The organism is Streptococcus sp. XMC (genome assembly GCF_021341835.1).
GTDB lineage: Bacteria > Bacillota > Bacilli > Lactobacillales > Streptococcaceae > Streptococcus.
The window spans coordinates 403,700-634,385 of the sequence record NZ_JAJTNQ010000001.1 but is presented as its reverse complement, the minus strand read 5'-3'; the positions used below and the strand labels follow the sequence as shown (position 1 = coordinate 634,385).

Genomic DNA, 230,686 nt, shown 5'->3' with positions numbered 1-230,686 from the left:
TCTTTTTTAGTGTGCGTTTAATACACTTTTTGCCAGTGTTCCGCTTTTTAACATCATCAGTCCCAGCAAAATTGCATACCCGAGTATCGTAAAGGTACCGGTATGAATGTCTGTAATCTGTATTGTCTTAACTAATACTGCGTAAATTCCAAGGCAAACCATTAAAAAGAGTCCTTGCAGTCCAAGGGCAAATAGTCCTTTAATGTAGTTTGTTCCGATCTGTCCCCATTCTTTGTTTCCCATTGTCGCAAACGGTATGGCTGAAACCGATGAGTAAACATAGATTTCAAACATTCTTCCGTAAACAACAAGCATGATAACAATGGAGATTCCCTGTATGGCAACTTTAATGAGTGAGGTCTCAAAGAGAATCATAATGAGTTCTCCAAGCCCCTTGTCTTTTAAAGCTTCTACCATCTGAACAATTTGATCTCCAGAAACAACAGCAGAGGTGTTAATCACCCCCGCCGCTTTGTTTACCATACTTTGTGCCACATCAAAGACCGCCATTGAAAATTCAAAGGCATGAGATACTAACCATACAGCAATCCACATCTTGATGATGTATTTGAAAAAGTCAAAGGTGTCCGTATCGTGCATATTGTTCTTTTGCATGACCATATTGATGAGCTCAATACAAAGGACTGCCGTTATGATTAGTCCTGCAATGGGAATAATGACGGAGTCGTTAATACTCTTGATAAAGTTAAATACTTCTCCGTTCCATCCCATAGGAGTTTTTCCTACATCTGCTGCCACTTTCCCAACCTGATTGTTGATGTCAAGAAACATGGACTCTAAGTTTGCTTGGATACCGCCCAGTAGAAGCTCCTTGAAAAATTCTTCTATCTTGTCGAATATCCCAAACATTTCATCGCTCCTTTTCTTCCTACTTTAGTACATTGGCAAGAAGCGGAATGAGTTTTAAGCCGATAAGGACGATACCGCCTCCCGCCATCAATTGCTTCACGCCTTGGCTCTTTGCGCCGGATAGTGATAGGTAATCCTTTGATGTTATCTCCAGATTTTCCCCCACTTCACACCGTGCATGCGACTTTCACCGCACACGGCGTTCCATCACAAGAAAGATTTTCACGTTTTAACTAAGACTTACACACTTCGTAACAAATTATTTTTTCTCTAAATTAGTGGCAATTCTGCCATTTTTCTAAGCTTATTACATTTCTCAATCTGCTTGACTGTTAACCCAAGCTCTTTTATATATTTTTGGATTGTATCTTCTTTTGTTGCATGGATGAGTATATGAACTGCTTCTGTAACAAGAATTAAGTTGCTGTAACTGTCTGTACCACCTTGTTCAAGCGGTATCTTGTGATGGCAATGTATGTCGTTTGGTATAAGTTTTACACCTGTCACTCCACATCTGCCATATTGAGCTGCAAAAAGCGAGATTCTGTTGTCCGCAAACTCTATGCTTTTATCAAGCACTGGGTGTTTCATCAGCCAGATAAGAGTGTCTACATCAATCTGTAAATTTTTATGAATGAGAACTCTGCCCTTTACAGTGTATTTATTTACAGCCTTTTTCTTATGTTTTGCGTCCTTTGTCCTTACATATCCCACCGGAATTAGCGGATGTCCATTAAGGAAGCGAAGCTGTTTACTTTTTCCATATTTTTCTTTGATAAATCCTTTGTTTAGTGTTCCACTGGTTTTAATATCAAGCCTGTTGTTCATCTGCTTTTTAATGTGAAAGGCTATTTTAGCAAAGTCCAAACTCACATTTGTTGCTATTTGGTAATAATTGTGCAAGCCTGAAACAGTGGCATTATACTTGGCTATTGCTTTGTACTGTTCCTTTTCGTTTGCAGGTCTTTTTATATCTGCAACACTTTTAGAAATATTTTCTTTTGCATTTTTCAGTGCCTTATCACTTATATGCGACTGTACAACAAACTTTTTGCCTTTTGGTTTAACCTTAAGCTTGAAGCCTAAGAACTCCGAGTACCTTTGTTTTAGATTTGTTATTTTAGATTTTTCTTCACTTACATTTAGTTTTAATCTGTCTTGCAACCATTTTGTAACTGCCTGATAGGTTCTTTTTGCATCGTAGTAATTACGGCAAAATATCTTGAAATCATCGGCATACCTTACAATGTATATTTCTTTTAGGTTGCTTGTTCTTAAAGCTCTGTAGGTATGGCTTTTTATCTCTGTTCCTTGACTGTTCGTTCTCTGTTTATATGGATAATGCGTGGGCATTGTCAGCCATTGAGAAGAAACCCACCAATCTAATTCGTTCAAGACTACATTAGATAGTAGCGGTGATAATATTCCGCCTTGCGGTGTTCCCTTTGTTGGTGTAATTACCTCTTTATCAGGCATAACTATATCTGCTTTCAGCATTTCCTTAATGATACAAAGTAACTTTTTGTCTTGGATTCCCAAATTCCAAAGCTGCCTTATGAGCTTTGCATGATATACATTGTCGAAAAATCCCTGTATATCAATATCAACCACATAATGTAAGTGCTGTATCTGCATTAGTCTTGCACATTCTGCTATAGCGTGTTCCGTACTCCTGTTGGGTCGAAACCCATAGGAGCTGTCATGAAACTTGGCTTCACATATCGGCTCTAGTATTTGCAGGATACATTGCTGTACAATTCTGTCTACAATAGTCGGTATTCCTAAAGGTCTTATTTTTCCGTTAGGCTTTCGCATTTCCACTCTCTTTACAGGGCGTGGTTTATACCAATGGAACTGTTTTTGTATGAGAGAAATGTATTCTTCTTCATTTAGCCTTGATAAATGTTTTATTGTTCTGCCATCTACCCCAGCCGTATGACTTCCTTTGTTCCCTTTGATACTCCGATAGGCAAGTTTGATATTTTCTCTTGAAGTTATTAGCTCCATTAAATTTGAAAATACTTTATTCTTACTGCTATCTTCATATAAATCATCAAGGACTTTCTGCAAGTCATAATATTCCGTATAACGGATTTTGCTTTGTTTCAGTGTTTGTTTCGAAGCGGACACAGTCACCATCTCCTTTCGGATTTGATTTTCTTTGTCATACTCGAAGCTGTGTTTGTCTTAATTTCAGTTCTTGTACTTTCCTGTGACTGGTGGCTATCCCTCCACGAACTTATTATTTTCGCTTCATAGGTACTGTGCCACCGCTTTCACCAAGATAAAGAACGGTTATATGCTGTTTTTTCAGTCATTTTCCCATTCAACACTTCATTAGCATTAGACTGCTTCCGTGTTCCTGGCTTACCACGTTCCGACAATCTTATCATTGAATACGTTTAGGTTCTTCCTCTAAGCCTGTGTTTAGTTTTCACCATATCGCCTGTAACGATATATGGATTTTCATAACAACCATTCTTACTCATCCACAAACACCCCATCTTTGATGGGAATTGCCGTTAGGCAAATTCAAACGTTTAGACTTGTACATTCGGAAGTACGTCAGTGCTTTGGTATACACATTCTCACCATGCGTATTCGACACCCGGCATATAGGTAGCACCGTCCACCTCTGAACAGCTTTCGTGTCTGATGTTAATATCAGTCTTACGGCTACTCTCTGCCGACTTTACCGAGCTTTTGACAATGAAATAGTCTAATATTCATTGCCAATCGGAGTATCAGTGTAGGCATTTCAGGGCGTTACCCCGTCATTCTACCTATTAGATTGTCAGTTCTCCTAAGTTTTGAACTTTTAGTCCTTCGACTTAGTGCATAAGCTTTTCACTTATGAACGTGTCGCACGGTTGTCGTTCCCGTAACCTTCCATCAGGTTGATCACGCCCCACGCACCGAGTCCTGCTCCTACCGCCATTACCAATACTTTCAGTACATCTACTGCCTGTGTAAAAAATTCCATTTTATTCTTCCTCCTTGTTTTCTTTCTTTTCAATTTTGTTGTATGACTTTACTAAAAAGTTTTTGTAAGTCTTACCGTCTTTTTCACGCTCTTTGAAATATCCAAAGATATGAATGAGATCGCCTTTTACAAAGTCTTTCGCTGTTTCCACCTTTTCACCGTAAGCGGCACAGTTGATATATTCCTTGCCTTTCCCGTACTTCTTTACAAGTGCAAAATTAACGACTTCTACCGTTTCTCCGTCTTTTTCAAAACTTGAGAAAATAGGCTCTGCAACCAAGTTGGCATTGATGTTCATCATTTCCTGCTTCATATTTTTAATTTCTCCTTTTCTTTTCAATAAAAAAAGCGACTGAAAGTTTTATTTTCCAATCGCTGATGCTTTTGCTATTTAGTTTTTCCTTAGTGGGACTTCTTATCCTTATCATATTTCCTCCTGATTTTGAGTAATAAAAAAGCAGCAAATCTATTTTTTAGACTTACTGCATTCTTGTAATAACCGTATCTCTATTCAGTTTTGCTTTTCCTTTTCGCTTCATGTAGCTTTCAATATCAAACAAATTCTTCTTGTCATAGTCCTCCAAGAGCTTATAGTTCTTGTGTTTTGTAATGTCGAATTTATCCGATAGAAAAGGGCGGACGCCTCTAAGCTGAAAGATACATTTACCGCCGTCCATAACGGTTATTTCATCTTGGCTCATCAGCTCTTTACCGGTCTTTTGATAATTCAGCCCAAAACTCTTTTGATTCGATCTTGTTTCCGATGTGTTATATAGGTCGATGGTTTCTTTTCCCAGTGTTTCCGAAAGTTCTTTTAATGTTGTTTTCTCTTTTCCACCAAGAAACAAGGTACTATCACAGTTACCTACAATCGTGTCGGCATTATCTTTGTAGATTGCCTTTAACTGAGATTGTGCCTGCAATATAATACTTGCTGAAATCTCTCGGCTTCGGATTGTGGCAATCAGCTTTTCAAACTTTGGAATTAAGCCGATATTTGCAAACTCATCAAGTAGGCATCTTACATGAACTGGCAATCTTCCACCATATACATCATCGGCTTTATCACATAAAAGATTAAATAGCTGTGAGTACATAATTGATACCACAAAGTTAAAGGTATCATCGGTATCGGAGATAATAACAAAGAGGGCAGTCTTTCTATCTCCGAGTGTATCAAGCTCCAGTTCATCTTCTTTCATCAAGTCCCTAAGTTCCTGAATATCAAAGGGAGCAAGCCTTGCACCACAGCTAATCAATATACTTTTCGCTGTTTTTCCGGCAGCAAGTTTATATTTTCGGTATTGCTTCACTGCAAAGTGTGTAGGCTCTTTCTTTTCCAATGCTTCAAAGAGTCTGTCTATCGGATTCATGTATGTTTCGTCATCTTCTCTGACCTCAGACGCATCGATCATATCAAGGAGAGTTGCAAAGTTCTTTTCTTCTCTTGGAGCTTCATAGAAAATGTATCCGATAAGTGCTGTATAGTAAAGTTTCTCGGCTTTCACCCAAAAATCTTCACCTGCTTTTTCTCCCTCGCCCTTGGTGTTTGCAATGATTGTCTGTACCAATTTGAGTATGTCTTTTTCACTTCTAAGATAAGCAAAGGGATTGTATTTCATACTCTTTTTGAAGTTAATGGTGTTTAAGATTTTTATCTCATAGCCATTATCTTCAAGCATCTTGCCACACTCAAGAACTATCGTTCCTTTCGGATCGGTTACACAATAGCTGCTGTGCATTTGCATAAGGTTTGGTTTTACAAAAAATCTAGTCTTGCCACTTCCTGATCCGCCTATGACAAGTACATTCTTATTTCTTGCATACTTTGGATTCGACGGTCTGCCGTTCATGGTTAATCGTTCTGTTTGTGTTAGCAAGATATTGTTTTGAAACTTTTCATCCATGTACGGCTCGATGTCTTTTTTATTTCCCCATCTTGCCGAGCCGTACTCTTTCCCTTGTCTAAACTTTTTCGCATTTTTACCTTTGGTATAGATAATGAATTTAATTATAGCAGCAACTCCTATTCCTGTCAGTATATCCACCAAATAAATACTTGGGAGAAAACTCATTGTATTAAGCTCTAATATCCCCTGAAATATCCTGTCAATCACATCTCCACCGGTATAACTTCTCACATGATAGGAGAAGATGTTGCCAATATAGAAAAATGCAAGATAGGGAATGTTTTGTTTTACAAACTTTGCCTTATCTTGCACCTTAAATATGCCTTTGATGTCCTTTAATATTTTATCTATCACGAGTCTTTTCACCTCCAATAAAAAGTAATAAGTAGCTCCTGCCTTTCGGTGTTACAAAGGTCTGTATTCCGACCGCTTCGCTCCCTTCTTTGCACCATTCCTTTACTTCAAAATATCCTTTGTTGTTCTTGGCATAGGGTAGAAGTCTATTTTTCTTATCCCAACAAATAAGGTTCTGATCTATCAAAAACTGAATAAATACCTTTTGTGGGATATGAAGCTCTTTTGCTGTATTTCTGAAATTAGTAAGCATATGGTTATTCACCAGTTCATCAAAATACTTGGCTTTCGGCTCTAAATCTTCTATGATTTTTTCTTTTTCAGCAATCAGGTGATTGGCAAGGAGTACCGCATTTGCCAATATTTCTTCATTACTCATTTTTTTTGATTTTTGATATATCCGCCATTCTTACGAATACTCGGCAATACCTCTGTGGTTACCCATCTTTTAAAGTCCTTTGCCTGTGGTAACTTGGAAGATAGGATAAGAGAGTAAAGACCGGACTCGTTGATTATCGTAAATGACTGTCTACCACCAAGGGTGTCGTGTTTCACGACTCCCTTATCTTCTTCCGCAATGTGTCTTACCAAAGCATCTCTCGTGTTTGAATAGCCCAGTTTTTCGGCTACTTCTTTTCCGATAAAGAAAAACTCACCGTCTTTTTCCATTACAGTGAGTTTCCCGAATTCCATATTTTCAAATGTTATCAAACTGCTCATAAGCTCTGCTCCTTTTGTTTATTCGTAACTTTATCCTTAGAAACAGTATTTTTTGCCATCTCCTTAAACTTCTCAATATTTTTGTGAATGGACTCTTTCCTCTCAGCCTTTCTTTCTGATGTTGCAAGAGCATTTTTAAAGGCTTTCTCCATCATTTTCATATCTTTGGCTTGGAAAAATACGGAGTATTTGCCTGTTTCCTTATCTTTCATCACTGAAAACTTAACACCATATTTGTTAAGCTCTTTTTTCAGTTCCTTAAGCTCCGCTTCTTCTACCGGTATTTCTTCAAGCTGTCCTTTTTTCGCCATATCTTTGAGCTTGACTTCATTTCCGTTTACTTTAACGAGTTTTTCAAGCCCTCCCAGTTTCTCTGCTTCTTTTATCAGTTTTTTCAACAGATTTAAAAGAAGTTTTCCGGTTACTTTGGCAGCCTTAATCTCAAGGCTTAGTGTCTTTCTTGCAATTTCTTCGTTAATCACATTCAATATCCTCCTCTCATATCATAGCTTACAAGGGCAGAGTAATGTGCATCTATCCCACTTGGTGCATTATATGCTGCTGTTAGGACAAATGCTCTGATATTCCTAATCTTGTATTCATTTTCCTTAATAACATCTGACAGATACTCCAAATGCTCTGATTTAAGTTTTCTAAATCTTTCTTTTACTATATGTGCCGGAAGCTTCGTTTGATTGATTGTAACAAGCTCTCTATCATCAAGTATCATAATATCTGCCAGTATCTTTAATATCTCATCAAAGTCTTTAACTATAAATTTATTGCCCAACTCAAGATGTTCATAATAGCCTGTCTGTGTTCTTAACTCATCTAAGCAGTTCTGATATATATTTTTGTTTTCTATTTCCGCCTCTCCGTCCATCCTTTTTCTTGGTTCTGAATACTCGGCATCTATGACGGAATGATGGGTGGAATTATATGATGAAATATCTGTAGTAATCTTTGATGAATTATTTGTAGTATTCTCTGGTAATGGTTGGGGCATATTGCCATTTTGCATTGGCAGATTTTGCTCTGTTGCATTGGTGCAATCTGCACTTGTGCATTGGTGGATTTTGCACTTTTCCATTGGTGCATTTTGCCCTAATGCATTAGGCACAGCTTTTTCTAAGGCTTGTAATTCTTCTTTTTTCTTTTTGTTCTCAATTTCAATATAAAGTTCCTCCAGCTTTTCGGTATTTATGCTGTACCATTTTGTTTTATCTCTTGGATCTTTATTGTAGTTTCCTACGAGTAGAAAACCTGCCTTTTCCAACTTCGCAAAGGTTCTTTTTACAGTATCGAAACTCATATAGTCAAAATCTTTTTCCTGCCATGCTCTTATTGAGTTATATGTCCAATATCTTCCGTCACAGAAGTTATTGCCGGATTTCTTATTTATTTCTATCCAATAGTTTATTTGCTGTAAGATAAGAGCTTCATTTAAACCTATCTCTCTTGCCAATGTCTTATTTGCAACGATAGGTTGTTCATCAAATAAATACATACTCATCTAAAAGCTCTCCTTTCCATGATATTTTTTCACTAAAAAAGACGATAGTTTTTATCTATCGCCCTTGGTAACCATTTTTATGAAATTTTTTATATTGATTTTATGGCTTCATTGATTCCTTGTATAAAAGCTATAATTACAGTTCCTATCATCGGTATTCCGTAAGGACTTAGTAGAAATCCTATAATGAGTGCTTCTATTGCTGCTCTTGTGTTGTGTAGCATAAAGAATGAGCCTATGGCAACAAATACACACATCAGCATAAGCAAATATAGGATTGCTGTTCCTACGCTAAGCAAGAATGTTAAAAATGCAGTAAGAATACTTAACAGCAAGCTGATTGGAAATAAAATTATTTTTATTATCCATCTCATTTATTCTCCACCGCCTTTGCTAATGGAATAACTGACATAATGGTTTGAAATATTCTTTTACATATCATAAAAGCCTCCTTTTCGATATTTTGTTTGATTTTAAAAATAGGGATACAGTGCTGAAAGCTCCTATTTATCAAGCTTTTTCCTCTGTATCCCTATTATATCTCAAGCCCAATATTCTCCTCTTTTAATTTCCAAGTTATAGTTTATCTTGGCTTTAGGGCTACCTGATTTGTCTTTTTTGACATTATTTATTTCCCCAATGTCTACGAGTGCTTTTATATTTTCATCTGTACCACTTAGTTCTGTTTTTATTTTAGCCTCTTCCGGTAAGGTTTGTGCATTGCTTACATCTATATCAACACCTAATCCTTTTGCAGAATCTACTAATTCAATAATTTCATTATCATGATCATCGAAATCTAACCTAAGATCTGTAAGCAAGCCGTAAGAAGGATATCCGTTTTTCCCAATTTCTCCTCCTAAAACAGCTCTATTTCCCTCTTCATCATATATTACTGGCAGGACGTCTGCTGTGAATGGAGGATTATCTTCACCGCCTTGGATAAAAATTGGTGAAAATTCTATTTTAGAAATCCCTGAATAATTTTCCATAATATATGTTGCCATCTGTTCTTCCAACAAACGGAAACCATGTTTAATAATTTTTTCTTCCTTCCATCTCAAACCGGTTATGAAGTTATATTGAGATACATAAAACACTCCTGCGAAAAGCAAAGCTACAAGAACTGCTCTGACAATTAGTATTTTATTTTTCATTCTGCTTCTCCTTTTGGAGTTCCGTATTATTCAGTGTCATTCGGAATCACCCCTTTTTTCAGTTCTAAATTATAAATCACTTCAGCACTCGGACTACCCAGATCTGATTTTTTAACACCTTTTAGCTTTCCTTCTTTTATTAAGATTTCAAAATTAAAGTCAATATCCTTTATTTTCTTACCTTTTACTTCTTCTGGTAGTGGTTGTCCGTAGGTCACGTCTTTAAATTCTCCTGAATCTGTGCTTAATTCGATATGCGGTTTCCCTGCATAATCAAAACTCAGACGTAAATACCCTATAGTACCATAAGCAGGATGTTGAAAGTTTTTATATAATCCTCCAAATTTCGCTTTATTTCCTTGACTATCATAAACAATTGGAACAATCTCTGCATTCAACATAGAAGAACCGTCATCTCCAGTTACATAAATGGGTGAAAATTCAATTCTATCGATCCCTTTATAGTTTTCTTTGATGTAGGTTCCTATTTGCTCTTCTAACAAACGAAAACCATGCTGATAGAGTTTAGTTGTTTTAGAGCTAAAATCCGGCTTTGTTAGCTTATGATAGACAAAGAAGCCACCTGATAGCAAGACAAGAATGAGGGTTAATCCCGCTAAAAATCTTTTCTTCATTTTCTTCTACCTTTACTTATTTAAATTAGCTTTCAAATCATGGTTTCCATTCTGAATAACTCCCACGCTTAATTTCCGTGTTGTAGCTAATTTTAGCATTTGGACTACCAGAGTCGCTTTTTTTAACATCTCTCAACTGACCATCATTTACCAGTGCATCAATGTTATCATCTGTCCCTTTAATTGGAGGTGTTAATTTTGCCTCCTCTGGTAACTGATCCGCATTACTAACATCGATTTTTTTATCCAGAGTTGGTGAAACTTCTAGAAAAATAATTTCATTCCCCTGTTGATCAAAGTCCAGAATTAAATCTCCTGTTGTTCCATATGATGGATAACCTTTTTTACCAATTCGCTGACCCATCACTGCTCGATTGCCTTCTTCGTCATAGATTACTGGAAGTACATCAGCTGTAAATGGTGGATTATCTTCACCACCTTGTATTAAAATCGGTGAAAACTCTATTTTAGAAATCCCTGAATAATTTTCCATAATATATGTTGCCATCTGTTCTTCTAACAAACGAAACCCATGTTTGATGATTTTTTCTTCTTTCCGCTCTAAACCTGTTGAGAAGTTATATTGCGATACGTAAAACACTCCAGCAAAAAGTAAAGTTACAAGAACTGCGCTGACAATTAGCATTTTATTTTTCATTCTGCTCCTCCTTTATGGAGTTCCGTATTATAAACTATTTCTGCACCAGGGCTTCCTTTTTCGTCCTTTACGACTCCTTTTAACTGACCATCTTCTACTAATAATTCGATATTTTCATCTGTGCTTCTTGCCTCTGTGAGTATAGCTCTCTTAGGCAAATGCTCCTCATTTGAAACGTCTACAAGTTTGTCATTTGAGTCCAGTAACTCAATGACATCATTGCCACCTCCATCGAAATCAAGAACAATGTCTGAAATCAATCCATAACTTAATGGAATAAATTTATCTATTTGATCTCCCAGAGTAGCTTTATTTCCATACTTGTCATAGATCGTTGGACGCACATAGGCATTTGAGAAAGTTGAACCTTCATCAGTAACGTAGATTGGGGAAAACTCAATCTTTTCGATCCCAGTATAGTGTTCTTTGATGTAGGTTCCGATTTGCTCTTCTAGAAGTCGAAAGCCACGCTTGTATAATCTAGTTGTATTAGGTCCAAGATTCGGCTTCGTTATCTTGTTATAGACAAAGTAACCACTAGATAGGATTAAAAATATAATAGAAATGATCGTTACCCATTTTCTTCTCATCAGTCGATCCTCCTTCTGTCTACTCTTATAGTATAGCATACTTGGTGGCGTTTTCATCGTTATTCCTGCTACTTTAGTGTATGAATATTTGAAAGGAAACAAAATTTAAAAGCATTCCATCATCATGAAATGCTTTTAAACTATTTATAAGACTAGTTTTCTTCTGTTTTGCCACTCTTTTCTTTGTCCTCTTCTTTTTCAGCAGCACCATTGTTGACAGCTGACTTGAATTCAGAGAACATTTTCCCAAGTGAGTGTCCTAACTCAGGCAAACGCTTTGGTCCAAAGATTAAGAGGGCTCCCAGGATGATAATAATCAGTCCTGGTGCTCCAATATCACGTAAAATTCCCATATTTATCTCCTTTTTTGTATGCGGTTATAGATGATGCGACTGATGCCCAGACTTACTTCGTAAAGCAAGATCAGTGGCACGGTCATTGCTAGATCACTGATGAAATCAGCTGGCGTCAGGACGACGGCCAGTACCAGCAATAGAAAGTAGGATATCCGCCGGTAGCGACGTAACCAGTCTGGCGTTAAGATATGAATCGAGGTCAAAAAGGCTACAAGGACCGGCAATTCAAACAAGACACCCAAAGGCACTGTCGTATGTAAGATGAAGGCCAAGTAGTTCTGTGCCGTTAACTGGATGGTAAACTGGCCTTGTCCTAACGTTAAGAGTACCTCTAAGATAGCTGGACTAACTAGATAATAGCCGAAGACTAAGCCTAGCAAGAAACACATTAAACTAGCTGGCACATAGAGCAGAATAGCTCCTGCTTCTCCTTTTCTCAAAGCTGGCTTTACAAATTGCCAGACTTGAAAGAGGGTGAAGGGCAAGGTAATAGTAAAAGCCATTAAGCTTGCCAATTGTAGGTAGATGCTTAAAATGTCATTAGGGCCAAGGACCAAGAGTTTTTCCCGAAATCCAGCCGTCAAATAGGCATAAAGCTGATCTGAAAACAAGAGGGCTCCGCAAAAGACAAGGAAAAAACAAAGAATACAAGCGATGAAGCGTCGTCTAAACTCGCTTAAATGCTCTACAATAGTGAGCCTTCTATCTTCATTTTTCATGCTGCTTCACCGTTACAATCCCGACAATAAGAACGAATAGAACTTGGCAAGCAAGAACTTCCCAGCTCGGATAGATTCCCGCCCAATCGATGGTTGGGAAATTACTCAAGATATGATTGGGAAGCATATTGGTTAATTGGAGCGCGTGCAGGCTCACCCCTAGCATCTTAAAGGCTAGGGCATAAATCATCCAAGTCAGGATGAAGAAAATCTTATGTGGCTTGACCAGATGGCTTGCCTTGGTCATGAGAATAGCAAGAATCGCTAAAACTGCAAGTGCCAAGCCAATCCCTAGGAAGAAATCAAAGGAGCGAATACGAGGGAGGATCCCCACATAGAAAAGGATAGTCTCAGCCCCCTCACGGAAGACAGCTAAGAAACTGAGGGCAAACATAGAAATGAAACTGCCAGCTGCTGTCACAGCCTTCATCTGACTTTCCATGAATTGGTTCCATTTTTTTACAGAGGACTTGCGATGCAGCCAAATCCCAATGACGATCATCATGCCAACTGCGATGATCCCTCCTGCCCCTTCGATGACCTCACGGTTAGAAGCCGAGGTCACAGCTGGGAATAAGAATTGAAGAGCGACCGCAATGGCTGCACTCGCTAGAATACCTAGAAGAGCACCTGCATAAACCCATTTCAAGCCTTTGATCAATTTAGCTGATTTGAGAACGGTCACCAATGCCATGACAATCAAGAGTGCTTCAACTCCCTCACGTAAGAGGATCAACATAGCGTCAACCGCCGAATAAGAGGCGGTGGTATCAATAGCAGACAGATCACTAATCAGGACTTCTAGTTGCTTTTGATACTTGCTTTCGTTCCCCTTGACCATGATGACAGGACTTTGACTTTCCACCCGAGTATAGAGACCAGGATTGGTCGTGCTGACATCGCCCTCGATCGTTGGCCAAATGGTAATGAACTCCTTCATGAGTTGACTAGCTTGGCTAGTCTCATTGGCTTGGAAGAGGCTCAGAGCTTTCTTAAGGAGCTTGATCCCGTCTGAAAGGGTCAGATTAGAGCTTGTTTCCTCAATCTTTTCCCCACTGATAAATTGATCCAAGACATTTTTTAGGTCATTGTAAGAAGATTGGATAGAGTCAAAGTTTGTAGGCTCTGTTTCGATCGCACTTCTCAAGAAGGAAATGGCTGTTTCTACCTTTCCGTAATAAGCGGTACTGTGATCTCTGACAACCGCTTCATTCCGGGTCCAGGTGTTGTTTAAATCAGCGTAAGCCTTTCGTGTCGCTTGGAGATCCTTTGCTGTGATCGCCTCTTGTAGCTTCTCAAAGTAAGGCTGCAAGCGAGTTTCTAGCTTCTCCTTTTCAGCATCCAGATCGACTGGATTTTGCTCTTTTTCAAAGGCTAGCAATGAAGTGGAGACCGTCACCAATTGCTTTTCTGTGATCTCGCCTTCCAAGTCCAGACTTTTCTGGACTTCTTTTCCTGCCTTGGAATCATGATTGGCTTTCTTCAGAAATTCTTCTTTTATCTCTGCGACAAGAGTGTGAGCCTTTTCTTGATCCTTATCCCGAACTGCTGTCGTTGCATCGGTGATTTTGATAAAGAGATCACTATAAGACTCGGCTTGGACAGGGGTGACGATGAAAAAGAGACAGGCTACTAGGACGACTAATAATTTATTCAAATAAGTCTTGACCAATGTACCCTCCTTCCTTCACACCTCCGAAGCAGGCAAAGAGGCCACTGCCAATATGGGTCACATATTCATTCATCTTATCGTCTGCCCCAAGATTGGTTTGGATTTTCACAAAGCGGTCTGGATCCTTTTGAAAGGCAATAAAAAGCAATCCTGCATCAAACTGCCCCGTTTTCGGATCAATCCCATCAGAGTATGAATAAGAGCGTCGCAAAATTGGCAGATCCACTTCTTTAGCCAAACGGACATGTGAGTCAACTGGTAAGAGGGAGAGGTCCACTTCGTCAAGCTCGTTTTTCTTTCCAAATGGTGCGCCACTTTCTTTATAGCGTCCAAAAGTATTTTCTTGCTCCTGCAGGTTGGTCCGGTCCCAGGTCTCTAGGTGCATGATAATCCGGCGGACAGCCATATAAGAGCCGTTTTTCATCCAGTCTTGACTATCAGCCCAAACGACCTTATCGAAATCTTTCTCTGTCGTGACATTGGCAGTTCCATCCTTAAAGCCAAAGAGGTTTCGGGGTGTTTCCATGCGATCCCCAATAGCAGCAAATCCTGATTGACTCCACTTCATGGTCACCTTGTTCCGTCCTTTACGGATCAGATTGCGGACAGCATGAAAGGCCACCTGCTCATCATCTGCACATGCTTGGATAACGATATCACCACCCGTATACTGCTCTCTCAACTGTTCCTTAGGAAAAGCCGGTAGATCCCGGAAGAGTTTGGGACGTTTCTTCTCAAGGCCTAATTTGGTCAAAAAGTTAGCTGAAACACCAAAGGTTAGGGTGAGGCGGTAAGGATTTAGTCCGACAGTTTCCCCAGTGTCACTTGGTGGCAAGAGAGCGTTGGAACCATCCTTTTTGACCAGTTCGCCATTAACTAATTTCTGGCTATAATCTGTCCATTCTTTAAACAACTGAATCAATTCATTTTTATCTGTCGTTCGGAGATCGAGCACCACAAAATAGATATTCTTCTGCATGGGCGTGGTAATCCCTGCCTGATGCTTACCGTAAAAACTAATTTCTTCTTGACCGTCTGCGATATTCTTGGAACCTTGCTCCTTATTAGCGAAAAAAGCAGAAGCACCGGATAGACCAAGTGCTAAGCCTGCTCCCCCAATACCTGCTTTTTTCAGAAATTCGCGACGATCCATCTTCTTTTCAAAAAATTTTTCGTCCTTTGTCATTGTTATTTACCGTTTAAAATGATTCCCATTTGAGAGAGTGGTTCCCCCAATTTTGTAACTGCTTCTGCTAGTTCTTTGGTATCTTTTTCTGTTAGATCAGTATATGATTTATAGTTGGAATCATCTGTCATATGTTTGTCTAACAGGTCATTCACCGCCTTGAACTCTGTTTCAAGGGTTTTCACTAGCTTGGGATCCTTCTTCTCAATAAGAGGTTTGAAGAGAGCAAAGATCTTTTCAGCTCCTTCAATATTGGCACGGAAGTCATAGAGATCTGTATGAGAGAAAATTTCTTCTTCCCCAGTGATCTTTTGTGTCGCCACTTCATTCAAGAGGTCAACCGCACCTGTCAACATCAAATCAGGTGTCACTTCTACTGTCGCAATCTTAGCTTTCAACTCTTTGATATCATTGACCAATTGTTCTGCATATTTTTCAGTGCCTTCGGTTGTATTTTCTTCCCACAAGATGCGCTCGATACGGTGGAAGCCTGACCATCCTTCTTCAGATTTGTTTTCGTCAACATAGTCAACTAAACGGAAGTCAATCTTGACATCAGACTCCCCAAAGCTTTCAGCGATCGGTTCAGAGCGTTCATAAGACATCCGAATCAAAGGATAGACCTTCTTGGCTTCTTCTAAATCACCACTTTTGAGGACTCTTTGAAATTCCTCTGTATCTTTTAACAATTGGTCGATTTGGCCTTGCACAAACTCCTTGTATTCACTTGTCGCTTGATCCAAGGCTTTTTGGTCTTCTTTAGACAATTTCACTGTCGAAGAGGAACTATTTGTAGTCGTGTTTTTTGAAGATGGATTGGCACAGCCTGCTAATAAAGCAACGGATAAGAGTGTTACTGCAAGTTTTTTCATGAGAATTTCTCCTGGATTCGTTTTTTCGTAGTCTATTATAGCAAAGATTTTCTCATTTTTCAACAATTGTCAGAAAACTTTAATAAAATGAATTAAAGGAGTAATTCTTTCACCCGACCGATATCTGTCTCTTTTACTACGAGGTAGATGCTATCTCCTAGATAGAGGCGAGTGCTACCATGAACCGTACTGTTTTTTCCATTATGCTGATGAGTTGTGATCAGGAGGTCCCTCGGTAGGTCTAAATCTCGAACCTGACGACCTGCTATTTTCTCTGATACTGGAATTTCGATCAGGGTTAAGACATCTGAACCGCTGGTCACCTCAGGCATCAATTGCTCCAGCATGGCTTCGTAGACAGGGGCACCTTTTACTAGATCCATGGTAATGTAAGCTGTCAAAGTCACCAAGCCAATCGGCATCAAGGTTCGTATATCTCCTACCATTTCGGTCACTAGAATCATGGCTGTCAAGGGCGCTTTTGAAATGGCACTGAAATAACCACTCATTCCCAAAATGACAAACAAGGGGAGTTGATTAGAATGTATGAGACCAAACTTCAATAAAACAGCCGCAACCAAGGCTCCTAAAACAGAGCCTAGAGCTAGAATCGGAAGAAAGATGCCACCAGGAAGACCACTCCCGTAACTGATCATACTCCAGATAAACCGTATCCCAAAATAGAAGATCAGCGTCTGGATACTAAGAGGGACATGCGCTAAATTCAAAACCAACTGGTTACCACCGCCAAGTAAATGTGGGAAGTAATAACCGATCGGTAGGATCAAAAGAAAAGCAAAGAGTGGAAAATAGGGGGCAGATACTTTGAACCAGCTACCAAGCTTTTGATATAGCCGACCAATATTTAAAACAGCAACTTCATAGAAATAACCAGTTAGGCCCAGAAAAATTCCCATCACTAAGAAAATCCAATAACTGGATAATTCGATATGTGGGATGTGGTCTGGCATGTTTAAAACAGGTGTTTGACCGAAAATATTGAGGGAGACAAAGTTTGCGACCAAACTCGCAGCCAAGGTCGATACCCAGAAGACACGAGAAAAATGATGGTAGACTTCTTCTACTACAAAGAGTAGACCCGCAATCGGTGCATTAAAGGCTGCTGCCAAACCTGCTGCGGCACCGCTGGCAATCAAGGCTCTTTCTTCTACAGGACTAAGTGCAAGATTCTTAGCCAGCCCCTTTCCTCCCATAGCGCCAAGTTGGATACTAGGTCCTTCACGCCCCAACATCAGACCACTAGCAATTGCTAAAATCCCTAAAATGTACTTCTGCCAAAGCGTAGCCCACCAGTCTATCTGTAGCAGTCCTTTTAATTCTGCTTCTACTTGAGGAATACCAGATCCTTTAACGTTTTTGTTCTTTTTGATGAGCTGGCTAGCTAGCAAAATAATAAAAAGATACATAGAGAGGATAATGATCCAATTGAAAGGACTTCTTCCTAGATCCTTATACAATCCCTGGACAACATGAAAGAGATGCTCAATAAAAAATCGAAAACTCGAGACAATCGCACCGACTACAAGCCCTACTAAAACACCTCTACTAACCTGAGATAAAATAGATCTCGAGGTCGATTGAAATTCTCTTTGGATTTGCTGACTTTGTTTCATAAATTCTTTTCAACTCCCAGATTGATTGCTTTTATTATACTATTTTTCACAGCTCTTGAGTAAGACAACAGCAAAAAAACGCCCAAATGAGCGTTTCTATAGAATACATTATTTAGCAGTAAGTGCTGCCATTGTGATGTAGTTGTATGGTTTGTTGAAGTGTGGCAAGAAGAATAGGTCAGTCAATGCCAATTTTTCAATCGTTACATGCTCTTGGATGGCCAATGAGAACATGTGGATACCCATTGAGATTGCAGCATCACGTGATACCATTTGAGCACCAAGGATTTCACGGCTATCTTGATCATAAACGATCTTGATGGCAACTTCATGGTTGTCATGCTTGATAAATTCTGGTTTTTGAAGATCATTAAAGCCAGTTTCAACAGCGTTGTAGCCTGCTGCTTTTGCTTTTTCAAGAGTCAAACCAGTTGAAACCATGTGAAGACCATAGATAGAGATACCGTTTGATCCTTGCACACCGATTCCTTCAAGCTCATGTCCACAAGCGTTGTAAGCACCTACGATACCAGTACGTACAGCGTTTGATGCAAGAGCGATGTAGCTAGTATCTTTACGAGCATTGTCATATACGGTCGCACAGTCACCAACAGCGTATACACCTGGGATTGATGTTTCTTGTTTCTTATCTACAAGAAAGGCACCGTTGCGGAAGAGTTCAATCTTACCATCAGCAAGTGCTGTGTTTGGACGGAAACCAACTGCAAGAACAACCATATCCACGTCAAAGCTTTCTTTGTCAGTAATCAAGCGTTCAACTTTACCGTCACCCTCGATTGCTTTAACAGTTTGACCAAGCGCCAAGCGGATGTTGTGGTCTTCCAAGTTCTTCGCCATCATTTGTGTGAAGTCTTTGTCGTAGTATCCGTTCAAGACAGTATCTACGATGTCAACAAGGACAACTTCTTTTCCAAGACGCTCAAAAGCTTCAGCAAGTTCAACACCTATGTATCCACCACCAACAACGGCGATACGGTCAAGGTGTTGGCTCTTATCAGCAAGTTTATTGATAACTTCTTCAGCGTTTTGGTACAATTTCACAAATTGTACGTTTTCAAGAGTTGCTTTAAATTCGCGGTTCCCTTTAACAATTTCAACACCTTCGATTGGTGGCAAGATTGGTGTAGAACCTGTAGCGAAAATCAATTTATCGTATGATTCTTTGTGCTCTTTTCCTTCAACTTCTGCTGTAACTACTTTGTTATCATAGTCGATTGAAAGAACTGGTGAGTTCATGTAAACCTTAGCGCCTTTAGCTTCTAATTTTTCTTTATCAGAATAGAATAAGCCTTCAGGTCCGTCGATTTGTTCACCAATCCAAAGAGCCATTCCGCATCCAAGGAATGAGATATTTGAGTTCTGGTCAAAGACAACGATTTCATTTTCGTTTCCAAAATTATCCAACATTGTGTTGATACATGCAGTTCCAGCGTGGTTAGCACCCACAACTACGATTTTACTCATAGAAAAAATCCTACCTTTAATTTTATTTACCATTCAATTATAACATGAAAATGATATCGTTTCCAAATTTTTTGCTTACAATTTGTGATATTATTTTCAAATCTATTTGCATAAGTCCTGAAAAATGTCAATAATTTTGCTTGAAGGGATTGTGAAATGGCTTTCTTTTTGATAAACTTGAAGTAGGTGAATATTGGAAAGGTGGTTTACTATTTGTGGAACTAACTAGTCGATCCGAACGCCTAATGGGCTCCACCATAACCGTTTCGATTTCTCATCAACAAGCTGACCAAATACTGGCCGATTGCTTTAGTCTCCTGCGATCCTATGAGCATCGCTTTAGTGCCAATGACCCTTCTTCTGAATTGATGGAGGTCAATCAAAAGGCTGGCATTGAACCCGTAAAGGTTCATCCAGATCTTTTTTCACTGATTGCTCTAGGAACCAGCCATAGTCAGGCGCAAGGAAGTCATTTAAACATTGCGATTGGTCCACTTGTCCAAACCTGGAGAATTGGTTTTTCAGATGCTAGGAAGCCTGATCAATTAGAAATTGAACAAGCCCTAACAGTCATTGACCCTCATCAGATTTGTTTGGATCCAGATCAACAAACTGTTTTTCTCAAAAGAAAAGGGATGAAAATTGATCTAGGCGCTTTAGCTAAGGGGTTTAGTGCGGATTTACTAGCTAGTTATCTCAGGAGTCAGGGGATCGAGCAAGCTTTAATTGATTTGGGGGGCAATATCCTTACCCTTGGTCAAAATCCTGTCAGTCATCGGCCTTGGCGGATTGGGATTCAAAATCCTCAACTTCCAAGAGGGGAACATTTACTAGTTCTATCTGTAACAGATAAGTCTGTCGTGACATCAGGTACCTATGTTCGTCATCTTGAAGTAGATGGCCAGAACTTCCATCATATTTTTGATCCTCAAACCGGCTATCCTGTGGAAACGGAACTGGCAAGTCTCACGATTATTTCTAATCGATCAGTCGATGGAGAGATTTGGACCACGCGCTTGTTCGGTGAAGAACCGACCAACATTTTAAATATTGTTGAAACCTTACCTGGCATGGATGCTATTCTAGTCTATCAGTCAGGTCGCCTCGCCTATACCAGTGGGCTACATGATTATTTGTAATTTTAATTTCAGAAAGGAATTTCCATGACAAAACTTATTGCGATCGTTGGAACAAACTCCAAACGTTCAACAAACCGCCAACTACTTCAATACATGCAAAAGCATTTTGCTGACAAGGCTGAAATTGAATTGGTTGAAATCAAAGATATCCCTGTCTTCAACAAGCCAGCCAACAAACAAGTCCCTGAAGCTATCTTAGAGATTGCTGCTAAAATCGAGGAAGCTGATGGTGTCATCATTGGCACACCAGAATACGATCATTCCATCCCAGCTGTCTTGATGAGCGCCCTTGCTTGGTTATCTTATGGGATCTACCCACTCTTAAGCAAGCCGGTGATGATCACAGGTGCATCATATGGAACACTTGGTTCTTCTCGTGCGCAATTGCAACTTCGTCAAATCTTGAACTCACCAGAAATCAAAGCAACTGTTCTTCCAGACGAATTCTTGCTTTCTCACTCTCTTCAAGCGTTTGATCAAAATGGTGACTTGGTAGACCTTGATGTCATCAAGAAACTCGACGCCATCTTTGATGATTTCCGTATCTTTGTTAAAGTTACTGAAAAACTGCGCAACGCTCAAGAACTGCTTCGCAAAGATGCCGAAGACTTCGACTGGGAAAACTTGTAAGATAGGAGACATACTAGCATGAAATTTGTAGGACTTGTAGGATCAAACTACGACCAATCATATAACCGCAAACTTTTGGAATTCATCCGTCGTCATTTTAAGATCAAATTTGAATTAGAAGTTCTTGAAATCGATGAAGTTCCAATGTTTAACCAAGATGAGAAATGGGACGAAAGCTTCCAATTGCGTCTCCTTAACAATAAAATCACCCGTGCTGATGGTGTGATTATCGCAACACCTGAACACAACCACACTATTTCAGCAGGATTAAAATCTGTTTTAGAATGGCTTTCCTATGAAGTTCATCCATTTGAAAGCAAACCTGTCATGATTGTAGGTGCTTCTTACTACGACCAAGGGACTTCTCGTGCCCAAGTTCACCTTCGTAAGATTCTGGATGCTCCAGGTGTCAATGCCTATACCCTTCCAGGGAACGAATTCCTTCTAGGAAAAGCGAAAGAAGCCTTTGATGCAGATGGCAACATCGTTAACGAAGGAACTGTTAAATTCCTTGAAACTTGTTTAGATAACTTTGTGAAATACGTAGGAGTCGTTTCTAAATTGAAAAAACCAAAACCAATTGAACCAGAAGATTTGGATTGCGGAAAACCAATCGCTACTACTGTTACTGAGGTTGATCCGGATGATCCAGATTGGGTAGAAAAAGTTGCAGAAATTACAGGGGCTGTATCTGGTGATACTTATGTCAAATTGGACCACGGTATCCTGACTGTTAATCAAATCGATATGTTCTTGAAAGCTATGCCTTTCGAATTGACATACGCTGATGATAACAACCAGTTCCTCTACTACAACAATGCCCACCAAGATCCAGATACCATGTTTGCGAAACGCGTGCCACCTCAATCAGGTAGCCGGATGTCAACCGTTCACGGTTCTCTTCCACCAGCACGTATGAAAAACGTTGAATGGGTCATCGGTACTCTTCGCAATGGGAACCAAGAATATGTTCGTACCATTGTTCCAGGATCTCCAGAAGGCGTAATCAATACTCACAACTACCAAGCCATGTACTATGAAGATGGTTCTTACGCTGGTATCAACGAAATCGTCTTTAACTTTAAACCATGGTTAGATTGGTACCTTCAAACAACTGGTCAACGCCTTGTAGGCGGAAGCGGGCCATTTGCTCCTGCTGGTGGTCATGGTGATGCAGATGCAACTTCAGGTGCTTCCGATGCTGGAGGTCACGGTGACGGAGGTCACGGAGATGCAGATGCAACTTCTGGTGCAAGCAACTAATAAAAAAAATGAAGCTTCATGCTTCATTTTTTTATTTCAACTCTTTGATAATCTTCTTGGCATCTTCGTTTGAAATTGCCCCTAATTGAACATGTCCAATCTTTCCTTGGCTATCGATAAAGACTTCCGTAGGGATCGAACGGACTTGGTAATTCATAAAGGCAGATCCATCCGGATTGTACAAAACAGGAACTGATTGATAGTCTTGTTCGGCAAACCATTTGACGAACTCTTCTTCTGTTTTTTCACCCTGCATCCCTGGTGCCATAACGGTAAGAATCTCAAAGTCTCGGTCCTTTTCTTCGACTAGTTTATTCAGTTCAGGCATACTTTGTCGGCAAGGACCACACCAAGTCGCCCAGAATTTCAAGTAAACCTTTTTGCCTCTATAGTCTGAAAGTTTGACCGTATTCCCCTTCATATCCTTTAGCTCGAAGTCACTGGCTTCTTTTCCTACCAAGGGATGTTTACTAGCAGTTGTATTGGTCATGGACTGATTATCCATGGATTGATTATTCATGCCACTTTCGGACTGATTCATCGAGCAAGCAGTCAGGATGGATAGAGAAAGAAGCGAAAAACAGGCGTATTTAATAACTTTCATAATGAGTAAACCTCCATTTGTTTTATGAAAAGATAGCAGACAAGCTATTCAATTGTCCCAAGAGTAACAAAATCCCCATAATGATGATGATCAAGCCACCAATCTTCTTCAGTAGCAAGAGATGGGGCTTCAGGCGATTAAAGTATGGGAGAACAATCCCAGACGCTAAGGCCAAAAGTAAAAACGGAATAGCCATCCCTATTGTATAGATAAAGAGATAGAGAGCACCCATGAGGGCATCTTGACCATTGGATGCTGCTAAGGCAAGTACAGAGCCAAGAACAGGACCGATACATGGCGTCCATCCAAAGCTAAAACCAAGCCCAAGGAGAAAAGCTGAAAATAATTCATTCTTGTGCTTGTTTGCCCCAAAATCCATTGTCTTCTGTTTCTCTAGGAAATTAAAATGAAAGACTTCCATCTGATGAAGACCAAGGATAATGATCAACACTCCCATCAGGTAACGGAACCAGTTGGTGTACATGATCTGACCAAGCAAACCTGCCCCAAAACCAATGAGGAGGAAAATAACAGAAATCCCTGCGATAAAACACAAGGTCTTTACAATCCCATGCCAGCGAATCTTTTTCCCAAAAATCTGAACGGATTTTTCCTGATCGCTTCCTAGCAAGACGCCGATATATACCGGAAGCAATGGAAAGACACAGGGAGAGAAAAAGGAGAGAATGCCTGCCAGAAAGACAGTAAAGGAGAAAACAATTTGATTCATAAAACACTCCGTATATTGATATGCTACACCTAGTATAACACTCCAACAGCTAAATTAAAAATTTCTGCTACGCTTTGATTATTAAATAATCATTTAGAAACTAGTTTCAAAACCAAACAAAAACTCCAAAGAACATAACTTTGGAGTTCAATTGACTACCTATTCCTCTTCTGCACTTTGTTTATTTGGCAAGAAAAGCGAAAGGACAATACCAACTACTGCTGGTAGTAACCATGGAAGGGATTGGGCAGCAAACGGCAAGTACTTAATGATGTTTGCTAGTCCTGCAAGTTTAAAGGTACTTGCCAGAACATCTGCAATCGCAACCAAGCTAACTAGGAACATAGTCAGCTGCATTCCTGGTTTTGATAGTTGAGTAAATTTATTTACAATCACAATCAACACAATAGTAATGGTGATTGGATAGAGGATCATCAAAACAGGCAATGAATAAGCAATAATGGCACTCAAACCAAGATTGGCAATGGAAAATCCAATCAAGGTAAAGAGAGTCGCATAGACCTTGTAAGAAATTTTAGGGAAGGTTTTATGGAAGAATTCCCCAGTCGACACGATCAAACCGGCTGTTGTTGTGAAACAAGTCACCGTCACCATACCTGCAAGGAAGATTTGAGCAACTGGGCCAAAGATAGCCTTGGTAGCTTCTGAGAGGACATAAACTCCCTTATTGGCATCGGAAGCCATCACTTCTGCTGGAATTGGGAAGTGATTTCCAAGATAACCCAATCCAATATACAAAATACTAAAGCCGATGGCTACAACGATGCCGACAATCCAGATCGTTTTAATGTATTCTTTCTTGCTGGTGAAACCAAGTTGATTAAGAGTAGTCACTGCGATGACGCTAAAGGCTACTGAAGCAAGAGCATCCAAGGTGTTATACCCTTCAAGGAAACCTTGACCAAAGGCAGATGCTTGGTAGGCTTCTGTTGCTACTTGAGGCGCGTGTCCGCTGTACTTGAGAGCACCAAGAACAACGAGGACAACGATCAAGATAGCAAAGACAGGTGTTAAAATCCGACCAATACTATCTAGGATTTTAGAAGGATACAAGGCAATCAAATAGGCCAAACAGAAATAAATCAAGGTAAAGATAAAGAGACTCAGTCTACCACTTGATTGTCCTAACAATGGAGCGATCCCAACCTCGTAGGAAACAGTAGCCGTTCTTGGAATCGCAAAGAATGGACCAATAGACAGATACAAGGCTACCAGATAAACGATGGCAAACCAAGGAGCAATTTTTCGTGAAATCTCATGAATATACCCTTTAGGATTGAGTGTCCCAATAATCAAGGTGATAATCGCAATCCCGACTCCTGATAAGACAAATCCAGCAATAGCTGGCCAAAAATTGCTACCCGACTGGGCTCCTAGCGCAGGTGGAAAGATCAAATTCCCTGCACCGAAGAAAATACCAAATAACAGCAAACCTGTTAAGGAACCTTTTCGTAACATATGTTCTCCTTTACATTTTTCAATCTTATCTAGTATAACAGCTTTCTTCCACCACGGCAATTCTTTTTACTGAATTTATTGCTCTTCTCAAATGACAGTTGAGGTTTCAACAATATTGAACGATTGTGGAGTTAATGAACACCTTTCAATCAATTATGTTATAATTGAACTATTATACATCATGGAGTAATCATGTTTCTATATATATTCTGGTTAGTTCCAGCTATTATTTTTTTATTTTTCTTTACGAACGACCGCAGAAGACTAGTAAATGCTTACCTCTTTTCAATAAGTTTAGGCCTTTTCCTCCTGATTTCTGCACTTATACTGGTCGTACGGACAGAGCTCTGGTTTAACCAGCAACTTGCTATCATTATTTTTTCCGTACTTGCTATCCTTGTTTTACTCAGTATTCTTTTCTCAACCGTTTTTCTTCTTTTTAATGGTCGTCAAATGATGGCTTTTGAAGGTAAAAGACTGGCCAATCTCCTCTCCCTTCTCTATGGTATCTTTATTATCGGAGCCTTGGCGCTTCATTTCCTTCCTTATTTTCCTGGGAAACATATCTTCATGCATCTGGCTGATTTTGCCCTCTTTTACTCGACCTTTCTTTATCTCTCTTATGTTTTATATGGGACCTTTTGTAATTACTTCCCTATCCGTAAGGAACCGGATGTTATCATCGTCCTTGGCTCCGGTCTAATTGGGGATAAAGTACCACCACTTTTGGCCCAGCGTCTAACTAAAGCAAAGACTATCTATGAGCAGTTCGAGGGACGACCAAAACTGATTGTTTCTGGTGGGCAAGGTGCTGATGAGTTAATCTCAGAGGCGGAAGCTATGGCAAACTACCTGAAGGAACAGGGTGTACCACAGGAAGATATTTTGATTGAGAATCGTTCTCGAACGACTTTTGAGAATCTGACATTTAGTAAGGCTATTCTTGAAGATCAGGGACTAGGAAAGACTGTCCTTGTGGTGACCAATTCCTTTCACGCTCTTCGGGCTGGTGTCTTTATGAGACGATTAAAAATCCCTGGACGCAGTGTCGGTTCAAAAACAGCTTTTTATTATCTCCCATCGGCTTGGATTCGAGAAACGGTTGGGCTAGTTTCTCTCTATTGGAAATGGCATGTTGCTTTCTTAGCTTTTCTGTTTCTGCCTTGGTTCTTTTCACAAGTCATGAGACTGATTGAGTTCATTATTCAGCATCTAAACTAAAAACCATGGGATTACCCATGGTTTTTGAATGTAGACAAAATATTATAATTACATAAAACAGCTAGATACTTTTCAAAAAATTGACTTATTTTGCTATTTAAGAAGATTAAAAACTTTCCGCTGTGAGTAAAGTGCCAGAAACACAATAGTTTCTGGCACTCGGGAGTTTTGAGAGTAAAACAGTTTGGGAAACTGTTTTAGCCTGAGCCCAGAAATTAAAAAGCGAAGGGGCTCAAAACTAAGTCATGGAACTTCTTCGAAGTTCGCTGACGTCCGTACTCACCTAAGGAAAGTTTTTCGGAAGACTTTATCAAAAAAATGAAACCATGGGGTATCCCATGGTTTTCTTGTCTAATGATCACTAAAGCGTCTGTATTCAATACGGAAATCAAAGTAATTCTCTGCTTGCAGTTTATGGAAGATGTCCCGATAAGCCTCTTCATCAAATTGATCGCCTCGATAAAGAATCTCAAAACTCAGATCATCGTATTCTAAAAAGGCATTGGCTGTTTTGAAGCCGTTCCGCAAATAGAAGTCCATCCGAGCCCGTCGTTGTTCTAGATTATCACATTCTTCATCCAATCGCTCAACTTCTAACAACATGGTCCGTTGGTAAAACTCGACTAATTTTTCAATGATTTCTTGACCATAGCCGTGGCTTCGCAAGTGTGGCATAATAGCAAAGAAGCTGACGTAAAAGGCCTTGGCATTTGAAATAGCAAAGGCAAATCCGACAAACTCTTCCTCATTGTAAAAAGCAAAAAAATGAGCATCATCATTGTCCGTATAGCGTAAAAACTCCGATAAAGGAATCCGTTCCTCTTCAGGGAAAGCCTCGATATTCAACCGCTCGACTTTATCCAGATCTGAGAACGTTTCAGTGATTAATTGGCTAGTTAAACGCATAAAGCCTCCATTTCTGCTACGATTATAGCAAATAAAATAACCCCTTTCAAGAAATCCGACTTTTAACAAAAGCAATTGATTTGCCAAACAAAAAAAGAGCTATGACTCTTTTTTGTTTGAATGTAGACATACTATTGTTTAACATAAAACAGCAAGATACTTTTCAAAAATTACTTTTATTTTAAGTCATTTAAGATAATTAAAAACTTTCCGTTGTGAGAAAAATGCCTGAAACTCAATTGTTTCAGGCACTCGGAATTATTGAGACCTTAGGCTCAATAATTAGTCATGGAACTTCATAGAAGTTCGCTGACGTCCGTACTCACCTAAGGAAAGTTTTAGAAGACTTTAAAAAAGAGCTAATGCTCTTTTTGTTTGTCTTATTTTGCCACTTCTTCTTTTTTGGAGAATTGGCTCATGTACAAGTCGTAATAGAATCCTTTTGCAGCCAAGAGGGACTCATGATTTCCTTGCTCTATGATTTGCCCCTCTTTAAGGACTAAAATCTTATCTGCTTCTTGGATAGTAGACAAGCGATGGGCAATGACAAAGCTAGTTCGCCCCTTCATCAAGTTCTTCATAGCCTTTTGAATCAAGAGTTCTAGACGGGTATCCACTGAAGAAGTCGCTTCATCTAAAATCAATATTTTTGGATCGGCCAGAAGAGCACGCGCAATGGTCAACAATTGTTTTTGCCCCAAAGAGATATTGCTGGACTCTTGGTTCATCTCCATGTTGTAGCCCCCCGGAAGGGTCCGGATAAAGTGGTCGACATTGGCAGCCTTGGCAGCAGAAACAATCTCTTCGTCTGTTGCATCCAAGTTTCCAAAGCGCAGATTTTCTTTAATGGTCCCTTCATAAAGCCAAGCATCCTGAAGAACCATCCCAAACTGTTTGCGATAGTCTTGGCGAGATAAGTCGCGGATATCATGTCCATCCACTGTAATAGCCCCCTTGGTCACGTCATAGAAACGCATAAGCAGATTGATGAGCGTGGTTTTGCCTGCACCTGTCGGTCCGACAATGGCTACCATCTCCCCGGGCTTGACCTCTAGGTTAAAATCACGGATCAACGGTTTATCTTCTACATATTGGAAATCAACATGGTTAAAGCTAACCTGTCCAGTTAATTCCTTGTCCAGAGCTTCATTTTTACCGAGTACTTCATCTGGTTCATCAAGGACTTGGAAGACCCGATCCAATGAAGATTTGGCACTTTGTAAGGTTCCAGCTAATTGACTCAAGTTTTGAATAGGCTGATTGATCTGCCAGACATACTGGACAAAAGCCTGCATGTTCCCAACTGTAAGTCGACCGGCAAGAACTTGAATAGCCCCGATAACTGCGACCAAAAGGTAGGTCAAATCAGAGATCGCATTAAGAACTGGCATCATCAGTCCAGAAATAAAATTCGCTTTAAATCCAACTTGCTGGAGACGACGGGTAATGTCACGGAAGTCTTCTTGCGATGATTCTTCACGTACATAGAGTTTTAAGACGTTGAAGCCACTCAAGTTTTCCTGAACAAAACCATTTAAAGCCCCAAGGACATCAGCTTGCTCCTTAAAGTAAGGCTGGGATTTCTTCATAATCAACTGGGCAACGAAGAAGGTGATTGGAATAGAGGCAATCACGATTAACCCCAAAGTGAGGTTGAGATAAAGCACCATAGCGATGACCAAGCTTAAGGTGAAAATGGCATTCACAATTTGAAGAAAGGACTGCTGCAAGGCGTTAGAAACTGTTTCTACATCGCTGGTAAAGCGACCCAGAAGATCTCCAAATTGATGCTGATCAAAATAAGAGACGGGGATACTATTAATCTTCTTAGATAGGTCATTACGCATATCCTCGATCATGCTTTGAACGGCATTGGTCATGAAATAGTTGGAATAATAAGATCCAAGCTCATACAAAACTCCCCGGAAGAGATAGACAATCATGACCCAACCAACATAGCCAGCATTAATCTCAGCTCCCGCTACTCCTCTAGCCATATCTGTCAGGTTAGCTGTCAGTTCTGTAATAGCGAGTCCAAGAATGTAGGGCTCAATGACACTCATAACCACACTCAGAATCTTTAGGAGTGTAGCGAAAATAACAGCAAAACGATAGGATCTTAGATAGCCCCAAAGACGTACAAAACTGGAACGTTTTTCTTTCATTTTCTCCTCCCTCCTATTCTTCTGTTAATGATTGATTGTTCAACTGAGAGCGAGCAATCTCACTGTAGATTTCATTGGTTGCTAGGAGTTCCTCGTGGGTTCCACGACCGACGATTTCTCCATGATCCAAGACAATGATTTGATCCGCATCCATAATGGTCCCAACCCGCTGGGCTACAATCAAGACGGTCGCATCTCCAGTTACTTCTTTTAGACGTTTTCTCAGTGTAGCATCTGTCTTGTAGTCAAGAGCAGAGAAGGAATCATCAAAGATATAGATATCTGGTTCCTTAACAACTGCACGCGCAATGGATAGACGTTGCTTTTGACCTCCAGAAAGGTTGCTTCCCCCTTCAGCTAAATGAGTGTCAAACTGCTCTTCTTTGCTTTCGATAAACTCCTTGGCTTGGGCTACATCTGCTGCCTTATCTAGTTCTTCAATACTTGCATCTTCCTTGCCATAACGGATGTTTTCAGCGATGGTCCCTGTGAAGAGCAAGGCCTTCTGTGGAATGAAGCCAATCTTATGGCGCAAGGCTTTAACGTTAAAATCACGCACATCCACGCCATCGACCAAGATTTTCCCCAAGGTGACATCATAGAATCGAGGAATGAGCCGAACGAGTGAGGATTTCCCAGAACCGGTCGATCCGATAAAGGCGATGGTTTCACCCGGTTTAGCCTTAAAGGAAATATTATGAAGGACTGGACTTTCTGTCTCACCAGGATAGGCGAAGGTTACATTGTCAAACTCTAAATAACCCTTGGTTTCTGTCTCAGTAACTCCATTTTCATTTGGATCAATAGAAATCGGCATATCCATGATTTCTTTCAAACGATGACTGGAGACAGCTGTCCGTGGGTACATGGTAAAGAGATTAGCTAGGAAAAGAAAAGAAAGCAAGGCGTGGAAACTGTATTCGATAAATGCGACAAGATTCCCAATTTCTAAACTTCCATCCCCTAGAGGATCCAAGGCGAACCATACAATAGCTACAATCATGGCGATGATGATTTGAACAAAGAGCGGCTCCGTCAAGCCGGTCAATTTAAAGAGTCTATTGGAGTTGTCCGCATAGACTGCATTGGCTTGGCCAAACTTTTCCTCTTGGAATTCCTCACGCGCAAAAGCACGAATTACACGGAGTCCTGTGAGATTTTCGCGCGCATATTGATTGAGCTTATCCAAGGTTTCCTGCTGCTTCTCTGACAAAGGCTTGGTCTTGATAGCTACATACCAGACGACCACCGCCAAAAATGGCATCGAAATCGCCACAATCCAGGCAAGCGATGGACTTGTCTGTAAAATCAACAGGATACTGGACAGCATCATGATAGGGGTGATGACACCAAGCTTCAACATCTGATCAGAAAACTGCATCAAGACGAAGGCATCAGACGTCATCCGCGTCACCAAGGAAGAAACCCCAATCTTCTCATACTCGTGGTGGGAATATTCCTGAAGCTTCTCATAAAGATCATTTCGCATATCCATGACCATGGTTGTAGTAATCTTCCCAACGGCATAGGCCAGAACGATTCGACCTAGAATCCCGACGATGATCACACCGAACATAACCCAGGCCCAAAAATAAACCCGCTCCATATCTCTCGGATTGATCCCCTCATCAATCATACGGGCTAGAACAGTTGGCAAGCCTAGGTTGACAATCACAAAAAAGATGGCTGCTGTAAAATTCAAACACAACCATTTTGGATATTTTCTCAAATAGGACCAAATATATCCCATACCTTTCTCCTCCCTATACAATAAAAAAGCACCCTCAAGTACTTTTTAAGCTATTTTAGAAAGCATGCAAGCCTCCTCCAATTCATCCCTATTATATCAGATCCACCCTAGGCTAGCAAGGAAAAGAGTTGATGAAAAGCAAAGAATAAAAAAGAGGATAGCCTCCGCTATCCCCTCTAGATACGATTATTTTTGACGTTTGAATTTTGCATCTTTGAAGAAAGCAAAAACTTCACTATCAGTAGAATCCGCTTCTTTTACATCCAAAGTTAAAACATCACCATCAACCTTATACTTGACTTTATCTTTACCACCTTCTGCTGATTCAAGAGTTTTAGATTTTTGATCAGCTTTCAGGTCAATTGTTTTCTCTTTGCTTTCACCAAGAGCATCCATTTTGATAATCATCTTAGCTTTTGTATCTTTAATTTCAATTGTCATTGTCAATGATAATTGATCAATGACCTGCTCAAGTTGCTCTTCAGTAGCCCCTTGCTTTTTAAGGATACTTTTAATTTGATCCTTCTCAGCTTTATAGACATATTTCCCATTATCTCTAGTTATAGAGCCACAAGCTACAAGGAAAACCGCACCAACTGCCAACAAAGCAGCAAAGACAAGACGTTTAAAGTATTTCATCAGAAATCTACTTTTTTGTTTATAGGAACTATTTTATCAAAAAAATAGAAGTCTAACAACATAATAAATTAGTAAGAACTTGAAAAGTAGAAGAATATTCGTTGGAGGAAATACTCTAGTATTAATTTTCGTGAAAATAAATTTATCATTTCCGGATTCATCAATTATTTTAGGAATGACATCACTTTTAAACGATGAAACTAAAGTATTACCTGATAATAACCAAAAAATAAAGAACATTGATTCAAAATCTATAATTTTGTCAGAATCAGATTATTTTTCAATATGTTTAATTTTAAACCATCTTCCAAAATCACCAAAAATATAAAAAATTTCTTCCATAGCTTTTAATATTTTTTTATCTGGTTCACCTTGAGTCTTAAACGTATTAGCATAATTAACATCTTTATTAGATATTAAATGTAAAAAAATAAGAAAGAACAATCCAGATAGCTGATTATATATTTCTTTTTGATTTCCAAAAATTAAATATTCTTTAGTTTCATTAAAATAGTCAGAGCAATCTCCTAATAGTCTATCTGATGCAAAGTTTCCACTTGCAGGAACTCCTTCTTTTTCTAGCTTTAATATCGCCGATTTTTGACCATATGAAATAATCTCTGGTTTTAATTTTCTCCCACCATTAACTCGAATTTTTGAATCTAAGGGCTATAGTAGGTATTAGAGACTTTTCAAAATCTATCATAAGATACCTTTCTTAAATAAAATTAGACTTCGAACTCCTTTATGATTTGCTTCTCTTCTTCAGACAGATTAAACAAATCCATAACTAATAGAGCAATTTATTGCTTTAAATAATTCATAAATTATTATGCTTAGATTTTATATTATAATCTCATTCTTTTTTAATATCACGATTACATTTTTTTAGATGAAATTATCTCATTATTTAAAAATAATTTTTATTTAAAGTTAGATTAAATATATATTAGTCCCATACAATCTTTCTTAACTCAGAGCGCGTGAGTTCTCCTCGTTGGAATTTTTCCCATGATTCCTCATAATTTATGTTTTTCATAGTTGCTTCTATTTTGAATTTTTTGTTATGTATATAATTTGATACCAATGATTTATTAATTTTATCAAGTATATATTGAAGCAGTTTTTTCTGGAATAGTTTTCTCTGAATTTCATTATACAGTATATAACTATCTGATAGGTCATCTAAAGAAAAGTTAAGACCTAAACCTCTCATTTTTCTAAGCAATAATTTAGTGTTTTTATCTCTATGAACGCTAAAATTATATGTTGGTACTTTTTTTATTAATTCTAGTGATTTAGATGTTGTATTATATTTTTCAGCCTGTTTTGCAAGCTTTGTAAAATGATTCTTTTTAAAACCTATTTCTCTTAAGTTAAAAGTGATTAACGTACCTTCGTTGATATCAGACTCAGAAATTTCATTCCTTCCTATCTTATAAAAAAATTTATTTTTCTTCAATATTCCCTTAACTTCACTAATATATATAGAACTGATGATTTTAGACGTGTTGCCTTGTTTATCGATTTGCTCTTCATATTCTGGTTTTATAAAAATGTATGCCTTGCCATAAATAGCCATACTGTACAGAACTCTATCTATAATTTTTCCAAAATCGTAGGAAAAACAATATGTGGAAGATTTATTGAATAATTTAACAATTTCAGAGTCATTCGGTGTAATTTTATAAAAATCTCCTCCTCTTTGCTGGTCGTCATTTAAGGAAATATCGTACCCAGAAAATAATTCTCTACAAATTAGTTGTAAATACAAACCTTCTTCGGGTTGTTTATATAACTTTTCAATTTTTTTACTTACTTTTATATCCTTAATCATTTAATTTTTTCTCCCACGAAAAACTAGAATGAAACCTCTTTTCTTCAGGGACTAGAGGATTAATGCAGATAACCCAGAATAATTCTGAAGGATTTGTTCTGAATCCATCATCCAAAATACTAGGGCAAAATACTCTTATTAATTTGCTATCAGTTTTAATTTTCGTTCCAAACATTGTGTTTTCAGTTTCTATATTAGCAGTATTTATTATTGCTTTTACAACATAGTCATTCCAATTATTTGCTATGAGATCTCTTGAGTTCATAAAGTACCTTAGCTGATTTCTTAAATTCACATATTCCGTATACTGAATTGCAAGCTCTTTTGAATTTTCTTCATTGTTATTTTGAAAGAATATTTCGGAAGTTTCTTTAACAATTTCACTCCATTCTTTATCATTAAAAAATTCACCCCATATTATACCAAGACCACCAAGCTGAGCCCATTCAACAATCGGACAAGCAATCATATAATTAATATATTCTTTCCTATACAGATTTTTATTTTTATTAAAATATAATCTAATATATTCTTGATATAAAGGCATTATCTGAGTAATAATTTCAAAATTCTTTTTAAATTGTTTTTTATCTAAATTTACAATAGCTTCAATAGTATCTCTTGAGATTTGATTAAAGCATTCTCCTAAAAAGTCAGGAAATTCTCCTTCTCTATCCAAATTTTTTACAGTAAAAATGCTTGAACATTTTCTATACATTTCTGGAATGTCTTGTTTGATTTCTCTAAATTTTTCTTTTAATTCATCCAATCTACTCTCTTCCCATGAATCTTCAGAATCAATATGACAACTAAATAGTTTAATCTCCAATTGTTTTGCAAATTCTAAAAAAATTGTCAACTCAGATTCGTACTTATAAAATTTAGAGATTAAAATACAAGATTCATAATACATTTTGTTCTCAAAAATAATATTACTTAAGAAATATATATGTTCAATTCCTTCTTTTACTACATCATATAATAAATTTACATAATCAAATTCTTCCTTAGCTACATATTGCTTGATCAACCAAACAGGAGTAATACGTTGCTTCTCGACATTAATCTCTAACAATATTTTTTTAAAAATATCTATATCTCTTCTACCTCGAATAGTCTCTATAGAATTAAATGACTTTCCAGTATCAATTCCATCTATAACAGCTTTACTTATTTTATCAATGTCAAGTGTCTTAAAATAATCTCTTGATTCTAAAATGATATTTAAATATAGAACAGAAATATATTCAATAACTGCAATAAAGGAAATATTTTCTTCCTTATTTTGAATTTCAATAGAATTTTGAATAATGTTATTTATCCAGTCTATATGTTCTAGGTAATAGCTCGCTTCTTTGTATTTAATTGCAGATTGACAAATTTTATCTAATACAACTAAATAACTGTATACAGTTTCAAAATCTTTTTCTTTTATCAAGTAGTTTACACATGTCTTGTTTATAGTCATCAATTCATTTTCAAACCAATAAATATCTTCTTCTTCTTTTGTACTTAACGGCGTTCTCTTATTTAATGCTACTAATACCTCTATATTATCTGCTAAATGCCATTGTTGATATTTAGTTTTTTTTCTAAACCAGAGTGAATCCTTTGGTAAACCCTGTTTAATTGACCAATATTTATTTATTAGTCCTAAATTTTTACACATAAAATTAAATACAGAAGAATTATCGGCTATGTCCGGATTGCAACCATATTTTTGAATTATTTTTAGTAACTCAATTCTATTTGAAGTAACTTTTCTAAAATAAGCCTGATAGCTATTATCACTAACGTATATTTTATGTTTAAGATTTTTTGAAATCACTCTTTCTAAATATAAATGTGCATCATCTGATAATCTAAAAACATCAGATAACTGATAAATTCTATTCCCTGTAATTCCAAAGTATATAACTACAAGTATAGACCATATTATCAATACTGAAACAGTTGCCCAACTAACTTTAAAATTCAATAATAATTCAACTAGTATAATTGTTCCATAAATAATAAAACTACTAATTACATCTAAACTCCTAACAGTCAAATGATCATATTGAAAAGCGATTGCAATTTTTTCAGGTGCATTAGCATATCTTGTGGAATATACACTTGAAATATTAGAACAATACAAACCTAAAATTACACCAGCAACACCTAGTTCCCCCAAAATAACATCTCCTAATAGATTACTTTCTATTATCGTTGTTACACTAAAATTTAGAAGAATTCTATCAACTATCCCTAAAAGCAAAGCTAAAACAAGTCCTTTTATTGCACCAGAGATAAATCTTGCAAAAAGAATATTTCTAAAAGATTTATATTCTTTGGATAATTGCCATTTACTATTTATTTTTAAACGTATTTTTTTTATATAAAAAATAAAATTTAATATTTTATTTCTAATACTCCAGTATATTGGTGATTTCATTTCTTTTACCCGTGTTTCTAAAAAAAATAAATTAGACATAAAACAATACTAAAATTTAATAACTAAGATATTCATTATATCAAAAAAAATAAAGAAAACCCCACCAAACAAATGTTTGGTGGGGTTTAGGTGGGGAATGAAATCATTTTCCACCATATTTTCGCTATTTGACATTACGCAAAACCTTGCTATGCTGGAATTTCGCAATGAAATTGTCTACTCTTATTATTTAAGAGTAACTGAAGCTCCAGCTTCTTCCAATTTAGCTTTGATTTCTTCAGCTTCAGCTGTAGCAACACCTTCTTTGATAACGCCAGGTGCACCATCAACAAGTTCTTTAGCTTCTTTAAGACCAAGACCAGTGATTTCACGTACAACTTTGATAACGCCGACTTTCTTGTCGCCTGCAGATGTCAATTCGATATCGAATGAATCTTTAGCAGCACCAGCGTCAGCAGCACCAGCTGCAGCAACAGCTACAGGAGCAGCTGCAGTTACACCAAATTCTTCTTCGATAGCTTTTACAAGGTCGTTCAATTCAAGGATTGAAGCTTCTTTAATTTCAGCAATAATGTTTTCAATGTTCAATGCCATTGTTATTTCCTCCAAATAAGTTTTTATATTTTATGTTTTTATTTTTTGTAGCTAGGCTACGCTGCGTAGCTTAAGATTAAGCTGCGTCTTCTTTGTTGTCTGCAACCGCTTTGACTGCAAGAGCAACGTTGCGCACTGGCGCTTGAAGTACAGAAAGGAGCATAGAAAGAAGTCCTTCGCGGTTTGGAAGAGTTGCAAGAGCAAGGATCTCTTCTTTTGATGCGACAGCGCCTTCGATTGCACCACCCTTGATTTCAAGTGCGTCAGCAGTTTTAGCAAAATCGTTCAAGATTTTCGCTGGTGCAATAACATCTTCGTTAGAAAATGCTACAGCAGATGGTCCAACAAACACAGATGCAAGATCTTCAAGGCCAGCTTTTTCAGCTGCACGACGTAAGATTGAGTTTTTAATAACTTTGTACTCAACTTCGCTTCCACGAAGCTCACGACGAAGAACTGTATCTTGGTCAACTGTCAAACCACGAGCGTCAACAACGACGATAGAAGCAGCAGCTTTCATTTTTTCAGCTACTACATCAACTAGCTCCGCTTTTTTAGCAATAATTGCTTCACTCATTAGTGTGTTCACCTCCGTAATTATTTTGCTTGGGGAATTTTTCCAAAAGAAAAACGCGCCCAAACCTAGACACGAAAGTACAATACGCTTCTTTTTACATGATACGTTTTGTCCTCGGTAGGATCTTTATGAGTCGAGCTCCCCTACTGTCTTAGGCAGTTTTTTCAAACCGTTATTTAGTTTATCACATAAAAAAAAAGAATGCAAGTATTTTTGCAAACTTTTTTTAAAAATAGTTAATCTTTATAGATAGTCTTAGTACGATTGAGCCATGCATATGCCAAGCCCATGATCACTCCTCCTCCTACCGAGTTACCTACAAAGGTGACAGCGTAATGACGAAGAACATTGAAGAACTCTAAGTGAGGCAAATCTTTAGAAATAGAATTAAAAGTAGCTAATGAGAAAGAAGCAAAGTTCGCTGCGATGTGTTCATTGGTAAGGAAAACAAACATATAAATAGCCGACAAAGCCATCAGAACTTTCGCTGTTTCATCTTTAAAGAATAAATAGGACAAAATAGCTATATTAACAAAGATGTTGGCAACAACCCCTTCAAAGAAAACCAATTGATTAGAACGTTGCAACTTCATCTCTACAACCGAACCAAGGAAGCCTTTTGGATTCAGATTTGCAAAAGCACTTGTCTGACTAAAGAGGAATGCGAGGAACAAAGCACCAACCAGATTAAAGAACGTACAATAGAGTAAAATTTCTAAAGCTTTCTTCCAATTAATCTTCTTTAAATAAACACCGGCTGTCAGGTACATCATATTGGAAGTCGTTAACTCACTATTTAAGAATAGTAAATAAACCAAACCCCACGCAAAAATAAATGGGAATAAGAAACGACCAGAACCTGGCAAGAAAGTGTTGAGAAGATCTGCCCCCACAATCCCTACTGCAGTACTCATTGTCAAAAACGCACCCGCGAACATAGAGCGAACCGCATAACGAGCTTTAGAAGCCGTATATAATTCTTCCTTCTTCTGACATGCTGCTTCTACCTTAAGAACAAAATTTGATTCTCCCATCTGAATCTCCTTATATATTGAATTTGTGAACTTCTTCATTATATCATAGAATAGACTTTCTGAAAAGGTTTTCAGAAAAATTTAAAGTAAAAATCCTGAGTCCCACAAGAAAAATAAATAAATCGATTTAAAACGATAAAATAGAAAAACAGACTTTGACAGTCTGTTTAAAATTCAATTTAAATCATATCTTATAAGAAACGATTCGCCCAAGCGATATCCAAGTTCAAGATTTCTTGTGTTGTATATTGTTGGCGATAAGGATTGTAGACAGTACCTTCATAGCCACCATACACACTTGGTGAATCATACTGAGTAAGGTTGTAAGTTTCAATGATGTGGTTCAATTTTGCATAGTAACTGGTATCAGTAGCATAGACACCCGTTAAAGCAGCTGTTGCATCCTGATAGCTAGTTGTATTGCTCTTCCAAGCGCCAGCAAAGTGACCTTGTTTCAAAACAGCAACATAGTCTTGCAATGATTCATAGTAGCTAGGGTATGAACGGAAAGCATCGTTGATAGTATAGGCATTGCCAGCTCCATCATCTTCCCATGTTTGCATCACTGCTGATTGACCAGCATAGCTCCCTTTAATACCAAAAAGGTTGTAATGTGGATAAGATGACAAACCAGATTGACCAGCACCACTTTCTAAGATGGCTTGAGCAATCATAACAGATGCATACAGGTCATTTTCTTGACCAAGTTGGCGAGCAGATTCACCGATTTGTGAGATGAAGGCTTCTGTTGGATCTGCATATTGAGAATATGCTTCATCATTAGCTCCAACGTTTCCTACGTGCTCACTCATGGCTGCCGCTACTGTTCCTGCAGCTACCAGAGCTACTAAGGATCCAATCAATTTCGATTTATTTAGTAATTTTTTCAATGTGATAATCTCCTAATGTTTTAATGAAAACTCTTTAAGATGATTATAGCACAGAAAAGCATATAATTGTTGAGTTCAATATTACATTTTAATTACAATATCGAGATAAATCAAACAAATAAATAACAGGTTAGTAATAATACGATTTATTCCGAAAAACTATAGTCGAAAATTGCGTCCCAAGCTTCTTCTACTCCAGTTTTATTGACCGATGAGAAGATGATAAAGGTATCTGTTTTATCAAAATCCAGCTTCTTCTTGATCATGGATTCATGCTTGTTCCATTTTCCTCTTGGAATTTTGTCGGCTTTGGTCGCAACCAAGATAACAGGGATCTCGTAATATTTTAAAAACTCGTACATTTGGACATCATCTGCCGAGGGTTCATGACGAAGGTCAACTAAGCTGACAACCGCTCTTAAATTTTCTCTCGTTGTCAGATATTCTTCAATCATCTTGCCCCATTTCTCGCGTTCTTTTTTGGAAACACGAGCATATCCATAGCCAGGTACATCGACAAAACGAAGTTTGTCATCGATATTAAAAAAGTTTAATAATTGTGTTTTTCCTGGTTTTCCAGATGTACGGGCCAAGTTCTTGCGATTTAGCATGGTATTAATAAAAGAAGACTTGCCGACATTTGATCGACCGGCAAGTGCAACTTCTGGGATATCATCTTGAGGATAATGGCTTTTATTGGTAGCGCTCAAGAGAATATCCGCATTATGAGTATTTACTTTCATAGAATTTCTTTCTAGGCAGTTTCTAAAATTGGTTTTTCAGTTCCGTTAACTGCTTCTTTGGTGATCCGAACCAATTTAACGTCTTCTTGACTTGGAACTTCAAACATCACATCCAACATAGTTTCTTCGATGATGGAGCGTAGTCCGCGAGCACCAGTCTTGCGTTCGATGGCCTTGCTTGCAATTTCTTCCAGTGCTTCGTCTTCAAATTCCAATTCAACGTCGTCAAAGGATAATAGAGCTTGGTATTGTTTCACCAAGGCGTTTTTTGGTTCTTTCAAAATACGAACCAAGTCATCCACTGTCAATTGCTCTAATGCAGCAAGAACTGGAAGACGACCGATTAACTCAGGGATAATACCGAATTTTTGGATATCTTCTGCAATGATTTCTTGCATATAAGAGCTGGATTCATCAATGGCTTTGTTATTTTGACCAAATCCGATAATCTTTTCACCCAGACGTTGCTTCACGATTTCTTCGATCCCATCAAAGGCTCCACCGACGATGAAGAGGATGTTCTTGGTATCAACTTGGATCATTTCTTGTTGTGGGTGCTTGCGTCCGCCTTGAGGTGGCACACTGGCCACAGTTCCTTCGATGATCTTCAAGAGAGCCTGTTGAACCCCTTCACCAGATACATCGCGGGTGATAGAGACGTTTTCACTCTTCTTAGCAATCTTATCGATTTCATCTACATAGATGATGCCACGCTCTGCACGTTCAATATTGAAGTCAGCAGCTTGCAAGAGCTTCAGAAGGATGTTTTCAACATCTTCTCCAACGTAACCTGCTTCTGTCAAGGCTGTCGCATCTGCAATGGCAAATGGTACGTTCAAGCTCTTAGCGAGTGTTTGAGCCAAGAAAGTTTTTCCTGAACCAGTAGGACCTACCATTAAAATGTTTGATTTTTGGAGATCTACATCATTGTCTTCTTCACGATTTTCGTGGAAGTTAATCCGTTTGTAGTGATTATAGACTGCTACTGCGAGGGCTCGTTTAGCACGATCCTGACCGATGACATAGTGGTTAAGGATATTGAGGAGTTCAATTGGTTTTGGAACCTCTGAAAGGTCTGCCAAGACTTCCTCAGCTAGTTCTTCGCGAATGATTTCTTGAGCTAACTCAACACATTCATTACAGATAAAGGCATTGTTCCCAGCGATAATCTTCTGTACTTCGTCTTGGTTCTTACCACAAAACGAACAATAAACCATCATATCATTTGATTGATTTGTAGGCATTTTCTTCTCCCGATTCTAAAGTCTGTTTGTAATTTATTTAAATAAAGTCATATAAAAGGCGTGAATCGAATTCACAAGATTGGTAAAGGCATTTAATAAGAAGAGGGTGGCTAAGCCATAGCGCTTTTTCCGAAGAGTCTGGGAAGCACATACCAGGCAAATCACGCATAAAACAGCTGTAAAAAAGCCAAAGATACTACGTTCCATGAACTAGTCTTCCTTTCTTTCAAAATGTCTAATAGTAAAGTCGTAAGGATTTTTTTCGTCTTTTTCAATCGTCCGCTCGTCTAGTATCTGGAACTGATCCCAATGGAAGTCTTCTGGGAAATACGTATCTCCTTCCAATTGAGCATCGATGACAGTCTGGTAGAGCTCTTCTAGATAAGGCTCGAAAAGGCGAATTACCTTCTCCCCACCGATAACAAAGAGCGACTGATCCTGATCCTTATACCAGTCTAAAACGTCCTCTACGGAGGTTTTTAACAAGACCTTTTCATTCTCTACATCATACTTGTCATCTCTAGAGAGAATGATATTGGTCCGATTTGGAAGGACGCGTTTGTTTAATCCTTCGTAGGTAACTCTCCCCATAAGGATCGCATGCCCCGTTGTCGTTTGTTTGAAGTGCTGCAATTCAGCTGGTAAATGCCAAGGCATGACCTGATCCTTGCCAATCACTCCATTCTTTGTCTGAGCCCAAATACCAATTACTTTCTTACTCATTCTTACATCCTTTACACTGATACTTCTATTTTATCAAATTTTTCTAGAAAAGACAGTTTCCAGCTATTGGTTCCAGGAGCAAAACTTCCTATTTTTTCGTCAAAAAAACCGCGATTTCTCGCGGTTTTGATGAGACAAATCCTAGATCTTAGTCTTCTTTTTTGCGTTTAGCAAGTCCGAATAATGAGAGACCTGTCAATGCGCTAAGAATAGCAAGACCAGTTTTTGAACTTTCCTCTGTACCAGTCTTAGGAAGAACTACTTTTTCATCAGTTGGATTGATGAATGCAACTTCCTTAGTTTCTGGAGTTGAAGGAGTTTCTGGAGCAGGTGTTACAACTTGTTTGTAGATGTGTTGTGTATTACCATTTGCATCTACAACAGTCTTCACGAACTCATAGCCAGGAATGTCTTTCTTAGGTTGTTCACCATCTTCAGTTGGGAAGCCTGGAATTTCTTTTCCATTTTCGTCAACGAATGTTGTTACTGGCAAGACAGTTGGTGTGTAAGTTGCAGAAGCTTTTGTTCCGTTCACATCTTCACGAACTACTGTCACTGCTGGTGCAGTTCCTGTAAATTCAGGTTCTGGAGTGAAGGTTACTGTTCCGTCTGCTGCTACTGTGTAAGTACCAACACCAGGAATTGTCTTCGTAGTTGAACCATCTTCAAAGGTTGCTGGAACTTCGTCATTCATTGGTACACGGCTATCACCTTCTGTGAAGCTTGGTTTACCTGTTTGAGTAGCACCCTTCTTACCAATTGAAGTAACTGGTTCACCTGTTGGAGCAACTGGTGTTACTGTTGGTGTGTACTTAGCTGTTACTGGTGTACCGTTCTTATCAACACGTTTGACAGTTACGCCTGTACCTGTTCCTGTGAATGATTTCTCTGGTACGAAGGTTACAGTACCATCTGGAGCAACTGTATAAGTTCCTTCACCTGGAATAACCTTAGTTGTTGAACCATCTTCGAAGGTTGCTGGAACCTCATCATCCATTGGCACACTTGGGTTACCAGGAGTGAAGGTTGGTTTACCAGATTGTGTTTGACCTTGGATGTCTGTTGATGTTGCTGGCTCAGCTGTTGGAGTCACAGGAGTTACAGTTGGCGTGTATGTTGCAGAAGCTTTGGTTCCGTTCACATCTTCACGAACCACTGTCACTGCTGGTGCAGTTCCGACAAATGATTTCTCTGGTACGAAGGTTACTGTTCCGTCTGGGGCAACAGTATAAGTACCAACACCTTCAACTGTCTTAGTAGTTGAACCATCGTCAAATGTTGCTGGAACTTCATCGTTCAATGGTACTCGGCTGTCACCTTCAGTGAATTCAGGTTTACCTGTTTGAGTTGCACCTTGTACATCTGTAGATACTGCTGGAGTAGCTGTTGGTGTTACCGGTGTTACTGTTGGCGTGTACATTGCTTTCACAACTGTACCATTCTTATCTTGACGTTGAACCACGATACCTGATGCAGTTCCGACAAATGATTTCTCTGGTACGAAGGTTACTGTTCCGTCTGGGGCAACTGTGTAAGTTCCTTCACCTGGAACAACCTTAGTCGTTGAACCATCAACGAATGTTGCAGGTACTTCATCGTCCATTGGTACTGCAGGATTTCCTTCTGTGAAGGTTGGTTTACCTGTTTGTGTAGCACCTTGGATATCAGTTGATGTAGCTGGTTCTGCTGTTGGAACTACTGGAGTGATGAAAGGTGTGTAAGTTGTACGTGCAAAGGTACCATTTGCATCTTCCATTGAAACACCTACCGGAAGAACTTCACCTGAGTATGCTTTGTTAGTTGGAGTGAAGATCACTTCACCTTTCTCTTTATCTACAGTGAAGATACCGATGATATCTCCTGCAGGTGAGAAGGCATCCAATTGATCAGTTGGGTTACCAGAATCATCGTAAAGTTTCAAGGTTGAAGGGTTCATTGGTGCAATTGGATCACCTTCTGTGAAGGTTGGTTTGCCTGTTTGAACAATTCCTTGAGGTGCTTCTGATGTAGCTGGTTCTGCTGTTGGAGTAATTGGAGTTACAGTTGGTGTGTAAGTTGCAGAAGCTTTTGTTCCGTTCATATCTTCACGAACAACTGTGACTGCAGGTGCTTCGCCAACAAAGCGTGGGTCTGGTGTGAAGGTTACAGTACCATCCGCTGCTACTGTGTAGATACCAACACCAAGAACTTCTTTGGTAGTTGAACCATCTTCAAAGGTTGCAGGAACTGCATCGTTCATAGGAACATTTTCATGACCTGCTGTGAAGGTTGGTTTGCCTGTTTGGGTTTGACCTTGCTTGTCAGTTGAAGTTGCAGGTTCAGCAGTTGGAATTACTGGTGTTACAGTTGGTGTGTAAGTTGCAGTAACTGGAGTACCGTTCTTATCAACACGTTTCACTGTTACGCCTGTACCTGTTCCTGTGAATGATTTTTCTGGTACGAAGGTTACTGTTCCGTCTGGAGCAACTGTGTAAGTTCCTTCACCTGGAATGGTCTTCGTAGTTGAACCATCTTCAAAGGTTGCTGGCACATCATCATCCATTGGTACTGCAGGGTTACCTTCTGTGAAGGTTGGTTTTCCTGTTTGAGTAGCACCTTGAATATCTGTAGAAGTTGCAGGTTCAGCAGTTGGTACGACTGGAGTAATCTTAGGTGTGTAGGTTGTTTCTACAGCTGTTCCGTTAGCATCTTTAGCTTGAACCTTAACTGGAACGACTTCACCTGAGTAAGATTTATCAGTCGGTGTGAAGGTTACAACACCTGTTTCTTTATCGACTGTGAAAGTACCGATTTCTTTACCTTCTGGTGACTTAGCAACTACAGATTCTGCTGGTTGGCCATTTTCGTCAAGAAGAGTAATGGTATCCTTGTCGATTGGTGCAACTGGGTCACCTTCTGTGAAGGTTACAGTTCCAGTTTGAACCACACCTTGAGGTGCTTCTGATTCTGCTGGAGTTGCAGTTGGTGTTACTGGAGTTACAGTTGGTGTGTACTTAGCTGTAACTGGTGTACCGTTCTTATCAACACGTTTCACAGTTACGCCTGTACCTGTTCCTGTGAATGATTTTTCTGGTACGAAAGTAACAGTTCCATCTGGAGCTACTGTGTAAGTTCCTTCTCCTTCAACTGTCTTAGTTGTTGAGCCATCTTCAAAGGTTGCAGGGACTTCATCATCCATTGGTACACTTGGGTTACCTGGTGTAAAGGTTGGTGTTCCTGTTTGTGTTTGACCTTGTTTATCAGTTGAAGTCACATCTTCAGCTGTTGGTGTTACAGGAGTTACAGTTGGTGTATAAGTTGCAGAAGCTTTTGTTCCGTTCTTATCTTCACGGACAACTGTCACTGCTGGTGCAGTTCCGACGAATGATTTTTCTGGTACAAATGTAACTGTACCGTCTGCTGCTACTGTGTATGTCCCAACACCTTCAACGGTCTTCGTTGTTGAACCGTCGTCGAATGTTGCTGGAACATCCTTGTTGATTGGTACACGGCTATCACCTGCAGTAAATTCAGGTTTACCTGTTTGAGTGGCACCTTGAATATCTGTTGTTTCTGCTGGTGTAGCAGTTGGTTTAACAGGAGTTACAGTTGGTGTGTAGGTTGCAGATGCTTTTGTTCCGTTCTTATCTTCGCGGACAACTGTCACGGCTGGTGCAGTTCCGACAAATGATTTTTCTGGTACAAATGTAACAGTACCGTCTGCTGCTACTGTGTATGTACCAACACCTTCTACTGTCTTAGTGGTTGATCCATCGTCGAATGTTGCTGGAACATCTTCGTTGATTGGCACACGGCTATCGCCTTCAGTAAATACAGGTTTACCTGTTTGAGTGGCACCTTGAATATCTGTTGTTTCTGCTGGTGTAGCAGTTGGTTTAACAGGAGTTACAGTTGGTGTGTAGGTCGCAGAGGCTTTAGTTCCGTTCTTATCTTCACGGACAACGGTTACAGCTGGTGCAGTTCCGACAAATGATTTTTCTGGTACAAATGTTACTGTTCCATCTGGAGCTACTGTGTAAGTACCAACACCTTCTACTGTCTTAGTTGTTGAACCGTCATCAAATTTCGCTGGAACATCTTCGTTGATTTCAACAGTCTTTTCAACACCGTTAACTTCAACTGTACCACCCTTGAATTCAGGCTTACCTGTTTGAGTGGCACCTTGGATGTCTTTTGTTTCTGCTGGTGTTGCAGTTGGTGTTACTGGAACAATCTCTGGAGTGTAAGTTGTATCAACCTTGATTCCGTTTGAGCTCTCAGCTTGAACCTTAACTGGCGTTACTTTACCTGTATAAGATTTATCAGTTGGTGTGAAAGTAACTTGGCCAGTTGCTGGATCGATTGAGAAGTTACCGATAACAGTTGTACCATCTCCCGCATAGGCTGGTGTTGTCCCGTTCACTTCGTTGCCATCTTTATCCAAGAGTTTATAGCTATTGTCTTTAATGGTAATAGCCTTATCTTGATCGTTGACTTGAACAGTTGTGCCTGCAAAGGTTGGTGTTCCAGTTTGAGTCGCACCTTGGATATCCTTAGATGTAGCTGGTTGTGCTGTTGGTACAGCTGCTACAACAGTTGGAGTGTAGCTTGCTTCAGAAGTAATAGTTGAAGTTGCACCTTTAGCATTTGTCACAGTTGCAGTTGCTTGAACCTTAACACCCTTAGCAGTTCCGACAAAGTCTTTTTCAGGAGTGAAGGTTACAGCTCCTGTAGTTGGATCAATGGTGTAAGAGCCTTCTCCTGCTACTGTTACAGTTGTTGAGTCTGTCGGTTGACCTGTTGGAGGGTCAATCAACTTCTTACTTGTAATTTGAGCAGTCTTGTCGTTACTCAAATCGAAAGTTGGTGTTTGGGTTTGAGGGACATTTTGAATGTCTTCAGAAACCTTATTTGTAGGAGTAACCATAATCGGTGTGACAGTTGGTGTATACTTAGCTGTCGCTGTCTTAACGTACTCATCACGAACTAGGCCATCCTTATCACGACCAACAGGAGCAGACAATGTCACTGTCACGCCATTCGCAGTTCCTGTAAAACCAGGTTCTGGAACGAAAGTCACTTGACCAGTCGTATCATTGATAGTGTAAGTTCCTTCTCCTGCTACCGTAACAGAACGCGCATTTGTTGGTTGACCAGTTGCTGGGTCTACCAACTTAGCAGGATATAGCGCACTTGGAGTAACGGTAATCTTGCTTTCGTCCGCCTTTGTTCCAACTACAGTAAATGTTGGTGTCCCGGTTTGTGTAGCTCCTTGAACATCTGTTGAAGTTTTACTTTCACCTTCCATATCCTTTGGAGTAACGGTTGGGATGTAAAGTCCATCCATTGTGTTTAATAAAGTATCAACATTGGCTTCTTTGTCTGGGAATTTTGTCGACCAACCAGTGTCATAGCCATTGTTATCTGAACGACGGATTGAGATACCATCCGCAGTTCCAAGGAAATGGTCTTCAGGAATGAACTCAACATCTACTGAAGTTCCGTTAGGAGTAATTTTGTATTTCCCTTGGCCTGGTACAACGTAGTAGCCCTCTGCATTCAAAGTAGCCTTGTTGCCGTTTGCATCTACGATGTATGGTGCTACAGTTTCGTCGATAATAGCAGTTGAGTTGCGTTCATACTTGTGCTCTCCACGTGCTGTAAAGGCTACTGTTGCTGTTTGTTTAGCACCTTGAGCACCAGTTGTCTCCTTGAGTTCCCCTTTTGGTGGGTGCGTAATTTGAGTCTTGAAGTCTTCTACTTCCCCTGAGAAGGCCATACCAGTTGGGCTCTCAATCTCGGTAGCTTTCTTGGCAATACGGACACGAGCACCTAATTCCTTGATGCTAGGGTCGACATAAGTCTTGCTTTTTGCGAAGGTCAACTCAACTGTACCATCTTGGGTCACTTTTGCAAGCTCAGAGCGCTCATCTTCGTCAAAGGTACCATTTTGGTTAAAGTCTATCCAACCGTAGATATAAGCTTCTGAAGCTCCATCTGTATGAGCTTCTACTGACAGCTTGTAGTTACCTGGGCGTGTACGGTCCATCTTGATCATCTCATTGGTTTTCCCTTTGAGTTGATCTGGAAGCAATTGGTCAATTCCTTCATCGGCCGTAGTTGCCTTATCATCACCGAACCAGTCAAGAGTCGTATTCTCATCCATATCCGGACTCACGTTACCAAGATACGGTTGATTTACTTTAGCTCCAGTAACACCGTCAACAGTTGCAATGGTATGGACTGCTTTACCATATGACTCAGGAGCATCCCCTTCATCAAGTGGTAAGAATCCTAGCATAGCAGACTGTTTACCACCTGAAGCGATATAAAGCCCCACTTCAGATGCTCCACGTGTCATCACGAGTGGAACTGCATTATTTCCTGCTGAAATGTTTGGACCAAAGACACCTGTCCCTAATCCACCGGTCACTTGATCTGGATTCCCAAAGTATTTCCAGGCTACTGGCTTCTTATCTGGACCAACTTGATTAGAATCACGAAGTTGTCTTAGGTTAATGTTATTATATTTAGGTTTAGAACCAAAAAGATTCTCTGTATCTTGTGGTTCATAAGGAACAGTGGTGGATGGTCTAGTATATTTTTTCCATTCTCCAAGGTGCTGCCAACCTTGTCCGTTGGTAGTGAACATAACAAATTCACCAGGGTTAGCAGACTCCCCATCAGCCATAACAATAGCTGGCTTAACTTTCTTTCCGCGGAAGGTTGCAGAGATTTCAAACTGAACTCCAATATTTCCACCATTCATAGATGAACCCATGGTAGTCTTCTTGGCTTTCGTATCAACGTTTTCCTGTCTAATTTCAGTCCAACCGTTTTGAGGGTCAGCGATGACTTTGGCCTCTTCACCATTGTTAAAAGCTTGTTTAGCAGCATTTGAAGTATATCCACTACTTACATAACCGTTTTTCGCATCTGGATCATAGGTTGCTTTCTCTTCTGCTGTAGCCCCTTGATCTTCCATCCGTTTTTTATAGATTTCAGTCGCTTGGAATGGTTTCAAGGATTTGACTTTTACAGTAACTACATAACCAGGCATGATTTCCTTGGTATAGGTAGCCCCAACTTGAAGAGCTAATTTTTCTTCTAAATCTTTATCAGGAAATTGGTCATTTTTAGGAACATTGACTGTTTTTGCCCCTGTCCAGTTGGCTACATCTCCAAAGTCCAACCAAGTAATCTGGCTAGTCATAGATTTGGCATCAAGATCTGTTGTAAAACCTGGTTTTTCTACCTTTGGAGTTGAAGTTGCGTCTTCAACGTCATCCCCAATCAAGCTTGGATCATTTGCGTCACCGAGAGCACGACGAGTACGGCGTTTGCCAGAAGTTTCTGCTGTTACAGCAGGAGTTTCAGTAGCTGGAGCTGCAACACCTGCAGCCACTTCTTCTTTCTTATCTGTTGCAGCTGCTTCAGTTGCCTTGTTGTTAGGGTTTGTTGAAGCTTCTGCTGCTGCAGGAGTTGCTACAGCCGCTTTATCTTCAGTAGTAGCTGCAGTTGTTGGTTCAGTAGTTGTTGCTGGTGTTGCACCTGCAGCAGTTACTGGTGCTTCAGCTTTGTAAGTAGTAGCTGAAGTTGAAGCTTCACTTGTTGTAGTGGGTGCTTCAGTTGTCGTAGAAGCAACAGCTTCTGTTGTTGTAGCAGGTTGAGCCCCTTCTTCTGTTGCCTTTGCAACAGTTGTTGGGTTCTCTGCGTTTTCTTCGGCTGCTACGCTAGATGCTGTACCAACCATAACGAGTGTTCCTAAAAGGACAGAGCAAACTCCGACATTCAATTTACGAATCGAAAATCTGCTAATGCGATCATTAAATAAATCTTTGCCCATATTTTCCTCCATAATTTTTTACAATTAATAAGCTAATTTATTGGCCTATATTTTAAACTTTATATATTCTATCAGATTAATTTAAAACATCAAAGCGAAATGACTCAAAAAACTAATCATTTTTTAAATTTTTGATGATATTACTAACCGGTAGATTTAAAAAATAGGAAGTAGAATTCATTTTTATGAAAAAATCATAACTTTCTTCTTATATATATTGTGTTTGTAAGTAGCATTTCTAAATTGCCAAATCAAACTTCAACTGAGGTTTGACAGGATCATAGTCCTCCAGTACAAAATCCTCAGCTTTAATCTCAAAGAAATTGGTGCCATCTGGTACGTTCAATACCAAACGAGGCTGGCAATCAGATGGCTCGCGCCGAAGTAATTCTTCTGCCTGTTCGAATTGGTTATCATAGATGTGGAGGTTGTTAATAAAGTAAAAGAACTTGCCAACCTTCCAGCCAAAGTGCTTGGCAATCATCATTTGAAGAGCCACGTATTGCATGGCATTGATATGGTGCGCCACCAACATGTCATTCGAACGTTGGGTCAAGGTCGCATCCAGATAGATTTCTCCATCTATACGGCGCACATCAAACATGGTTTGAAAAGCACAAGGTAAGAGTCCTTCTGACTCTTCAAAGGCTTGGTAGTCCCAGAGGGAGATGATATTGCGACGATTCCATGGATTGTCTTCTAGCTGTTTGAGAATTTTGTTGATGATGTCGTGCTTTTTAACGACAGCACCATAACGCTCTCCAATTGTTCCTGTATCTCCTACTTCCCAGTCATTCCAGTAATGAACTTGGTACTTGCCATTTAGGAGTTCCAGACTATTGGACTGGTCCTGGTAGATCCAGAGCATCTCCTTGATGGCTGACTTGATGGCGATAGGACGAAGGGTCGTAATAGGGAACTCGCCCTTGGCAAGATCAAACTCCATAAAAGCACCTGTGATGTACTTGGAATTGGCAGTTGTGCCATCCTTGTACTTAGGCCGAGCTTGCTCAGACCAGACGCCTTCTTCCATAATTTTACGAATATTCTCCTTAAAAATGGTATCTGCTTGTGTCATTAAACCTCCTTAGATACTTTAATACATACATTATAACACAGGATAAATAAAAAGAGTTCTAAATAATTCAATTTAAAACTCTTTCTGTATGATTCTATTGTAGGACAAGTGATGCAGCTCCAATGACACCTGCATCATTTCCAAGATTAGCAAGCACCAATTGGGTTGATGTCCGAACTTGTGGGAAGGTATTTTCATCAAAGACCTTTTGAACCCCATCCAAGAGGAATTGACCGGCTGCTGATACACCACCACCAATGACAATGTTGGCTGGGTTCAAAACACTAGCGATGTTGGCACAAGCAATACCCAAATATTGAGAGAAATGACGGTAGACAATCAAGGCTAACTCATCTCCATCTTTAGCCAAATCAAAGACTGTCTTAGCTGTAACTTCTTCTCCATCATCAATGAGACGTTTCAAGGTCGCATTTCCTGCGTATTCATCAGCATAGCGACGAGTCAAATTGACAATCCCGGTTGCTGAAGCTACTGTTTCCAAGCAACCTTTCTTACCACAGGTACAATCAAATGGACGATCGAAATCAACTGTGATATGGCCAAGTTCACCAGCAACACCACCAGCACCGTGCAAGAGTTTTCCTTCTGCTACGATACCGCCGCCAACACCAGTTCCAAGTGTCATGAAAACGACATCTGGTTGGTTTTCACCAGCCCCTTTCCAACGTTCACCAAGGGCAGCAACGTTGGCATCATTATCGATGAAGAAAGGAATTCCCAAGGCAGACTCGATATCTTTCTTGATAGGCTGTACAGTTTTCCAGTTGAGGTTATAAGCACCAACGACAGTTCCTTCGAAGCGATCCACTGCACCAGGAGATCCCATACCGATTCCAATAAAATCTTCTGCGGATAAGTTCAACAATTCCAAGCGGTGTTTGATGGAAGCGATGATATCAGGAACGATATGGCTTCCTTCGTCAAGAATGTTGGTCTTGATAGACCACTTCTCTTGAATCTCTCCTTCTTGCGTCAAAATTGCAAATTTGACAGATGTTCCACCTAAGTCAATACCAATAATTTTTTTGGACATTTTACACTCCTTTGTTCCTATTCTCTTGACACTAGTATACCAAAATGTGAAAAGGGTTTCAATTGTTTTTCAAGAATTCTCTCAATTTCATTTACAAAAAAGAACCTGTCTGCAAAAACACAGACAGGAGTTCTTTACTCCTCGTTATGAAGTTTTAAAAAGAGCCTCAAAGATTGGACCCCAATCACGAAGAAGAACAAGCCCAAAATATGTAACAAGAAGATACTGATGGACAAAGGACTGACAATGAGAAATAAACCTATAAACAGCTCAATCAGTCCCCAAAAAGTGAACTTCTTGGATAATTCTTCTGATCGTTTGGATAGGTAATGGGCCTTTTTTAAACTCAAGGCAGACTTATACAAGAGCCAAATACCAAGTGTGATCGGAAAAACAATTGGCAAGGTCTTGTAGCCATATAGCAAGAGATAGACTGCAAAGACCAGCGAGACCGCACTCTGGAATAAATAAGGATCTGACAAGGTTGCTTGAGTCCTGAGACGATAGTAACGCGACAAACGCGATACTGAAATCAAGAAAAATCCCAGAGAAATCAACCAACTAAAGGTGGCAATTTTTTCGATTGGATTTACAAAAAGAACAAAGCCAATGCCACAGAATAAAAATGATGACAGCAAAAGACTGTATTTACTAATATGGTGCATTCTTTCTCCTTTAGTTTTCTGCCAACTCACTCAAGTACTCATACCGTTCGTACTTGGCTAAGAGCCGCTCGTTTTCTTCATCCATCTGACGCTGTAGACTGGCCAACTTCCCGAAATCAGAACCATTCTCATTCATCTCAGCCTCGATGGTTGCAATCTTGTTTTCAATCTCTTCAATCTCACTCTCGATGGTCGCCCACTCCTGCTTTTCCTGGTAGCTCATCCGTTTCTTTTCTTCTCGGACTTTGACTGCCTTTTCTTTTTCAGGCCTGCTACTTTCAGCAACCATTTCTAGCTCAAACTTTTTCTCATCTAGGTAATCCGTATAATTTCCAAAGAACTCACGAATGCCACCATTTTCAAAAGCTAAAATCTTAGAAGCAACCTTGTCTAGGAAATAACGGTCATGACTAACCGTGATGACCGGACCACCGAATCCTTGCAGGAAGTTCTCTAACACTGTCAAGGTCGCGATATCTAAATCATTGGTCGGCTCATCCAAGAGCAAGACATTTGGTTTTTCAATGAGGAGCTTCAAGAGATACAAGCGTTTCTTCTCACCACCAGATAGTTTTTCAATCAAGGTGCCGTGGGTCGAACGAGGGAAGAGAAATTGCTCTAGCAATTCAGCTATTGAAGTAGATCCTGCGCTAGTCTTGACTTCTTCAGCTACTTCTTGCAGGAAGTTGATCATCCGCTTGCTTTCATCCAAGCCTTCGATCTGCTGGGAGAAGTAGGCAATCCGTACCGTTTCTCCGATAATGACCTTCCCAGCAGTCGGTTGAAGTTTTCCAGCAATGAGGTTGAGCAAGGTTGACTTCCCAACTCCATTATCTCCTACAATACCAATCCGATCCTTGTTTTGAACCAAAAGATAAAACTGCTGCAGAATCGGTCCTTGATCATAAGCGAAATCAACATCTTGAAATTCGATGACTTTCTTACCGATTCGACTGGTTTCAAAGGACATTTCCAGATCAGTTTCCGTCGTCTGATGAGATAGGTCCTTTTTGAGATCATGGAAACGATTGATCCGCGCCTGTTGCTTGGTAGCACGCGCCTGCGGTTGGCGACGCATCCAGGTCAATTCTTGCTTATAGAGTTGTTGCTTCTTGTGAAGAAGAGCCGCATCCCGTTCGTCCTGCTCAGCTTTTAAGCGGACATAATCCTGGTAATTTCCTTGGTATTCGATTAGACCGCCACGGTCCAATTCAAAAATACGAGTCGAAATATTGTCCAAGAAATAACGGTCATGGGTGATGAAAAGAACGGTTTTCTTAGAGTTCTTAAGGAAATTGGTCAACCATTCGATGGTATCAATATCCAGATGGTTGGTCGGCTCATCTAACAGCAGCAAATCATGGTCTCCCAAGAGAACCTGTGCTAGCTGAACACGGCGACGCAGGCCACCAGACAAGCTACCAACCTTAGCAGACAAATCCTGAATCCCCAGCTTGGTCAGGACTGTTTTGACCTGACTTTCGATTTCCCAAGCATTGAGAGAATCCATCTCCGCCATGACTTTTTCCAGTTTCGCTTGCTGACTCTCATCGTACCGGCTCGTCAACAATTCATACTGACGAATCAATTGAAGTTCCTTCACATCTTCTGACAAAACAGTATCAAGGACCGTCTTGATATCATCAAATTGAGGTTCTTGGGTCAGATAACCAATCTTATAATCATTCTTTGCAGAAAAAGGGGAACGATCTCCGTCATAGCCTGCACGACCCGACAAAACATCTAAGAGAGTCGTTTTCCCTGTCCCATTGACCCCGATTAGTCCAATTCGATCCAGCTCATGAATGATAAAAGAAATATCTTTAAAGACCGTCTTATCCCCGACGGACTTGGTCAGTTTTTCAACAATAAAATCGCTCATGCTTCCCCCTTCTTGGCTTCAAGATAGCTTCTCAAAAAATCTCCAATCGCTTGTTTGTCATTCTCTAATTCGCCATCTACAATGGCCCATTCGATGGCAGAAAGTACTTGTCCTAGACTTGGACCTGGTTTTAAGCTGTATTCCTTCATCAACATCCCACCGTTGACCACGATTTCGTGCTTATCATGGATCGCTAGAGAATCATACAATTCTTCGATGACTTGGAAATCTACGGGCAAGCCATGAGCCTGACGTAGTTCTTCAGCTGACAAGAGAAGGCTACGGTCATAGCGATAGACATCCCGACGATTTAAACTAGCCTTTTCACGCAAACGGTAGATTTCAACCAACTGCTCCACCTTCTTAGCGAAGTCACGAGAGGTTTTCCATTTCTTGAAAAAAGCAGAGACCTTATTCTCATCTAGGGTCAAGAGTAAGGCAGCCCAAGCTTGCTCGGAACTCGTAAAGGTATAGTCCATGGACAGCTGGAACAGTTTCTCTAGTGACGATTGGCTATTTTGTAAGAGAGGGAGATACTGATAGCTTCGGCTAGCAATCACACCTTCTAAGCCCTTGCGCCAAAAAGGAGCTAAGAGGAGCTTGTCCAACTCAATAAAGACTCGTTCGACAGAAATTTTCTCCAGCAAGGGAGCGCAATCTGTCATAGCCTTAAAGGTTGCTTCTTCTAGATCAAATCCAAGACTGGCCTGAAAGCGAAAACCACGCATGATCCGAAGGGCATCTTCGTTGAAGCGTTCTGTCGCTACACCAACAGCTCTTAAGATGCGATTTTCCAAATCTTCAAGTCCATCGAAGAGGTCAATAATTTCCCCTTCTTCACTCAAGGCAAAGGCATTGACGGTGAAATCGCGGCGCTTGAGATCTTCTTCTAAGGAACGGACAAAATTAACCGCACTGGGTCTTCGAAAGTCGACGTAGACATCCTCTGTCCGAAAGGTGGTAATTTCATATTCTTGATGATTTTCAAGAACCAGGACCGTCCCGTGTTCAATCCCGACATCAATGGTCCGCTCGAAAATAGCCTTGGTTTCTTCTGGGTAAGAGGAGGAAGCGATGTCTACATCGTGGATGGGACGACCTAAAATGGCATCCCGTACAGACCCTCCCACGAAATAAGCCTCATATCCAGCTTTTCGAATCTTTTCTAATATTGGCAAAGCCTCCTGAAATTCAGAAGGCAGTTTTTTTAATCTCATAATAGATGTTCTAAACCATAGACAAGCTCATGACGCTTGACTACTTCTTTTACTCCTAGATTGACCCCTGTCATGAAGGACACCCGATCGTAGGAATCGTGGCGTAAGGTCAATCCTTCTCCTTGACTACCGAAAATCACTTCTTGATGGGCTACCAGACCAGGCAAGCGAACCGAATGGATGTGCATGCCTTGGTAGTTGGCACCGCGAGCACCTGTAAGACTCTCTTCTTCATCTGGTGCTCCCTGCTCTTGTGGTTGACGGACCTGACTGATCAGCTCAGCTGTCTTCACAGCGGTCCCACTCGGTGCATCCTTCTTCTTATCATGATGCAACTCGATAATCTCTACATTCGGGAAATACTTAGCTGCCTGCGCTGCAAATTGCATGAGCAAGACGGCTCCTATAGCAAAGTTTGGCGCGATGAGGCCTCCAAGTTTCTTCTCACGAGACAATTCAATCAAGTCAGTGATTTCTTCTGTTGTAAATCCAGTTGTCCCAACCACAGGCGCAAGTCCATGCTCCAAAGCAAAGCGGGTATGTTCATACGCCACTTTAGGGATGGTGAAGTCAATCCACACATCCGCATCCAGCGACAAAACCCCTTCTTTGTCATGAAAGACCGGAACACCCGCCAGCTCGTTTTCAGACGCATGGGGATCAATCAAGCCGACTAATTCTAGCTCAGGATCCTCTAACACCATGTGATAAGCCGCTTGACCCATTCGCCCTTTAAAACCTGCAATTACTACTTTAATCGGCATGTTTTCTCCTTATACTTTCGGTACAAAACTAATAGCAACGCTATGATTTCCTAAGTGTGTACCAATGACACTACCAAAGGTCGCAAATGGAATCTCACCAGCAAAACCGTCTTGATGAAGAATATCGTGAAGTGTTTCTGCTTTATCCAGAGCATTCCCATGAATGATAATGATCTGATGGTCTTTATCCGCAGTTCCTTCTTTGACAATCTCAGCTAAACGTTTGATAGCTTTTTTCTCAGTACGAACTTTCTCATACACTTCAATCACGCCTTCCTCGTTAAAATAGAGGATGGGCTTGATGCTGAGAAGGTTCCCTAGAATCGCCGCTCCGTTGGAGAGACGGCCCCCTTTGACCAAATGATTGAGATCATCCACCATGATATAGGCAGAAGTCCCATCGATTTGCATCTGAATATTGGCCAGGATTTCATCAAAAGAACGGCCTTCATCAGCCCATTTAACTGCTTCTTCAGCCATCCACCCAAGTGGGGCACTAGTAATCTTAGAATCTGGAAAAGCAATAGTTAGATTCGGGAACTCTTCCTTCAAATACTGGATATTCTGATAAAAGCCTGAAATACCAGAAGAAAGGAAAATCCCTAAAACATGGGTATAGCCTTTAGCTTCTAGTTGTGGTAAGAGTTCTTCTAATTCCGCTATACTAGGTTGGCTGGTTTTCGGAAGCTCAGAGGAAGCTTCCATCTTTTGATAGAACTCTTCTGCTGTCAGGTTTTTACCTTCTACGTAAGATACTCCATCAATGACAACTGGAATATCCAGGACAAATAAATTATCGTATCCTCTTGATTCATCTGATAGATAGGCAGACGAATCTGTGATGACTGCTAATTTCATGCATTAAAACTCCAAATTGATTCCTGGTAAATCAAGGGCGATTTCAGTAACCTCATATGTCAGACGGTTCAGCATATTCAAGCAAGGACGAGCTAGTTCTTCTACCTCTTCTTTGCTGAATTCGCTTGGCTCACTGACTAAACGATTGTGAATGTGGTTGATTTGTGTAATAGTCCCGCTAATGACAAAGCCATCAAAGACAATCATATAGGTCAAAATAACGATTAAAGAGGTTGTCTTTAACTCTGTATCGCGTTGAATCAATTGAAAGTTGACGTCTACTTTTGTCTCGGGAGTACCATTTTCTTTTTCCCATTCAAAGTTACGAGCATCATAATGATACTGGCTGACGAATTCTTTTTCACGTTGGATATCCATACTTGTTCTCCTAAAAATAAGCGTTATGAAAATTATACCATAAATTAAATCAAGATTCTATTGCAGAACCATGTCTTTTCACACTGTTTTCTATCAGAGAGAGAAGAAAAAAGGCTAGGGAAGTCCCGGCCTTTTCGTCATGATTAGTTTTTAGGTTTGCGAAGCAATCCGAACAAGATACCACTTACAACTGCACCGATCAATACGAACAAGATGTAAAGAAGTGGATTTGAAGTAAGGGCGATAACGAAGATTCCTCCGTGAGGAGCCATAAGTTTCAAGCCTGCAAGACCGACAAGGGCACCTGTCAAAGCTGAACCTGCGATGAAGCTTGGAATAGCACGAGCTGGGTCAGCTGCACCGAATGGAATGGCACCTTCTGTGATGAAGGAAAGACCCATAATAACGTTCGTCAAACCTGAATCACGTTCCTCTTGAGTGAATTTATCTTTGAACAAGACTGTTGCTACGAATACTGCCAATGGAGGAACCATACCAGCTGCCATGACGGCTGCCATAACAATAGAACCACCTGAAGCAACAGATTCAGCAAGTGTACCTGTAGCGAAGACATAAGCGGCTTTGTTCACTGGTCCACCCATATCGACAGCCATCATACCGCCGACGAGAAGTCCAAGAAGGACAGCTGAGCTACCTGACAAGCTTGAAAGGAAGTTGTTAAGACTAGTATTGATAGCAGCCATTGGAATATTGATGAGGAACATCAAGAATCCTGTCAAACCAACACCAAGTAATGGCAAGAGAAGGATTGAACGGATACCATCAAGAGACCGTGGAAGACCTGCAAGAGCTTTACGAAGAACTAAAATCACTCCACCTGCAAGGAAACCACCAACTAAGGCACCAAGGAAACCAGATGATACTGCTCCTGGCAAATCACCTTTAGCAGCTCCGTAGGCAATATTTCCAAATGCTGACCCTGAGCTAGCAATAGATCCAGCGATAACCCCTGCTACAAAACCAGGTTTTTCGGCAATTGAAAATCCGATGTAACCTGCAAGTACAGGAAGCATGAAGCCAAAGGCTGCACCGCCGATTGTTTTAAATTGAGCTGCTAATTCATGGTATGAACCAAGTTGAGACAATTGATCTTGAGGCACCCCAAGAATTTGGTCAATCAAGAAGGCAAGGGCGATCAAGATACCACCACCAATAACGAATGGAAGCATTTGAGAAACCCCACTCATCAAGTGTTTGTAGAAAGCTCCACCCAAGCTCAATTTTTCTTGGCTAGCGCTTGCTTCTGCTGCATTTTCAGCGTGGAAGACATCTGCTTTGCCATCCAAGATGGTTTGGATCAATTCTTCTGTCTGACGGATACCGGCTGCGACTGGTTTAGAGATCAATTTTTTGCCATCGAAACGAGCGGTTTCAACTGCTTTATCTGCTGCAATGATGACCCCTTCAGCTTTGGCGATTTCTTCAGCTGTCAATCGGTTTCCGACACCTGATGCCCCATTTGTTTCAACACGAACCGTAACACCCATTTCTTCACCTTTTTTGACGAGGGCTTCTTCTGCCATGTAAGTGTGAGCGATACCAGTTGTACATGCTGTAACGGCAACGATGAGCGGTTTGTCAGATGAAGTTGCTTCTTTGACTGCTTCTGCTTTTTTCGCTTCTTCAGCTGCAGCTTCTTGCTCTTCTGCATCAAAGGCTGCGATCACTTGATCAGGAGTGCTTGCTTGGCGAAGTTTGTCCGCAAATCCTGGTTTCATCAAATACTTAGACAATTCAGCAAGGGCTGCCAAGTGAGTGTCGTTGGCTCCTTCTGGAGCTGCAATCATGAAGAACAAATCAGTCGGTTGGCCATCCAGTGAAGCATAGTCAACACCCTTGTTTGATTTTGCAAACAAGACCGTTGCTTCTTTGACTGCTTCATTTTTGCTGTGGGGCATGGCAATTCCGTCACCCAAACCAGTTGAAGTTTGTGCTTCACGGTTCATAATCCCAGTCTTGAAGGTTTCAAAATCTGTCACCACACCATTGTCAACGAGCGATTGGACCATCTCATCGATCACACTCTCTTTATCCGTTGCCTGAAGATCAAACAACATCACGTTTTTATTTAAAACGTCTTGAATTTTCATAGTTTTTCTACCTCTACCTTTTTATAAGTTTCTTTAATATAGTCAGCTGTCGCCAAATCATCTGAGAAGGTGGTTGCTGTGCCACAAGCCACACCCCATTTGAAGGCTTCGACGACATCTCCTGTCGTTGCAAGTTTCCCAGTGAAGCCTGCCACCATGGAATCTCCGGCTCCAACAGAGTTCTTCACTTGACCCTTGATTGGTTTTGCGAAGTAGGTACCACTTGGACTGACTAGAAGAGCACCATCACCCGCCATGGAAATGATGACGTTTTGTGCACCCTTTGCAAAGATTTCTTTGGCATAGCGTTCGATTTCTGGCAATTCCGTCAAGGTAACGCCAAAAATAGCTCCCAACTCATGGTTGTTTGGTTTAACCAATTGCGGATTAAACTCCAAGGAATCAATCAAAGTTTGCCCTTCAAAGTCGCAAACGACTTGTGCACCTGTCGCACGAGTTGCTGCGATCAATTCTTTGTAAACAGCATTTCCAAGTGAAGATGGGGCAGATCCTGCAAAGACTACCACATCATCTGCTGTTAACCTTGATAGGATGCTGAGCAATTCTTGCAACTGAACTTCTGTCACTTCTGGACCGTTCCCATTGATCTCTGTTTCCTCATCGGCCTTGATCTTTACATTGATCCGTGTATCTTGGTCCACTGTCACAAAGTTGGTAGAAATAGCTTCGCTGGTCAGTACGTCTTCAATGAAGCGTCCAGTGAAACCACCGATAAATCCAGTCGCTGTGTTCTCGATATCGAGACGCTTCAAAACACGACTGACATTGATACCCTTACCACCGGCGAATTTATCTTCTGAAGCCATCCGATTGACCGCCCCTGTCTCTACATGATCAAGACGGACGATGTAATCAATCGCTGGATTTAATGTAACTGTATAAATCAAACCTCAATAACCTCCGTTTTTTCTTTTAATTTAGAAAGGATTTCTGTATTCGAAGCATTGGTAATGATGGTTGCTCTCTTAACCGGAGCTACCTTAACAAAAGATGTCCGCCCAAGTTTCGACGAGTCTAGAAGAATGTAAGTATTCTTTGCATTCTCTAAAATGGCCCGTTTGACGGCCCCCTCTTCAAGATCCGGTGTGCTGTACGACTCTAGGTCGACGCCATTCATCCCAATAAAAGCTCGATCGAAACTTAACTGGCCGATTTGATTCAAGGCTATCCCTCCGATGCTAGCGTCAGTCGACGTTTTGACCATCCCGCCGATAATGACCGTCGGAATATCTCTCTCCACTAAACTCGCTGCATGGTGAATGGAATTGGTCACGACTGTAACGGTTGGATTGGCCAACTCATGAACTAATAATTCATTGGTGGTCCCTGCATCGATAAAGACAACTTCAAAATCTTTGATCAGTTCTGCTGCTTTTTTTGCAATAGCAGATTTTTCTTGCACGTTTTTGATTGCTTTATCTTTATTGCTTTCTTCTTCCTGCAAGGAATGAAGACTTTCAGCCCCACCGTGAATTCGTCTTAGTTTGTTCTCAGCTTCTAGTTCATCCAAATCGCGACGAACCGTTGATTCTGATGAGTTTAACTCTTGAACCAAATCCTCAATAGAAACGATACGCTCTTTGATAACCTTTTCTAAAATGATGTGTTTTCGTTCAGATTTTAACATATAACCTCCTTTCAGAAACGATTACAAGAACTATTATACTCTCTTATCTTTCAAAGTCAAGCACTAAATATCATTTTCTTTCATTTTCTATCACTTTCTTCAAAAATGACATCATACTCACTTTAAATAATAGCTACTTAAGGCTTGAAAAAATTCCTAAAAAATCAGCAGCAAATATCTGACAGAACAAAAAGAGAGTGGGACAGAAATCGGTAATTCGTTAGAATTCGATTTCGTCGTCCCACCTCCGCACAGTTGAGTAGGGCTGTAAAAGCTGATAAAATCAGCGTAGTAAAGCCCACTCAACCACTGCGTCTTGCTCGACAATCAAAAAACAATTGAGAGGCTAGGGCTTTTGTCCCAGCCTCTTGAATATAGACAAAACTATTATTTTTCATAAAACAGCTAAATACTTCTCAAAACACGACTTATTTTGCTATTTAAGAAGATTAAAACTTTCCGCCGTGAGAAAAGTGCTTGAAACACTAGTTTCAAGCACTCGGGAGTTTTGGAGCCTTAGATTCAAAACTAAGTCATGGAACTTCTTCGAAGTTCGCTGACGTCCGTACTCACCTAAGGAAAGTTTTTTAGAAGACTTTATCTTCAAGCTGAGGTATCACTAGGATACCTTCTTTTATGTCATGTAAGCAATCTGGAAATGTTTATCCAGAATAAACATTATTTATAATTGTAAGCCCAGTAATAGTAACCATCTCCATTTACAACTGCTGCCACAGCACCTTCAGTTGCATTTGGATCTAGCAACAATTCACGCAAGCCACTGTTGAACCATTTCGTTGCTACAGTTGCTGGGTCTTCTTCACGACGAGCCACAAATCCAGTGCTATCGTATTGTCTTGAAATTTGGTTTGCTTTTGGAAGAGAAAGATTGTTGTAGATATCATCAGACCAAGTCAATTCTTTCAAACCTTGAGCTTTTCTTAGTTCATTGATTTTAGCAAATGCTTCTTTGGCCTTATCTAGAGAAATATAGTTGGTATCATCTGTCGCTTCCACACGAAATACGAATTTCACATAACCGAATTCAACATCTTTGTATTCTTTTTCGTCGACACCACTCTTCAAGTTGGCAATCAAAACATAGTCTTTCGCCCATGGGTTCTCTTTTGATTGTTCAAAGAGTTCAGGATCTTCGATTTCCCACTCTACCTTACAATCCCATCCAGCATTGTCAATGAACTTAGGATGCATTTTTTCAATGACATAGTTCTTAAATTCTTCGACGTTTTTGAACGGTAACGGTTGACCGGCTTTGACTGTTTCCACCACGTTGGTAGAGTACAGTTTCACACTTGAGTCGCGATCGCTATAAGCGTACTCGTCGTCTTTTGCATCTTCATGGAATTTTGGGTCGACGACAGGGTCATTTGGATCTGTCATTCCTTGAAGTTTCCATTTATCATCAATCCACTTCCAGTATGCTGAATATCCTGTAGTCTCTGTATCAGATGGAACATAGTAGTAATGAGTTGTCCCATCAAAGTAATAGTTCTTATCGTTGCGCAAAGCAGCTGATCCAGGCTTACCAGGTGGGTAGACCAACTTAGGCACACGACCATTTGGCGCCCAAGGAAGGTGTTCTAATCCTTCTGCTGGAGTTTCAACATATGGTGGAATTTGGTTTTCACTTGGCTGGTCAGTTGTTACCAAACCGTCATTGCCAGGTACTTCTGGTTGAACAGGTTCTTCTGGTTTTGGCTCAGCTGGATTCTCAGGAGTTGGAGCGAATGGATCGAATTCACCATCTGCGCCTACAAATGGCGGATTCTCTGGGAAGACCAAGTTACCTGTATCTTCAGGTGTAGCTGGTTCTGATGGTTCCACCGGTTGATCCGGTTTATCAGTTGGATTTGGTTCCTCCGGTGTTGGGGTTGGATTTGGTGTCGGAGTAGGTGCCGGAGTATCCGGAGTTACAGGATTTTCTGTTTCGCTAGAATTCTTCACAAATACCCACTTACCATTTTGATAGTAATAGTAATCCCCATTCTCTAATAAATAGTAATGGTAACCATTCTCATAAAGGTAATGAGGATCGTTGGCTAGATTATTTCTAGAGTTATTACGATTGGTCAACGGTTGCCACTGGCCATTGCGGTAGATCCGGTAACTTCCATCACTCATTCGATAGTAGTGATTGCCATTCCAGTAGATGTAATTTTCATCACGTGTGAGATTGTTGTAGCCATAGTAGTTGTTCCAGTTGTTATAACCGTAATTATAGCCGTAGTTATAATCATAATTATTATAGTTATAATTGTTATAACCATAGTAATAGTCGTAATTATTATAGCCGTAATTGTTATAGCCATAGTAATAATCATAATTATTATAGCCGTAGTTATAATTATAATTGTAATTATTATAGCCATAATTTCTATAGCTAGGAGTATAGTAGCTATAAGCATAGCCACTGGTATTCCAGTTATAGCTTTCAGCCTGAACGTTTGACGCAGCAAAAACTGGAACTGCTACAGCAGAGGCCAAGATAGCCCGAGTTACATATCTATATTTTTTATCCATATCAATAATCTCCATTAGGATAGTATTATAAATAAAAAGGATGAAAAAACCTATGCATAAGTGTAATCCAACCATTTTTCCAGCTTATATAGGTAAAAAGAGCTCCTGAATGAAACGTTCATTTTATTTCAAGGCCTATTTTAAAAATGAACACATCAGTCAGGTTTCCACATATTTTTGCCTAAAAAACTGATAATAACGGCATATTTTGTATCGACACTTTTTCTTCCTTTGTGAAAATTATAACAAAGAAAGTTTCTAATGGCAAATAATTTGAGAGCCTTCTTATTTTACTCATAGAACTATACTCATTCTTTATGCAGATAATTTTTACCCCACTATTCTCTGATTTAATGGTAGGGTTATAAAGGATAAAACAATAGTATAGTATTATACTATTGTTTTATCCTGTTTCTATAGCTGCTAGATCATACAAAAAGAAGCTGAGACAAAAGTCCTAGCCTCTCAATTGTCTTTGGATTATCGAGCAAGACGCAGTGGTTGAGTGGGCTCTACTATGCTGATTTCATCAGCTTTTACAGCCCTACTCAACTGTGCGGAGGTGGGACGACGAAATCGAATTCTAACGAATTACCGATTTCTGTCCCACTCTCACTTTAACAACTATTCTTCTTTTTTAACCCAAGTCCTCTAAACCATCTGGATAATCCTTTTCTACTTTTGTGTTCGTCTTTTCCAGTAGCTTTCTCAAGATCATCTTTGACTTGCAAGTGTTCTTCTGATTGAGTAGAAGCTAGAAACGAAACTTGGGCCTGATCAGTAGTTTCTTCATCTCCAGCTACTGCAGATTTGTTTCCATCCTCATTTGACTGAATTTTCTCTATCTGACTTCTGAACTCACTAGCTTCCTTTTGATAAGCCATAAAACTTGCAAAGGCTGTTTCAAATTCTACTTTTTTCTCTTCGAGTTCAGTTTTAGCAGAGGCGACCAAGGCTTGCGCATCTACTAGCAGTTCAGATGAATTGGTAAACAGTTTTAGATGTCCTTTTGCTTGCGCTAATTGTTTTTGAGCAAGTTGAAGTTGGATATGCGCCCCTTCAAGCTTAGATGCAGTCTCCTTCGCTGTATTTTGTAACGCTTCTAATTGCTTTTTATCTTCTTCTAATGCTAGAGTCACATTTTTCAAGGCTTCTTCTTTAGGGCTAATACTACCTTGTATCCGAGCCCGTGATACTGCCAGTGAGTTTTCGGCTTCCTTGACTTCTATCGACGCAGCCTGCCATTTCTTCATCGCTGAAGCTAGGTTGCCTTGAGCACGCGACAATAGTTGCTCATGACTTGCAAGAGAATTCTTAACATCGAATAAATGACCAGAAAGGATATTGATACGAGACTCTTGGTTAATCTTTTCGACCTTTAGGCTCTCCAATGTATTTTTTACAGCCTTCACATCTGCTTTTGTCGTCCTTGCGTCTGCAACTTTTCTCATCCACTTGGTCAGTTCTTCACTGGTATAAAGGGATACTCCTTCCTCAAAGAAAGCTGCTTGAGATATTTCTAAATCTGGATCATAGGTAACTGAAATGGCCTTGTATTGATTCCCCATCATGTGGACATAGTGTCCAACCTTAGCAAATAGCTCCGGTTCCACTTTTCTGGAGATCTGTCCAGGATCTAGCCGACTTTCATCCGTCGGTAAATCGAATTGCTTAGCTAATTGACGATAGTGGTCTTTTTCACTATACCAGAAGGCAACCGCTTCTCTAGGTCGATAGCCCCAAGCAACATTCTCATTCTCTTGGTAACTGGACAAGGCTTTTCGATGATTTACATAATACTCTGTTTGAAGTTGACTAGTAGGCAATTGATAAGGATCTACCAAGAGCTCCTCTAAACCAGCCTGGCGACGGTACTGATTAATCGTGTCTACGATTTCTAACGCTTTTAAGACATTATCTAATCTAGCGACCTTTCCTCCTGCTAACAGGTCCTCTTCACTCCTACGGCGATAAAGAGACAAGGCTTCGACCGCGTCTTGGTCACCTGCTTTGGACCACTCATGAAGTAAGGTCTCATAGCTTGCCTGTTGAAGATTAATGGGACTTAGCATTGCCGCTTCACGGACCTGTTCTAACTCTACTTCCTTTAGGGAAATCTGATGGGCTAGTCGCTCAATTTTCTCCTGTGCGCCAGCAATCTCACTAGAAACCTGCTTTAAGACCTGAGGCACATTGGCATGAGTTTCTGTCAGATTAACTACTAATGCTTGAGCTGTTTTTAATTCGTTTTGCGTCTGCTCCTCTTTTAGCTGTGCGTTCGCTAATACTGTCTCATCATTCTGTATGGGTTGTTTGGCTTTTCTCAATTCATTACCTGCAATATCTACAAGTAATTGTTGGGCAGCAATTTTATTCTCTTGATTCTTGATGGCAGAACGGACTTGGTGATCGGAATCTGTTGCTTGGCGTACCTTCTCTTCTTCTAAAGTAACAACTGCTTCTGCAATCGCAACTTCATTTTCAGTTTTGCCAATGGAGCTTTGATTGGAGTCTTGAATCCTTTTTTCAGTATTCTGTAAGTTAGCTTCAGCAGCTTCAAGACCAGACTTGGCTACATTGTATTCAGATTGAGCTTGATTCAAGCGCAAACGTTGGTCTTCTACTCTTTTTTTAGCTTTTAACAACTGTTCATTTAAGATATCCATATCCATAAAACTTGTATCCATTCCAGTCACATCCGTCGATTGCTGATCCCCAGTACCCTTCTGAGCGATCTCCTCTGCTTGCGCCTTATGTCCAGCCAAACCTGAAAAGAGGGTTGTCGCAGCGACACCCGTTGTAAAGACTGATTTTCCTATTTTTTTGCCCATTGCAAACACCACCAAAACTTTTTCATATCTGTTCTCTCTCCATTTTAGAATACCACATTTTGTTACCAATAACTAGTAGGATGAGGAAGATTTTTTATTATTTTTAGGGCAAAAGAAAAACAGCAAAGGCTGTTATTCTTCTTGTTTAATTTTCTCCAATATCTTCTCTTCTTCTGCTGTCAATTCATAGTTTTCTAGGAGATCAGGGCGACGATCCAAGGTCTTTTTCAAACTCTGATAGAGACGCCATTGACGGATATTTTCATGGTGACCACTCATGAGGACATCTGGAACCGTCATCCCTCGGTATTCATAAGGCCGTGTGTATTGAGGATACTCTAAGAGACCAGACGAGAAACTATCATCCTGGTGGCTGGACTCTTTTCCGATCACCTCTGGAATCAAGCGGACTGTCGCATCAATCATGGTCATGGCTGCTAGCTCACCGCCCGTCAGAACATAATCTCCCAGAGAAATCTCATCTGTCACCAAGGTCTTGATCCGCTCGTCATAACCCTCATAGTGGCCACAGATAAAGATCAATTCCTCTTCCTGAGCTAATTCTTCTGCGTAAGATTGGTCAAAGGTTCGACCTGCTGGATCAAGTAAGATCACGCGCGGATTCTTTTTCTCAATGGCATCAAAAGCATCGAAGATCGGCTGCGCTCGTAGAAGCATACCTTGCCCACCACCATAGGGTTCATCATCCACGTGACGCGCCTTCTCCGCGTTTTCACGGAAATTATGGTAGTTGATTTCTAATAGGCCTTTCTCACGCGCCTTTCCGACAATCGAATGCTCCAAAGGTGAAAACATCTCTGGAAAGAGAGTTAAAATATCAATCTTCATCGTCTAACCCTTCTAAGATGTTTACATCCACCCGATTACCCGGAATATCGATATTGAGCACCACTGGTGGGATATAAGGCAAGAGAAGGTCACGTTTGCCTTTACGTTTGACCACCCAGACGTCATTGGCACCTGGTTGCAGGATTTCCTTGATCTGGCCGATTAGTTGGTCATTTTCGTAAACATCAAGGCCGATGATCTCATGGTAATAAAACTCGCCCTCATCCAAATCCGTCAAGTCTTCTTCCGCAACCTTGAGGCTAAAGCCCTTGAATTTTTCGATAGCATTGATATGGTACATATCCTTAAACTTGATGATATCAAAGTTCTTGTGCTTCCGATGATTAGCAATGGTCACTGTTTGGACGAACTGATCCTTCTCATCAAAGAGAGCCAATTCAGCTCCTTTTTTAAAACGCTCTTCCGCAAAGTCTGTCACAGACAAGACCCGCATTTCTCCTTGTAAGCCTTGGGTATTGACTATTTTCCCAACATTAAAGTAATTCATTTTATTCTTTACATTCCTCTTTAAATTAGTTTATCTCTACAAGTCTCTAATAATAGTTGCAATTTTTTCCGACTCTGACCACTGTAGATAGTGGTGATTTCCACCTAGAATGAGTTTTGTTTTAGTACTCCAATATTCTGAATCTCTGTACTCTTTTTCTCTATACGCCTGACAAAATATGAAAATAGGAATATTATCTGCTAAGGACAAACTATCAAAATCTTCAGCAGTAATATTTCCAGATATTTGAAAACCAGGAACTTGCTTTTCCAACTCTAATCCTCTTGCTTCCATCAATTCCCAAATCAGTCTATCAGTTTCAGGGTCAAATGTTGCTTGAGTTAGTCCCTTGAAATAATTTTCGGGCCCACATTCTTCAATCATCCTCATTTGATCTTCCATTTCTGGATAAGGATTTTTGGAAAAATCAGCAAACATTATATTTTTTGTTGTCGGTTCAAGTGCTATCAATGCTTGACACTTAATTGGTTTACTCATCAACTTTAATGCCAAAACACCACCTAAACTATGAACACATAGTATATAATCAGAAATTTCCAATCCTTTCAGAATTTCGTATACCGTATCAACCAGACTGTCAAAATTTAGTCCTGCCTGGTTATGAATCGAACTCCTTCCTGTATTTGGAAAATCAATTGTAAGGTAGCCCATTGAAGAAGGAAGTTTTTCAAGTATTGGTAGAAAATTTTCATATGTTGGTATCAAACCAGCACCATTTAAACAGACTAGTACTCTATTTCTTTTTTTATAAGTAACAGAGAGACAACCAATCTTTGTAGTTACTTCAAATCGGTTCATATCAAAACCACTCATTCTATACAATAATTCACTAAATATTCTTATGTTTATTTTATCACGTTAAAGGGATTTTCTCAAATGCTCTTTTCTGCTAGAAACTGCTCCAAATCCTTCTGGTGCTGGTATTTGACAGCTGCTGTTTTATCTTTTTCAAAAATTGTTTTAGTAAGGTCAATCTCATTAATGGCAGCGATGGCAACCGTATAGTGTATGATATCAGCCAGTTCTTTGGCCAATTCCTCATTTGAGTCCTGAACCCCTTCTTTTCGTCCAGAACGACCATTTAAGACCTCGGCAACTTCCCCAACCTCTTCGACGAGCTTGATAAACAGACCTTCTTCCGTACGACTGTCTTTGTAATGTTCTTTTAAATAGGCTTGTAATTGCCGAATGGTCACTTCTTTCATAGCTTCTCCTTGCAACAAAAAAACGGGACAGAGTCCCGCCTTTTATTTTTCGTCAATAACGATTCTTACTTTTTTATCTTCAGTTGGGACAGAGTAGACAATCGTTCTTATCGCAGAAATGGTGCGACCTTTCCGACCGATCACTCGACCAACATCGCTAGGATCAAGGTCAAGGTGGTACTCCAAGAATTCAGGAGTATCTTCGATCTTGATGGTTAAGGCATCCGGTTGTGAAATCAAGGGTTTCACAATTGCAATAATAAGATTTTCAATCGTATCCATACGTCAACCTACTTTATGATTATTTTGAGAATTTAGAATCGTGGAATTTCTTCAAGACACCTTCTTTTGAAAGGATGTTGCGAACTGTATCTGAAGGTTGAGCTCCATCAGCCAACCATGCAAGAACGCGGTCTTCTTTCAAAGTAACTTGGTTTTCTTCAACAAGTGGATTGTAAGTTCCAACTGTTTCGATGAAACGTCCATCACGTGGTGAACGTGAATCTGCTACGTTGATACGGTAGTATGGTTTTTTCTTAGAACCCATACGAGTCAAACGAATTTTAACTGCCATTTTTATAAGTCTCTTTTCTATATTTTAATTTTCGGTGAAATAGACAAGCTATTTAGCACATGATCTATTATAACACATTTTATAGACCTGTCAAGAAAAAAACTTGACACTATTAAAAATTTTTTAATCGATCTCAAAGTAATAAGATCCTTCATTTTTGGAATCCGATTCAATCACATAGTTCCCAGGGGGAAGACCGGATACATCCAAGTGCTTCCCTTCAAATTCTTTGGCGAGGGAAGTCACTGTAATGGTAAAGGAAAATCCCTTGATTTGACGGTAGGTAGCATAATCCAAGGTCAGAATCCCTCGAAGATCCGTTTCTCCAACTTTTTCAGCAGCCAGTAAGTCTCTTGCCAATTGATCTTCAAAATCGGGATTTTGGATTGGTAACTGAAGACGAACCTCGCTTACCTCGAGGCCTTGTTGATGAAATCGCTCTTTTATCTCTTGCTTTAATTGTTGAAATCCTTGAGATTCCGTAAAGGCTCTTTCAAAAAACGGAGCTACTAACCAACTGTTGTAATGTTGGGCCAGTTCTCCTGCCGTGTCATAGTTTTTCCCAGTTTCTTCTTTTGATAGATGAGTCGCATCGGGAAAGTCAAACTGAACCGTCTTTCCCTCAACCCTTTCTTGATAGCTATAGGCATATTTGGTCGACATCCCATGGAGTTCAGCTGCTTTAAAATGTAGGTCTCCTTTAAATCCCGCTTCCTGATAAAAGGTAGAAATTTGCTGTTGGATTTCTTTTTCTTCTTGATCGATAAGAAAGAAGAAAAAACAAGTCAAGAGTGTGACCGCTATGAAGAATACAAGAAGCAGATAGAGAAACCATTTTTTAATGTTGAATGGTATTGTCTTAAATATATTCATTTATCCATAATAACAAAAAACTAGCCCAAGAGCTAGTTTGTAAGGGAATGAAATTTGAACAAAGCTTGTTCAGGTTGTTAAAGAGACGCTTATATTTGATGTTCCTCCACATCACCGCTACATTCAATCCAGGGATATTGCTTCATCAGATAGGTCCAAAAATGATACCACTCCTCTTTCTGATAGCTGATAGCGAGATAGTATTCCTTGTAGTCAAAATCCCTTAACACAAGAAAATACTTAGGAGGAAGAAGTGATTTGTTTCTACCAGAGTACCTACTATAACTATACTTTTGAAATTTCTGAAGTTGGATTTTCCAAATATCCTCATCTATTCTCAGATAGTCGAAACAAGAGCGATAGGTTATCAAATAGCCCTTATAAATCAGTAATTTTAGCCTCGGGTCTCTGAATTCCGCTTCCTTCTCTATTTCCTGCAAAGAGATTGATTCGTTCCATTCCTGAGAAAATTCTCTGCCTTTTCTGCTTGTTTTACAAATCAGACGAACAAATTCGAATACTTGCCGAATGAGAATAAAAGAAACCGTGCAGCCAAGCATGATCCAGGCTTGAAACTCTTTTCTTTCCTGAACAGTAGCTTGGTCCCAATCCATCCCATTCAATAAGCATAACAGATAGAAAGCCGCGCCAGCTAATAGGAGGATATAAGCTAGTCGAATAAGAAATTGAAAAAATAAACTCTTTCTAATCATTTAGTGCTGTTTACACTCTCCTTCTTGTCAGGTCCATTCCTTTTCACCTCTAACTGAAAGCAACTGGTGTCAATACTGGGCTAATCCTTTCGCAAGAGCGCCAATAAAGCCTCATAAGAATACACTTCATAAGTCGGCACTGCTTGACTGGTATTTTCTTTGTGATCCGGATTGTACCAGACGGTATCAATCTCCGCAGCATTGCCTCCAGCGATGTCCGCCGTCAAAGAATCTCCAATCATGAGAGCTTGTTCCTTGGCAAATCCTGGGATCAGGTTCGCGATTTTTTCGTAAAAGGCCACTTCCGGTTTTTGAGTCCCTAATTGTTCAGAGATGAAGATTTCTTTGAAATTAGGGGTAATAGCAGATTGCTTCAAACGCCCTTGCTGAATAGCGGTAACGCCGTTGGTAGCACCATAGAGCTGGTAACCTCTTTCTACTAACTTGGCTAACAAGTCTTCTGCTCCTGGGAAACTCCGTCCCTGTTGACTAATGTAGTCCTGGTAACGAAGAGCCATCTCTTCACCATCTACCTCTCTACCAAAATGGGCAAAGGCGATCGCAAACCTGCTGTTAATCAAGTCTTTCTTGCTAATTTTCTTTTGTTCCAAATCTTTCCAGAGGCCTTGGTTCATGGGTTTGTAGTAATCCTTAAAGGCTTGAATATCTTGAACCCCCTGATCTTGGAGGAATTGCGTTAAGGCCACTTCCTCCGCTGTATCAAAGTCCAATAAGGTATGATCTAGGTCAAAAAGTAAAAATGTATATGTCATTACAAACGATCCTTTAGTTTTTCTACAAATAAATAGGCTGCTGGGCAAGTGAGGGTATTCTTGATAGTCAGATGGTTGATCTGGTAGATTTTCTTGCGGTCTGTATGAGGAAATTCTCGGCAAGCCTTAGGACGCACATCGTAGATGGAACAGAGATTATCACCACCCAAGAAAGGGCAAGGCATGGATTTGAAGACCTTGTCGCCATCTTCATCGACTTCTAAAAACTCTGCTTCAAAGGCAGGCAACTTCATCTTGAAATACTTGGCAATGCGCGTGATATCCGCTTCTTTAAAATCGGGTCCTAGGGTCTTACAGCAGTTGGCACAGGCGGTACAATCAATTTCTTGAAAGACTTCATCGTGAATCTCTTGCGCTATTTTATCTAGATTTTTAGGGGGTTTCTTTTTCAGATTCGCCAATACCTTGCGGTGCTCCTTTTGCTTTTGGAGCGCTAACTGATGGTATTTTTCTAAGTCAATTTCTTGAGACATAAACTACTTTCTAATTGCTAAATGGATAAGAGCATTATACCATAGAGGCCGTAAAAAAGGGAGTGGGACAGAACTCCGACTAATTTAGAAGAGTTCGTTTTCCCACCCCCGCACAGTTGATTAGGTTATCTTTGGAGCTAAAAAGCGAACAAAGATACCAATCAACCACTGCGTCATGTAGTTATTTCTATTAAACATTAATGACTGAATAGTTTAAGCCAAACTCTCACTTGATTAATCCGTCACGGCACCTGTTCCATCAAGGCTCCAAGTGTTTTCTACATAAGGAGTAAATTGAGTTATTGTTTTCTCAAATCCTTCAACAACAATCAGATAAACCTTATCATCTTTTTGGAATACCCATCCCGCAACCTGCAGGCCTGAATTGAGAAATATATGTATTTTAAGTGATTCATTGCCTCCAACGGTCGTCGTAGATCTTGTCATTTTCTCAACAAGTTTAGAGTCATTCCACCTAGTCTCAAACCTTTGAGCAATCAGATCTGCATTAAATTCCACTCCTTCAGCTACATTTGCTTTTTCTCTAGTAGCAGCATTTAAAACAATAATATTGAAGGCGTTTTTATCTGTATACTGAATATTATCTCCGACTTGGATGCTATCATTCTTTTTCCAGTCACTCGGGATATTGACATAGCCATAATCTGCTGAACCGATTCGTTTAGTTTTTACATCCTCCTTATCATTATCTGATATTTCTTGCTCTACCTTGCTACTTGATTTTGTTGTTTCTTTTGCCACATTCGTGGAACTAGATGGTGCTGACGATTTACTAGACTCTTTCTTTGGACTAGTACAAGCAAAGAGACTGACAACAGACAAAAACGTAACTGACGCCAGTAAGAACTTATTTTTCATCTTTCTCTCCTCTATGATAGATTATATACACTAGTCTAACATCTTAAACTCTATTTTAAAAGGACCAGTTAAATTTCTTACCAAAAAAACAAGAACTAATTCAAACTGATGAACTGTTTGAATTAGTCCCTGCTTTCTTAAGGATATACAACTTGAGAGATTCTTTGCTAACCAGGTTGTAAGAAGTTAATTGTTCTAAGAAATAGAACTTAATGACAGCGTCTAAATCGTATTCTATCATGCATTGAAAATTGGTGATAATGAAACCAACTTCCTCACGAATGCATTAGGCTTTTGGACCTTTCTCATCCAAACTCCAAGTTTCCTCAATGTAAGGAATGAATTGAGCCAAGGTCTCTTTATCTCCTTCAAAAGACATCAAGTATACCTTATCATCCTTTTGGAAGACCCAAGTAATGAGGTACTGTCCAGATTTAAGGATAATATTTAGCTGCAAAGCTTCATTACCCGAGACAGTGGTTTTAGCTCCCCACATTTTTTCTAGTTCTTTGTTGTCATTCCAATAGTAAGCAAGTCGATTCGCGATCAACTCTGCATTGAAGACTTCCCCTTCACCGACATTTGCTTTCTCTTTGGTATACCCGTTCATGGTAACGATATTGTAGGCACTTCCATCCGTAAATTGAATGCTGTCTCCGCCGTCTATGTCTGTAAATTTAATCCACTTGCTTGGGATATCGATATAACCATAATCAGGAGAACCAACCCGTTTGGTTTCTACAGAACTCTTGGTATCACTCTTGGTATCATCTGATGATTTTGACTCCACCTTGCTTGAAGTTTTTTTACTAGAGGATTTTTTGCTCTTTTTTACCACCTCAGTGGAACTAGATTCAGATGACAACGGTTTTCTAGACTCTTTTTTATGAGTGCTACAAGCTACAAGAGCAACAGCTGACAAGACCGAAACGGTCGCTAGTAGGAACTTATTTTTCATCTTTTCTCTCCTTTGTGATGGATTTTGATACCTCTAGTTTAACATGTTCTACTTAGATTTGAAAGCGCTATTTGTCTAGCCTGATAGAAAAACGCCCCTATCGGGACGTTCCATTTGTTTTATGATTCAAGAGAAAAGCTTATTCCTCATCCATTGATAAGACAGACAAGAAGGCTTCCTGAGGTACTTCTACCGAACCGATAGCTTTCATCCGTTTCTTACCGGCTTTTTGTTTTTCAAGAAGCTTGCGTTTCCGTGAGACGTCCCCACCATAACACTTGGCCAAGACGTTCTTACGAAGGGCCTTGATATCTGTACGGGCCACGATCTTATGACCGATAGCTGCTTGGATAGGCACTTCAAACTGTTGACGAGGGATAATCTTCTTGAGCTTCTCAACAATCAACTTACCACGTTCATAGGCAAAGTCCTTGTGAACGATAAAGCTGAGGGCATCGACGGTATCTCCATTGAGGAGAATATCCATCTTAACCAGTTTGGATGGACGGTATTCAGACAACTCATAGTCAAAGCTTGCATAGCCACGAGTAGAGGATTTCAATTTGTCAAAGAAATCAAAGACAATTTCCGCCAGCGGGATTTGATAAATGACATTAACCCGATTTTCATCGATGTAGTCCATGGTCACAAAATCCCCACGTTTGCGTTGGGCCAATTCCATGACAGCTCCGACAAACTCTTGTGGCACCATGATTTGCGCTTTGACATAAGGTTCTTCGATTGAAGCAATCTTGGTTGGATCTGGGAACTCAGACGGGTTGGACACATCCAGCACTTCTCCGTCTGTCAAATTGACCTTATAGATTACAGACGGCGCTGTCATGATCAAGTCAATATTGAACTCGCGCTCCAAGCGTTCCTGAATAACATCCATATGAAGGAGACCTAAGAAACCACAACGGAAACCAAAACCAAGGGCTTGAGATGTTTCAGGCTCAAATTGAAGACTAGCGTCATTCAATTGCAACTTCTCCAAAGCTTCCCGGAGATCGTTGTATTTATTGGATTCGATTGGGTAAAGACCTGCAAAGACCATTGGGTTCATTTGCTTGTAACCATGAAGGGGCTCACTTGCTGGATTGGTCGCTAGGGTCACCGTATCCCCGACACGGGTGTCCGCAACAGTCTTGATAGAAGCCGCAATATAACCAACATCTCCTGTCGCAAGGAAATCACGACCAACTGCTTTAGGAGTAAAGATTCCTACCTCAGTCACATCAAAGGTCTTACCATTGCTCATCAACTGGATGGTGTCGCCAGGCTTCACCATACCATTGACAACCCGAACTTGAAGGATAACTCCACGATATGGGTCGTATACTGAGTCAAAGATCAAGGCTTGCAATGGAGCAGCAACATCCCCAGTAGGAGCTGGAACTTTCTCAACGATCTGCTCCAAAATCTCTTCAATCCCGATACCAGCCTTGGCAGAAGCTAGGACTGCCTCACTAGCATCCAGACCAATGACATCTTCTACTTCTGTGCGCACCCGTTCTGGATCTGCAGCTGGCAAATCTATTTTATTGATAACTGGCAGGATTTCCAAATCGTTATCCAAAGCCAGGTAAACATTGGCTAGGGTCTGAGCTTCAATCCCTTGAGCCGCATCCACTACGAGAATGGCTCCCTCACAGGCAGCCAGCGAACGAGAAACCTCATAAGTAAAGTCCACGTGTCCCGGTGTGTCAATCAAGTGGAAGATGTAGGTTTCCCCATCTTTAGCCGTGTAATTCAACTCGATGGCATTCAGCTTAATGGTAATCCCACGTTCCCGTTCCAGATCCATGCTATCCAAAAGCTGGGCTTGCATTTCCCGACTAGAAACGGTCTCAGTTTTTTCTAAGATTCGGTCCGCCAAGGTTGACTTTCCGTGGTCAATATGGGCGATAATGGAGAAGTTCCGAATCTTCTCTTGTCGTTTCTTTAATTCTTCTAAATTCATTTCTTCATCCTTATAAAACTATTCAGTATATTATAACAAAAAAGAGGCTGGGACAAAAGTCCTAACCTATTAAGTGTTTTTGGATTGTCGAGCAAGACGCAGTGGTTGAGTGGGCTCTACTACGCTGATTTCATCAGCTTTTACAGCCCTACTCAACTGTGCGGAGGTGGGACGACGAAATCAAATTCTAACGAATTACCGATTTCTGTCCCACTCTCTAATCCATTATTTTCAAAAATCGCTTCTGTGTTTTATTTCCTTCGTAGCCTATATGTTCATAAAAAACATGGGCTTCTTTACGATGAGAGGCAGAACTCAAACGAATAAAGGAATAGTTATGAGTTCGAGCAAGAGTTTCAACTCGCTCCATCAAATGCCGACCAATCCCACGTCCTTGAGCAGAAGGGAAAACAGCAAGTCCTAAAACATTTAAACCTGGATCGCTATATATACTCTCATAGGCTTCTGCTTCGACATAGCCTAAAATATTTTCAGTTTGGTCCTCTTCGTAAACAAAGCAAAAGTGACCCGAATCTGGCTGATTAAACTTATCAATCTGAGTCGCAACTTTCTCAACAGTTGAATCATACCCCAATGCCTGGTGGCACAAATCACGAATTTGACCTGCATCTTTAATTTGAACAGTCCGAATCATACTTCTACTACCTCCATGAAGTCTTTTTTATTTATTCTATGCCTTACCCCTAAAAAAATCAAGTATTCAGAATATGTTAATAGATTATTAAATAATACTATTTAATTCGAATTGAAATAATTAATGAACAATAAAGGATTTCTATTTACTTTTTCGATTTAATTCGCTATAATGAATTGTAATGTAAAAGGAGGTGAAGCTCTTGGCAAGAGGACGTGGAAAAGCAAGCCCACAAGATAAAGAGGCTTTGCGCATTATTTCCGAAAAAATAAGAGAACTATTAAAGGTTCAAAATAAGAAACAGGTCGATTTATCTCGTACAACTGGTATTCCAGCTAGTACCTTGACTGGCTATGTGAAAGGCACTTCTCTTCCAGTCAGTGAGAACTTAGAAAAGATTGCTAGCTTCTTTGAAATCCCCATCTCTGACCTAGATCCTCGTTATGGACAACCAGATACCTTGGAGGATTCTAAGATTGAGTTTATCTATAAGCAACTGGATGAGGATTTTCAAGATTCACTCTTAGAGGAAGCGAATCGCTTGTTGGTTTTACAGGCTGAACGGAAACGTATCGAGAAGAAATACACACCATATACGGTCTTCGACAGTTATGCTGCAAGTCAAAGTGCTTCTAAGGGAGATTTGGTTTGGTTTGATCAAAAACTGGCCTATGATCTAGCACTTTGGATTCATACAGACTCGCTGGAACCTAAATATCCAAAGGGATCTGTTGCCCTAATCAAGCAAACTTTCTACGATACTGCTGGTGCCATCTATGCTATTGAGTACGATGGTCAAACCTTGATCAAGCGTGTCTTTCGTGAAGCACAAGGGATTCGTCTCGTTTCCCTCAATAAAAAGTACAGTGATAAGATTATTCCTTTAGAAGAGGAACCGAGAGTCATCGGAAAAGTCATTGCTAGCTTTCTACCAGCTAAGGAGGACGAGCTATGATTCGATTAGTTGCTATTGATTTAGATGGGACCCTTTTATCACCAGACAAAACCATTAGTCCTGCTAATAAGCAGGCTCTTTTGGATGCTGAAGCTGCTGGTGTACACGTCGTCATCTGTACAGGTCGCCCTCTCTCTGGTGTTCGTCCAATTTTTGAAGAAATCGGCTTCAAAAGTAATCACTCCTACTCTGTGATTAACAATGGTTGTACAACTGTTAAATCATCAGATTGGTCCGTCATCAGTTATGATGCCTTATCTGAAGAAGATTTGGTTTATCTCGATAAACTGACTCAGGAGATCCATCCTCAATTAAGCTTGTTTGATTTAAATCGCTATATTATTTTGAATAAGGAACCTTCTGAAATAGCTAAAATGGATGCTAGCATCGTTTCTGCAGTCCCCTTATCACTTGGCCTAGAAGAAATTCTTGAGGCACAACCAATTTTCCAAGGAATGTTTATCGATCAGAAAGAGCAGATTGATGTCTTTCAAGAAACCTATGAAGAAGTATTAGCCCAGCGCTTCCACACTATTCGCTCCCAACCGATCCTATTTGAGATCCTTCCTAAAGGGGTAAATAAAGCGACCGGCTTAAAGGCACTGGCTGAATACTTGGGCATACCAAGGCAAGAGGTCATGGCTATCGGCGATGAGAACAACGATATTGAAATGATTGAGTACGCGGGTCTAGGAGTTGCTATGGGCAATGCTCCAGCTGCTATCAAAGCCTTGGCTGATGTCACTACCACTTCTAACGAAGAAGACGGTGTCGCTATTGCTATCATGCGATATGTTTTACAAGCACAGAACTAGAAAAGGAAAAACAAATGAAATACCCAACATTATTAGAACGTTTTTTAACCTATGTCAAAGTCAACACTCGCTCTGATGAGACTTCAACAACAACTCCTAGTACACCTTCACAAGTAGAGTTTGCTAAGAATGTACTGCTTCCTGAAATGGAACGAGTTGGACTGCAGAATGTCTACTACCTTCCAAATGGTTTTGCCATCGGAACTCTTCCAGCAAACGATCCAAGTCTCACCCGAAAGATTGGCTTTATCTCTCATATGGATACAGCTGACTTCAATGCTGAGAATATCAGCCCACAAGTCATCGAAAACTATGATGGTGGCACTATTGCTCTCGGTGATTCTGGTTATTCACTTGATCCAGCCGACTTTGCTAACCTCCACAACTACAAAGGTCAAACCTTGATCACTACTGACGGGACGACCCTTCTTGGTGCAGATGACAAATCAGGGATTGCTGAGATTATGACAGCCATCGAATACTTAAATGCCCATCCAGAAATCAAACACTGCGAAATTCGTGTTGGTTTTGGACCGGATGAAGAAATCGGAGTCGGAGCAGATAAGTTTGATGCAGAAGATTTCAATGTAGACTTCGCATATACAGTAGACGGTGGTCCTCTTGGTGAATTGCAATACGAAACCTTCTCTGCTGCAGGAGCTGAAATCACCTTTAAAGGGCGCAATGTGCACCCAGGTACTGCTAAGAACCAAATGGTCAATGCTCTCCAGTTAGCCATTGACTTCCACAATCAACTCCCTGAAGAAGACCGCCCTGAAAAAACAGATGGCTACCAAGGTTTCTTCCATTTGATGAATATCGATGGGACTGTTGAGGAAGCGCATGCTAGCTACATTATCCGTGACTTCGAGACAGAAAACTTTGAAGCCCGTAAAGCCATGATGGAAGACATCGCAAGCAAGATGAACCAAGAACTTGGTGCCGAACGTGTTCTCTTGGCCCTTAAAGACCAGTACTACAACATGAAACAGGTCATCGAGAAAGACATGACACCAGTCAACTTGGCTAAGGAAGTCATGGAAGATCTAGGCATTACTCCTATTATTGAACCAATCCGCGGTGGTACAGACGGTTCTAAGATTTCCTTCATGGGAATTCCAACTCCAAACCTTTTCGCTGGTGGCGAAAATATGCATGGTCGCTTTGAATACGTCAGCCTTCAAACCATGGAACGTGCAGTGGATACCATCATCGGAATTGTTAGCCATTCCTAATTCAGTGTTTTGTTTTTAAAATTTCTTCTGTTAAAATAACCAAAGAATTTCAGATAAAAAATTTAATCTACTTGGAAACTTTCCTTAGGTGAGTACGGACGTCAGCGAACTTCCAAGAAGTTCCATGACTTAGTTTTGAACCTAAGGTTTCAAAACTCCCGAGTACCTGAAACAATTTTGTTTCAGGCACTTTTCTCACAGCGGAAAGTTTTAGAACTACTTAACTGAATCAAAAAATGAGTTCATGTTTTTAAAAAGTGAGCTGACTATTTTATTTAATAAACAGTTTGTTATTTTCCTAAAAAAGCTTCGGTTATTCTGACCGAAGCTCTTTTTCTATTCATCCACATATACTACTTGACTAAACTGGCTGTTAATCTGGTCTTGGTAAATCTCATAAATTGAAAGAGGGATTCGCAAGCAAGTATCTGCTGCATGTCCTGCAAAAGGACGATGTGTCAAAAGGGCTACTTTTCTTCCCTTTTCATGCTCCTGCTTCAAGCGATCTATCAGTCTAAGAATCTGGCTTGAATCTTCTGGAGCGCCTCGATCAACTAATAAGGTCCATTGACTCCAATCTGGCGCCTCATCTTCGCCACAGATCGAAGTATAGTAAGAAACCTTTTCGCCAACTTGACCGAATCCAGCTGTTAAATCCAAAGGACGTAATTTTAGCTCAGGACATAGTTGCTCCTTCTCTTGTCGCTCATACAAGTAAAGATTATATAAAAACTGGAGATAAAACGGATCCATTCGACTCAGGTCACTCACTTCTTCCATCTCGAACCCTCGATGAAATGCTTCTAAGATAGATGAAAAGCGATATGGCATTCGTTTGGCGATCCGTTGGATGAGTTCATCGTCCGAAACCTCTTTTAGAATATGCTTAGGCCATTGATCCGAACCGAAATTTTCAACAGCTTGCTGATAGGCTTCTTCCAAACTAGTACCAAACCCATGAATTGCACCAACTGAATGAATTTGTGTATTGAGAACTTTTGTCACCTTTTCCATTGGAAAGACGGGTAGTTTAAAGAAAATACGATCTAGAGTGGGTTCAAAGAGGGCTGTAAGACCCTTCATCGTAGGATGAGGAAGGTCCAAAAGGTGGTCGCCTAATTTTAAGCATAAGGCCTGGTGGTAAATCAAATAACCTAAGGCCATGGACATGGTCGAGAAGGAATCCGAAGCAAAAGGATTGACCTCAAGAATATAGAATTGGTAACTCTTTGGATCTAGCGCAAACTTGATGGATGTCGCTCCAACCAGTCTCAAGTGCCGAACAATAGACAAAGCTGCCTCTCTCAAGGTCTGATGTTCAGTATCCGTCAGCGTCAGACTTGGGATGACTTGATAAGAATCACTGGAATGGATCCCAACCGGGTCGATACTCTCAATGTTTCCCGCAAGATAATAATTATCCTGACGATCTCGGACGACGATGTATTCCAACTCCTTGAAACCAACCGTTGAGAGCTCCAACAAACACTGAGCCTGTGGCGATACTTCTAGTCCTTTTTCGACAGCATCACATAAATCATCCAAGTTATTAGCAATCCGACGACCTTGCCCATGCTTACTGGCAAGTGGCCAAACAACAATAGGGAATTGGATCTGCTCTGAGAACTCAATAGCCTCTCGCACTGTCGAAACCAAGGATGAGGAAGGAACTTGATAACCTAAGTCCTGTAGAAATGACTTTTGGTCTGCCTGGTGGTAAAAGGTACGGTACTGCCTAAGCGAAGTTCCTAGAATACGGATTTTGTGTTCCTTGAGAAATCCAATTTCTTCCAATCGGAATAAAAGACCAAGGACTTGCTTATCCGCAAATGACAGCAGTAAATTTTTTGTTTTCGTCGATAGAAGGGCTTCTTTTAGACTATCCAACTTTAAACGAATAACCGAAACAGCATCACCTGCTTCTTTGGTGACGTCGTTCTCATCTCCACAATAGAGGATTTCTGTGTGGAAGCCACGTTCTTTTAATAAGGGACAAGACGTGAGTGCTCCAAGCAAACTGACATCATTGAAGGATTCTGCACACAAAAGTGTTACTGGATTCATGACCATAACTCCTCCCTTATTTCGTCTAATTTACTTTCAATCAGATCCATAAATTCGTCATAGAAATAGAGACTTTCCCTTGGTCCTGGACTGGACTCAATATGGTAGAGAACACCAATCAAGGGAAGATAGCGGTGACGAAAGGCCTCGATAGAGTGATCATGAAGCTCCTCATGGGTGATCAGAAAATCTCGTGGAAGAGTATCGCGCTCGATGTTGTACTGGTGATTCTGGCTAGTGATTTCGACTTTTCCAGTAGCCACTTCTTTTACAGGAATGTTGAGACCTCGATGAGGACTTTTTAGTTTCGCGAGACTTCCTCCGTGGGCAAGTGCCAGCAATTCTGCCCCCAAGCCGATCCCCATAATTGGAATATGAGGATCGATTTTAGCAATGACCTGGCAAATACTATCGATATGATGAGGATTCCCTGGACCACTGGATAGAATAATGCCATCCGGCTGCAAATCCTTTAATTCCTTCAATTTAATAGAATAAGGAACGACCGTGACGTTACAACCTCGTGCAATCAATTGACGCAAAACGGAATGCCGTAAGCCCAAGTCGATCAAGACGATACTCTTACCAAACCCTGGTGCAGCATAGGGGGTTTTGGTCGACACCTGGCGGACTTGGTCAAAAGGTAAGACAGTTGCCCGGAGCTGATCCAAGATATGCTCGATCGCATCCCCCTCATTGACCACTGTAGCCTTCATACTTCCATGTTCAGTGACAATTTTAGCCAGCTTTCGAGTATCGACTCCTTGGATCCCTGGAATATTGTGTTTTTTCAGGTAAGCATCTAAGGATAATTGTTTGCGCCAATTACTGGGATGACTCGCTAATTGGTGCACTACCACTGCTAGACACCCAGGAAAAATAGATTCATAATCATCTCGGTTTATCCCAGTTGTACCAATAACTGGAAAAGTAAAGGCTAATATTTGCCCCTTATAGGACTGGTCGGTAATCAACTCCTGATAACCCGTCATGGCAGAATTTAAGACCAATTCCCCACTGACATATGTATCAGCTCCAAAACCAGTTCCTTCAAAAACCGTCCCATCTTCTAATACTAAGAGACGTTTTACCATAAATTCTCCTTACAAACTCCAAAAAGAAAAGTGAGAAAAGACCACCTTTTTGTAGACTCCCTCACTTCTCCTTTCTATTTTCTTACTCTATTATTTCCGTCCAGCTAAAACCGCTTCGATGATAGCCATGCGGACAAAGACACCGTTGGTCATTTGCTCCACGATGCGTGATTTAGGAGCTTCTACCAAGTGGTCAGCAATCTCCACATCACGGTTTACTGGAGCTGGGTGCATCAAGATGGCTGTGTCTTTCATACGATCATAGCGTTCTTGTGTCAAGCCATGCAAACGATGGTAGTTCTCTTTTGAGAAGAGAGACTCATAATCATGACGCTCGTGTTGCACACGGAGGAACATCATAACATCAACTTCTTCAATCACTTCATCAATCGTCACAAAGGTTCCGTATTCTTCAAATTCCGCACTTCTCCATTCGTCTGGGCCTGCAAAGTAGAGGGTTGCTCCCAAACGTTTCAAGATTTGCATATTTGATTTTGCCACCCGTGAGTGATCCAAGTCACCAGCGATACAAACCTTAAGTCCATCAAAGTGACCAAACTCTTGATAGATGGTCATCAAGTCTAGTAAACTTTGGCTTGGGTGTTGACCAGATCCATCTCCCCCGTTGACAATAGAGGCTGTGATAGTTGGACTTTCAATCAATTGCTTGTAGTAGTCTACTTCTGGGTGACGGATGACGCAGATATCAACTCCGAGAGCTGACATGGTCAAAATGGTATCGTACAGAGTTTCACCCTTGTTTACAGAGCTCGTTTTCACATCAAAGTCAAGGAGGTCACAACCTAATTTCAACTCAGCCACTTCAAATGCTTTGTGCGTACGTGTTGATGACTCAAAGAAGAGGTTAGCCACGATATGTTGCTCATCATAATGAGCTTTTGCTCCATTTTTAAACTCAATACCACGCTTAATCAAGGCCATAACTTCTTCGTTTGATAAAGCTTCCATTGAGACAAGGTTTTTAAGTGCGATTTGATTTGTAGACATGTTGTAACTCCATTCCAAAGATATGCATATGTGAAAACAATACAGGAAGCTTCCTCAGTCACTCCTGTATATAGCGACGATTTGAAAACTACCTTATTCACTCACCTCAATCAAGATGCGATCTTGACCATCCAGCTCAGTCATCTCGACAATGATTTCCTCTGATCGACTTGTTGGAATGTTCTTTCCAACATAATCTGGTCGGATCGGTAATTCTCTATGACCACGATCCACTAGGACTGCCAGGCTGACACGCGATGGACGTCCACGACTGACAAGATTATCGATGGCTGCTCGAATGGTCCGACCTGTATAAAGGACATCATCAATCAGGATGACATCTTTGCCAGTAATATCTACTGGTAAAACGGTTGAATCTTCTGTTACTTTGATATCATCACGGAAAGGCTTGGTATCCAATTCACAGACTGGAACTTCTATTTGTTCTAGCTGTGCTAACCGTTCTTTGATGCGATTGGCAATGAAAACGCCACGAGTTTTGATCCCTACCAAAACAATTTGGCTCAGATCCTTATTCCGTTCGATGATTTCATACGTGATGCGAGTAATCGCTCGCTTCATGGTCAGATCATCAACGACTTCTTTGATCTTCATCTTTTCCTCCTAATTGATAGAAAAAAGCCTCCCTTTTCAAGGAGGCTTCAGAAAAATACTAAGAGATAAGACCTAGAACGCATCTAGTTTACCCCTTATTTTGATCAGACTCCTTGCCTGCCTCACGGGACAGGTTTAAAGGACTATTTAATTATCCATACTATATCACAGTTTATAGTGGGATGCAAGAAAAAACTCATTATTTTCTACGAATGTTCGGATTTACATCCACAAATCTTCTATTTAATGATGATCTGTTCCTTTTTTCCCAAACCTCTTCAAGGCAAACAAGCCACATCCAGCTAGTAAATAAGCGACAAAAATGATGGTCGCCATCTTAACCACATAGAGCCAACCAAAACGATTGACATTGATAAAGAAATAAGGGAAAGGACTGTCTTTGGCACCTGGAACTGGCCACTTAAGAACCAAACCGTTGAGAAGAGCAAAGACCATATAAAGCAAGGGAAGCAGGGTCCAAGCTAATGGATCCGACTTACGGTATTGTTTCGGTTTATCAATGACCAGGGTGTCAAAGAAAAACATCAAGGGAACAATGTAATGACAGAGGAAGTTTTCCAAACGGTAAAACTTCTCAGGTGTCGCGATGGGTGCTAGCATAAAGTGGTAGATGACACAGGTGATCATGATTGACATGGTGACACCGCCCTTTAAGCGAAGATAGCTCTGTGTCTGGGTCGAACGACCACGAAGCATGCGCCAGACCATGTCCCCCATAAAGAACATGACCAACATGTTGGACAAAATGGTGTAATAGAGCATCATCCCAAAGCCACCATGCTTGGTCAGTTGCAGATAAACGCCGATCACACTCAAGATAAACAATAGAAAACGATAGCTAAATAATAGTTTGAATTTCATAGTATTCTCCTGAAAGAAAAGGGCTAAGCCCTTCTTCTTATTCTTAGATTTTCTTGACAAATTCTGATTTGAGTTTCATTGCGCCAAAGCCATCAATCTTACAATCGATGTTGTGGTCACCTTCGACGATACGGATGTTTTTCACACGCGTTCCTTGTTTCAAATCTTTTGGTGCACCCTTCACTTTTAAGTCTTTGATCAAGGTGACGGTATCGCCATCAGCCAATTTATTTCCATTCGCGTCGATGGCTACAACACCTTCTTCTTCTACGACTTCAGCTGGGTTCCATTCATAAGCACACTCTGGACAGACCAAGAGCGCACCATCTTCATAGACGTATTCAGAGTTACATTTTGGACAGTTTGGTAAGTTATTCATTTCAATCTCCTTAGCAAAATTAACTCCCATAGTATACCATGAAAGGGAAAATTTGACAAATTCCGTTCTATTGTAGCATTTTCAATAAAAGAAGAGGCAACTTGGCCTCCTAAAATTGATGGTAACCTTTAATCTTCTTGCAATTCTTGAATGTCTCGAATCACGCGCACGCCTGCTTGACTCTTATTCTGTAATTCTTCGTCCGAGTAGGGGAAGGTATTGATCAAGATACTTTGCATGCCGATGCTTTTCGCTACAGCCACATCTGTAGTGAAGTCATTCCCTACCATGACTGTTTTATCAGGATTCAACTGGTGTTCTTTGATGACTTTCATGAGAAATTCGCGCTGAGGTTTGCGAATCCCTGCATCAGACGACAGATAAATGTCGTGGAAAATCTCTCTCAAGCCAACTAAATCAATCTCTGGGTTGGTAAAGTCCGCTTGCGCATTGGATAAGAGATAGATCCGACAACCTGCAACTTTCATATCTTCTAAGACTTCTTTCGTGTGCGGGTAAAGCTCCAATCGTTTACGAGAGAGGACACGGAAGGTCCGAGCAATCAAGCGTCCCCACTCTTTGAGATGATGGACACTGGCTCCTGTTGGATGACTCTCTAGATAGAGTTGAACGAAAATCACGGTCAAGTCTATCTCCGGATAAGTGACCTTTTTTTCCTTAGCGATACCTTCCTCCGCTTGCTTCACCAACTCCTTATAGCGGACTTGCAAACTTTCCCCAGTATAATGAGCTCCATAGGACTGGTAGATTTGGGCCATGGTCTCCCACAAAACTGGACTCGACTCATCGGTTTCGATATCGACTAAGGTTCCATAAAAATCAAAGATATAGTTTTTAAATGCGTACTTTTGCTGATTCATCTCTTTCTCCCGTTACAAACATGGTAAAGGTGGCCTTACAGACATTGGCACCTTCCTGATTAGTAATATCGACATCGACAACCCGAGTTGTCCGCCCACTGTGGACACATTCCCCGTGAATCGTTAGGACATCTCCTAGGCGCCCTGCTTTCAAATAATTGATGGAAGACTGCAAGGTCACACCATCTACTCCCTGTGAAATAACGACCAAGCCACTGATCTGGTCACACAAGGTAAAGAGATAGCCACCGTGCGCGTTTCCATAATAATTAAGTGATGATTCAACGACCTTGGTTGTCACAACAACATGGCCATCTCTCATGGTTTTGATCTCGTAATTTTCAAATGCAGCAATGGCATCAAAGTGAAAATCCTTCATGTTAAAACCTCTTCCCTCTATATAAGGTATTCCTAAACTCTTCCATCATACTATTTTTTTCCACTTCTTACAAGAATAAGAAAAGAGCTGGTGTACCCAACTCCTTAATAGCGAAATTTTTCCCAACCATCATCTGTCCGTTTACGATAGTAGTACTCGGATAAGTCTGGATCCTCCATCACTTCTAGCAGAGGAAGCATGTCGTAGGACAAGTCCAACTTTTTTAATTGGTCCTTCTCAACCCAAGAAACTTCTCCTTCTTCAGACGATCTTAGCTGGCCGGTGAATTCTGTCGCCTTGTAGCAAAAGACGATATAGCGACCTCCCTCATCTGGCTCCCAGTCTTTAACTGCGACCAGTTTTGGATCTGCAATTGTCAGTCCTGTCTCTTCGTAGACTTCACGAATGACGGATTCTACCAAACTTTCTCCTTCTTCAATGTGGCCACCTGGAAAAGCATAGCCAGCCCAGTGAGTCTTTTCAGGTGAGCGGTATTGGAGGACTACTTTCCCATTTTCAAGATCTTCGACCATGCAAAGATTGCACAGTATAGTAGGCGTTGTACGTGACATATATTTCCTTTCTATGATATTGACAATTAATCAATATAAACTTTTTTCTTTATCTCTTTTTCATCACAAAGGGATTTACCAGCTCATGGTATTCATCATAGGCATCCAAAAGAGAGCCTCTCTGAAAGACAATTGACTTCTCTTTTAAATAATACTCCGAGTGAATCGTTACCGAACCATGACATCACTGCTAAAGAACAACTCAATGAATAATACCAGGATCAGGCTAGCAAAGAGACTAAAAAGTAGCCCCCCTCGACATTCTTCCAACTGACTATTTGTGTCCGATAGAAGGGATACCAGTTGTAAATGAAAACGAAAAACGTTCTTGCCTTAAATAATGATCAATAGGATATGAACACCTAATCGAAGCCAATGATCAATTAGAGGCGTATCTGGATCACTATTTTTACTATCTAAGAATAGGCTGAGCGATAACAAAAGTAAAGCAAGGGCAATGACTATTTTCAGAGATAGCATCATACCACCAATAGCAAGAGTAGCTAGAACGCCAAAAAATGGCAACGGGCTAAATAAAAATGACAATAAACTGAAATAGAGCATAAACGAAGAGAGTATCAATAAGCCGTAAACAATCAACTTAGTGAAAATTGAGACTCTTTTTCCTTCTCTTTTCATTTTTGATAGTGAATAAATGACATAGATCATATAGATAAAAAGTAGCATATGGAATCATTCCTATGTTTTATAGATTATGTAATAGTTTAACCAAAAGCCAATCAAAATACAACTAAAGACACTAACTTATCAGTAGTAACCCATCTCTGATCAAAGTTTCTTGACTTCTACTGCTACCTTTTGGAGATGCTGTTTCCTCATACTAGCGGTATTCACATCGCGGCCGACTTCACCCAAAATGCAGACGCGCTTGGTTTTAATCCCACAGTGGTTCAAGACGGCATTTTTCAAAACGGAGATACCATAACTATCAGGAATGTTGAGAGAGCCTGAAAAGATCTTGTACCACCAAGTAGGCGCCATGGAGGTCGCATAAATACTGGCGGTTTTGCCTTTAAGCAACTTCTTAAATTGCTTGCCTCTGAGGTAATTCCAGATAAAGTTTCCTTGATCATTGGCCGAGTAAGCAATCCCCGGTGTAAAGACCCGATCGATCCAGCCCTTCATAAGGCTAGGCATACTACTCCACCAGATGGGATAGACAAAGATCAGGTGATCCGCCCACTGGATCAATTCTTGGGAACGAAGGATAAAAGAATCTTCTTCCATCCGTTTTCGATAGCCATAACGTAAAACCGGATCAAAGTCCTCTTCATTAAGGTTGATGACTTCAAGTTCATGGCGACCTGAGTCAATAGTTTCGACAATGGTTTGAAAAATAGCCTGACAGTAACTTTCCTTATCAGGATGCCCATTGATGACTAAAATTTTCATTCATCTTCTCCTTCATCTTTTTTTCATTCTATCTATTTCACTTTTATACTTTATTAGTTGATAATGGTTCAAAGATTGATAGATAGATCCTTTAGGAATTTTTATTTGAAGAACACATCATCCGCAATTCCTTAACAGGTTTTCCAAGTTTAAGCATTTTTTCTAGGCCATCCAAAGTAAAACCCATTTTTTGATAGAAAGCAATGGCTCGCTTATTCTCTTTCAATACCCATAAATAAATTTCAGAGAAATGATTGAGAGCAACAAATGCAGCATGCATTAACTTTTCACTCACACCTTTTCCATAGTAATCTTTTAAAACATATAAGGCGATGATTTCACCAGCTTGAATGGCCTCATCACGAAAATTTCCATAGCTGATAAATCCAACGACCTTCTTTCCATCCATCGCAATCAATGTATTTTCTGGATACTTTTGACTAAAGAAACGACATCTATCTAATGTCATTGTCTCCTGAAATTCCGCGGGTAAAAGATCGTCATATGCCTCTCTCCACGTTTGCCAATGAACGAGAGATTTTCCTTCTATCTCTTCAGAAGTTTCCATTGTTTTAATGATAATCTTCATTCGCTTTATCCTATCTAATCCAATGCCTTGACTTCCAACATCATATCACGGATTTGCGCTGCTAACTCAAAGTCAAGCACTTCGACGGCTTCTTGCATCTGGCCTTGCAGTTTCTTGACCAGTTCCTTGCGCTCTTGGCGGTTTAGACTGGTTATATCCACTTCCTTGTCCTCTTCCTTGGTCACAGCCTTGGTAACAGAGATCAGGTCACGGATTTCCTTCTTGATGGTTTGTGGCACAATGCCATGCTCTTCGTTATAAGCCATTTGAATCTGACGACGGCGGGCCGTTTCATCGATGGCTTTTTGCATAGACTGGGTCATGGTGTCCGCATACATGATGACGTGACCCTCACTATTACGGGCTGCACGGCCAATGGTCTGAATGAGTCCTCGCTCATTACGGAGGAAACCTTCCTTATCCGCATCAAGGATAGCAACTAGACTGACTTCTGGTACGTCAATCCCTTCACGAAGAAGGTTGATCCCGACCAAGACATCAAAAACGCCAAGACGCAAATCACGAATAATCTCCGTTCGCTCCAAGGTCTTAATATCCGAGTGCATGTATTTGACCTTGACACCCATTTCTTTGAAGTAGTCGGTCAAGTCTTCTGCCATCTTCTTGGTCAGGGTGGTGACAAAGGTCCGCTCTCCACGTTCTACACGCGCATTGATCTCACCCAAGAGATCGTCCATTTGTCCCATAGTCGGACGCACTTCGACCTCAGGATCGAGTAGACCTGTCGGACGAATGATCTGCTCAATGACAGTATCCGTTTGCTCCATCTCATAGTCGCCTGGTGTCGCAGACACATAGACAATCTGGTGGACATGGCTTTCAAACTCCTCCCGACGCAGTGGACGGTTGTCCAAGGCCGACGGCAAACGGAAGCCATAGTTGACCAACATCTCCTTGCGTGAGCGGTCACCATTGTACATACCCTTGATTTGTCCCATGGTCATGTGGCTTTCATCGATCATGATGAGGAAATCTTCTGGGAAGAAGTCAAGAAGGGTGTAGGGTGGCTCTCCTTCACTCCGTCCGTCCATATGACGAGAGTAGTTTTCCACCCCATTAGTGTAGCCCATCTCTCGCAACATTTCGATGTCATACTCTGTCCGTTGTTTCAAGCGTTGGGCTTCCAAGAGCTTACCTTCTTTTTCAAAGACTTTTAACTGCTCTTCTAGTTCCGCCTGAATCTTGGCGATGGCCACTTCCATATGGTCATCATTGGTCACGAAGTGAGTGGCTGGGAAAATTGCCAAGTGGTCCACATTTCCCAGAACCTGGCCTGTCAAAGCTTCAATCTCCCGAATCCACTCAATCTCGTCCCCGAAAAACTCCACCCGGAAGGCATGTTCATCACGCGAAGCTGGGAAAATCTCTACCACATCTCCACGAACACGGAATTTCCCCCGTTGAAAGTCGATGTCATTGCGCTCAAACTGGATGTCCACCAGGTCATTGAGCAGTTTATCACGAGAAATCTCCAGACCTGGACGCAGGCTCACCACGCTATCGGCATATTCCTTCGGCGAACCCAAACCGTAAATACATGAAACAGATGCGACAACGATGACATCGTTACGCTCTAACAAAGCTGAGGTTGCTGAGTGACGTAGTTTATCAATCTCATCATTGACCGAGCTATCCTTTTCGATGTAGGTATCGCTAGATGGCACATAAGCCTCAGGCTGATAATAATCATAGTAGGAAACAAAATACTCGACAGCATTTTCAGGAAAAAATTCCTTGAACTCTCCATAGAGCTGCCCTGCTAGTGTCTTATTGTGGGCGATGACCAAGGTCGGTTTATTGACTTGGGCAATGACCTGGCTCATGGTATAGGTCTTCCCCGTACCAGTCGCTCCCATCAGGATTTGCGCCTTCTCACCACCCTCGATGTTATCCACCAACTGTTCAATGGCCTGCGGTTGATCCCCAGACGGTTGGTATTTCGATACTAGTTTAAATTTGTTATCTGTAATTCGATTAATCATACTTTCTTCCTTTGATTATACTTCCCTTATTTTACCATAATAGATGATATTTCTCTGACTTTTGAAGAGAGGAACCTTGTACAGAAAAAAGACAGGCTCAAGAACCTGTCTTCGTATGCATCATTATTACCTTTCAGTGATTTCCCACTTGTTCAGTAACAACTTTTGCTCTTCTTTCCCCTGAGTGTTATAAAGATATTTAGAATTGTTGAATTATCGATAGAGTTGTCACAATTATAGAATCAAAATTTTCGAGTATTTTTTAGTTATCGCTTCCTCCACCTCTTTCTTTTGATATATATATTCAAATCTCTACTTTTTTATCACTTTCATTCTTCTTTAAACTAGTAATCCTTCTAGCTTACATATTTAAGAAAGCCAATTCCTGGATAAAATGATGTTAGTCTACCTACGATAAAACGCATAATATCAATATTTTTGCGATTCTTGATATTATGTGTGTTCTGCTTTTCAAGACATTTTGTACAGACTTATCAAAACATTTTTATGTTGGATATCCAACATAAAAACTAACTTCTTAAAGTTGCCAAATGATATTCTCCATTCAATTTAATTGCTACTTTCTCGTGAATAGACTGATTTTCTAAAGAACAAATTTCTCCATATTTCCAAATTTCGTGCTCCCCTGATAATCTAGTGACTGACTTCACTTGATTATCTAGGTTAGCAACTGTTGTTCTAAGCTCATCTTTTGGAATAATTTCTTCAGTAATTGTAAATATTTGTTCCCCTATCTTAAGCACTCTTGCTTCTTGCTCATTGATAGCAAATCCTCCTACTAAGCGAACATTAAATAAGTCAGAAACTTTTAGGAGTTCTTCTTTAGAAATACTATCAAGTAATCTACATTTATAAAAAGTACTATCAATTTTTATGGCTAATTCTCTATTCTTGGTCTGATATAAGTCACCAATCTCCAACAAATCATTCTTTATACCATTATTACTTTCATCGTAAGATATTTCATAAGTATCATCATGATTGCTTACTTTACTTTCAATTTCTTCATATGTAATTAATTGATTAGTTACACCATAATGCCCTCCTTTATAATCGAATCGATTATAACTTGAGTCGAGAAATTTAACATCATACTTTTCGTATGTACATCCAGTAAATCCAAGTAAACTTAAGAAAAAAATTACGGAAAGATAAATCTTTTTGAATTTCATAGTTTTCCTCCTTGTTTTATACTTTTATGTTACATTTAATTTTTCAAAATTTGTTCAGATTTTCTAATTTTACAAATTAAAAAAATAGACATTCCTCAATTTAGAAGAATATCTATTTTTTATACATAGCTATTTCGTGGAAGCTATCTAATAACTCCCTATAGAATTATTTTTTAATAAGCAACGTCACTTGAGCACCACCACGATCTGGATTTGATAAAATCAATTCTCCAAAATGTTTATTTGCAACCTGTTTAGCAAATGCTAAACCTAAACCATAGTGGTTATTATTCCTACCTTTATTCTCAGTATAAAATAACTTATCTGCATTTAATAACGACTGTTCAGTAAAAGGCAGACCATTATTCCACACTCCAAAATTAATATACTCTGTTTCCTCAATGATAGTAAGCGTAACTTTTTTTTCTCCAGAACTATATCTTGCTGCATTTGCTAAAATGTTAATTAATGCCCGATTTAAATTAAAGCGATTTCCCTTGAAAAACATTAATTTTGTAGTATTAATAATTTTGAAATCAACCATTTCATTATCCATTACAGATTTCGCCTCTACTGATAGCTCACTTAGAAATTCAGGTAAATGTATCTGTTCTCCATAATCTTTATCTTCAATTAGTAATCTTGAATAATCAATCATTGAACTAAAGTATCTTTCAAAAATCACTATACTGTTATTCATTGACTGAGTGTATTCCTTCTGTTGAACAGTCAAGTTAGTTAATTCAAGCAACTCTAAATTTCCCTTTAGTACTGTTAAAGGAGTTTTTACATCATGGGCTAATGCACCAACTTGAAAAGATAAATCTTCCTTCTCCCTTCTCTCTGATTTGAGTAAATTAGTTAACTCGTCGTCCTTTTGATATAATACAGAAAGAATTTCATCGAACTCTTGTATTTGAGCAGGAATATTTTCATCTTTAAATGTTAACTGCCCCATGTTTAAAGCTTTTTTTTGTATAAGGAGAAAGTTTTTTGAAAATTCTTTTATTAATCTTGTAAGTGACCAAATGAGTAAAATCGTTTCGAAAACGAAGAAGAATAAATAAGAAAATAGATTAAATGAAATGTGACGCAAATTCGGATTAACAAACTCAGGTATCATGGGTTGCCTGACAGTAAGTATAATCTCTGAATTAGCGTAATACCCATAATACACTGTCTCATTACTTACAGATTCATTTTTTTCAAAAACTTCTCGATAGGCAGGCAAATCCTCTTTTTGATAATTGCCCTCTTCAATTGTACCTGTCTTGCGATAAAATACAACATAATCAAATATAGAGTTATTCATTGCTTTAACTACATCACTTAAATTGCTAGTATCACTAACTGAAATTTCAATTTTAGAGCCGTATGCATTTAATTGTCCAGTAAAAACAAGTAAATATGTAATTATAAAAAATAAAAGTATACTCAGTAACGTACCTGTTACTAGTTCTAAAACCGTCCTTATTACGCGTCCTCTAATTGTACTCTTCTTCTTAATCATGCCACTTGTATCCCATACCTCTAACTGTTTTTATAGGATTAATTCCATAAGATGAGAATTTTAATCTTATTTGATAAATATACTCAGATATTGAATGAAAGAGGGTTTCAGCATCGTCATCATAAACATTTTCATATATATCTTGTACAGTAAAAATTTTTCTTGGGTTACTAGATAACAGCTCTATGATATCATATTCCCTTCTTGTAAAAGTAAGACTATCTCCATTAATACAAACAATTTTTTCTTGTAAATAAATCGTTATTGGAGATAAGTCTCGAACAACTTGGTTACTCAATTCACCTTGTTTGTATCGTTCTTCTCGTTTTAGATTTGCAGCAACTTTGGCAACTAATTGATTGATGCTAAAAGGTTTTGTAATATAGTCATCTCCTCCTAAATTCAACCCTGATACTATATCTTCTTCAGTATCTTTTGCACTAACAAAAATAATAGGAGAGCTTACTTTATTTCTAATCTGCTTACAAATTTGCATACCATCTATATTAGGCATCATTACATCTAATAAAATCAGATCAAATCCTTTGAAATTATTAATATCGATTGGTACGGTCACTTCTTGATACGTCATTACCTGATAGTTTTTCATCTCTAGAATAGTTCGCATCAGTTTCAAAATTTCAAAATCGTCATCTACAACTAATATCTTATACATTCTATCACCTCAAAATACTTTAGAGAACTAACTGCAAAGCTTCATATTTTTAACAAAAATCAGGCTCAATACATCAATTTGTATTGTTCTTTATTTTTAAAATTAAATTTTTAGAAACTCGTACAGATCTATTTTACACTATCTTGAACAAAATTCGTAATATTAAATTATCTAATTTGAATACCATCAATGTCATTACTTATCCAGCAATTATCATTCAATAATTGAATTGCCTCATTTAATCGATCTTTAAATTGATATTGCTCTTACTTTTGAAGAGAGGATCCTGTCACAGGAAAAAGACAGGCTCAAGAACCTGTCTCCTTATTCATCATTATTTCCTTTCAGCCATTTCTTACTTGTTCAGTAACAACTCTTTCTTTCCTCTCCCCTAAGCGATAAACAATCACTAGGGATACAAGAAGAACCAAAGTAGTGATAATCGATCCTTCTGCTCCAAATTCCCCTCCAGTCAACCAGTCAGGTCCTGACCCCATGGTAAAGCTGAAGATAGAGGCATCTGCGCCCGTCCCACTGACTTGAAAACCAAGGAGATTTCCTTGTACATAGTTCCAGGTACCGTGTTGGGCGACCACTAGCCAGATACTATCGGTGTAGACAAGGAGCAAACCAGCTAGCACTCCATCAAGGACAATATTTAGTACGGATAAGAAGGTCACCCCTGCATTCCCTAGATGAAGAAAGCCAAAGAGACTACTAGAAATCGCAATCGCTAAAGGCAAATTAGTTCTTGCTGCAATCCGAGTTAGGAGCCAACCCCGCGTCGCCACTTCTTCAGTCCCTCCTTGAAGGAGCCAAAATGGGAATAAGCCTAGAATAAAGAGGATGGGTTCTAAACTTAATTCATTCAGCTCAAAAGACCCGATTCCCCCCATCTGGTAGACAAGGGCAATCACACCCATTTGAAGCAGTGAAAGCAAGATCCCCCAACCTAGATACTTGAGCCAGTTCTTTTTTATAAAACCTAAAGTCGATAAGGGATTCTTCTCAATGAACTTCACCCCAAAAATAAAGAGTAAAAGAATAAATACGAAACTGAAGAGCTGATAATAGAGAATGTAATGGTAGAAGAACTCTTGAACACCTGCTCCCCCATCCCCTGGTGAAAAGAGTTCTACTAGAAACCCTAATCCAATTGAAAAAGGTCCAAGCAATTCATTCCCAAGCCAAAGCCCACCTTCAACAAATAGGAAGGTTAAAAAGACATAGAACAGTGTAGAAATGAGCACTGGCCATGTGGTGTTAGTTTTTATATCCTGAATGATCTTTCCTTTCTTCATCATCACCCTCCATTTATCTAATAGTTCCATTGTAACAAAGAAAACCTGAGACTGCAAGACAATGTTATGTTAGAAAACCTAACATGAATTGGTTAGGTTTCTTGATTTTAGGTTTCATTTATGATATGATAATACTTGTAAAAAATAAATGATGAAATTCATACTTGTTTTCAGTATGAATTCTTTATTTTTTTAACCCTTTTGGGTATTCCTTCCATAGCTCATTATGAGTCTATTGGATTAGATATAAAGGAGAACGAAATGAAGAAAAAACTAGTAGCTTGTTTGCTTTTCTTATTTCCACTATTCGCCTTTGCGAGTCCAGCACAGGCTGAAACTGTTAAAGTCGTTTTCGATACGGCATATGCGCCCTTCGAATTCAAAGACTCAGACCAAGTTTATAAAGGAATTGACGTTGAAATCTTGGATAAGGTCGCTGAAATCAACGGTTGGACCTTAGAAAAGTCTTTCCCTGGATTTGATGCAGCCGTCAACATGGTCCAATCCGGACAAGCCGATGCCATTATGGCAGGGATGACCAAGACCAAGGAACGTGAACAAGTCTTTGATATGTCCGATACCTACTATGACACAAAGGTCGTGATCGCAACCAAGAAAGCTAACAAGATCACTTCCTATGATCAACTTAAAGGCAAAACAGTCGGAGTCAAAAATGGAACAGCAGCCCAACGTTTCCTTCAAAAGAACAAGGACAAGTACGGCTATACGATCAAGACCTTCGATACCAGTGATTTGATGAATAACAGTTTATCAACCGGTGCAGTGGATGCCATTATGGACGACCAACCTGTTATCGAATATGCGATTAAGCAAGGACAAGACCTTTCTATTAATATGGAAGGAGAAGCTGTCGGAAGCTTTGCCTTTGGGGTTAAAAAAGGTGGTTCCCACGAAAAACTCATCAAACAGTTCAATACTGCTCTTGCCCAAATGAAGAAAGATGGTACGCTAGATCAAATTATTGAAAAATGGACTGGTAGCAGCCAATCATCATCTACAGCAACAACTACCGCTAGCACTACTGTTGTTCCAGAAACGAGCACTGAAGCAGGACAAAAGGCGACTCCTAAGAAGAAAACGTACAAAATTTCTAGTGATTCCTCTTTTGCTCCTTTCGTCTTCCAAAATGATCAAAGTAAATACACTGGGATTGATATGGAATTGATTAAGGCCATTGCCAAAGACCAAGGATTTACTCTAGAAATTAGCAATCCAGGTTTTGATGCTGCTGTCAGTGATGTCCAGAATGGTAATGCCGATGGAATGATTGCAGGGATGACTGTTACTGATGCGCGTAAGGCGACTTTTGACTTCTCAGATCCATACTACACAACGAATTCAATCCTAGCAGTTCAAGAAAGTAGTAACATTTCTTCCTATGAAGATCTAAAAGGAAAAACAGTTGGTGTCAAAAATGGTACTGCTTCTCAAACTTTCCTCGAGGAAAACAAGAGCAAGTATGGCTACAAAATCAAAACCTTCTCAGATGGGGCTTCTATGTATGACAGTTTGAACTCAGGTTCTGTAGCTGCCATCATGGATGACGAACCTGTTATCAAATACGCCATTAAACAAGGGCGTAAATTCAAAACACCTATCGAAGGTACTCCTAGTGGTCAAATTGCCTTTGCTGTCCAAAAAGATTCGAACCCTGAATTGATTGAAATGTTTAACAACGGTTTGGCCAACTTAAAAGAAAGTGGCGAATACCAAAAGATCTTGGATAAATACCTTTCAAGTGATAGTGATGAAACCACAGAATCTACTTCAGTAGATGAAACGACTATCTGGGGCTTGCTCCAAAACAACTACAAACAATTGTTAAGTGGACTTGGTGTCACTATTGCACTAGCACTTCTTTCATTTGCGATTGCAATGGTGATCGGAATCATCTTCGGGATGTTTAGTGTCAGTCCTTATAAATGGCTTCGTTGGACTGCTGAGATTTTCGTCGATGTCATCCGTGGTATCCCACTGATGATTCTTGCTGCCTTTATCTTCTGGGGAATTCCTAATTTGATCGAGTCCATGACGGGTCACCAATCCCCAATCAATGACTTCCTTGCAGGTACGATTGCTCTCTCCCTCAATGCTGCTGCTTATATTGCTGAGATTGTTCGTGGTGGGATTCAAGCCGTACCAGCTGGACAGATGGAAGCTAGTCGAAGCCTCGGGATTTCTTATAGCAAGACTATGCGCAAAATCATCTTGCCACAAGCAACCAAACTCATGCTTCCAAACTTTGTCAACCAATTTGTCATTGCACTGAAAGATACGACGATTGTGTCAGCTATCGGTTTGGTCGAGCTCTTCCAGACTGGTAAGATTATCATCGCTCGAAATTATCAAAGTTTCAAGATGTATGCGATCCTTGCGGTCTTCTACCTCGTCATCATTACCTTATTGACACGCTTTGCAAAACGATTAGAAAAGAGGGCTAACTAATGGCAAAATTAAAAATTGATGTCCATGACCTCCACAAGTATTACGGTGAAAATGAGGTCCTTAAAGGCATCTCAACAAAATTCTACGAAGGAGATGTGGTTTGTATTATCGGACCATCTGGTTCTGGTAAATCAACCTTCCTACGCAGTCTTAACCTTCTTGAAGAAGTAACCAAAGGACAAATTACTGTGAACGGTTATGACCTGACTGATCCTAAAACCAACATTGATATCGTACGTGAAAATGTCGGGATGGTTTTCCAGCACTTTAACCTCTTCCCTCATATGAGTGTTATTGAAAACATCATGTTTGCTCCTTTGGAGCACAAACGCATGAGTCGTGAAGAAGCTAGAGAACTAGCAATGGAACTTTTGGAAAAGGTTGGACTGGCTGACAAAGCTGATGTCTCTCCTGATAGTCTATCAGGTGGTCAGAAACAGCGGGTAGCCATTGCGCGTGGTTTGGCAATGAAACCAGATGTCATGCTCTTCGACGAACCTACTTCTGCCCTTGACCCTGAGATGGTCGGAGATGTACTGAACGTTATGAAAGACTTGGCTAAGCAAGGGATGACCATGATCATCGTCACACACGAGATGGGATTTGCTCGCCAAGTGGCCAATCGTGTTATCTTTACAGCTGATGGGGAATTCCTCGAAGACGGCAAACCAGACCAAATCTTCGACAACCCACAACATCCACGATTGAAAGAATTCTTAGATAAGGTCTTAAACGTGTAATAGAAATAAAAACTGGAGTTTAACCTCCAGTTTTTTGAATGTATACAAACGATTGTTTTACATAAAACAGCTAGATGATTTTCAAAAAAAGATTATTTTTTATAGTTATTTAAGTAGATGTAAAACTTTCCGCCGTGAGAAAAGTGCCTGAATCAGAGTTGTTTCAGGCACTCGGGAGTTTTGAGACCTCAGGCTCAAAACTAAGTCATGGAACTTCATAGAAGTTCGCTGACGTCCGTACTCACCTAAGGAAAGTTTTTAAAATCACTTTGTCTTCAATTTGAAACTGGAATAAACCTCTAGTTTTTTTCTTCCTCCAAAGATGAAAATTATTAAGAAATTTCATTTAAATAACTTGCTAAATGAATCAAAAAACTATACCATAGTAGAGTGTCTTTTGACTAAATATGTGACTGAAGGATGATTATGAAAAAATTATTAGAAAAGGTTAGTATCCTTTCTTTATCTCTTGTATTAACGACGTCTTTTTCGATTTCTAGTGCTCTTCCTTATATGTTCGAATACTATAAGGATCTCCCAAAAAGTCAAATCGAACTCTTGGTATCCCTTCCATCCGCTGGGATTATGGTCACCCTCTTCCTCAACACCTTTATCGAACGCTTCTTAGATGAGAGAAAGATGATTATCACCGGTCTATTAATCCTCTCAATCTTTGGAATGGTCCCTTTCTTTAACCAAGCCTATCCTATCCTTTTCATCTCTCGTTTCATCTTTGGGATGGGAGTCGGTTTGATCAATGCTAAGGCTATTTCAATTATCAGCGAACGCTACCAGGGACGAGAACGAATCCAAACTCTTGGATTTCGTGGTTCTGCTGAAGTCGTAGGGACAGCCCTCGTCACTTTATTGGTCGGCTTCCTCCTCCAATTTGGCTGGACTTCTAGCTTCCTAGCCTACGGGGCTGGATTAATCGTTCTCTTTCTCTTCATGACCTTTGTCCCTTACCACCAGCAAGAAGAAAGTCAACATATTCACGCCAATCATAAAGAACCACTCCAAAAAGAAGAATGGAAGTTGACTATTATTTTAGCCATTGTAGCCGCTATGATCGTTCTATGCAACGTCGGAGTAACTCTTCGCATTCCTAGTATTGTCGCTTACACGTTCAAGGATCAGCATAATTCAGCCAGCTTCATTCTAAGCGCTATGCAATTGATTGGCATTCTAGCTGGTCTCACCTTCTCTGGTCTTGTTCATTTGTTCAAGAGCAAATTGATCACTTATGCCGGGATTGCTTACGGAATCTCCATGATGGCTGTAGCCCTTTCACCAAGTATCCCTCTTCTGGCTCTTTCCGCCCTCTTCTCAGGCTATACATACAGTACTGCTCTTACCATGGTTTTCCAAATCTTGTCAGCCAAGATTCCTGCTAGACGATTAAACCAGGTGACCTCAGTAGCCGTCTTGGGCTGTAGCTTCGGAGCGGCCATTACACCTTTCGCCCTCAATACCATCGGTCTCATCTCCGACAGCAACGCTTTTATCTTTACTGTATTAGGTATTGCTATGGCTCTCCTAGCCTTCTCTCTTCTCTATCTTTTAAAAGATCATCACGAATAAACAAAAAGACTGGAAAAAACATCCAGTCTTTTTGTGTCTTAACTACTAGAAAGTTGGGCAGTTTGCATTTTGTAATAAACACCTTTTTGTGCCATCAACTCCGAATGATCCCCATGTTCAACGATATTTCCATCTACCATGACAAGAATCAGGTCTGCATTCTCAATCGTAGACAGGCGATGGGCAATCACAAAGCTGGTCCGACCCACCATTAACTTATGAAAGGCATCTTGAATAAGCAACTCTGTCCGCGTGTCGATGGAAGAGGTCGCCTCATCTAGGATCAGGATCTTAGGTACTGCAAGAAAGACCCGAGCAATAGTCAGAAGCTGTCTTTGTCCTTGAGAGAGGGAGTCTCCAGCATCGGCTAGATAGGTATCATAGCCATCTGGAAGCTGTTGAATAAAGAAATCAGCATTGGCAGCTTTTGCTGCTTGGACCACTTCTTCCCGACTTGCATCAGGTCGACCAAAGGCGATATTCTCATGAACCGTTCCAACTTTGAGCCAAGTCTCTTGGAGCACCATCCCAAACTGCTTGCGATAGCTTGCTAGACTATAGCTATTTACAGCTTCATTATCTAAGCGCAACTGCCCCTGATCCACATCATAGAATCGCATGAGAAGATTAATCAATGTAGATTTCCCAGCCCCAGTTGGACCAACAATGGCTACCTTACTAGCCGGCGGGATAGAAATGGAAAGATCCTTTATGAGTGTCTGATCAGGGCGATAACCAAAGCTGACATGATCAAATTGGACAGCTCCTTCGACAGCGTCTTCTTGCAAGTCTCTCTTGCCACTTTCTTTCACTTCCTCTTGGTCTAGGATACTATAGAGACGCTCTGCACAAGCTAAGGCGCTCTGCAGTTCAGCAAGGACAGAGGAGATGTCATTGAAGGGTTTAGTATACTGATTGACATAGTTGAGAAAGGTTACCAACTGACCAACAGTAAAGCTCGTTCCAGATAGGATACGGACGGCACCAAATCCCGTCACAAGCGCATAAATTAGAGCATTGACAAAGCGCGTCGCAGGATTAACGGTGGAGGAGTAAAAAATCGCTTCTTGAGAGCAACCAGCATAGTCGCCATTGATCTCGATAAACTTCCTATGAAATGCAGCCTGAGCATTGAAGGCTTGAAGCAAGCTTTCTTGACTAAGAGATTCTTCAATCATTTGCGTCTGAACCCCACGCGCCTGGGTCTGCATCCTGAAGAGATGGTAAGAACGCTTGGCAATAAAACGGGCGATAAAGAGTGATAAGGGTGTCAAGATTAAGACCATCCCCATCATCATCCAATCCAATCGGGCCATACTGGCAATGGTCACTAGAATCGTAAGAAGACCAACAAAGAACTGACTGAAGACCATGAATAAACCATTGTTTAGTTGTTCAACGTCAGTGGTCAAGCGACTTACCAAATCCCCAGTACCTTGACGATCCAGGTAAGATAAAGGTAGGACATGCACTTTCTGGATGACCTTCTCCCTTAAATCCTTACTGTAGCGATAGATCATCTGATTGTAAATTAAAGGATTAAACCATTGAATCAAGGTTGCAAAGAGGATCACTAGACCTATTTGCAAGATAAGTGGGAGTATGAGGTGAGCTGCATCAGGGAGGACCACTAGGTCCACTGCCCGCCCGATCAGGATAGGGATATAGACGGTTAACAAGACTTGCAAGATGGTTCCCAGACTGGCTAAGATTAGCCAGATGGGCTGCTTGGCTAAGTCAGCAAGCAAGCGCCGTAAATATGTCTTTTGTTTCATTCTGCCCCCTCCTCTCTCTTCTGTTGGGAGAAATGAATCTCTTGGTATAAAGGATTGGTTGCCACCAAGTCCTCATGACTTCCTAGGCCGACTTGACGACCTTTATCTAAGACGAGAATTTGCTCAGCACTTCGTAGACTATTGGTCCGCTGCGAAATGAGAATGAGGCTTGTCTCCGTCAATTCCTCTTTTAGAGCCTGTAAAAGTCGTGCTTCTGTCAAATAGTCCAAGGCAGATGTAGAATCATCCAAGACCAAAAATGGTGCTTTGCGAAGGATAGCACGTGCTATGGTCAAACGTTGACGCTGACCACCGGAAAAATTCCGTCCAAAAGCTTCTACGGGAGCCTCTAGTCCTCCCACTTTCTCACGGACGAAATCAGCTGCTTGCGCAACTCCCAAGGCCCACCACAACTGCTCTTCATTCGCTTCCTCATTTAATCCCAGCGTTAGATTGGAACGAATACTTCCTTTAAAGAGTTCTGCTTTTTGAGGAACTACTGCTACCCAGTCACGCCACTGACGAAGGGTCTTGGGACTCTGACCATCCTTAAAGAGACTTACACTCCCGTGGCTTGGGCTATAAAGATGCCCTAGCAATTGAACCAGAGTGGACTTCCCTGATCCTGTCCCTCCAATAATTCCCAAGGTTTGACCCTTGTTCAGGGATAAGTGAATCCCTTCTAAGGATGGTTTTGCGGCTAAAGGATAGGTAAAGACAAGGTCTTGGATCTGTAGCGCCAGCTGAGGGTCAGAAACAGATACATCATCCAACTCTTGATCCAGCTCTTCACTTTTCTCATCAAAGACCTGGACTATCCGACCAGCAGCAATATAGCTTTGGTTGAGCGAGGTCACCAACATCGCTAACTTCAGTAATTCCGTCAAAATTTGAAGCAGGTAATTGACCAAAGCGACCAACATTCCTTGACTGAGGGTCCCCATTTGAATAGAGGCTTGCCCTTGCCAAAGAATACAAATCAAGGTTCCATTCACGACGAGGAAAGTCAAGGGACTGATTAAACTAGACCATTTAGAGACCACTAATTGCCACTTCGTATAGTCTTGGTTGACCTCATTAAACTCTGCTTCTTCGTGAGCTGCCTGCCCAAAGGCGCGGATAACCCTCATCCCTTGTAACTGCTGACGCGTAATGGTAACCATTCGGTCCGTAGTTTTCCTGATGCGCGCATAAAGAGGATTGACCAGACGAGACATAAGGACAATGATGAGGGACAAGAGAGCAACCATACCAATAAACCACAGGGTCAGTTGCGGACTAATGGTGAAGGCCATAAAAATCGAACCAAAAACAACAATTGGCGCACGGAGAAATAGACGTAAAAATAGATTAATCCCCGTTTGAATCTGATAGGTATCACTGGTTAAGCGTGTCACGAGACTTGAAGTGGTTAAACGGTCTCTTTGCTCTTTAGACAAGCTGAGAATCTTCTCATACAGGTCATTAGTCAATTCCTTGGTATAGCCTACTGCTGCTTTTGATGAATAATATTGGGCCGTTATCGCTACAAAAACCCCAAAACCAGCAAAAACAAATAAGAGACCAACCAGTCCAAATATCCCCCCTTGATCCTGACGGGGGATGAGCTGATCGACCAGATGGGCAATTAAAAGTGGAACCAGTAATTCAAAAGTTGCTTCTAACAACTTGAAAAACGGTCCCAGTACGGCTTCTTTTTTATAATTCCTGAAGTATTTCAATAAGTCTTTCATACTAGTCATTTTTCTTTCTAAAGGATGTACTTATTTTACCATAATTTAGAAAGATAAAAAAACTCCCCCTGCAAAGCAGAGAGAGTCGAATAATGACCTGATGAAGGCCAGCAATTTTATTCCGTCTTCGTTCCCTTGTTTAAGATCTTGCCCATTTTCCCCAATCCAATCACTAAGATTGGGAAAGAGATGAGTGTTATCAGGCCTAGCACAAGAAAAACAGCTACAAATCCACAAGTATCAATCAACCAACCAGTCAGTGGGAAGATGACGATCATGGAAAGACTAAACATCATGGAATTGATACTCAGCATGGTTGCTCGTACACTAGAAGGCAGATAAGTTTGTAAATCATTGTAGTAGATGGGTTGATAAACTGCGTATAGTGCATTTGTCAAGAGATAGACACTCAGATAGGCGAATGGAGTCTTGAAAGCTACCAAAAACAAGGCCAACCCTGTCAATGCAACCAAAACCGGAAAGACTTGATCACTATTCCATTTTTTCCCGATTTGACTGGCTAAATAGACCGCTAGGAGATTGAATCCACTACCAATCAACATAATAAGCGAAACTTGCCAACTGGCTAAGTCACTGATTTTCTGTTGGTAGTAAAAATAAAACATACACATGATGGTTCCTAGTAGCTGATAGGTGAGCATCCAGTAAAAGAGCACTGGTTTCTCCTGCCATTCTTGTTTCACTACCACTAATATCCGTTTTAAGGTCAAATGATTTCTTTCACCACTCTTGCTCTCTGGCTCCTTCATCAGAAAAATCAAGAATATGGAAAGCAAGGAGAGTCCAATCGCAATCAGGTAGGTCCAAGCCAAGGCTCCATGAACAAAGAAGCCTGCCACAACGGTACCTAAAGTTCGGGTGACCTCGGCCACGCCAGACAAAATGCTAGAAATCTGAAGATAGCGGTCCTTTTGACCCGCTTCTACCGCAGAATCATATAAGAAAGCGGTACTGGTCCCCGAATCAAAATTGTAAGACCAAGCATTGACCATCATAGCAAGCGCATAAATCCAAAAATTCCCCTGACCAAGTAAGATCAAGATAGAGGATCCAATACTGGATAAGCGAGCCAAATAGAGATTGGTCTTGTAGCTAAATCGATCGGCCAACATACCGGATGGGATCTCACACAAGAGACTTGTCCCATGAAAGATACTCTCTAATAGACCGATTTGAAGCAAGGAAAGACCATTTTGGATGAAGAATAAAATCCAAAAACTGGTAATTCCGAAATAAGATGTGAATTCCAGACCTGCTAGGAGTGGAATGTTGCCTTTGTAAGTTCTTTTAAACATTGTTTTCTCTCTTTCAATATGTAATATGACTGTTTCTAAAAGACTTACTAAGAGTTGCCTACATTTTCTCCACCACTTTCATTTAAAGTAATACTCAATGAAAATCAAAGAGCAAACTAGGAAGCTAGCCGCAGGCTGTACTTGAGTACGGCAAGGTGAAGCTGACGTAGTTTGAATTTGATTTTCGAAGAGTATAAAAACGCTAGACGGCGTTTTTATGGCTATTAAGGTTTGATACGGTGCAACATACGTGGGAACGGAATGGCTTCACGGATGTGTTTAGTACCAGCTGCGAAGGTGACCATCCGCTCGATACCGATACCAAATCCACCGTGTGGTACTGTACCGTATTTACGAAGGTCAAGGTAGAATTCATACTCTGTTCGATCCATACCGAGAGATTCCATCTTAGCGACAAGGGCATCGTAGTCTTCCTCACGCATTGAACCACCGATGATTTCTCCGTAGCCTTCTGGTGCAAGCAAGTCTGCACAAAGTACACGATCAGGGTTACCAGGAACTGGCTTCATGTAGAAGGCTTTGATGTCAGCTGGATAGTTAATGACAAAGGTTGGTACACCAAAGTGGTTTGAAATCCATGTTTCGTGTGGTGAACCGAAGTCATCACCATGCTCGAGATGTTCATAGTCCGCATCTTCATCATTTTCATGCTCTTGTAAGAGATCAATGGCTTCATCATAAGTGATGCGTTTGAATGGTTCTGCAATATAGCGTTTCAAGAGCTCTGTATCACGTTCCAATGTTTCCAAGGCTTGAGGGGCACGGTCCAAAACACCTTGAAGCAAAGCTTTAACATAAGCTTCTTGCAAATCAAGTGACTCATCGTGTGTCAAGTATGAGTACTCAGCATCCATCATCCAGAACTCAGTCAAGTGACGACGAGTCTTAGATTTTTCAGCACGGAATACTGGACCAAAGTCAAAGACACGACCAAGAGCCATAGCACCAGCTTCAAGATAAAGCTGACCTGATTGGCTCAAGTATGCTGGTGTTCCAAAGTAATCTGTTTCAAAAAGTTCTGTCGAATCTTCTGCCGCATTTCCTGAAAGAATTGGGCTATCAAACTTCATGAAACCATTTTTATCAAAGAACTCATAAGTCGCGTAGATAATAGCATTACGGATTTGCATGACAGCGACTTGCTTACGAGAACGAAGCCACAAGTGACGATTGTCCATCAAGAAGTCTGTTCCGTGTTCTTTTGGAGTGATTGGGTAATCTTGCGATTCACCGATGACTTCGATGTCTGTAATATCGAGCTCATAACCAAATTTAGAACGCTCGTCTTCTTTGACAATCCCTGTCACGAAAACAGATGTTTCTTGGCTTAGACGTTTGATGGTGTCAAATTTTTCAAGACCTACTTCTTCGCCGAATTTTTCGATAAAGTTTGGTTTGAAAGCAACACCTTGGAAGAAGGCCGTTCCGTCACGCAATTGCAAGAAAGCGATCTTCCCTTTTCCTGATTTATTCGCAACCCAAGCACCGATGGTCACTTCTTGACCGACGTAGTCTTTTACTTCGATGATGGTAATCCGTTTTGTCATAATAGATCTTCCTTTTCTCATTGTACTTGTCCGAAGACATGGTCATCTTTCATTTTACCACAAATAGGACTTGATAGCTATCTCTCACCTTCTAAAATCCACCTTTTTTTAGCGAAAACTGATTTTTTAAAGAAAAGTCAAGCGACTTTTTCAAATTCTTGAACCTATTAAAATATTTTATCCTATAATTTGATTTTTCAAAGGAAAATCCTATCCTTTTAAGTCTTTCTAGCAACCATTTTTGACAAGTCAAAAGCTTACAAGTTATACTATCAGTATGTATAAGGAGGAAAATATGAAAAAGAAAATTCAACTCACTACGGGATTGTGTGCAGCTGTTTTGGCCCTCAGTCTCGCAACAACTACATTTGCGGATGAGCAGACAACACCTGTCACTGCTCCTATCACTGAACGACAAGATAGGCTTGCTCCTGTTTCAGCAACTTCAGAGAGTTCAGCTACAACAGCTACAAACGAAGCAACAGCCCCACTTCCTAGCGAAGAAACAGCTATCCCAACAGTTGAGGAATCAAGCCCAGCTCCTGCTGAAACGCCAGTAGATCCACGAATCTCCGAAATTCGTGTCATCCATCGTCGTCGGACTCTGAAACCAGACTTTTCTCCAGTTGCATCTTCAACAGATGTCGTCTACAAGACAGTTGAAGCCCGTGCTTTTACTGAATATGACGTATCTGGTAATGGCCCAGCAACCGTTACAGACGAAAATGGAAAAACATGGTATCGAGTGAGATATTCTGAGCTTGATATTAAAGATGGATTCCATTACAAGAGTGCTCCTGAAAAAGGAACTGCTACCGCGCCCGTTATTGAAGTCATTCATCTCTATGACGATATCGATTTGAATCCTGAAGTTGTAAAACGTGCTCGTTTTGTAGACGATAAGGGTCAAGAAATTGCTCCTTCTCAAGAAAACAGTGTCGAGCGGAGCCTTGATTTGGCTTATGAAGCTGGTCTCCCAACAGCACCCGCTCAGATCCAAGCCAATGGAAAAACTTATACCTTCCAATCAGCTGACAAAGGAGAATTGACCTCTCATAAACTCCATGTTTCTAACCTGGTTACAGTAACCTATTTCTATAAAGAAGTGACAAGCCCAGTTGTTGAGAAACCGGTGACTCCTTCTACTCCAGAAAAACCTGTTCAGAAACTTCGTCTTCCAAAAGGAAATAATGGAGCCAAAACACGCGTACCTGTTAGCAAGAAGGCTCCAGCAAAACCATCTACTCCAGAAGTGAAAAAATTCCGCCTCCCAAAAGGAAACAATGGGGCTAAGACCCGTGTCCCTGTGAAAAAGGCGAATACTATTCTTTCAGTCGATTACTTATAATGCCATAGAAAAGAGGCTGAGACAAAAGTCCTAGCCTCTCAATTATTTTTGGATTGTTGAGCAAGACGCAGTGGTTGAGTGGGCTCTACTACGCTGATTTCATCAGCTTTTACAGCCCTACTCAACTGTGCGGAGGTGGGACGACGAAATCGAATTCTAACGAATTACCGATTTCTGTCCCACTCTCTTTTTTTAATTCTCCATAAACTGGTGCAAGCGGCGAACAGCTTCTTTCAACGTTTCCAGGTCAGTTGCATAACTAAGACGGACATTTTCCGGTGCTCCAAATCCAGCACCTGTAATAAGGGCAACACCCACTTCTTCCAGAATGGCAGTTGCAAACTCTGTCACATCGGTATAGCCTTTCATCTCCATGGCTTTTTTGACATTTGGGAAGAGATAGAAAGCTCCCTGTGGCTTGATCACATCAAAACCTGGAACCTCGCACAAAAGAGGATAAATGGTGTTCAAACGCTCCTCAAAGGCTTGACGCATCACCTCTACCGAGTCTTGTGGACCTGTCAAGGCTTCAATCGTAGCATACTGCGATACGGCCGTCAGGTTGGAAGTTGTTTGACCAGTTAGTTTACTCATTGCTGCGATGATTTCTGGATCACCAACCGCATAACCAACCCGCCAACCTGTCATAGCATAGGCTTTTGAAACCCCGTTAATGACAACCGTTTGTTTGCGGATGGCTTCGGATAAGCTTGAAATCGGAACAAACTCACTGCCGTTATAGACCAGACGACCATAGATATCATCCGCTAGGATAATAATGTCATGTTCGACAGCCCAATTTCCAATGGCTAGGAGTTCGTCCTTACTATAAATCATCCCCGTCGGATTAGAAGGAGAGTTTAAGACCAAGACCTTAGTTTTCTCCGTCCGAGCTTCTTCCAATTGCTCAACGGATACCTTAAAATCATTGGCTTGGTGTCCTTTGACATAGACGGGAACCCCTTCTGCCATCAGGACCTGGTCTCCATAACTGACCCAGTATGGTGTCGGGATAATAACCTCATCACCTGGATTGAGCACAGCCATAAAGAAGGTATAGAGCGAAAACTTGGCACCTGTCGCAAAGGTTACTTGATTTGGTGAAACGGAATATCCATAGTAGCGTTCGAAATAGGTATTGACGGCAGCCTTTAATGCTGGCAATCCAGAAGCAACCGTATAAAAGGAAGCCCGTCCATCCCGAATAGCCTGAACTGCAGCATCTTGAATATTCTCAGGAGTGTGAAAATCAGGCTGGCCCAAGGTTAGAAAGAGGATATCTTTTCCTTCTGCCTTTAGTTTTTTTGCTTTGGCATCACTTGCTAGGGTGACACTTTCTTCCATCTTTAATACACGATCAGAAATTTTCATACCTTACCTACTTTCTATCTGGGACCAGCTACAGACGAACCAATTTAGACTAAGATTCTACCAAAACTGGCTACAACACCTATATTATACACCATCTATCTGACTTGGAGCAAGATTTTACTAAGGATTGCCCAGAAACTTTACCCCTTCTTACTATTCGACAAGTAAATAATTTGAAATCAAAGTTAACAGACCTATTTCTTGTGTTGATAATTCCATTATCTTGTCACCCGCCTGTAATCTATTTGATATTAAGGCTTAATAGCGTCTAATACTATTTATTGATAAAATAATAGTATGAAGAATTTAGAAAAACTATTTGAAGAAGCCCAAACAGAATTAAAAACCATGATTGTCTTTCACAAGGCGGAACGGACTTTTCGTGCAGCAGAGTCCCATGTCTTTAAGGACCATCAGTTGACCCCTACTCAGTTTTCCGTTTTGGAAACCTTGTATAGTAAGGGGGATCTGCGTATTCAGAACCTAATTGACAGTATTTTAGCGACCTCTGGAAATATAACTGTCGTCATTCGAAATATGGTGCGTGATGGATGGATCAAACGCGAAACGGATCCAGACGACCGTCGTGCCTGCATTGTTTCTTTGACAGAAAAGGGCCGTAAAAAAATTATCGAAGTTCTTCCTGATCATATACAAAATGTTCAAAAAGTTATGAGTGTCTTTACCGAAGAAGAGCATCAGCAACTGCAAACTCTTCTGAAAAAACTAAAGGGCTCCCACTAAATTCTAACCATTCAATCAGTCGTGTTCATGGCCAACTAACTTGTGTTGCTAGCTATGAACACGTTTTTTGATTCTCAAAAACAAAAGGTACTAGTCGCTGTTGACTAGTACCTTAAAAAGATTTTTTGAGTCATTAAGCAGAGTTAAAACTTTCCGCTGTGAGAAAAGTGCCTGAAACAATTATGTTTCAGGCACTCGGAATTATTGAGACCTTAGGCTCAAAAATTAGTCATGGAACTTTGAAGAAGTTCGCTGACGTCCGTACTCACCTAAGGAAAGTTTTTAAGAGTGCTTTGCCTCCAATCTGATGTACTAGTAGTTGCTGACTAGTACCTTTTATTTACTCATATTTCACAAAGACTAATTGTTTGTCAGTCGATAAATCATCCTGGTAGGCAAAGCCATTAAAGCTTAACTGCTTCATCTCTTCGACCTTCGTGATCTGCATCTCTAGTAAGGCTGTCACAAAAGCCCCACGCGCTTTCTTAGAAATGGTCGAATGCACCTTTAACTGACCATTTTTCTCTTCTAGAAATTTAAAGGTCACCATTCGATCTTGAATCTCCTTAGAAAAGACGGTTTCAAACTCACTGGAAAGCAAAGATATAATCAGATCTTCCTCCTCAAGAGCTTGATCATAGACAGCCTTCCAAAAAGTCTTTAAGGATTTCCCCTGGACCTTGAGCTTCATGAGAAAGTCCAAACGATGAGGAGAAATCGGAGTAAGGGCTGGAATCACCCCATAAAGAGCTGAGGTAATCAAGAGATAGTCTTGTACATAAGCAGCTTCTGCTTCTGTCCAGTCCGTACGGCGGATATTCCGATACATGAGGCCGTCGAAGAGATTCAAAGCTGGATAGGTCTTAGCTGTACCAGACTTGAGCGCTTGGATCCGTTGCTCTTCTTCACTTGCTCGTTCTTCAGAAACCTTATAAAGCGAGGCCAACTCTTCTAGAGATAGTGCAGCTAAGGCATCGATGACCGCTTGTGTCTTATTTGATACAGGATGACCCGTTTTTTCTGGGGTATCCAGATTCATTTCTTTTGCTGTAGGAATTAATAGTTTCATAGAATTATTGTACCATATTTCATTTTCGCTTGACATAAAATTACCATCATGTTATCATCTAGTTATTAAAACTAGATAACAAAGAGGTAATAACTATTTTATTGAACTACAGTTATCCCAAGTGGGAAGAAATTCCTGATATTGATCTTTATTTGGACCAAGTCCTCCTCTATGTCAATAAGGTTTGTGCGCCTTTTATCTCAGAAACAGACAAGGGCTTGACGGCTTCCATGGTCAATAATTACGTTAAACACGGCTATCTGCCAAAACCAGATAAGAAGAAATACAAGCGACAGCAGGTTGCCCGTCTCATTGCTATTACGACCTTAAAGACGGTTTTTTCGATACAAGAGATTGCGGCTACCTTGAACCTCTTGCAGAGTCAAGCCAACTCCGCAGACCTCTACAATAGTTTTGTGGACTTTCTTCATGAAGAGAAAGAACCTTTAGCACCCATTATCGGATCTGCCTGTCGTACCGTGCTACTCTACCAAGAAACCCTATCCTATATCCATGTTCATTCTGAGGAGGAAAAATAAAAGTGAATTATGCTAGTAAATTAAGTAAACGATTATCCTTTGGAGAAGAAATCGCTAATAGTGTCACCCATGCCGTCGGAGCTGTTTTGATGCTCTTTCTCCTTCCAACTTCTGCTATTTATAGTTATGAAACACATGGGACTTTAGCAGCTGTCGGGACTTCGATTTTTGTCATCAGTCTCTTTCTCATGTTTCTCTCATCGACCATCTACCATGCCATGGCCTATGACTCACCTCAGAAGTATGTCCTACGGATCATCGATCACTCCATGATTTATATTGCCATTGCAGGTAGCTACACACCCGTCGTCCTTTCTCTCATGAACAACTGGTTCGGCTATGCCATTATCCTGATTCAATGGGGGACGACTATCTTCGGAATTCTTTATAAGATTTTTGCTAAGAAGGTAAATGAAAAATTCAGCTTGGCCCTCTATTTGATTATGGGATGGTTGGTGATTTTCATTATCCCTCAGATCATCAGCCAGACAAGTCCAACCTTCTGGGGCTTGATGCTGATGGGTGGCCTGTGTTATACAGTTGGAGCTGGATTTTACGCCAAAAAGAAACCTTATTTCCATATGATTTGGCACCTCTTCATCTTAGCCGCTTCTGCCCTCCAATATATCGCAATTGTTTATGTCATGTAAGACAGTGACTCTCTTATAGGGAGTCACTTTTTAGTTGCTTTTTTACATCCAATTGACTACAATAAAGAAAAATTGTACGGGGACAGTTATGACAACAAAATACCAAAAGATTTTTACAACATTGAAAAACCAGATTGACCAGGGGATCCTAAAAACTGGCGACCGCCTGCCTTCCGTTCGCCAACTAGCCAGTCAGTATGCCTGCAGCAAGGATACCGTCCAACGGGCTCTGCTCGAGCTCAGCTACAAGAACTATATCTATGCCAAGCCCCAAAGTGGCTATTATGTCCTGGAGGAAGAGACTGGAAAGCATACTGATCTGCCTCTACGACTCAAGGAAGATCGCTTCCAGGCCTTTGAAGACTTTCGGACTTGTATCAACGAAACACTTGTCGGTCGTGATAATTACCTCTTCAACTACTATGAAAAACAGGAAGGTTTAGTCGATCTCCGTCAATCTATTGCTTCTCTCCTGCGAGAAGATGCTATATATACCCAGGAGAAACAAATCGTTATCACCTCAGGAACCCAGCAAGCCCTCTACCTCCTAAGCCAGGTCGCCTTCCCAAACCAAAAAGAAGAAATCCTAGTAGAGCAGCCAACCTACTATCGTATCAACAAGTTAATTCAGGAGCAAGACTTACCTTATCAAAGCATCAATCGCTTGCCTCAAGGAATTGACTTTGACCAACTGGAAGCTATTTTCAAAAGTGGCAAGATCAAATTTTTCTATACCATTCCCCGCTACCATTATCCTCTGGGACATAGTTATAGCAAACAAGAGAAGGAGCAGATATTGGCCTTAGCAAAGCTCTATGATGTCTATATTGTCGAGGACGATTACTTGGGGGATTATGATCCACATTTTTCTCCTAGCTTTCATTATCTGGATGCATCTGACCGGGTCATCTACATCAAGTCCTTTTCTACCAGCCTCTTTTCTGCCCTCCGCATCACTTCTATGGTCCTGCCCCAAGCACTTCTTTCCCCTGTCTTAAAACTCAAGGGTACACTCGACTACGAAAGTAACTTGGTCATGCAGAAGGCCTTGAGCCTCTATATTGACAATGGCATGTTTGCAAAAAACAAAGAGCTCCTTCACCAACAACAAGTCATCCAAAAAGAGCAAGCCACTTCCCTACTCCAGCAACATTCCCTGTCCGTCCCCGTATGGCCAGTCATTGGAGGAGTCTTACTAGATTTAAGACAGGTCCCTTCGCTCGCTCGACTAAAACATAGCGGTCTCCCTCTCCACTTCTTCGAATCTGCCTATATTCAAAGCTGTCCCTATGCCTTTGCCCGTATCAATCAGGACAAACTGGAAGAGGTTTTACCCCAAATTATCGCTTATCTATGATTCAATCCCATCCTTCTATTCTTGAGTTATTTTTATATATAAAACTATGTTACGAAAATATTACATTTATTACAAAAACCACTTGACATCTGTAACAATAGGAGTATAATCTAAGTCAGAAAGATAAAGAGGTGATATTATGAAACGATCTTTGATTCGTTGGACTGCAGCCTCTCTTGTGGCTGCATCACTTGGGCTTGCTTTGGGAGGGTGTGGCTCAAAAGATAAAACAACTTCCTCATCCGAAAAAGCTTCTAGCTCGAAGGTTGAGAAAAAACCAAAAGCTAGCTTGAATAAAAAAGCTACAGCTTCTTCTTCTCAAGCAAAAGAAAATACTACTCCTTCAAGTCAGGCAAGTAACCCGTCAGCTTCAACTGAACCGAACAAGGCAGAAGATACATCTTCAACTGATCAAGCAGTTGTTCCTGCAGGACTTGTCGGCACTTGGGTAGGATCTAGCCCTCAGGCGGATAGCATCAAAATGACTATTGAAGCCAATGGTGATATTACAACTGTCGTTAGCTTTAAAAATGATAGTGAACCAACACGCACAGCTACCTATACTGCAAGAGCTATTCAAGCATCTGGTAATGTCTATTACTGGGAGTCAGAAGGTCTTAATGGCGCAGATGCATTACTTCCTGGTATTACTGGATTAGGAGTAGCAAATTTCCGCTTCAAACCAGGATTTATCCTTGAGGAAGGTCATTATACTCCGATAGCCTTCACAACAGATATCAATACAGAGTTTGACTATAGCAATTACAGAGATTTCCACTTCTCATTGACCAAAGAACAATAAGGACAGGAAATTCACCACTAAAAAAGAATGTTGACCCCTCAACATTCTTTTTTATGTTTCATTCACTTTCACAAATCAATTGGGTTAACCCCTTACTTCTTGGTCAAAGTCCAACTCTTGGCCACAAGCTCGAAAAGATAATTATCCTCTACTCGTTCATCCAAGGGAATACTGATCCAGTATTTCTTGTTCATATGGTAGGCCGGATAGAATGGAGGCTCTTCTAAGAGTTGGCTGACCTGGTCCAGTTTGAGATTTAAGACCTCAATCTTTCCTTCCTGTCTCGCATCTAGCTTGGACCAGTCAATCTTCATGAGAACGCCAAACCATTTGAGATCTTCTTGATGACGAAAGACACCCGAGTCCGGTGAGCGGTCCCAGAGATATTCGAGGGGACGATCATACTGCTGGCTGATCCAATCCACCAAGCGCTTGGTCTGTGGATACATAAAATCTTTGACAGCAAAACAGGAGCTTCTGATATCTTCCAAGGCCTGCTGACAGGCTTCTCTGACTTGCCCCACATATTGACCCACCATCTGGTCCATATGGAGCTGCATATAGTCGTCACCTGTTTCTTGATCCACTAACCAAAAATCCACTTCCTTACCTTGGACAGTCACATAGAGCTTGAAGTCTCCATCGAGGATTAGTTGCTCATAGTGATAGGCCTCTCCCTGCTCTGAAAACCCATAAGCCAGGGCTTTTTCTTTATCTATACTATATTTCTCAAAATAATCTGGTAAAAACACTGGTCTACTCCTTCTTCTCCAGTATACCAAAAAGAAGCAAAAAATGAGTTGAGAATGGTCCTCAACTCATATACATTTAAAAGACAACTCGAGTCCCATGGACCTGATTCACTCCTGGAACGTCAAGGAAAAGCTGACGATTCTCCAAGGAGACACCGCCACCTGCCAAGATTTCTACCTGGCCATCCGCTAACTTAGCATACTCTTCGTAGCGTGCTAAACGTTGTTCTAAGTCTGTTTCTGGACTGCCGGCTCTTGTTAATAGTCGGGTCACGCCCACTTCCTTCATCCACTCGATCGTCGATGCTTGATCTTCTAGAGGAATCTGGTCAAATGCCATATGCATGGTCAATTCAAACCCTTGGCTAGCTTGGATGAAACGAAGCATGGCATCTTTATCCAGCTGATTGTCAGCAGTCAAGACACCTACCGCCAAGCCATCAACACCCAAATCACGAGCAACTTTCCAGTCTTCTAACATAATGGCTAGCTCTTGATCAGAGTATACAAAATCTCCACCTCGTGGACGAATCATGACGATAACCTTGGCCTTATACTCTTTAGCAAGCCTCACAGTCTCTTTGATCACAGCATAGCTAGGAGTCGTACCTCCTACCGCTAAGTTATCACATAGTTCTACTCGTCGCGCTCCTGCTTGAAAAGCTTTTTCTAAAAGAGTTATGTTTTCTGCACAAAATTCATATAGTGGCATTTTAAATCTCCCTGTTTCTGAAATCGTTTTCTCGTTCTACCTTACTCTTTTTTCTGGGCTTTGTCAAACAGAAAAACCATCGGCTTCATCAGAAACCAATGGTTGATCCTTAATAGGAAATGGGAACGATAATTTGTAATACCATGTTCCCTTTTTCGACCTTCGCAGAATGGATTTGATAGCCACTTGTCGGCAAGGTCAATTGGATTTGATTGCCTGTCATGGTAGCTCTGGTTCCCTCTTGGTTAACTTTTTCAGCAATTTTCGAAGCGACCAAGGCACGTGGAATTGGGAGATGGCCAAGACGGGCCCGTTCTAGGTTTAAGGTCAATTGTTGATCCGTCACACTCGCTGAAAAGTCCATGCTCACCATGGTTTCCACCGGTCCTAGTTCAATCGGCACCTGAACATTGATATAGTCTCCATTCATAGAGACAGCTGTATTGAGGAGTGTTTCATCCGAAACCTCTCCAAGCATTCCTTTAATGACTTGGCGCAATTGAGGAGAATTCAGCTGAAGTTCTGTTTGCAGGCCAGATGTTGTTAAGTCTGCTGTAGAAAGACCTTCTTGGGCTAGATCTACCAGCGAAGTATTCACTGTCACATTTTTAAATTGTTCTTGAGTCGAAACTTTTGCCGGTATCAAGAAAATTGCTAAGACAATCACTAGGAGGAAGGTCAGTCCGATGATTCGTTTGATCCATTTCCACATATGGTCACCTCTTTTCGTTTTAATGGATGGAAGAGAGTTCATCTCTATCACTATTGATCTATTCTTTTTCAAAATATGACTTCTATTCTACCCTAATTTTTCAAAAAAAGCGAACGAGAGGAATAAGGTGCACATAAGAAAAGAGGCTGGACAAAGTCCCAACCTCTGGTTTTATCTTAATGGAATTGCATCCCACCATCCACGATGATGGTTTGTCCTGTGATGTAGTTTGAATCAGGACCTGCAAGGAAGCTAACCGCTGCTGCGACATCTTCGGGTTCGGACAAACGTTTAAGGGTAATATCTTTAGCGAAAGTTTGCATACCCCATTCGTCATCTTTACCAGCGTTCTTACCAACTTCATGAGCGATATCATACATCATTGGAGTCTTAACGATACCAGGTGCATACGCATTGACAGTAATACCTGAATCAGCCAAGTCACGTGCCAAAGTTTGAGTGATACCACGAACTGCAAACTTAGTACCACCATAGACAGTCAAGTTAGGGTTACCTACAACACCTGCTTGTGAAGTTGCATTGATGATTTTTCCGCCATGGCCAAGCGCCTTGAATTGAGCTTGTGCAGCTTGAGCACCCCAGATGACACCACCAACGTTGATGGCAAAAGTGCGTTCAAATTGTTCTTCTGTAATCGTATCAAGTGGTGTAGTTGGAGCAACACCAGCGTTGTTAACGACAACATTTAAATCTCCGAAATGATCCACAACTTTTTGGAAAGCTGCAGCCACTTCAGCTTGTTTGGAGACATCAGCAACGACCGCAAAAGCATTCTCTGCTGATAACTCAGCTACTGCTTTTTCTGCTGTCTCAGCATTGTAGTCTAAGACTCCGACCTTGAAGCCATCTTGTACCAATCGTTTTGCAATCGCAAAACCGATCCCTTGACCTGCACCTGTGACAATAGCTACTTTAGACATATGATTCCTCCTTGGTATCCCCGATACCAGCAAACGTTCATAGAAGAACAGCAAAGGTTGACAGTCAGTTTTGGGTGAATCTATCATAAGTTCCTTCCAAAACTATGCTAACAGTATACTCCTTTGTGAAAAAAGTGTCAAACTCTAGCCTGTTATTTTCTAAAGTATTTTACAATCTATCTTATCTTTATTTAGTAATAGATTAACTGATTATAATAATTTTGAAAAGGGTTTTATATCTTGACAAAAACACTCCTATTGCCTATTGTTTTGGGCCTTATTTCATGCTACACTAATTATAAGACAATCAAATAATAAGGAGATCTAACAATGAAAGAATTCATGGATAAATTGAATAACCTACCTAAACCAGTTCAATACATTATTGCCATCATTATTTTCTTTATCGCGTTTTACATTTCTTATAGCTTGTTTTAAGTTAGAACGTACAAAGCACTCTTTAGCTGATACAGTATTTTAAAAGAGGCTGGGACAAAAGTCCTAGCCTCTAAATTGTCTTTGGATTATCGAGCAAGACGCAGTGGTTGAGTGGGCTCTACTACGCTGATTTTATCAGCTTTTACAGCCCTACTCAACTGTGCGGAGGTGGGACGACGGAATCGAATTCTAACGAATTACCGATTTCTGTCCCACTCTCTTTCTTTTTTTAAAACATTTTAAAGACTGCTACTGCTAGTACTGCTCCAATGATTGGTCCAACTACTGGGATCCAAGCGTAACCCCAGTCGCCATCTCCTTTGTTAGGAATAGGAAGGAGGCTGTGCATGATACGAGGACCTAAGTCACGAGCTGGATTGAGAGCGGAACCTGTGGTTCCACCGAGAGACAAACCAATCCCTACAATCAAGGTACCAACGGCAAAAGTACCAAGTCCTGCTTGAAGGTCATAAAGACCAAGTGCAAAGATAGTCAGTAGCAAGACAAAGGTTCCAAGGATTTCACTGATGAGGTTTGAAGTAGTGTCCTTAATTGCTGGACCTGTACTAAAGGTTCCAAGGATATTTCCAGGATTTTCTTCTGCTAAGTAATGCGGTTTGAACTGTAACCAGACAAGGACTTGCCCGACCATGGCTCCAGCAAATTGAGCAAGGATATAAGGAATGACTGATGCCCAAGCTAGGCCACCATTAAGGGCAACCCCAATTGTCACCGCTGGATTCAAATGAGCCGGACTTAACTTGCCAGAGATAAAGGCTGCCACTGCAACTGCAATCCCCCAACCAAGGGTAATGACGATCCAACCTGAGTTATGGCTCTTCGTTTTCGGAAGAACCACTCCTGCTACAACCCCATTTCCCAAAAGAATCAGGATTAAGGTCCCTAAAAATTCACCAAATAATTCTTTCATATGATTTATTTCTCCATTATAAAGAGGGGCCGGTCAGATATTCTCCTTTCCAACCCCTTTTTGTTTTTCTTAATTTTTTAATGCTGCCAAGTCATTGTTTTCCAAAGCGACTTGCAAGTCTTTGCGGTAGCCAACTTTTTCTTCTTCTGACCATTCATAGAAGCGTCCCATTTCATCCAAAACAGGTTCGACAATTGCATCTAAGCTATCGCGCATGAAGAGCATGTGGTTTGTCCGACGAAGAAGGAAATCAACTGGGCTGAGTGCCAATTCATTGCGCATTGCATAGTGAAGTGACAAGGTATCAGCTAAAGTCAATCCAGGTGCTTGTTCCACGCTATGAGCAAGGGCGAAGACCTTAGGTGCATTGGATCCGTATAGGTTAGCTAGGTAGTGAGCTTCCTTGCTATCCAAACCACGAGATACACCAAGTTGAGCAAAGGCTTCGATTTCAGAATCCACGTTCGTTGGGTTAATTTCTCCACCTGATACTGGATAGGTCTTAGAGTTAATCAATTTGAACTGACGGTCGAACTCTTCCTTGAGAATGGTCAAGACACGCTCCATCGCTCCTTCAGCCATCTTGCGGTAGTCTGTAATCTTCCCACCAGCAAGGGTCAAAAGACCATTGTCATCGCGATCAAGGCTTGATCCACGAGAAACAGCAGATGGATCCAAATGTTTTTCAGAAGTGCTGCCTTCCAAGTGGCTGATTGCTGATTCAACATCTTCACGCGATTTTTCTTTAGAAAGATAGCCTTCAACTGTTGCAATCAGGGCATTGAAGCTTTCATCACTGATAGTTCCGTTGTTTCCCCCATTGTAGTCAGAAGCACTATTTCCTGAGATCAAAGGACGGAGACCAGCCCAGCTACTTTCGATATCATCGATAGTGATGTGAGCTTCTGGGAAGCGATTATTTACGATGCCTAACAAGTAGTCGACATCTTCTTGGGTTACTGTTGGATGCTCTAAGTCACCAGTGTAGTCTGTATCCGTTGTTCCAAAGTAAGTTTTGTTTTCCCGTGGTAAGACGAAGACCATCCGACCGTCTCCAAGACCAGTGTCAAAGTAAACTGGTTGAGAAACTTTGATCTTGCTTGAGTCTACTACCAAGTGAACACCCTTGGTTGGACGCATTTGTGAATGCTGCTCTCCATTATTTGAGAGATTACGCACTTTATCGCTCCAAGGTCCAGTTGTATTAATCACCAAACGAGCCTTGATTTCAAAAACTTGATCAGTCAAGAGATCACGCGCCACTACACCTGTAATCTTGCCAGATTCATCAAAGAGGAATCCTTCTGCTTTTACGTGGTTGGCGATGAGAGCCCCATCTTGGTTGGCACGTTTGATATTTTCAATCACCAAACGAGCATCGTTGTTACGGAAGTCTAGATATACCCCACCACCGACAAGACCTTCTTGTTTCAACTCAGGCTCACGAGCCAATACTTCTTCTTTGGTCAAGACCTTGTTGGCAGCTGGTGTATTGCTGACACCTGCCAAGAGGTCATATAGGTCCATGGCTACCTTGAGACGGAAGAGGCTAAAAGTTGCCCCATCTTCATCATAGACTGGTAAGAGCATTGGGTCTGGTTTTGGAATATGAGGAGCAATTTGTTGAACTACTGCACGCTCTGAAACCGTATCTGATACCACTTCTACGTCAAATTGTTTGAGGTAACGAAGTCCACCGTGGACCAATTTTGTTGAACGGCTAGATGTCCCTTCCGCAAAGTCCTGCATCTCAATCAAACCAGTTTCAAGACCACTTGCCGCTGCCTGCAAGGCTACACCAGCACCTGTGATCCCCCCCCCGATGATCAAAAGATCCAGGGTGCGTTCTTGCATTTTCTTAATCGATAATTCACGAGTTTTCTTTGAAAATTCCATAATTCTTCACTTTCTATCCTACTGAAGTCTTGACTAGTCTTCAATTTCTGCAAAGAGTTGGGTAGCTTTAACAGCTTTCTTCCATCCCTTGTAGAGTTGTTCTTTACGAGATTCGTTCATAGAAGGCTCAAATAGTTCACCAGTTGCATTGAGTTCTTTCAATTCATCTAGGTCTTTCCAGTAGCCGACTGACAGGCCAGCAAGGAAGGCTGCCCCCAAAGCTGTTGTTTCCAAGTTTTTAGCACGAGCGATATCAATACCAAGAATATCCGCTTGGAACTGCATCAAGAAGTTATTCATAGCTGCTCCACCGTCCACTTTAAGGACTTGAATAGCCGTCTTAGCATCAACCTGCATAGTATCGATGATATCCCGTACTTGGTAAGCAATGGATTGAAGAGTCGCCTTAATAAAGTCTTCTTTGGTTGTTCCACGAGTCAAGCCAAAGACAGAACCACGAGCATTTTGATTCCAGTATGGTGCTCCTAGACCTGTGAAGGCCGGTACCACATAAACTTCATCGTTGTTGTGAGAATCACGTGCATATTGTTCAGATTCAGGTGAGCTTTCCACCATGCGTAGACCATCACGAAGCCATTGAATGGCACTACCTGCGATAAAGATGGAACCTTCCAAAGCGTAGTAAACTTTACCATTGATTCCATATCCAATGGTAGTCAACAAGTTATTTTCAGATAACTGCATCTCTTCACCAGTATTCATGATGATGAAAGATCCAGTACCGTAAGTATTTTTAACCATACCAGGTTCAAAGGCCAACTGTCCAAAAAGAGCCGCTTGTTGGTCACCCGCCATACCAGAGATAGGCACTTCTCCACCGTAGAAATGGAAAGGAGCTGTTTTTCCATAGATTTCAGAGTTAGAACGAACTTCTGGAAGCATAGCCTTAGGAATATTGAGGATTTCCAAAATCTCATCATCCCATTTTAGGTCTTTGATATTGTAGAGCATGGTACGAGCAGCATTTGAATAGTCTGTTACGTGAGAAGCTCCGTCTGTCAACTTCCAAACCAACCAAGTATCGATGGTTCCAAAGAGCAATTCTCCTTTTTCAGCCCGTTCTTGTGCTCCTTCTACATGATCCAAGATCCAGCGAATCTTAGTTGCTGAGAAGTAGGCATCAATGACCAAACCTGTTTTTTGGTGGAATTTTTCGACATAGCCTTGGCTCTTAAGTTGTTCAGCTAAAGAAGCTGTTTGGCGAGACTGCCAAACAATGGCATTGTAGATTGGAAGGCCAGTATTCTTATCCCAAACAACAGTTGTTTCCCGTTGATTGGTAATTCCGATAGCTTCGATTTGTCCTGGTTTGATGCCACTTTCGATAAAGGCACCAGCGATAACAGACTGAACAGAGTTCCAGATTTCATTTGGATTGTGTTCAACCCAACCAGCTTGAGGGAAAATTTGAGTAAACTCTTTTTGGCTAGAGCTAACTTTTTCTCCTTTTTTATTAAAAATGATGGCTCTTGAACTTGTTGTTCCTTGGTCAATGGCCATAATGTATTTTTCTTGTGACATGAACTGTCCTCCTGGGAAAAAGAAATATTCTTTAGGAGACGTACTCCTTACATTGTCTAGTATACAAAATAAACCGCTTTCATGTCCATCAATTTTTTTAAGAATTTTAAAAAATTTGAGTAGATGGATTCAGAACCCTTGTTTCATAAGGATTTCTAAGACTTAGAAAAAATGAAATTTTTAGAAAAATCTAATAAAAAAGCTAGGCAGAACAATTCGTTTAGAATCTGTTCTTCCTAACCTCAATTTTTTAATTACTACTAATTCAGCTCAATAATATCATAAAAGTCTCATCAAGCATTGAATAGCTTTATTAACCTTCTTCTTGGTAGATCATCTGGCGAATATTGGCTAGATCGATCATATCTAAATCATATTTTAAATAATAGACAGGAATCCGCTGGGTAAGACTAATCGGATTGTTGGTCACGATCAAATCGTAATCTGAAGCTGGATCAACGGCTTCAATGGTAATAAAACGATTGTACTCTAAGTAGCGCTTGAGGACTTCTGTCATCCGTGTATAACCTAAATAGCCCACTGTTAAGTCTAAGCCGATCTTAATTTGTCTCCCACTATTTTCCGCGATATAATCCATTAACTGGAGCCACTCCCACTTGATTTTTTTATCCAGAGCTGTCCCTTGGCAAAAGATCGGAAGTTTGCTAAAGATAGTGTCTGCTACTTCTCTATAATCATGACTACTAAAGACATAAGGATTGTGGCTTTCAAGTTGGTACTTATACTTGTCTTGAAGAAGGTAGCCTGTAAAAAGATATACCTGTCCACAAATTTGGCTTAATTCATAGGTCACAGGGCCTTCGATATAATCCCCTAATAACTTCTGCGTTTTCATCTCTTGAATGAGTTGCGTTGTCAAATTACCAATCTCTCCCCCAAAGCCTAAGATGTACTCCATAGTATGAAGCGGGAGGATCCGATGGGTGACAAGGAAAGCAAAGAGGACTAACATCTCTCCATCTTCATGGCTAAGAGCGATGTGTTTTCCTGAAAAGAGCTGGTCTACCCGACGAAACAAGCGTTGGTAAAAAATGTTATCGGTATAGCCCTTCATCTTCTGTTCAATTTCTTGAAACTGACAGGCATTGACCTTAAGTCGTTGCTGGGTAATGTGGGACCAGAGAACCAAATCCAAGCGTTGTCCTTGAGACAATTTTGCTCCACAGAGTTCTTCTAAGGTTGCAATTTCGCTTTGTCTTTCTTTCTTGTCCAGTTCTAGTTTCCAGTCTGCACTAGCCCAGACCTTTCGTAGCAAGCAAAAATAAAAATAACGAATCTTATGTTCAGGCCCCTTGAGGCGCCCATTTTGAATTGAAATAGAGAACTCAGTTAATAATTTATTCAAGCCCGAAATATGACGCCCTAGTGTGGCTTCACTAATCAAGAGTTCCTGAGCCAGTTGCTGGGCTTGAAACTGGCCCTGATAAAGCAAATAGATCAATAGTTGGTACTTGATAGCATTGTCCAAAAAAGCCCGCCGAATGTCACGCCCTTTTGTATCCGAACCCACAAGAAGGCGAAGATTTTCATCTTCTACCTCAATGGAAAGGGCCAGCTGATTCTCTTTGGCCTTGTCATTAATCAGTGCAAGATATTTGTTCAAGGTTGCTTTGGAAAAATCCGTCTCCGCCATCACTTCTGACAGACTGCTTGGGGAATGTTGCTGCAGATGGGACAGGATTAAAAACTGCCCACCCTCACTTTTTTCCATTAAATCAGCTAAATGCATTTTCAGAAAACCCTTCCATGATATTAGTTTTAGCATAACACAAAACTTATGAAAGTCGAAATATAATGCTTACCAGTCCCTTCTATATATTGCCCATTACTAAATTATAAAACCTCCCATCGAAATTGGATGAGAGATCAAACTCCATTTCTATGATTTTCGTATAGCCACTAGCCCGGATGATAATAGGATTTCGAAAATAACCAGAAGGATAATCTGAGTAATAGAACTCTGAACCAGCATTAGGACAGCCAGACTATCGATCAGCATGTGAGCGAGGATACAAGGAACAGCACCTTTCGAGTACTCCTTGAGAGCTCCAAATAGGAAGGTATTCCCTAAAATCATCAGAAAAAAAATGAGATAGTTGGACGAACCTGCTGTAATCCAAGGAAGTTGATAGATAGGGATGTGCCAGAGGAACCAGACAAGGGAAAGAACCATCATTTTAGTTATAAAGTGCTTACTAAAGGAAAGATGATCTTGTAAGAACCAACGCCAACCGACTTCTTCCAGACCTCCATATAAAAAGGTCCAGGGGAAATAGAGGAAGAAGGCCAAGAGGGAGTTTCCAGTAAAGCGAACATTCATGAGCAGGATGGAGATCCCATAATAAATGATGGGGATGAAGAAAGCTAGCATCCAGGATAGGTTACTTTCTTTTTGAAGAAAGACCTTTTTGAAAAATTCTCCCAAGGATTTAGTTTCACCTAAGACGATGGAAAAGCAAAGAGCCGTTATCATGGGAATCAAGTTCATTAGGATAAACAGGAGTGAGGCTCCCATACTACTCCTATCTGGGAAACACCTTAGGATAACTTGCCCTACTAGAAAAGTAGCAAGGAGGGCAGTCAGTGCATACCAGATCGCGACTGATTGTTTTGAAATAAATTTGCTCATTTTACCTCCGTAATGGGATAATCAATTAGATAGATTGCTCTCTAATCCGCATCGACCCAAAGATGGTATTGTTCACAGTGTAGACATCGAAAGAGATAGCCACACATAGAACCATCCTTGACTAAGTATCCAGCCACATCCTGAAATTCATCACGCGCCTTATATTCTTCCAATACTTGCTCTGCAATGCCCATCTCTTCCAGTTCACGAGTGCCAACTGTCCCCATATAGGCACAGTAGTCTTGGCAACAGGAGAGCCAATATTCGCCCTGCCAGCTACTATAGCCTGGAGTTTGACAGAAGAGGATCTGGTCTTTTTCCTTATCCATTACCCCTTGCCAATCAGCATCTTGGATAAACTCTGCTTCAAACTTTTGGGCAGCACGACCAGTAGAAATACAAGTTGGACAGAGATGTCTTAGCTCTTCTACACAATAAGGTCTCAGAGCATAATAGATGGTGTGATCTTCCCCACACGAAGGGCAGGTCTTAGGCTCCCCTTCCTTAAAGGAACCCGTCGCTAGTGGATCCGGATAATAGCGGAAGGTTGGCAATTCACGAACTTTCTCCTTATGAGCCTCTTTTTCTTTTTCGGTTAATGGACGAGAGAGAGCAAAGCGATCTCCATGACTTAGACTCATCTTTTCTAAAGTAAAAAGTTTCTTAACTTGCTTGCGATCAGACTTGTCTACTAGCTCTGAGAAGAGAGCAAAGGCACTGGCATACAAGCCCAACTCCTGATACACATCCACCAAGACCTGCTTAGCTTCTGGAGTTCCCAGTACGGTCAGCCGATCCGCAAATTCATAGAAAGCCAGCACGCTGGATGAATCCTTATCTTGCGCTTGGAACTGCTTTTTTAAGTGGATATATTCTTTCATAGAATCGTTCATAGAATTGCTCACTTTCGTTTTTATAGAGAATCAAATCCTAGTTTTTTTTCTTCAGGTGATTGTATTCTAGCGTTGAAAATGTACTTTAAACCCATACTTACCAGCATTTTGCTTGAGTTTTTCAACCAACAGTTCATTCCGCTTGCTTCTACCGAAAAAGAAGGGAATGGTCTTTCCATTTCTGAGTTCGATATAGAAAGCATAGCGACTTCCACCACCAGCGCGACCACGGAGCAATAAATAGGTTATCTGCTTCATCTCTTTCAATGGGATCATACGACGGCTGAAACACAAAGGCACATGAATGTAGAAGATGCCATTCGAAATGTGGTAAGGTTCAAAAAATGAGCCTCCACTACGTCGGCTAGCTAACCACCGACGAACGAATAAAGTAATGCTGAAGAAGCCAATAAAACCAACACTTAATAATACTGGTCCTGATTCTAAACTCTCCATTCCATTTCTCCTACCATAAATTCTAAATACACAGTACAATTGTTGACTCGGCCTTAATCAGTATGCTTTTTAGTCTTTGTTAATAAGATGATGACACCCACTAAGATTAGAACTCCAATTATAAAAACAGCAAGCTCTAATTCTTTAAATCCTTCAATATAGGGTAGGAAATACATACTTGATTCTACTAATAGAAAACCGATAAGAATAAGGGCTAGAGCAAAGTAGCTCCGTTTTTTATTCATCTTTAGCTCCTTTCCTTAGCTGGAGCTCCCATCAAACTTAACTAGCTGGAAATTCTATTTGGTTTCAACCCATTTTTCATTGTCCATGATAAAGGGCTTAGCTAGACCTTCACCGGTGTAATCTTGGTATTTGGTCTCCAAGTATTTGTATACATCTTCCTTGGTCGCAAACTTGATCGCTTGATAGGGCTCTTCAAAGGTCAGCTTTTCTACAAAGAGATAGCCGTCCTTGGCAGGAACCAAGACACCGACGTGCCCGACAAATAGGGTATTGCCATCTAGGTTATCATGAACGATGACGGAAAGCATGCGGGCATTTTCATTGAATTTGAAATTGGCAAAATACTCTTCCATCTTCTTGGCGTGAATCTTGACATCCGTTGTCGCCTCTGTCGGAACCCGTGAATAGAGAATGTTAAAGGCTTCCTTGTCTGCCTCATCGAAGACTTTCCCTTTCTCAATCGCATCATTGTCCACGAACAAGAGTTCACTGTCCGCCTTTTGCTTAGGGATCTCGATGCGGTTCTTCAACAAGGTATAACTATTGATCCGGCAGTTGGTTCCAACGAAATCTCCCTTTTTCTTGGTCCACAAGTCACTAATCTTCTCCACATCGTATTCCGTCTTTTTGAACGTACTAAAGTCGCCCGTCAAGCCAACAGAGCCAACAATGCTATCATAGTCCGTTACTAGACCCAAAAACTTATCTACACTTTCCTGATCCAAATAAGCAGACAAGAGAGCGCGCACTTCTTCGACACTTTCCTTGCTATTGAGGTTGCTGTAAGTTCCCTTGTAGTGCTCCTTGTCTGAACTGGCCTTTTGGACAGTGGAGCTTTCCTGTTTTTCCTTGGATTGCTTTTGGTTGGTCCCACAAGCCGCTAAAGCAAAGATCGCCAAGGCACAGCTAGTAAGGAGCATGATTTTTTTAGATGGTTTCATAAACTGGTTCCTTTTCTATATACTAAGATGTTTTGTAATATTGAATAGCGTTTTATAACATGATTCTTTTCTTTTTCTTATCGAATCTCCTTATCCTATATTATAGTTTAAAACGGACTTAGCTCCAACTATTTTTCACGAAATGAGGAAACTTTATAGGTAGCAAAAAAAGAGCTGGCAGACTATCCAGCTCTTCAATGAATAATAAATCTTATTTAATCTTATGTTTGTTCATCTTTTCTTCAAAGACTTCCGTCATAATGACACGCAATTCTTCCCGTTCTTTTTCAGGAAGGTCTCCTTGGCGCTTGGCAACGGCATAGAGTTCAGGGTATTGCTTGGCTACACGCTCCACTGTCTTGGTCGTCGCATGTCCTCTGACAAAGAAAGGAATGCGTTTAATCCATTCTTGTGGAACAAGAGCAAGCAACTTCTTCGCCACTTCCTTATCTGAAATCTCAGCCGTGCTCAATCCTTGCTTGATTTGTTCTTGTTCTTTTTCTGTAAAATCTTTTAAATCCATAGTAAACCCTCATTTGTTTATCTAAGGACACATTATACACCTATGTAGAGGAAAGTACAACTAAAGGATTTCGGAAAATAGCACACAAATGCGTTCATTCGATCTAGCATTATTTGCTCAGATCTTCTCTATAAATAACAAAGCCATTTGGCTGAATGATCAATCGATCATAGGAAATGCTCCCAAGACTGATTAGATCTGCCTGTCCGTTTTCTAAGAAAAAGTCTTTCTTCGAGTGGTTAAAGTAGGCTTTGAGCACCTGACCTTCATGTTTCCATTTTACTTCCACCACATCCGGCTCTACTTCTTCCAAGCTAACCTTGCCATACTGAATCATGCCGACTACTTCTTTTCGTAGCTGGATCAAGTCCTTCATAAAGTTCAGCATATCATTGTCCGCTGACACGCGCTCCCATGGCATGACACGGCGGCAATCTGGATCGGGGCCACCAATGAGGGCTAGCTCCGTTCCATAATAAATACATGGCGTACCGCGTTGGAGATAGAGGAAGGCGAGAGCAGACTTGACGGACCGAAGATCACCTTTGGCCGTCGTCAGGATGCGCTCGGTATCATGCGAGTCCAAGAGATTAAACATCACCTCAGAGATCTGCTGCCTGTAGTACATCGACTGGCTATTGATCTCCCAAATGAAGCGTTGCGTCTCCTTATGCCCCCGCAGGAAATAATCTTTGATACTTTCAGAGAGGGGGTAATTCATCACTGCATGAAACTCATCGCCATTGAGCCAGGGTTGGGACGAATGCCAGATTTCCCCGAGAATATAGAGGTCTGGCTTCTTGGCCAAGACCGCCTTACGAAAATCCCGCCAGAATTGATGGTCGATTTCATTTGCCACATCCAGTCGCCAAGCATCGATATCAAACTCTTCAATCCAGTATGTCGCAACCTTCAAGAGATAGTCCTTCACCTCTGGATTAGCCGTATTGAGCTTGGGCATATAGCCCGCAAAGGCAAAAGCATGGTAAGACAAGTCGCGACTATTCCACAGATTTTCTGAGGAGACAGGGAACTCTTTAATATGGAACCAGTCCTTGTAAACCGAATCTTCTCCGTTTTTGAGCACATCCTGCCATTGGGGTGAATCGTAGCCAATATGGTTAAAGACAGCATCCAGCATAATCTTCATCCCACGCGCATGGGCCTCTTTCACTAGCTGGCGGAAGGTCTCCTTATCACCAAAATGTCGATCAATTTCAAAATAGTCAATGGTATCGTACTTGTGATTGCTTGGAGATTCAAAAATCGGGCAAAGGTAAAGCCCTGTGATCCCTAACTCCTGCAAGTAGTCCAGATGATCGATGATCCCTTGTAAATCTCCACCAAAGAAATCCAATACTTGAGGAGCAATAGAGGCATCCCAAGGGCGAACGCCTTTTGGCGAAATAGCTGGATTCCCATTTGCAAAACGCTCAGGAAAAATCTGATACCAAACTGTCTGAGCCACCCAATCCGGAACAGCACACCCATCATTCTCATGGATAAAAGGAAGCTTAAAACCGTTCATGACGAAGTCCAGATTCTCCTTGGTGTAGGCTACCACACCTCGGTCTCCGTACAAGATCTTCTCTCCCGCTGTGTCCTCTAATTCAAAGAGGTACTGGATTCGTGCATGGCGGACAGATACCGACACTTGCCAATAATCAAAGAGGTCGTCGGTCGTCACCTTGTCCATTTCCTTGGTTGCCTCATAAAGATCCTCTATAAAAATAAAAGGATCCCCATAGTGCAAGACAATCCGTTTGATATCCTCTTTCTTGGTTCGGATACGAATGTGGAGCTGGCCGTCCTTATAAAGATAGGCGTACTCCGATTTAGGCCGGTGATAAATCGCTGTTAATTCCATCTGTCCTCGTCTCCTACTTTTCTTTCTCATCATTCATCAATTTATGCAAACGATTACACAAAATCATGTTCTAGTATACAACTTAATAAAAAGCTTTGCAAGTCAAATTCTGATTGAACAAATTCGTCCATCTATGCTAAAATAGACCTATTATATATATAAGGAGTTTCTATGCAGAAAGAAATTAAAGGCTTGTACACCATTTATGGTATGTGGTTGTTTTTCGGTATCATTGGGATGATTTTTATCTCATTCAACATTCCGAGAGCTCTTCAGGAAAACGATACAGTTGGGATTGTCTTTTCAATCGTATTCGGTATTATCTTCTTAGCCATGATTCTTGGATTTGGCCATTTGATCCGAGTCGCACCAAAAAAAGTGCAAGAAAAATACCAGGATATCTTCAATCACTATCCAGAACTTGAAGAAAACGTGGAATTATTTAAAGAGAATGCGACTGCTGTCGATAAACTGAACCAACTCTACCTTTACCGCGAAGCTATCTTCAATACACAATATGGACGATTCGTTAATCCTATCTTTCTCAATGAAATTCAGGCACTCGGGGTTCGTATCAAGTGGGTCCGTAACGGAAAGGTACGTTCGAAGAATCTCTTCTTACTTTCTAGAGAGGGAGAGAAAGAATTCGAGTTCGATTTAGGTATGGTTACACCTGTAAAATATGAACAATTAATCCTCTTCTTACATGCTGTAGTAGATGTCAAACCAGATCTTGAGTTCTTCAATGAAGTTGAAGATTGATCAAAAAAACAAGCCCTAGAAAGGCTTGTTTTTGTTTTCCAAAATTTTCTTAAAGGTACTTTCAATTTCCTCTCCACGTTTAAGAATCAAAACTCGTATGTCTTCTACTGAATAGATTGGCTTGATCTGGTTCTCAATAAAATAGGCAGACTGAAAAGTCATTTCGATATAATCATCAAAACTTAAATCCCCCATCTTGAATTCTTTCCAGTGATTTTGCAGATACTTCAGCATCTGGTTCCAATCTTCATTAAAATCCCTATGGATAAATTGTAAGCTTCTTGGTAATTTAACCATGCCTGGAATGGGGGTAAAGTTACCAATATAATGATAGGGATAGGCAAATTCACAACCATTCTTATCTTCTTCAATTTTATTTCGGTTGTATCTTGCTTTCCCATTGTTCATCACATCAAAAAGAAATCTAAAGCAAGTGGTATCACTCTTTACAAGGAGAACATTTCTATTTATAGAATAGGTATAAGCCTGGTCATATTTTTTGGAAAGAAAATGAGATAGTATTTCTCCCCAGATTAGTTGACACAGAGGTGATTGCTCATAATCGCCCACCGTCCATTCATCATGGTCCATAAAATTGTATGAAGCAATATCGAGTGTCTTCCACTTGCTCTTGATTTCATCCAACCATTCCTTCTGCATATCCATCCACTTAAACTTATTCTTTGCTTTTAAATAAGACATTTCAACTCGTCTCGCTTTCACTTCATGTCAGAGTCAGATAAAAACTGACTGCTTAAAGATGAAATTGTTCTCGGAATCGTAGAAGGTAGCAAAGACTCATTTAGCAATTAAATCAATTGGCAGTTGGCCTTATTCCTTACTTTTACAACAAATCCACCGCTATACCAGCTTCCTCAAAAACTGCTTTGACTTGTTCAAAATTGCTACTCATGATGGTTGCTTCTTCCAAGTTCGGAAACTGTTTTAATTCTTCCTCACTTACTTCATTTAGATCAAAACTATCATCTTCACCGTCCCACTGAGGTATCAGATTCATATAAATCTCGTTACCTCCATCCATATCAATCTCTTGGACATGCTGGGCGTACTCCTTAGGGATTTGGAGCTTTTCAAAATAGTCTAAAGCAGGTTGGATGATCTCCATGCTTTCAGTATCAATATCCAAGTCGCTAAACTCTTCTGCGAAATCAAAAATATCAAAAGCAGGCTTTAGAACTTCTTCCTCATACATCAGGACTTGAATAATCGCTAGCTTAAAATTCAAATGATCAAAGTGAAGAAATTCTTGGTCAGTTTGATTAGTTTTGTTACTTCCTTCTTCAAAAGACTTAGTGTTTCCTTGTAAGTCACTTGTATGGTTTTTAGCTGTTTTTTTCTTGAAAAAACGAAACATATTTTCTCCTTATTCTATGTAAACTGGCAATGTTCAATCTTCAGTATAGTCTTCTGATTCTTCAATCCTTTCCACATACCAGCTGGTCATATCTTGACCCTTTTCTTTATAAGGGTTGGGAGGAAACAAGGTAAAAGGGGGAATGCTGGCATCCGGGAAGAATAGTTCTACGCTTATCGTTCGCTCGCGATTATGATTGACGTAGGCTGTAAAATAGATATGATAATGTCCGCTCACATCACCACCATTATCATACTCTCCTCTAGCAGTATTTGGTAAGAGCGTCACAGATTCTATGTCCTGCTTTTCCTGAGCTAAATGTGCGATGATCTCACGCTTAATAGCAGCCTCATGATTTCTGACGAAATTCCCATCATCACTATATCCAGGATGCTCACTAAGAGAATAGAAAACAATGACCATCAGAAAGGGGAGAGAAATTAAAAAAATAATCAGCTTATTCGATTTTAACATGGGGACCTCCCTAGTTTTTACTCTTCGCCGCAGAATTTATTTTCGTTGTAAGAAAATGAATATTTTTATGGTTTAAGAAGTACTATCAGCTTATTAAAATATCCGTTTCCCATCGTCTGAGCACATCTTTTAAAGTCTCATCTAGATAGGTATAGGCCTTGTCCTTAATCCACTCAGGAATTCCATAAGCTGCTTCGGCTATACTTCCAGTGATGGCAGCAAGAGTATCACTATCACCTCCGAGAGAGATGGCATTTCGAATTGCATCTTCAAAATCTGTACTTTCAAGAAATGCAATGATGGCTTGAGGCACCGTATCCTGGCAAGTTTCATTGAAACGATAATGTGGACGAATTTCATCTAGTGATTGAGAAAGGTTATAGCCATACTCTTGCTCTATGTGTTCCTTGATAAGCCTCTTACACTCCGCAGGGTTGTCGTTGATCGGTTTTCCGTAGTCGCCACTGTAACCTCCAAAATAATACCGACACATAAAGATCGCATCATTCGTCGCCATAGCTCCTTTGACACCCTCTGGATGGTTATGAGTCACTTCTGCAGAAAGTCGAGCAAGAGCTCTTCTGGACGGCCAGGCTCCCGTTCGTGCACAGAAGCTACAATCCATGGCCCAGGCACATGGGGAAACACGCATTGCTGAGCCATTGCCAAAGCTATTATAAGGTTCTCGATCGTCGCCATCAATCCAATTACCAAATCTAGCACCGTAACCTGCATCGGGATACATCCTACCATACTTCTTCATGGCATCAATAAAGTCATCCTTCTGACCGCCATTCATAATGGCTTCAGCAACAGCACAGGTCATAACCGTATCATCAGTGAAAAAGCAGTCCTCACGAAATAATGGAAAGTCCTTCGTTTTAATGTTGTCCCATTCATAAACAGAACCTACAATGTCTCCAACTATTGCTCCAAGCATAAGATTCCTCCTTATTACATATCAGATTCATTACACATTTCCAATGAATCGCTCTTTAAAAACGGCTCCACCAAATCAATCCACTCTTGAGGCAGATAAGCTGACAAATAGCCATGATGATAGCCCTTGGCTTCATACAAAATCGTATTTGGATGCAGTTTTTGAAATAATTTTGCCGATGCTTTCACACAGTTCAATTCTTTTTCACCATAAATATACAGAACCTGCGCCTTGCTAGCAGAAATCGTATCCTTAAGTTTGTAACGCTCCATATAGGTTTTGTAAATAGTCACTAATGTTTTGATAGGTGTCCTTTGCAGATCCTCCAAATAATATGCTTTTATCTCCTCTGGATAAGCCAGTTTAGGATAGATTTTGTCCATCATGCCTAATTGAAGTTTACAAGAGAGTTTACAAAACATCAGTTTGCCAAATAGATATACCAGAAAGATGCTGATTTTAGCCAACCTTGGTTGAGGAATACAGAGGCTCCCGTCTATGATGGCTTTCTCAGCTATATCGCTGTCTATTGACAAAAGCTCCATAACAATTTGACCACCAAGTGAAACGCCACCAATCGCAAACAGCTTCCCACCACAATTCTCTTTGATATAGTCCAAGATTTCCAAGGCAGAATCTTCAGTTGAAACATAATCGAGATGATATTCTTCGCCATGACCATTCAAAGTAGGTAAAATAACACGGTATTCTCCCGACAAGATTCGTGCTTGACGAAGATAATTCCACCAAGAACTGCCACCACCATGTATCAGCAAGATAGAAGGCAAATTCTTATCCCCAAATTCATGGAATTTCATATATAAACTCCTTACTGTAGAACTTTCACTAGGTTCATCATTGTTCAATCAGTTTGAAGAAGCAGTGATATCGGCTCAACATCCTCAGTCATAGAGAACATATCCACATCCCTTTTAAAAATAGCATAAGGTTATCGTTTAAAAGGTATTACCTCGACAAACTGAGATTTTATTATTTCTTTTTCTTTGGTTTTGGTGCAGGTAACTCATCATACATTGAATTAAATAAGCCGGTTAAATATTCTTTGTTGTCAACATCATCTACCAATAACATTTCCTTTGCACCTTCATACGGTAATTCGTATTCTACATTCGGCATATACGCTATTGCAGATTTGACAGGCTTCACTAAAAATCTATCATCATAAATTCCACCTATGATTTTCCCTCGATAATAAATTATATACTCACCCATCATTGCTCTATATGATATTTCTTCCAACTCGGACAATTGTTCTAAAATAAAATCTAAATATTCTTTACTTGAAGCCATTTTGCTATCTCCCTTAATTACTAAAATTTCAATAGTCCATTTTCATCAAATTGAAAATTTGGTCCCCATGAAACTTCCCAATAGTATCCATCTAAATCCGAAAAATATGCGTGATATCCACCCCAAAAAACTTCCTGTGGCTCTTTTAACAATTTTCCACCTGCTTTTCATTACTAATTCTAGTACTCGCCAATATAGTATAAATTATATAACCAATAAAAATGATAATAAAAATAACATAGCAGCCAGTCTTACAACTTACTACTTTTCATATGATAATTTACAAATGTCTTTCCAGCCACTCGATCTTTTTAAAATCCTTATTGTTATTGTGATCATTTCGATAGGAGTCTTGAGAAGAAGCTTTGTAAATACTTAGATACTGCTCCAGACTTGGAAGACGAAAAGTGATGCCTTCAATGTGAATAAGCTCTATATCCGATTCCGAAACTCCTGCAAAATCAGGTAAGGAATCGATACTTCCAAATTCAACACTCACTCGATCCTTTTTGAATTCATGCTCATGAATATCTATTAAGACGTAGCCTAAGTCTTTCATCACTTTCATTATCTTGTCCCAGTCATAAATTCTGAGATGATCAGGTGCTTCCCAACCTCTAGGGTCACCAGGCACATGAATGTCAATGTCAGACGGCCCCCAATTTTCTTTCGTTCTAAACTCCAATCCCAAAGAACCCATCAGTGTCGGTGTAATTCCGACTCGATTTAAATGGAAACAAATGGTTTTAAATTCTTCAAATAAGAGACTCATGTTTACTCTAAACCTTTCATCTAAATGTTCGTTATTTCTACTTTATTACCTTGAACAAAATTATTTTCATTTTTTAGAGTTTATCCAGTTATTTTAGATACAAATTCTTTTCCTTCTTTTAAGGACCCAAATGCGACTAGATCTTTATAAGAAGGATTTTGATACAATTCCAACTTATACATCTCTAGTCCGTCTGAATTTTGAACGATTATCCACATTTCACTAACAAACTTACACACTCGACATGCGCTGTTTTCTTTATTTGTACACTTTTTTTCGTCATCGGTTACGGCATTAAAACACAATTTATCATTTTCTATTTTAGCATTCTTTCTTTTAGATTTGTAAGATTTTGCATCTTTAGTCGAAGAATCTCCTGTTTTAAAAATTATAGTCAACATTGCTGGATCAATTTCTCCATCAGAATTTATTCCGCCTACTATTATTTTTTCAACGATACTTTCAAAAATGGCCTTGTCAAACTCCGTCAAAGTCTTTTGTGAAGTTAAAATTTCTTTAAAATTCTCTAATCTACTTTGTATATCAACTTCTGATTTTAAAGTTACTTCTAAGTTTACTTTTCCTTCTAAAAGTTTTTCTTTCTCAATTTGTATTTGATTGAATTTATCTTCATATACAGAATCACTTATTTTTCCATCTAGATTCATTGAAACTAATTTTTCTTCTTTTTTGTACAACGAATTTAATTTACTAACTATCTTATTCAACTTCACTTTTAAGGTATCACTTTTCGTCTTCCAAGTCTGGAGCAGTATCATTCGGTTTTATTACTAACGGAAAAACAAACTCATTTTCATCCATATACTCATAGGGTACCTTAATTCCAACTGTACTCACAAGTCGCTTTGATAATTTCTTATCTAAACTTATAAGCATTACTTTGATATCCATTACCAGTATAGTTTATATTACAAATATCTAGCAATGCCTGCAACTTCCCATTTTCACCAATTCCTCCATGTGTAGATAAAAAGACGATATCTGCTAATTTACAAATTTCAATAACTGAATCTGTTATTTCCAATTCTTGATCAATATCAAATTCCAATAACCTTCCTTCTTGATACAACTTATAGATTTGAGAAAAATTCTTTATGACTTTATCACCAAAAATATATATTCCATTTAAATTTAGTCTTATTACATTATCAGTAGTTAGCGCTTCAGCAACTTGTTCTGAAGAAACTTCCGAAATTAACCGCTCAGGACTCCTACCACCATATAAAACTACAATATTCATTTGATTTACCTCAATAAAATAAAAAACAGTAAAACTTATTATAAAGCATTACTACAATTAAAAAATATTTCATATGAGGGGTGAAGGACTTGACCCTCCAATAGACACTCATTCGAACCCACCTGTATCATAGGCGCGTTTACCAATTTCGCCAACCCTGTATAAACTACTCATAAATTGATTATTGCATTATAATAAGCTATTGTTAATATTTTTTAGCAAATAATTGTGATATTTTTTTGAATTTATAACTTAGAATTGTCTTTTATAAAGGCTAATACCTAGATTATTCATAATTAAATAGGTATTTTTCATTCATCTTATTTATCTCCCCTTAATTTTTTTTCATAACTCTTTATAAGAATAACCAATAAACTACTTAGTAATCCCAAAATAACTAGACTTAATCTCGGGTTTAGAAGCCAATTAAAATAAGCGGCCAATATCCCTCCAAAAGGTGCAAAAATGGTAGCTATTACAAAAGAACTAGAAAGTATCTTTCCAATATTATACACAGTACTTTCTTGTTGCTGTATTGTTGTAATCGAAACAGAAGCTATTGTAATTAATCCACTCAAAATTGAATAACAAATTCCAAAGAATATCCAATTTTCTACTATTCCACTCGCCATAATGACAAGTGGGATGGTTGCCATTGATATATTCATCAAGATAAAAGCATCCTTCTTATTCAAAAAAGTAGAAAGAAAGGTTACTGCTATCAAACTTCCAAATCCAGCAATTGAGTAAACAATCCCAACAAGACTATTTGATAATTTTAATTGATCCTGTAAATAAATAATAATCGTTGCATTGAAACCTAACATAGCGATATTCACAACAATAGTAAAGAGTAAAGAAATCCTCAATTTAATATTTGTAAAGTTCTCTTTAAAACCTACAAAAATTTCTTTTATATCATCATTACCATTCTCCTTGTGTTCTTGATCTGGAATATATGAAATTAGTATTGAAAGAAATAATAACAAGAAAGAAGCACTATTAATAAAAAAAATGCTATTAATATTAAACTTTAACATTAGTACCCCTGCTATAGCTGGAGAAACTAATTTTGAAATAGTTCGGACACCTTGAAACTGAGAATTATATTTTTGCAATTCTTCCTTCTCAAATAAGGCAGGAGTAATGACTGAGAATCCTGTTTGAAAAAGTGTCGAAAATAAAGGTATCAAAAATGCAATAACGTAGTAAAAAAATATAGAAACTGAATATTTAGATAATATCGGTATTACACTACATAATAATGCAGGTATTAATGTAGACCATAATAGTATATTTTTCTTATTGAAATTATCTAATAAGTAACCCATAACAAATCCCAAGAAGAATTGAGGTAGCAATTCAATAATCACCATTCCTCCCATTGCAAAAGACGAATGAAATTCTTGGTAAATTAAGATTGGAAAAGCAATTTTCTGAAATCTATCTCCAATATTTGATATAAATTCACCAAAAGTTATTGTATAAAACGTTTTCTTGTTAATATCCAAAATGTCCCTTCTTTCTAGTTAAACCATGATGAATATCACTTTTATTAAATCGGTAAGACTTATTCCAAACCTCTTTGCAAGAGTTGATACCGCACTATTTTCACTTAAACCATACATAGTTTCTAACTCAATGAAATATACATCCTCGCCAGTTACTCTAAAATCAAGATAACAAATACCGTCTATTTCATAATAATCCAAAATAAGTATTTAGTTATAACTAAATACTTACCTGTACAGGTAAGATTCAACCTCCGACTATAATGATAATATCCATAATCAATAACAATATTCATGTAAATTTTAAAAGTTTTTTCATACTGAACATCCCTTTATTTTTATTTATTGTATAATAAATAAAAAACCTTTGAAATTTTGTTGGGAAAATGGGAAATATGAAATCAAAACTTGGTATAACACTCAGAAAAATTCGAAAAGGAAAGCAAATCAGTTTATGTTCAATTGCTGATAGTAATTTATCTAAATCTCAAATCTCTAGATTTGAACGGGGAGAATCAGAAATATCTTGTATTCGACTAATCAATATTTTAGATAAATTACATATAACTTTGGATGAATTTATTATTCTTCATGACAATAATTCTACTAGAACTGGATCATTCGCTAACTTGGTGCAATATATTCGAAAACACTACTCCTCAAAAAATTTTGCTAGTATTATTGAATTACTATCAAACTCTTCAAGTTTTAACTTGGGTCCTTATGAAAAGACAATGGTAAAATCGATTCTCTATACCACAAATAAAAATTTTCTCCCCTCGGACGAGGAATTATTACAGCTTACAGATTATCTTTTTAAAGTTGAAAACTGGGGTTACTATGAAATTATCTTATTAGGTAACTGTGTAAGAACAATTAATTATAACTCCTTTTTCCTATTAACTATAGAAATGTTAAAAAATTATCTCTATTCATCTTTGAACAAGACAAATAAACGGCTTGTTACACAATTAGCAATCAATTGCCTAATTGTTAGTATTGATAATGAAGAATTTCAAAATTGTAGTTTTCTAATCAAAGAAGTAAAAAAATTACTAAACAATGAATTAAACTATTATGAACAAACCGTCTTCTTATATACGTGTGGGTATTTTGAATTTAAGCGCAATCATGCGAACGGAATCGAAAAGATGAAACAAGCACTTCAGGTGTTTGAAATTTTAGGAGAACATAATATAAAAGCACATTACCAAGAGCACTATGACAAATATATTAATCAGTAACATAAAGGTAGTTAATCTTTAACCACCATAGGATTAGTTCTTGTTATTCCAATAGTATGCCTGTCGAACAAAGAAAAAAGTAGGCTAAATTTCTAACCTACTTTTTCTTGCTCTACTCTGATAAAGCCGTCTCATATATAGACATTTTATGTCTGAAGGAATCTTTTCCCCCCTCTAATTGATTGATGATATGATTTTTTATATATTTTTCACTAACATATCCCTGTGATTCAATCCATCCATTAACTCCATCTGACTCCATAATAACAACTTGATCTGCCATTGAATTTGTTACAATTGTAGCATTATGTGTTGCTAAAATAATTTGTCGTTGAGCTTTCACATCTCTAAACTGCTGGACTAAATGCCTGTAAATATATCGATTGTCTAGATTATCTTCAGGCTGATCAATAATCAATGGTCTGAAGTCTTTAGAATAATCACTATATGCTAATAAAAAATCAAGCATTGCTACAACCTTTTGTCCCAAACTTAATACACCAACTTCTTTATAGAGGATATCAAGTTGTTGTGAGGTTTCTTTAGAGTTAATATTAAACTCCAAAAATAGCCTTTCATTAGCTACATGCGCTTTTAAAACTCTTTTAAATTCATTTAATAAACTACTATTTTCAATTAAAGAGTAGATACTCGTTTTTAAATGCGTAATGTTGTATTCATTAATTTCAGACTTATCTCTCCATTTATTTTCTTTTTTTGCAAAATTATCCTCAGAGATACTTTTTAAAATAATAAAATACTTATTTGGAATACTTTGTCTTACAATGACTTTAACAAATTCTTTCATTCCTAGCTCTCGATAGATAAGATACAAAACTTCTGTTACATCTTGCATACTAATTCTATAGTTTTCAAACGAAGAACGTGGAAATGAATTATTCTTGAAAAGACAACTTTCCAAATGTGGTTCTTCCCATTTATCAATTTGCTCATAACAAATTCTTAACTTACCAATCTGAGTTTTATTAAAATCCTCAATTATTTCGAGTATTAATTGCTTCCGCTCTTTTAAATATTCATCTAGTTCCTTTAATTTTACTTCAAACGATTCGAGTGTCTGAGTTCTTAGCCCATAGTCTGGTCTCGGTAATTTTTTATTTTTAATCATTAAATCGGAAATAAATTCTGTAATTTTTTCACCGTCCGCTGTTCTAACTAACTCATTAACAGAATATCTCCTATCAAACATTTTCTCTAAAATTCTAGTTTTATCAACTAATTTAAAATAATTACCTTCAACTTTATAAACTTTTGTGTACTGAGATCGTGTCCATTCTTTAACAGAGTCAGAATCAAATCTATAAGAATAGCCAAACTTATTCTCTCGATTTTGCCCATAATATTGTAAAATATTATCCTTATTTTCTTGTTTGACATCTGGTAAACTAACTTCAATAATGTATTCAGTTTCTTCTAAAACATAGAGTACAAAAGCATTTGCATGGTTACATAGAAATTCCAATTTGCTTTGCTTATCACAATTTTGAGAAAGTACAAATTGTAACATATCAATTAATGTGCTTTTTCCTGTACCTCTCCCTCCAATTAAACAATTCATAGATGGTGAAAATGTTAAAAAGAAGTCTTTATCTTTTTTTAACTTATCACCCGCAAGAAAACTTCTATTCCCCCCACGATTTTCTATATATAATCCTTTTATATAAGACTTTTGTTTCAAGCTTGGCTCACATAAACTAACTGATACGTTATAATCAAACAATGCTTCTTGAAACATCTTGAAAGAAATTTTTCCACCTTTCAACCATAGATTATTCTTCCCGAGTGAATCAATATCGTGAGAATCATTATCTAATAGAAAGTTGGGCTCACAATTAAAATCTGCTAATAGTTTATTTCTAGACCCTTCAACAGAATTTATATTTTTAACACCAATAAATCGTGTATTTTCTTTAGAAAAAATTTTTCGTTTATATGCACCTGATAAGTGAGAACCTTTTTTCAAAATGTTATAACTGTTGAAATGAGCAATATAGTTAACTATTTTTTGATTATTGAAATCTTTCATTATAGTTAATGAGTGTTGATAACTTCCATCTTTCTCACTTATAATATTTTCACTTAACCATTGATTAACCCATGATTCTTGTTCATAATCATATATACATACAATATGCAGTTTATCCGCTGCACTAATTTCTACTCCATGTAAAATATGAGGATGTATATCATAATTCGGATAAGTTTGCATTATGATTGAGACTGCCTTTTGCAACTTTTTAATACCTTTGGTAGTATTATGATCAGTTACTACAACTATTTCTATTCCATTTTTTATGATTGCCTCTGCTAACATAAGAAAACTAATATATTCTTTTGAACTAGAAAAAACAACCTTATCAAAATTACTAAAAAAAATTGTCTTATCAACTTTTATTTTCTTATTTTCAAAAAATATATCATATAGTTCATCTTCAGTAATTTTTCTATATTTCGTTGCAGTCCAATTAGAAAATAGCTTGTAATCATAAGAAACAGGTGTATGCAAATGAATTAAAGTCTTGTGAAAGCTACCGAATTTCTCTTTGGAATTTGTTAGTTCTTGATAAACAGACTTTATCTTGTTATTAAACCCTCTCACTTCTACTCTCCTAAAAATATAAATTGTTTATTTTTCAAGTAATTCATTAAGTCTCTTTTCCCCCACTTTCAACATCTCTTTCTCCACTTGATTCCATTCTCCAAATAGTAAATCATGAAGAACGGTTGCTGCTGAAGTTGTATTTTCTTTTGAATCATATACACAACTTCTATCTCGTTGGTAAATTTGAATTCTTTCAAAGATAGCTAGTTCTTCAAATTGCCGTGTATTATCAACTAGATGATTTACAATGAAATCATGATGTTCTTTTGGAGTTGCACGTGATTGATTTGGATTGATAGCGTATGGTTCTTCGTATCGGATAAGGGTGCTCAGATAGGACAGCTTAGGCTTTGTCGCAATCAAGGCTAATTGTACTTCATATCCCCTACTTTTCAAGAGTTGTGCTGTTTTCTTTGGAACATCAATCGTTCGTAAAGTTCCCTCTATCAAAAGATTGTATCCCAAATGACTCAATTCTGTTACTAAAGACTCTACCATTTTACCTGCAAAATCTTTGGTGTATTCTACACTATCTTTGCCATATTCTTGCTGCAGTTCTAAATAGTGTGGATGCTGAGAACGAAAACTATCGCCATCTATGATAACAATATTTCCTTGAAATTCTTTCTGTTTAATACGATGAATTGTAGTCTTACCGGCACCACTTTGCCCTCCAAGCAAAATTGCTATAGGTTGCTTACAGGACTTTTTGACGTCAAAATCGCCTTTATCTACGAATACAAAATGCTTGTAAAATAGCTTAAAATCAAAGATTTTCACCCACTTATTCGTTGTAGCAACACTACACATTCTACGTGATGCGTTTGTGGAAAAAGATCCACCGGCTGGACTTTCTTCAATTCATAGCCAAACTCTTGATAGAGTTTGATATCACGCGCCATTGTGGCGACATTACAGGAGATATAGGCGATACGGCTGACACCTGTTTGGGCACTTGCTTTGATGAAGCTTTCGGTCAAGCCCTTTCGTGGTGGGTCAACCAAGATCACGGTTGGCTGGATGCCTTCCTTGAGCCAATTCTTCATAGCATTTTCTGCTGTATCGCAGACATAGTGGGCATTGGTGATGCCATTTAGACTAGCATTCTTCTGGCTATTCTCCACTGCTTCGGGAATGACTTCGACACCATAAACTTCCTTAACATGATTAGCGACAGATAATCCAATAGTTCCGATTCCTGAATAAGCATCGATCACCACATCGTCTTCTTTTAACTCCGCAAAGTCAATGGCTGTCTGATAGAGCTTCTCTGCCATTTCGGTATTGACCTGATAAAAGGCTGGTCCAGAGATTTGGAAATCATTTCCCAACATTTTATCCGTAATATAGTCTTGACCATAGAGAACACACCATTCTTTTCCAAAAATAGCATTGGTATTCTGGTCATTGATGTTTTGCATGACAGATTTGATGGCTGGGAATTGCTTGATCAACTGCTCGATCAACTGGTCTACACGGAAAACCTTGGGACGAGTAGTGACCAAAATGACCATAATATCTCCAGAATGGTGGCCTCGGCGGACCACCAGATTGCGGATCAAGCCAGATGTTTCTTTTTCATCATAAGGCTTGAGGTCAAACCGACGAATCAAATCCCGAAGCGCCAAGACCACTTGGTCAATGACTGGATCTTGGATATAAAAATCTTCAATCGGCATCAAAACATGAGAGTTCTTTCGAAAGAAGCCTGTCTCGACCTGACCATTGACCCGACGAACAGGGACTTGGGCCTTGTTGCGGTATTGGACAGGGTGGTCCATCCCCAAGGTCAGGGGTACTTCCATATCAGATATTCCTGCAATCTTGTAGAGGCTATCCTTGACCTGCTTGGCCTTGAATTTCAGTTGCTCCGGATAAGCTAGGTGACCCAAGTCAGCAATTCCAGTTCGTAAGTAAGCCAGGTCTAGTTCTTCATTGCGGTGAGGGGACTTTTCTAGGTACTCCTCTACTTTACCGTAGCCGATTTTCTTGTTGACCTTGAGCACGCGCATGCGGATGACTTCTCCTGGCAGGGCATTCTCCACAAAAAAGACCAGGCCATCGACCTTAGCCACTCCTGCTCCTTCGTGTGTCAAATCGACAATCTCAACCGTTACAATTTCGTTTTTCTTTAACATGGTGTTCAATCTTTCTACAAATTAAAAGGGATGGAGTTTTCAAAATTCCTATCCCTTAATTATATCATCTTAAGCCCATTTGGGACAATTTGTTTTTGTAAGCTTCAAAATCCACTAGGAGACCTTGGCCGCCATACATATCATAGGCATCGACCCAATCCCCATTTTCTGGGATGGTGATGCGTTCAATCCCCTTACTGGCACTTCCAACTAAGCCAATCCCATTGGTCAATAGGAAGGAGAAGGGTACATTGGTTGAGGTCATAGCGAAGACCTTTCCTAGTGCTTCAGATCCAGTAAAGAGCTTGGTTGGATCCTTGATTTGGTGCATGATAGCAGACATAACCTCTTGTTGGCGACGGGTCCGACCAAAGTCACCCTCATCATCTTTACGGAAACGAGCATAGTTGAGGAGGGTCCGGCCATCCATCCGTTGTTTTCCAACCTTGATGGTCTGTTGAGGAACGACCCCATCCTTCATATTCAAGTCATCAGGGACTTCAACCTCAGAGACAGTTTCACCATCAATGGTGGAGAACTGAGCATTCATCTCCACTCCATTCGGGAAGAGAGTATCGATAGCTGTCGCAAAGGTTTGGAAATCGACCATGGCATAGTATTGGATATCAATGTCAAAGTTATCCTTAAGCATTTGACGGACCAACTCTGCTCCTTGGTTGTTATTCTGCTCTCCAATGGTAAAGGCCGTATTCAGCTTCTGGTCATAGTAATCTTGATATTCTGGATCCGTTTGTTGGCTCACGCCATCGATATGAACCAGAGTATCTCGCATGAAGCTGACCAATTTCACCTTTCCGTCCTTGTTGTTGACATTGACCACCATGATGGAGTCTGTACGCGTCTCAGACGAGCTTTCCCCGATCCGACCATCTGTTCCCAAGATCAGGATATTGACCCCGTCTTTGGTCTTCTGGCCGTTGAAATATTCTTTAACAGCTGGTTGGGCATTGGTCCCACCAGGTTTACTATTCAAGCCTTTGAGAAACATAAAGACCATCCCACCGATGACCAATAAGAAGAAGATGGCTATCCATTTTAAAATACGTTTGAAGCGAATTTTTCTTCCCTTCTTACGCTTGGGAAGAGCGGCTACTTCCTCTCGATTCTTTTTATTGGTTTTGGGTTTGCCCTTCCGGCTACGTGATGGATAGACTGGTAATTCGTCAGAATTGTCTTCTCTTTTACTTGAAGGTGCAACAGGCTCTTCTGCTCTTTCTGAAACGGGATCGTCTTGGAATCGTCCCTCTGATTTATTTTTTAAATACTTATATTCCAACTGCTCCTTTTCATTTAGGTAATGGTAGTTGGAATAAAGATAATCCAATCTTTTTTGTTCATGATAGGATAGGTTTTCTGATTCTCTACTCATACGTTCTCCGTTTCATTGTCGTTTAGCACATAGACCCAATAGTGGCCTAAGGTTTTGATAGATACCCCCAGGGACTCCAGTTCTTGATAGGCGGATGCAAACAGCGGTTCGTCAGCATCCACCACATCGATGATAAAAAAATACTCCCCTAGGGCCGTCTTTAAAGGACGACTTTCAATTTTTGTTAAATTTAATTCTCTTGAAGCAAATGTAGATAGGGCCTGGCATAAGGAGCCCGCAATATTACTTGGTAAGGTAATGGCCAAACTATCCTTACTAGCAGCTTTCTTCAGCGAGCGGCTGCCTTCAAAAGGTCGCTCACCAAGGATCCAAAAGCGGGTGAAATTTTGATCCATCTCTTGAATATTACTGGCTACCACTTCCAAACCATATTCATCCTTGGCCTCCAAAGGCGCAATGGCTGCAATAGGAAGTTCCGGATGTTGAGAGACATATCGAGCCGCATAGGAAGTCGAAGTTGTCATCTCTAGTCTGGCTTGAGGGAAATGCTCCTGGACATAGGCTTTCCCTTGCGCTAATGCTTGAGGATGCGAATAGATCACCTCAATGGCTTGATCCTGCTTAACTGCCAAGAGTTGTTGCTTAATGGGATAGACCACTTCTGCAATAGCCTGAAAATGAGCCTGGTGAAAGAGGTAGTCAATCGTCTCATGAACACTACCTTCGATAGAGTTCTCAACAGGGATAACTGCATAATCAACTTGGGCAGACTCATACGCTTTAATCACTTCTGTGATAGAGCCGTATGGGCACAAGGTAGCCTCTTCAAAACTTTCAAGGGCTACATGATGGGTAAAGGATCCCTTAGGACCGAGATAAGCTACAAGCATCGGATGATCTCCACAATTTCTTCTGGTGTCTTATCAGCAACATCAATCACATGTGTGGCTACTTCTTCATAAAGGGGCAGGCGTTGCTCATACAAGGCACGAAACTCTTCTGGTTTTTTATTAAGAAAGAGAGGGCGCTTAGTTGCAGAATCTGCAGCCAGTCTGTGATAAAGCCGCTCAAAATCAATCCGCAAATAAATATTACAAGCATTCTTCTTGAGAAGCTCACGATTTTCTGGCTTAAGGACGATGCCCCCACCAGTTGAAATGACCGAGCTCTCTTGATTGAGTAACTCTTGCAATAAAAGCGACTCTTGCTGGCGAAAATTGTCTTCTCCATAGCGAGCAAAATAGTCAGAAATCGGCATTTCTAAGCGTTGAACTAGAAGTGCATCCATATCTGCAAAAGCTGGATCCAATAAAGAGCCAATGGTCGTTTTCCCTGCTCCCATAAAGCCGAGTAATACTTTAGGCATGAGACACCTTTTCTAAATCTGCAAAGAAGGTAGGATAGCTGGTATTAATAGCTTCAGCACGCGCAAGCTCCACTTCACCATCGCTTACAAGCAGGGCTGCAATAGCTCCCATCATACCGATCCGGTGGTCACCAAAGGTTTGCAGGCAAGCACCATGTAAGGGCGTTTTCCCTTCAATGATCATCCCATCCTCTGTTGGTGTGATGGTTGCTCCCATAGCATTTAGACTATCTGCCACTACTTGGATACGATCTGTTTCCTTGACTTTCAATTCTTCAGCATCTTTGATAATGGTTTGGCCAGAAGCTTGAGTTGCCAGAAGAGCAATAATTGGAAGCTCATCTATCAAGCGAGGAATCAAATCACCCGAAATTTCTGTTCCATGGAGGTCGGAAGTCTCTACGACAAGCGTCGCAGCCTTAGCAAGGGGATCAACATCCAAGATTTGAAGCTTGCCTCCCATTTTTTCGATAACCTCTAGGATACCTGTACGGGTCTCATTGATCCCGACATTCTCTAGACGAATTTGACTATTAGGGACAATCAAACCAGCTACCAACCAAAAGGCTGCACTGGAAATATCACCTGGTACCGTCACCTCACAGGCTTGGAAGCTTTGAGGCCCATGCAGGCGAATTTCTTTGCCCTTCACGCTGATCTGGCCACCGAACTGCTGGATCATATCTTCGGTGTGATTCCGTGTCAGTTCTTTCTCTAGAATGACTGACTCTCCTTCTGCTTGCATAGCTGCAAATAGAAGAGCCGACTTGACCTGAGCAGAGGCTACCGGTAATGAATAGTGGATGGGTTGTAACTCTTTTGTTCCATGAAGGTGAAGGGGCAAAATGTCTCGATCTGTTTGACCCTGGACAGTGACTCCCATCTCTCGAAGGGGGATCGCCACTCGATCCATTGGCCGTTTAGACAAGCTGTCATCTCCAACCATGGTGACTGGGAATGGACTTCCTGCTAAGACACCCGCTATCAATCGAGTAGAGGTGCCTGAGTTCCCCATAGCCAGATCATTCTTAGGTTGTTGAAAGGCTTCAAAACCTTTTCCCTCGATGGTGATCACTTGACCATCATCTTGGATAGAAACGCCTAGGTCTCTAAATACTTGAATAGTGGATAAGACATCTTCACCACGGAGGATATCATAAACCTTAGTGGTTCCATGCGCAAGGCTACCAAAGATAATCGAACGATGACTGATCGATTTATCCCCTGGAACACGAATGATTCCATTTAAACCCTTACAATTCGTTTGTAATTTCATGGCTTACCCCTTCAAGCTTTTCTAAAAATTTTACCATAAAAAGCAGCCATTTTCAACGTTCACTTGGAAGGTCCTCTAAGAAGAGAAACGAAAGAGGCTGGGACTAAAGTCCTAGCCTCTCAATTGTCTTTGGATTGTTGAGCAAGACGCAGTGGTTGAGTGGGCTCTACTACGCTGATTTCATCAGCTTTTACAGCCCTACTCAACTATGCGGAGGTGGGACTACGAAATCGAATTCTAACGAATTATCGATTTCTGTCCCACTCTCTCTCCCTTATTTAAATAAATCTTGAACTGGATCAAAAATAATCCGTTCAATATCTCCTAGATAAACAGACAATTGCTGTTGTTTGGTGAAAAATTCATTCACAATTGGGTTTCCTTGTAATTTTCCAGCAAAGTCCTGCATCTTCTTTTGTTGGTCTTCAGTTGGCATTTGTCCAGACTGGATGACTCCATGAATTTCTTGTTGGAAAGCCAGGTAGTCTCCGAATAATGCTTTTGCATCAGCATCGGCATCAATGGCTTCCTTACTAGCAAGGACAGCCTTGTATTCTGGTAAGTCACGAATTCCGCGTGACAACTCATTGGCTAGATCATAAATATTTGACATGTGATTTCTCCTTAACGATTTGGTTTTGTTCTATTATACAAAGATTCTGGTAGATCTTGTGGTAGAAACTGCTATTTTTGTAAAAATCCTACCTAGGACCTACTATTTGATCGCCACACTATAATCCGTTTGCTCGGTGATCAGGGCTTCAGCTCGCGCTTGATCAGCAGCCGTCTTAAAGGAAATCTGAAGAATCCCGTAGACATCTTCCCGGTTTTCTTCATTGATATGAATATTGACCAAGGAGGTACCACGAAGCAACTCCAGGATTCGAAGAATGACATCTTCTTCGTCTGGAACATCCACAAAAATATCGAAGGTGCTTTCCACCCCTCCTCTTTTATGGATCTGCATATGCTGCCGTTGCTCTCGACTATGGTCAAAGAAGGACCAAATGGCATCTTCTTGCCCTTGGCGAATCATCTTAGCAACTTGCTCAAGGCGATCCTGAAAATCCGCTATCCGATCGAGAACAGCAGCTGGATTAGATAGCAAGACTGAGGTCCACATACTGGGCTCACTCTCTGCAATCCGCGTCATATCACGAAATCCTCCTGCAGCAAAGCGACCTGCTAGGGCATGCTCTTCTGTATAAGCAGCTGCTTGTCCCATCAGGGTAGCTGCCAATACGTGGGGAAAGTGACTGATCTGGGAAGTAACCCGATCGTGTTCCATTGGATCTACCTCGATGAAGCGGGCTCCAAGCCCTGAAAGTAAATCCTTCAATTCCAAGACCGCACTTGAGTCTGTCGTAGCTGTTGGGGTAAAAATATAGTAGGCATTTTCAAAGAGCGTGGAGTCAGCTGAGGCAGCTCCTGTCTTGTGACTTCCCGCCATGGGATGCCCGCCGACAAAACGGACTGGGAGATGTGTAAAAGCATTTTCGCCAGCTTCTACAATGGCCCCCTTGGTAGAGCCCACATCTGTTACAATGACTCCTTCTTTAAAAGGCATTCTCGCCAGTTGCTGAAAGGTTTGGATGGTTTGCTTGACAGGTAGGGAGACGATAATGACATCAGCTCGAGAAGCAAACTCTTCCAAATCAGCCGTCACCTCATCCACTATGCCATTCTTAAGTGCAATATCCCGTGAGGCCTGACTGCGATTATAGCCTAGTAAAGTCACTTGCGGATGAGCTTTCCTGATCCCCATGGCTAACGAAGCGCCAATCAGTCCTAGACCGACGATATAAACAACCTTTTCTTCCATCTATTTCTCCAGTTAGAAAGCTTTGGTATAGGCCCGATGACGCTCGACAGCTTCCTTCAATTCTTCCAGATTATCAGAAGAGAACTTGTCCAAAACTTCTGTAGCTAAAACCGTTGCCACAACAGCCTCCATGACAACCCCTGCAGCTGGAAGCGCCGTCGGATCACTTCGCTCTACCGTTGCCTTATACGGTTCGTGCGTTTCAATATCGACACTCATGAGGGGTTTATAAAGAGTTGGGATTGGTTTCATTACTCCACGGACGATAATCGGCTCTCCATTGGTCATGCCGCCTTCAAATCCGCCCAGATGATTGGTTCGACGAGTATACCCATCCTGCTCAGACCAGATAATTTCGTCCATGACTTGACTGCCTTTGCGACGACCTGCTTCAAAGCCTAGACCGAACTCTACACCTTTAAAGGCATTGATAGAGACAACCCCTTGAGCGATTTTGGCATCCAATTTCTTGTCCCATTGGACAAAAGATCCCAGACCGACAGGCACACCACCTACAATCGTTTCGACGATCCCTCCGATGGTTTCCCCTTCTTTCTTCACACTATCGATATAGGCCTTGATTTCCTCTTCTCGCTCTCGATTGACGATGGAAACTTCTGACTGAGCAACCGCTTCCTTGATTTGGGAAACCGTTAGATTTTCCGGAACCTCTACTTCGATGCCACCGAAATTGACGATGTGGCTGGCTACCTGAACCCCAATCTCTTCCAATAGACGTTTGGCTACTGCACCTACTGCTACCCGCATGGTTGTTTCCCGAGCGGATGATCTTTCCAAAGAATTTCGTAAGTCATCGAAACGGTACTTGATTCCGCCGACCAAATCAGCGTGGCCTGGACGAGGCTTGGTAATTTTCCGGAGCCCCTTCTTCTTTTCCTCCACATCACTAACAGACATAATCTCCAGCCATTTTTGATGGTCTAGATTGGTGACATTCAAGGTGATAGGCCCTCCCATGGTTAAGCCATGGCGAACACCTGACGTGATCTCGACCTGATCGCTTTCAATCTTCATTCGTGCTCCACGACCGTAGCCACCCTGGCGACGTTTTAATTCGACGTTGATATAATCAGCTGTCAAAGGGAGCCCTGCTGGCACTCCTTCGATAATAGCTGTAAGTCGTGGTCCGTGTGATTCTCCTGCTGTTAAATAACGCATGCTATCTCCTTTGTCGCTTTCTAGTTTAAGAAGTCTCTCATTTCTTCCAATGGGACTGGATGGATCTGACAAGTTCCAATTTCTGGTACCAAAACGAGTTTCAATTGATTGCCCCTCGCCTTCTTGTCCAAGGTTAAGGCCTGATAAAGCTTTTCCTTATCCCAAGTATGGAATTCTACTGGTAAGCCAAATTTTTGACACATTTGACGAATAGCCTGCGTTAAACCGGCTTGAACCAATCCCTTAGCTTCGGCCACCTTAGTAACTTGCACCATTCCAATCGCTACGGCTTCCCCGTGCATGACCTGGCCATAACCGGCTGTTGCTTCGATCGCATGGCCAAGGGTATGACCAAAATTTAGATATAGGCGAATGCCTTGGTCTAGCTCATCTTCGACGACCATCTTGCGCTTGACTTGACAGGAATGGGCAATCAGGGATTCTGCATGCTCATAAATAGACTCAATGGAGCCATCCATTTGATCCAGTTCTTCCCATAAGGCAGGATCTTCGATGAGACCGTACTTAATGACTTCCCCCATGCCCTCGATCAACTCGCGCTGGCCAAGAGTCCGCAACACTTCAGGGTCAATCAATACCCCATCCGGTTGGGCAAAGGTTCCTACCATGTTCTTAGCATAGAGTGTATTGACTCCGGTCTTACCTCCGATAGAGGAGTCAACCTGAGCCGTCAAACTAGTTGGTACTTGGACGAAATGAATCCCTCGCATATAGGTAGAAGCTACAAAGCCAGCTAGATCACCAACAACACCACCTCCAAGAGCGAGAATGCCGTCTGATCGTGTCATGCCATTCTTGGCTAAGAATTCATAGACTTTTTGAACGGTCGTCAGATTTTTACTAGCTTCTCCTTCTAGGAACTCATAGCTAATTACTGTAAATCCTTCACTTTCAAGGCTTTTTACCACCTGACTTGCATAAAGAGATCCTACATGATTGTCTGTTATGACTGCTACTTTTTGAGCTTCCCATAAATGACTGAGCCAGGTTCCAACCTTTTGGATCGCTCCATTCTCAATGACAATCTCATAACCATTCTTTGGTAGATCAACATTCACCTTCATAAGTATCTCCTTTCAAATCCATGTGAAAAAGATTACAATTTCACTATTGTATAAAAATAGAAAACAGAGCATACTTGATTAAGTTTTTCTGTTTTCTTCCATCATTTTTCTAATACATAATCTGGGTATTCCAATTTCAAAGCTTGCCAGACTTCCTCTTCCGGGAAAGTTTTATCCGTCATCAGTTCGAAGGCAACGGTAGCTTGTTGGAAGAGCATTCCCAAGCCATTTAAGGTTTTTGCCCCTTGTTCTTCTGCTAATTGAAGAAATGGTGTCTTGGCAGGAAAATAAGCTAAATCAGCCACTAGACAACCTTTAGGAAAGATAAAGTCTTTCGGAATAGGGAGAGAAGACCCGTCCATTCCTATTCCTGTAGCATTGATCAATAAATCGGTCCCCTCTATCGTTGCATTTAACTGATCCCGACTGGATAAGTCATGAAGAACAATTGAAACAGCAAGAGCTTCAGATAGTGGAGCAAAGATAGCCTGATACTTATCTAAGCTTTCTGGACGAACAAATAAATGAATCTCGCCAACTCCTTGCCGACTGGCCTCTACAACAATAGCAGTCGCAGCACCACCTGCTCCTAAAAGGACAAGTTTCTTATTCTTTATCGAAAAAGTCTTGGGGAGACTCTTTAGAAAACCAAGTCCGTCTGTGTTGTAGCCTGTTAAACGACCATCTTTCTGAACAACCGTATTGACCGAACCAATAAGTTGTGCACTTCCATCTACCTGATCTAAAAATGGCAAGACCTTTTTCTTGTAAGGCATGGAAATATTAGCGCCCAACATATCCAGTGCCCGTAACTGTTGAAGACTTTGTTCGACTTGTTCTTCTTCCACTTCCCAAGCAAGGTAGACCGCATTGGTAGCGGTTAGTTGGTAAGCATGGTTGTGAATAAAGGGTGAGATACTATGACGAATGGGCTTGGCAATCACGGCCGCCATTCGCGTATAGCCGTCAATCTTCATCTAAGATCTCCCGAATCTTGTGCATGCTGGACAAGCTAATTTGACCTGGTGCACTTTGCTCTCCAACGCTAGCATAGGACCAAACAGAACCGGTTAAATCGGCAGCGATACGAGAGATTCGGCCGATTTTCCCCATAGAAATGGTTACGAACTCTTGTTCAGGATTAAGCGTCTTAAAGCCACGTGTATAGTTCATTAGATCCAGAACATCCTGCTCACTTTGGGCCATAACCGAAACTTTAACCAGCTTTGGTGTAAGACTCGTTAATTCAGACATAATTTCCATCAAATTTTCAGGGGTTTCCTGGAAATTATGGTAGCTTAAGCAAAGATTGGAATAATCCATCATCTGATTAAACTCGACCTGATGACCAAAGTACTCAAAATCGACATAATCCGGATGGTAGATGTTGTTGATATCATGGATAAGGGCTACGTACTCTTCACCAGAAAGTTCAATTTCTCCTCCCTGCTCCCGTGTCCGTAGCGTAAATAAAATTTCACGGCCTGCAAATTTTTCAAAGATGGCAGGCGCAACCTGTAAAATATCATTTTTGTCCAAGTAATCCGCACGCCATTCAATCACATCTGCATCTTGATAACGACTGGCATCAATGGCCTGTGCTTCTTCAAAATTTCTTGGCATTACAGAAACGACTAATTTCATTGATCCACCTTAATCGTAAATACTTTCAAGTAATTACTACTTTCTTCCCTTTCATTGTATCGAAAATCAGCTGGAAGTCCAACTTCACTGATATAGCGATGTTTTTGGCCTTTGAAGCCCTTTTCAATTTCTTTCTTAAATTTATCCCGACTGACATTGGCAGCATTCGTACTTGCAATCAAAATACCATTTGGATTTAAAATCTCTAGGGACTGTTCAATCAGTTTGTGGTAATCCTTCGCAACTGAGAAGGTACGCTTCTTATTGCGAGCAAAACTCGGAGGATCTAGAACGATCACATCATAAGTCAAACCATGACGCTTGGCATACTTATAATAATCAAAAACATCCATCACAATAAAGCGGTGGTGATTCAGTTCTAAACCATTTGCCACAAAATGGGCTTCGGATAGTTCGCGACTCCGCTTTGCCAGATCTACAGAAGTCGTTTCTACTGCTCCTCCCATAGCCGCTGCTACCGAAAAAGCCGCCGTGTAGGAAAACATATTGAGTAAGGATTTACCTGCAGCTAAGCCATCTACTAAACTAGCACGCACATCGTGTTGGTCCAAGAAAATCCCTGTCATCAAGCCATCATTCAGAAAGACTTGGTAGCGAACACCATTTTCCAAAATCAAAAAATGCTCTGGAGCTTCTTGACCAAAAAGATGGGCTGACTCATAATCTGGATCCTTGAAACGGATTTTTTCATATCCTCCCAAAACCTCTGGAAAGACTTCTTGAAAAGCTGCAACAAGCAACTCTCTGATTTGATAAACAAAGGCATTGTAGATAGAAAAGACGGCATAATCTCCATAGAGATCAATGGTCAAGCCACCAAATCCGTCGCCTTCTTGATTAAAAATTCTAAAAGCTGTATCCAATTCCGACTGATAGTAAGACTGGCGCTTGGACTTGGCCTTAGCAAATAGCTGACTAAAGTAAGCCTGATCCAAGGTGATTTTCTTGGTAGAAATGACCCAACCAAGACCCTTGTTTTGCTCTGAAAGATAGCCTGTCCCTAGAAAATGACCCGAAGCTGTGACCAGCTCAACCACCTCATTGTCAAAGGGAAGTTGACCAAAGTCAATCTTTTCTAAAATCTTATAACCTTTATGGATTTTCTTCTCAACTTGTCGGTTAATTGTCAGCTTTTTCATACTCTCTATTGTATCAAAATTTTCAAAAATTCACAAAGTCTCTTCTTTAAAAATTCGATTAATAACATAGGCTTCACCATCACTTTGAACATTCTCTCTCTTTTTGTTTAGTAATGGATGACAAATCTCAATCCTCGACTTTCATTCCTTCATTATCCACTTGCTTTATTTTCAAAACGTTTTAAATTATGGTATACTGTTGTAAGAAAATTTTTAGGAAATAAGGCAAGGAAGTATATTTTTGTGAAAAAAATTACCAAAACGATACTCGATGCTATGAGTACCAGACTAGGATTTGTCTTTACCCTACTGTTGCTTTATTGGTTTAAAACCATGTGGGCCTATACAGTAGACTTTAATTTAGATATTCAAGGCTTCTATCAGGTTTTTCTCGCAGTCATTAACCCGATACCGTTAAGCCTCTTATTGATTGGTCTCGCTTTTTATATTAAGAGAACCAAACTCTTTTATTTGCTATCTTTTAGCATCTATGTCATTTTATTTATCTGGTTGATTTCCAACTCGATTTATTATCGTGAGTTTACAGACTTCGTGACGGTTAATACCATGCTGGCCTCTAGTAAGGTTTCCGCTGGTCTTGGAGCTGCAGCCTTAGAATTGTTCCGTCCCTGGGATATTATCTATGTTTTAGACTTCCCGATTCTAGCTTTCCTCTTCTTAAAGAAATTGGTCAAACTAGATCGCCGTCCCTTTAACAAGCGGGCAAGTTTTGCAGTGACTTCGCTCTCTGCCATGCTCTTCTCAGCCAATCTTTTCTTGGCCGAGATTGACCGCCCAGAATTGTTGACGCGTGGGTTCTCCAACTACTATGTGGTTCGTGCTCTTGGTTTGCCTGCCTTCTTGGGTTACAGTGCCAACCAGACCTACATGGCCAATAAAGAACGCTCAAAGGCTTCTGAAGTTGATTTGAAGCCAGTTGAAGAGTATGTTGCTAGCCATTATGCACAACCAAACCCTGAAACCTTTGGTCTCGCAAAGGGACGAAATGTTATCTATATCCATCTGGAAAGCTTCCAACAATTCTTGATCGACTATAAATTGAAAGTCGATGACAAAGAATACGAAGTGACCCCTTTTATCAACTCGCTTTACCATTCAAACGAAACCTTTGCATTTGCCAATATCTTCAACCAAGTAAAAGCTGGTAAAACGTCAGATGCAGAGACCATGATTGAAACAGGCTTGTTCGGTTTGAACCAAGGTTCCTTTATGGTAAATTACGGTGGGACCAATACCCAGCAAGCAGCTCCTTTCATTCTTTCTAAGAATGGTTACCAATCCAGCGCTGTTTTCCACGGAAATGCCGGAAGCTTCTGGAACCGTAATACAGCCTACAAACAATGGGGCTACCATTACTTCTTTGATGCATCATACTTTACCAAGCAAGATGAAACCAACTCCTTCCAGTATGGACTTAATGACAAGATCATGTTGAAGGATTCCATCAAGTACTTGGAACACATGCAACAACCGTTTTATACTAAGTTCATTACCGTTTCCAACCACTATCCTTATACGACGAGTCTGATTGGTGACGAGATTGGCTTCCCTCTTGCAGAGACGCAAGATGAAACCATTAATGGCTATTTCGCAACAGCCAACTACTTGGATTCTTCTATTAAGGCCTTCTTCGATTATCTCAAAGCTTCTGGCCTTTATGAAAACTCCATTATCGTATTGTATGGAGACCACTACGGTATTTCTAATTCTCGAAATCCAGCTCTGGCTCCTTTGCTTGATAAGAACTCTGAGACTTGGTCAAGTTATGACAATGCCATGTTGCAACGTGTACCGTATATGGTGGTCATTCCTGGTATGAACAAGGGGAAAGTCATTGAGACCTATGGTGGAGAGATTGATATGCTTCCAACATTGGAACACTTGTTAGGCATTGATTCTAAGAACTTCCTTCAAGTTGGTCAAGACTTGTTATCTCCTGATCACAGTCAAATCGTGGCTTTCCGTTCTGCTAACTACTTTGTGACTCCTGAGTATACAAGTTACAGTGGCCGGACCTATTACACCAAGACTGGTGAGGAAATCACCAATCCAGACGAAACAACGAAAGAGCAACTGGATAAGATCCGTGAGGCAGCGAATTTACAACTCAAGATTAGTGATAGTATCCAGACAGGAGACCTCTTACGATTCTATACTGGAAATGATCTTGGTAAAGTCAACCCAGATGACTACTCCTACAATAACTCGATGAAAGCATTGAAGAAAATTGAAAAAGAAAAAGGGGATGCCTCAACCAGCCTCTATAGCCAAAGAGGCAATCAATCAACCGTTGATCTCTTCAAAGCGCCAAGCTATAAGGAACTCCACCCTGAACAGTTCAGTTCATCTTCTTCAAGTGAAGATTCCAGCTCAAGTAGTTCTAGCTCATCTTCATCAGAAAAAAAATAAGATTGGGACCTCCCAATCTTATTTTTGAATGTAGACAAACTATTTTTACTTTAAGGAGACTGGATTGTTTTTCAAAAAACACTTCGATTACCTTGGATTATTAAAGCAAATCTAAAACTTTCCGTTGTGAGAAAAGTACTTGAAACACTATGTTTCAAGTACTCGGGAGTTTTGAAACTTTAGGTTCAAAACTAAGTCTTGGAACTTCAGAGAAGTTCGCTGACGTCCGGACTCACCTAAGGAAAGTTTTTAAGAAGACTTTTCTTAAATTTGAAATGAGGCTGGGACAAAAGTCCTAGCCTCTCAATTATTTTTGGATTGTCGAGCAAGACGCAGTGGTTGAGTGGGCTCTACTACGCTGATTTCATCAGCTTTTACAGCCCTACTCAACTGTGCGGAGGTGGGACGACGAAATCGAATTCTAACGAATTACCGATTTCTGTCCCACTCTCATTTCTTCCATTCAAAGACAGATGCTGTTAAATTCTCTACATAGAATGGACGTTTGTTTCGACTATTTCCAACAAGGAGCTCAAGATGATTTGCGTTCTGGAGATAGAATGGTAGTCCACTGGTGTTAAAGATAACATAATAGTGTTTATCCCAGGTCAATTCAAAGACCACAACACCACTACCCATATCGGCAGTATGTACAAAGACATGTTGATAAATCTCCTCATATGATTCGAGGGACAAGGCAGGTAGGGTCTTCTTCAAATGAATGATTTGACGAACATATTCGACTGTATCCTTGTTGACAGATACTAGGTTCCAATCGACTTGGTTAACGGCATCTGTCGCATTATAGGAATTCATAGCCCGTTCTCGATCTTCCTGTGTCACTTCTCCATCTTCGCCCGTTGCAACTAGTTTAGTTCGTAGGAACTCTTGTCCAACCTGCATAAAGGCCATCCCTTGGAAGAGGAGATTCATGGCTGTCGCCATTTCTACCTGCTTCTTAATTTTTTCCTGAGAATCATTTGGATGGACATAAGAAAGTAAATCATAGAGGTTGTAGTTATCATGGGCTTCAACATAGTTGAGGACCTGACTTGGAGTTAGGAAGGATCCCAACTCTGCACTTCCCAGAACGGAACGCGCAATGATGTCTTCTGTAGACTTCCGACTAACATACCCACGTTTGATGGATCCGAAGACTTCAGCTCCCTTAATGGCATCTCGAGAGGTATCATTAAAGAAACCAACTTGGGCCATTTGATAAGCATTGTCCTTTTTGGCCTTATCTTCTGGAGCCAAGCCTGTCCCCATATCCCAACCTTCTCCATAAAGGAGAATCCGCGGATCAATCGCGTCCATGGCTTCACGGATTTCATTCATGGTATCCACATCGTGAATCCCCATTAAGTCAAAGCGGAAACCGTCAATCTTATATTCTGTTACCCAATGAGTCAAGGAATCAATCATGAATTTGCGGTACATCTCATGCTCACTGGCCGTCTCATTCCCAACTCCTGTACCATTTTGGAAGGATCCATTTGGATTCATTCGATAGTAATAATCAGGAACGGTTGTTTGGAATGCTCCATCTTCTGTCGAATAGATATGATTATAGACCACATCCATGACTACCGAAATGCCCGCTTCATGATAGGCGTGTATCATTTCTTTTAACTCGCGCATGGTGGTCTTAGGATCGTGAGGTTTGGTCGAGTAACTAGTCTCTGGAGCAGAGTAATTCTGCACATCGTAGCCCCAATTGTAGAGGACATTCCCGTCTTCATCATAGGTCTTATAGCGGTCGGTCACTGGTTGCAGTTGAACTACATTGACCCCTAATTCCTTGATATAGTCAAAGGCTGTGGCATCGCCTTGGGCGTTCTTTGTCCCAGTCTGGTGAGCTCCTCGGTAGGTTCCTCGATAGGCTTCATCCACACCGGAAGTCGGAGAGATGGTAAAATCCCGGACGTGCATTTCATAGACAACCGCCTGACAAGGATTATCCAGACGCCAGTCAGCCTTTTCATAAGCTTCTGACTGAAAGGCGGGAAAGATGCAATCCTGATGAGAAAGAATGGCAGATTTTTTCCCATTTTCACTGGTAGCGATCGTATAAGGATCACGCGCAATCTCTGTATGGTAATCAAAATAAACCTTATACTGATAGGCAAGTCCACTGAGGTTTCCCATGACATCCGCATACCAGACACCACAGTTATTGCGAACATGGTCGCTAGATTCTCTCTGACCACGAACCATTGGGACAATCTTCCAGACCTTGCTGTCATTGGCGACAGAATCATAGATAAGAAGGTCTACTTTATTGGCAGTAGGTGCCCAAAGTTTAAAGCGGTAATCATCATCTTGCTGACGATATCCCAACCAACCCTGATAGCCCCATTTGGCATCAAATTCTTGATAATGGGTCGCCATATCAAAAGCGTGTGGCTTCCGACGGCTGTATTCATGACTGGTCATTGCAGCCTGTAAGGAATAATAAACAGTGTCATCTCCTTGAATCAACCAGACTTCTCGTACTTTCCCTTCTGGTAAAAGCTCAATATGGTATTCATCCGACTGACTAAGCCAGTTTCCTTCCTTGATGATAACATGGCCAATGTGTTGAGGTGTCTCACAGTTATAAACTAGGAGCCCCTCAACTCCAAAATAATCGAGTTTGGAGAAAGACACTTCCTCTCCCCATACTCCTTCATGCCACTTCCACATATCACGGGCAAAATAATCACCTACGGGATGATGGTAGTGGATTTTCACTTGATACTGATGCATCGTTTTGTATTTCCTATTTCCTAATTAACTAAGTAAGAAGAAACTGGCATTGCCCACTCTCAGCAATATTTCTCCATTATTCTTCTGATTTATATTCTGAATGGACCAAGGCATCGTCATTAATTTCATCGATGTTGGCAAAAAATTCCAAGTGATTGTGGAAGACTTCTAGTTCTACTGGCGTATCTCCACCGTATTCACCATCTAAATTGATCTTGAACTCTTCCTTATTGTCCAAAACTTCAATCTTCAATTTAGAGGTTTTAAGATATTCAATATTTGAATCGTTGACGTGTTTTCCACCATTAACGGCTTGCATAATGAGGGACAACATATCAAATAATTTAGCGGTTTTCACTAAAATCAAGGTGAAATTCCCATCATCAAGTTTAGCATCTGGTGCCACACTTTCAAAGCCACCGATTGAATTGGTCAAAGCCACGAAGACAAGCGAAACTGGTCCAACATAGACCCCATTGTCGTGCTCAATCCGCACCTTGCGGGTTTTATTCTTAGGGAACTTCTTCACTGCCTCCGCTACGTAAGCAAAGTAGCCATAGCGCGACTTCACCTCACTCGGCACACTAAAGGTCAATTCAGACAAAGTCCCTGCAGCGGCAATATTGATAAAATATTTACTTCCGTAAGCACGTCCGATATCCATCTGAATGGTTTGATTCTTCTCAATGATCCGTGCAGCTGCGACTGGATCTCCCATCGGAATCTTCAAAGCACGCGCATAATCATTGGTTGTTCCCGTAGGGATAAAAGCCATCTTTGGACGATGTTCGAGGCTAGCAACCCCATTGACCACCTCATTAATGGTTCCATCTCCTCCGGCAGCAACGATCAAATCAAAACCGGCTTTTGCAGCCCGTTCTGCTTCTAACTGGGCTGATAAAGGCTCAGGAGTAGTCTGATAGGCACTTGTTTCGTAACCTACATCCTCTAACACATCCAAGACTTCTGCGATGTTCTTTTTAATGATTTCCTGACCAGAAGTCGGATTATATATCACTCGTGCTTTTTTAATCTTATTTTCCATACATGCCTCTATAAACTTTCAAGCCAGGCTTCATCCTGTATTTCAATTGATAATTCCTGCGCTTTGCTTAATTTACTACCCGCATCGCTACCTGCAACTAATAGGTCAGTTTTCTTGGACACGGAGCCTGTGACTTTAGCCCCTAAGGCTTCTAATTTAGCCTTAGCTTCCGAACGTGTCAGACGTTCCAGTTTACCAGTTAATACAACTGTTTTACCAGACAATGGTGCATCTGCCACAACCTTTTGTCCCAGGTAATCTAAGTTTACCCCAGCATCCTTAAGCTCTTCTAAAAGAAGTTGAGAACCTTCTAGAGCAAAGTAACGCTTGAGACTTTCAGCAACCACCATTCCTAAACTGTCTATCGCCGCAATCTTTTCAATCTCTGCCTCAGCTAAGGCTGGAATGGAATGAAACTCCTGGAGCAAGAGCTGGCTAGCCTTACTTCCCACATGACGAATTCCCAGACCAAACAATAGTTTTTCAGCAGAATTTCCCTTCGATGTCTGGATCGCATCTACTAATTTTTGAGCAGATTTTTCTTTAAAGCCGTCCAATTGTAAGAGATCATCCACGGTCAAGCGATAAATACCTGCTACATCTTGAACTAGTTCTTTAGCAAACAGTTTTTCAACCACTGCTGGCCCCAAGCCTGTAATGTTCATGGCATCACGGCTGGCAAAGTGAGCGAGTCCTTCTTTTATTTGAGCCGGACAGCGGGGATTGATACAACGCAAGGCCACTTCATCTTCAAAATGAAGAAGCTCGCTCTGACAACTCGGACAATGGCTCGGAATCTCTAATCGCTCTTCTGATACTCGTTTATCCATGACAACACGCAAGACAGCTGGGATAATGTCCCCGGCCTTATAAACAATGACCGTATCATCCTTGCGAATGTCTTTCTCTGCAATGTAATCCACATTATGGAGGGTAGCTCGACTAACCGTCGTACCTGCTAACTGAACCGGCGTCAAATTAGCCGTTGGTGTCACCACTCCAGTCCGACCGACTGTCCAATCAACTGACAAGAGTTTTGCTTCCTTCTCCTCAGCTGGGAATTTGTAAGCCACTGCCCATTTGGGAGCCTTGACGGTAAAGCCAAGCTCTTCTTGAACAGCTAGATCATTTACTTTAATCACGACCCCGTCGATATCATATGGAAGCTGGTCTCGCATGGCTGCAACTTCTTGAATATAAGCCCAGACTTGCTCGATACTGGTCGCTGTCTTGTGATGAGGATTGACGACAAAACCGAGGTCGTTTAATTTAGCCAATACCTTCTCTTGGGTCGCTTGGTCAGTAGGACTAGCTTCCTGGTAGAGGAAGGTTGCGAGCTTACGCTCCGCAACAATCTTCGTATCCAACTGTCTTAGAGTACCGGCTGCCGCATTTCGAGGATTCGCAAACTCTGCCTCCCCATTTTCTTGACGGGACAAATTTACAGCATCAAAAGACGCACGGGGCATATAACATTCTCCGCGAACGGTTAAGGTAAGAGGTTCCGATAAGACTAGAGGAATATCGCGAACTCGCTTGAGATTCTCAGTGATATTTTCTCCAATGCTCCCATCTCCCCGTGTAGCACCAGTTTCAAGGACACCATCGACATAAGAAAGTGAAATAGATAGGCCATCAATTTTTAACTCACATACATAGGTGACAGATGGAAATTCCTTGCGAACCCGTTGGTCAAAGGCCACCAATTCTTCATAGGAGAAGGCGTCCTGCAAGCTATAAAGCGGGTAAGTATGCTGGTATTTTTCAAACCCTTTGAGAATGGTTCCTCCGACCCGATGGGTTGGACTATTGGGTTGGACCAATTCTGGATGGGCTTCCTCTAAAGCAACCAGTTCCCGATAAAGCTGGTCGTACTCATAATCCGATACGGAAGGAGCATCTTTTGTATAATATTCTTCTGCATATTTGTTTAGTAAGTTTACTAACTCTTTCATTCTGGTTTCCATATCTCTATTTTACCATAAAAACGCTTTACTGTGCCCTTTCTGACTACTTCACATGCGAAAAAATGTCGTTTTTCAGAATGAATCGGATGAAGCCATTGCATCAAAAAAGAGGCTGGGACAAAAGTCCTAGCCTCTCAATTGTCTTTGAATTATTGAGCAAGACGCAGTGGTTGAGTGGGCTCTTCTACGCTGATTTTCATCAGCTTTTACAGCCCTACTCAACTGTGCGGAGGTGGAACAACGAAATCGAATTCTAACGAATTACCGATTTCTGTCCCACTCTCTAGTGGATTATTGAGTCAAATCAATTCGTTGAGCAATCTTTTTGATCAAAATAGCTCCGACAATCAGGGAAGCAAATTCACCCAAACCAGTTGTCAACCAATTCAAGAAGAATGGTGTTTTGTTTATAATATGCAGTTCTAAGGCTATCGTGAACATAGAGAGGGCAAAGAAAATTGAGAATAAGAAATGATCCTTGCGAATCCATCCATTAAAGAGATCTGTCTTTTCATAGCGTTTAAAAAGATAGACTCCTAGTGTAACGAAGACCAAGGTAGATCCACCTCCAACAAACACGTCGACGATTCCATAACTCAAGAAGTTAGAAATCATACACCCAATGGTAACAGACCAAATGTATTTCCGATTGTAGAAAGCCATGAAGTTGAGCATTTCAGAAACACGGAATTGGATCTCGTTGCTTCCGATGGCATTCAACGGGGGCGTAATGGTCAAGGCCACATAGAGAGCTGCAACTAAGGCAATCTGTGCCAAGTCACGAACAGTATAGTTTTTCATCGTTTTCTCCTTTAGCGGTTTTCCCGCGTCTAATATGCTTGGTGAAAGAAGCTAAGCACCAAGGGTTGAGCTTTGCCAATGAAGCTCATTTGAACGAGTTACATTCGACAAATCAACTTTATAAGTATAGCACAAATAAGGGAATTATGATAGACTAATTGTATGAAAAAACTAGTCCATCGAATCTTTGATAATGAAATTTTGTCCTACCTAATCTTTGGTGTAGCTACGACGATTGTTTCTGTTGCTACTCGGCTGATTGTTTTCCAGCTGACAGACCAAGAACAACTAGCTACCTTTATTGGAAATATTGCAGGAATACTTTTTGCCTTTGCTACCAACGATACTATTGTCTTTAAACAAGAAAGAAAAGGCTGGTTGAAACGGTTGATTGTTTTCTCTTTTGCTAGAATGGGTACCCTCGTGCTGGACCTCCTGATGACCACCATCTTTGTGACCCAGTATCCGCAAATCATCGGCCAGTTTGTCAATATGAATCGGACGGCAATTAATACCATCGAAACCTTTGCCGCCCAATTTATGATTGTCATTTTGAACTATGTCTTTAGCAAACTTTTTGTCTTCCGAAATAAGAAGTGACATCTCATTATACACAGAAAAACCGTCAGAACTCTTATGGTCTCTGACGGTATTTTTTTATACTTCCAGACTAGATGCTTGGGCACTCAAATAAGAGATTTTTCCTTCCACACCAAAATAGTCCTTGACCAAGCCTTTTAATTCGTCCATCGCTTCTTTTGCGTGTTCTGCTTGCTCTTCAGTCACTGCTTCCATCACAAGAATAGCCTGTCGAGTTTCTTCTGTCAGCATGGTCCTTTGGGCTTCCCGCCAGTTTAAACAACGGCAAACAGCTCCCTCTTGATCATAATAGATAATTTCTTCAGGCAAAGCAGGAGCGTCTTCCTCAGCTCCTAATGGAAAGAATGGCTCTCCCCCTTTGGCTTTTCCTAAGGATAAGCCTCCAGCTAACTTTTCCATATCTTCACCACCACAGGGGATAGCATAAGCAAGAGATACACTATTGTACAAATCCACTAAAGGATTAATGGGATAAAACTCCCGTCCTTGTGACACTCGTTTCAATAAGGCTTCTATGGAAGAACGGGCTCCTTTTTTGGTCTTGAATTTAGTAAAAGCTAGGCGCCATTCCTGAACGACTGGGCTGGCAGTGAATTGTTCATCATCGATGAAGACTTTTGATCGTGCAACTCCCTTGTCGAGAAGATCCTTAAAATAAGGATCCTTACTCTCGTCAACATGATTGTCGATATCTTCTACTGTCATCACCACTACTTGTGCTTGGGGAAATAAGTCCCAAAACTCTTGATCTACTGTAAATTTCATTTCTTTTCCTCACTATAGTTTCTATTTTGACCCATTTTCACTAACTCCCAATCCGCTGCTACGTTTTCCCTCATTTTAGCCAGCCATTCCTCTAATTGAAGGATTTCTGCCTGTGAAAAACCTTTTAAGGCAGTGTTCTCAGAATAAGCATGCTCAGAAAGGATAAAAGGATAAAGCTTTTGTCCCTTTTCCGTTAGAATCCATTTTTTTATTTTTTGATTGGAAGGATCAGTTAATTCTCGGATGAGACCTTTATCAGCTAATTTTTTAACAGAGCGGGCTACTGTTGAGCGATCCACTTTTAATAAATCGGATAACTCCTCTTGAATGATACCTGGTTGCTCCCCGATCCGTACTAAATATAGGTATTGACCTCTTGCCAGATCCAAATCTCGGAACTCAATATTGGCAATCGAATCTAAGGCTCGGGCTATGATGCCAATCTCTCTTAGAACTTTCATCTGCTCCTCCTTTCTTTATGAATGATTTTATCACATTTTTATTGCAAATGCAACAAAAATAACAACCACAAAAAAGCCGGCTGAAAACCGGCTTGCTCCTATTTTATTCTTTAACATCAGTCCTGATTTTTTCCCAAGTTTTTAAGATGGAATCGACGCTTGAGAGAAGCTTCCTTTTGGTGAAAAGCTACTCGAGCCGACTTATACTTGGCTACCACATCCCCGTCTTTTGTTTCAAATCTCGCTTCAATGGCATATTGAATACTAGCATTTAAGATACAGCCAATAATCAACACCTTAGCTACCAGGATAAACCAGAACATAATGATCGCTAAAAGGACTGACCCGAAGAAACGAGCATCTAGGAAACTCGTGATGTAGTGGTCGACATATTTCCAGAAAATGTTCAAGGTCAAATAAAGGACTGCTGTCACAAAGATGGCTCCTGGAAAGACATAGCGAAACTTAGGAATTTTAATATTGGGTAGGGTGTAATAGAGCAAGAGCAAGGTTAAAAAGAGCAGGAAGTAAACCGAAGGTCCTGAAATATTTAAGAGGCGAAGGTAGATACTTTCATCAAACTTGAAAATCTCATAGACAGAACGAATAATCATCCGGCCAAACATGGTCAAAACCAGAGACAGACCGAACAGACCTTGCAGAGCAAAACTAATCAAAATACTGAAGATTCTCGCCCAGATAATCCCCCTCTCCTTCTCCACTCCATAACTTTTATTGAAGGCCCTTTGCAGGTAAGCGATACACTGTGAGGAGACCCATAAAGCCGAAATGATGGAGAAACTCAGCAAACCAGTAGATGGCTTGGTAAGCACCGATGAAATCACTTGCAAGACAATGCGGTACATGGAGGCAGGTAATACTTCACGCAAGGTCAGCAAAATCTGAGTCGGACGAATCTGGAAGTAAGGGAGGATATTGGCTGCAATCAACAATAAAGGGAGAATGGAAATCAATAAATAATAGGCCACTGCTATACTTGTGATGTCCGATTCAGAGGCCATATAAAAGCGCAGGAACCCCTTAATAAACGGTCGTTGGCCTAGCCATTTTAGAAACTTTTTCATATCTTTCCTCCCCTAAACAAAGTCATAAAAAGAGAAAAGAGCGAAACCGTTTTTTATCTTCAGCTCCATTCTTTCCTCTCTACTTGTTTTAATAGGTTCCTTCTTCACCTTGACTGGTCAAAATAACAGGACCGTCTTTTGTAATCACAAACTGGTGTTCGTACTGACAAGAAAGACCACCGTCAAGCGTTTTATGAGCCCAACCCGTCTTCATATCGGTATCGATTTCCCAAGTTCCGGTATTAATCATTGGTTCAATGGTCAAGACCATCCCTTCACGTAAGCGCAAGCCACGGCCTGCACGTCCGTAGTGAGGCACCATTGGTTCTTCATGCATGGTTGGTCCTACACCGTGACCGACCAAATCACGGACCACTCCATATCCTTTGCTTTCAGCATATTCTTGAATCGCTGCCCCGATATCACCTAGACGATTTCCGACAACCGCTTGTTCAATCCCCTTATAGAGACATTCTTTGGTGACATCCATGAGATCTTTGACCTCTTGGGAAGCATTCCCAACTGCATAGGCCCAACAAGAATCAGCCAAACCACCAGAGTAGTTTTCTGTATACTTTTTCACCTGTGCAACATTATCAAAGTCTAATTTTGAGACATCAACAACAGACTTGTCTAAGGGCTCGGACAAGACCATATCCACCTTTAAGAGGTCGCCATCTTTTAAGACATAGTGGCGAGGAAAGGCGTGAGCCACTTCATCATTGATCCCACAACAAGTCGCATAGGGATAGTCCATCAAGCTTCCCTCAACACCGATCTGAAGGGGCAAGACATTGGCTTCTTTACAGCGACGTCGAACATACTCTTCTACTTCCCACAGATCGAGACCTGGTTTGATCAAATCCCGAAGGCCAATATGGATACTAGCAAGAAAGTCTCCTGCACGGTCCATGGCTTCGATTTCACGCTGTGATTTCAATGTAATCATCTATTTCCTACTTCCATTCTAATTAATTTTCAAAGTGACAGTGGCTTTGGTGACCAACTGTAGATTCAAATACAAATCAAAATCTATAATAGCCGATCGTCTAGTCTGTCGGACAATACGCGTCTCAATCCGTAAGGTATCGTCCACTTGAACAGCTTGAAGATAATAAACCAAGAGCTGTTCGATGATTAAATTTTTTCCAGAATTCATCATGAGCTGGCGAGTGACCGTTGTGAGAACTTCAGTGAGAACACCATTCGAGAGAACTCCACTCTTTTCTAACATACTTGGTTCAACCGTCAACTCAAAATGATTGGCTTGCAGAACTACTTTTTGACTAATTTGTTCACTGAAAGTTGGCAAGCCCGACAATTGTTCCTTGCTCATCCGGTCCATGACCGCACGACGGGTAATAACCCCTAATAGGGTCTGATTGCTCCGAATGACAGGAATCATCTCAAAATCTTCTGCGATCATGCGTTGACTGACGTTGGCGATACTAGAGGATAGGTTTGTTGTAAAGACCGTACGAGACATGACCTTGTCCAGAGTTGTCTGGGGTGTCTTGTCTCCGGCATCTCGCATGGTCACCACTCCAACAACCATCTGGTGTTGATTGACGACAGGAAAGCGACTAAACCGGCTTTTTCTTACCAAATCCAAATAATCTCGTACGGTATCTGTTTCCCGTAAAAAACCATATTCATGCATGGGCGAATAGACTTGTTCGACCGTTAAAATATCTGTTTTAATTTGCATGTTGGCGAGAGCACGGTTGATCATGGTCGCCACGGTATAGGTATCATGCTTGGTACGTAAGATAGGAGTTTGACCACTGCGACCTAGTTCCAAAACAGAAGGATCGACGTCGAAGCCGCCCGTTACAAGAACTGCATTGTCGTGTTGAAGAGCCAGCCGCTGGATATTGGTCCGGTCTCCCACAATAAGGAGCCCACCTTCAGAGACATAGTCCAAAATATGCTCTTCAGTCATGGCCCCGATATAAAACTTGTTGAACTCTCGTTCCAGCCCTTCTTTCCCTGCCAAGACTTCAGAACCGGTAATTTCTACAATCTCTCGGAAAGTCAGATGTTCTAGGACTGCCTTTTTAGACTTGACACGAACTGTCCCACTACGAGGTCTCGTTTCAACAATTCCACGATTTTCAGCTTCTTTAATGGCCCGATAGGCGGTCCCATCACTCACCTGCAAATAATTCGAGATACTTCTCACACTGACACGCTTGCCAATTGGTAGTTTCTCCAAATAATCTAAGATCGCTTGGTGTTTACTCATTGAGATCTCCTCTATCTATGCAGAACTCATAATAATCCCGCATCTTTCGGGTATAGCGGTCACTCCCCTTGAATTGCCGTTTCAAACTATAACCGGCATGTAAAGCCACCTGTTGACTGGCTATATTTTCAACATGGGTAATGATTCGGACTTGCTTGAGATGAAATTCCTGAAAGGACAAGAAGGTAATCTCTTTGACAACCTCTGTCATGAGGCCTTGACCCCAATAGTCCTTGTGTAAGAAATAACCAAGTTCTGCTTCTTTCTTAATTTCATCCAACTTTTCAAACTTAATCGATCCAATCACACGGTCTGTTCCCTTGTAACAAATCGCCCATATTCCCAAAGGATTCTTTAGAAAAAAATTGGCCAAGACATACTGGCATTCCTCTAGGGACGTTTGTGCTGGGAAAATAAAAGGCAAATTCTCTGGATTGGAGGATATGGTATAAAAGTCAGCGGCATCACTATATAGAAAGGGCCTCAAGAAGAGGCGCTCTGTTTCAAAACATGAAAATGCTGCTAGTTGCGTCCAAATATTCATAAAAATCGTTCGTTATGCTTCATCAATCAGTTCGATGTCAGCTCCCAATTGTTGCAATTTTTCAATAATATGCGAATAGCCACGAAGGATAAACTCAATATTGGTAATTTCCGTTCTACCCTGAGCCATCAATCCAGCAATCACCAAGGCAGCGCCTGCACGCAAGTCTGTCGCCTTAACTGGAGCACCTGTTAATTGATTTGGTCCTTGGTAAACAATGCGATCACCCACTGTTTCAATGGTAGCACCCATTCGCATCAGTTCAGCCACATGGTTGACCCGCTTTTGATAAATGGTATCTACGATGCTTCCCTTTCCATTAGCGGTCAAGAGCAAGGGTGTCAAAGGTTGTTGCAAATCCGTTGCAAATCCAGGGTAAGGAGAGGTTTTAATGTGAACAGCTTTCAGATTTTCTTGCTTTTCAACAAACACACTATCCTCAGAAATGGTCATCCGAACGCCCATTTCTTCCAGCTTGGCAATAAAGCTCTCTAGGTGTTCATAGAGGACATTCGTAATTTGAATCCCTTCTCCCACAGCTGCAGCAAGGGCGATATAAGTCCCTGCTTCGATGCGATCAGGGATCACTTGGTGACGCGTGCCGTGGAGATAGTCCACTCCTTCAATCGTAATGATATCTGTACCCGCACCACGAATATGTGCTCCCATATTATTGAGAAGGGTAACAACGTCAATGATCTCAGGTTCACGAGCAGCATTTTCAATAACGGTACGACCTTCCGCCTTGACAGCAGCTAGAATAGTATTAATAGTTGCTCCGACACTTACGGTGTCCATATAGATCGCTGCCCCACGAAGACGCTGTCCATTTGTGGAAAGATTCATACTCGAACCATCCATGGTCATCTTAGCACCCATCGCCTCAAAGGCCTTCAAATGCAAATCAATGGGACGCGGACCTAGGTCACATCCACCTGGTAGACCGACAGTTGCCTGGCCATAACGTCCCAAAAGACTTCCGTAGAAATAGTAAGATGCCCGAAGACTGTTAATCTTTCCAAATGGCATTGGCATATCCTGTACACCACGTGGATCGATAATAAGAGTCTCTCCATCTCGCTCCACCTTTGCCCCCATGAGGGTCATAATGTCAATCAAGCTAGCCACATCTGAAATATCTGGAACACCATCAAGGGTCACAATTTCGTCTGCTAAAATAGTCGCTGTAATGAGGGCTACCACGCTATTTTTGGCACCACTAATGGTCACCTCACCTTTTAAAGGGCGACCACCATTAATAATAATTTTTTTCATGTTAATTTATATAAGCTCTTTCAATCATTCGGTAAAAATTACCGCATCTATTATATCATAAAAACGCTTCATTTTCCACTCTTTCTTATCTATATATCAATGAATTAAAGCCCTGGAAAACCTCGACTTTATGTTTTACTATTATTTTATATTTTTGCTCCTTTTCCTAGTTTATTTTTGCCGATAACTGTTTGGCTCTAAGTGTAGTGTATTCTTTTTAATCAAAAAAGCAGCCCTTTTCCGACTGCCTTTTCTGACTTTATTTCACTTCATTTCCTAGTTCGTATTTACTGTCTTTTAGAGCTCGGGTCAAGGACCATTTCCAAGGTTTTCCTTCAATGGTTACTTGATGCTTTTCTAGATCGACACTTACTTCTTCCACACCTTTTACAGCAGATAATTTTTCAGTGACAGCGTTGGCACAACCTTGGCATTTCATTCCAGTAATTTCGTATGTTTTTGACATAATTATTTTCCTTTCTTTTGCATGAGGAGATGTTTTTCTCCAAGTTCTTACAATTTCTTTCTCTTTAATCTGAGAGCATTCAGTACAACCGATACCGAACTAAAACTCATAGCAAGTCCTGCTAGCATCGGATTTAAGAGCGGGCCACCAAAGAGATAGAGAAGACCCATCGCCACCGGAATGGCTAAGACATTATAGATAAAGGCCCAGAACAAGTTTTCCTTGATGGTCTTAATCGTGTAACGACTAATTTCCAAGGCTCGGACAACATCCATCAAATGCGGTTTCATGACGACGATATCGGCACTTTCCATGGCGATATCTGTCCCAGATCCCATAGCAATCCCGATATCCGCGGTTGCAAGAGCTGGTGCATCGTTGATTCCATCTCCAACCATGATTACAGACTTGCCTTCTGCTTGCAAATCTTGGATCACTCGTGATTTTTCTTGAGGAAGGACTTGACTGATGACCTGCTGGATTCCAGCCTTCTTGGCAATCGCTTGAGCAGTCCGTTCATTATCCCCAGTCAGCATGATGACCTTCTTGCCCATTTTTTCTAGGCTAGCAACCATTTCTAAACTATCTTCCTTGATCCGGTCTGCTACCCCAAATAGGGCCATGAGTTTTCCATCTTCAGCTAAGAAAATCGGGGTTTGTCCATCCTGAGTTAAGTCCTCCAAGTCAGCCTTGGCAAGATGAATATCGATTCCTTCCTCATCCATGAGCGTTTGATTCCCAGCTAGATAAACCTTTCCACCATAGCGAGCAGTGAGACCTCTTCCTGTTAGACTAGAGAAGTTTTCCATCTCTAATAAGTCTATATGCTCTTCTTTCGCAGCATCCAAAATAGCTTGTCCTAATGGATGCTCGGACTTGGCTTCCAGAGAAGCTAGGATTTGTAAGGCATGGTTCGTTTGACTATAGGTATAGGTAGAAGACAACTGAGGTTTACCTTGAGTGATGGTCCCTGTTTTATCGAAGACCAAGACTTGCGCTTGGTGAGCCAACTCAAGGACATCCCCTCTCTTATAGAGGATCCCATGCTCTGCCCCTAATCCTGTCCCCACCATGATGGCTGTCGGAGTCGCCAAGCCTAGTGCACATGGACAGGCAATGACCAAGACACTAATTGTTACCGTCATAGCAAAGGTGAAGGTCTCACCCATGATGAAGTACCAAAAGAGACCTGATAAGAGGGCAATCCCCATGACTACTGGGACAAAGACCCCTGCTACTTGATCCGCAATCTTGGCAATCGGTGCTTTGGTTTGTTGGGCATCTTCCACCAGCTGAATGATTTGTGCTAGCAAGGTATCCCGTCCAACTTTCTCAGCCTGATAGACCAAACTACCTTGTCCATTAATGGAACCAGCGTAAACTGGACTGCCTTCCGTTTTTTGGATAGGGATAGATTCACCTGTCAGCATGCTTTCATCAATGGCTGATTGTCCGGAAACCACTTGACCATCAACGGCTATTTTTTCACCTGGTTTGACTAGGATATGATCTCCAATGACCAAGTCTTCTACTGGTAGTTTCACTTCCTTTCCGTCACGTAGGACTGTTGCCTCTTTAGCCGCCAGATGCATGAGCTTTTTAATGGCTTGAGAAGTACGCCCTTTTGATAGCGTTTCAAAATATTTACCCATAGTAATTAGGGTCAGGATCACGGCTACAGATTCAAAATAAAGCTGGTGCACGTGATGGTGGTGGCCAAGCAAAATGTGATAAGTCCCATAAAGACTATAAAGAAAGGCTGCACTAGTCGCTAAAGCTACCAAAGCATCCATATTGGGATGGCCTTTTAGAAGAGTTCGGAAGCCATTTCGATAAAAGGCTCGTCCAAAGATCATCACAGGAATGGTCAAGAACAAAAGAACAAGAGTATAAGCCACAGGTGCTCGACCAGGTGAAACAAATGCAGGTGCTGGTAGGCCAATCATGGGGCCCATTGCTAGATAAAAGAGAGGCAGGGTGAAGACGGAAGACCAAAAGAGCCGTTTTCGGATCAATTGTAGCTTATCTCCTTCTCGCTCTTCTTGGCTCTTGGCTGTATCTGGATTATATACTACTGCCTCATAACCGGCATCTGCTACCGCTTTTGAAATAGCTTCTGGACTTAGTGGTTCCCCATTGTATTCAACTGTCATTTTTTCAGTGGTTAGGTTCACTGTCGCTTTTTCAACTCCGTCCAGATGGTTGACAGCTTTCTCCACATTGATCACACAGGATGCACAGGTCATCCCATTGACGACAAAAGTTTCTTCTTTCATTTCTCTTCCTCCACATGACTGACACAGTGACATTGGCCTGGTTGGCAATCACATTGAACCCGCTCCACGCTCACTTTCGAAGCCAGAAGGTCTTGCAACCCCTTCATTTTCTCCTCGGTCATAGGGGTTTGCTGGATTAATCGCTCTAATATGTAAACATGCTTGGTCAAGCAGATCTTACTGAAAACTTCATTGACAGCTGTAAAATTAGCCTCTTCTTCATTGAGGACAGCTTGATACAAATAGGTCCGACCTTCTCTCCGACTCGTCAGATAACCCTTATCTGCTAACCGCCCCAAAAGGGTTTTCACCGTTGAAGCTGACCAATCCTGCTTGGTGGAGAGAATCTTGGTTATTTCTGTAGAAGTCGCTTCCCCCTTGGTCCAAAGGACCCGCATGACTTCCCATTCCGCACTTGAAATTTTCGCCATTGTTTTTCCTTTCTATCTCCTATTAAAGACAATATATTTACATTTGTAGTTTTATTATACACCTTCCATTTTTCTTGTCAATCATTTTGTTTACATTTGTAGATTTATTTTATAAAAAGAGAGTGGGACAGAAATCGGTAATTCGTTAGAATTCGATTTCGTCGTCCCACTTCCGCACAGTTGAGTAGGGCTGTAAAAGCTGATGAAATCAGCGTAGTAGAGCCCACTCAACCACTGCGTCTTGCTCGACAATCCAAAGATAATTGAGAGGCTAGGACTTTTGTCCCAGCCTCCTTTCTATCTACTTAGTTAACTGCTTCTTTCAAGGCTTCTACCTTGTCCAAACGTTCCCATGGTAAATCGATATCAGTACGTCCCATATGTCCATAAGCCGCTGTTTGACGGTAGATTGGTCGTTTGAGATCCAACATTTGAATAATCCCTGCAGGACGAAGGTCAAAGATTTGACGCGCTGCTGCTTCTAATTTGCTTTCAGCTACTGTTCCAGTACCGAAGGTATCGATCCGAACAGAGACAGGTTGAGCTACCCCGATCGCGTAAGCCAATTGCACTTCTGCCTTCTTAGCAAGCCCTGCTGCTACGATGTTTTTTGCAATGTAGCGAGCTGCATAAGAAGCGGAACGGTCCACCTTAGTCGCATCCTTACCAGAGAAGGCACCACCACCGTGACGGGAGTAACCACCATAGGTATCTACGATAATCTTACGACCTGTCAAACCGGAATCCCCTTGAGGCCCACCAATAACAAAGCGACCTGTTGGGTTGATGAAGAATTTAGTCTCCTCATCTAGATAAGAAGCTGGAATCACTTCTTTGATGACCTTGTTAATCACATCTTGGTGGATTTGTTCATTGCTGACATCTGGATCGTGTTGAGTTGAAATAACCACGGTATCCACGCGCACTGGCTGGTTATTTTCATCATACTCAACAGTGACTTGAGACTTCGCATCTGGACGAAGATAGCTAATCTCACCAGACTTACGAAGCTCTGCCAACCGACGAACCAATTTGTGGCTGAGTGAGATTGGCAATGGCATGAGTTCTTCAGTTTCATCCACCGCAAAACCAAACATGAGACCTTGGTCTCCAGCTCCAATCAAATCAAGTGGATCTTGGTCTGCATTTCCACGAACTTCCAAGGCTTCATTAACCCCTTGAGCGATATCAGGAGATTGTTCCACCAATGATGGGTGTACTCCTACCGTCTCAGCAGAAAAACCATACTCCGTATTGGTATAACCAATCTCTGCAATGGTGTCACGAACCACACGGTTAATATCCACATAAGCAGTCGTTGAAATCTCACCGAAGACATGTACGGAACCAGTATAAACTGCCGTTTCAGCAGCTACGTGAGCTTCTGGATCTTGCTCTAAAATAGCATCCAAAATAGCATCTGAAATTTGGTCTGCAATCTTATCCGGATGCCCCTCAGATACCGATTCAGACGTGAATAATTTACGTTCTGACATAAAAATGTCCCCCCTTAAAAAATAATCGTTATAGAGTTACAAAGAACTGGTAGATTCTTTCTACCACCTTATCGGGACCATATAACCTAACTATTATAACACGATTTTGCACCAGTTTTCCTTTTTTTATTAAAAGAAAAAGATATAGTTTGAAACTATATCTTTTGAACTTAACCGCTATCCAACTCTAATCCCTACAATAACAAGGTCCCTATTAAGACAAGGATAGTGGAAATGATAGATGGAATTCGAAATAGAAACCAATCTGGATCACCAGCCAAAAACATGGAGATGAAAAAGAAAGCTACAGAAACAAATAGAATCTCCTTACTGGCGAATGTCCTTCCAATGCCAAGCAGGACTGTTGCAATGATATAAGAAATCAGATGTGATCCCATAAAGAATAGAAAGGCAATTGCCCATCCTCCTGCTATCAGAGCACTACTTATAAACAGTCCAAGATAGCCGATGTTTAAGAAAAATACAAAAGTTAAAAGTCCCGTATTAGGAACAGGGTTTTCTGAACCTTGCTCCATCATTGGCCACTGAGCTGGATTTTCTAGACCTTGCCCCATCATGGATGTTTGTACAGAATTATCTGGACCTTCCCCCATCCTGGATGACTGAACAGCACCTTCAGGCACACCTTGATGCTCTTGGTTTGATTCAAACTTTGGATCTTGTTCTGTCATCTTTATTCCTCCTCTTTTATAATCTGATTGATTGGTTTTACAGTGTCTTCTACTCCTATTATACCCCATTTGATGAGCCATTGCATATGCGATTATTGGTGATAAATTTTATCTATCAGCTTGATAAATTATCCATATTATTCAAATGATTTTTTTCGTGTTACAATGACAGTATTATTTTCTAATCGGTAAGGTAGTTTCCTTTTCTCCTTGCTTATTAGAGAGGAGGAAATCATTTTTGGATTGGTCAATTGTTGAACAATATTTTCCACTCTACCAGCAGGCCTTTTTCTTGACCTTACACATTGCTGTGTGGGGAATTTTAGGTTCATTTCTTTTAGGACTGATTGTCAGTATCATCCGACATTATCGTCTACCGATTTTAAGTCAACTAGCTGGCTGTTACATCGAACTTTCTCGAAATACGCCGCTCTTGATTCAGCTCTTCTTCCTCTACTTTGGCTTACCAAGGATAGGAATCGTCCTTTCTTCAGAAGTCTGTGCAACCATTGGTCTCATCTTTTTAGGTGGTTCCTATATGGCTGAGTCCTTCCGAAGCGGTCTAGAAGCTGTCAGTCAAACCCAGCATGAAATCGGTCTCTCCATTGGGCTAACACCCAGACAGGTCTTTCGCTATGTGATCCTACCACAAGCGACCGCAGTGGCTCTGCCTTCCTTTAGCGCCAATGTCATTTTCCTGATTAAAGAAACCTCTGTATTCTCTGTAGTCGCTTTAGCTGACCTCATGTATGTCGCAAAAGATTTGATCGGACTCTATTACGAGACAGATATCGCTCTAACCATGTTGGTCATTGCCTATCTACTTCTCTTGCTACCGATTTCACTTCTCTTTAGTTGGATAGAAAGGAGATTACGCCATGCAGGATTCGGGAATCCAAGTACTCTTTCAGGGAAATAATCTTCTTAGGATACTCCAAGGCTTGGGCGTGACCATTGGGATTTCCATTATCTCTGTCTTCCTATCCATGATCCTTGGAACTTTACTCGGAATCGTGATGACTTCTCATTCAAAAGTCATTCGTCTGCTCACTCGCTTTTATCTGGAATTTATCCGGATCATGCCTCAGTTGGTCTTGCTCTTTATCGTTTACTTCGGCTTGGCCCGCAACTTCAACATAAACATTTCTGGTGGAAGTTCAGCCATTATCGTCTTTACCCTTTGGGGAACGGCTGAGATGGGAGATTTAGTCCGAGGGGCCATCACTTCTCTTCCAAAACATCAGTTTGAAAGTGGACAAGCCTTAGGATTAAGCAAGGACCAACTATACCGCTACATCATCATCCCACAGGTTCTCAGACGATTGCTTCCACAAGCTATTAACTTGATTACCCGTATGATAAAGACAACCTCCTTAGTGGTCCTCATCGGGGTTGTAGAAGTTACCAAGGTCGGCCAACAAATCATCGATAGCAACCGCCTGACCATCCCAACCGCTTCTTTTTGGATTTATGGAACCATTTTAGTCTTGTACTTTATTGTCTGCTTCCCTATTTCCAAATTAGCAGGACAGTTAGAAAACCACTGGAGGAATTAATATGTCTGAAACCATTTTAGAAATCAAGGACCTAAAAAAATCCTTTGGAGACACTCCTATCCTCCAAGGGCTTTCCCTCAAGGTTCAAAAAGGGGAGGTCGTAGTGATCTTGGGGCCTTCTGGTTGTGGTAAGAGTACCCTCCTTCGTTGTATCAATGGCTTAGAAAGCATACAAGCAGGTGATATTCTTTTGGATGGTCAATCCATTACCAAAAACCAAAAGGACTTTCACCTGGTCCGACAAAAGATTGGGATGGTCTTCCAAAGTTATGAACTCTTCCCCCATTTAGACGTCCTCCAAAACCTGATCCTAGGTCCTACAAAAGCTCAAGGACGAGCTAAAGAGGAAGTCGTCAAGGAAGCAGAAGAGTTACTGGAACGGGTCGGTCTCTTGGAGAAGAAACATAGCTACGCAAGGCAGTTGTCTGGTGGGCAGAAGCAACGGGTAGCCATCATCCGCTCCCTCCTCATGCATCCAGAAATTATCCTCTTCGATGAAGTGACTGCTTCTCTAGACCCTGAGATGGTCCGGGAGGTTCTGGAGCTCATTAACGACCTGGCCCAAGAAGGACGGACCATGATTCTGGTGACCCACGAGTTACAGTTCGCACAAGCTATTGCCGATCGGATCATTTTCTTGGATCAGGGCAAAATTGCCGAAGAAGGAAGTGCTCACTCCTTCTTTACCAACCCACAAACCCAACGAGCACAAGAATTTTTAAATGTATTTGACTTTAGCCAATTTGGCTCATATCTATAAAGGAGATTTTTATGAAATTCATTAAACCAATTTTAGTTCTTTTTACCTTCGCCCTTGCTCTGCTCTTTATCACTGCTTGTGGCTCTAGCAAGTCATCATCTTCTTCTACCGGCTCTAAAGCTCGTACCATTGAAGAAATCAAGAAAAGTGGCGAGCTTCGTATCGCGGTCTTTGGAGACAAAAAACCATTTGGTTATGTTGATAATGATGGATCATATCAAGGTTACGATATCGAACTGGGAAACCAACTTGCTAAAGACCTTGGTGTCAAACCGAAATATGTTTCAGTGGATGCGGCTAACCGTGCGGAATACTTGATCTCCAATAAAGTGGATATCACCTTGGCCAACTTCACCGTTACAGATGAGCGGAAGAAACAAGTAGACTTTGCCCTTCCTTACATGAAGGTTTCACTCGGTGTGGTGTCTCCTAAAGATAAGGTCATCACAGATGTGAAACAATTGGAAGGAAAAACCTTGATCGTAACCAAGGGAACTACTGCTGAAACTTACTTCGAAAAGAACCATCCAGAAGTAAAACTTCAAAAATATGACCAATACAGCGATGCCTATCAAGCTCTCCTAGATGGACGTGGCGATGCCTTCTCAACAGACAACACAGAAGTCCTTGCTTGGGCCCTTGAAAACAAAGGATACGAGGTTGGAATTACTTCACTTGGTGATCCAGATACGATCGCACCAGCAGTTCAAAAAGGAAACAAAGAGCTCCTTGATTTCATTAACGATGACATTCAAAAGCTTGGAAAAGAAAACTTCTTCCACAAAGCTTATGAAAAAACTCTTCACCCAACCTACGGTGATGCTGCAAAAGCGGATGACCTCGTTGTTGAAGGTGGCGAAGTGAAATAACAAATAAAGACTCTATCGCAATGATAGAGCCTTTTTTCTTGTCAAAAACTGTTTTTCTTAGTATCCTTTGGTCGTTTCACCCAAAAGAAAGTAGCTAGTAAGACATCGATGGCTAAACAGAAAGAGAGGATCTGTAGTGGCCACAGCAAGCCATAAACAGCTGATAGACCGTAGAAAATACATGCTGATGCCCAAAAGATTCGAGAATCTATCGCCAAAGCGAACTGGGTTGAGACAAAGCCGATGGTGAATAGGATCAAATGGATACTCGTTGCATAAAAAATCATGAAGGCAAAAGGGCCGGTCAAGATGAGTCCGACGAAGCCCAAGCCATAATAAGTAAGACCGAGCCATTTTGGAAGAGCAAAGAGATAGGAATAAGGAGACGATGCATTTTCTCCCTTGCTTAAGTTCCTGTTAAGGGGCTCTCTAGATGTCTCAAGTGACTCCTTGCTATTGTTATCTTGCTCAACCATCACATCCACTGCAGACCTTTCTTGCCCAGCCTCTAAGTCTTTTGTTACGACTCCTTCTCCCCTGTCGCTCGATTCGTTCCCAAATAACATAACAAGAGGAGCAATGACTAATTTTTCTTTCATCAAGACGAATACATTCGGATAGCCGTATCGTTTTGGGTAAGAAAGCAAATCGGATAACAAGGACGAAGATACCTTATTTTCGGAAATCCCTTCATCTGAGCTTCTTTGACTTTTTACCCGCTCAGCTGTCTCTTCTTCATCTCCACATACAGCACCTTCTTGGTCAGCAAGGGCGCTTGACCGCGTCCCAAAGAGCTTCTGAAAACTTTCCTTCTGTTTATAAATCAGGTAAACGGAAATGACAGAATGGTAAAAAGGAATGGGTGCAGTCGTTTTTAAAACGAGCAGGTCTAGCGTGACAGAAGGGAGATAGTAACAAGCATAAAGGCAACTGAGCACAAATAGGACCTTCTGACTCTTAATAACGAAGAAACTGGACAACAAGATGACAAGCAGGACTTCTTGGTCCACTCCTTCAAATAATCTCCAGTAAAAGTCAGATTTTGAATGATCCAATATATTCCACAAGCGTAAGACAACAGGAATCCGATCTACCAATTGTAAGATACTGATCCCAAAGGAAACCAACGGAACGATTGGATACCAAGTTCCTTCCTGACCAACCAAAGAACGAAGACGAGGCCACTCCACCTTATTGATCATGATCAGGACAATCGCTAAGGTTGGAAGTTGAGAAAGTCTCATCACAACCTCAGTACCAAACAAAGCAATGGGAACCTCTTGTGGCCAAAAGATGCTGAGGACTAGGAAGAGAGCATAGAGAAGAAGCCCTTCCTGCTTCCCCTGCTCTTTCCAGATTTTTACTGTTAGAAAGACTTGAATAACTAGCCATAAAAGAATCTGAATGATTGACAACCAGATAATAGGGGGATTCTCTCCATTTCCAGTCTCTCCGGATAAGAGCATAAATACTTGAAAAAGAGACCCAAGAACCTGGACTAGTAAGAGAATTGGGTAGCAAATTTTACGGTTCATCACAATCTCCTTCCTCTAGACGAATCAGTGAAGCGCGAACTCAAAAACGAGCTTTCTTTTTAATTGTAGGTAGTGAGACAGCAATCCATACTTAAATAAAGTCTGCCTCTGCAATAGCTTCTTTGACCACTTCCAATGGAAGATGGACTAGCTCTACTTCTTTTTCACGGTAGAGATATTGAGCATACTCATCGATACGGTATTGATGGATATAAACCACCCGCTTGCAGCCAACTTGAAGCAGCTGCTTGGTACAGTTGAGGCAAGGGAAATGAGTCACATAGGCAGTAAAACCTTTGGGAATCCCCCGTTCCGCTCCCTGTAAAATGGCATTAACCTCTGCATGGAGAGTACGGACACAATGCCCTTCCACCATAAGGCAGTCATGATCCAAGCAATGCTCCGTACCAGAGACAGAGCCATTGTAACCCGTCGCAACCACCTTATGATCCTTGACCAATACAGCACCCACTTTGGCCCGCTTACAAGTTGCTCGATTTGATATTAACAAAGCCTGTGCTGCAAAATACTCATCCCAGGCTAATCGTTTATGTCCCACAGTCTTGTCCTCCTTCATGAACATTCTAAATTTTTTTCATTATAGCACGAAATCAGCAAGAAAAAAAGATAACACTGTCACAGCCGATTCCTTCATCCAAAGAAAAAGAGATCCATGCGGATCTCTTTATTAATTATTTACCAAGTTTTGCTTTAGCTGCGTCTGCAAGAGCTGTGAAAGCTGCTGCATCGTTAACAGCCAAGTCAGCAAGCATTTTACGGTTAACTTCGATCTCAGCCAATTTCAAACCATGCATCAATTGTGAGTATGAAAGTCCGTTCATACGAGCTGCCGCATTGATACGTGTGATCCACAATTTGCGGAAGTCACGTTTCTTTTGACGACGGTCACGGTATGCATAGTAGTAAGAGTTCATTACTTGTTCTTTTGCAGTACGGAACAAGATGTGTTTAGCTCCATAGTAACCTTTAGCTAATTTAAGAATACGTTTACGACGTTTGCGTGATACAACGCCACCTTTAACACGTGCCATTTATATTTCCTCCAATATTTCCTAGAATTCTTTACTTACAAATACGCGATTATTTCAAGCGAGTAAGCATTGCTTTGATACGTTTGAAATCTCCTGCATGCACCATAGATGCTTTACGAAGATGACGACGTTGTTTCTTAGTTTTTCCGTGGAAACGGTGAGAAGTGTAAGCACGGAAACGTTTAAGTCCACCAGAACCTGTACGTTTGAAACGTTTAGCTGATGCGCGGTGTGTTTTTTGTTTTGGCATGATATTTTCTCCTTTTTTTAACTTTCTGACAGATTATTTCTTGTCAGTTGCTGGTGCCAACTGCATGAACATTTGACGACCATCCATTTTAGCACGTTGTTCGATGATAGCAATATCTTGAGTTGCTTCAGCGAAGTCGGCTAAAACTTTTGCTCCAATCTCTTTATGGGTGATCATACGACCCTTAAAGCGAATGGAAACCTTCACTTTGTTCCCTTTTTCAAGGAACTTGCGAGCATTGCGAAGTTTTGTATCGAAATCACCCTTGTCAATAACTGGGCTCAAACGAACTTCTTTCACGGTCACAACGCTTTGTTTTTTGCGTTGTTCTTTTTGTTTCTTCTGGTACTCAAATTTGAACTTACCGTAGTCCATAATTTTTGCAACAGGAGGTTTAGCTTGAGGTTGAATGAGAACCAAGTCCACATTAGCGTCGTCCGCAAGTGCTTGCGCTTCACCAAGTGGTTTGATACCCAATTGTTCGCCCTCAAGACCGATTAAGCGAACTTCACGTACACGAATTTCATCATTGATGAATAAGTCTTGCTTTGCTATGGTTTTCACCTCTTTTTTTATTTTAGAGAAAAACAAGAGCGGACTTGCTAACGCAAACCCGCACTACATGATTATATTTCATTTCTGAAACTTGATCCGTAGGGGCCAGACAACGTTAGTCGCAAGGCGAGAAGTTCTCACTTCTGCTTTTCTCAACTTTTATATGATATCAAGTTTATGATGGATTGTCAAGGATTTTTTTTGCTTTTTCTTCAATAAATGCAACCACTTGATCAATCCCGACACCAGTCGTATCAAAATGAATGGCATCAGCTGCAGGTTTCAAAGGCGAAACTTCTCGGTGACTGTCTTTGTAGTCCCGCTCAGCAATTTCTTTTTTCAATACTTCTAAATCTGTTTCAATGCCCTTGCTCAAATTTTCCTTATAGCGACGCTCTGCACGTTCTTCTACAGAAGCCACTAGGAAAATCTTCAATTCTGCATTTGGTAAGACAACCGTCCCAATATCACGACCGTCCATGACGATTCCACCTTGAGCAGCAATCTGTTGTTGCTGGGCTACCAAGCGCTCACGCACAGGTGCTAAGGCAGATACCCAAGAGACATTGTTGGTCACTTCATTATCACGAATTGGATGAGTCACATCGACATCAGCCACGAAGACTAATTGCTGACCGTCTTCAGAGCGCCCAAAACTGACAGGATATTGGTTCAGCAAATCAACCAACTGGTCAACATCTGCTTCAGTCAGATCATGACGAAGAGCCAGATAGGTCGCTGCGCGATACATGGCACCCGTATCGAGATAAGTGTAGCCTAAATTTTTAGCAATAATCTTAGCAACAGTTGACTTCCCGCTAGATGCAGGGCCATCAATCGCGATTTGAATCTGTTTCATAGCTTATCCTTTATTTAATCTTGACGACATCTCCTGGATTGGCATACCATGATCCAGTAGACATGTGAGATGGATTCAGTTGCTCTAATTCGGCGATCGAAATGCCAGCACGCGCTGCAATTGCTGCTTCTCCTTCACCAGCTAGAACAGTAATCGTACCTTCTTCAGATTCTTCTGCACTTGCTTCCTCTGTCTGTTCTGCAGCTGGAGCACTACTTGCTGCAACGACTGTTGTTTCCCCATTATAGAAACCACTCATTTGTTTCTTCTGATCACTTCCACCTGTAGAAAGGTAAACTAAGAAGCAGACCATCGCTACAATAATAATAAAGAAAATAATCGCCAAGATGGTCAACAAGCGATCAGCTTTCATCCCATTTAATTTGTTTGTTCGTTTCAATGTTTCTTCTCCGTCATCATAAATTTCTTCTTCCCATGGCTCTTTCGGCATAACTTCCTCCTTGTGTTTTCCTGTTAAAATCATTACAATATAGATATGAAAATAACCTTAATACCTGAACGTTGTATCGCATGTGGCCTTTGCCAAACATATTCGGACATTTTCGACTATCACGATAATGGTATCGTTAAGTTCGCCTCAGAGGATGAACGATTGGAAAAAGAATTTCCTACCGATGCTTCTATCCAAGAAGCGGTTAAAAATTGTCCAACCCGAGCTCTTATCAAAGATTAAGAGCTTTTTTCATTGTCTGCATAGTAGAGTTGATAATAGTCCACATGGATAAAGTTATCTGTCAACTCAATCTCACCCTTGAAATGATTATTCAAGGCTAAGGCATTGATAAAGTATTTTTTGGGCCACTTACGCATACAGAAGGTCCGGCTTCTTGATCCATCGTTGAAAATTAACTTGATGGAATTCTTTGTAACTTCCACTTTTTCAATCGATGAAATCGGAACTTTTATAGGAGTTAATGGATTCGCCGTGATAATCCGTAGAATCCCATCATCGTAGATCGTAAAATAGCGATGAACTCCTACAGCCAGCAAGGCCATAAAGAGAAAGAATGAAAAGAGTACCACCGTCGGGATACTGGAACTCTCATACATCAGAGCTAGTCCAATAAAGACGGGTATAACCGATAAAGACCAATAGGTAATCAGCATGGATAAATCAGGCTGCCAATGGTATCGGATTTTCCCAAAAATCTTAATCATATGCGGAACCCCCTCCTACTAGTTTAGCATAAAATCAACAAAAATAGAACAGGAAAGCCTGTTCTATTTTTAATAATTTTAGCAATCAAATCACTGAATGACAGATTGATGAAAGCTGCTCTCTTTCCATTAATTTTTTGCCGATGGTACCTTGAAGAAATCTTTGGATAGATAGCCTTTGCCACTGATTAAATCATACTCTACCATCTTCAAATCTTCAGCAATCTCTTTTGCTTCACCTTCTAAAGCTTTTTTGTCAACACTTGCTTTCTTCAAAACCTCCGTCAAGAGAGCATAGTATGGAGAGACCTTAGAGTTGGTCTGTTCAAAGACCATAGCAGAGAAGTCACTCGAGTTGACCAGAGGATAGTCTAATTTAGGAGCATCGAAATTACTCCAAATAAAGTAATCCGTTTGGTACTGACCTTCCGGATTATTCTTAAAAGCAGACTCCGGATACAAACCAGGCAAATGATCCCCATAGAAGACAACCGTAATCTTTTTGTCGATTTTGGATAGCTTTTCTAGGAAGTCTTGGGTGGCTTTATCAGTGAACGTTAATAACCTTGAATAATTTGTCAAACGAGTATTAACATCCTCTGAGAAACCTTTACCGGAAGCTGTTACATCTGATGGTTCCCCTGCAACAAATGGGGCGTGATTCTGCATCGTAATGACTGAGAAGAATTGACTCTGCTTAGGATTTAATTCTTTCAACACTGTATTATAGGTTGATTGGTCACTGACATGAATTTCTTGATATCCAACATCATAGTCATTCTTATCATCGATACCAATAAATTTATCAAAAGCCAGCCTTTTATATATGACGTCTCTTGAATAATTTACTTTTGATTCAAAATGGATGATTTCCTTATTTTTAGATTCAAAAGAATCACTTATCGAAATGAGATGTTGCATTTTCGGAGCAACATCTGAGTATAGAACAGAGACGGTAGGACTGATGTTATAAAATGGTAAACCTGTTAAAGTTTGAAATTCCATATTGGCCGTACCGCCACCGTAGCCATCCGATTTCATTAAGCCACTTGTCACTTTTGACTTTATGTCTTGAATGTTAGGAATGGGATTTCTAGAAATCGTAACTCCTTCGATTCTGCTGGGATCAGAAAAACTCTCGCTCAGAACATAAATGATAGTCTGTTGATCGACAAATTCATTTCTTGTTTGGTTGATTTCAGAAGCTTGCATGGAGTACTTCTTTTCAATCTCCAGCATTTTTTCTTTACTGTATCCCTCAGGTTTTATCATAACCTCTGTTGTCAATTGATTGAACCAGACAAAAGCTAACGACTGATACCTGGCATTAATCGAATTCCCCAGCCATTTCGTATCCTGAAAGTTATTCAATAAAGTGATAACTGGTACTTTCTCCGAAATCACGCCATTCTCTTTTTGGTCAAAGATAGAATATACTTTATAACCGAATAATACAAGAGCCAAAAGTGTAAGATAGCGAATTATCGTTGACCGTATAATTTTCCCTGTGTAAATATATCGCCTACCGAGAATATAGGTAACCGATAGACCTACAGCAACAGCTATGACGATGAACATAAAGGAGATATCAACAAAGCTAAATAAAACGGACGGTTGAGATAACCAGACCAAATCACTCGGTAAAATTGGCTCTCCCCTCATACTAAATTTAACAGCGTTGGCAACAACGAAAGAAACACTACTAAAAACTATTAAAATCGTTGTAAACCAATATCTATTAATCAATACATATAGAGAGATGTATAAAAACACGAGACAGAGGATAGGAAATACGACTCCACCTGGAAAAATCGAATAACCAACAAGCAAGTCTCCTGTTCCAAGTCCAAGTTGCACACCAGTGTTAGATAGAATAGCTAGACTAATACTAGTCATTACAGCCAGTGAAAAACTCGATCTATTTTTTACTAAGTCTATTTGACCTTTGACAAAAAACAATCCGATAAGAGTTAAAAGAATAGAGAAACCAATCATTCTAAACTCGACAAACCAGAATTGCGACAGGGAATACTTGCCTCCTCCGGTTTTTCCAATGCCATCAATCAAATACCAGGTCGTACGATAGAGAGTTGAAGGAATTTTAGAATCTGTTAAAACAAAAGTTGTTAAAATACTAGAATGCAATAAGTATTCAAATAGTTTTCCAATTGGTCTCGTTTTTCTTTTAACAGCCTTGTTATCAAACCACTGTCTAATAGTTGAAAATAAGAGTGAACTAGCAACTAATACCGATACAAAAACAATTGAGTTGGTCTGCCAAAAACCATTCTTGGCAAAATCGAATACATTATATTTCGGTACATTAATATGAAGGGCAACTTCAACTGAATAAGAAAGAATTAAATAGACACTATAGGATACAAGAATCTTTAAAGCAAAAATTCGCTTTAAATCATATTGAGAAATTAAGACAACCAAAATGACTGTAGCAAGCCCAAAATAGATCCCACAGTGATTAATCAATGCTATAACGGAATCAGTTGCTCCTAGTTTTTCAGCAATCACATGCTGAACTAAATACGTATTAATGACAAGAAAAAACACGAGGAGAGCAAAAGAATACAGTTGAGTTCTCGTTAATTTTTGATAGTTTCTTATAAGAAACTCTTTTAAATTAAACTTCTTTTTTCTCTTCATTTTTCTCCCCATAACTATGATGTTTAAATTATAATCATCAACCCTGAATTTGAGTATAAATCCCAATACTAATCGTTAAAATGTTCAAGAAAATGAGTGCATATTGTAACGATATAACAAAATTTGAATCCTCACTTTGAGCAATATCCACTATGCCCACTTTTTTGTGGAACCATGTGCCGAAGTAAAGTGGTAGAAACATTAAAATATAATAATAGTAACGACCTTGAACCCCACCAACAACAATATCACCTGTGTGATATACACGAGGATCTCCAGAAATAGCAACAATAATTAGGGTTGCTGTACCTAAAAGTAAAAGCAAACTGTAGTATTTAAAGAATTTAGGCAGTTCAATCTTATTTCTAAGAATAATAATGAATAGAATGAAAAAGAAAGTGAAAATTGAAGCTGCGATTAAAAATGCTGATTTTTCAGAAACATACTTTAATGGATCTGAAATAAAATCATTAATAATTCCATGCGGTGCTAAGAATAAAGTTCGTAACAATGGCAGTGGATGCGTTAAGAAATAAAATAGACCTGGACCTTCCCCTGAAATTGAACTTCCAGAAGGGAATAATTTAATAATACCAACATAAATAAATGATATAAATAGATTTAAAAGAAATAGTAAGGAAGAAAATGACCTTATTTTTTTATCTTTATAATATCTATTTGGTAAAACAGACAACAAACTTCCGGTTAATATAAAAGGAAATTTCGAAAATGCAAATAATAATGTCGTACATTGAAAAGCAATTGCATATTTTTTATCAACTTTATTTTTCTCAGAGAGTACATTTGTTAATAATGCTAACGCAATTAAACTAGCTCCAAAATACAAGTAATCATAATGGTAACCAGCGATAATATATAAAACAGCTGGGAAGGTAGAAAATAGATAAATAGCTTCTCTGAATACCTTACTGATTTTTAATGCAAGATAAGCTAAAATTGCAAAGGCTATAACTTCAAAAATTCTACCTAAATAATAAGAAACATATACTTTTTTCGAGATTAGTCTACCGATGGACCATCCAATAGCATTTGGGAGAAAGGCAGGATTGTCAAATCCAACTCTTGTTCCTCTAATCTTACTATCTTTATGTTCTACACTATACCAGTACTGTGAGGATTTTTTTCCGGGGTTTCTTAAAGCATCGTAACCAAATACAGAATCATAGTCTTCTAGCTTTTCATCCGAATATTTAAATATCGGACTATCTGTTATACTAATGACGTTTGGTAGGTGCGATTCTTCATCCAATCCATATTGAACTGGCTTGACAACAGAAATAAAACTACCAAATATAACTATTAACAGAAACGCATTTCGTGGTAATTTATCAGAGTCTTTTGAATTAAACAGCAACAAGTAAACAATTGAAGCCACAATTAAAATAAGCACATTCTTATTTAATGTAAATTCAAATAAACTGGTCAAAAATACCCTCGAAAATAAAATGATAACAATTGCGATAACAATATTTCTTAACTTTTCTTTGTCAAATAAACTCACTAGAATTTCCTCTACTTTCTCTTGAGTAATCTCAATATAATATATTTTACAGCTCTTGCTGGACCAATAACGATATACTTCAAGGCACCTTTAATCCCTCCTATTTGATTAAAGTCCACAAAGGTATGCGGTTGGAGATCCTCACGATTGTTCAATTGCTTATTATCGATAAATGGTGTCAGAACATGAGGATTTTGAGAGATCCTAAAGTCATATTTTTGATCCCAAGCAATATAGACCAACAAGCGCTCGATCGCATGCAATATCGAATTTTGAGGTAAAGGTTCAGCTGGAACATCTGCTGCTGTCAAATTCAAATCAAAGAGTGGTTTCAAAGCATCGTATTTAAACCAAACAAAGGTCCCATAACTCATGACAAAGGTATTGAGATTTTTGAAGTCAATCGTCTTAGTCGCTCCCATCCGTTCCCAGAGTTTGTTCATCTCTGGTGAAATGAGGGCTTCATTCCAGGCAACCACTATTCGATTGTAACGGAAGAAAGTTGGAATATCTGCGATAGTGATTCCGACTTTTGGATTGGCTTCCATATTGGCTAGGATTTGATCAGCCGGTTTGACCAACATCTCGATCAATTCTTTGCGCCAAGATTCACCTGCCCAGAAATCTGCTTCTTTAGATTTCTTAGTATGGAAATGGCCAACATAATCATATTGAGAAAGTTGCTCTTTTAAGAGCAGCATTGGTAACACATCTCGTCCAATATTTCCAGTCACCACAACCGTCGCATCTTGTGCCCGATTAGAAAGAATTTTCTCAATAGCCTGCTTCTTCTCTTCTACATCCGTCGTGATCCATAAGTCATAAGCGAAATGAAAAGCTTGGAAAGCATCTAGAAATTCTTCCAAGAGGTCCACATAAAAGACATGAAGATGAACCGCAACTTTTTTACCGAACTCTCCAGCTAATTCCTGGTTTTTCAAGTACTTACGAGACAAGAGATAAGGATAGTCCGGACGGTCAATCATAGACATGTGGTTAAGAATCAAATCCAATGGATAGTTCGATACACGCTCCAATTCATCAAAAATATAAGGCATGATTCCTTCATTGTTTGCAATGGTTTTGACTTTGATGAAAGGAACCTTATGTCGGAGAATCGCTGTAGGATTGTAGTAAGAAAAGTCCGGATAGAGCATCCCAGTTGTGTCTTCATGAATGGTATCAAAGACCGTCTTATAGCGAAAACCAGCATCCAAGAAATTCGTTGTGACCTTGGTTTCGTAGTTATCAATCACATCTTGAACATTAGTGAAGTCCTGAACACCCTGCCAAAATTCATGGAAGGCACTTGATGTCAACACCTGTTTCTTAAAACTGAGATAATAACTCTGAATATGCTCGTTAAAATTCTTGTCTTTCCGGTAATTGGTCATTCCCCAGAAATCCACTTCATTATCATGTTCAAACTGCTGATAAATGGGTTCTAGATCCCAAAGCGGTCCAAAGCAGGTATCATTCATGAGGGTAACCGAATCAAAGTGAGCCAGTTGGTCAAAGCCGACTGTTTTCATTCCATCCCGCCAAGCCGCAAAGTCAAAGCCACTATTTTGGCGCTCAACAATATCATCCACCAACTGTTGAGAGGTCAAATGATCCTTCACATCTTCTGGTAGTTGGCTATTGGAGATAAAGACCACCCGTGAATACAAGGGGCGAATGTTTTCTAATTGGTAGAGTACATGTCCACTGATAAAGTTAAATTTATTGAAGTGGACATATAAAAGTAAACGTTGCATGTTATTTCCTTATTCTTAAGAATTTCAAGATCTTTGTTGGAATGGTCCAACGTTTGGATGTGATAACGGCGTTATATGCTACTTTCGTAGCTTCCAAATCAGCCTCAAGTTTTTTTATTCTATTCTGACTATCCAAGAACTCAGCTGCAAAAACTTTTCCTATATAATCGGGTGCAGCAATATCATCGACAGGAATCATCTTATAACTTAATCTATATTCTCCTTCTTCCTTAACATCATAGATCAGTTGTGGATCTGGTTCGCTAAAGAAAAAGTAACCATCAACAATGACTCCGTTAGTATAAACTGGTGAGCAAATATTTCCTGTTGCATCTTGTAATTCAACATCAGAATAGTAACAAGGACGTTCCGAAAGATCTACTCGAATAACAGAGGTTCCCTTCGGAATTTTGATCGTCAGGATATCCTCTTTTTGAAGGAGTTTGGTCATTGTACGATCTTCCGAATAGGTATTCTCTTCATCACCGAAATAAATGGTAACAGACTCCATTCCAATGTGTGACAGAGAATCCATCGGTTTGGAAAGGCGAATCTCATAAGTATTATTCCGATCTAAAAGAATCCTCGTCATCTCTTTAAAATCAGCATTTGGATACTTATCAAGATAGTCCAGTTGTGTTTGTAGCAACTTATTAAAACGACGTTCTAATCTTTTAAAATCAGTAGGACGAGAATCCGATCCTTGATTAATGGTATAAGCAACTGTCGCTTCATCCAGATAAGCTAAAGAAGTCCGTTGAAAGAGCTCCAATTGGAGGTTGAAAGTATCATCTGATGTCGTTAAGTCTAACTCTTGATTGACTTCTACCATCAGATCTCTATCTACTAACCATGTAGAGGCCATGGTAAAGCCTCTTGTTGCCAGCATCTTTTCATAAGTATCTGCTAATGGGATCGTATGATTAGCAAAGCCAGCCTTAGAAACGAGAGTTCCTTTTTCATCATAAATATCAAAATCTGTATTGGACCATTTGCAATCAGGTTTACTTTCTAATAAGTCAACCTGTTTCTGAAGTTTTAAAGGGTCAACCCAAAAATCATCTCCGTCACAGCGAGCAATGTATTGCCCCCGTGCTTCCTTACAGATAGCTACCCAGGTTTTGGCGATTCCCTGATTCTCATTCTGATAAAAGGCACGGATCAGGTCAGGGTAGTTTGCTTGATAATCCTGAATGATGGAACGAGATCCATCACTTGAAGCATCATCCACCAATATAATCTCATAAGCAAATTCTGTCTCTTGGGCTAAGAAGCTATCAATCGTCTTCTTTAGCCAGGGCTCTTTATTAAAAACCGTACAAATAATCGAAACAAAAGGCGTCGTTTCCATATCTCCCTCAGTCTAGTCAGTTATTGACCATGTTCCATTACGTTGGATTAAGCCACTTGCCGCATCCATTGCTGATTTATCATCCAAAGCGATATCATCTCGATTGATAAATATCAGTGGAGTTTGGGTAGCATCTGAAAAAGCCAACATCTGCCCTTCAGCATCCCTTACTGTCACTTCTAATTTCATTTTCAAGTCATTTACTGTTGGCAGTGAACAAGTATAATGAACCGTTTTATGTCCAGCTCCACTCATCAGTTGATTCATAGAATTATCATTGTAGATCCAAATGTTCCGATCGATATCCGTCAAAGACAGAGCGATATAGGTCTGGATATCTTCACGAACATCAAAATCAATCTGGAATTGAATAGGATCCTGAGGGCGTAATTTGTTCGAACTTAACAACTGAAGCTGAAAGTTTTCGACCAAGACTCGTTCTTCCTTGTTAGGCTTACCAGCTCCGCTGGTTTCTTCTCCCTGTTGCAAAGGAGCCGTATTATCAAAACTATATTGGTTGGCAACATTCTCAGGACTACCAATGGCTTTCACCAAACCATTTTCAATCAAAACAGCCTTGTTACAATATTTCTTGACGGCTCCCATATCATGGGTAACGAGGATCGTGGTTTTACCTGATTTCTTACGCTCTTGAAAGTAATCGTTACACTTGCGCTGGAAGGCCTCATCTCCTACTGCGAGGACCTCGTCCAAAATCAAGATATCCCCTTGGGCCTTAATGGCAACCGAAAAGGCCAGACGAACCTGCATGCCTGATGAGTAGTTCTTAAGCTTTTGGTTCATGAATTCATGCAACTCGGCAAAGTCTACGATATCATCATACATGGCATCAATTTCAGCTGTTGAGAAGCCCAACATAGCTCCATTCATATAGACATTTTCACGACCTGTCAGTTCTGGGTTAAAGCCCACTCCAAGCTCGATAAAAGACACCAGTTTCCCATCGATAGTGACGGTGCCTTTCTCAGGAACATAGATTTCAGAAATGATTTTCAAGAGAGTCGATTTTCCAGAACCGTTTCTTCCCAGGATCCCGAAAAAATCTCCTTTTTCTACTTCAAAAGAAATATCCTTAAGAACATGTTGTTCTTTGTATCCTTTGATTCCTTTGAAGCGATTGACCAAGGCAGTTCGAATGCTATTGGTTGCTTCTGTTGGCAACTTAAAGTACTTGCTGACATGGTCTACTTTTACTGCAATTTGTTTATCTGTCATTAGAGAATCTCCGCAAATTTCTTAGCATGTTTGTTAAAGTAAGCAAAGCCAGCGACAAAAATAAGAATTGGTAAAACATAAGGAATCAGAACCAAGAACTTATTCTCTACCAAAAGCCAAACAGGGGTGTTGGCCTTATCAATCAAGAAATAACGCATGTCTTGGATGATTTGAGCCAAAGGATTCATCATGACCAATTTGGCAGCCCACGGATTGCGGTCTGCGATAAAGGTAATTGGGTAGATAATTGGCGTCGCATACAAGCCTGCTTGCAGGAGTACTTCCCAGACTTGACCTAAGTCACGGAAACGAACGAAAAATGTCGCTAAAATCAATGCACATCCTGTCGCCATCAAGAACAACTCAAAGAATAGCGGAATCACCATCAAAGCTGTCCAAGAGAATGTCACCCCATTGAAGAATGAAAAAATCAACACGACAACCAGGTTAATGACAAAGTTGATGGCTGCTCCTGAAATCGCAGACAAGACAATGATGTGTTTGGAGAAGTTCAACTTGCGCAACAGGTCGCCTCGACTAACGATCGACACCATCCCCATAGATGTGGCTTCTGAGAAAAAGCCCCAGATTACATTGGCCAACAAGAGGGCAACTGGGAAATGGGGAACATCTCCACCCAAACGTAAGAATCGGATGAAGACAATATACATGATCGTAAAGGTCATTAGGGGCTTTAAAATGGACCAAAGATAACCGATCGCTGATCCTTGGTAGCGTAATTTAAAGTCTGTTTTGATTAATTCTCGTAATAAAATTCGATTTTTCTGACTAAAAACGTCAAACATTATTTTTTACCTCGATATGCAAACTTTGTCAGAATCAAGCTGGTAAACACAACCGTATGAAAAGCCCGGTTCTTCCGGTAACCATACTGACGAATCCGTCTCAAACGTTCTTTTAGTGGAACATCCATAATGGTGACAAAGTTTTCAATGATTTCTTTAGTTTGGGAACTGACAGGCAGATCCAATAGATTTTTTGCTTGTTCTTGACTGGATTCAATGAGCTTCCAATACTTAGCAAAAAGAACATGAGGGCGAACCCAGTTTTTAACCCGTTTTCTAAGGGTACGAGCTCCCAGAACATTGCTACTGTGCTGACGGTACAATTCTGTCGGCTGATCGATATAGATGAGCTTTCCAAAGGCAGTTGCCAACAAAGCCAAGTACCAATCATGCATAAGGAGGGCATGTTTTTCTTGACCTGTCCATAACTCCGCCAGCGCGTGGTTAATCATGGCAACTCCGCCAGTTACCGTATTTTCTGTCAGCTCTTGAATCAGTTCTGTATTGGCATGATCAGACTGGGTTCGAATCATGCTTTCATGTTGTACATTCAAGTTTTCATCGACCACTTTCAAATCTGTGTAGACCAGCAAAGGGACTTCTTGAGGGTGCTTGGCCGCTTCTGCTACTTGAAGAGCAATTTTTTCAGGAAGCCAAACATCATCTTGATCACTGAAGCAATAAAGATCAGCTTTTTCATATTTCAAGAGGGCATGGAAACTTTTGATGACACCAAGATTTTCGATAGCACCTTGATTGATAAAACGAATGCGCTCATCCTGGGCTACCAACTCTCGAATGATCTCCACCGTACCGTCGGTTGACCCATCATCTCGGATCAAGAGTTGCCAATCCTGATAAGTCTGGTCTTGGATACTTTTGACCTGCTCTTTTAGATACTGTTCACCATTATAGGTGGACAACAAGATATTTACTTTCATGATAAGAATAATTCCTCGTACTCACCTACAATTTTTTCCCAGGTAAAGTTTTGCTTCATATTGGCCTTGGCACGTTGACCCCATTCAGATACATCTTCTAAAGAATCAACCTGGTTGATCAAATGCGCCAAATTCCCAGCTTCTTTGGTCCAATAGTGAGCTGTGTCCTTGGCAACCGTTTGGTTAAAGGAGACTCCTAAAACTAAATTCAGATCCGTATGAGCAAGAGCCTCTAAGAGACCCGGATTGGTTCCGCCCACTTCATGACCATGGATATAGGCAAAGGCTTCTTTACGGATATACTTTAATAGATCTTGATCATAGACCGTTCCTACAAACTTGACGCGTGGATCCTGATCAAATCCAGTCCGAGCTCGCAACTCTTCAAAATAGGGATTGCCTTCATGGTTACAAATGATCACCAAATCCCGCTTGGTAGAAGAGACCATGAATTCACGAATGGCAGTCTCGTAATTATTTTCTGGGACAAAGCGGCCCAAGATCAAATAATAGTTCTTCTCCTGTGTCTGCCATTTCTGATAGAATTCTCGGACCTTATTATCCTGACTGCTTAGGCCGGTTGGAGACAAGTCCGTCCCATAGGCAATATAGGTCGTCTTGGACCAAGGATAGGCTTCCTTGATATAGGACTCAATACCTGGGTTGTCAGAAATCACCAAGTCAGCATGGCGCGTCATGATCTTTTCAGAATACTTGAGATAGGATTGGATCGGCTTGGCCCACTTGGCCCGCTTCCACTCCAGTCCATCTGGATTGATATAGAATCGTCCACCTATCTTATGGATCTTGCGCGCAAAAGGCGCCACAAAGGCTCCGATTGTATTGCCCAAGACGTAAAAAATCGGCTGTTCAATTCCTTGTTTCTTAATAAGCTTCAAGGCGTAGTTGATGGCCATCATATCATAGGCAATGACACGCGCAGGCCCAAGCTTGGGGGCTTTAATGGTAAAACAATCGACACCCTTGTAGTCAAAATGTTGATAAGCTTGATCATTAGAAAGGCAGGCAACATGATACTGGATATCTGAAGACACTTGATGCGAAACCAATTGGTCCACAAAAGTCTCAAAACCGCCATATTGAGCCGGAAGCCCACGACTTCCGATAATAAAAACATGTTGCATAGATTTTCCTTTCTACCAATTTACAGTCTATTCAATTATACCATTTTCTAGGCTTTTTGCCTAATCCAAACAGAAAAGCGACCCTTGAGGGCCGCTTCAATTTTCTCTTATTTCACTTCTTGTTTGTAAAACTCTTTCAAGGCATCTTGCCAAGTTGGAATGACGAACCCTGTAGCCTTAGCCTTAGCCAAGCTCATCGTTGAGTTAAGCGGACGCTTCGCTTTAGCTGGGAATTGGCTGGAATCAACTGGCTTGACTTCTACATCCGTATCTTTGAGGATTTCAACTGCAAAGTCATACCAAGTTGTATCTTCTTTCGCATCGTTAGACAAGTGGTAATAACCATATTCTTTACGATTTTCAGCCAAATAAGTCATGAACTCAGCAAGAGTACGTGTCCAAGTTGGACGACCATGTTGGTCGTTGACGACTGTAAGTGTTTTGTGAGTCTTGGCAAGATTTTGCATGGTGAAGACAAAGTTCTTACCGTAGTTCCCGAAGACCCAAGCTGTACGGATGATATAAAAGTTAGAAACATGCTTCTCAACCAATTCTTCTCCCATACGTTTGGTACGACCGTACTCAGTTTGAGGATCTGGTTGATCGTCTACTTCCCATTCTTGTCCCACCGGTTTTTTACCATCAAAAACGTAGTCCGTTGAGATATAGACCAAGGTTGCACCATGTTTTTCAGACGCTTTTGCTACATTTTCTGTACCAGTCACATTGATGGCATAGTCCAACTCTTTTCCTTCATCTTCAGCAGCATCAACAGCTGTGTAGGCAGCACAGTGATATACCAAGGTTGGTTTCACTTCAGCGAATACCTCGTCTACTTTTTCTGAATTTGTGATATCCATTTCAGCCACATCAACGGCTACATATTCTTCATTTCGTTCGTCTAACAAATGGCGAAGTTCTGTTCCAAGTTGCCCATTTGCACCTGTAATTAAAATCATGTTACGTTCCTTTCGAATGCTTTTTCTCTATCATTATAGCAAAAAAAGCAGAAGTTTTCTGCTTTTTACTTGCTTTTCTCTTTAATAACATAGATTGGACGTTTCTTGGTTTCCATGAAGATTTTTCCGATATATTTTCCTAAAATCCCAATGGTCAATAATTGGAATCCTCCAAGGAATAGAATAACTGTCATAAGGGATGGCCAACCTGAAGTAGGATCTCCAAAGACTAAGGTACGGATCACGATCAGAATCACCATGATAAAGGCCAAGATCCAAGATAAAAGTCCACCAACAAAGGCAATATTTAGTGGGGCATCAGAAAAATTGACAATTCCTTCGATCGAGTATTTGAAGAGGGACCAAAAATTCCAAGACGTCTCTCCTGCCACGCGCTCTACATTTTTATACTCTAGATATTCCGTCTCAAATCCAACCCAGGCGAAAATTCCTTTTGAAAAACGATTGTACTCAGATAGTTCAAGTATCGCATCAACCATTTGACGACGCATCAAACGGAAATCACGCGCCCCGTCGACCATTTCCACTTGGCTGATATGATTAATCAATTTATAAAACATTCGTGCAAAGAAGGAACGAATTGGTGGTTCCCCATCACGAGTTACGCGTCGGGTTCCGACACAATCTAGATTTGGCTGTTGATCCAACTTCTGCTTCATTTCGATCAATAGTTCTGGAGGATCTTGTAGGTCCACATCCATGACCGTTACGTAATCTCCTGTAGCATGTTGGAGGCCTGCATAGAGAGCCGCTTCCTTCCCAAAGTTTCGTGAAAAAGAAAGATAATGAGCATAAGGATTTAAGAGATTGAGTTCTCGTAAAACATCTAAAGTTTTATCAGCAGACCCATCATTAATAAAAATATATTCAAATTCTTCCCCCATGGAGATCCGAACTCGTTCCATTTCTTCATAAAATAATGGAATCGATTCTTCTTCATTAAAACACGGGACTACAACTGATATAACCATTCATTGCTCCTATTAACATTTGCTATTATCTTTTCGGTAAACTATAATTTTTCTAACTATCCTTTACAATACAGTTTTGCAAACAGTTTTAATAAACCGACTTTTTCAATCATGTTCATTGTAAAGATAGCTAGTTTAACCATCAATCTCTCATCTCTAATTTCTCGATTAAAAACAGAAAGTGTGGACTTCATTCCATTTATCTTGACCCAATCATTAATTTCTTTATATTGACGTAAAAACTCCTCACTTGTGGAATGTCTCCCACCGTCCAATAACCAATAAAGAGTAAATTTTTTTATAAAAAATTTAATTAATTTAGTTTCAGAAAAATCTTTGGGGATAATCCCTGCTATCTTATCAAGAACATTCTTGATATCTAAATTTGGATTAAAACCCTTATTTAATGTATTAGATGCACTATTCTCATTGTAAAACCAATTATATCCACAATATGGGATAGTTCTTATATTTTCAGATTTTGTATAGACCGTTAAACTGAATAACAAGTCCTCAGCCAGAGGAATATCTGGAAAAGAAAGTTCGTTATCTACTAAAAATTTTTTTCTATAGATGCGAGCACATGGTGAAATTGATCTGTATTTCGACCATTTATCTTTACCCAATTGGATAGAAAATAGTTGTTTACCATCTTGGTTTACTCTCTGAAGTCCACCAACAACCGCATCATCTATCCCACTTGATATTTCATCATAAAACACCTGCAAGTAGTCTGGGTTTATGTAATCATCACTGTCGATAAACATGATGAATTCACCTTTTGCAAGCTTGATACCTTCATTTCTAGTATAGGCTGCACCTTGATTTTCCCGACTCAAAATTCTAATACTTGGAGAAAATTGTTGGTATTCATTCAATATTTTGAACGAATTATCCTTTGAACCATCATCAATTGCAATAATTTCAAATGATTTAAAACTTTGATTCAAAACTGAATCTATACATCTTTTGAGATATAATTCTGCATTATATACTGGAATAATGACACTAATCTTAGGCGCTTCTTTCACAATCTTATCCTTTATATATTTTAATATAACCCATAGTTTTGCAAATAATTAAGATATCCAAACTTTTATATCGTTATCAAACCTCGAGCACGCAATCTTTAACCATTTGTATCCTGACTCTTTTTATAAAAACGATTTATCAATTTCGCTAATCCTTTTGGCCAAAAAAGATTAAACATCATGTAATCTTCCTTCGTTCGAGTATTATCACTAATGGTATTACTCGTTTCAGAATCTTCATGAATACGATGGCACATTAATTTCTTTGGAACATATACAAATCTGCCATCAAATTTAGCCAAATGGTACCAGGCAAGCCAATCTAGACTAACTCTCCATTCCTCATCAAATCTAAAGCCCTTAACCAATTCTAAATTATAAGTTACAGCAGGGCAACAAATCGGATTTCCAAAAGCAAGAATACGATTTCTCCACCACTTAGTTTTAGGGAATAATGAGATTGTTTTTAACATTAATGATTTAATTTTTAGATTTGAAGTCGGTTTAATGACCTCTCCATTTTTTTCTTCAAAATAATCAGAATAAAGAATGATAGCATCTTGATACTTCTTTATCCTCTCTTGAATTTCCATTAAATAAGTTGGCTCATAATAATCATCTTGATGGGCTATTGTAGCATATTGAGTAGTAACAAAAGATAAAGCATTATTCCAATCTTTCCCAATTCCACCACCAACACTTGTATTAAAAGGAATAGCATATTTTTGGCAAATACTTTCGATAAATACACTTGGAGTAGAAGTATACAAAATGATATTACTTTTTACGGTTTGGCTTAACAACGATTTTATACAATCCTCTAAAAAAGGACTATCCCCATAAGCACAGATTACAAATGTATGATCATTCCACTGATTCATATTTTTGAATCTCCTTCCTTCTCATAATTACAAAGACAATCCAACTCGCAACTGTGTAAAATAGCATAACCATAACAAAACTAAGCCCTGCTCCAAACAAGCCAAACTCCCTCATTGCTAGAGGCGTAAGAAAATTTGTCAACAACGCCATTGCGATATACACATAGAGTAGATAGACTTGCTTCCTCAATATAATTAAAAAATCACCTATGACAGAAGCTATAGAATATAAAAAGCCGGAAAGCACTAAAATAGTAAGTAATAAACTATAATTTGATAAATCAATACCACTTAAAATATTCAAAATAGGAATCCCTATCAAATAGGCCAGTATTGATACTACCAGTCCCAAAATCATAAGCAATAATAAAATCTTTCGAATCATAGCATTAAACGTATGAAATCTTTTTTCTGACCATTGTTTTGCCAAATCGGTAATTAACGGTCTTAATGCTAATACAAATAAACTCATAAAGAAAACAGGCATGAATAGAATACTGAAGTCTCTTTGAGCACCTTCACGTAATACACCCTCGACTAGCAATTTATCAATCACTTGTTTTGGATAATTCAAAACATATACCAATAAAAAGCCGTTAACAAACAAGGGAAGGCAAGTTTTCATGATACTAATTGATTGCTTAAATGTAGCATATGAAATCTGATTAAAAGGTATCGTTCTAATTTGTTTGGATTGGACGTAATCACCCCCAAAAACAAAAAGAACATTAAAAAAACATAAACAAATTAAAGAAAAAATTAAAGAATTTGAAAGTAACAAACTAATTAGGAGAATGATTGTGCTCGAACCATAACGGAGCACCATTAATTTCCCTGCAATATCTAAACGTTCGTGTTGTTGAAATAACCCTTGGAATAAATCAGAAAAAGCATCACAAGAACGATAAAACACCGTTAGGATTATAATTAAAAATAAATCCCCTTTTCCAACATTATTTCCACTAAAAAGTAAATATGGAAATAATGTAACTAACATCAAACAAACTGTAATAACCCTAGTTAACCAGTATTCCAAATACGAGTATGCTTCTTTCAAGTCAGTCGCCTGATAATTTCTTACTTGAAACATACCAATGACAATCCAGAGATTCCCGATTGCATAAGCTAAACTAAAATTATCAGCATCACTTGCAGAAGTATAACGAGAGACAATAATCAAATACAATATAGAAACTGCAGCCGCTGCTATATTCCCAGCAAAATTCCAAAAATAGACACTCCTATTTGCTTTATTGTTCATTTTCATTCTCACTTTTTAATAAGGCGATTGTTTGTGACAATTTCTTAATCTGTACTGATTGCTTTGATACAGTACGAGTTAATGAAAATATTAAAAATATTAATAAAAAAGTACTTAATAGAAAAACAAAGTTACTTAATGTCTGAATCCCAAGAAATTCAGATATTGCTCCAATCAAATCAGGAAACCAAATAACTGGCAACGAAAGCAAGCAAAGAATAAGCCAAGAAATAACATTTCTCATTTCAACGAGCTTCTTTGCAACTAGTCTCAGAATATAAACTATAAAAACAATTACAATAATGGTCAACCAAATATTTAACATGTTATTTCTTATATCCTCCACCGATTCTAGCCAATAACATAGCCATTGTCACTTTAATCATATAGTAAACAGATTTGCTTAATGTGATAGATGATTCCCCGTGCTCTCGTTCGTTCATTAATACAGGTACTTCTGCTACTGAATATCCTGAGGTTAACAGGGACACAATCGTCTCTGGTTCTGGATAATCACTTGGATATTGCTTAGCAAATTCTTCGATCACTTTTCGATCAACCACCCGCAAACCAGATGTAGGATCTGTTACCTTTTGACCAGTCAAAAGCTTGATTAATTTTTCAAAAAATGTAATTCCAATTCTACGTAGGAAAGAAGATTGAAAACCTTGATTCTCGATGAAACGTGAACCAATCACCATGTTCACTTGTCGTTCTTGAAGAACTCCTAACATGTTTTTAATAAATTCTGGATTATGTTGACCGTCCCCATCCACTTGGACAGCATATTGGTAACCGTGACTAACTGCATATTGATAGCCAGTTTGTACAGCACCACCTATTCCTAAATTAATAGGCAAATCGATAACATTAAAATCATTTTTTCTACAGATTTCAAGTGTATGATCTGTAGAGCAATCATTGATAATCACATAATCAAATTCAGGCGTATGTTCTTTAATCATCTTGATTGTCTTTTCAATATTTCCACTTTCATTATAAGCAGGAATAATAATTAGCAATTCTGAAGTTCTCAATCCTTATACTTTCCCTTCTAAGCATATCACTTCATTATACTATATTTAAGGCCTTATTTCTAGTTCAGACTGACATTCAAATGCAAGCAATCTACTAAAAATCAGCTTTCCTAATTTTTTAGGAAAGCTGATGAATTCTCTTATAGTACTAATTTTCTCTTTCTTTAAGTCGGATGATCCCCATTCCAACGAAAAGTACGACTCCTAACACACTTGAAGTGACTTCAAAGCTAGTATCCATTCCAGTTTGTGGCAAATAACTGCCTTTCTTGTTCACTCCAAGCAGTACCTCTTCTTTCTCAGAGTTTTCCAGCTTGTAATTAACAGTTACTATTGTAGTTATTTCCTTCTGACTTGAAGCTAGCACGAGTTCATCCAGTGGATACTCTGGTAGGGGTTCTTCAACCAGTGGAAGGACCTGATAAGCCTCATCCTTTTCATTTGGTACATACCAGGCATAGCGAAGACTACTTTTTTGAACAGTTGGTATTTCTGCTACGATGGACCGTGTTTTCAGGCGATAGGAGTACGGATCATCCGTCCAGACATAGTTACTATCAAAGGTAGTAAAGACTAAGCCCAGTTTATGCCCCTTCTTAACCGTGTAAAGATTTGGTTGTAGATAGACGGTGTAGTTCCGAAACTCTCCTATCTTGGGATCGATACTATTACTTGAGCTAGCGGAGACATAGCCTGAATCTGGATTTGCCAAATTGACCCAACCAGAAGAGATGACCTTATACTTGGTTTTAATCGTTCCAAATTGCTTATTAGGAATGTTTTTCAAATTACTTCCCATCCAGTAGCCTGTTTCAGAAAGAGTATTAAGAGGCATTTCTTGGTACTTGTATCCTGCTTCATCATAAGTGATCTTATTGGATGCAACATCAAATTCCTCATAAGAGAGATCGACCAGTTGCACATTAACTTGATAGTCTTTGTGCTTTTTATCAGTCAGCTTGGCTAAAGCAGCTTGGAAATGGACAGGAATATGCCCTTTAATGGTCACATCTTCTGTCACTTCTGCTGTAAACAAAGCATTGGCAGTAGAGGATTGCTTGGTGGTATGAGAATCACGATTGGTCCAATCCATCCCTGCACCATAGTAATCATTATCAATGGTTTCTTCCTCACGTCTAGAAAGTGTCTTCAAGGTCAATTGATTGCTAGACTTCCAGCTAGAATAATGATCCCATTTAGATGGATCATAGTTATTAGAAACGGTTACTTCTGGTAAAGACTCTACCTGATTTTCTGCATCATATAGGTAGTGACTAAACCATAGATTGAGAAGGTCACTGACACTTTGTTGCCCCTCTTTAATTCCGAAGCGTTTATTGACAGGATAGATATGATCTCCTTGATAGAGATAGAGCTTCACGGGCTGGCCAGCCTTTTTCAAAGTCTCATACATCAGGTCAAAATGTTTGGTTCTGACATTATCATCATTCAACCCATGCATAACTAGAGCACTGGCCTTGAATTTTTCTGGATGAAGGGTATAATCGCGATTTTTCCAGATGTCGCTATAATTATAGTCATGTTTATGTTGGTCGCGATTCAACTGAGTAATGTAGCGGGCATAGTCCTCTTTAATCTTAGACCAGTCAGCCGGATATAGAATCCGATTGGATACATAGACAGACAAATGCGATAAATCTCTGTAGGGACCGACGTTAAAGGTCGTTCCTTGGCTGTTGTAATAATCATACCAACTCGCGATTCCAGCCGCAGGAACAATAGTCTTCAATCCCTCGACTACTGTCGCAGCCACTCCAAAGGTAGTGGTCCCTGCCCATGACAATCCCGTCATACCGACTTTTCCATTCGACCAGTCTGCTTTAATAGCAATATTCGATGTCTTATCTGTATAAGCAACCCGTTTGCCATTTAGCCATTCAATGACACTCTTATAACCAGCCACTTCCAAGTCACTTCCTGTTGTATTGATTCCCTCCGACTGATAGCTTCCCAAACCTGATGTGGTAACGACCGCATAGCCTCTCACCAAGAAATAGTTGTACCAGTTAATATTTTCATAATCGTAGCGTGTGAAGGTTGCATCACTTTCGTTTGGATTTTTATAGTACCAATCTTTGGAATCTGCCTTTTTAGCATGTTCTAAAGTTGTGGTAGAACCAGTTTGACGACGAGGATCTATATAACGATAGAGTTTCTTGTTGTCAAACTCGCCCTCCTCTTTTAGACCAATTTCTCCAAGGGTTTCCTTATTGGTCGTTCCCGCCACATAAGGACTTGCTTCATAGATGGTCGAAGCCTTATAATCTCCATTGGCAGCTGCTTTCGGAAGTTGGACAAATGTTTTAATGAGGTCCCTTTTTCCATCACCATCTGTATCATAATCTGACTCAACATAGACAACAAAGCGGACAATGTCACTCTTTTCATTGGAATAACCAGTTTCTACATCACCTGGAGTAAAAGGAAAAATAGGCTGGGTCTTTCCATTAAGGATGAGAGGTTCTTTTTTCTCTGCACGATAGGCCTCTTTTAATTTCTTAGCGATTGAAATCATATGGTTTAGATTCTGGACCGGCTCATCCTTGCCTACTCCATCTGGAATCATTCCCAAGCTCTTTGCAAACTCAAGACGATCTTCAAGCGTTGCACCTGTTTGGTCCGGTTTGGCCTCCGCCCATTTCAGCAACTCATCTGCTGTTTCCCCTATGGTCAGATTCTGATTTGCCACATGTGGGTTTTCAACCTGACTAGATAGTTTTCCAGACGTTTCTGAAACCGATAAAGGTTTCGGTAATCCTCCTAAAGTATCGTCAGTTTCAGTTAGCTTGCTAGCGTCCCCCTCCACTGGGCGCTCTATCTTAGCATCTGTCTCCACTACTGACTCAAGGCTTGCAGTTTCAGACTGGGCATTTGTTTGCGAATTCTCAGTAGAAATAGATTCTGGCGAACGAACTAGCTCCGTATCCGCTCCGGCAGGCTTTTCAACCTGCTCCTCAGCTTGAACCTGATTGGCTATTACTATAGGCGATAGTAATAAAGCAGAAAAAATAAAAGTAAGCTTCTTTTTCCTCATAATGAAACTCCTTTTAAATTGTAGAAATTTGAAAGAAGGAAATCCTTCTGACAAAATAACAACGTTTACAGCTTTATTGTAGTCTCTCTAAACTTTATAGTCAAATCAAATAAAAAGGCAGTATCAAAATATAATCTTTCTGAAAGTTGAAACAATTGAAAGGATTTATGATAAATATTTTATTGTTTTCAAACACTCTTTTCACACAAAAAAGCAAGTTTCAATCCGGTTTTTTACCGTTGGAAACTTGCTTAACTTTTATAGGACTTTTTCCTACTTCCGATACATCTTCACTTGTAGGTAGAGGTCGTTATAAACGCCCAACCACTTCTTGCCAAGTTGTTCGTAGACTTCTAAGTTCTTTAGCGTGTCATCACTTGGGTAGAAGGCCTGGTCCTCTTGAACCTCTTTTGGTAGCATCTTCTTAGCTTCTTTGTTCGGTGTGGAATAACCGACATAGAGAGCATTCTTATATGCATTTTCTGGGCGAAGCATGAAGTTGATAAAGGCATAAGCTGCTTCTTTATTCTTCACGGTCTTTGGAATGACAATATTATCAAACCAAAGGTTGCTGGCTTCTGATGGGACGACGTAACGAAGGTCCTCATTGGCATCCAGCATTTGACGGGCTTCACCGGAGAAGGTCACCCCAATAGCCGCATTGTTCTGGATCATGTAGCCTTTCATTTCATCGGCTACAAGGGCCTTGATATTAGGCATCAAGGTATAAAGCTTATCGACAGACTCTTGCAATTGCTGAGGATCCTTGGAGTTGAGGCTGTAACCTAAGCTATTGAGTCCAACCCCCATGACTTCACGCGCCCCATCGTACATCATAATGTCATTCTTGTACTCTGGTCTCCATAGATCAGTCCAGTGCTCAGGTGCCTTATCGACCATCTTGCTATTGTAGATGATACCAAGAGTTCCCCAGAAGTAAGGAACTGAATACTGATTGTCCGGATCAAAATCTAGGTTCAAGAAACGTGGGTCAATATTGTCTAAGCCCTTCAGTTTGGACTTATCCAATTTTTCAAGCAGGTTCTCGTCCATCATCTTGGCGATCATGTATTCACTTGGGATAGCAATATCGTATGCCGTTCCCCCTTGCTTTATCTTGGTGTACATGGCTTCATTGGAATCAAAGGTATTGTATTGGACTTGAATGCCTGTCTCCTTGGTAAATTCCTTGAGCAATTCTGGATCGATATAGTCTCCCCAGTTGTAGATGACCAGCTTGTCACTGTCTTTTGGATTGGTCTTGGCTTCAAGACGGGCACTTAGTCCCGCTAACACGAGGATGACCACGACAATCCCTAGCAAGAATGAATAGAGTTTTTTCATACTGTCTCCTCCTTCTCTCTAGTGATGAAGTAATAGCCGACCACCAGTAAGATACTGAAGAGGAAGACCAAGGCAGAAAGGGCATTGATATTCAACGAAATCCCTTGACGAGCCCGTGAGTAGATCTCAACAGACAAGGTCGTAAAGCCGTTCCCTGTGACAAAGAAGGTCACCGCAAAGTCATCCAAGGAATAGGTAAAGGCCATAAAGTAACCAGCAATGATGGCAGGTGTCAAATAAGGAAGCATGATTTCCTTCAACATCTGTACCTGAGTAGCTCCTAGGTCATAGGCTGCATTGACCATATCACGGTTCATTTCCTTCAAGCGCGGCAAGACCATCAAGACCACGATTGGAATAGAAAAGGCCACGTGACTCATCAAGACAGAAGCAAAGCCCAGCTGGAACTTGATGGTCGTAAAGAGGATCAGGAAGCTAGCCCCAATCATCACGTCAGGTGCCACCATGAGGATGTTATTGATGGACAAAAATGGTCCTTCAAACTTCTTCTTAGACTGGTAAATGTAGATCGCCCCAAAGGTCCCAATAATAGTCGCAATCAAGGCTGATAAGAAGGCTAAGAGGAAGGTCTGTGAGAGGATCAACATGAGACGCGTATCCTCAAAGAGACTTTGGAAATGCTCCAAGGTAAAACCTGTAAAAGCATTCATATCCCCACCAGCATTAAAGGCATAGGCAATCAAGTAGAAGATTGGCAGATAAAGGAGCAGGAAAATCAATCCTAAATAGATACGTGAAATCTTTTTCATCGTTCACTCCTTTCTCTCGTTACCCACATGACTAAGAGCATAGCAAGGATTAAGACCACCCCAATGGTGGATCCCATTCCCCAGTTTTGCGTCGTAAGGAAGTGCTGCTCGATGGCAGTCCCCAGAGTAATGACCCGGTTTCCTCCGATCAAACGCGTCAACATGAAGAGACTCAAACTTGGAATAAAGACTGACTGAACACCCGAGCGAACCCCGTTCATCGACAGTGGAAAGACAACTCGACGGAAGGTATCCCACTTGTTAGCTCCTAGGTCATAGCTAGCATTGATGAGGTTTGGATCCAAATCATCCAAGACATTGAAGATTGGAAGGATCATAAAAGGCAACTCAATGTAACTAGCAACAAAGATGAACGAAAAGTCCGTAAAAAGGATCTGTTGAGGACCAATTCCGATGAAACTTAAGAATTGGTTAATAGATCCCCCTTGACCAAAAATCCCGATAAAGGCATAAGCCTTGAGCAAGAGGTTGACCCAGGTTGGAAGGACAATCAGCATGAGCCAGAGTTGGCGGTGCTTAAGCTGAGTCAAAAAATAAGCTGTCGGGTAAGAAATCAAAAGCGTCACAAAGGTAACGATCCCAGCGTAGAGAATGGAGTTGAAACTCATCTTGAGGTAGGTCCAATTCTGCGCTGTAAAAAAGGTTTGGTAATTCTCTAAGGAACCTTGCCCCTGGACATTGACAAAGGATTGCCAAATGATCAAGGCTACAGGAGCCAAGACAAAGAGGAGGATCCAGAGAAAGTAGGGAACCACAAAGAGGTTAGAGGTTGTTTTCTTCATCTCTTTCCTCCTCGATGGCATTGATCAATCCGGCTTCTTGCTCTTCCACTTCGACGTATTCTTCGATCCGAGCATCGAACTCTTCTTCCGTTTCGTTGAGACGCATGACGTGGATATCTTCTGGCTCAAAGTCCAGACCGATTTCCTCACCTACGATAGCCTTACGGGTTGAGTGAATCATCCACTCATTGCCCAATTCATCATAAGCGATGATTTCATAGTGAACCCCACGGAAGAGTTGGGTATCCACCTTCACCTGGAGCTTACCTTCTTCGGGCAGGGTGATTCGCAAGTCCTCAGGACGAATGACGACTTCGACCGGTTCGTTTGGTCTCATCCCTCCATCGACCGACTCAAAGCGTTTGCCGTTGAATTCTACTAGATAATCCTCGATCATGATCCCTGGAAGGATATTGGACTCACCGATAAAGGTCGCAACGAAATGGTTGATGGGCTCATCGTAGATATCGACTGGCGTCCCTGACTGGACGATTTCTCCTTCGTTCATGACGAAGATCCAGTCACTCATCGCAAGCGCTTCTTCCTGATCGTGGGTGACAAAGACGAAGGTAATCCCCAGACGTTGTTGCAATTCACGAAGCTCATACTGCATGTCAGTCCGCAACTTCAAGTCGAGGGCAGACAAGGGCTCATCCAAGAGGACTACTCGCGGTTCATTGATAATCGCCCGGGCAATGGCTACCCGCTGGCGTTGACCACCAGACAGTTTCTGGATGGAACGTTTCTCAAAGCCTCCCAATTGCACCATCTTGAGGACTTCAGTCACGCGTCTCTCGATTTCAGACTTGTCTACCTTCTTCAAACGAAGGGGGAAAGCAACATTCTCAAACACATTCATGTGTGGGAAAAGGGCATAGGATTGGAAGACAGTATGGACGTCCCGTTTATTGGTCGGTACATCATTAATCCGAACACCATCCAAGAGGACATCTCCTGTCGAAGCATCTAGCAAACCGGCAATGATGTTCAAAATAGTCGATTTACCGGAACCTGAAGCACCGAGGAGGGTATAGAATTTCCCTTCTTCCAACTCAAAGTTGATATCTTTGAGAACCACTGTATCACTGTCTTCAAATACTTTTGAGACATTTCTAAACTCAATAATTGGTTTTTTCAATTCACATAAATTCCTTCTTTTTCATGCGTTTCCTTCTGAGACCAACCAACTAGTCTCATAGGCTGACGAGCGGACCCGTCAGGCCACCAACACCTCTCGGGGACTTATAAGACTGCCCCACCTATTTTCGGTATCGATAGGCACTCACCCCCCTTCTAAAGTAGGAAGGGTCTACCCTAGAGTAGCCCCTATTCCATCTCGAACCGTTAATCTTTCCCAATAATACGGACTTCGCGCTCCAAGGTTACACCAGCTGATTTTTCAACTGTCGCAATGACATGGGCAATCAAGTCTTCATAATCTTTGGCAGTACCATGATCGACGTTGATCATAAAGCCGGCATGCTTTTCAGAAACCTCCACACCACCAATTCGATGCCCTTTCAGTCCAGCTTCACTGATCAATTGACCCGCAAAGTGCCCGACCGGACGCTTGAAGACAGAGCCACAAGACGGGTATTCGAGGGGTTGTTTCATCTCTCTCAAATGCGTCAAACGAGCCATTTCTTGATCGATCTGATCATAATTACCAGGTGCTAAGGCAAACTTAGCCGAAATCACTACGTCACCGGTTTCTTGGATCTTGGAATGGCGATAGCCAAAAACTAATTCTTCTGCTGTTAAGGTTTTAATTTCTCCTTCTGGCGTCAAGACCTTACACGATTGAAGAATATGGGCAATCTCACCGCCATAGGCACCAGCATTCATATAGACAGCACCACCAATGCTTCCAGGGATCCCACAAGCAAATTCAAAGCCTGTCAAGCTATGGTAGCGGGCTACGTGAGTCACATCGATTAGCTTAGCACCCGCCTCTGCTTCAATCACATAGCCATTGACACGGACGTCATGGAAATGATCAAACATGATCACAAAACCTTCAATCCCACCGTCACGGACGATAATATTGGAAGAATTCCCCAAGACCATCCAAGGAATCTCCTGAGCATTAGCAAAGGTGACAATTCGTTTTAATTCATATTGATTGCGAGGAAAGGCCAAATAATCTGCCGCTCCTCCGACCTTGGTATAGGTGTATTGTTTGAGTGGCTCATTGAACAAAATCTCAATACCAGCCAACTCCTCTTTGATTTGCTTTAGGATTTCCATCTCACAACTCTCTTCTATACGTTATCTTATCCATTATAACAAAAACCAGCCCACTTTTCGACTCTGAAGTAAAAAAACAGAAGCAGCCAAAAGACCGATTCTGTTTTAAATTTTTTTAACAATGGTTAATTGAATTAGCCAATCTTACGTGCAATGCCACGTGTTTTATGAGTGGACAAGGCTGAGCTAATCGCAACCCCACCCCCAATAATGGTAAAGACTGCCAACATGAAGAAGTTAAAGAAGTAATTATCAGGAGTTTGTCCACTTAGAACAAGGTTATTGATCAAATCAAATCCATCACTAAAGTCGACTCCAAGTTGTTTAACTGCTTCTAAAGCGTAGTCAAATTGGTGCACGAGAACGATAGTGACTAACAAGAGAATGCTAGAAATAACTGCTCCAAGTTTACTAAATTTCTTCCCTAAGATTTCATAACCTTTGACAACACAAATGCCAAGGATAAAACCAGCATAAAAAGCTACGTAGCCGAGGCGAGCAATGAAAAGAGTAACAGCTCCTCCAATAATGGCACCAATAAAGGCACCGACTGTTCCAAGGAGGACATTTTCTTTCTGACTATTATATGAATCTGTTTCAATTTTTAGTTGGGAACTGACAGTTTGGAAGCTCTCTTCGTTCATCAAGAAAAGGGAATCTCCAATCTGATAGAGACCAATCGGTCCTTTTTCACCAGAGTGACCACAAACAGTGTAGAAGCCATTGGTTTGCAAAAATTGCAGGATTTCTGTTAGGGCTTGACGAATGTTTTCAATCGTTTTTGCTTTTGTCATTCCAGCTTTTACAGTGAAAGTTGTGACATATTGGTTGAGGCTAATGCTCTTCAAAACAGAAGAGTCTTTCACCATTTGATGCAATTGAGCAGCTGCTTCTTCTGCATCATCACGCGACACAGAAAGTGCAATGCTAAAAACATTTTTTGTGTCAGTTTCACTCAGTAAGAAGAAATAGCCAGAATTTTCCCCATAAATAGATGAAGTTTCAGGATCATACTGGAATCCAAGTTCCGTAGCAAGTTGATGACGTTCAAAGTCTTTCATTAGAATTACAATCTCCTTTACAATTCTATCTATCTTTCGAATAATTGTTTATTATCCTAAAATAATTTGATAGACAAATAATTTATAGAACTATTTTATCATAGATAAATAAAATTAGATAGACTAATTTAGCCTATCTAATCATTTTTTTCATTAAATCAAGATTCACTCTTCTCTACCTTCACACCAGTTGTGTCAATTTTCAAAGAGAAGACCTGACCATTTAAACCCTTAGATTCCAAGTCTTTGACAAAGGCTTCTGCATGTTCAACAGGGAGCAAGGTCATAATAGTTGGACCTGCACCAGAAAGGTAAGTGGCATAAGCATCGTGTTGATGTGCAACTTCTTTCACCTGAGGGAACTCTACAACCAACTGTTGGCGGTAGCGTTCATGGAAGCGATCTGCTTCAATAGCTTTTCCTGCGACTCTTAAGTCTCCCTTAGCAAGGGCAGCAATGGCCACGTTTGCGATTGAGCTAGCTGCAACAGCCTCCTTGTAAGTCCACTCACTTGGAAGGACATTTCGACTATCGCTGGTCTTGAGTTCGTAATTGGGAACAAAGGCTACCAAAGCACATTCAGGGAAGGGAAGGACCAAATGATTGGTCTGCTGATCCACATAGCTCGCTACGACCAGATTTCCAAAAATAGCTGGCGCTACGTTATCCGGATGCCCTTCGATTTTTGTCGCGATTTCAAGTTTATCTTCATCACTTAGGGATAGCTTACCAAGTTGATTGGCCAACTCAATCCCCGCTACGATAACAGAGCTGGATGAACCTAAACCACGCGCCAAAGGCACTTCACTGACCATCTTGAGATGATGAGGAGGCAAATCAGATGAAACTTGGAGAGCAGTTTGAAGCAATAGATTCTCTTCATTGCTTGGAATCTCCTCTCCCAAGTCATGTTCAATCCACCAGTTTTCTCGGGCCTCTAACACATCAATGGTCAAATACTTAGAAACAGCAATCCCTACAGAATCAAATCCTGGACCGACATTGGCACTGGTCGCTGGTACTGTAATTCTCATCTTATTCTCCCAATACTTTAAAGGTATTCAAGAGTTCGAAATTCGGCTCTGAATCCAGTTTTTCAACCAAGTTCTTGAATTGTGTCTGGTTAACTTGGTGGGTAATGATCACGACGCTTGCATAGTGACCATCTGAGTCTTCTTGGAGGATTTGCTTGAAGGAAGCTCCCTCTGCATTAAAGATCTCCGCGAGACGCAAGATTTGACCAGTCGCATCTGGTGCCTTGATTGAGAAATAGTAGTTATTTTTCACATCTTCTGGTTTAGCCAATTGAAGAGGGCGGCTGTATTCATTGAAGGCTTTACCGATCGTTCCTTCTTTTAGACGACGGACAATGCGCACAATGTCGGCTACGACACTTGTCGCAGTTGGTTTTTGACCAGCACCTGGTCCGTAGTACATAGACTCACCAATCCCGATTGATTCCACATAGACCGCATTCATAACGTCGTTCACGCCAGCAAGTGGGTGTTGTTTTGGAAGGAAGGTTGGCGTCACTTCTGCTGCAATCCCTGACACTGTTTCAACAATGGATCCGACAAGCTTGATGACATAACCAAGACTTTGAGCGACCGATACATCTTGAGGAGTGATCTGGCTGATTCCTTTGTGGCCCACTTGGTCAAATTGGATGTTCATCCCAAAGGCGAATTGGCTCAAGATCACCATCTTGTAGGCAGCATCTATCCCTTCGACGTCATTGGTTGGATCACTCTCAGCGTAACCTAGGCGTTGCGCTTCTGCTAAAGCATCCTCATAAGTCCAGCCTTCTTCAACCATTTTTGTCATCATGAAGTTAGATGTTCCATTGACCACACCAAGCACTTTGGTCACCTTGTCTGAGGCCAAAGAATTCACCAAGGTGCGAAGGATTGGAATTCCACCAGCCACAGCAGCTTCATAATAGAGGGCTACTTGGTGTTTTTGAGCAATCTCTAGCAACTCGCTTCCATGAACGGCAAGAAGGTCTTTGTTAGCAGAGACCACATGTTTGCCTGCTTCCAGCGCACGGGTGATAAAGGTTTTCGCTGGCTCGATACGGCCCATCAACTCGACCACGATGGCAATGTCATTGTCTTCAATGATCTCATCAACATTGGTCACAAAGTTATAGTCATGACCAGCAGCTTGCAAGCTTTCCTTTTCCGCATCATCGCGAACCAAGACCTTGGCAATCTCAATCTCATCTTGAGCAGCTTGGCTGATCTTCTCATGGTTTTCTTTTAATAAAAATGGTACGCCACTGGCAACAGTACCAAATCCTAGTAAGGCAATTTTAACAGACATGTTGGTCTCCTTAAAAATCTAATATAGTCTATTATATCAAAAACAAACCCCTTCTGACTAGTTCTATGGCCTTCTTCCTCTACAAGAACTCCACTTTCTCAGATTTAAATCTTCTCACTAAACCTACTAGCAAGCCATTCCTTCAAAAACCGACGAGGTTCCCCAAAATTTTACTCCATTTGTACCTTGTCATAGAAAGATTTCCTGCCCCTATGATATAATGATAATGAATTAGAAAGGGGTCTCTATGAATCACCGAAAAAGACGTGTCCCAAAGAAAATACGATTGCTACTTGTTTTAAATGCTTTTCTTCTATCTTGCATATTCTTTTTGGGATTCCTCCTATTGAAACAGGAGGCTAGCAGTCCACTTGCTGACAAGCAAGAAACAAATACCAGTCAGACGATGAAACAGCAAGGGTCTACTACCAAATGGGTAAAACAAGAGCAACCTGTAAGAATCCCAATTCTCATGTATCACGCTGTTCACACGATGGCCCCTTCGGAAGAGGCCAATGCCAACCTCATTGTAGCACCAGAAACCTTCGAGAGTCATCTCAAAGCCTTAAAAGAGGCCGGTTACTACACCCTGACGCCCGAAGAAGCTTATCGCGCCCTTACAAAAAATGAACTGCCTGAAGGTGGCAAAGTCGTTTGGTTGACGTTCGATGATGGAATTTCAGACTTTTATACCATAGTCTATCCACTCCTAAAAAAATACCAAATGACCGCAACCAATAATATCATTACTTCATTTTCTGAAAAGGAAAAACCAAGCGTTCTAACCTTTGATCAAATCAAAGAAATGAAAGCACAAGGCCTTACTTTTGAGAGCCATACGGTATCCCACCCAGATTTGGCCCAATCAGATACTGCCACTCAAAAGGCTGAACTTGCCAATTCGAAACAAGTATTAGACAAGAAACTCAATCAAACCACTACCACTATTGTCTACCCCGCTGGTCGCTACTCTGAGGTCACCATGGATCTAGCAAAAACCAATGGCTACAAAATGGGCTTGACAACCAACAATGGACTAGCTAGTTTAGATGATGGCCTCTACTCACTAAAACGTCTGCGGATCTTGCCAACTACGACAGCAGAAAACCTACTTGCAGAAATGCAAACCAATCCATAAGCATACAAAAAGCACGAGTCCGAGCGACTCGTGCTTTCTTTTTCCATAAAGGAGGCTTTTACTTAGACTTGATGTAGTTCACACCATCTGCTTTTGGTGCAACCGACTTACCAAAGAAGGCTGCTAGGACGATGATGGTCAATACATACGGCGCAATACGGAGGTAGACTCCTGGAATATGGGCAAGGAAAGGAATCTGCGTAGACACAACCGCCAAGGCTTGTGAAAGACCAAAGAATAGACTGGATAACATGGCACCGATTGGGTTCCATTTCCCAAAGATCATAGCCGCTAGGGCGATAAATCCAGGTCCCACAATGGTAGTTGCTGAGAAATTGACAGATGCAGATTGTGCATACAAGGCACCCCCAACTCCTCCTAAAAATCCAGAGATGAGCACACCATAGTAACGCATGAGGTAAACATTAATCCCAAGGGTATCCGCAGCTTGTGGATGTTCACCAACTGAGCGAAGGCGAAGACCAAACTTCGTTTTAAACATGATAAACCATGCTATAAATGAAAATCCAATCGCGACATATCCCATTAAGCTTGTATTCTTGAAGAAGATATCACCAATGACAGGGATATCAGACAAGAAAGGAAAATCAAATTTACCAAATGACAAATCGATATTGTTGGTTTGACCTTTTCCGTAGATTGCTTTTACCAAAAAGACAGCTAAGGCAGGAGCCAACAAGTTCAATACCGTACCACTCACCACGTGGTCAGCACGGAAGTTAATAGTAGCTACAGCATGGATAGCGGAGAAAATGAGTCCAACCAAACCACCTGCAAGAAGAGATAGCCAGATGGTCATGCCACCAAGAGAGCTTGCAAAAGTCAAGTTAAACACGACACCAGTGAAGGCTCCCATAACCATGATACCTTCCAAACCGACATTAACGACACCAGCATGTTCGGAGTAGGCTCCTCCGATACTAGTGAAAATGAGGGGAGCAGCATAGACCAGCATATTCGATACAAGAATCGTTAGTATAGCAACAATATTCATCCTTACTCTACTCCTTTCATTTGTTTTTTAGGCTTGATGTATTTTTCGATAATGTAATGAGCACTTACAAAGAAGATGATCGAAGCTGTCACAATATTGACAAGTTCTGGTGGGATAGTTGCTGTGGTCATACCTGGCGCACCGGTTTGCAAGGTTCCAAGCAAGAATGCCGCAAAGACAATCCCAATTGGAGAATTGCTAGCAAGGAGAGCAACTGCCATCCCATTAAATCCAACAGCCAAGGAACCAGCTTGAACATAAACGTTCTGGAAAGTACCAATTCCTTCTACTGCTCCACCGATCCCACAGAGGGCACCTGAAATCACCATGGAAAGGATGATGGTCCGTTTAGCTGACATCCCTGCATAGTCTGAAGCATTGGGGTTAAGACCAACAGAACGAATTTCAAAGCCAAGTGTTGTTTTCTTGATAATGAACCAAATCACTGCAACAGCAATCAAGGCAATGAAGATCCCGATATTCATCCGTGACTTAGTCAATTCTGTCAAGAACCCTAGGCGGTAACTTGCATTTGCTCCTACTGTGATACTAGATTCAGAATCGACCATGAACTTTTTAGGGAAGTTCCGGATGATTTCATTTCCAGCAAACAGTACGATGTAGTTCATCATAATAGTAACGATCACTTCACTCGTTCCCAAAAATGCTCGTAGGAGTCCTGGAATCAATCCAATGAGACCACCGGCAATTGCAGCCACAAGGACCGTCAAAGGAATCATTAGGATACGCGGAATATCTGGGAAGGACAAAGCAAACCATACAGCCGCAATCCAACCAGCCAAGGCCTGTCCTGGTAAGCCGACATTGAAAAATCCAGCTCGACTGGCTACCGCAAATCCGAGAGCTATCAAAATCAGAGGCCCCATAGTACGGAAAATTTCACCCACATTTTTAATGGAACCAAAAGCTGTCTTGAAGAGTTCTTCATAACCCCAAAGGGCATCATAACCAAAGATCCACATGATGATGGCCCCGAGGATGATTCCTAGGATTACAGAAATAAAAGGAATAGCAATTTGTCTTGTATTTTTATTCATTTGAAGCCTCCTTGATTTCTCCACCAGCCATTAGAATACCAAGCTCTTGTTTGTTGGTTTCTGATGGCTTCACAATACCTTGGATTTTTCCATCATGAATAACAGCAATCCGGTCTGATAGGTTTAGAATTTCATCTAATTCGAAGCTGACAACGAGGACGGCTTTTCCTTTATCACGTTCGTCAATCAAACGTTTATGGATGTACTCAATCGCACCAACGTCCAATCCACGTGTCGGTTGGCTAACGATTAACAAGTCTGGATTCCGATCAACTTCACGAGCAATAATAGCCTTTTGTTGATTTCCTCCTGATAGGGCACTTGCTGGAACAATCTCGTTGGCTGCACGAACATCAAATTCTTCCATCAACTTGCGGGCATATGAATTAATTTGATTGTAATTCAACACACCGTTTTTGCTAAGTGGTTCTTTGTAGTAAGTTTGAAGTGCGATGTTTTCAGAAAGCATCATTTCGAGAACAAGACCATCACGATGACGATCTTCAGGCACGTGGCTGACATTCATTTCAGTAATCTTACGTGGGGAAAGGCCAACAACTTCTTGTCCTTTAATTTTAATACTGCCTGATTTGACTTTGCGTAGTCCAGTAATAGCCTGAATCAATTCACTCTGACCATTACCATCAATCCCTGCAATCCCTACAATTTCGCCTGCACGAACATCAAGAGATAGTTCTTTGACAGCAGGAACTCCACGGTTTTCATTCACGACTAAGTCAGAAATTTGAAGAACCACTTCTTTCGGTTGCGCTTCTTCCTTTTCTGTTACGAAAGAAACCGAGCGCCCAACCATCATCTCTGCCAAATCTTTATTGGTAGCACCTTCGATGCTAACGGTTTGAATGGATTTCCCACGACGAATAACTGTGACACGGTCCGCAACCGCACGAATTTCGTCCAGTTTGTGGGTGATGAGGATGATAGATTTCCCTTCTTTAACAAGGGCTTTCATGATATCCATCAACTCCAAAATTTCAGCAGGAGTTAGCACCGCTGTGGGCTCGTCGAAAATCAGAATATCAGCTCCGCGATAGAGTGTCTTCAAGATTTCTACACGTTGTTGAGCACCAACAGAAATATCTTCAACTTTTGCTGTAGGATCCACAGCCAAGCCGTAGCGTTCTGACAACTCAAGGATATCTGCATTAGCCTTTTTCAAATCTAATACACCTTTATTCGTTACTTCGCTACCAAGAATGATATTTTCTGCAACAGTGAAAGCTTCTACCAACATGAAGTGCTGGTGAACCATCCCGATCCCTAGAGAAGCAGCCTTTGAAGGAGAATCTAATTTTTCAGACTTCCCATTGACCACAATTTCTCCGCTCGTTGGTTCCAAAAGACCAGCCAACATATTCATCAGGGTTGATTTCCCAGCTCCATTTTCACCAAGAAGTGCATGAATTTCACCTTTACGCAATTCGAGGTTGATTTTGTCGTTTGCGACAAATTCACCAAAAATTTTGGTAATTTCACGCATCTCAATGACGTTTTCGTGTGCCATTCGAATATTCCTTTCTAGAAAACTATATTTTATTTCAGTAGGACCTGCTAAACAAGTTAGTAAGTTCTATTGAGACAAAATGTCTCAACACCTCGAAAAAAAGCGACCCAAGAAGGATGGATCGCTTCCGGAAGGTTCTTATTTCTCAGGTGCTTTTACGCTACCATCAATAATTTGTTTTTTAGCATCTTCTACAGCTTTTTTGGCATCTTTAGAAAGATTAGTAGTTGTCAAATCAACACCACCATCTTTCAAACCAAATGTAATCACTTTTCCACCTGGGAATTTGCCGTCAGCAGTTTGAGTTGCAATTTCTTGAACAGTTTTACCAACTTGTTTCAAAGTAGAAGCCAATACGAAGTTAGATTCTTTACCATCTTTTGAAGTGTATTTACCTTCGTCAACTTGGTCACGGTCTACACCAATAACCCAAACTTTTTCGTCATCATTTTTCTTCTCATTCAAGTCTTTTGCTTCCTTGAAGACACCAGCTCCTGTACCACCAGCAGCTTGGTAAATGACGTCAGCTCCTGCAGCGTATTGGGTCGCTGCAATAGTTCTACCTTTTTCAGGGTTGTTGAAGTCTTCAGCATATTGTACATCTATTGAAATGTCTTTGTTTACAGACTTCACGCCTGCTTCAAATCCTTTTTCAAAACGAGTGATAACTTCACCACGTGCGCCACCGATGAAACCAACTTTGTTTGTCTTAGTAGTTTTGGCAGCAGCAACCCCTGCAAGATAAGCAGCTTCATTATCCGCAAAAACAGCAGATGCTACGTTCTTCTTATCACCAACAACAGAGTCAATGATAACGTAGTTGATATCAGCATTTTCATCTGCAGCAGCTGTAACAGCTGGAGCAAGTTTGTAACCAACACCGTAGACTAATTTGTAGCCGTTTGTAGCAGCTTGGCTGAAGTTATTTGCAAAATCTGCTTCACTTGTAGATTGGAAATAAGTAAATCCGTTATCTTTAGAAAGACCGTTTTCTTTCCCCCAAGCTTGTAGACCTTCCCATGCAGATTGGTTAAATGATTTATCATCAACACCACCTGTGTCAGTAACGATAGCAGCTTTTAAATCAGTTTTTGCATCTGAAGAATCTTTGCGTGACGCACGATTTCCACATGCAGCAAGTCCGATTGCAGCGACAGTTACTAGACCTAGGCCTAACCATTGTTTCTTGTTCATTTCTGAACCTCCTAAATAAGATATGCAACTAAGTTGCGGATTAATAAAAGGGTCAATAGACCGCCTTTACAGAAGTTACTAGGTAAGGTCTGTAAAGGAATATGGAAGCAATTCCTTGACCGTCATCACGACCGTCGATTTATCTTTGGCTACTAGAGTAACCGGTAAGTCTGGCTCGAAAAATTCAGCCATCACCTGGCGACAAGCACCACAGGGTGAAACTGGTTTTTCAGTCTGACCATAAATAATTAATTCCTTAAATGAACGCTCTCCTTCTGAAACAGCCTTAAAGATAGCTGTTCGCTCACCACAATTGGTCAAGCCGAAGCTAGCATTTTCAACATTGACGCCTGTATAAAGCTTTCCATCATCTGTCACAAGGACAGCACCGATTGGAAAATGTGAATAAGGTACATAAGCATTCTCACTTGTTTTTACAGCCAGGTCAATCAACTCAGTAGTCGCCATGGGCTACTTCTCCCTTCATAATGGCTACTCCAGAGGAAGTACCGATTCGGTTAGCACCCGCTTGGATCATGGCTTGAGCATCCTCATAGCTACGAGTCCCACCAGATGCTTTTACTCCCATATCAGGTCCCACAACCTGGCGCATGAGAGCCACATCCTCAACAGTTGCTCCACCAGTAGAAAATCCAGTCGAAGTTTTGACAAAGTCTGCTCCTGCCAATTTAGCAATCTGGCAAGCTACAATTTTTTCAGTTTCGGTCAATAAGCAGGTTTCGATGATCACTTTTACCAAGTGATCCCCACTTGCATCCACAACAGCCTGAATATCCTCTTCTACTAACGTAAGGTTTTTGGATTTTAAGGCACCGATATTGATGACCATATCGATCTCATCGGCTCCATTTTGGATGGCATTTTGAGTTTCAAATGCTTTAACAGCTGGTGTGTTAGCGCCAAGAGGAAAACCAATCACTGTACACACTTTTACATCTGAATCCCGAAGTCCTTCAACTGCGAAGTTTACCCATGTTGGTTGCACACAAACACTCGCAAAATCATATTCTTTCGCTTCTTCGATCAAAGCCTCGATTTGTTCTTGCTGTGCATCCGGTTTTAATAGTGTGTGGTCAATGTATTTGTTTAATTTCATTAATGAATCTCCCCTAAACGAATTACGATACGATTTCAATAATCTCTGAAACGCTTACAACCTTGTCTAGTATTTTAACATTTTTTTGGAATTCTGCAATGTTTTTTTGACAAATTTCTAGGTTTGTATAAATAGTTGCAACAAGATCCCCTTTTTGAACAGGATCCCCGACTTTCTTAGCAAAAACAATCCCTGACTCATAGTCTAAAACATCTGTTTTAACCGCTCTACCAGCCCCCAGACGCATAGCGAAAAGTCCGTGTTCCATAGCAGGCAATGCTACAATATAGCCATCCTCTTCTGCATAGACAGGCACTTGTTCTTTTACCTGAGCTGGACGGTAGAGATCCTCTAAATCTCCACCTTGGGCAAGGACCATTTCTTCAAACTTCTTCAGAGCTTTGCCGGCAGTCAGATGTTGCTTGATTTCTTCCAAGCTAGCTGTCACCCCACCGAGTTCCAACATGATTTGAGCCAATTCACAAATGAAGTGGGTCACGTCTTCTCTGCCTTTGCCTTGAAGAATATCTAAGGCTTCAAGAATTTCCAAACGGTTCCCAATGCTGGTTCCCAAAGGCTGACTCATATCCGTCAAGACAGCAATGGTCTTGCGACCGACAGCATTTCCAAGATCCACCATGGTGCGGGCCAGTTCACGCGCTTCTTCGATGGTCTTCATAAAGTCCCCTTCTCCAACAGTCACATCCAGAAGAATGGCATCTGCTCCAGCAGCAATCTTCTTACTCATGACAGAACTCGCAATCAAGGGAATTGTGTCAACTGTTGCCGTCACATCTCGAAGCGCATAGAGAAGCTTATCTGCTAGGACCAATTGGTCAGACTGTCCGATGACAGAAAGGCCAATATCTTGTACTTGCTTGATAAACTCTTCTTGAGTCCGCTCGATTTGGAATCCTTTAATGGACTCTAGCTTATCAATGGTCCCACCTGTATGTCCAAGGCCACGACCACTCATCTTAGCTACTGGGACACCAAAGCTCGCCACTAGAGGGGCCAGTACAATCGTTACTTTATCCCCTACACCACCTGTCGAGTGTTTGTCCACCTTGATGCCTTTAATAGCAGAGAGGTCGAATTGCTCCCCTGTTTCCACCATCTTCATGGTCAAATCGGAGATTTCTCGCGTCGTCATCCCTTTGAAGTAAACCGCCATGGCAAAGGCAGCCATTTGATAGTCCGGTACTGTTCTAGTCACATAGCCTTCAATCAGCCAGTGAATTTCTTCTTTAGTCAATTCAATGCCATCACGTTTTTTCTGAATGATATCTACAGCTCTCATGTGACTTTCTCACTCCTTAAAATATAATAACCCTTGTCTTTTTTAAGAATTTCACAGTTTCCAAAGACTTCTTCCATCTTTGCCTTCGCACTTGGAGCACCCTGTTTTTTCTGAATGACAATGGTTAAATCGCCACCAGGTTTCAAATGATCAAAGCTTCCAGAAAGTACTTCATGAACGACCTTTTTCCCGGCTCGAATCGGAGGGTTACTGATAATATGGTCAAAACATCCCTCAACCTGATCATAGACATTGGATTGGAAGATAGTAGCTTGAACTTGATTGAAAGCCGCATTTTTCTGAGCCAGATCAAGGGCACGTGTATTGACGTCTACCATAGTTGCATGAACCCCTTGCGCCTTGGCCAAAGAGAGACCAAGTGGACCATAGCCGCAACCAATGTCCAAAACCGTCTCTCCTGGCTGAAAAGACAGACAAGACAAGAGGACTTGGCTTCCAAAGTCGATCATTTTCTTACTAAAAACACCGGCATCCGTCAAAAATTTCATCCGCTCTCCTAGAAGGACCACATGTAACTCATGGATATCATGTTGAGCATCTGGATGTTCATCATAGTACATTTTACTCATAATAGCATTATAGCATAATTTAACCTATTTTTAAATCGTTTACAGAAGATCTTAAAACTGATATACTAAAGTTCACTATGGAGGAAAGGCTTGAAATGGATAAAGAATTTCTACACTTCGAAAAAATCAATCGACAAACTTGGCAAAATCTCCACCGGAAATCAACCCCTCCGCTATCTGAAGAGGAATTGAATTCCATCAAGAGTTTTAATGACCTCATTAGTTTACAAGATGTAACAGACATATATTTACCCCTGACACACTTAATTCAAATCTACAAAAAAGCAAAAGAAGACTTAGCCTTCTCTAAAGGCATCTTCCTCCAACAGGAAAGCAAAAAACAGCCTTTTATGATTGGAATTTCAGGGTCTGTGGCTGTCGGTAAATCAACGACTAGCCGCCTCCTTCAAATCCTTCTTTCTCGGACCTTTTCCGGTTCTACAGTGGAGCTAGTGACGACAGATGGCTTCTTATATCCCAATGCTACCTTGATTGAACAAGACATTCTCAATCGCAAGGGCTTCCCTGAAAGTTATGATATGGAACTTCTCTTGGATTTCCTGAATGGGCTAAAAAATGGTCAGAGTTACCAGATTCCCGTCTATTCTCATGAGATTTATGATATCGTCCCTGACCAGAAGCAAACCATCCAAGCTGCAGACTTCATTATTGTTGAAGGGATCAACGTTTTTCAGAATCCTCAAAATGATCGCCTCTATATGACGGACTTCTTTGACTTCTCCATCTATGTGGATGCTGAGGTTGCCAACATTGAGTCCTGGTATATCGATCGCTTTAAAAAATTATTGGACCGTGCGAAAGATGATCCAAGCAACTACTACCACCGCTTTACCAAGCAACCAGAAGCTGAAGTCCTAGCCTTCGCTCATCAGGTTTGGGAGTCGATCAACCTCTTAAATCTAAAAGACTATATCGAGCCCACTCGGAACCGTGCTGAACTGATCCTACACAAATCTGCCAACCATGAGATTGATGAAATCTACCTCAAGAGATAAGAGTTTGATAACAAAACCAACTCTAAAAGATGGCGATTCGAAGAAAAATTAGTTTGGGCTTGTCAAAAGAAAAGTTTTCAGATATAATAAGAGAGTTAGAATATCATTGGAGGTGAAAAAATTGGCAAACATTAAATCAGCTATCAAACGCGCTGAATTGAACGTTAAACAAAACGAAAAAAACTCAGCTCAAAAATCAGCTATGCGTACTGCAATCAAAGCTTTTGAAGCAAACCCATCTGAGGAACTTTACCGCGCTGCTAGCTCAGCTATCGATAAAGCAGAAACTAAAGGTTTGATCCACAAAAACAAAGCTAGCCGTGATAAAGCACGTCTTGCAGCGAAACTTGGTTAATCAAGAATTGCATACAAAATGAGCTCTCCGGAGCTTTTTTTGTTGCTTCCATATGAGGAGATACGATGAAAATTACGATTATCGGCTATTCAGGTTCTGGCAAGTCAACTTTGGCTGAAACCTTAGCCCGCTACTACTCCATTCCCAAACTCCACGTGGATACCCTTCAATTTCAACCGGGTTGGATAGACAGTGACCGGGATTGGATGGAGGAAGAAATGAAACAGTTTCTCAGTAATCATAGAGACTGGGTCATTGATGGCAATTACTCTTGGTGCTGCTATGAAGAGAGAATGGAGCAAGCCGACCAGATTATCTTCCTGAATTTCTCCCGTTGGAACTGCCTCTATAGAGGATGGAAACGATACCGTCGCTATAAAGGCAGAGTCCGTGAGAGTATGGCAGCAGGCTGCCCAGAACGCTTTGACTGGGAATTCATCCGTTGGATTCTCTGGGACGGTCGAACTAAGAATGCCAAAGAAAGGTATCAAAATATCCGTTCTACCTATCCCGATAAATTCATCTCTCTCAAGAATCAAAAGGAACTAGACCGTTTCCTCAATAACATCAAAAATGATCTACTGGAATCGAAGTAAATACTCGATCTAGTAGATCATTTTTCTTATTTTCTTTTCTTTTGAGGAAACAAGGGAAGTCCTAAAGATGCCATCTTCTCCGCTGGCACCTTCATGCCATCTTTAATCCATTTGGCTAGGACAGAGACAATGGCTGAACTGAGGAAGGAATTCAAATAACTAGCAGGTCCTTGTGAGGATTTTTGACTTTTACTTCTCTTTTCCAGAAACTCATAAACAGCCTTGGTAAGCAGTTTCTCAAAATTATAATCAACGGCCAAGCTGATAATGCGAGCTTCCTTCTTGGCCTCTTTAAAGAGATAAACCCAAATCTGGTACAAATCGGTCTTAAAATTATACCCCTCTAAAGAGTTGGTAATTTTCGAAACAGTTGATTGGAAGATGGATTCCAGCAATTCTTCTTTCGACTCATAATTTCGGTAAAAGGCTGCGCGAGAAACTCCTGCTCTCTCTACCAATTCTGAAATGGTAATCTTTTTCAAGTCCTTTTTATCCAACAACTGAAGCAAGGAAATCTCCAAGGATTCCCGTGTGATGGCATTGCTTTCTTGGTTAGATCGTTTCAAATTTTCTAAGGATTTTTCGGATATCTTTCTTTCTGCCATAACACTTACTTTCTATCTGTATCATCTGAATGTATCTGCTTTCAGAGAATGCAACTTCATGATATAATTGTAAGAAAAGACTAACCACTTGTCAATGAACAATTATTTACATTTTGAGGTAATAAAAATGACATGGAAAATTATTGCAGATTCTGGCTGTGATTATCGTACTTACGAAAGTGCTGCACCAGATACTAGCTTTGTTTCAGTACCCCTTACCATTCAGATTGGTGAGACCATTTATACAGACAACGCTAATCTGGATACAGATAAAATGATGGAAGATATGTATGCAACGACTACTGCTTCCAAATCAGCTTGTCCTAGTCCTGATGACTATATGAGAGCCTTTGAGGGAGCTGACAATATTATCGTTGTTACCATCACTGGTACTTTGTCTGGTAGCCACAATAGTGCTCAAGTCGCTAAAAAACTTTATCAAGAAGATCATCCGACTACCAACATTCACGTGATTGATAGCTTATCAGCTGGTGGTGAAGTGGACCTACTCGTCCGCAAACTCCATCAACTCATCGCTCAAGACCTTGATTTTGATCAAGTGGTTGAAGTCATTACTAAATACCAGGAAAAAACCAAGCTGATCTTTGTGCTTGCTAAGGTTGATAATTTGGTCAAAAATGGCCGACTCAATAAAATTATCGGAACAGTTGTCGGCCTCTTAAACATCCGTATGGTCGGCCAAGCCAGCGATACTGGCACCCTGGAGCTTCTCCATAAAGCCCGTGGCCAAAAGAAAGCTATTTCCACTACTTTTGAAGAAATGCTCAAAGCCGGCTATAAAGGTGGACACATCACCATCGCTCACCGCCGCAACGATAAATTCGTAGAACAACTCTCTGCCTTGGTCCATGAAAAATTCGCCAATGCGGATATCGAAGTTCTTCCGACCTCTGGCCTCTGTAGCTTCTATGCTGAAGAAGGTGGCCTCTTAATCGGCTATGAAATTTAACAACAAACTATAAAAGAGGCTGGGACAAAAGTCCTAGCCTCTCAATTGTCTTTGGATTGTCGAGCAAGACGCAGTGGTTGAGTGGGCTCTACTACGCTGATTTCATCAGCTTTTACAGCCCTACTCAACTGTGCGGAGGTGGGACGACGAAATCGAATTCTAACGAATTACCGATTTCTGTCCCACTCTCTTTTACCATAGAGATTCCCTCCGGTCTGACCAGAGGGAATCTTTTTTATTCACCAATTTCTTGGTTAAATTTATAAAAAGTACGTTTATAGATAGAAACAGTTGCAAAAGTTCCTATAGCTGCAATGAGAAGATAAATTACACTAGCAATCAAGGTGGTGAAGGCCACAGCGGATAGATAGAAAGTAAAACCTATCAGGACCAGCATGACGATAATAAAGACGAAGATCAATAAGCCTCTCAGGGCAGCATTTCCTCTGTTACGGTTCATCAGATCTGTCACAGTCGACCAATTGGTCGTTAAGAGCTTGTAGTCTCGTCTAAAAGCGATCACACTCAAACTCAAACTGGTCAAAAACCAAATCAAAAGCATGGCTAGAAGGGAAAGGGGATGGACCCCAAAGTAGCAAGATACCCCTACTAAGAGCACGATCGGCAAAGCAGACTGGACCGAAAAGAGGATCCAAAATTTCTTCAAACAATAGCGTTTAAAGTCAATCGGAAGGGCACGAAGATATGCGAAATTTTCCCGCTCCAATGAGATCCCAATACTGGTCAAGCTTTCCACAGAGTTGAATACTCCAATCATGAAAGCAATCAGAGATAAAGGAAGGAGGTATTGGGGCGTGAGGTAGTTTTCAATTTGGAGGGAAGCTCGCGATGCCCCTAAAAACAAGCCAAAGGTAAAAAGATAAGGAAAGATCGCCATCATAAAGATGACCTGCGTCAGCAAGGTACCATCACTTAGAAGCCGTTTATGATAGGAAACGGTAAAGCGATGGAAGGCCTTTTGATCTCCTACCTTCATCTGGCTCACCCGCTCCTTGACTGCATGGCTGGAAGAGACCTCAAGGGCAGCATCATAGAAATGAGGCAAGACCTGACTTTTGACCAGCCAAAGGAGGACTGCTAGAACCAATATCCAAGCCAACATCCCAAGCAGAGCACCTGAATCCAAAGGATTCAAGATAAAGGTATGAAAGACCTCTATCGGAGGAAAAATACTCGGTTGAGTGACCAAATCACCAGCCACCGAGTGCTCTGACTGGAGCATATTGATATAGAGATAAGCTCCAATGGAGATAAGACTACTCAAGCCAATGATGACGTTAGACACCAAACTCGTGTGCTTCTTAAAGACAGCTGATTTGGTAATCAGGTGAGATAAGAACAAGGTGCCCAAGAAGAGGATAGAGAGGAGAATCATGGCACAAAGAAGGCCAAGAAAGAGCCCCACTAGGATATTTCCCCCTGCTTGGATAGGCAGAATGATGAAATAACTGATCATAGGAAGCAGGGCCATCAAGAGCACTAAAATGACTGAAATACTCTTTCCTGCAATGACTTCTGCATCCGAAAAAGCATAAGGACGGTAAAATTGCAAATCCTTGCTCTCGTAAAAGACATTGTAAAAACTCATCAAGCCCTGGGAAATCGTCAAGAGCCCAAAGAGCGTAATCATATTGACAAAAGGACCAGGGCTAGAGACGAAATCATTGGCACTCGAGAGAATCCCAAAAAGGAAAAGATAAAGGAGACCAATAAAAATATAGGTCCGAATGGACTGGGCGGAAACATTCACCTTCCTAGTCGGATTCTTTTCCTGCTTCTTGCGAAATTTCGCTAATTGGGCAGGCTGAGTAGCGTAGATGATGTTGACATCCACTAGGCGACGAACCATTTTAAGACGCATCTGGACTCACCTCTTCTCTTCGACCAGCAAGTCCAAGATAGATGGACTCTAGGCTTTGTTCTGGGTGTTGTCCCTTCAGTTCCTCGATGGTTCCATAAAAGATGAGGTTCCCCTTCTTCAGGATGGCAATCTTATCACAGAGTTGCTCTGCCACTTCGAGGACATGGGTTGAGAAGATGACAGTATTGCCCTTATCTGCATGTTCCCGCATCATCTGCTTCAGGTCATAGGAGGCTTGTGGATCCAAACCAGTCATCGGCTCATCTAGAACCCAGATGTCTGGATCAGATAGGAGAGCTCCGATAACAAAGACCTTCTGGCGCATCCCATGAGAGAAAGACTCAATGACCTCATATCGATGACTTGTAAAGTCAAAAAGGTTCAGCAAATGTTCCAAACGCTCATCACATTCCTGCTGGCTCATATCATAGGAAGTGGCAACCAACTCCCAAAATTCATTGGCTGTCAAACGTAGAAAGAGATCTGGCGAATCGGCTACGTAACCAATTTTCTTTTTGATTTCTAATCGATTGCTGTAGAGATCCTTCCCATCG

212 protein-coding genes, 6 pseudogenes, 1 riboswitch and 2 other annotated features (1 of these 221 only partly in view) are annotated in these 230,686 nt (G+C 40.5%); of the genes and pseudogenes, 30 read left to right on the top strand and 188 right to left on the bottom strand.

All coding sequences use genetic code 11. From position 1 onward, the window contains the following. Nucleotides 1–6: 6 nt before the first annotated feature. The 21 genes and pseudogenes from LXO72_RS02935 to nox all read right to left on the bottom strand — a co-directional run bounded on the left by LXO72_RS02935 (nt 7) and on the right by nox (nt 19,314). The gene (locus LXO72_RS02935; RefSeq protein WP_000466911.1) at nt 7–870 is read right to left on the bottom strand and encodes a VirB6/TrbL-like conjugal transfer protein, CD1112 family; all 864 of its coding nucleotides are present in this window, start codon (nt 868–870) and stop codon (nt 7–9) included. 19 nt (nt 871–889) lie between these two features. Next, nucleotides 890–988: pseudogene (locus tag LXO72_RS02930) on the bottom strand (Maff2 family mobile element protein); the annotation flags it as partial. Between the two features lie 152 nt (nt 989–1,140). Continuing rightward, nucleotides 1,141–3,000 carry a group II intron reverse transcriptase/maturase gene (gene ltrA, locus LXO72_RS02925; RefSeq protein ID WP_009220357.1) on the bottom strand — a complete coding sequence of 620 codons (1,860 nt, stop codon included), beginning with the start codon at nt 2,998–3,000 and terminating at the stop codon, nt 1,141–1,143. Between the two features lie 724 nt (nt 3,001–3,724). Continuing rightward, nucleotides 3,725–3,853: pseudogene (locus tag LXO72_RS02920) on the bottom strand (Maff2 family mobile element protein); the annotation flags it as partial. A gap of 1 nt (nt 3,854) precedes the next feature. Next, a complete protein-coding gene (locus LXO72_RS02915; protein ID WP_014262672.1) occupies nt 3,855–4,166 on the bottom strand; it encodes a single-stranded DNA-binding protein in 312 nt (103 codons plus the stop codon). 166 nt (nt 4,167–4,332) lie between these two features. Beyond that, nucleotides 4,333–6,117: a VirD4-like conjugal transfer protein, CD1115 family gene (locus LXO72_RS02910; protein WP_014262673.1), complete on the bottom strand. Its 1,785-nt coding sequence runs from the start codon at nt 6,115–6,117 to the stop codon at nt 4,333–4,335. Then, a pseudogene (locus tag LXO72_RS02905) lies at nt 6,107–6,837 on the bottom strand (BRO family protein). The gene LXO72_RS02910 and the pseudogene LXO72_RS02905 overlap by 11 nt, the downstream one beginning before the upstream one ends. Then, entirely contained in the window at nt 6,834–7,319 is a 486-nt protein-coding gene (locus tag LXO72_RS02900; RefSeq protein WP_001860223.1) for a PcfB family protein, read from the bottom strand. The pseudogene LXO72_RS02905 and the gene LXO72_RS02900 overlap by 4 nt, the downstream one beginning before the upstream one ends. 2 nt (nt 7,320–7,321) lie before the next feature. Next, nucleotides 7,322–8,350, bottom strand: a complete 1,029-nt coding sequence (locus tag LXO72_RS02895; RefSeq protein ID WP_000063201.1) for a DUF6017 domain-containing protein — start codon at nt 8,348–8,350, stop codon at nt 7,322–7,324. Nucleotides 8,351–8,439: 89 nt separating this feature from the next. Next, nucleotides 8,440–8,724, bottom strand: coding sequence for a CD1845 family protein (locus tag LXO72_RS02890; protein ID WP_001267197.1), 285 nt, complete (start codon nt 8,722–8,724; stop codon nt 8,440–8,442). Between the two features lie 168 nt (nt 8,725–8,892). After that, the gene (locus LXO72_RS02885) at nt 8,893–9,507 is read right to left on the bottom strand and encodes a hypothetical protein (protein ID WP_233331492.1); all 615 of its coding nucleotides are present in this window, start codon (nt 9,505–9,507) and stop codon (nt 8,893–8,895) included. Nucleotides 9,508–9,533: 26 nt separating this feature from the next. Then, complete coding sequence (locus LXO72_RS02880) at nt 9,534–10,142, bottom strand: hypothetical protein (protein WP_233331491.1); 609 nt, start codon at nt 10,140–10,142, stop codon at nt 9,534–9,536. Between the two features lie 37 nt (nt 10,143–10,179). Continuing rightward, complete coding sequence (locus LXO72_RS02875; RefSeq protein WP_233331490.1) at nt 10,180–10,800, bottom strand: hypothetical protein; 621 nt, start codon at nt 10,798–10,800, stop codon at nt 10,180–10,182. After that, nucleotides 10,797–11,390: a hypothetical protein gene (locus LXO72_RS02870; RefSeq protein WP_233331489.1), complete on the bottom strand. Its 594-nt coding sequence runs from the start codon at nt 11,388–11,390 to the stop codon at nt 10,797–10,799. The genes LXO72_RS02875 and LXO72_RS02870 overlap by 4 nt, the downstream gene beginning before the upstream one ends. Nucleotides 11,391–11,542: 152 nt before the next feature. Then, nucleotides 11,543–11,743, bottom strand: a complete 201-nt coding sequence (locus LXO72_RS02865; RefSeq protein ID WP_233331488.1) for a twin-arginine translocase TatA/TatE family subunit — start codon at nt 11,741–11,743, stop codon at nt 11,543–11,545. A gap of 2 nt (nt 11,744–11,745) precedes the next feature. Beyond that, nucleotides 11,746–12,465, bottom strand: coding sequence for a twin-arginine translocase subunit TatC (gene tatC / locus LXO72_RS02860; protein WP_233331487.1), 720 nt, complete (start codon nt 12,463–12,465; stop codon nt 11,746–11,748). Continuing rightward, a complete protein-coding gene (locus LXO72_RS02855) occupies nt 12,455–14,137 on the bottom strand; it encodes an FTR1 family iron permease (RefSeq protein ID WP_233331486.1) in 1,683 nt (560 codons plus the stop codon). Before LXO72_RS02855 ends, tatC begins: the two co-directional genes overlap by 11 nt. After that, on the bottom strand, nt 14,115–15,323 hold the full coding sequence (gene efeB, locus LXO72_RS02850; RefSeq protein ID WP_233331485.1) for an iron uptake transporter deferrochelatase/peroxidase subunit: 1,209 nt from the start codon (nt 15,321–15,323) through the stop codon (nt 14,115–14,117). Before efeB ends, LXO72_RS02855 begins: the two co-directional genes overlap by 23 nt. 2 nt (nt 15,324–15,325) lie before the next feature. Next, nucleotides 15,326–16,195: an iron uptake system protein EfeO gene (efeO, locus tag LXO72_RS02845; RefSeq protein ID WP_233331484.1), complete on the bottom strand. Its 870-nt coding sequence runs from the start codon at nt 16,193–16,195 to the stop codon at nt 15,326–15,328. A 92-nt stretch (nt 16,196–16,287) separates the two neighbouring features. Continuing rightward, the gene (locus tag LXO72_RS02840) at nt 16,288–17,829 is read right to left on the bottom strand and encodes a ClC family H(+)/Cl(-) exchange transporter (protein ID WP_233331483.1); all 1,542 of its coding nucleotides are present in this window, start codon (nt 17,827–17,829) and stop codon (nt 16,288–16,290) included. A 108-nt stretch (nt 17,830–17,937) separates the two neighbouring features. Continuing rightward, a complete protein-coding gene (gene nox, locus LXO72_RS02835) occupies nt 17,938–19,314 on the bottom strand; it encodes a H2O-forming NADH oxidase (RefSeq protein WP_233331482.1) in 1,377 nt (458 codons plus the stop codon). Between the two features lie 215 nt (nt 19,315–19,529). On the opposite strand from nox, the gene LXO72_RS02830 reads away from it, so the two are divergent. Genes LXO72_RS02830 through LXO72_RS02820 form a run of 3 tightly spaced genes read left to right on the top strand, consistent with a single transcriptional unit; the run spans nt 19,530 to nt 22,346 of the window. Further along, complete coding sequence (locus LXO72_RS02830; protein ID WP_325167110.1) at nt 19,530–20,453, top strand: FAD:protein FMN transferase; 924 nt, start codon at nt 19,530–19,532, stop codon at nt 20,451–20,453. A 24-nt stretch (nt 20,454–20,477) separates the two neighbouring features. Then, the gene (locus LXO72_RS02825) at nt 20,478–21,083 is read left to right on the top strand and encodes an NADPH-dependent FMN reductase (protein WP_006596326.1); all 606 of its coding nucleotides are present in this window, start codon (nt 20,478–20,480) and stop codon (nt 21,081–21,083) included. Between the two features lie 18 nt (nt 21,084–21,101). Further along, complete coding sequence (locus tag LXO72_RS02820; protein ID WP_154858065.1) at nt 21,102–22,346, top strand: NAD(P)H-dependent oxidoreductase; 1,245 nt, start codon at nt 21,102–21,104, stop codon at nt 22,344–22,346. 31 nt (nt 22,347–22,377) lie between these two features. Here the strand turns inward: LXO72_RS02820 and LXO72_RS02815 are convergent, their stop codons facing one another. The 3 genes from LXO72_RS02815 to brnQ all read right to left on the bottom strand — a co-directional run bounded on the left by LXO72_RS02815 (nt 22,378) and on the right by brnQ (nt 25,159). After that, complete coding sequence (locus LXO72_RS02815) at nt 22,378–22,950, bottom strand: TlpA family protein disulfide reductase (RefSeq protein WP_233331481.1); 573 nt, start codon at nt 22,948–22,950, stop codon at nt 22,378–22,380. A gap of 22 nt (nt 22,951–22,972) precedes the next feature. Next, nucleotides 22,973–23,680 (bottom strand): thiol-disulfide oxidoreductase-associated membrane protein CcdA2, encoded by a 708-nt coding sequence (ccdA2, locus tag LXO72_RS02810; RefSeq protein WP_233331480.1) that lies wholly within the window; start codon nt 23,678–23,680, stop codon nt 22,973–22,975. Between the two features lie 159 nt (nt 23,681–23,839). Continuing rightward, complete coding sequence (gene brnQ, locus LXO72_RS02805; protein WP_233331479.1) at nt 23,840–25,159, bottom strand: branched-chain amino acid transport system II carrier protein; 1,320 nt, start codon at nt 25,157–25,159, stop codon at nt 23,840–23,842. Between the two features lie 192 nt (nt 25,160–25,351). Here brnQ and LXO72_RS02800 point away from each other — a divergent pair, with 192 nt between their 5' ends. Then, nucleotides 25,352–26,380, top strand: a complete 1,029-nt coding sequence (locus LXO72_RS02800; RefSeq protein ID WP_233331478.1) for a YdcF family protein — start codon at nt 25,352–25,354, stop codon at nt 26,378–26,380. Nucleotides 26,381–26,731: 351 nt separating this feature from the next. Here LXO72_RS02800 and LXO72_RS02795 read toward each other — a convergent pair whose 3' ends face one another. From LXO72_RS02795 to LXO72_RS02595, 41 genes are all read right to left on the bottom strand, one after another. Then, nucleotides 26,732–27,286: a GNAT family N-acetyltransferase gene (locus LXO72_RS02795; RefSeq protein WP_006596320.1), complete on the bottom strand. Its 555-nt coding sequence runs from the start codon at nt 27,284–27,286 to the stop codon at nt 26,732–26,734. 380 nt (nt 27,287–27,666) lie between these two features. Continuing rightward, entirely contained in the window at nt 27,667–29,451 is a 1,785-nt protein-coding gene (locus LXO72_RS02790; protein ID WP_233331477.1) for an ABC transporter ATP-binding protein, read from the bottom strand. A gap of 13 nt (nt 29,452–29,464) precedes the next feature. Continuing rightward, nucleotides 29,465–31,201 carry an ABC transporter ATP-binding protein gene (locus LXO72_RS02785; protein WP_233331476.1) on the bottom strand — a complete coding sequence of 579 codons (1,737 nt, stop codon included), beginning with the start codon at nt 31,199–31,201 and terminating at the stop codon, nt 29,465–29,467. 186 nt (nt 31,202–31,387) lie between these two features. After that, on the bottom strand, nt 31,388–31,840 hold the full coding sequence (locus tag LXO72_RS02780) for a hypothetical protein (protein ID WP_233331475.1): 453 nt from the start codon (nt 31,838–31,840) through the stop codon (nt 31,388–31,390). A 949-nt stretch (nt 31,841–32,789) separates the two neighbouring features. Then, nucleotides 32,790–33,677, bottom strand: a complete 888-nt coding sequence (locus LXO72_RS02775; RefSeq protein ID WP_233331474.1) for a hypothetical protein — start codon at nt 33,675–33,677, stop codon at nt 32,790–32,792. Continuing rightward, nucleotides 33,670–36,150 carry a type II restriction endonuclease subunit M gene (locus LXO72_RS02770; RefSeq protein WP_233331473.1) on the bottom strand — a complete coding sequence of 827 codons (2,481 nt, stop codon included), beginning with the start codon at nt 36,148–36,150 and terminating at the stop codon, nt 33,670–33,672. The genes LXO72_RS02775 and LXO72_RS02770 overlap by 8 nt, the downstream gene beginning before the upstream one ends. Before the next feature lie 186 nt (nt 36,151–36,336). Next, nucleotides 36,337–36,705 carry a 50S ribosomal protein L7/L12 gene (gene rplL, locus LXO72_RS02765; RefSeq protein ID WP_003016256.1) on the bottom strand — a complete coding sequence of 123 codons (369 nt, stop codon included), beginning with the start codon at nt 36,703–36,705 and terminating at the stop codon, nt 36,337–36,339. Between the two features lie 76 nt (nt 36,706–36,781). Next, complete coding sequence (gene rplJ / locus LXO72_RS02760) at nt 36,782–37,282, bottom strand: 50S ribosomal protein L10 (protein WP_233331472.1); 501 nt, start codon at nt 37,280–37,282, stop codon at nt 36,782–36,784. A gap of 38 nt (nt 37,283–37,320) precedes the next feature. Further along, nucleotides 37,321–37,456, bottom strand: a sequence feature (ribosomal protein L10 leader region). A 62-nt stretch (nt 37,457–37,518) separates the two neighbouring features. After that, nucleotides 37,519–38,316 carry a formate/nitrite transporter family protein gene (locus LXO72_RS02755; RefSeq protein WP_233331471.1) on the bottom strand — a complete coding sequence of 266 codons (798 nt, stop codon included), beginning with the start codon at nt 38,314–38,316 and terminating at the stop codon, nt 37,519–37,521. Nucleotides 38,317–38,507: 191 nt separating this feature from the next. Beyond that, nucleotides 38,508–39,206 (bottom strand): glucosaminidase domain-containing protein, encoded by a 699-nt coding sequence (locus LXO72_RS02750; RefSeq protein WP_411400361.1) that lies wholly within the window; start codon nt 39,204–39,206, stop codon nt 38,508–38,510. Nucleotides 39,207–39,352: 146 nt separating this feature from the next. Then, complete coding sequence (yihA, locus tag LXO72_RS02745) at nt 39,353–39,949, bottom strand: ribosome biogenesis GTP-binding protein YihA/YsxC (RefSeq protein ID WP_233331470.1); 597 nt, start codon at nt 39,947–39,949, stop codon at nt 39,353–39,355. A gap of 11 nt (nt 39,950–39,960) precedes the next feature. Continuing rightward, entirely contained in the window at nt 39,961–41,193 is a 1,233-nt protein-coding gene (clpX, locus tag LXO72_RS02740; protein WP_233331469.1) for an ATP-dependent Clp protease ATP-binding subunit ClpX, read from the bottom strand. A 210-nt stretch (nt 41,194–41,403) separates the two neighbouring features. Then, nucleotides 41,404–41,916, bottom strand: a complete 513-nt coding sequence (locus tag LXO72_RS02735) for a dihydrofolate reductase (protein ID WP_233331468.1) — start codon at nt 41,914–41,916, stop codon at nt 41,404–41,406. A gap of 148 nt (nt 41,917–42,064) precedes the next feature. Next, the gene (locus LXO72_RS02730; protein WP_233331467.1) at nt 42,065–49,741 is read right to left on the bottom strand and encodes a CshA/CshB family fibrillar adhesin-related protein; all 7,677 of its coding nucleotides are present in this window, start codon (nt 49,739–49,741) and stop codon (nt 42,065–42,067) included. 238 nt (nt 49,742–49,979) lie between these two features. After that, a complete protein-coding gene (locus LXO72_RS02725; protein WP_233331466.1) occupies nt 49,980–50,819 on the bottom strand; it encodes a thymidylate synthase in 840 nt (279 codons plus the stop codon). 94 nt (nt 50,820–50,913) lie between these two features. Further along, entirely contained in the window at nt 50,914–51,873 is a 960-nt protein-coding gene (locus LXO72_RS02720; RefSeq protein WP_233331465.1) for an ROK family glucokinase, read from the bottom strand. 134 nt (nt 51,874–52,007) lie between these two features. Continuing rightward, nucleotides 52,008–52,538: a DUF308 domain-containing protein gene (locus LXO72_RS02715; RefSeq protein ID WP_154858038.1), complete on the bottom strand. Its 531-nt coding sequence runs from the start codon at nt 52,536–52,538 to the stop codon at nt 52,008–52,010. A gap of 10 nt (nt 52,539–52,548) precedes the next feature. After that, nucleotides 52,549–54,420: an ABC-F family ATP-binding cassette domain-containing protein gene (locus tag LXO72_RS02710; RefSeq protein ID WP_233331464.1), complete on the bottom strand. Its 1,872-nt coding sequence runs from the start codon at nt 54,418–54,420 to the stop codon at nt 52,549–52,551. Further along, a complete protein-coding gene (locus tag LXO72_RS02705; protein ID WP_233331463.1) occupies nt 54,417–55,637 on the bottom strand; it encodes a CCA tRNA nucleotidyltransferase in 1,221 nt (406 codons plus the stop codon). Before LXO72_RS02705 ends, LXO72_RS02710 begins: the two co-directional genes overlap by 4 nt. Further along, nucleotides 55,634–56,401, bottom strand: a complete 768-nt coding sequence (gene dapB / locus LXO72_RS02700) for a 4-hydroxy-tetrahydrodipicolinate reductase (protein ID WP_233331462.1) — start codon at nt 56,399–56,401, stop codon at nt 55,634–55,636. Before dapB ends, LXO72_RS02705 begins: the two co-directional genes overlap by 4 nt. Nucleotides 56,402–56,410: 9 nt before the next feature. Next, entirely contained in the window at nt 56,411–57,259 is an 849-nt protein-coding gene (locus tag LXO72_RS02695; RefSeq protein ID WP_233331461.1) for a DegV family protein, read from the bottom strand. Between the two features lie 3 nt (nt 57,260–57,262). Then, entirely contained in the window at nt 57,263–57,637 is a 375-nt protein-coding gene (locus LXO72_RS02690; RefSeq protein WP_006596301.1) for a DUF1149 family protein, read from the bottom strand. Nucleotides 57,638–57,780: 143 nt separating this feature from the next. Continuing rightward, nucleotides 57,781–59,748: a PTS fructose transporter subunit IIABC gene (locus LXO72_RS02685; RefSeq protein ID WP_233331460.1), complete on the bottom strand. Its 1,968-nt coding sequence runs from the start codon at nt 59,746–59,748 to the stop codon at nt 57,781–57,783. Continuing rightward, nucleotides 59,745–60,656 carry a 1-phosphofructokinase gene (gene pfkB, locus LXO72_RS02680; RefSeq protein WP_233331459.1) on the bottom strand — a complete coding sequence of 304 codons (912 nt, stop codon included), beginning with the start codon at nt 60,654–60,656 and terminating at the stop codon, nt 59,745–59,747. Before pfkB ends, LXO72_RS02685 begins: the two co-directional genes overlap by 4 nt. Further along, on the bottom strand, nt 60,653–61,396 hold the full coding sequence (locus tag LXO72_RS02675; RefSeq protein WP_233331458.1) for a DeoR/GlpR family DNA-binding transcription regulator: 744 nt from the start codon (nt 61,394–61,396) through the stop codon (nt 60,653–60,655). Before LXO72_RS02675 ends, pfkB begins: the two co-directional genes overlap by 4 nt. A 678-nt stretch (nt 61,397–62,074) precedes the next feature. Beyond that, on the bottom strand, nt 62,075–63,937 hold the full coding sequence (locus LXO72_RS02670) for a CAP domain-containing protein (protein WP_233331457.1): 1,863 nt from the start codon (nt 63,935–63,937) through the stop codon (nt 62,075–62,077). Nucleotides 63,938–64,554: 617 nt separating this feature from the next. Next, nucleotides 64,555–66,768 (bottom strand): secretion protein, encoded by a 2,214-nt coding sequence (locus LXO72_RS02665; RefSeq protein WP_233331456.1) that lies wholly within the window; start codon nt 66,766–66,768, stop codon nt 64,555–64,557. A 132-nt stretch (nt 66,769–66,900) separates the two neighbouring features. Next, nucleotides 66,901–67,617, bottom strand: a complete 717-nt coding sequence (trmD, locus tag LXO72_RS02660; RefSeq protein WP_233331455.1) for a tRNA (guanosine(37)-N1)-methyltransferase TrmD — start codon at nt 67,615–67,617, stop codon at nt 66,901–66,903. Further along, entirely contained in the window at nt 67,607–68,125 is a 519-nt protein-coding gene (rimM, locus tag LXO72_RS02655; protein WP_233331454.1) for a ribosome maturation factor RimM, read from the bottom strand. The genes trmD and rimM overlap by 11 nt, the downstream gene beginning before the upstream one ends. A 36-nt stretch (nt 68,126–68,161) precedes the next feature. After that, a complete protein-coding gene (locus LXO72_RS02650) occupies nt 68,162–68,944 on the bottom strand; it encodes an alpha/beta fold hydrolase (RefSeq protein ID WP_233331453.1) in 783 nt (260 codons plus the stop codon). 74 nt (nt 68,945–69,018) lie between these two features. After that, the gene (locus tag LXO72_RS02645) at nt 69,019–69,351 is read right to left on the bottom strand and encodes a MazG nucleotide pyrophosphohydrolase domain-containing protein (RefSeq protein WP_233331452.1); all 333 of its coding nucleotides are present in this window, start codon (nt 69,349–69,351) and stop codon (nt 69,019–69,021) included. A 42-nt stretch (nt 69,352–69,393) separates the two neighbouring features. Further along, on the bottom strand, nt 69,394–69,633 hold the full coding sequence (kphA, locus tag LXO72_RS02640) for an RNA-binding protein KphA (protein ID WP_003001620.1): 240 nt from the start codon (nt 69,631–69,633) through the stop codon (nt 69,394–69,396). 19 nt (nt 69,634–69,652) lie between these two features. Further along, nucleotides 69,653–69,925, bottom strand: coding sequence for a 30S ribosomal protein S16 (rpsP, locus tag LXO72_RS02635; protein WP_006596292.1), 273 nt, complete (start codon nt 69,923–69,925; stop codon nt 69,653–69,655). Between the two features lie 123 nt (nt 69,926–70,048). Then, complete coding sequence (locus LXO72_RS02630) at nt 70,049–70,798, bottom strand: hypothetical protein (RefSeq protein WP_233331451.1); 750 nt, start codon at nt 70,796–70,798, stop codon at nt 70,049–70,051. Between the two features lie 89 nt (nt 70,799–70,887). Continuing rightward, on the bottom strand, nt 70,888–71,511 hold the full coding sequence (locus LXO72_RS02625; RefSeq protein WP_233331450.1) for a hypothetical protein: 624 nt from the start codon (nt 71,509–71,511) through the stop codon (nt 70,888–70,890). An 80-nt stretch (nt 71,512–71,591) separates the two neighbouring features. Beyond that, the gene (locus LXO72_RS02620) at nt 71,592–72,284 is read right to left on the bottom strand and encodes a YjjG family noncanonical pyrimidine nucleotidase (RefSeq protein WP_233331449.1); all 693 of its coding nucleotides are present in this window, start codon (nt 72,282–72,284) and stop codon (nt 71,592–71,594) included. Beyond that, nucleotides 72,284–72,778 (bottom strand): YkgJ family cysteine cluster protein, encoded by a 495-nt coding sequence (locus tag LXO72_RS02615; RefSeq protein ID WP_023023349.1) that lies wholly within the window; start codon nt 72,776–72,778, stop codon nt 72,284–72,286. Before LXO72_RS02615 ends, LXO72_RS02620 begins: the two co-directional genes overlap by 1 nt. Before the next feature lie 234 nt (nt 72,779–73,012). After that, nucleotides 73,013–73,657 (bottom strand): hypothetical protein, encoded by a 645-nt coding sequence (locus tag LXO72_RS02610; RefSeq protein ID WP_233331448.1) that lies wholly within the window; start codon nt 73,655–73,657, stop codon nt 73,013–73,015. Between the two features lie 286 nt (nt 73,658–73,943). Then, on the bottom strand, nt 73,944–74,615 hold the full coding sequence (locus LXO72_RS02605) for a hypothetical protein (protein WP_233331447.1): 672 nt from the start codon (nt 74,613–74,615) through the stop codon (nt 73,944–73,946). A 139-nt stretch (nt 74,616–74,754) separates the two neighbouring features. Beyond that, entirely contained in the window at nt 74,755–76,578 is a 1,824-nt protein-coding gene (gene lepA, locus LXO72_RS02600) for a translation elongation factor 4 (RefSeq protein WP_048716124.1), read from the bottom strand. Between the two features lie 217 nt (nt 76,579–76,795). Further along, on the bottom strand, nt 76,796–77,233 hold the full coding sequence (locus tag LXO72_RS02595) for a GNAT family N-acetyltransferase (protein WP_233331446.1): 438 nt from the start codon (nt 77,231–77,233) through the stop codon (nt 76,796–76,798). A 202-nt stretch (nt 77,234–77,435) separates the two neighbouring features. On the opposite strand from LXO72_RS02595, the gene LXO72_RS02590 reads away from it, so the two are divergent. Genes LXO72_RS02590 through pepT form a run of 3 tightly spaced genes read left to right on the top strand, consistent with a single transcriptional unit; the run spans nt 77,436 to nt 80,238 of the window. Further along, on the top strand, nt 77,436–78,188 hold the full coding sequence (locus LXO72_RS02590) for a LexA family transcriptional regulator (protein ID WP_048788868.1): 753 nt from the start codon (nt 77,436–77,438) through the stop codon (nt 78,186–78,188). Then, nucleotides 78,185–79,003 carry a Cof-type HAD-IIB family hydrolase gene (locus LXO72_RS02585; protein ID WP_233331445.1) on the top strand — a complete coding sequence of 273 codons (819 nt, stop codon included), beginning with the start codon at nt 78,185–78,187 and terminating at the stop codon, nt 79,001–79,003. The genes LXO72_RS02590 and LXO72_RS02585 overlap by 4 nt, the downstream gene beginning before the upstream one ends. Nucleotides 79,004–79,017: 14 nt before the next feature. Next, nucleotides 79,018–80,238: a peptidase T gene (pepT, locus tag LXO72_RS02580; protein ID WP_233331444.1), complete on the top strand. Its 1,221-nt coding sequence runs from the start codon at nt 79,018–79,020 to the stop codon at nt 80,236–80,238. Nucleotides 80,239–80,574: 336 nt separating this feature from the next. Here the strand turns inward: pepT and LXO72_RS02575 are convergent, their stop codons facing one another. The 17 genes from LXO72_RS02575 to LXO72_RS02495 all read right to left on the bottom strand — a co-directional run bounded on the left by LXO72_RS02575 (nt 80,575) and on the right by LXO72_RS02495 (nt 96,797). Further along, nucleotides 80,575–82,302 carry an ATP-binding protein gene (locus tag LXO72_RS02575; protein ID WP_233331443.1) on the bottom strand — a complete coding sequence of 576 codons (1,728 nt, stop codon included), beginning with the start codon at nt 82,300–82,302 and terminating at the stop codon, nt 80,575–80,577. Further along, nucleotides 82,299–83,396 carry a carbamoyl phosphate synthase small subunit gene (locus LXO72_RS02570; protein WP_233331442.1) on the bottom strand — a complete coding sequence of 366 codons (1,098 nt, stop codon included), beginning with the start codon at nt 83,394–83,396 and terminating at the stop codon, nt 82,299–82,301. The genes LXO72_RS02575 and LXO72_RS02570 overlap by 4 nt, the downstream gene beginning before the upstream one ends. A 90-nt stretch (nt 83,397–83,486) precedes the next feature. Then, nucleotides 83,487–84,404, bottom strand: a complete 918-nt coding sequence (locus tag LXO72_RS02565) for an aspartate carbamoyltransferase catalytic subunit (RefSeq protein WP_048690641.1) — start codon at nt 84,402–84,404, stop codon at nt 83,487–83,489. Nucleotides 84,405–84,497: 93 nt separating this feature from the next. Beyond that, nucleotides 84,498–85,019: a bifunctional pyr operon transcriptional regulator/uracil phosphoribosyltransferase PyrR gene (pyrR, locus tag LXO72_RS02560; protein WP_006596278.1), complete on the bottom strand. Its 522-nt coding sequence runs from the start codon at nt 85,017–85,019 to the stop codon at nt 84,498–84,500. Nucleotides 85,020–85,262: 243 nt separating this feature from the next. Continuing rightward, complete coding sequence (locus LXO72_RS02555; protein WP_233331441.1) at nt 85,263–85,901, bottom strand: Pr6Pr family membrane protein; 639 nt, start codon at nt 85,899–85,901, stop codon at nt 85,263–85,265. 43 nt (nt 85,902–85,944) lie between these two features. Continuing rightward, complete coding sequence (locus LXO72_RS02550) at nt 85,945–86,280, bottom strand: zinc ribbon domain-containing protein YjdM (RefSeq protein ID WP_009731127.1); 336 nt, start codon at nt 86,278–86,280, stop codon at nt 85,945–85,947. Between the two features lie 128 nt (nt 86,281–86,408). Continuing rightward, the gene (locus tag LXO72_RS02545; RefSeq protein ID WP_233331440.1) at nt 86,409–87,161 is read right to left on the bottom strand and encodes an HAD family hydrolase; all 753 of its coding nucleotides are present in this window, start codon (nt 87,159–87,161) and stop codon (nt 86,409–86,411) included. Then, the gene (locus tag LXO72_RS02540) at nt 87,136–87,540 is read right to left on the bottom strand and encodes a PaaI family thioesterase (protein ID WP_048716141.1); all 405 of its coding nucleotides are present in this window, start codon (nt 87,538–87,540) and stop codon (nt 87,136–87,138) included. The genes LXO72_RS02545 and LXO72_RS02540 overlap by 26 nt, the downstream gene beginning before the upstream one ends. Before the next feature lie 104 nt (nt 87,541–87,644). Continuing rightward, nucleotides 87,645–88,112 carry an 8-oxo-dGTP diphosphatase gene (locus LXO72_RS02535; RefSeq protein WP_193389718.1) on the bottom strand — a complete coding sequence of 156 codons (468 nt, stop codon included), beginning with the start codon at nt 88,110–88,112 and terminating at the stop codon, nt 87,645–87,647. A 333-nt stretch (nt 88,113–88,445) separates the two neighbouring features. Then, nucleotides 88,446–88,799, bottom strand: coding sequence for a diacylglyceryl transferase (locus tag LXO72_RS02530; protein WP_233331439.1), 354 nt, complete (start codon nt 88,797–88,799; stop codon nt 88,446–88,448). A gap of 102 nt (nt 88,800–88,901) precedes the next feature. After that, nucleotides 88,902–89,525: an NAD(P)H-dependent oxidoreductase gene (locus tag LXO72_RS02525; protein WP_233331438.1), complete on the bottom strand. Its 624-nt coding sequence runs from the start codon at nt 89,523–89,525 to the stop codon at nt 88,902–88,904. A gap of 91 nt (nt 89,526–89,616) precedes the next feature. Continuing rightward, nucleotides 89,617–90,114, bottom strand: a complete 498-nt coding sequence (locus LXO72_RS02520) for a GNAT family N-acetyltransferase (RefSeq protein ID WP_125329368.1) — start codon at nt 90,112–90,114, stop codon at nt 89,617–89,619. A 14-nt stretch (nt 90,115–90,128) separates the two neighbouring features. Then, the gene (gene uvrB / locus LXO72_RS02515) at nt 90,129–92,117 is read right to left on the bottom strand and encodes an excinuclease ABC subunit UvrB (protein WP_233331437.1); all 1,989 of its coding nucleotides are present in this window, start codon (nt 92,115–92,117) and stop codon (nt 90,129–90,131) included. Between the two features lie 530 nt (nt 92,118–92,647). Continuing rightward, entirely contained in the window at nt 92,648–93,310 is a 663-nt protein-coding gene (locus LXO72_RS02510) for a NisI/SpaI family lantibiotic immunity lipoprotein (RefSeq protein ID WP_140814054.1), read from the bottom strand. A 166-nt stretch (nt 93,311–93,476) separates the two neighbouring features. Then, the gene (locus LXO72_RS02505; RefSeq protein WP_233331436.1) at nt 93,477–94,820 is read right to left on the bottom strand and encodes a sensor histidine kinase; all 1,344 of its coding nucleotides are present in this window, start codon (nt 94,818–94,820) and stop codon (nt 93,477–93,479) included. Further along, nucleotides 94,813–95,496, bottom strand: a complete 684-nt coding sequence (locus tag LXO72_RS02500) for a response regulator transcription factor (RefSeq protein WP_125336074.1) — start codon at nt 95,494–95,496, stop codon at nt 94,813–94,815. The genes LXO72_RS02505 and LXO72_RS02500 overlap by 8 nt, the downstream gene beginning before the upstream one ends. Nucleotides 95,497–95,840: 344 nt before the next feature. After that, the gene (locus LXO72_RS02495) at nt 95,841–96,797 is read right to left on the bottom strand and encodes a CPBP family intramembrane glutamic endopeptidase (protein WP_233331435.1); all 957 of its coding nucleotides are present in this window, start codon (nt 96,795–96,797) and stop codon (nt 95,841–95,843) included. A 261-nt stretch (nt 96,798–97,058) separates the two neighbouring features. Here LXO72_RS02495 and LXO72_RS02490 point away from each other — a divergent pair, with 261 nt between their 5' ends. The 3 genes from LXO72_RS02490 to LXO72_RS02480 all read left to right on the top strand — a co-directional run bounded on the left by LXO72_RS02490 (nt 97,059) and on the right by LXO72_RS02480 (nt 101,584). Then, the gene (locus tag LXO72_RS02490; protein ID WP_233331434.1) at nt 97,059–99,263 is read left to right on the top strand and encodes an ABC transporter substrate-binding protein/permease; all 2,205 of its coding nucleotides are present in this window, start codon (nt 97,059–97,061) and stop codon (nt 99,261–99,263) included. After that, a complete protein-coding gene (locus tag LXO72_RS02485) occupies nt 99,263–100,003 on the top strand; it encodes an amino acid ABC transporter ATP-binding protein (protein WP_023026884.1) in 741 nt (246 codons plus the stop codon). Before LXO72_RS02490 ends, LXO72_RS02485 begins: the two co-directional genes overlap by 1 nt. A gap of 426 nt (nt 100,004–100,429) precedes the next feature. Next, on the top strand, nt 100,430–101,584 hold the full coding sequence (locus tag LXO72_RS02480; protein WP_233331433.1) for an MFS transporter: 1,155 nt from the start codon (nt 100,430–100,432) through the stop codon (nt 101,582–101,584). A gap of 38 nt (nt 101,585–101,622) precedes the next feature. On the opposite strand, the gene LXO72_RS02475 is transcribed toward LXO72_RS02480, so the two are convergent. From LXO72_RS02475 to asnS, 4 genes are all read right to left on the bottom strand, one after another. Further along, a complete protein-coding gene (locus LXO72_RS02475) occupies nt 101,623–103,359 on the bottom strand; it encodes an ABC transporter ATP-binding protein (RefSeq protein ID WP_233331432.1) in 1,737 nt (578 codons plus the stop codon). Beyond that, nucleotides 103,356–105,092 (bottom strand): ABC transporter ATP-binding protein, encoded by a 1,737-nt coding sequence (locus LXO72_RS02470; RefSeq protein WP_233331704.1) that lies wholly within the window; start codon nt 105,090–105,092, stop codon nt 103,356–103,358. Before LXO72_RS02470 ends, LXO72_RS02475 begins: the two co-directional genes overlap by 4 nt. Before the next feature lie 116 nt (nt 105,093–105,208). Beyond that, entirely contained in the window at nt 105,209–106,408 is a 1,200-nt protein-coding gene (locus LXO72_RS02465) for an MFS transporter (protein WP_233331431.1), read from the bottom strand. A gap of 224 nt (nt 106,409–106,632) precedes the next feature. Further along, nucleotides 106,633–107,976: an asparagine--tRNA ligase gene (asnS, locus tag LXO72_RS02460; RefSeq protein ID WP_037616614.1), complete on the bottom strand. Its 1,344-nt coding sequence runs from the start codon at nt 107,974–107,976 to the stop codon at nt 106,633–106,635. Between the two features lie 295 nt (nt 107,977–108,271). On the opposite strand from asnS, the gene LXO72_RS02455 reads away from it, so the two are divergent. Further along, nucleotides 108,272–109,324 carry a cell surface protein gene (locus LXO72_RS02455; RefSeq protein ID WP_233331430.1) on the top strand — a complete coding sequence of 351 codons (1,053 nt, stop codon included), beginning with the start codon at nt 108,272–108,274 and terminating at the stop codon, nt 109,322–109,324. 192 nt (nt 109,325–109,516) lie between these two features. Here LXO72_RS02455 and LXO72_RS02450 read toward each other — a convergent pair whose 3' ends face one another. After that, nucleotides 109,517–110,695, bottom strand: a complete 1,179-nt coding sequence (locus LXO72_RS02450) for a pyridoxal phosphate-dependent aminotransferase (RefSeq protein WP_233331429.1) — start codon at nt 110,693–110,695, stop codon at nt 109,517–109,519. A gap of 297 nt (nt 110,696–110,992) precedes the next feature. Here LXO72_RS02450 and LXO72_RS02445 point away from each other — a divergent pair, with 297 nt between their 5' ends. Next, nucleotides 110,993–111,439 carry a MarR family winged helix-turn-helix transcriptional regulator gene (locus LXO72_RS02445; RefSeq protein WP_233331428.1) on the top strand — a complete coding sequence of 149 codons (447 nt, stop codon included), beginning with the start codon at nt 110,993–110,995 and terminating at the stop codon, nt 111,437–111,439. 340 nt (nt 111,440–111,779) lie between these two features. On the opposite strand, the gene yaaA is transcribed toward LXO72_RS02445, so the two are convergent. Beyond that, the gene (gene yaaA / locus LXO72_RS02440) at nt 111,780–112,508 is read right to left on the bottom strand and encodes a peroxide stress protein YaaA (protein WP_233331427.1); all 729 of its coding nucleotides are present in this window, start codon (nt 112,506–112,508) and stop codon (nt 111,780–111,782) included. Between the two features lie 95 nt (nt 112,509–112,603). On the opposite strand from yaaA, the gene LXO72_RS02435 reads away from it, so the two are divergent. The 4 genes from LXO72_RS02435 (at nt 112,604) to LXO72_RS02420 (ending at nt 115,856) form a co-directional block, all read left to right on the top strand. Next, nucleotides 112,604–113,047: a DUF1836 domain-containing protein gene (locus LXO72_RS02435; protein WP_233331703.1), complete on the top strand. Its 444-nt coding sequence runs from the start codon at nt 112,604–112,606 to the stop codon at nt 113,045–113,047. A gap of 2 nt (nt 113,048–113,049) precedes the next feature. Beyond that, nucleotides 113,050–113,697, top strand: coding sequence for a PAQR family membrane homeostasis protein TrhA (gene trhA / locus LXO72_RS02430; protein WP_048788819.1), 648 nt, complete (start codon nt 113,050–113,052; stop codon nt 113,695–113,697). A gap of 88 nt (nt 113,698–113,785) precedes the next feature. Next, a complete protein-coding gene (locus tag LXO72_RS02425) occupies nt 113,786–115,054 on the top strand; it encodes an aminotransferase-like domain-containing protein (RefSeq protein WP_233331426.1) in 1,269 nt (422 codons plus the stop codon). 139 nt (nt 115,055–115,193) lie between these two features. Continuing rightward, nucleotides 115,194–115,856 carry a hypothetical protein gene (locus tag LXO72_RS02420; protein WP_233331425.1) on the top strand — a complete coding sequence of 221 codons (663 nt, stop codon included), beginning with the start codon at nt 115,194–115,196 and terminating at the stop codon, nt 115,854–115,856. Nucleotides 115,857–115,948: 92 nt separating this feature from the next. On the opposite strand, the gene LXO72_RS02415 is transcribed toward LXO72_RS02420, so the two are convergent. The 15 genes from LXO72_RS02415 to LXO72_RS02345 form a co-directional block, all read right to left on the bottom strand. Further along, on the bottom strand, nt 115,949–116,608 hold the full coding sequence (locus LXO72_RS02415; protein ID WP_233331424.1) for an MmcQ/YjbR family DNA-binding protein: 660 nt from the start codon (nt 116,606–116,608) through the stop codon (nt 115,949–115,951). Between the two features lie 76 nt (nt 116,609–116,684). Beyond that, nucleotides 116,685–117,320, bottom strand: a complete 636-nt coding sequence (locus LXO72_RS02410; RefSeq protein WP_233331423.1) for a copper homeostasis protein CutC — start codon at nt 117,318–117,320, stop codon at nt 116,685–116,687. Nucleotides 117,321–117,429: 109 nt separating this feature from the next. After that, nucleotides 117,430–118,032, bottom strand: a complete 603-nt coding sequence (locus LXO72_RS02405; protein ID WP_229046114.1) for a hypothetical protein — start codon at nt 118,030–118,032, stop codon at nt 117,430–117,432. A 176-nt stretch (nt 118,033–118,208) separates the two neighbouring features. Beyond that, nucleotides 118,209–118,973 (bottom strand): (S)-acetoin forming diacetyl reductase, encoded by a 765-nt coding sequence (locus LXO72_RS02400; protein WP_023023545.1) that lies wholly within the window; start codon nt 118,971–118,973, stop codon nt 118,209–118,211. 667 nt (nt 118,974–119,640) lie between these two features. Then, nucleotides 119,641–120,342, bottom strand: a complete 702-nt coding sequence (locus tag LXO72_RS02395; protein ID WP_233331422.1) for an MIP/aquaporin family protein — start codon at nt 120,340–120,342, stop codon at nt 119,641–119,643. A 69-nt stretch (nt 120,343–120,411) separates the two neighbouring features. Beyond that, a complete protein-coding gene (glpO, locus tag LXO72_RS02390; protein WP_009730831.1) occupies nt 120,412–122,238 on the bottom strand; it encodes a type 1 glycerol-3-phosphate oxidase in 1,827 nt (608 codons plus the stop codon). A gap of 33 nt (nt 122,239–122,271) precedes the next feature. Continuing rightward, entirely contained in the window at nt 122,272–123,780 is a 1,509-nt protein-coding gene (glpK, locus tag LXO72_RS02385) for a glycerol kinase GlpK (protein WP_009730830.1), read from the bottom strand. A 313-nt stretch (nt 123,781–124,093) separates the two neighbouring features. Next, complete coding sequence (locus LXO72_RS02380; protein ID WP_233331421.1) at nt 124,094–125,530, bottom strand: helix-turn-helix domain-containing protein; 1,437 nt, start codon at nt 125,528–125,530, stop codon at nt 124,094–124,096. Between the two features lie 150 nt (nt 125,531–125,680). After that, nucleotides 125,681–126,430 carry a CPBP family intramembrane glutamic endopeptidase gene (locus LXO72_RS02375; RefSeq protein ID WP_233331420.1) on the bottom strand — a complete coding sequence of 250 codons (750 nt, stop codon included), beginning with the start codon at nt 126,428–126,430 and terminating at the stop codon, nt 125,681–125,683. Nucleotides 126,431–126,471: 41 nt separating this feature from the next. Continuing rightward, on the bottom strand, nt 126,472–127,323 hold the full coding sequence (locus LXO72_RS02370; protein ID WP_233331419.1) for a CbrC family protein: 852 nt from the start codon (nt 127,321–127,323) through the stop codon (nt 126,472–126,474). A 66-nt stretch (nt 127,324–127,389) separates the two neighbouring features. Continuing rightward, the gene (locus LXO72_RS02365) at nt 127,390–127,779 is read right to left on the bottom strand and encodes a hypothetical protein (RefSeq protein WP_154857934.1); all 390 of its coding nucleotides are present in this window, start codon (nt 127,777–127,779) and stop codon (nt 127,390–127,392) included. A 53-nt stretch (nt 127,780–127,832) separates the two neighbouring features. Further along, on the bottom strand, nt 127,833–128,024 hold the full coding sequence (locus tag LXO72_RS02360) for a hypothetical protein (RefSeq protein ID WP_233331418.1): 192 nt from the start codon (nt 128,022–128,024) through the stop codon (nt 127,833–127,835). A gap of 54 nt (nt 128,025–128,078) precedes the next feature. Beyond that, complete coding sequence (locus LXO72_RS02355) at nt 128,079–128,966, bottom strand: DUF4300 family protein (protein WP_233331417.1); 888 nt, start codon at nt 128,964–128,966, stop codon at nt 128,079–128,081. Between the two features lie 211 nt (nt 128,967–129,177). Beyond that, nucleotides 129,178–129,489, bottom strand: coding sequence for a hypothetical protein (locus LXO72_RS02350; RefSeq protein ID WP_233331416.1), 312 nt, complete (start codon nt 129,487–129,489; stop codon nt 129,178–129,180). Nucleotides 129,490–129,598: 109 nt separating this feature from the next. Next, on the bottom strand, nt 129,599–131,356 hold the full coding sequence (locus tag LXO72_RS02345; protein ID WP_233331415.1) for a glycoside hydrolase family 13 protein: 1,758 nt from the start codon (nt 131,354–131,356) through the stop codon (nt 129,599–129,601). A 171-nt stretch (nt 131,357–131,527) separates the two neighbouring features. Here LXO72_RS02345 and LXO72_RS02340 point away from each other — a divergent pair, with 171 nt between their 5' ends. Beyond that, nucleotides 131,528–132,118: a hypothetical protein gene (locus LXO72_RS02340; protein ID WP_233331414.1), complete on the top strand. Its 591-nt coding sequence runs from the start codon at nt 131,528–131,530 to the stop codon at nt 132,116–132,118. A 15-nt stretch (nt 132,119–132,133) separates the two neighbouring features. Here the strand turns inward: LXO72_RS02340 and LXO72_RS02335 are convergent, their stop codons facing one another. The 12 genes and pseudogenes from LXO72_RS02335 to LXO72_RS02275 form a co-directional block, all read right to left on the bottom strand. Continuing rightward, a complete protein-coding gene (locus LXO72_RS02335; protein ID WP_233331413.1) occupies nt 132,134–132,820 on the bottom strand; it encodes a hypothetical protein in 687 nt (228 codons plus the stop codon). 142 nt (nt 132,821–132,962) lie between these two features. Further along, entirely contained in the window at nt 132,963–133,493 is a 531-nt protein-coding gene (locus LXO72_RS02330; RefSeq protein WP_233331412.1) for a DUF6892 domain-containing protein, read from the bottom strand. A gap of 33 nt (nt 133,494–133,526) precedes the next feature. Beyond that, nucleotides 133,527–133,967 (bottom strand): hypothetical protein, encoded by a 441-nt coding sequence (locus LXO72_RS02325; RefSeq protein ID WP_233331411.1) that lies wholly within the window; start codon nt 133,965–133,967, stop codon nt 133,527–133,529. Between the two features lie 85 nt (nt 133,968–134,052). Further along, the gene (locus LXO72_RS02320; protein ID WP_233331410.1) at nt 134,053–134,907 is read right to left on the bottom strand and encodes an ADP-ribosylglycohydrolase family protein; all 855 of its coding nucleotides are present in this window, start codon (nt 134,905–134,907) and stop codon (nt 134,053–134,055) included. Nucleotides 134,908–134,921: 14 nt separating this feature from the next. Continuing rightward, entirely contained in the window at nt 134,922–135,725 is an 804-nt protein-coding gene (locus tag LXO72_RS02315) for an alpha/beta fold hydrolase (protein ID WP_233331409.1), read from the bottom strand. 172 nt (nt 135,726–135,897) lie between these two features. After that, complete coding sequence (locus LXO72_RS02310; protein ID WP_003003487.1) at nt 135,898–136,218, bottom strand: TfoX/Sxy family protein; 321 nt, start codon at nt 136,216–136,218, stop codon at nt 135,898–135,900. A 20-nt stretch (nt 136,219–136,238) separates the two neighbouring features. Continuing rightward, a pseudogene (locus LXO72_RS02305) lies at nt 136,239–136,379 on the bottom strand (VOC family protein); the annotation flags it as partial. A 119-nt stretch (nt 136,380–136,498) separates the two neighbouring features. Continuing rightward, nucleotides 136,499–136,990, bottom strand: coding sequence for a nucleotidyltransferase (locus tag LXO72_RS02295; RefSeq protein ID WP_075230087.1), 492 nt, complete (start codon nt 136,988–136,990; stop codon nt 136,499–136,501). A gap of 80 nt (nt 136,991–137,070) precedes the next feature. Next, nucleotides 137,071–137,736, bottom strand: a pseudogene (locus tag LXO72_RS02290) (hypothetical protein); the annotation flags it as partial. Between the two features lie 131 nt (nt 137,737–137,867). Continuing rightward, a complete protein-coding gene (locus tag LXO72_RS02285) occupies nt 137,868–138,251 on the bottom strand; it encodes a hypothetical protein (RefSeq protein WP_233331408.1) in 384 nt (127 codons plus the stop codon). 320 nt (nt 138,252–138,571) lie between these two features. Further along, entirely contained in the window at nt 138,572–139,762 is a 1,191-nt protein-coding gene (locus tag LXO72_RS02280) for an MFS transporter (protein ID WP_233331407.1), read from the bottom strand. Nucleotides 139,763–139,780: 18 nt separating this feature from the next. Next, the gene (locus LXO72_RS02275; RefSeq protein ID WP_233331406.1) at nt 139,781–139,963 is read right to left on the bottom strand and encodes a hypothetical protein; all 183 of its coding nucleotides are present in this window, start codon (nt 139,961–139,963) and stop codon (nt 139,781–139,783) included. A 194-nt stretch (nt 139,964–140,157) separates the two neighbouring features. Between LXO72_RS02275 and LXO72_RS02270 the strand changes: the two genes are divergently transcribed. Further along, entirely contained in the window at nt 140,158–141,006 is an 849-nt protein-coding gene (locus LXO72_RS02270) for a helix-turn-helix domain-containing protein (RefSeq protein ID WP_233331405.1), read from the top strand. A 112-nt stretch (nt 141,007–141,118) separates the two neighbouring features. Here the strand turns inward: LXO72_RS02270 and LXO72_RS10185 are convergent, their stop codons facing one another. From LXO72_RS10185 to LXO72_RS02200, 14 genes and pseudogenes are all read right to left on the bottom strand, one after another. Next, nucleotides 141,119–143,626: a Spaf_1101 family AAA-like ATPase gene (locus tag LXO72_RS10185; RefSeq protein WP_233331404.1), complete on the bottom strand. Its 2,508-nt coding sequence runs from the start codon at nt 143,624–143,626 to the stop codon at nt 141,119–141,121. Nucleotides 143,627–143,653: 27 nt separating this feature from the next. Continuing rightward, nucleotides 143,654–144,340 (bottom strand): annotated as a pseudogene (locus tag LXO72_RS02260) (zeta toxin family protein); the annotation flags it as partial. A 65-nt stretch (nt 144,341–144,405) separates the two neighbouring features. Then, nucleotides 144,406–145,767: a 23S rRNA (uracil(1939)-C(5))-methyltransferase RlmD gene (rlmD, locus tag LXO72_RS02255; RefSeq protein ID WP_233331403.1), complete on the bottom strand. Its 1,362-nt coding sequence runs from the start codon at nt 145,765–145,767 to the stop codon at nt 144,406–144,408. 64 nt (nt 145,768–145,831) lie between these two features. After that, nucleotides 145,832–147,157: an LCP family protein gene (locus LXO72_RS02250; RefSeq protein WP_233331402.1), complete on the bottom strand. Its 1,326-nt coding sequence runs from the start codon at nt 147,155–147,157 to the stop codon at nt 145,832–145,834. Next, nucleotides 147,154–148,008 carry a prephenate dehydratase gene (pheA, locus tag LXO72_RS02245; protein ID WP_233331401.1) on the bottom strand — a complete coding sequence of 285 codons (855 nt, stop codon included), beginning with the start codon at nt 148,006–148,008 and terminating at the stop codon, nt 147,154–147,156. The genes LXO72_RS02250 and pheA overlap by 4 nt, the downstream gene beginning before the upstream one ends. Then, entirely contained in the window at nt 147,999–148,484 is a 486-nt protein-coding gene (locus tag LXO72_RS02240; protein ID WP_233331400.1) for a shikimate kinase, read from the bottom strand. Before LXO72_RS02240 ends, pheA begins: the two co-directional genes overlap by 10 nt. Next, nucleotides 148,477–149,760 carry a 3-phosphoshikimate 1-carboxyvinyltransferase gene (gene aroA, locus LXO72_RS02235; protein ID WP_233331399.1) on the bottom strand — a complete coding sequence of 428 codons (1,284 nt, stop codon included), beginning with the start codon at nt 149,758–149,760 and terminating at the stop codon, nt 148,477–148,479. Before aroA ends, LXO72_RS02240 begins: the two co-directional genes overlap by 8 nt. Before the next feature lie 274 nt (nt 149,761–150,034). Further along, nucleotides 150,035–150,373, bottom strand: a complete 339-nt coding sequence (locus tag LXO72_RS02230; protein ID WP_061564079.1) for a YlbF/YmcA family competence regulator — start codon at nt 150,371–150,373, stop codon at nt 150,035–150,037. Between the two features lie 102 nt (nt 150,374–150,475). After that, the gene (locus LXO72_RS02225; protein ID WP_233331398.1) at nt 150,476–151,582 is read right to left on the bottom strand and encodes a prephenate dehydrogenase; all 1,107 of its coding nucleotides are present in this window, start codon (nt 151,580–151,582) and stop codon (nt 150,476–150,478) included. 12 nt (nt 151,583–151,594) lie between these two features. Further along, on the bottom strand, nt 151,595–152,761 hold the full coding sequence (gene aroC / locus LXO72_RS02220; RefSeq protein WP_233331397.1) for a chorismate synthase: 1,167 nt from the start codon (nt 152,759–152,761) through the stop codon (nt 151,595–151,597). A 20-nt stretch (nt 152,762–152,781) separates the two neighbouring features. Beyond that, nucleotides 152,782–153,846: a 3-dehydroquinate synthase gene (gene aroB, locus LXO72_RS02215; protein WP_233331396.1), complete on the bottom strand. Its 1,065-nt coding sequence runs from the start codon at nt 153,844–153,846 to the stop codon at nt 152,782–152,784. A 101-nt stretch (nt 153,847–153,947) separates the two neighbouring features. Further along, nucleotides 153,948–154,823 (bottom strand): shikimate dehydrogenase, encoded by an 876-nt coding sequence (gene aroE / locus LXO72_RS02210; protein ID WP_233331395.1) that lies wholly within the window; start codon nt 154,821–154,823, stop codon nt 153,948–153,950. Continuing rightward, nucleotides 154,813–155,490, bottom strand: a complete 678-nt coding sequence (gene aroD / locus LXO72_RS02205) for a type I 3-dehydroquinate dehydratase (RefSeq protein ID WP_233331394.1) — start codon at nt 155,488–155,490, stop codon at nt 154,813–154,815. The genes aroE and aroD overlap by 11 nt, the downstream gene beginning before the upstream one ends. Beyond that, entirely contained in the window at nt 155,487–156,650 is a 1,164-nt protein-coding gene (locus LXO72_RS02200) for a class I SAM-dependent rRNA methyltransferase (RefSeq protein ID WP_233331393.1), read from the bottom strand. The genes aroD and LXO72_RS02200 overlap by 4 nt, the downstream gene beginning before the upstream one ends. A 243-nt stretch (nt 156,651–156,893) precedes the next feature. Here LXO72_RS02200 and LXO72_RS02195 point away from each other — a divergent pair, with 243 nt between their 5' ends. Next, a complete protein-coding gene (locus LXO72_RS02195; RefSeq protein WP_233331392.1) occupies nt 156,894–159,080 on the top strand; it encodes an LTA synthase family protein in 2,187 nt (728 codons plus the stop codon). 450 nt (nt 159,081–159,530) lie between these two features. On the opposite strand, the gene pulA is transcribed toward LXO72_RS02195, so the two are convergent. The 4 genes from pulA to LXO72_RS02175 all read right to left on the bottom strand — a co-directional run bounded on the left by pulA (nt 159,531) and on the right by LXO72_RS02175 (nt 165,641). After that, a complete protein-coding gene (pulA, locus tag LXO72_RS02190; RefSeq protein WP_233331391.1) occupies nt 159,531–161,828 on the bottom strand; it encodes a type I pullulanase in 2,298 nt (765 codons plus the stop codon). Between the two features lie 76 nt (nt 161,829–161,904). Beyond that, nucleotides 161,905–162,873, bottom strand: coding sequence for a diacylglycerol kinase family lipid kinase (locus LXO72_RS02185; protein ID WP_129269418.1), 969 nt, complete (start codon nt 162,871–162,873; stop codon nt 161,905–161,907). A gap of 8 nt (nt 162,874–162,881) precedes the next feature. After that, on the bottom strand, nt 162,882–164,840 hold the full coding sequence (gene ligA, locus LXO72_RS02180) for an NAD-dependent DNA ligase LigA (RefSeq protein WP_233331390.1): 1,959 nt from the start codon (nt 164,838–164,840) through the stop codon (nt 162,882–162,884). Nucleotides 164,841–165,131: 291 nt separating this feature from the next. After that, nucleotides 165,132–165,641: a QueT transporter family protein gene (locus tag LXO72_RS02175; protein WP_233331389.1), complete on the bottom strand. Its 510-nt coding sequence runs from the start codon at nt 165,639–165,641 to the stop codon at nt 165,132–165,134. Beyond that, a riboswitch (PreQ1 riboswitch) is annotated at nt 165,639–165,775 on the bottom strand. (Overlaps the previous gene by 3 nt.) 28 nt (nt 165,776–165,803) lie before the next feature. Here LXO72_RS02175 and LXO72_RS02170 point away from each other — a divergent pair. After that, on the top strand, nt 165,804–166,241 hold the full coding sequence (locus tag LXO72_RS02170) for a GtrA family protein (protein ID WP_233331388.1): 438 nt from the start codon (nt 165,804–165,806) through the stop codon (nt 166,239–166,241). Between the two features lie 57 nt (nt 166,242–166,298). Here LXO72_RS02170 and LXO72_RS02165 read toward each other — a convergent pair whose 3' ends face one another. From LXO72_RS02165 to LXO72_RS02110, 12 genes are all read right to left on the bottom strand, one after another. Then, nucleotides 166,299–167,006, bottom strand: coding sequence for a B3/B4 domain-containing protein (locus LXO72_RS02165; protein WP_233331387.1), 708 nt, complete (start codon nt 167,004–167,006; stop codon nt 166,299–166,301). Continuing rightward, complete coding sequence (locus tag LXO72_RS02160; RefSeq protein WP_233331386.1) at nt 167,003–167,467, bottom strand: MarR family winged helix-turn-helix transcriptional regulator; 465 nt, start codon at nt 167,465–167,467, stop codon at nt 167,003–167,005. Before LXO72_RS02160 ends, LXO72_RS02165 begins: the two co-directional genes overlap by 4 nt. 116 nt (nt 167,468–167,583) lie before the next feature. Next, nucleotides 167,584–168,552, bottom strand: a complete 969-nt coding sequence (locus tag LXO72_RS02155; protein WP_233331385.1) for a YihY/virulence factor BrkB family protein — start codon at nt 168,550–168,552, stop codon at nt 167,584–167,586. 88 nt (nt 168,553–168,640) lie between these two features. Further along, a complete protein-coding gene (locus LXO72_RS02150; protein WP_233331384.1) occupies nt 168,641–169,501 on the bottom strand; it encodes a methionyl aminopeptidase in 861 nt (286 codons plus the stop codon). An 18-nt stretch (nt 169,502–169,519) separates the two neighbouring features. Beyond that, complete coding sequence (gene spxR / locus LXO72_RS02145; protein ID WP_233331383.1) at nt 169,520–170,797, bottom strand: CBS-HotDog domain-containing transcription factor SpxR; 1,278 nt, start codon at nt 170,795–170,797, stop codon at nt 169,520–169,522. Then, entirely contained in the window at nt 170,790–171,341 is a 552-nt protein-coding gene (locus LXO72_RS02140) for a GNAT family N-acetyltransferase (protein ID WP_233331382.1), read from the bottom strand. The genes spxR and LXO72_RS02140 overlap by 8 nt, the downstream gene beginning before the upstream one ends. Before the next feature lie 12 nt (nt 171,342–171,353). Continuing rightward, nucleotides 171,354–172,616 carry a UDP-N-acetylglucosamine 1-carboxyvinyltransferase gene (locus tag LXO72_RS02135; protein ID WP_233331381.1) on the bottom strand — a complete coding sequence of 421 codons (1,263 nt, stop codon included), beginning with the start codon at nt 172,614–172,616 and terminating at the stop codon, nt 171,354–171,356. A 259-nt stretch (nt 172,617–172,875) separates the two neighbouring features. Then, nucleotides 172,876–173,082 (bottom strand): copper chaperone CopZ, encoded by a 207-nt coding sequence (copZ, locus tag LXO72_RS02130; RefSeq protein ID WP_233331380.1) that lies wholly within the window; start codon nt 173,080–173,082, stop codon nt 172,876–172,878. Nucleotides 173,083–173,129: 47 nt separating this feature from the next. After that, entirely contained in the window at nt 173,130–175,358 is a 2,229-nt protein-coding gene (locus LXO72_RS02125) for a heavy metal translocating P-type ATPase (protein ID WP_233331379.1), read from the bottom strand. Then, nucleotides 175,355–175,789, bottom strand: a complete 435-nt coding sequence (locus LXO72_RS02120; RefSeq protein WP_233331378.1) for a CopY/TcrY family copper transport repressor — start codon at nt 175,787–175,789, stop codon at nt 175,355–175,357. The genes LXO72_RS02125 and LXO72_RS02120 overlap by 4 nt, the downstream gene beginning before the upstream one ends. A 305-nt stretch (nt 175,790–176,094) precedes the next feature. Continuing rightward, nucleotides 176,095–177,285: a methionine adenosyltransferase gene (gene metK, locus LXO72_RS02115; RefSeq protein ID WP_233331377.1), complete on the bottom strand. Its 1,191-nt coding sequence runs from the start codon at nt 177,283–177,285 to the stop codon at nt 176,095–176,097. Between the two features lie 194 nt (nt 177,286–177,479). Next, nucleotides 177,480–177,977, bottom strand: a complete 498-nt coding sequence (locus LXO72_RS02110; RefSeq protein WP_233331376.1) for a hypothetical protein — start codon at nt 177,975–177,977, stop codon at nt 177,480–177,482. Between the two features lie 238 nt (nt 177,978–178,215). Between LXO72_RS02110 and LXO72_RS02105 the strand changes: the two genes are divergently transcribed. The 4 genes from LXO72_RS02105 to LXO72_RS02090 are packed head-to-tail and all read left to right on the top strand — an operon-like array spanning nt 178,216 to nt 181,162. Beyond that, a complete protein-coding gene (locus tag LXO72_RS02105) occupies nt 178,216–178,896 on the top strand; it encodes an amino acid ABC transporter permease (protein WP_233331375.1) in 681 nt (226 codons plus the stop codon). Further along, nucleotides 178,856–179,533: an amino acid ABC transporter permease gene (locus tag LXO72_RS02100; RefSeq protein WP_233331374.1), complete on the top strand. Its 678-nt coding sequence runs from the start codon at nt 178,856–178,858 to the stop codon at nt 179,531–179,533. Before LXO72_RS02105 ends, LXO72_RS02100 begins: the two co-directional genes overlap by 41 nt. 1 nt (nt 179,534) lies before the next feature. After that, on the top strand, nt 179,535–180,293 hold the full coding sequence (locus tag LXO72_RS02095) for an amino acid ABC transporter ATP-binding protein (RefSeq protein ID WP_233331373.1): 759 nt from the start codon (nt 179,535–179,537) through the stop codon (nt 180,291–180,293). Between the two features lie 11 nt (nt 180,294–180,304). Then, entirely contained in the window at nt 180,305–181,162 is an 858-nt protein-coding gene (locus LXO72_RS02090) for a cysteine ABC transporter substrate-binding protein (RefSeq protein WP_006596048.1), read from the top strand. A gap of 41 nt (nt 181,163–181,203) precedes the next feature. Here LXO72_RS02090 and LXO72_RS02085 read toward each other — a convergent pair whose 3' ends face one another. The 7 genes from LXO72_RS02085 to LXO72_RS02055 all read right to left on the bottom strand — a co-directional run bounded on the left by LXO72_RS02085 (nt 181,204) and on the right by LXO72_RS02055 (nt 185,864). Continuing rightward, entirely contained in the window at nt 181,204–182,697 is a 1,494-nt protein-coding gene (locus tag LXO72_RS02085) for a hypothetical protein (protein WP_233331372.1), read from the bottom strand. 91 nt (nt 182,698–182,788) lie between these two features. Beyond that, nucleotides 182,789–183,256: a deoxycytidylate deaminase gene (locus LXO72_RS02080; protein WP_006597396.1), complete on the bottom strand. Its 468-nt coding sequence runs from the start codon at nt 183,254–183,256 to the stop codon at nt 182,789–182,791. 133 nt (nt 183,257–183,389) lie between these two features. Continuing rightward, nucleotides 183,390–183,749 carry a 50S ribosomal protein L20 gene (gene rplT / locus LXO72_RS02075; protein ID WP_000124834.1) on the bottom strand — a complete coding sequence of 120 codons (360 nt, stop codon included), beginning with the start codon at nt 183,747–183,749 and terminating at the stop codon, nt 183,390–183,392. A gap of 49 nt (nt 183,750–183,798) precedes the next feature. After that, nucleotides 183,799–183,999, bottom strand: a complete 201-nt coding sequence (gene rpmI / locus LXO72_RS02070; RefSeq protein WP_003003453.1) for a 50S ribosomal protein L35 — start codon at nt 183,997–183,999, stop codon at nt 183,799–183,801. Between the two features lie 33 nt (nt 184,000–184,032). Beyond that, nucleotides 184,033–184,563, bottom strand: coding sequence for a translation initiation factor IF-3 (infC, locus tag LXO72_RS02065; RefSeq protein WP_006597373.1), 531 nt, complete (start codon nt 184,561–184,563; stop codon nt 184,033–184,035). Between the two features lie 15 nt (nt 184,564–184,578). Further along, nucleotides 184,579–184,709: a sequence feature (ribosomal protein L20 leader region), on the bottom strand. Nucleotides 184,710–184,729: 20 nt separating this feature from the next. Further along, entirely contained in the window at nt 184,730–185,413 is a 684-nt protein-coding gene (cmk, locus tag LXO72_RS02060) for a (d)CMP kinase (protein ID WP_156676540.1), read from the bottom strand. Nucleotides 185,414–185,423: 10 nt separating this feature from the next. Next, complete coding sequence (locus LXO72_RS02055) at nt 185,424–185,864, bottom strand: SAG1386/EF1546 family surface-associated protein (RefSeq protein ID WP_233331371.1); 441 nt, start codon at nt 185,862–185,864, stop codon at nt 185,424–185,426. A 45-nt stretch (nt 185,865–185,909) separates the two neighbouring features. Here LXO72_RS02055 and LXO72_RS02050 point away from each other — a divergent pair, with 45 nt between their 5' ends. Beyond that, entirely contained in the window at nt 185,910–186,107 is a 198-nt protein-coding gene (locus LXO72_RS02050) for a ferredoxin (RefSeq protein ID WP_006596042.1), read from the top strand. Here LXO72_RS02050 and LXO72_RS02045 read toward each other — a convergent pair. The 25 genes from LXO72_RS02045 to LXO72_RS01925 form a co-directional block, all read right to left on the bottom strand. Further along, nucleotides 186,104–186,592 (bottom strand): EbsA family protein, encoded by a 489-nt coding sequence (locus tag LXO72_RS02045; RefSeq protein ID WP_233331370.1) that lies wholly within the window; start codon nt 186,590–186,592, stop codon nt 186,104–186,106. The genes LXO72_RS02050 and LXO72_RS02045 overlap by 4 nt on opposite strands. Nucleotides 186,593–186,721: 129 nt before the next feature. Next, nucleotides 186,722–189,250 carry an LTA synthase family protein gene (locus LXO72_RS02040; protein ID WP_233331369.1) on the bottom strand — a complete coding sequence of 843 codons (2,529 nt, stop codon included), beginning with the start codon at nt 189,248–189,250 and terminating at the stop codon, nt 186,722–186,724. Nucleotides 189,251–189,287: 37 nt separating this feature from the next. Further along, nucleotides 189,288–190,772: a DUF2142 domain-containing protein gene (locus LXO72_RS02035; protein WP_233331368.1), complete on the bottom strand. Its 1,485-nt coding sequence runs from the start codon at nt 190,770–190,772 to the stop codon at nt 189,288–189,290. Nucleotides 190,773–190,783: 11 nt separating this feature from the next. Continuing rightward, on the bottom strand, nt 190,784–192,529 hold the full coding sequence (locus tag LXO72_RS02030; protein WP_233331367.1) for a rhamnan synthesis F family protein: 1,746 nt from the start codon (nt 192,527–192,529) through the stop codon (nt 190,784–190,786). Between the two features lies 1 nt (nt 192,530). Continuing rightward, nucleotides 192,531–193,880, bottom strand: a complete 1,350-nt coding sequence (locus tag LXO72_RS02025; protein ID WP_233331366.1) for a glycosyltransferase — start codon at nt 193,878–193,880, stop codon at nt 192,531–192,533. A 12-nt stretch (nt 193,881–193,892) separates the two neighbouring features. Further along, entirely contained in the window at nt 193,893–195,116 is a 1,224-nt protein-coding gene (locus tag LXO72_RS02020) for an ABC transporter ATP-binding protein (protein WP_233331365.1), read from the bottom strand. After that, a complete protein-coding gene (locus LXO72_RS02015) occupies nt 195,116–195,922 on the bottom strand; it encodes an ABC transporter permease (protein ID WP_003003247.1) in 807 nt (268 codons plus the stop codon). The genes LXO72_RS02020 and LXO72_RS02015 overlap by 1 nt, the downstream gene beginning before the upstream one ends. Further along, on the bottom strand, nt 195,922–196,863 hold the full coding sequence (locus LXO72_RS02010; protein ID WP_233331364.1) for a glycosyltransferase family 2 protein: 942 nt from the start codon (nt 196,861–196,863) through the stop codon (nt 195,922–195,924). Before LXO72_RS02010 ends, LXO72_RS02015 begins: the two co-directional genes overlap by 1 nt. Continuing rightward, the gene (gene cps2T / locus LXO72_RS02005) at nt 196,860–198,008 is read right to left on the bottom strand and encodes a beta 1-4 rhamnosyltransferase Cps2T (protein ID WP_233331363.1); all 1,149 of its coding nucleotides are present in this window, start codon (nt 198,006–198,008) and stop codon (nt 196,860–196,862) included. The genes LXO72_RS02010 and cps2T overlap by 4 nt, the downstream gene beginning before the upstream one ends. A 107-nt stretch (nt 198,009–198,115) precedes the next feature. Next, entirely contained in the window at nt 198,116–198,967 is an 852-nt protein-coding gene (gene rfbD, locus LXO72_RS02000) for a dTDP-4-dehydrorhamnose reductase (protein WP_049472001.1), read from the bottom strand. A 65-nt stretch (nt 198,968–199,032) separates the two neighbouring features. Next, entirely contained in the window at nt 199,033–199,959 is a 927-nt protein-coding gene (locus LXO72_RS01995) for a glycosyltransferase family 2 protein (protein WP_233331362.1), read from the bottom strand. Nucleotides 199,960–200,015: 56 nt separating this feature from the next. After that, a complete protein-coding gene (locus LXO72_RS01990) occupies nt 200,016–200,990 on the bottom strand; it encodes a glycosyltransferase family 2 protein (RefSeq protein WP_233331361.1) in 975 nt (324 codons plus the stop codon). A gap of 98 nt (nt 200,991–201,088) precedes the next feature. Further along, nucleotides 201,089–201,871 (bottom strand): glycosyltransferase family 2 protein, encoded by a 783-nt coding sequence (locus tag LXO72_RS01985; protein WP_233331360.1) that lies wholly within the window; start codon nt 201,869–201,871, stop codon nt 201,089–201,091. Beyond that, nucleotides 201,855–203,132, bottom strand: a complete 1,278-nt coding sequence (locus LXO72_RS01980; RefSeq protein WP_233331359.1) for a lipopolysaccharide biosynthesis protein — start codon at nt 203,130–203,132, stop codon at nt 201,855–201,857. Before LXO72_RS01980 ends, LXO72_RS01985 begins: the two co-directional genes overlap by 17 nt. Then, nucleotides 203,122–203,457, bottom strand: coding sequence for a DUF2304 domain-containing protein (locus LXO72_RS01975; protein ID WP_233331358.1), 336 nt, complete (start codon nt 203,455–203,457; stop codon nt 203,122–203,124). The genes LXO72_RS01980 and LXO72_RS01975 overlap by 11 nt, the downstream gene beginning before the upstream one ends. A 1-nt stretch (nt 203,458) precedes the next feature. Further along, nucleotides 203,459–204,169 (bottom strand): glycosyltransferase family 2 protein, encoded by a 711-nt coding sequence (locus LXO72_RS01970; RefSeq protein ID WP_267913746.1) that lies wholly within the window; start codon nt 204,167–204,169, stop codon nt 203,459–203,461. 148 nt (nt 204,170–204,317) lie between these two features. Next, complete coding sequence (locus LXO72_RS01965; protein WP_233331357.1) at nt 204,318–207,224, bottom strand: CocE/NonD family hydrolase; 2,907 nt, start codon at nt 207,222–207,224, stop codon at nt 204,318–204,320. 273 nt (nt 207,225–207,497) lie between these two features. Further along, the gene (locus LXO72_RS01960) at nt 207,498–208,568 is read right to left on the bottom strand and encodes an ABC transporter substrate-binding protein (RefSeq protein WP_233331356.1); all 1,071 of its coding nucleotides are present in this window, start codon (nt 208,566–208,568) and stop codon (nt 207,498–207,500) included. Beyond that, nucleotides 208,565–209,338, bottom strand: a complete 774-nt coding sequence (locus LXO72_RS01955) for an ABC transporter permease (RefSeq protein ID WP_048687979.1) — start codon at nt 209,336–209,338, stop codon at nt 208,565–208,567. Before LXO72_RS01955 ends, LXO72_RS01960 begins: the two co-directional genes overlap by 4 nt. Next, nucleotides 209,335–210,141, bottom strand: coding sequence for an ABC transporter permease (locus LXO72_RS01950; protein WP_023023685.1), 807 nt, complete (start codon nt 210,139–210,141; stop codon nt 209,335–209,337). Before LXO72_RS01950 ends, LXO72_RS01955 begins: the two co-directional genes overlap by 4 nt. Further along, a complete protein-coding gene (locus LXO72_RS01945) occupies nt 210,122–211,279 on the bottom strand; it encodes an ABC transporter ATP-binding protein (protein WP_129821952.1) in 1,158 nt (385 codons plus the stop codon). Before LXO72_RS01945 ends, LXO72_RS01950 begins: the two co-directional genes overlap by 20 nt. Before the next feature lie 206 nt (nt 211,280–211,485). After that, nucleotides 211,486–212,388, bottom strand: coding sequence for a UDP-N-acetylmuramate dehydrogenase (murB, locus tag LXO72_RS01940; protein ID WP_233331355.1), 903 nt, complete (start codon nt 212,386–212,388; stop codon nt 211,486–211,488). A 134-nt stretch (nt 212,389–212,522) separates the two neighbouring features. Continuing rightward, nucleotides 212,523–213,449 carry a hypothetical protein gene (locus LXO72_RS01935; RefSeq protein ID WP_233331354.1) on the bottom strand — a complete coding sequence of 309 codons (927 nt, stop codon included), beginning with the start codon at nt 213,447–213,449 and terminating at the stop codon, nt 212,523–212,525. A 158-nt stretch (nt 213,450–213,607) separates the two neighbouring features. Next, entirely contained in the window at nt 213,608–214,483 is an 876-nt protein-coding gene (gene thrB, locus LXO72_RS01930) for a homoserine kinase (protein ID WP_233331353.1), read from the bottom strand. A 1-nt stretch (nt 214,484) separates the two neighbouring features. Beyond that, nucleotides 214,485–215,771, bottom strand: coding sequence for a homoserine dehydrogenase (locus tag LXO72_RS01925; RefSeq protein WP_233331352.1), 1,287 nt, complete (start codon nt 215,769–215,771; stop codon nt 214,485–214,487). Between the two features lie 247 nt (nt 215,772–216,018). Between LXO72_RS01925 and LXO72_RS01920 the strand changes: the two genes are divergently transcribed. Beyond that, nucleotides 216,019–216,909, top strand: a complete 891-nt coding sequence (locus LXO72_RS01920; protein ID WP_442805151.1) for a polysaccharide deacetylase family protein — start codon at nt 216,019–216,021, stop codon at nt 216,907–216,909. Between the two features lie 58 nt (nt 216,910–216,967). On the opposite strand, the gene LXO72_RS01915 is transcribed toward LXO72_RS01920, so the two are convergent. From LXO72_RS01915 to LXO72_RS01880, 8 genes are all read right to left on the bottom strand, one after another. Further along, the gene (locus LXO72_RS01915; protein WP_233331351.1) at nt 216,968–217,924 is read right to left on the bottom strand and encodes an ABC transporter permease; all 957 of its coding nucleotides are present in this window, start codon (nt 217,922–217,924) and stop codon (nt 216,968–216,970) included. Nucleotides 217,925–217,926: 2 nt separating this feature from the next. After that, nucleotides 217,927–218,982: an ABC transporter permease gene (locus LXO72_RS01910; RefSeq protein WP_048687948.1), complete on the bottom strand. Its 1,056-nt coding sequence runs from the start codon at nt 218,980–218,982 to the stop codon at nt 217,927–217,929. Then, nucleotides 218,975–220,507, bottom strand: coding sequence for an ABC transporter ATP-binding protein (locus LXO72_RS01905; RefSeq protein ID WP_233331350.1), 1,533 nt, complete (start codon nt 220,505–220,507; stop codon nt 218,975–218,977). The genes LXO72_RS01910 and LXO72_RS01905 overlap by 8 nt, the downstream gene beginning before the upstream one ends. Nucleotides 220,508–220,645: 138 nt before the next feature. Further along, nucleotides 220,646–221,701: a BMP family lipoprotein gene (locus tag LXO72_RS01900; RefSeq protein WP_233331349.1), complete on the bottom strand. Its 1,056-nt coding sequence runs from the start codon at nt 221,699–221,701 to the stop codon at nt 220,646–220,648. A 78-nt stretch (nt 221,702–221,779) separates the two neighbouring features. Then, nucleotides 221,780–222,169, bottom strand: coding sequence for a cytidine deaminase (locus LXO72_RS01895; protein WP_023027005.1), 390 nt, complete (start codon nt 222,167–222,169; stop codon nt 221,780–221,782). Continuing rightward, a complete protein-coding gene (gene deoC, locus LXO72_RS01890; RefSeq protein ID WP_233331348.1) occupies nt 222,156–222,818 on the bottom strand; it encodes a deoxyribose-phosphate aldolase in 663 nt (220 codons plus the stop codon). Before deoC ends, LXO72_RS01895 begins: the two co-directional genes overlap by 14 nt. Nucleotides 222,819–222,840: 22 nt before the next feature. Continuing rightward, nucleotides 222,841–224,118, bottom strand: coding sequence for a pyrimidine-nucleoside phosphorylase (locus LXO72_RS01885; protein WP_233331347.1), 1,278 nt, complete (start codon nt 224,116–224,118; stop codon nt 222,841–222,843). Beyond that, nucleotides 224,115–224,708, bottom strand: a complete 594-nt coding sequence (locus LXO72_RS01880) for a class I SAM-dependent methyltransferase (protein WP_125374948.1) — start codon at nt 224,706–224,708, stop codon at nt 224,115–224,117. Before LXO72_RS01880 ends, LXO72_RS01885 begins: the two co-directional genes overlap by 4 nt. A 95-nt stretch (nt 224,709–224,803) precedes the next feature. On the opposite strand from LXO72_RS01880, the gene coaA reads away from it, so the two are divergent. The 3 genes from coaA (at nt 224,804) to LXO72_RS01865 (ending at nt 226,675) form a co-directional block, all read left to right on the top strand. Then, nucleotides 224,804–225,724: a type I pantothenate kinase gene (coaA, locus tag LXO72_RS01875; RefSeq protein WP_117744419.1), complete on the top strand. Its 921-nt coding sequence runs from the start codon at nt 224,804–224,806 to the stop codon at nt 225,722–225,724. A gap of 106 nt (nt 225,725–225,830) precedes the next feature. Further along, nucleotides 225,831–226,079, top strand: a complete 249-nt coding sequence (rpsT, locus tag LXO72_RS01870; protein WP_023023719.1) for a 30S ribosomal protein S20 — start codon at nt 225,831–225,833, stop codon at nt 226,077–226,079. Nucleotides 226,080–226,144: 65 nt separating this feature from the next. Then, the gene (locus tag LXO72_RS01865; protein ID WP_233331346.1) at nt 226,145–226,675 is read left to right on the top strand and encodes a DNA topology modulation protein; all 531 of its coding nucleotides are present in this window, start codon (nt 226,145–226,147) and stop codon (nt 226,673–226,675) included. A gap of 26 nt (nt 226,676–226,701) precedes the next feature. On the opposite strand, the gene LXO72_RS01860 is transcribed toward LXO72_RS01865, so the two are convergent. Then, nucleotides 226,702–227,280, bottom strand: coding sequence for a TetR/AcrR family transcriptional regulator (locus tag LXO72_RS01860; protein ID WP_233331345.1), 579 nt, complete (start codon nt 227,278–227,280; stop codon nt 226,702–226,704). A 127-nt stretch (nt 227,281–227,407) separates the two neighbouring features. Between LXO72_RS01860 and LXO72_RS01855 the strand changes: the two genes are divergently transcribed. Next, nucleotides 227,408–228,250: a DegV family protein gene (locus LXO72_RS01855; RefSeq protein WP_233331344.1), complete on the top strand. Its 843-nt coding sequence runs from the start codon at nt 227,408–227,410 to the stop codon at nt 228,248–228,250. A 235-nt stretch (nt 228,251–228,485) separates the two neighbouring features. Here LXO72_RS01855 and LXO72_RS01850 read toward each other — a convergent pair whose 3' ends face one another. Beyond that, entirely contained in the window at nt 228,486–230,132 is a 1,647-nt protein-coding gene (locus tag LXO72_RS01850; protein WP_233331343.1) for a hypothetical protein, read from the bottom strand. Next, nucleotides 230,122–230,686, bottom strand: the 3' portion of a protein-coding gene (locus tag LXO72_RS01845; RefSeq protein WP_023027015.1) for an ABC transporter ATP-binding protein. Its footprint extends 179 nt past the window's final position; 565 of the gene's 744 nt are visible here — the last part of the coding sequence; its start codon lies beyond the right edge, outside the window; its stop codon occupies nt 230,122–230,124. Before LXO72_RS01845 ends, LXO72_RS01850 begins: the two co-directional genes overlap by 11 nt.

What these genes read in the sequence shown, in the direction of transcription:
- LXO72_RS02935 (WP_000466911.1), bottom strand. Translation starts at nt 870, where the DNA reads ATGTTTGGGATATTCGACAAGATAGAAGAATTTTTCAAGGAGCTTCTA.
- LXO72_RS02915 (WP_014262672.1), bottom strand. Translation starts at nt 4,166, where the DNA reads ATGAAGCAGGAAATGATGAACATCAATGCCAACTTGGTTGCAGAGCCT.
- LXO72_RS02895 (WP_000063201.1), bottom strand. Translation starts at nt 8,350, where the DNA reads ATGAGTATGTATTTATTTGATGAACAACCTATCGTTGCAAATAAGACA.
- LXO72_RS02890 (WP_001267197.1), bottom strand. Translation starts at nt 8,724, where the DNA reads ATGAGATGGATAATAAAAATAATTTTATTTCCAATCAGCTTGCTGTTA.
- LXO72_RS02885 (WP_233331492.1), bottom strand. Translation starts at nt 9,507, where the DNA reads ATGAAAAATAAAATACTAATTGTCAGAGCAGTTCTTGTAGCTTTGCTT.
- LXO72_RS02880 (WP_233331491.1), bottom strand. Translation starts at nt 10,142, where the DNA reads ATGAAGAAAAGATTTTTAGCGGGATTAACCCTCATTCTTGTCTTGCTA.
- LXO72_RS02875 (WP_233331490.1), bottom strand. Translation starts at nt 10,800, where the DNA reads ATGAAAAATAAAATGCTAATTGTCAGCGCAGTTCTTGTAACTTTACTT.
- LXO72_RS02870 (WP_233331489.1), bottom strand. Translation starts at nt 11,390, where the DNA reads ATGAGAAGAAAATGGGTAACGATCATTTCTATTATATTTTTAATCCTA.
- LXO72_RS02865 (WP_233331488.1), bottom strand. Translation starts at nt 11,743, where the DNA reads ATGGGAATTTTACGTGATATTGGAGCACCAGGACTGATTATTATCATC.
- tatC (WP_233331487.1), bottom strand. Translation starts at nt 12,465, where the DNA reads ATGAAAAATGAAGATAGAAGGCTCACTATTGTAGAGCATTTAAGCGAG.
- efeB (WP_233331485.1), bottom strand. Translation starts at nt 15,323, where the DNA reads ATGACAAAGGACGAAAAATTTTTTGAAAAGAAGATGGATCGTCGCGAA.
- efeO (WP_233331484.1), bottom strand. Translation starts at nt 16,195, where the DNA reads ATGAAAAAACTTGCAGTAACACTCTTATCCGTTGCTTTATTAGCAGGC.
- LXO72_RS02840 (WP_233331483.1), bottom strand. Translation starts at nt 17,829, where the DNA reads ATGAAACAAAGTCAGCAAATCCAAAGAGAATTTCAATCGACCTCGAGA.
- nox (WP_233331482.1), bottom strand. Translation starts at nt 19,314, where the DNA reads ATGAGTAAAATCGTAGTTGTGGGTGCTAACCACGCTGGAACTGCATGT.
- LXO72_RS02825 (WP_006596326.1), top strand. Translation starts at nt 20,478, where the DNA reads ATGACAAAACTTATTGCGATCGTTGGAACAAACTCCAAACGTTCAACA.
- LXO72_RS02820 (WP_154858065.1), top strand. Translation starts at nt 21,102, where the DNA reads ATGAAATTTGTAGGACTTGTAGGATCAAACTACGACCAATCATATAAC.
- LXO72_RS02815 (WP_233331481.1), bottom strand. Translation starts at nt 22,950, where the DNA reads ATGAAAGTTATTAAATACGCCTGTTTTTCGCTTCTTTCTCTATCCATC.
- ccdA2 (WP_233331480.1), bottom strand. Translation starts at nt 23,680, where the DNA reads ATGAATCAAATTGTTTTCTCCTTTACTGTCTTTCTGGCAGGCATTCTC.
- brnQ (WP_233331479.1), bottom strand. Translation starts at nt 25,159, where the DNA reads ATGTTACGAAAAGGTTCCTTAACAGGTTTGCTGTTATTTGGTATTTTC.
- LXO72_RS02800 (WP_233331478.1), top strand. Translation starts at nt 25,352, where the DNA reads ATGTTTCTATATATATTCTGGTTAGTTCCAGCTATTATTTTTTTATTT.
- LXO72_RS02795 (WP_006596320.1), bottom strand. Translation starts at nt 27,286, where the DNA reads ATGCGTTTAACTAGCCAATTAATCACTGAAACGTTCTCAGATCTGGAT.
- LXO72_RS02790 (WP_233331477.1), bottom strand. Translation starts at nt 29,451, where the DNA reads ATGAAAGAAAAACGTTCCAGTTTTGTACGTCTTTGGGGCTATCTAAGA.
- LXO72_RS02785 (WP_233331476.1), bottom strand. Translation starts at nt 31,201, where the DNA reads ATGGGATATATTTGGTCCTATTTGAGAAAATATCCAAAATGGTTGTGT.
- LXO72_RS02780 (WP_233331475.1), bottom strand. Translation starts at nt 31,840, where the DNA reads ATGAAATACTTTAAACGTCTTGTCTTTGCTGCTTTGTTGGCAGTTGGT.
- LXO72_RS02775 (WP_233331474.1), bottom strand. Translation starts at nt 33,677, where the DNA reads ATGATTAAGGATATAAAAGTAAGTAAAAAAATTGAAAAGTTATATAAA.
- LXO72_RS02770 (WP_233331473.1), bottom strand. Translation starts at nt 36,150, where the DNA reads ATGTCTAATTTATTTTTTTTAGAAACACGGGTAAAAGAAATGAAATCA.
- rplL (WP_003016256.1), bottom strand. Translation starts at nt 36,705, where the DNA reads ATGGCATTGAACATTGAAAACATTATTGCTGAAATTAAAGAAGCTTCA.
- rplJ (WP_233331472.1), bottom strand. Translation starts at nt 37,282, where the DNA reads ATGAGTGAAGCAATTATTGCTAAAAAAGCGGAGCTAGTTGATGTAGTA.
- LXO72_RS02755 (WP_233331471.1), bottom strand. Translation starts at nt 38,316, where the DNA reads ATGGGAGAATCAAATTTTGTTCTTAAGGTAGAAGCAGCATGTCAGAAG.
- yihA (WP_233331470.1), bottom strand. Translation starts at nt 39,949, where the DNA reads ATGAAAGTAAATACTCATAATGCGGATATTCTCTTGAGCGCTACCAAT.
- clpX (WP_233331469.1), bottom strand. Translation starts at nt 41,193, where the DNA reads ATGCCTACAAATCAATCAAATGATATGATGGTTTATTGTTCGTTTTGT.
- LXO72_RS02735 (WP_233331468.1), bottom strand. Translation starts at nt 41,916, where the DNA reads ATGAGTAAGAAAGTAATTGGTATTTGGGCTCAGACAAAGAATGGAGTG.
- LXO72_RS02730 (WP_233331467.1), bottom strand. Translation starts at nt 49,741, where the DNA reads ATGGGCAAAGATTTATTTAATGATCGCATTAGCAGATTTTCGATTCGT.
- LXO72_RS02725 (WP_233331466.1), bottom strand. Translation starts at nt 50,819, where the DNA reads ATGACACAAGCAGATACCATTTTTAAGGAGAATATTCGTAAAATTATG.
- LXO72_RS02720 (WP_233331465.1), bottom strand. Translation starts at nt 51,873, where the DNA reads ATGTCCAAAAAAATTATTGGTATTGACTTAGGTGGAACATCTGTCAAA.
- LXO72_RS02715 (WP_154858038.1), bottom strand. Translation starts at nt 52,538, where the DNA reads ATGCACCATATTAGTAAATACAGTCTTTTGCTGTCATCATTTTTATTC.
- LXO72_RS02710 (WP_233331464.1), bottom strand. Translation starts at nt 54,420, where the DNA reads ATGAGCGATTTTATTGTTGAAAAACTGACCAAGTCCGTCGGGGATAAG.
- LXO72_RS02705 (WP_233331463.1), bottom strand. Translation starts at nt 55,637, where the DNA reads ATGAGATTAAAAAAACTGCCTTCTGAATTTCAGGAGGCTTTGCCAATA.
- dapB (WP_233331462.1), bottom strand. Translation starts at nt 56,401, where the DNA reads ATGCCGATTAAAGTAGTAATTGCAGGTTTTAAAGGGCGAATGGGTCAA.
- LXO72_RS02695 (WP_233331461.1), bottom strand. Translation starts at nt 57,259, where the DNA reads ATGAAATTAGCAGTCATCACAGATTCGTCTGCCTATCTATCAGATGAA.
- LXO72_RS02690 (WP_006596301.1), bottom strand. Translation starts at nt 57,637, where the DNA reads ATGGATATCCAACGTGAAAAAGAATTCGTCAGCCAGTATCATTATGAT.
- LXO72_RS02685 (WP_233331460.1), bottom strand. Translation starts at nt 59,748, where the DNA reads ATGAAAATTCAAGACGTTTTAAATAAAAACGTGATGTTGTTTGATCTT.
- LXO72_RS02675 (WP_233331458.1), bottom strand. Translation starts at nt 61,396, where the DNA reads ATGTTAAAATCTGAACGAAAACACATCATTTTAGAAAAGGTTATCAAA.
- LXO72_RS02670 (WP_233331457.1), bottom strand. Translation starts at nt 63,937, where the DNA reads ATGGATAAAAAATATAGATATGTAACTCGGGCTATCTTGGCCTCTGCT.
- LXO72_RS02665 (WP_233331456.1), bottom strand. Translation starts at nt 66,768, where the DNA reads ATGGGCAAAAAAATAGGAAAATCAGTCTTTACAACGGGTGTCGCTGCG.
- trmD (WP_233331455.1), bottom strand. Translation starts at nt 67,617, where the DNA reads ATGAAGATTGATATTTTAACTCTCTTTCCAGAGATGTTTTCACCTTTG.
- rimM (WP_233331454.1), bottom strand. Translation starts at nt 68,125, where the DNA reads ATGAATTACTTTAATGTTGGGAAAATAGTCAATACCCAAGGCTTACAA.
- LXO72_RS02650 (WP_233331453.1), bottom strand. Translation starts at nt 68,944, where the DNA reads ATGAACCGATTTGAAGTAACTACAAAGATTGGTTGTCTCTCTGTTACT.
- LXO72_RS02645 (WP_233331452.1), bottom strand. Translation starts at nt 69,351, where the DNA reads ATGAAAGAAGTGACCATTCGGCAATTACAAGCCTATTTAAAAGAACAT.
- kphA (WP_003001620.1), bottom strand. Translation starts at nt 69,633, where the DNA reads ATGGATACGATTGAAAATCTTATTATTGCAATTGTGAAACCCTTGATT.
- rpsP (WP_006596292.1), bottom strand. Translation starts at nt 69,925, where the DNA reads ATGGCAGTTAAAATTCGTTTGACTCGTATGGGTTCTAAGAAAAAACCA.
- LXO72_RS02630 (WP_233331451.1), bottom strand. Translation starts at nt 70,798, where the DNA reads ATGAATATATTTAAGACAATACCATTCAACATTAAAAAATGGTTTCTC.
- LXO72_RS02625 (WP_233331450.1), bottom strand. Translation starts at nt 71,511, where the DNA reads ATGATTAGAAAGAGTTTATTTTTTCAATTTCTTATTCGACTAGCTTAT.
- LXO72_RS02620 (WP_233331449.1), bottom strand. Translation starts at nt 72,284, where the DNA reads ATGACATATACATTTTTACTTTTTGACCTAGATCATACCTTATTGGAC.
- LXO72_RS02615 (WP_023023349.1), bottom strand. Translation starts at nt 72,778, where the DNA reads ATGTCTCAAGAAATTGACTTAGAAAAATACCATCAGTTAGCGCTCCAA.
- LXO72_RS02610 (WP_233331448.1), bottom strand. Translation starts at nt 73,657, where the DNA reads ATGAAAAATAAGTTCTTACTGGCGTCAGTTACGTTTTTGTCTGTTGTC.
- LXO72_RS02605 (WP_233331447.1), bottom strand. Translation starts at nt 74,615, where the DNA reads ATGAAAAATAAGTTCCTACTAGCGACCGTTTCGGTCTTGTCAGCTGTT.
- lepA (WP_048716124.1), bottom strand. Translation starts at nt 76,578, where the DNA reads ATGAATTTAGAAGAATTAAAGAAACGACAAGAGAAGATTCGGAACTTC.
- LXO72_RS02595 (WP_233331446.1), bottom strand. Translation starts at nt 77,233, where the DNA reads ATGATTCGGACTGTTCAAATTAAAGATGCAGGTCAAATTCGTGATTTG.
- LXO72_RS02585 (WP_233331445.1), top strand. Translation starts at nt 78,185, where the DNA reads ATGATTCGATTAGTTGCTATTGATTTAGATGGGACCCTTTTATCACCA.
- pepT (WP_233331444.1), top strand. Translation starts at nt 79,018, where the DNA reads ATGAAATACCCAACATTATTAGAACGTTTTTTAACCTATGTCAAAGTC.
- LXO72_RS02575 (WP_233331443.1), bottom strand. Translation starts at nt 82,302, where the DNA reads ATGAATCCAGTAACACTTTTGTGTGCAGAATCCTTCAATGATGTCAGT.
- LXO72_RS02570 (WP_233331442.1), bottom strand. Translation starts at nt 83,396, where the DNA reads ATGGTAAAACGTCTCTTAGTATTAGAAGATGGGACGGTTTTTGAAGGA.
- LXO72_RS02565 (WP_048690641.1), bottom strand. Translation starts at nt 84,404, where the DNA reads ATGTCTACAAATCAAATCGCACTTAAAAACCTTGTCTCAATGGAAGCT.
- pyrR (WP_006596278.1), bottom strand. Translation starts at nt 85,019, where the DNA reads ATGAAGATCAAAGAAGTCGTTGATGATCTGACCATGAAGCGAGCGATT.
- LXO72_RS02555 (WP_233331441.1), bottom strand. Translation starts at nt 85,901, where the DNA reads ATGAAATTCAAACTATTATTTAGCTATCGTTTTCTATTGTTTATCTTG.
- LXO72_RS02550 (WP_009731127.1), bottom strand. Translation starts at nt 86,280, where the DNA reads ATGAATAACTTACCAAACTGTCCAAAATGTAACTCTGAATACGTCTAT.
- LXO72_RS02545 (WP_233331440.1), bottom strand. Translation starts at nt 87,161, where the DNA reads ATGAATCAGCAAAAGTACGCATTTAAAAACTATATCTTTGATTTTTAT.
- LXO72_RS02540 (WP_048716141.1), bottom strand. Translation starts at nt 87,540, where the DNA reads ATGAAGGATTTTCACTTTGATGCCATTGCTGCATTTGAAAATTACGAG.
- LXO72_RS02535 (WP_193389718.1), bottom strand. Translation starts at nt 88,112, where the DNA reads ATGTCACGTACAACGCCTACTATACTGTGCAATCTTTGCATGGTCGAA.
- LXO72_RS02530 (WP_233331439.1), bottom strand. Translation starts at nt 88,799, where the DNA reads ATGCTACTTTTTATCTATATGATCTATGTCATTTATTCACTATCAAAA.
- LXO72_RS02525 (WP_233331438.1), bottom strand. Translation starts at nt 89,525, where the DNA reads ATGAAAATTTTAGTCATCAATGGGCATCCTGATAAGGAAAGTTACTGT.
- LXO72_RS02520 (WP_125329368.1), bottom strand. Translation starts at nt 90,114, where the DNA reads ATGAAGATTATCATTAAAACAATGGAAACTTCTGAAGAGATAGAAGGA.
- uvrB (WP_233331437.1), bottom strand. Translation starts at nt 92,117, where the DNA reads ATGATTAATCGAATTACAGATAACAAATTTAAACTAGTATCGAAATAC.
- LXO72_RS02510 (WP_140814054.1), bottom strand. Translation starts at nt 93,310, where the DNA reads ATGAAATTCAAAAAGATTTATCTTTCCGTAATTTTTTTCTTAAGTTTA.
- LXO72_RS02505 (WP_233331436.1), bottom strand. Translation starts at nt 94,820, where the DNA reads ATGATTAAGAAGAAGAGTACAATTAGAGGACGCGTAATAAGGACGGTT.
- LXO72_RS02500 (WP_125336074.1), bottom strand. Translation starts at nt 95,496, where the DNA reads ATGTATAAGATATTAGTTGTAGATGACGATTTTGAAATTTTGAAACTG.
- LXO72_RS02495 (WP_233331435.1), bottom strand. Translation starts at nt 96,797, where the DNA reads ATGAAGAAAGGAAAGATCATTCAGGATATAAAAACTAACACCACATGG.
- LXO72_RS02490 (WP_233331434.1), top strand. Translation starts at nt 97,059, where the DNA reads ATGAAGAAAAAACTAGTAGCTTGTTTGCTTTTCTTATTTCCACTATTC.
- LXO72_RS02485 (WP_023026884.1), top strand. Translation starts at nt 99,263, where the DNA reads ATGGCAAAATTAAAAATTGATGTCCATGACCTCCACAAGTATTACGGT.
- LXO72_RS02480 (WP_233331433.1), top strand. Translation starts at nt 100,430, where the DNA reads ATGAAAAAATTATTAGAAAAGGTTAGTATCCTTTCTTTATCTCTTGTA.
- LXO72_RS02475 (WP_233331432.1), bottom strand. Translation starts at nt 103,359, where the DNA reads ATGAAACAAAAGACATATTTACGGCGCTTGCTTGCTGACTTAGCCAAG.
- LXO72_RS02470 (WP_233331704.1), bottom strand. Translation starts at nt 105,092, where the DNA reads ATGAAAGACTTATTGAAATACTTCAGGAATTATAAAAAAGAAGCCGTA.
- LXO72_RS02465 (WP_233331431.1), bottom strand. Translation starts at nt 106,408, where the DNA reads ATGTTTAAAAGAACTTACAAAGGCAACATTCCACTCCTAGCAGGTCTG.
- asnS (WP_037616614.1), bottom strand. Translation starts at nt 107,976, where the DNA reads ATGACAAAACGGATTACCATCATCGAAGTAAAAGACTACGTCGGTCAA.
- LXO72_RS02455 (WP_233331430.1), top strand. Translation starts at nt 108,272, where the DNA reads ATGAAAAAGAAAATTCAACTCACTACGGGATTGTGTGCAGCTGTTTTG.
- LXO72_RS02450 (WP_233331429.1), bottom strand. Translation starts at nt 110,695, where the DNA reads ATGAAAATTTCTGATCGTGTATTAAAGATGGAAGAAAGTGTCACCCTA.
- LXO72_RS02445 (WP_233331428.1), top strand. Translation starts at nt 110,993, where the DNA reads ATGAAGAATTTAGAAAAACTATTTGAAGAAGCCCAAACAGAATTAAAA.
- yaaA (WP_233331427.1), bottom strand. Translation starts at nt 112,508, where the DNA reads ATGAAACTATTAATTCCTACAGCAAAAGAAATGAATCTGGATACCCCA.
- LXO72_RS02425 (WP_233331426.1), top strand. Translation starts at nt 113,786, where the DNA reads ATGACAACAAAATACCAAAAGATTTTTACAACATTGAAAAACCAGATT.
- LXO72_RS02420 (WP_233331425.1), top strand. Translation starts at nt 115,194, where the DNA reads ATGAAACGATCTTTGATTCGTTGGACTGCAGCCTCTCTTGTGGCTGCA.
- LXO72_RS02410 (WP_233331423.1), bottom strand. Translation starts at nt 117,320, where the DNA reads ATGCCACTATATGAATTTTGTGCAGAAAACATAACTCTTTTAGAAAAA.
- LXO72_RS02405 (WP_229046114.1), bottom strand. Translation starts at nt 118,032, where the DNA reads ATGTGGAAATGGATCAAACGAATCATCGGACTGACCTTCCTCCTAGTG.
- LXO72_RS02400 (WP_023023545.1), bottom strand. Translation starts at nt 118,973, where the DNA reads ATGTCTAAAGTAGCTATTGTCACAGGTGCAGGTCAAGGGATCGGTTTT.
- LXO72_RS02395 (WP_233331422.1), bottom strand. Translation starts at nt 120,342, where the DNA reads ATGAAAGAATTATTTGGTGAATTTTTAGGGACCTTAATCCTGATTCTT.
- glpO (WP_009730831.1), bottom strand. Translation starts at nt 122,238, where the DNA reads ATGGAATTTTCAAAGAAAACTCGTGAATTATCGATTAAGAAAATGCAA.
- glpK (WP_009730830.1), bottom strand. Translation starts at nt 123,780, where the DNA reads ATGTCACAAGAAAAATACATTATGGCCATTGACCAAGGAACAACAAGT.
- LXO72_RS02380 (WP_233331421.1), bottom strand. Translation starts at nt 125,530, where the DNA reads ATGCATTTAGCTGATTTAATGGAAAAAAGTGAGGGTGGGCAGTTTTTA.
- LXO72_RS02375 (WP_233331420.1), bottom strand. Translation starts at nt 126,430, where the DNA reads ATGAGCAAATTTATTTCAAAACAATCAGTCGCGATCTGGTATGCACTG.
- LXO72_RS02370 (WP_233331419.1), bottom strand. Translation starts at nt 127,323, where the DNA reads ATGAACGATTCTATGAAAGAATATATCCACTTAAAAAAGCAGTTCCAA.
- LXO72_RS02365 (WP_154857934.1), bottom strand. Translation starts at nt 127,779, where the DNA reads ATGGAGAGTTTAGAATCAGGACCAGTATTATTAAGTGTTGGTTTTATT.
- LXO72_RS02360 (WP_233331418.1), bottom strand. Translation starts at nt 128,024, where the DNA reads ATGAATAAAAAACGGAGCTACTTTGCTCTAGCCCTTATTCTTATCGGT.
- LXO72_RS02355 (WP_233331417.1), bottom strand. Translation starts at nt 128,966, where the DNA reads ATGAAACCATCTAAAAAAATCATGCTCCTTACTAGCTGTGCCTTGGCG.
- LXO72_RS02350 (WP_233331416.1), bottom strand. Translation starts at nt 129,489, where the DNA reads ATGGATTTAAAAGATTTTACAGAAAAAGAACAAGAACAAATCAAGCAA.
- LXO72_RS02345 (WP_233331415.1), bottom strand. Translation starts at nt 131,356, where the DNA reads ATGGAATTAACAGCGATTTATCACCGGCCTAAATCGGAGTACGCCTAT.
- LXO72_RS02340 (WP_233331414.1), top strand. Translation starts at nt 131,528, where the DNA reads ATGCAGAAAGAAATTAAAGGCTTGTACACCATTTATGGTATGTGGTTG.
- LXO72_RS02335 (WP_233331413.1), bottom strand. Translation starts at nt 132,820, where the DNA reads ATGTCTTATTTAAAAGCAAAGAATAAGTTTAAGTGGATGGATATGCAG.
- LXO72_RS02330 (WP_233331412.1), bottom strand. Translation starts at nt 133,493, where the DNA reads ATGTTTCGTTTTTTCAAGAAAAAAACAGCTAAAAACCATACAAGTGAC.
- LXO72_RS02325 (WP_233331411.1), bottom strand. Translation starts at nt 133,967, where the DNA reads ATGTTAAAATCGAATAAGCTGATTATTTTTTTAATTTCTCTCCCCTTT.
- LXO72_RS02320 (WP_233331410.1), bottom strand. Translation starts at nt 134,907, where the DNA reads ATGCTTGGAGCAATAGTTGGAGACATTGTAGGTTCTGTTTATGAATGG.
- LXO72_RS02315 (WP_233331409.1), bottom strand. Translation starts at nt 135,725, where the DNA reads ATGAAATTCCATGAATTTGGGGATAAGAATTTGCCTTCTATCTTGCTG.
- LXO72_RS02310 (WP_003003487.1), bottom strand. Translation starts at nt 136,218, where the DNA reads ATGGCTTCAAGTAAAGAATATTTAGATTTTATTTTAGAACAATTGTCC.
- LXO72_RS02295 (WP_075230087.1), bottom strand. Translation starts at nt 136,990, where the DNA reads ATGAGTCTCTTATTTGAAGAATTTAAAACCATTTGTTTCCATTTAAAT.
- LXO72_RS02285 (WP_233331408.1), bottom strand. Translation starts at nt 138,251, where the DNA reads ATGAATATTGTAGTTTTATATGGTGGTAGGAGTCCTGAGCGGTTAATT.
- LXO72_RS02270 (WP_233331405.1), top strand. Translation starts at nt 140,158, where the DNA reads ATGAAATCAAAACTTGGTATAACACTCAGAAAAATTCGAAAAGGAAAG.
- rlmD (WP_233331403.1), bottom strand. Translation starts at nt 145,767, where the DNA reads ATGTTAAAGAAAAACGAAATTGTAACGGTTGAGATTGTCGATTTGACA.
- LXO72_RS02250 (WP_233331402.1), bottom strand. Translation starts at nt 147,157, where the DNA reads ATGAGTAGAGAATCAGAAAACCTATCCTATCATGAACAAAAAAGATTG.
- pheA (WP_233331401.1), bottom strand. Translation starts at nt 148,008, where the DNA reads ATGCTTGTAGCTTATCTCGGTCCTAAGGGATCCTTTACCCATCATGTA.
- LXO72_RS02240 (WP_233331400.1), bottom strand. Translation starts at nt 148,484, where the DNA reads ATGCCTAAAGTATTACTCGGCTTTATGGGAGCAGGGAAAACGACCATT.
- aroA (WP_233331399.1), bottom strand. Translation starts at nt 149,760, where the DNA reads ATGAAATTACAAACGAATTGTAAGGGTTTAAATGGAATCATTCGTGTT.
- LXO72_RS02230 (WP_061564079.1), bottom strand. Translation starts at nt 150,373, where the DNA reads ATGTCAAATATTTATGATCTAGCCAATGAGTTGTCACGCGGAATTCGT.
- LXO72_RS02225 (WP_233331398.1), bottom strand. Translation starts at nt 151,582, where the DNA reads ATGGAAGAAAAGGTTGTTTATATCGTCGGTCTAGGACTGATTGGCGCT.
- aroC (WP_233331397.1), bottom strand. Translation starts at nt 152,761, where the DNA reads ATGCGTTATTTAACAGCAGGAGAATCACACGGACCACGACTTACAGCT.
- aroB (WP_233331396.1), bottom strand. Translation starts at nt 153,846, where the DNA reads ATGAAGGTGAATGTTGATCTACCAAAGAATGGTTATGAGATTGTCATT.
- aroE (WP_233331395.1), bottom strand. Translation starts at nt 154,823, where the DNA reads ATGAAGATTGACGGCTATACGCGAATGGCGGCCGTGATTGCCAAGCCC.
- aroD (WP_233331394.1), bottom strand. Translation starts at nt 155,490, where the DNA reads ATGAAATTAGTCGTTTCTGTAATGCCAAGAAATTTTGAAGAAGCACAG.
- LXO72_RS02200 (WP_233331393.1), bottom strand. Translation starts at nt 156,650, where the DNA reads ATGAAAAAGCTGACAATTAACCGACAAGTTGAGAAGAAAATCCATAAA.
- pulA (WP_233331391.1), bottom strand. Translation starts at nt 161,828, where the DNA reads ATGCATCAGTATCAAGTGAAAATCCACTACCATCATCCCGTAGGTGAT.
- LXO72_RS02185 (WP_129269418.1), bottom strand. Translation starts at nt 162,873, where the DNA reads ATGGAAAATAAGATTAAAAAAGCACGAGTGATATATAATCCGACTTCT.
- ligA (WP_233331390.1), bottom strand. Translation starts at nt 164,840, where the DNA reads ATGGAAACCAGAATGAAAGAGTTAGTAAACTTACTAAACAAATATGCA.
- LXO72_RS02175 (WP_233331389.1), bottom strand. Translation starts at nt 165,641, where the DNA reads ATGAAAAACTATACTGTTCGTGACTTGGCACAGATTGCCTTAGTTGCA.
- LXO72_RS02170 (WP_233331388.1), top strand. Translation starts at nt 165,804, where the DNA reads ATGAAAAAACTAGTCCATCGAATCTTTGATAATGAAATTTTGTCCTAC.
- LXO72_RS02165 (WP_233331387.1), bottom strand. Translation starts at nt 167,006, where the DNA reads ATGAAATTTACAGTAGATCAAGAGTTTTGGGACTTATTTCCCCAAGCA.
- LXO72_RS02160 (WP_233331386.1), bottom strand. Translation starts at nt 167,467, where the DNA reads ATGAAAGTTCTAAGAGAGATTGGCATCATAGCCCGAGCCTTAGATTCG.
- LXO72_RS02155 (WP_233331385.1), bottom strand. Translation starts at nt 168,552, where the DNA reads ATGAAAAAGTTTCTAAAATGGCTAGGCCAACGACCGTTTATTAAGGGG.
- LXO72_RS02150 (WP_233331384.1), bottom strand. Translation starts at nt 169,501, where the DNA reads ATGATTACATTGAAATCACAGCGTGAAATCGAAGCCATGGACCGTGCA.
- spxR (WP_233331383.1), bottom strand. Translation starts at nt 170,797, where the DNA reads ATGAGTAAACACCAAGCGATCTTAGATTATTTGGAGAAACTACCAATT.
- LXO72_RS02140 (WP_233331382.1), bottom strand. Translation starts at nt 171,341, where the DNA reads ATGAATATTTGGACGCAACTAGCAGCATTTTCATGTTTTGAAACAGAG.
- LXO72_RS02135 (WP_233331381.1), bottom strand. Translation starts at nt 172,616, where the DNA reads ATGAAAAAAATTATTATTAATGGTGGTCGCCCTTTAAAAGGTGAGGTG.
- copZ (WP_233331380.1), bottom strand. Translation starts at nt 173,082, where the DNA reads ATGTCAAAAACATACGAAATTACTGGAATGAAATGCCAAGGTTGTGCC.
- LXO72_RS02125 (WP_233331379.1), bottom strand. Translation starts at nt 175,358, where the DNA reads ATGAAAGAAGAAACTTTTGTCGTCAATGGGATGACCTGTGCATCCTGT.
- LXO72_RS02120 (WP_233331378.1), bottom strand. Translation starts at nt 175,789, where the DNA reads ATGGCGAAAATTTCAAGTGCGGAATGGGAAGTCATGCGGGTCCTTTGG.
- metK (WP_233331377.1), bottom strand. Translation starts at nt 177,285, where the DNA reads ATGTCAGAACGTAAATTATTCACGTCTGAATCGGTATCTGAGGGGCAT.
- LXO72_RS02110 (WP_233331376.1), bottom strand. Translation starts at nt 177,977, where the DNA reads ATGACAGAACAAGATCCAAAGTTTGAATCAAACCAAGAGCATCAAGGT.
- LXO72_RS02100 (WP_233331374.1), top strand. Translation starts at nt 178,856, where the DNA reads ATGCAGGATTCGGGAATCCAAGTACTCTTTCAGGGAAATAATCTTCTT.
- LXO72_RS02095 (WP_233331373.1), top strand. Translation starts at nt 179,535, where the DNA reads ATGTCTGAAACCATTTTAGAAATCAAGGACCTAAAAAAATCCTTTGGA.
- LXO72_RS02090 (WP_006596048.1), top strand. Translation starts at nt 180,305, where the DNA reads ATGAAATTCATTAAACCAATTTTAGTTCTTTTTACCTTCGCCCTTGCT.
- LXO72_RS02085 (WP_233331372.1), bottom strand. Translation starts at nt 182,697, where the DNA reads ATGAACCGTAAAATTTGCTACCCAATTCTCTTACTAGTCCAGGTTCTT.
- rplT (WP_000124834.1), bottom strand. Translation starts at nt 183,749, where the DNA reads ATGGCACGTGTTAAAGGTGGCGTTGTATCACGCAAACGTCGTAAACGT.
- rpmI (WP_003003453.1), bottom strand. Translation starts at nt 183,999, where the DNA reads ATGCCAAAACAAAAAACACACCGCGCATCAGCTAAACGTTTCAAACGT.
- cmk (WP_156676540.1), bottom strand. Translation starts at nt 185,413, where the DNA reads ATGAAACAGATTCAAATCGCGATTGATGGCCCTGCATCTAGCGGGAAG.
- LXO72_RS02055 (WP_233331371.1), bottom strand. Translation starts at nt 185,864, where the DNA reads ATGCCGAAAGAGCCATGGGAAGAAGAAATTTATGATGACGGAGAAGAA.
- LXO72_RS02050 (WP_006596042.1), top strand. Translation starts at nt 185,910, where the DNA reads ATGAAAATAACCTTAATACCTGAACGTTGTATCGCATGTGGCCTTTGC.
- LXO72_RS02045 (WP_233331370.1), bottom strand. Translation starts at nt 186,592, where the DNA reads ATGATTAAGATTTTTGGGAAAATCCGATACCATTGGCAGCCTGATTTA.
- LXO72_RS02040 (WP_233331369.1), bottom strand. Translation starts at nt 189,250, where the DNA reads ATGAAGAGAAAAAAGAAGTTTAATTTAAAAGAGTTTCTTATAAGAAAC.
- LXO72_RS02030 (WP_233331367.1), bottom strand. Translation starts at nt 192,529, where the DNA reads ATGCAACGTTTACTTTTATATGTCCACTTCAATAAATTTAACTTTATC.
- LXO72_RS02025 (WP_233331366.1), bottom strand. Translation starts at nt 193,880, where the DNA reads ATGGAAACGACGCCTTTTGTTTCGATTATTTGTACGGTTTTTAATAAA.
- LXO72_RS02020 (WP_233331365.1), bottom strand. Translation starts at nt 195,116, where the DNA reads ATGACAGATAAACAAATTGCAGTAAAAGTAGACCATGTCAGCAAGTAC.
- LXO72_RS02015 (WP_003003247.1), bottom strand. Translation starts at nt 195,922, where the DNA reads ATGTTTGACGTTTTTAGTCAGAAAAATCGAATTTTATTACGAGAATTA.
- LXO72_RS02010 (WP_233331364.1), bottom strand. Translation starts at nt 196,863, where the DNA reads ATGAAAGTAAATATCTTGTTGTCCACCTATAATGGTGAACAGTATCTA.
- cps2T (WP_233331363.1), bottom strand. Translation starts at nt 198,008, where the DNA reads ATGCAACATGTTTTTATTATCGGAAGTCGTGGGCTTCCGGCTCAATAT.
- rfbD (WP_049472001.1), bottom strand. Translation starts at nt 198,967, where the DNA reads ATGATTTTAATTACAGGTGCAAATGGGCAACTTGGAACAGAACTTCGC.
- LXO72_RS01995 (WP_233331362.1), bottom strand. Translation starts at nt 199,959, where the DNA reads ATGGTTATATCAGTTGTAGTCCCGTGTTTTAATGAAGAAGAATCGATT.
- LXO72_RS01985 (WP_233331360.1), bottom strand. Translation starts at nt 201,871, where the DNA reads ATGAATCAGTGGAATGATCATACATTTGTAATCTGTGCTTATGGGGAT.
- LXO72_RS01980 (WP_233331359.1), bottom strand. Translation starts at nt 203,132, where the DNA reads ATGAACAATAAAGCAAATAGGAGTGTCTATTTTTGGAATTTTGCTGGG.
- LXO72_RS01975 (WP_233331358.1), bottom strand. Translation starts at nt 203,457, where the DNA reads ATGTTAAATATTTGGTTGACCATTATTGTAATTGTTTTTATAGTTTAT.
- LXO72_RS01965 (WP_233331357.1), bottom strand. Translation starts at nt 207,224, where the DNA reads ATGAGGAAAAAGAAGCTTACTTTTATTTTTTCTGCTTTATTACTATCG.
- LXO72_RS01960 (WP_233331356.1), bottom strand. Translation starts at nt 208,568, where the DNA reads ATGAAAAAACTCTATTCATTCTTGCTAGGGATTGTCGTGGTCATCCTC.
- LXO72_RS01955 (WP_048687979.1), bottom strand. Translation starts at nt 209,338, where the DNA reads ATGAAAAAGATTTCACGTATCTATTTAGGATTGATTTTCCTGCTCCTT.
- LXO72_RS01950 (WP_023023685.1), bottom strand. Translation starts at nt 210,141, where the DNA reads ATGAAGAAAACAACCTCTAACCTCTTTGTGGTTCCCTACTTTCTCTGG.
- murB (WP_233331355.1), bottom strand. Translation starts at nt 212,388, where the DNA reads ATGGAAATCCTAAAGCAAATCAAAGAGGAGTTGGCTGGTATTGAGATT.
- LXO72_RS01935 (WP_233331354.1), bottom strand. Translation starts at nt 213,449, where the DNA reads ATGAAAGACTTTGAACGTCATCAACTTGCTACGGAACTTGGATTCCAG.
- thrB (WP_233331353.1), bottom strand. Translation starts at nt 214,483, where the DNA reads ATGAGAATTACAGTACCAGCGACCAGTGCCAATGTCGGTCCAGGATTT.
- LXO72_RS01925 (WP_233331352.1), bottom strand. Translation starts at nt 215,771, where the DNA reads ATGTCTGTTAAAATTGCCTTACTAGGATTTGGTACTGTTGCCAGTGGC.
- LXO72_RS01920 (WP_442805151.1), top strand. Translation starts at nt 216,019, where the DNA reads ATGAATCACCGAAAAAGACGTGTCCCAAAGAAAATACGATTGCTACTT.
- LXO72_RS01915 (WP_233331351.1), bottom strand. Translation starts at nt 217,924, where the DNA reads ATGAATATTGTTGCTATACTAACGATTCTTGTATCGAATATGCTGGTC.
- LXO72_RS01910 (WP_048687948.1), bottom strand. Translation starts at nt 218,982, where the DNA reads ATGAATAAAAATACAAGACAAATTGCTATTCCTTTTATTTCTGTAATC.
- LXO72_RS01905 (WP_233331350.1), bottom strand. Translation starts at nt 220,507, where the DNA reads ATGGCACACGAAAACGTCATTGAGATGCGTGAAATTACCAAAATTTTT.
- LXO72_RS01900 (WP_233331349.1), bottom strand. Translation starts at nt 221,701, where the DNA reads ATGAACAAGAAACAATGGTTAGGCCTAGGTCTAGTAACTGTCGCTGCA.
- LXO72_RS01895 (WP_023027005.1), bottom strand. Translation starts at nt 222,169, where the DNA reads ATGGCGACTACTGAGTTGATTGACCTGGCTGTAAAAACAAGTGAGAAT.
- deoC (WP_233331348.1), bottom strand. Translation starts at nt 222,818, where the DNA reads ATGAAATTAAACAAATACATTGACCACACACTATTAAAACCGGATGCA.
- LXO72_RS01885 (WP_233331347.1), bottom strand. Translation starts at nt 224,118, where the DNA reads ATGAGAGCTGTAGATATCATTCAGAAAAAACGTGATGGCATTGAATTG.
- LXO72_RS01880 (WP_125374948.1), bottom strand. Translation starts at nt 224,708, where the DNA reads ATGAGTAAAATGTACTATGATGAACATCCAGATGCTCAACATGATATC.
- coaA (WP_117744419.1), top strand. Translation starts at nt 224,804, where the DNA reads ATGGATAAAGAATTTCTACACTTCGAAAAAATCAATCGACAAACTTGG.
- LXO72_RS01865 (WP_233331346.1), top strand. Translation starts at nt 226,145, where the DNA reads ATGAAAATTACGATTATCGGCTATTCAGGTTCTGGCAAGTCAACTTTG.
- LXO72_RS01860 (WP_233331345.1), bottom strand. Translation starts at nt 227,280, where the DNA reads ATGGCAGAAAGAAAGATATCCGAAAAATCCTTAGAAAATTTGAAACGA.
- LXO72_RS01855 (WP_233331344.1), top strand. Translation starts at nt 227,408, where the DNA reads ATGACATGGAAAATTATTGCAGATTCTGGCTGTGATTATCGTACTTAC.
- LXO72_RS01850 (WP_233331343.1), bottom strand. Translation starts at nt 230,132, where the DNA reads ATGCGTCTTAAAATGGTTCGTCGCCTAGTGGATGTCAACATCATCTAC.